Genomic DNA, 229,454 nt, shown 5'->3' with positions numbered 1-229,454 from the left:
CGGCGAGGACACCTGCGCCCCGCTGGACCCCTGCGAGGTGGCCCGGGAGATCGCCGCCAAGGGCATCGGCCTGACCATCGACACGCTCGGCCTCGTCCCCAACACCAAGATGCGGCAGCAGCTGAGCTGCATCGCCGAGGCCACGGGCGGGACGTACACGTCGGTGGAGCACACCGACGAACTCACCGACAAGGTCAACCAGTTGGTCGACCGTGCGGCCGACCCGGTGGTGACGCCGGTCGCCACCGAGGGCGCCACCGCGTGCGCGAAGGCTCCGACTCTTGAGTCCGGTCTCTACACGGACCGCGAGGAGTTCGGGCAGCAGCGCTGGTACCGCGTGGACGTCGAGCCGGGCCAGGAGGTGCGCGCCTCGGTGAGCGTGGCGGCCGACCGGGCCGTGAACCCCGACTACGGGGTGCTGCTGCGGGCGGTCACCGTGCACGGCCGCGAGATCGTGCGCGGCGAGGCGACGGGCAACGGCCGTACGGACGTGATCTCTACCGGGCTGCGCTATCCGAAGGCGGAGAGCGACGAGGAGGACGCGCCGGCCGAGACGGTCTGCCTCCAGATCACCAACTCCTTCTCCGCGGCCTCCGGCGTGAAGACCACGCCCGGTCTGCCGCTTGAGCTGACCGTCGACGTCGTGGACGGCCCCTCCCAGGCGAGCGACGTGGCCTCCTTCGGCCTCGGTCGCGGCTGGTGGCTGCTCGGCGTGCTGGTGCTGACCGGCTTCGTCGCGGGTCTGCTGTGGGGCTGGCTGTCACGCTGGCGGCTCGCGGTCTGGAGGACCAACTGATGCGTATCACACGTGTGTTGAGCGCGGCCCTGCTGATGACGGGCCTTGCGGTGTCCCCCGCGCTGGCGGACTCCTCACCCTCCCCCAGCTCCTCCGAGGACAGCGCGGCGCCGACCTCGGCGGGCACGTCGTTCCGTACGGCGACCGAGGTCGACCAGGGGCAGCAGGCCACGGCGAGCGGCTCCACCGGCGACTACCTGTACTGGTCGTTCCCCGCGGACGCCGGACAGCGCCCCACCGTCAAGGCGACGGTGAAGCTGCCGGACACGCACGCCGGCCAGACCTGGCAGATCGACGTGTACGACGGACTGCGGCGCCGCCAGGCCTGCCAGTACGGCACCCAGACGCGCACCGCGGCACAGGACGCGGCCTCGGTCGACCTCGCCTGCACCCTGCGTACGGTCCGTGCCTGGTCGGAGACGTGGGACAACGACCCGCTGCCGGGCACGTACTACATCCGGCTGACGGCCGTCGACCTGCCAACGTCCGACCTGGGCCTGCCGGTTGACACAGAGGTGCGGGTGGACGCCAAGGACATCGGCGGCTCGGCCGCGGTGGACGGCTCGCTGGCGCAGCCGCTCGTGCCGGGTGTCGCGGTCCAGTCGGAGAATGATTCGGAGAATGATGAGGAGAGTTCCTCGGCTTCGGCCGTGCTGTCCAGCATCGAGCCCGACGACGGCTGGGCCTCCGGCTGGTGGTCCGACCGCTGGGTGTGGACCGCGATCGGGGGCGTGCTGGCCGCGCTCGCCGGGGTCGGCGGGTATGCGCTGACGCGCGGCTCCGGGCGCCCTTCGCGGGTGCCGCCGGGGGTCTGACGGGACATCAGGAGGCCTGCCGCGCTTGGGTGCGGCGGGCCTTCTGCCCTTCTCAGGCCTCTCGCAAGGCTTTGGCGAGCGTGCCGTCGCCGCTCACCTCGATACGCCCCTCACGGACCGCGTCGGCCACACCCAACTCCCCGCGGCCGATGGCCGTACAGGTGTCGACGTCGAGTGACAGCCGGGCGTCGGGCTGGCGCGGGGCGGGCCCGTCGCCGTAGACCGGCCCGTCCTCGGCACCGACGTACAGGTGGAAGTGCCCTTCCTCCAGCCGGACTTCGACGAGCCCCTCCCCGTCCAGCGCGCGCAAGAGCGGCAGCGCGAACCAGTGCGCCCGCACGGCGTCCGTCGGCCGCCGCTCCCCCAGCTCGGCCTGCCCCCAAGCGCCGAGCGCCTGGAGCACAGGCAGCAACTCCTGTCCGCGCGAAGTGAGTTCGTACACATAGGCCGCTCCGGGCGGCGGCAGCCGGCGCCGGGTGGCCAGTCCGTCCCGTTCCATGTCCTTCAGCCGGGAGGCGAGTACGTCCGTGCTCACGCCCGGCAGGTCCGCGTGCAGGTCGGTGTAGCGGCGCGGGCCGGCGAGCAGCTCCCGGACGATCAGCAGGGTCCAGCGGTCGCCCACGAGGTCGAGCGCGCGGGCGGCGGAACAGTACTGGTCGTAGCTTCGGCGAGGTGACATGCGACGCAGTCTAGACATGTCGTTGGACTTTCCAAGCTGGAACTTGGTAAAACCAAGCAACACACGAAACCGGAGGGGCGAGCGCGCATGGAGTTCCGGCAGTCGAACAAGCTCAGCGAGGTCTGTTACGAGATCCGCGGCCCGGTGATCGAGCACGCCGACGCACTGGAGAAGGCGGGCCACAGCGTCCTGCGCCTCAACACCGGCAACCCCGCGCTCTTCGGCTTCGAGGCGCCGGAGGAGATCCTCCAGGACATGATCCGGATGCTCCCGCAGGCGCACGGCTACACCGACTCGCGCGGCATCCTCTCCGCCCGCCGGGCCGTGGCGGGGCGCTACCAGACGCTGGGTCTGGAGGTCGGCGTCGACGACGTCTTCCTCGGCAACGGCATCTCCGAGCTGATCTCGATGGCCGTCCAGGCGCTGGTCGAGGACGGCGACGAAATCCTCATCCCCGCCCCGGACTTCCCCCTCTGGACGGCGGTGACGACCCTCGCGGGCGGCAAGGCGGTCCACTACCTCTGCGACGAACAGGCCGACTGGTACCCGGACCTGGACGACATGGCCGCGAAGATCACCGACCGCACCAAGGCCGTCGTCATCATCAACCCCAACAACCCCACGGGCGCGGTCTACCCGAAGGAGATCATCGAGGGCATCCTCGACCTCGCCCGCCGGCACGGCCTGATGGTCTTCGCCGACGAGATCTACGACCGGATCCTCTACGACGACGCCGTGCACCACTCGGTCGCCGCGCTCGCCCCCGACCTGGTCGTCCTGACCTTCTGCGGCCTGTCGAAGACCTACCGGGTGGCCGGCTTCCGCTCGGGCTGGCTGGTGATCACCGGCCCGAAGCAGCACGCCAAGAGCTACCTGGAGGGCCTGACCATGCTGGCCTCCATGCGGCTGTGCGCCAACGCACCCGCGCAGTACGCCATCCAGGCCGCGCTCGGCGGCCGCCAGTCCATCCACGAACTGACCGCGCCCGGTGGTCGGCTGCACGAACAGCGCACCGTGGCCTGGGAGAAGCTCAACGAGATCCCCGGCGTGTCCTGCGTCAAGCCGAAGGGCTCGCTGTACGCGTTCCCGCGCCTCGACCCCAAGGTCCACAAGATCCACGACGACGAGAAGTTCGTCCTGGACCTGTTGCTGCGGGAGAAGATCCAGGTGGTACAGGGCACCGGCTTCAACTGGCCCACCCCCGACCACTTCCGCATCCTCACGCTGCCCCACGCGGACGACCTGGAAGCGGCGATCGGGCGGATCGGGCGGTTCCTGAGCGGGTACCGGCAGTAGCGGTTGGGGGGCTCGACCGACCTGGCCGTACGCCATGTCGCCGCCCCGGGGTGATCCGAAAGGCAGGCCCTAGCCTGTGAGGTATGGGTGATCTTCTTCTGGTCCGGCACGGTGAGACCGAGTGGTCCAGGTCGGGGCGGCACACGGGGTGGACGGACGTTCCGCTGACCGAGAACGGGCGGGAGGAGGCGCGGCGGCTGGTTCCGCTGATCCGTTCGCACCGGATCGGCGCCGCGTTCGTCAGCCCGCTGCAACGGGCCCGGGAGACGGCCGAGCTCATCGGGATCGACGGGGCGCGGATCGACATGGATCTGCGGGAGTGGGACTACGGCGGGTACGAGGGGATCACCACCGTCGAGATCCAGCGCGAGCGGCCGGACTGGTTCCTGTTCACCGACGGGGTCGCCCCCGGGCCGCCGGAGCACCCGGGCGAGACCCCGGAGCAGGTCGGCGAGCGCGCCGACCGCGTACTGGCCAAGGTGGACGCCGCGCTCGCCAACACCGAGGGCGTCGTCGTCCTGGTGGCGCACGGCCACTACCTGCGCGTCCTGACCGCCCGCCGACTGGGCCTGCCCCCGTCGGCGGGCGCGCTGTTCCAGCTGTCGACCGGGACGGTGAGCCGGCTGGGCACCGAGCACGGGCGGCCGGTGATCGCGGGGTGGAATGTCAGACCCTGGTCGTAGTCTTCGAATGGGCTGACCGGGGATCGCCGGGCAACCCAATTTGGGGGCTACAGGGGCTACAGGGGCTACAGGGGCTACAGGGGCTTCAGGGAGGAGTACGTCATGACACGACCGCCGACCGCCGCACAGCGCCGTGTCATCGACGCCGCCGATCCCGTGACCGGACGGCTCAGGGGTACGGAGGCGCAGCTCGCGGCGCTGGTGAAGCGGGGGCTCGCGTTCCGTCACCCGCGCCCGCCGCACGACCACTTTCTGACACCGGCGGGACATCGAATACGGGAGGACGTGGCCCCGGCCGACCCGGAGCCCGCCGTCGAGACCTCCCCTCCCACAGGCGTGTTCGCCGCGCGCGTCGGCGGCGAGGAGGAGATCCCGGCAGGGGGTGCCTCCCGAGTGCGCGAGGTGCACAGCGCCTGGCAGGGGCTACTGGAGCTGCGCCGGATGACGAACCCGGACGGTGCCACGGACCGGCCCTGCGGCTGGGAGCGGACCCATCTGGTGCAGGCCGCCGCACTCGCCCTGGAGGCGGCCGGACACCGCCCGGCGGGCCCGGAACCGGCGGGCTACCGGGTGCGCGCGACCCCGCAGCCGGAGGCCGTCGCCGTGCACGAACCGGACGCCGAAGCGCTCCGGGCCTGCTCGGCCACGCTGGAGAAGGCGGGCTGGCAGGTCGGGGAGCACACGGACCCGCGTACGAGGGCTCGTTATCTGCTCGCTTCTCCGCGTCGTTCTTGACGGACATGCCAAGATCGGTCAATCAGCGTGTCCAATACACCAGTTGGAGAGGCCAAGCCGTGTCCGAACCGTTTTCCGTCCAAGTGACCGTCCGCGGATACGAAACCGATGTACAGGGCCACCTCAACCAGGCCGTGTACATCAACTACGCGGAGCACTGCCGCTGGGCGCTACTGCAGGCCGCCGGGATAAGCCAGGCCGGTCTCATGGCCAAGGGAGTCGGCCCCGTCGCCCTGGAGACCACCATCCGCTACAAGCGGGAGCTGCTGGCGGGTGACGAGGTGGAGGTGACCTGCGACTTCGTCTGGGGCGAGGGCAAGACGTTCCGGATCGAGCAGACGATACGCAAGACGGGCGACGGCACCGTGGCCGCCGAGATCTCGGCGGTGGGCGGGCTGCTGGATCTCAGGGAGCGGAAGCTGGTCACGGACCCGAAGGAGTACTTCCGGGCGCTGGCGAGCGATGTGACGCCTTTCCGGCTGTGATCCCGGCGGTCTACACGTCGAGCAGCTCCGGCTGATGCTCGGCGTCGTAGGCCGCACGTGACTCGGCGATGTGGAGGCGGTTCCGCTCCGCCCAGTCCGTCAGGCGTTGCAGGGTCTCGTGCAACTCGCGGGCGACCGGGGTGAGTTCGTACTCGACCTTCGGCGGCACCGTCGGGAACACGGTGCGGGTGACGAGGCCGTCGCGCTCCACGTTGCGCAGGGTCAGGGTCAGCATGCGGCGGCTGATGCCCTCGACGCTGCGTTCCAACTCGGTGAAGCGGATGGGTCCGTGGGCGGCGGCCACCAGGATCTGGACACTCCATTTCCGGGACACCCTGTCAAGAACCTCGCGGACAGGGCACGCGTGCGCGTCCTGTCCGCGGGGAGGCTGTAGGGCTCGGTGGGGAGCGGAGGGATCGGCCGGAGCGCCGACTATCCGGGCGCGGCGTTGGTCACCTCCGCGCTCATGCTCACGGTGTACGTCATCGTCGGCGCCGGCGACCGCGGCCTGACCGCCGCACTCCTGCTGGCCGCACTCGCCCTCGCCCTGTTCACGGCGTTCACCGTCCGCCAGGCCCGGGCCGCCGCCCACTGCTGCGGCTGCGCCTCTTCCGCTCCCGACTGCTGACCGGCGCGAACGCCGTCCAGATCCTGATGATCGCGACGATGTACGGCTTCCAGTTCATCGGCGCGCTCTACCTCCAACGCGTCCTGGGCTACAGCGAGTTGGCCACGGGGACGGCGTTCCTTCCGGCGCCGATCGTGATCGGCGTGCTGATGCTGGGCCTGTCCGCACGCACCATCGGCCGGTTCGGCCCGTACCGGGTGCTGCTGGCGGGGCTGGTGCTGATCACCGCCGGGATGGCGTTGCTGGGCCGCGCTCCGGTGGACGGCTCGTACGTCACGGACGTACTCCCGCCACTGCTCCTGCTCGCCGCCGGGTTCGCCGCCGCGATGCCGGCGCTGACCGGGCTCGCCATGTCGGGAGCCCGGGAGGAGGACGCGGGGCTGGCGTCCGGGCTCTTCAACACCACGCAGGTGGTGGGTGGTTCGCTGGGCCTGGCAGCACTGTCGACCCTCGCGGCAAGCCACACCGACGGCCTGCTCAGCCGGGGCACGGAACTGATCCCGGCCACGGCCGAGGGCTACCAGCTGGCGTTCCGGGTGGCCACATTGATCGCGGCGGGGGCGCTGGCGCTGGCGGCGGGGGTACTGCGGGCGGGCCGGGAGCGGTGAACGCCGGTGGTGGGCGTGGGTGCGCAGCCGATGATGTGCGGGTACCCGGCGTCGTACGACTGGATGTTTCTCTGCTGGTATCTGATCCACTTCACCGGGGCGAGCCCGCCGCGCGAGTTGTTGTTCAGGTGGCCGCATACGCACCCCGCTCTCGACGACGCCGTGGAGCAGGCCGAGTTGCTCGCCAACCTCCTGGCGTGGCCCGGTCCCGCGGCCGTGATCAACTCACAGTGACTCACATTGACTTCCTAATCGCTCCCCACGGCTTTCCCAAGTTGGCGCGCAAGTCTCGACTGCCTTTCACAGCGCCCTCCTTGGAGATGACGTGCCGATTCACCGCAGAACAGCCGCCCGCCGCACCCTGCTCGCCGCCCTCGGCGCCGGGGTGCTGGCCACCCAGTGGCCGTCGGCCGAGGCGTCGACCGCGACCGGGCTGGACAGGGCCGGCAAGAAGGCCATCGCGATGCGGCTGGTGTCCAGCGCGGAGAACTCCTCGCTGGACTGGGAGGCGCAGTACAGGTTCATCAAGGACATAGGCGACGGCCGCGGTTACACCGGCGGGATCATCGGTTTCTGCTCCGGTACGAGCGACATGCTGGCCCTCGTCGAGCTGTACACCGAGCGGCACCCGGGCAGTGTGCTGGCCAAGTACCTGCCCGCGCTGCGCGCGGTGGACGGCACCGACTCGCACAAGGGGCTGGGCACGGGGTTCGTCACGGCCTGGCACAAGGCGGCCAAGACCTCCGGGTTCCGCAAGGCCCAGCGCGACGAACGCGACCGCGGCTGCTTCGATCCGGCAATCTCCCGCGCCAAGAAGGACGGCGTCGGCACGCTCGGCCAGTTCATCTACTACGACGCGATGGTCATGCACGGCCCCGGCAACAACGCCGTCAGCTTCGGCGGCATCCGCCAGAGGGCGCGCAAGAACGCGGACACCCCGGCGGACGGCGGCAACGAGACGACGTATCTGCACGCCTTCCTCGACGCCCGGGTCTGGGCGATGAAGCAGGAGGAGGCCCACAGCGACGTGAGCAGGGTCGAGACCGCCCAACGGGTCTTTCTCAAGAAGGGCAATCTCGACCTGGACACGCCGCTCACGTGGAAGGTGTACGGGGACAGTTACCGGATCGGCTGAGGCGCGACCGGTTCCATCGGCGCCGTCACGTCGTCGTCGGCCTCGCGGGCCCTGCCGAGGTGGTTGAAGACGAGGTTGAGGACGACCGCGGCAAGGCAGCCCGTCGAGATACCCGAGTCCAGGACGATCTTCGCCGTCTCCGGGAAGGAGTGGTAGAACTCCGGCGCCGTGATGGGGATGATCCCGACGGCCAGGGAGACGGCGACGATCAGGACGTTGTTGTCCTTGTCCAGGCCGGCCCGCACCAGGGTCTGGATGCCGCTCGCGGCGACCGAGCCGAACAGGACCACGCCCGCCCCGCCGAGAACCGGGCGCGGTACGACGGCGATGAGCGACGCGGCCATCGGGCACAGGCCCATCAGCACCAGGAAGCCGCCGCCGGTGGCGACGACGTAGCGGCTGCGGATGCGGGTCATGGCGACCAGGCCGATGTTCTGCGCGAAGGCGCTGCACATGAAGCCGTTGAAGAGGGGGCTGAGGGCCGAGCCGAGGGTGTCGGCCCTCAGCCCCGCGGCGATCGTCCGCTCGTCCGCGGGGCGTTCGACGATCTCGCCCAACGCCAGCATGTCGGCGGTGGATTCGGTCATCGAGACCACCATCACCACGCACATCGACACGATCGCGGCGACCTGGAACTGCGGTGCCCCGAAGTGGAACGGCGTCGGGAAGCCGACGACATCCGCGTCGGCGACCGGCCCGAAGTCCGTGACACCGAAGGGGATCGCGACGAGCGTGCCGACGACCAGGCCGAGCAGGACCGCGATCTGCTTGACGAAGCCCCGGGTGAAGCGGCGAAGCAGCAGCACGATCACGAGAGTTGCCGCGGCCAAGCCCAGATAGGTCGTCGAACCGTAGTCGTCCGCACCGGGGTTGGGGCCCTGCGCCCAGCCGAAGGCGACCGGAAGCAGGGACACCCCGATCAGCGTGATCACCGTGCCGGTGACGACCGGCGGGAAGAAGCGGACCGCCTTGCTGAAGAAGGGGGCGGCTATGAAGCCCAGGACTCCGGCGACGATGACCGCGCCGAAGATGATCGGCAGGGCGTCGGACTTGTCCTCGGTGGAGGCGACGATCGCGGTCATGGGGGCGACACCGGCGAAGGTGACGCCGTTGACGAAGGGCAGCCGGGCGCCGACCTTCCAGAAGCCCAGGGTCTGCAGGAAGGTGGCGAGGCCGGCCGTGAACAGGCAGGCGCCGGTGAGGAAGGTGAGTTCGGTGCCGGTCAGGCCGATGGCCGCGCCGACGATCAGGGGCGGGGCGACGACTCCGGCGTACATGGCGGCCACGTGTTGCAGGCCCGTGGTGGCCATTTTGAGTGCGGGGAGTTTTTCGTCAACGGGGTGGGCGGACATGGGGCGGCTCCTCCGGTCGGTTAACAGCACGTCGGCTCTGACGTGGGTTTCAAGGAGGTGATGCGCGGCCGTGCGGGGCCGTGTTGGTGAGGGGGGTGACGGTGACCGTTCCGGGGCGCGCACGTCCATGCGCGCCCCGGGCACGGCCGCCCTGGACCCCGATGGGGTCCACGGCCACCGGTCGAGGGCCGTCCCCCTCGACCGGAGATCTTTGGCCGGAGAACTTCAGCCGACGATGTTCAACTGGTCAGCCCTGCGCGGCGATCCGCGCCAAACGCTGCGCCTGCTCGCGCGTCGAGCGGGCGATCGCGTCCTCGTCGACGTGCAGCAGGCGGCCGTTCTCGACGACCGGCTCGCCGCCCACGAGGGAGAGGGTGACCGGGGCCGCCGCGCCGAAGACCAGCGCGGTGACCGGGTCGGCGATGGAGGCGTGGGCCAGCGTGTCGAGCTTCCACAGCACCAGGTCGGCGAGCTTGCCGGGCTCCAGGGAGCCGATCTCGCTTGCCCGGCCCAGGACTTGGGCGCCGCCGTAGGTGCCGAGACGCAGGGCCTGGCGGGCGTTCAGGGCCGCTTCCCGGTGTGCGCCGAGGCGGTTGATGAGGAGGGCGTTGCGCAGCTCGGTGTGGAGTTCGCCGGACTCGTTGGAGGCGGTGCCGTCGACGCCGAGGCCGACCGGGACGCCGGCGGCGAGCATGTCGGGGACGCGGGCGATGCCGGCGGCGAGGCGGGCGTTGGAGGAGGGGCAGTGGGCGACGCCGGTCTTCGTGCGGGCGAAGGCGGCGATGTCGGAGTCGTTCATGTGGACGCAGTGCGCCATCCACACGTCCTCGCCGAGCCACCCCGTCGACTCGAAGTACTCGGTCGGGCCCATCCCGAACAGCTCCTTGCAGAACTGCTCCTCCTCGACGGTCTCCGAGCCGTGCGTGTGCAGCCGTACGCCCTTGCGGCGGGCCAACTCCGCGCCCTGCCGCATGAGTTCGGTGGAGACGGAGAACGGCGAGCAGGGAGCGACGGCCACCTGGGTCATCGCGCCGAAGGAGGCGTCGTGGTGCTCGTCGACGGTCGCCTCGGTCGCGGCCAGCGCGCCCTCCAGGGTCTCGACGGCGAAGTCCGGGGGCAGGCCGCCGTCCTTCTCGCTGCGGTCCATGGAGCCACGGGCGAGCGTGAAGCGGACGCCCATCTCGCGGGCGGCGCGGATGATCGCGCCGGACAGGTCGCCGGAGCCCTTGGGGAAGACGTAGTGGTGGTCCATGGCGGTGGTGACGCCGCCGCGGGCCATCATCGCGAGCGATCCCTGGGCCGCCGAGGAGACCATCCGCTCGTCGATGCGCGCCCAGGTCGGGTACAGCGCGACGAGCCAGTTGAAGAGGTTGTGGTCGGTGGCCAGGCCCCGGGTGATCCACTGGTAGAAGTGGTGGTGGGTGTTGATCAGACCGGGGGTCACCAGGTGGCCCGAGGCGTCGATACGGCGTACGACGTTCTCCAGGCCCTCGGGGGCCTTGCCCGCGCCGAGCGCCTCGATGCGGTTGCCGACGACGACCACGTACCCGTTCGCGTACTCGGTGTCGTCGGCGTCCACCGTCGCGATCGAACAGTTCTCGATGACGATGCGCCGGTCTGCTGCCATGGTTCGTCCTTTGCACGGTATGGAGTGGGCACGGCAGGACCCTGGGATTTGAGTACCGCGGCCCGCACAGGAGGCGGGCCACGGGTGCCGCGAAGGGAGTTGCTCAGAGGCTGGTTCGGAGACTGGTTCAGAGGTTGGTGAGATCCACCGGGATCTTCGGCTCGCAGCCGTCCCGCAGGACGGTGGCCTCGATGAGCCCGTAGGGCCGGTCGGCGGCGAAGTACACAGCACCGTCCTCGGTGGCGTTCTTGAGCCCGAACGGCTCCAAGTCCACAAGGAAATGGTGCTTGTTGGGGAGCGAGAAGCGCACCTCGTCGATCTCACTACGGTTGTTGATGATCCGCGAGCCCATTTGGTACAGGGTCTGCTGGAGCGACAGCGAGTACGTCTCGGCGAAGGCCTGGAGCATGTGCTTCCGCACCTGCTCGTAGGACTTCTCCCAACTGGGCATCTTCTGCTCGTCGTCGGACCAGTTGAAGCGCCAGCGGGCGGAGACCTGGGTGGCGAGGATGCGGTCGTACGCCTCGGGGAGCGTCGTGTACTTGTCCTTGACGTAGCCCCAGAACTCGGAGTTGGTCGAGTTCATCACAACGAGGTCCTTGAGGCCCGAGATGACCTCCCAGGACTCACCGTCGTAGGTGATCTGGGTGACCCGGGTCTCCTGGCCCTTGCGGACGAAGGAGTGCTTGACCTCGTCGGCGCCGATGAACTTGGAGTTGGCGTCGGAGGCCTCGATGCGCTCCCAGGCGTACTCCTCGATGCGGATACGGGCCGTCTTGATCGGCGCCTGCGAGGTCACGAAGTGCCGGGCGAGGTGGATGCCGAACTGCTCGGCGGACTCGATGCCGTACTCCTTGGCGAAGGCGTACACCGTGTTCTTGGTGGTGTCCGTCGGCAGGACGTTGGCGTTCGAGCCGGAGTAATGGACCTCGTCCATGTCGCCGCTCAGCGACACGGACACATTGAGGTCCTTGATGTGATGGGTGGCGCCGTCCCGCGTGATCTTTACGACTCGGTTCTCGGCCTTGCCGTACTGGTTCTGTCCCAGGATCACAGGGTGGGCAGGGCGGGAATTGTCTGCCATGTGTCTGCTAGCTCCCTCGGTATACGGAGTAGCCGAACGGGTTGAGCAGCAGCGGTACGTGGTAGTGCTCGCCGGGCTTGACGGCGAAAGTGATCGCTACCTCTGGAAAAAACGCATCGCTGTCCCGGTTCGCGGGGGCGTCCTGCTGCGCATCGGCTTGCTTGTTCTCGGACTTCAAGAAATACGCCTCGACGGCGAAGTCGAGCCGTACGTGTGTGGTGCCGGCCGGCAGCGCCGGCAGGTCCTTGCACCGGCCGTCCGCGTCGGTCGCGGAGCCGCCGAGCGCCTGCCAGTCCCCTCCTTGCCCGTAATGGGCGGACCGCCCCGAGCGGGCGGCGAGCTGGATGGCGACGCCCTCGGCGGGGCGGCCGACGGAGGTGTCCAGGATGTGCGTGGAGACGGAGGCGGTGGTGCTGGTACTCATGGGCACGGGCGTCCTCTTCAGTCTTCCTCGACGAATCGGGCCAGGCGGATACGGTTGATCTTGCCCAGCTCGGTGCGGACGATCTCGCGCTCCTGCTCCGGCGCGTTGCCGATCCGCTCCTTGACCGCGTCCCGCATCTGCTCGCCGGTCCGGCCGGTCGCGCAGATCAGGAAGACATGGCCGAACTTCTCCTGGTAGGCCAGGTTCAGTTCGAGCATCTCCGCCTTGAGCGCCTCGGAGGCGCCGGCCATGCCGCGCTGCTCCCGGGAGGAGGTCGGATCGCCCGGCTTGGGGCGGCCGATCGGGGGGTGCCCGGCCATCGCCTCTTCCAGGTCTACGACGGTCAGCTCGGCCATCCCCGCATCACTGGCGGTGTAGAGGTCCTCGGGGGAGGCGTAGGGGCGGGCGGCGAGCAGGCGCCGGGCCCAGGCGGTGGAGGCGCACGCCTCATGAAGTGCGGCGAAGGCCGCGTGCTCCTCCAGGGCGTTGAACCGGGCCAGGCCCGGTGGCGTGGGAGTCGAAGTCACGGGAGCCTCCGTGGCCGTAACCGGCCTTCGTACTGAACGGGCTGCGGACAGCTAACGCCCTCCAGAACACCGCGTCAACACTTTGTTGAAAATTCGGGGTTACGAAACCCGGGGCTCAGGCTTCCTTCTCGCGGTTGAGGTAGTTGTAGACGGTGAAGCGGCTGACGCCGAGCGCGCTCGCGACGGTCTCCACGCCATGCCGCACGGAGAAGGCGCCGCGCGCCTCCAGTATCCGTACGACCTCCTGCTTGGACTTGCGGTCCAGGTCGGCGAGCGGCTTGCCCTTCTTGCGCTCCATGGCGGCCAGGATGTGATCGAGCGAGTCCGCCAGCTGCGGCAGCCGTACGGCGACCACGTCGACGCCCTCCCAGGAGAGCACGACGTCGTCGGCACCGGCCTCGTCCGGCGGGACCATCTCGCCGCCCATGGCGTCGACCAGCGGCTTCACGGCCGTGATGAAGGGCTCGTCCCCCGCGCCGGTCACTTCCCGTCCTCCCCGACGACGACGTTCACCTGCAGGGAGACGCGGGTGGCGCCGGCCTCCAGGGTCTTGCGCAGCAGCGCGTCCACGGCGGTCAGCACCGCGTCGGCGCCGCCCTCGGCCGTGTTGCCGAACGGGCCGACGTCGACGGCGTCGAGCTCGGCGGCCTCGATGACCTCGCGGGCCACGAGCGCGTGAGCAGGCGCCTCGTCGAGATCGAAGGGCTCGGTCGTGAACTCCACTCGCAATCGCACGCGCTCAACCTAACGCGCGGCACGGTCTTCCGCCGACCCCCTCTTGACAAGCGGCGACACGCGGCGGCAATCTTCCATTAAGCAGAAACAAACTTCCGCTATACGGAATCACGACACGGAAGGGAGCGCCGGCCCGATGCCAGGTTTTGAATTGAGCACAGCCGCAGAGCAGCGCTTCAACGTCAACCTGTCGATCCTCTTCACGGAACTCCCGCTCCTGGAGCGCCCCGCGGCCGCCGCCGCGGCCGGCTTCACCGCGGTCGAGCTGTGGTGGCCCTGGGTCGACTCCCCCACCCCCGAGCGGTCCGAACTCGACGCCCTCAAGAAGGCGATCGAGGACGCGGGCGTCCAGCTGACGGGCCTGAACTTCTACGCCGGACAGCTCCCGGGCCCGGACCGCGGCGCCCTGTCCATCCCCGGCGAGGAGTCGGAGCGGTTCCGCGCCAACATCGACGTGGCCGCCGACTTCGCCGAATCGCTGGGGTGCAAGGCCCTCAACGCGCTCTACGGCAACCGTGTCGACGGCGTCGATCCGGCCGAGCAGGATGCGCTCGCGCTGGAGAACCTGGTCCTCGCGGCGCGGGCGGCCGACCGGATCGGCGCGATTCTTCTGATCGAGGCGCTGAACAAACCCGAGTCACCGCTGTACCCGCTGGTGTCGGCTCCGGCCGCCGTCGGGATCGTCGACAAGGTGAATCACGCGACGGGGCTGGGCAATGCCCGCTTCCTCATGGACCTCTACCACCTGTCCATGAACGGTGAGGACCTGCCGTCGGTGATCGAGCAGTACGCGTCGAAGACCGGCCACGTGCAGATCGCCGACAACCCGGGGCGTGGAGCGCCGGGTACGGGGTCGCTGCCGCTGGCTGAGCTGCTCGACCAGCTGACGAAGGCCGGGTACGAGGGGTGGGTCGGCCTGGAGTACAAGGCGGGTGACCGGCCCAGCGCCGAAGCGTTCGAGTGGCTGCCGGTTGAAGCGCGCGCCGCTCGTTGATGTGGGCCTCGCTGGGGGCTGCCGCCCCCAGACCCCCGCTTCGGCCCCGAAAGGGCCTCGTCCTCAAACGCCGGACGGGCTGAAGTGACCTGGACCGGCGCTGAAAAGTGCCCCACCGACGCCAATTCACCGACGTATCGCAGCAGTCAGAGAGGTACCCCATGACCACCACCCTCCCCAAGATCGCCTGGATAGGCCTCGGCATCATGGGCTCCCCGATGTCCGAGAACCTCATCAAGGCGGGTTACAACGTCACCGGCTTCACCCTGGAGCAGGACAAGCTCGACCGGCTCACCGCCGCCGGAGGCACCGCCGCCGGTTCAATCGCCGAGGCCGTGCGGGACGCGGATGTCGTCGTCACGATGGTTCCCGCGTCCCCGCAGGTCGAGGCCATCGCGTACGGCCCGGACGGGATCCTGGAGAACGCGCGGTCCGGCGCCCTTCTCATCGACATGTCGTCGATCACCCCACAGACCTCCGTCGACCTGGCGAAGGCCGCGGCGGACAAGGGCATCCGCGTCCTGGACGCCCCCGTGTCCGGCGGTGAGGCCGGTGCGGTCGAGGCCGTGCTGTCGATCATGATCGGCGGGGCGCAGGCGGACTTCGACGAGGCGAAGCCGATCTTCGAGGCGCTCGGCAAGACCATCGTGCTGTGCGGTCCGCACGGGTCGGGGCAGACCGTGAAGGCGGCGAACCAGCTGATCGTCGCGGTGAACATCCAGGCGTGCGCCGAGGCCGTGGTCTTCCTGGAGAAGTCCGGCGTGGACCTGAAGGCGGCGCTCGACGTCCTCAACGGCGGACTCGCGGGGTCCACCGTGCTGACGCGCAAGAAGGACAACTTCCTGAACCGCGACTTCAAGCCGGGCTTCCGTATCGACCTCCACCACAAGGACATGGGCATCGTGACGGACGCTGCCCGCAACGTCGGCGCGGCCCTGCCGGTCGGCGCCGTGGTCGCCCAGCTGGTCGCGAGCCTGCGTGCGCAGGGCGACGGCGGGCTCGACCACTCGGCCCTGCTGCGGGCCGTCGAGCGCCTCTCCGGCGCCCAGGTCTGACCCCACCCGAGACTTCCGGGCCGCGGCGGCGCTGACAACTGTCCTGTCGCGCCCAGGCGCCGCCGCGGCCCGGAATCCATCACGCAATCCACTTCAACAAACTGTTGACGTCCGGATCGCCCCAAACCTAGGCTCCACAAAGCGGAAGAAGTTTTCCAAAGGTCTCCGCTGCCCACCCGTACGGAAGGTCCACGATGTCGAAGCGCGTGCTCACGACCGAGTCCGGCGCCCCGGTCGCCGACAACCAGAACTCCGCCTCCGCCGGCATCGGCGGACCCCTCCTCCTCCAGGACCAGCACTTGCTGGAGAAGCTCGCCCGGTTCAACCGCGAGCGCATCCCCGAGCGCGTAGTGCACGCCCGCGGGTCCGGCGCGTACGGCTACTTCGAGGTGACCGACGACGTCACCGGCTTCACCCACGCCGACTTCCTGAGCACGGTCGGCAGGCGGACCGAGGTCTTCCTGCGCTTCTCCACCGTGGCCGACTCGCTCGGCGGTGCGGACGCGGTGCGTGACCCACGCGGCTTCGCGGTCAAGTTCTATACGGAAGAGGGCAATTACGACCTCGTCGGGAACAACACGCCCGTCTTCTTCGTCAAGGACCCGATCAAGTTCCCGGACTTCATCCACTCGCAGAAGCGCGACCCGTTCACCGGCAAGCAGGAGCCTGACAACGTCTGGGACTTCTGGGCGCACGCCCCCGAGGCCACGCACCAGGTGACCTGGCTGATGGGCGACCGCGGCATCCCGGCGTCGTACCGCCACATGAACGGCTACGGCTCGCACACCTACCAGTGGACGAACGCCGACGGCGAGGCCTTCTTCGTCAAGTACCACTTCAAGACCAACCAGGGCGTCCGCAGCCTCTCCTCCGAGCAGGCCGCCGAGATCGCGGGCGCGGATCCCAACTCGCACCAGACCGACCTGCTCCAGGCCATCGAGCGCGGGGTGAACCCCTCCTGGACGCTGTACGTGCAGGTCATGCCGGCGGCCGAGGCGGCCGACTACCGCTTCAACCCCTTCGACCTCACCAAGGTGTGGCCGCACGGCGACTACCCGCTGCGGCGCGTCGGCCGCCTGGTCCTGGACCGCAACCCCGACAACGTCTTCGCCGAGGTCGAGCAGGCGGCGTTCTCCCCGAACAACTTCGTGCCGGGCATCGGCCCCTCCCCCGACAAGATGCTCCAGGGCCGTCTGTTCGCCTACGCGGACGCGCACCGCTACCGCCTGGGCGTCAACCACACCCTGCTCGCGGTGAACGCGCCGAAGGCGACGACCGCGCAGAGCTACGGCCGCGACGGCTTCATGGCGTCCAACGCGCAGGGTCGCGCGGCGAAGAACTACGAGCCGAACTCCTACGACGGCCCGGTGGAGACCGGCCGCCCGCTGTCGGCGCCCCTCGCGGTCAACGGCCACACCGGCACCCACGTGGCCCCGCTCCACACCAAGGACGACGACTTCTTCCAGGCGGGCGAGCTGTACCGCCTGATGTCCGAGGACGAGAAGTCCCGCCTCGTCGCGAACATCGCCGGCGGCCTCGCGCAGGTCTCCCGCGACGACGTGATCGAGAAGAACCTGGCCCACTTCCACGCCGCCGACCCGGAGTACGGCAAGCGCGTGGAAGAGGCGGTCCACGCCCTGCGCGAGGACTGAACTCCCCCGAGAACCCCCTGAGAACCCCCTGACTCCCTGCCCCCACCCGACCGCCGATCGACTCGGATGAGGGGTCGTCGCCCGGCACCGGGCGCGGGCAGGGTATGGACCGCGGCGGCGTGCGAGCCAGTGCGGTGGTGAAGGTCCCGGCCTCTCCTTCTCGACCTGAGGGAAGGAGACCCCCGGTTCCGTCGCGGCCGCCGCGGTCCCAACAACACCGGTAACACCCGAAGCGCCGGATACGGACAGTCCCGTATCCGGCGCTCTTCGGCGTTCCCGGGGTGCGGATACGGCCCGCGCGCAGGAGGCTGAAGGCATGGCACATCCAACGCACCACCCGCATGTCGTGGTGCACCCGCCGGCCCTGGACGGCTCCCGGCGGGTCACCGCGGACGACGAGAACCTCGGCCTCGCCTCCCACCTGGACGACGTGGTGGAACTGCTGCGCCTCGCCGACCTGGACCGGATCGAGGTGGAGGACGAGGACATCGTGGAGTGGCAGGGCGGCGGCCCGGACGACTGGCCGGGACTGTCCGAGCACCACGAGCACTGAGTCGGCCACAAAACCTCAAATCAAGCTCTAAACATGGTTCAGGAGGCTTCAACCACCCCCTGAGACGGGCACATTCACTCCCGTACGGGCCCGCCGACACGGGGGCGGCGGGCCCGTACGGGGGAAGCACGCGCAAGGGCGGCCCGTCCGTGAGGACGGGCCGCCCTTGGCGCAACCGGATACGTCAGTACGTCAGACCTTCAGGGTCCTGATCGACGTCGGCGCGTGCCCCGGCTCGGTCGCGATCTCCTCGAACTCGACGACGTTGCTGATGTCGTTCGTCTTGCTCATCGCGATGTTGGTGACACGTTCGAGGATCGCCTCGACGACCACCGGGACCTGGAACTCGGCGGCGAGCTTTTTCGCCTGCTCGAAGGCGGCGCCCAGCTCGCCGGGGTCGGTGACCCGGATCGCCTTGCAGCCGAGGCCCTCGACGACCTTGATGTGGTCGACGCCGTAGACGCCCAGCTCCGGCGAGTTGATGTTCTCAAACTCCAGGTTGACCTGGAAGTTGATGTCCAGACCGATCTGCGCCTGACGGATCAGGCCCAAGTAGGCGTTGTTCACCAGGACATGGACGTACGGGATCCGGTGCTGGGCCCCGACCGCCAGCTCCTCGATCATGAACTGGAAGTCATAGTCGCCGGAGAGGGCGACGACGGACGCCTCCGGGTCGGCCTTGGCGACACCCAGCGCGGCCGGGATCGTCCAGCCCAGGGGGCCCGCCTGGCCGCAGTTGATCCAGTGGCGCGGCCTGAAGACGTGCAGCATCTGGGCGCCGGCGATCTGCGAGAGGCCGATGGTGGAGACGTACCGGGTCTCCGGGCCGAAGGCCTTGTTCATCTCCTCGTAGACGCGCTGCGGCTTGATCGGGATGTCGTCGAAGTGCGTACGCCGCTGGAGCCTCGCCTTCTTCTCCTGGGCGGCGGCCGCCCAGTCGGAGCGGTCCGGCAACCGGCCCTTGGCCTTCAACTCCCTTCCCACGGACACGAACAGCTCCAGGGCGGCCTTGGCGTCGGAGGCGATGCCGTAGTCGGACGCGAAGATCTTGCCGATCTGCATGGGCTCGATGTCGACGTGCACGAATGTGCGGCCGGCCGTGTAGACGTCGAGCTTGCCGGTGTGGCGGTTGGCCCAGCGGTTGCCGATGCCGAGGACGAAGTCGGACTCCAGGAAGGTCGCGTTGCCGTAGCGGTGCGAGGTCTGGAGGCCGACCATGCCGGCGTTCAGCTCGTGGTCGTCGGGCAGGACGCCCCAGCCCATCAGGGTGGGGACGACCGGGACGCCGGTCAACTCGGCGAACTCGACGAGGAGTTCGGCGGCGTCGGCGTTGATGACACCGCCGCCGGCGACGATCAGCGGACGTTCGGCGGCGTTCAGCATGCCGAGCGCCTTCTCGATCTGGGCGCGGCTCGCGGCGGGCTTGTAGACCGGGAGGGGCTCGTAGGTCTCCGGGTCGAACTCGATCTCGGCGAGCTGGACATCGATCGGCAGGTCGATGAGGACGGGGCCGGGACGGCCGGAGCGCATGAGATGGAAGGCCTGCTGGAAGACGCCCGGGACCTGGGCCGCCTCCAGGACGGTGACCGCCATCTTGGTCACCGGCCCCGCGATCGAGGCGATGTCGACGGCCTGGAAGTCCTCTTTGTGGATCACCGCGGTCGGCGCCTGGCCGGTGATGCAGAGGATCGGGATGGAGTCACCGATGGCCGAGTACAGGCCGGTGATCATGTCGGTACCGGCCGGGCCCGACGTGCCGATGCAGACGCCGATGTTGCCGGCCCGGGTGCGGGTGTAGCCCTCGGCCATGTGCGAGGCGCCCTCGACGTGGCGGGCGAGCGTGTGGTGGATGCCACCGGATGCCTTGAGCGCCGCGTAGAAGGGGTTGATCGCCGCGCCCGGGACACCGAACGCGCTGCTGACGCCCTCGCGCTTGAGGATCTCAACTGCCGCGCGGGCAGCGGTCATTCGAGCCATTGAGTACTCCTGCTTCGGCTGTCGGAATGGCACTCCCGTCGCGCCCCGCGGTGAGCATCTCTTCCGTATTGCGGAAACTAACTTCTACTATCTGGAAGCAATGTAGGCGGATGGGCGGGGGCCGTCAAGGGAGCGGGGTCCGAGGGGGCCGTCGGGGGCGATGAGCTGGACAAGTACCGGACAAGCGGGGTTCCGCTGGAGGACGATGAGAGCGGTGTTCCCCGTCTGTCGATCCATCGGTCTGTCGCTGTCCGTGCCGTCGTCCTGGAGTGGGCCATGTCCGAGAGCGTGTCGGTGCGCTGCCCGGCCTGCCGTCGCGAGCATCGCTACTCGGCGCCGTCGTACCCGTGCGTGTGCGGCGCGCCCGTCACCCCGCCGCTCGATCCGACCGGGACCCCCACGGCCGTCACCCACCGGGTCTGGGACGAGGAATGGGTCAGCGTGCGCTGTACGACCTGCGGCCGGCGTGACGAGTGGCCCCACCCGGAGCTGGGCTGCCAGTGCGGCACGGTGATACGAATACCGGTGGCGCGCGCGGGCGCGAACACAGCGCCGGCACCGGCACCGGCGCCGGCGATGATCAGCAGAGTGCCCGGTGCCGCGAGCCGGCGCCCGGCCTTCCAGCCCGTCACGATCCGCACCGCACGCGACGCCGTCACCGCCGCCGCGCTCTATCTGCGCTGGCTCGGCTACCGGGAGATCCGCCGCGCGGACCAGCGGCCCACGTCCGGCATCGGCCTCGCCGCCCGCGGCATCCTGGCCCTGGTCGACCCGACGGTGCGCCCGGCGTCACTGCGTGACGTGGAGTGCCTGTGGCTGACGGCCATGACGGAGAACTCGGCCTGCGTCTACTTCTCCCTCGCTGGATACGCCGACGACGCCCGCACCCGCGCCGACACCCTGGGCGTCCCCCTGTTCGTCCTCGACCTGACGGGCACCCCCCAGCCGGTCAACAGCCTCGCCGACGAACTCGACGCCACGGGCGCGACCTAGGGCCTGGGCTGTCCGTATGTCTCCCGCAGCTCGATCTTGCGTACCTTGCCGGAGACCGTCATCGGGAAGGACTCCAGGATCCGCAACTTGCTCGGGATCTTGTAGTGGGCCAGCCGGCCGTCGCAGAAGGCGCGCAGTTCCTCCAGGGTCGGCGGGTTCGTCGCGTCGCGCGGGATGACACAGGCGAGGACCTCCTCGCCGTAGCGCTCATGGGGTACTCCGACGACCTGTACGTCGGCGATCTTCGGGTGGGCGTAGAGGAACTCCTCGATCTCGCGCGGGTAGATGTTCTCGCCGCCGCGGATGATCATGTCCTTGATGCGGCCGACGATCTCGACGTATCCGTCCTCGCGCATCACGGCCAGGTCCCCGGTGTGCATCCAGCGGCCGGGGTCGACGGCCTCCGCGGTCTTCTGCGGCTCGTTCCAGTAGCCGAGCATGACGCTGTAGCCGCGGGTGCACAACTCCCCTGCTGTGCCACGTGGTTGGGTGACGCCGGTCGCCGGGTCGACGACCTTGACCTCGATGTGCGGGAGGACGCGGCCGACGGTGCCCGTGCGGTGTTCCAGGTCGTCGTCCATGCGGGTCTGGAGGGAGACCGGGGAGGTCTCGGTCATGCCGTAGCAGATGGAGACCTCCGCCATGTGCATCTCGGCGACGACCCGTTTCATCACCTCGACCGGGCAGGGCGAGCCCGCCATGATGCCGGTCCTGAGCGACGACAGGTCGTACGTCGCGAAGCCGGACAGACTCAACTCCGCGATGAACATGGTGGGGACGCCGTAGAGCGAGGTGCAGCGCTCCTGCTGGACCGCGCGCAGGGTGGCCGCCGGGTCGAAGGACGAGGCCGGGATGACGATGCACGCGCCGTGGGAGGTGGCGGCGATGTTGCCCATCACCATGCCGAAGCAGTGGTAGAAGGGCACGGGGACGCAGACCCGGTCCTGCTCGGTGTAGGCGATCGACTCGCCCACGAAATAACCGTTGTTGAGGATGTTGTGGTGGGAGAGGGTCGCCCCCTTGGGGAAGCCGGTGGTCCCCGAGGTGTACTGGACGTTGATGGGGTCGTCGCAGGACAGTTCCTCGTACGTGACGTCAGGGGTCCCGCGCCCGAGCAGCGCGTCCCAGCTCGGGTCGCCGATGTACACGGTCTCCCGCAACTCCGGGCACCTGCCCCGCACTTCCTCGACCATCGCCCGGTAGTCGCTCGTCTTGTGGGCGAGGGAGGCGAACAGCAGGGAGATTCCGGCCTGGTTGAGGACGTACTCGACCTCGTGGGTGCGGTAGGCCGGGTTGATGTTCACCATGATCGCGCCGATGCGGGCGGTGGCGTACTGGACGAGCACCCACTCGGGGCAGTTGACCGCCCAGATGCCCACCCGGTCGCCCTTGACGACCCCGCTCGCGAGCAGCGCCCGCGCCAACTCGTCGATGTCCGCCGCGAATTGGGCGTACGTCCAGCGCCGGCCCGACGGCACGTCGACGAGCGCCTCACGGTCCGGCCAGGCCGCCACGGCCCGGTCCAGGTTGGCGCCGATCGTGTCGCCGAGGAGCGCGGTCCCGCTCGTCCCATGGGTGTACGAGGTCACCGGAAGTCCTCCTCGCGGTACTCGGCGTCCGACCCGGCCGCCGTGGCCTCGCGCAGCTCGATCCGGCGGATCTTGCCGGAGACGGTCTTGGGCAGGGCGGCGAACTCCAGCCGGCGGATGCGCTTGTACGGCGCGAGGGTCTCCCTCGAGTGCTCGAACAGCACCTTGGCCGTGTCGGGCCCGGGCTCCCAGCCCGCCGCCAGCACGACGTACGCCTTCGGCACCGCCAGGCGCAGCTCGTCCGGTGCGGGGACCACGGCCGCCTCGGCGACCGCCTCGTGCTCCAGCAGTGCGCTCTCCAGCTCGAACGGGGAGATCTTGTAGTCGGAGGCCTTGAACACGTCGTCCGCCCGGCCGACGTAGGTGAGGTAGCCGTCGGCGTCGCGGGAGCCGATGTCGCCGGTGCGGTAGTAGCCGCCGGCCATCGCCTCCGCCGTACGGTCCGGGTCACCGTGGTAGCCGGTCATCACGCCCACCGGACGGGCCGACAGGTCGAGCGCGATCTCGCCCTCGGCCGCGCCCGGCGCACCCGACACGGGGTCGAGGAGTTCGACGCGGTAGCCGGGGCTGGGGCGTCCCATCGAGCCCGTCTTCAGCGGCTGGCCGGGGCTGTTGGCGACCTGCACGGCGGTCTCGGTCTGGCCGAAACCGTCCCTGATGGTCACGCCCCAGCCGCGCCGCACCTGCTCGATGACCTCGGGGTTGAGCGGCTCCCCGGCCGCCACCGCCTCCCTCGGCGGGGTGCGCAGCTGGGTGAGGTCGGCCTGGATGAGCATGCGCCAGACGGTCGGCGGGGCGCAGAAGGTGGTGACGCCGGCGCGGTCCATCTCGGCCATCAGGCGGGCGGCGTCGAAGCGGGTGTAGTTGTGCAGGAAGACGGTCGCCTCGGCGTTCCACGGCGCGAACAGGTTCGACCAGGCGTGCTTGGCCCAGCCCGGCGAGGAGATGTTCAGATGGACGTCGCCGGGCTTGAGGCCGATCCAGTACATGGTCGCGAGGTGGCCGACCGGGTACGAGGTGTGGGTGTGCTCGACCAGCTTGGGCCGGGCGGTCGTCCCCGAGGTGAAGTAGAGCATCAGCGGGTCGTCGGCCCGGGTGGGGCCGTCGGGCGTGAACCCGGCCGGGGCGGCGTACGCGTCCTCGTACGACTGCCAGCCCTCGGGTGCGCCGCCGACCGCGATGCGCGTGTAGCCGCCGGGCACCTCGTCGAACTTGCCGGTGTCCTCCGCCCGCACCACGACCTGCGCGACCCGGCCGCGCTCGACGCGGTCCCGCAGATCGGCGGCGCCGAGCAGGGGTGTGGCCGGGATGACGACGGCGCGCAGCTTCATCGCGGCCAGTGCCGTCTCCCACAGCTCGACCTGGTTGCCGAGCATGACGAGGATCCGGTCCTCGGCCCCGACACCCCTTCCCCGCAGCCAGTTCGCCACCCGGTCGGAGCGCTCGGACAGCTCGGCGAAGGACAGCCGCACCTCGGAGCCGTCCTCCTCGACGATGTGCAGCGCGGTCCGCTCGTTCCCGGCCGCGATCACGTCGAACCAGTCCAGCGCCCAGTTGAAGTAGTCCGGCCGGGGCCAGACGAAACCCTCGTAGGCGCTCGCGTAGTCCTCGCGATGCGTCAGCAGAAGGTCCCGTGCGCTGCGGAAGAGCTCCGTCGCCGTAGTCATCTGTCCTCAGTCCTCCTAGGTTCCGGACCATTGCCGGGCGGCCTTTGACATCGTGTAATCCGTGACACGGTCTCGCTACCCCCCGAAGCGGGCGGTGTGCGCCGGATTCAAGCCGCGAGGGGTACCACCGACCCCTCCCGACGTCGCCCATCCATTCACTCCCCCGCCCGCTGAATTTCCCCATGCCAACCCGCTGTTATTTCCCTCACCACGCCATCCGTCCGAATTTCAAAGACTGATTGCCTAATATTGGCCAGGACACGACACCCGAGGGGAGCGGTGACCTTGCGACGGGACTTCAAGGAGCCTGCCAGATGCCGCCCCGACCTGGTCATCGGCCGGGAGGAGCTCTTCTCGGCGGCCCGTGAGCAGCTCACCGGTGGCGGAAGTGTGCTGGTCCACGGCACCGCCGGAATAGGAAAGTCGACGATCCTGCGGGCATTGGCCGCGCAATACGGCGAGGCGGCGCACACCGTGTTGCGCTGCTCGGCGACGGAGTCCGAATCCCACCTCCCCTTCCTCGCGCTGGCCGACCTCCTCGGTCTGGTCCTCGACGAGGTGTCCGACCAGCTGCCCGCCGCCCAGCGCACCGCCCTGGAATCGGCGCTCACCGGCCGCGGCGAGTCCACCCTCCAGCGCGACGGACTCGCCCTGCGCCTGGCCGTCCTCTCGGCGCTGCGCGCGCTCGCCGCCCGGGGCCCCGTGCTCGTCGTCGCCGACGATCTGCAATGGCTGGATCCGGCCAGCGCCGAGCTGCTCGGGTTCGCCGCCCGCCGCCTGGGCGGGACCGCGGTCCAGATGATCCTCGCGGCACGCACGGAGGGCCAGGAGTACGACCGCTACCTACGCGCGTCACCCCCGGACACCCTCGCGGTTCGTCTGAACCCCCTCTCCCGGGCGCAGGTGTCGGTGCTGCTCGACCACCGCGGGTACACCGGCCTCCCCCGTTCGACCGTCCGCGACATCCACCGCACCAGCGGCGGCAATCCGCTGTTCGCACTCGAACTGGGCCGCGCGCTCGCCGAGAACCCGACCCCGCCCCGGCCGGGCGAGCCGCTGCCCGTGCCCACCTCGCTGCGGGCCCTCGTGCTGAGCCGCCTCGACATGCTGCCGGCGGAGGCCCGCCGCACGCTCCTCGTGGCGAGCTCCGGTGCCCGCCCCACGCTGGCCCTGCTGCACGCGGCCGGCCGGGAGAACGCCGAGGCCGAGACCGCCCGGGCCGCCGAGCTCGGGCTGCTCGCGACGGAGCAGGAGGGTCCGGCCGTACGGTTCGCACATCCGCTGATCTCCGCGGCGCTGTACGCGGAGGCGCCCGCGCAGGAGCGGCGAGCCGCGCACGCCGCGCTGTCCACGGCGGCCTCCGACCCGATCGAGCGGGCCCGGCATCTCGCGCTGGCCACCACCGGCACCGACCCGGAGGTGGCCGCCCGGCTCGCCGAGGCCGCCGCACTGGCCCGCGACCGCGGGGCCCCGTCCGTGGCCGCGTCACTGGGACTGCTCGCGGCCCGGCACACCCCGGCCGACAGCGTGCCGGGACCGGACGAACGCCGGTTGCAGGCAGCCGAGGACGCGGTCACCGCCGGCGAGGTGGACCTCGCACGGGACATCGCTCGTGAGGTGCTCACCCGGGTCACCGCCCCCTCGGAGCGGGTGCGGGCCTGGATCGTGGTCATCGAGGCCGCCGGGCAGGCGCTCGGAGACGTCGACGCGGTCTACCCGCAGGCGCTGGCCGACGCGGGCGACGATCCGCGGCTGCTCGCCCTCGTCCACTACCGGCTCGCCTGGCGGGCGACGGTCATGGAGGGCGACTTCGCCGTGGCCCGACAGGAGGCCGCGCACACGGCGGAGCTGGCCGCGCTGGCCGGCGACCGGCGCACCGAGCTCATGGCGCTCGCCTTCCAGGCCCAGGCCGAGACCCTGATGGGCCACCCGGACGCCCCCGCGACCATCAAGCGCGCGCTGAAGGAGCCCCAGGACCCGGACGTGGCGTGCCACCACAACGGCACCGGCAACACCCGCTTCCGCTGGCTCATCATGAGCGACCAGCTGCCCGAGGCACGGGCCGTGATCTCCGCGCTGCTGCGCGAGGCACGGCGGCGGGGCATGGTCGAGAGCGAGGTGCACTACTCGCGTTTCCTCGCCGAGACCGAGCTGCGCTCCGGGCACTGCGGGCGCGCCCTCGACCTGGCCCGGGAGAGCCTGCGGCTGTCGCGGGACGCGGGCATCGGCGAGGCGGCCGGCGCCATGTTCACCTCGCTCGCCGAGGCGGCCGGCGGCGACGTCGACCGGGCGCTCACGCTCGCTCAGGAGGCGGTGGACCGGGCCGAGGAGGACGGCGACGTCGTCTATCTGTCCCGCGCCCTGGGCGCCCTGGGCCACGCCCATCTGGTGGCCGGGGACGCGGAGGCGTCGGTGCGGGCGCTGCGCCGAGTACGGGAGTTGGAGCAGGGCCTGGGCATCACCGACCCGGCGCGCGGCCGTTGGCAGGGCGACCTGGCCGAGGCGCTGGTGCGGATCGGTGAGGTCGCCGAGGCTCGCGAACTCATCGACGTGACGCGCGAGCACGCGCTGCGGCTGGGGCGCGAGAGCGTGCTCGCCGTACTTGACCGGGCCGAGGCCCTGGTGCGGGCGGCGCACGGCGAACACGAGGCGGCGCTGGCCCAGTTGACGTCCGTACAGGACCGGCTCGCCAAGCTGGGGTACGGCCTGGAGGAGGCCCGGGCCGCGTTCGCGCTGGCCTCGCTGCGCACCCTGCAGCCGGGGCCGACCTCGTACGACGAGGCGGCGCGACTGTTCCGGCGCTGCCGGGCGCTGCCCTGGCTGCGGCAGGTGGACGCGGCGACCGCGGCCGCCGTGGCGAGCCCGGTGGCGGAGCCGGCCGTCGCCCCCGCGGCACTGGACGGGCTGGCCTCGATGGAGCGTCAGGTCGCCGCGCTCGTCATGGAGGGCGCGACCAACCGGGAGATAGCCGCGCGACTGTTCATCAGCGTCAAGACGGTCGAGGCGACCCTCACCCGGGTCTACCGCAAGCTGGGGATCCGCTCGCGGGTGGATATCGTCCGACTGGCGGCGGGGCGCCGCGCCAAGTGAGGCCGACCTCGGTTAACTGAGCCCGACCGAGGGTTTTCCCTGCCCCAACTCCCCTAGGGGGTTCCCTCATTGGGAGTCAGGTGTTCCGGGCCATAGCTTATGGGTGTGCCGCTCGCCCGGTAACACCGGGGTCGGTCCCGCGACCCCGGTGCACACCCCCCACACCCGCGCGTCCCCCCACCGGCAACCCCTTGAGGAGACTCATGTTCGGGCTCACCCGCGCCAAGAAGACCGCCGCCGTCGTCGCGGCGACCGCTGCCGCCGCAGCGACCGCTCTGCTCAGCGCCCCCACCGCTGTCGCAGCCCCCCAGCCGATCGTCGGCGGCTCGACGACCACGACGACGACGTACCCGTTCATGATGCAGATCACGGACGCCTCGCAGAACCAGTTCTGTGGCGGCACCCTGGTGTCCTCCACCAAGGTCGTCACGGCCGCTCACTGTATGGTCGGCGAGACCACCAGCAGCGTCCGCGTCGTCGGTGGCCGCACCTATCTGAGCGGGACGAACGGCACGGTCAGCCGGGTCAGCAAGATCTGGATCAACCCGAGCTACACGGACGCCACCAACGGTGACGACGTGGCCGTCCTGACCCTGTCGACGGCGATGTCGTACACCCCGGCGTCGTACGTCTCCTCCTCCCAGACCAGCGTGTACGCGGCCGGCACCACGGCCCGCATTCTCGGCTGGGGCACCACCTCCTCGGGCGGCAGCTCCTCCAACCAGCTGCGGACGGCGACCGTGCCGATCGTCTCCAACTCCAGCTGCGCCAGCTCGTACGGCTCCGACTTCATCGCGAGCGACATGGTTTGCGCCGGATACACCTCCGGTGGCGTAGACACCTGCCAGGGCGACAGCGGCGGTCCCCTGCTCATCGGGGGCGTCCTGGCAGGGATCACTTCTTGGGGAGAGGGCTGTGCCGAGGCGGGCTACCCGGGTGTCTACACCCGGCTGACCACCTTCTCCAGCCTGGTGACCACGCAGGTCAACTCATAACCCAGAAGATCTCCTGAGTACACCTCAGGTGAAAAACCGGGGGGCGTTGCGGGCTTCCACGAGCAGCCCGCAGCGCCCCCTATCCATGTCCTCAGCCCTGTCCTCAGCCCTGTCCTCAGCCCTGTCCTCAGCCCTGTCCTCAACCCGTTGACCTCTGTTTCAATGGCGTCGGATGGGGGTGATGGGCATGGTGTCCACCGACCGGTACCTGGCCTTCGCGGCGATGTCGCTGCTGGTGATCGTGATCCCGGGACCGAGCGTGCTGTTCGTCATCGGACGGGCGCTGGCACACGGCCGCCGCACCGCCGTGGCGACGGCCCTCGGCAATGTCGTCGGCTCGTACGCCCTGGTGGTGGCGGTCGCGGTGGGGATCGGCTCGCTGGTCGAGCGGTCCGTCGCGATCTATCTGGCGGTCAAGCTGGCCGGTGCGGCGTACCTGGTCTATCTGGGCGTACAGGCGTTCCGGCACCGCAAGGAGCTCAAGGCCTCCGCGATCGGCGCGGCCCCCTCGGCCCCGGCCCGCGGCGACCTACGTACCGTCCTGGACGGCGCGCTGGTCGGCGTCACCAATCCCAAGGGCGTCGTGTTCTTCGCCGCCGTACTCCCCCAGTTCGTCGACCACTCGGCGGGCCAAGTCACCGCGCAGATGCTGCTGTTGGGCCTCGTCCCGATCTCGATCGGCCTGGTCACGGACACCCTGTGGGGCCTGACCGCATCGGCGGCCCGCACCTGGTTCGCCCGCTCGGACCGCCGACTGTCCCTGGTCGGCGGCGCGGGCGGCTGCGCGATGATCGGCCTCGGGGTCACGGTCGCGGTGACGGGCCGCGCGGAGTAGTGGCTTTTACGCTGACTGGCGGCTTTTTGCAGGCTGCCGCTACTTGATCACGGTGCCGAAGCGGATGTCGTACGACGATCCGTCGTGCATCGCGGTCAGCATGCGCTCCCCCTCCACGGTGACCTCGTCCCGCTGGGCCTTGGTCAGCGTGCCGAAGGGCTCGATGACGAGGGCGTCTTCGTCACGCTTCCACACGCCTGCGAGGAAGCCGTCGACGAGGAAGGTGCAGTAGGCCACGTTTCCCCGCCAGGTCCGGCCCCAGTACTCCTTCGGTACGACCCTGGTGCGGTCGGCGTGGGAGAGGAGCAGGTTGTCGAATTCGGGCAGGAAGCGGGGCGGGGCCGGGGTGTCCTCGGCGGGGCGGGGTGCGTCGGGGAGGTCGAAGAGCTCGACGCCGTTCTCGTCGCGGAAGGTGAGCAACTGGGGGCGGAGGCGTTCGAAGGCCTCGCGCAGCCTGGTCAGGCCGGCCCAGGTCTGCATGTCCTTGACGGAGGCAGGGCCGAAGGCGGCGAGATAGCGCAGCACGGTGGCGTCGGGGGTGGGCGTGGGTGCGGCGGGGCGGCCCAGCCAGTGCTCGGCGGTGGTGAGAGCGACCTGGCCGCTCCTCCCCCACAGCCCGCGCGGGGTGACCTGGACGAGCGGGAGCCGGCAGCGGGCGGCGATCGCGAGGGACTGCGGGTCGGCGTCGGGCCACTCGGCGAGCAGGGCCTCACGCAGCTGCTTCATGGTGCGCGGCTCGGTCTCCACGAGGTCGCGGGCGAGGGCGGCGAGGCGGTCGAGGTCGACGCCGGCGAGGCCCTTGCGGAAGTTGATGAGTTCGCGGTCCCGGGCCGCCTGGACCAGCGGTCGCAGGGTGAGGCAGTCGTCGGCGGTGTGGGTGTGGATGGTCGAGCGCATGGTGACGATACGGACGACCTCACGCTCGGCCATGAGGCCGGACAGCGCCTCGGGCGTGAAGCCGTCGAGGCGGGCGGCGAGCGCGTAGTAGGGCGGCTTCACGTTCTGCGCCTGGAGGCCGAGGAGGTGCTTGACGGCGGCCTTCGCGGACCCGGGCGAGCGACGCAGAAGCAGCTGCCGGTCGAGGGTGGCGCGGTTGAGGGCGCGGGTGCCGAGCAGGGACCCCGGCGCGGAAGGCGTCGTCGTCTTCGCCATCTTCGTCATGCTGTGCACGCTAACGCCCCTTGCGGACACCTTCGGTCCGCAACTCTCACCGGATCCTGTACCCGCTTCACCACGTCAAGGCTGTTTGCCCCGTATATCCTGCTCGGTGATCACGCAGACGCAGGTTCGACCGAGAGGCAGCCGCGATGCCCGAGCGCCCCGCCTCCAGGAACGGCAGGAAGTCCCGCTGGCGCCGCACGCCGACTCCGCCGCCGGCTCCTCCGGCGCAGCCCCCGGTGCCCCCCGCCGACGCGCCGCCCCGGGAACCGTCCGACCCGGACAGTGTCGTCCAGGCGGCCCTGTACCAGGACGGGGTGCGGGTCTCGGCGCCCGCCACCCTCGCCGACACCTTCCGCGATCTGCGCGAGCAGCCGTCCGGCATGGCGTGGATCGGCCTTGCCCGCCCCACCGAGAGTGAACTCCACTCCCTGGCCGCCGAGTTCGACCTGCACCCGTTGGCGGTCGAGGACGCGATGGAGGCACATCAGCGGCCGAAACTTGAGCGCTACGGCGAGACCCTGTTCGTCGTGCTGCGTGCGGCCCGCTATCTCGACGCGCCCGAGGAGGTCGATTTCGGCGAGCTGCATGTCTTCGTGGGCCCCGACTTCGTGATCACGGTCAGGCACGGCGCGGCGCCCGACCTGTCGGCGGTCCGGCGCCGGATGGAGGAGTCGCCGGACCTGCTGAAGCTCGGCCCCGAGGCGGTGCTGTACGCCATCCTCGACGCGGTGGTCGACGGGTACGTCCCTGTCGTGACCGGCGTCCAGACCGACATCGACGAGATCGAGACGGAGGTCTTCCGCGGCGACCCGGAGGTCTCCCGCCGCATCTACGAACTCTCCCGCGAGATGGTCGAGTTCCAGCGCGCCACCCGCCCCCTCGTCGGCATGCTGCACGCCCTGATGGCCGGCTTCGCCAAGTACGGCACGGACGAGGAACTCCAGCGTTACCTACGGGACGTGGCCGACCACGTCACCCACACCAGCGAACGCGTCGACGGCTTCCGCCAGGCCCTGACGGACATCCTGACGGTGAACGCGACGCTGGTGACCCAGCAACAGAACGCGGAGATGCGGGCGTTGGCGGAGGCGGGGTTCGAGCAGAACGAGGAGATCAAGAAGATCTCGAGCTGGGCGGCAATTCTCTTTGCTCCGACGCTCGTTGGAACCATCTACGGCATGAACTTCGAGGACATGCCTGAGTTGGGCTGGAGCTTCGGATACCCCTTCGCGATCGGCTTGATGGGGGTGGTCTGCGTTAGTTTGTACGTGATTTTCAAGCGGCGGGACTGGCTCTAGAACCCTGACGTGACGCTCAGTTCCCGTTCACACTTATGTGACGGCGGCTCCCACGCCGTTATCGGGCGACGTAGCCGCCGTCGACGGGGAGAGCGACGCCTACGACGAATCCGGCTCCCGGGCTGCACAGCCACAGGACCGCCTGGGCGATCTCCTCGGCCGTACCGAGGCGGTTGATGGGCTGGTTGGCCTCGGCCGCGGCGCGGTCCAGCTCCCCCTTGGCGATCATGTCGCTGACCATCGGGGTGTCGATGGTGCCGGGGCATACGGCGTTGATGCGGATGCCGCGCGGGGCGTACTCCAGGGCCGCGCTGGTGGTCAGGCCGATCACGCCGTGCTTGGAGGCGTGGTAGGAGGCACGACCGGGGAGGCCCACCAGGCCGCCGAGGGAGGAGCAGTTGACGATGGCGCCGCTGCCCTGGGCGCGCATGTGCCGCAGCTCGTGTTTCATGCAGGCCCACACGCCGCGGAGGTTGATGGCGTTGACGCGGTCGAACCTCTCGGCGGGTTCGTCGGCTGCGTCGCTGGGCGGGATCTGGATGCCGGCGTTGTTGTAGGCCATGTCGAGGCGGCCGAAGGTCTCGACGGTGCGGTCGACCGCGGCGGCGACCTGTTCTTCGTCGCTGACGTCGCAGGTGAGGGCGAGTGCTCGGTGGCCGGAGTCGGTGAGTTCCTTGACGGCTGCGTTCAGGGCGGCTTCGTCGATGTCGGTGAGGGCGACGGCGGCCCCTGATTCGGCGAAGGCGCGGGCGGTCGCCAGGCCCATGCCGGAGCCGGCGCCGGTGACGAGGGCGACCTGGCCGGTGAAGTCGTAGGTGGGGTTCACGTGTTTTCCTGCCGTTGAGAGTGGGCCTGGTCAGGAGGCGGTTTCGATGGTGACCTCGGTGGCGGTGGCGAGGCGTTCGGTGTCGCCGTGCACGCTGCCGAGGATGATCAGGCCGGCGTCGCTGGAGCCGCTGCCTCGGTAGAAGAGGGCCAGGTTGCCCCAGGGGGCGTAGTACGCCAGGTCGCCGGGCTTGGCTTCGGCGGCGTCCGGGGCGCCCGAGGTGGACAGCCGACGGGGCAGGTCAGCGATCTTCTCGGTCTCGTGGAAGTCGCTCAGGTTCAGGGTGAGCGGGAGCAGGGCGGCGAAGTCGCGGGCCGTGGCGCTGTCGTTCAAGGTGGCGTCGACCCGGTGGCCGTCGATGGTGAGGCGGATGTTCATGGCGGTGTCCTTGTCATCGGACGGTGCGGCTGGTGCCGTGGCCGCCGGCGTTCGCTGTGACGCGGAGGCGGAGGGCGAAGACGGGGAAGACGGGGACGGGGGCGCCTCGTCGGTGCAGGCGGTCACTGCCAGCAGTAAGGCGGTCGGGACAGCGCGGGCAAGGCTGGAACGGGTGGTCGGGCTCACGGCATCCTCCGGGGCGTCAGTCGGGCAGAGGCTCGGCGTAGTGGCGGAAGCCGTCGCGCTTGAGGTGGATGTCGTACAGGCGGTGGGCCAGCACCTCGGGGCTGCTGTGCTCGGCGTCGGGGCGGATGGCTCCCGGGATGATCAACTGGGCGGTGTGGATGTTCTCGGGGGCGAGGGTGTCGTGAAGCATGTGGGCGTAGGCGCTCTCGGCCGCGAAGGCCATGGAGGTGCCGGCGACCTTCGGGTTGGGGCGTACGGCGCTGCCGCCGTTGACGAACAGCAGGGTGCCGCGGCCGAGTTGGCGCATACCGGGCAGGACGGCCTTCACCGCGGCGACCGGGCCCTTGACGGAGAAGGCGAGGGGCGCGTCGAGGTCGTCGGCGCTCGTGTCGAGGACCGGCTTCATGAAGTCGGCGCGAGGGACGGGGCTGTACTGCAGGATCTCGATGGGCCCCAGGGCGGCCGCCGCCGCGTACAGGGCCGCGTCCAGTGACTCGATGTCGAGGACGTCAGCGGTGAAGCCCCGCGCCTGGATTCCGTCGCGGGCCAGCTCGGCGGTCAGTGCGTCCAGCTTCGCGGCGTTGCGGGAGATGAGGGCGACGGTGTGGCCGGCGGTTCCGAAGCAGCGGGCGGTGGCGAGCCCGAGGCCGGGGCCGGAGCCGACGAGTGCGAAGGTCGTCATGGTGAGTCCTTGTGGGTGGAGGGGCTTCCATCAGGGGTGGGGAGGATCTTGCTGGCACAGCGCTCGGGATCGTCGTGCAGGCTGCTGTATGTCGAGCCTCACACGCCGAGGCAAGGGCCAAAAGCGGAGAAAGACATCCGGGGAGGGAGACATCCGGGGAGGAAACTCTCCCTCCTTCCTCTGGTCCGTTCGGTGTCATGCTGAGCGGCATGACCGGCAACGTTCCCCTCAACGAGCTGGGAGAATTCCTCAAGAAGCGCCGCGCCGAGCTGAGCCCGCGCACCGTCGGCCTGCCCCACAACGGCGGCCCCCGCCGGGTCGCCGGGCTGCGCCGCGAAGAGGTCGCCCAGCTCGCCAGCATCAGCACCGACTACTACACGCGTCTCGAACAGGGCCGTATGCAGGCGTCCGCACCCGTGCTGGACACGCTCGCCCGGGTGCTCCACCTCGACGACGACGAACGCGGCTATCTCTTCCAGCTCGCCGGCAAGACCACCACCCGCGTCCGCAGCCGAGGACGGCAGAAGGTCCAGCCGCAGTTGCAGCGCGTGCTGGACGATCTCACCGCCACGCCGGCCATCGTGCAGGGTCGCCGGGGCGACATCCTGGCCTGGAACGCGCTGGCGGCCGCGCTGGTCACCGACTTCTCCCGCGTCCCTGAAAGGCACCGCAACTACCCACGCATCCAGTTCACCGACCGGGCCATGCGCACCCTTTACGCCGACTGGGAGACCTCCGCTCAGATCGCCGTGGCCCAGCTGCGTATGGAGGCCGCCAAGTATCCCGAGGACCCCCGACTCATCGAGTTGGTCGGTGAACTGTCCCTGCGGGACAAGCAGTTCGCCCAGTGGTGGGGCGACCACCGGGTCGCGGCCCGCACGGTGGGCACGAAGACCCTCAACCACCCGGTGGTCGGCGAACTCATCCTGGACTGGGACACGTTGACCGCCAACACCGACCCCGACCAGCACCTCACCGTCTGGACGGCCGCACCCGGCTCCCCCACCCACGAGCGGCTGCGCATCCTCGCCTCCTGGGCCGCCGACCAGAACCTGCCGGCCTCTCCTCCGCTCGCCTGACCGCGGCCGGGCTCCTATTCGCCCAGCAGGCACCGCACCATGAACGACATACCCGACGGCCAACTGCCGCCGCACGGGCGTGAGCCCTCCCGCCCCACCACGACCCGCCGGACCCTGCTGTTCGGTGCGGGCGCCGCGCTCGTCGTCGGCCTCGGCAGCGCGGCGGCCGGCCTCGGCGCACGAGGGCTTCGTCGACGCACCGGACCGCTGGTTCACCGATACCGCCTACCGCGCCTCCGCCGTATTGGCGGCCGACATCAGCGCCCGCTACGACATCCCCGTCGACGGCGAGCACATCGTCGGCCACAACGAGGTTCCCGGTGCCACTCACACCGACCCGGGCCCGTACTGGGACTGGGACCGCTACCTGCGCCTGGTGCGCGCCGCCAGGTAACAGGCGCCCGTTACACACCAGTTGAACGATGAGTGCGGGTTGCCTGCCCGTAGCGGTCAGCCGGGCTCCGGTGGGCCGGTGAGCGAGCAGGCGAGTGCGGGCGTCACATACCTCGTCCGCCGATGCCGCCGTCGGGTGCGATCTCGTCGATGCGGGCGAGGTCGTCGGCGGTCAGCTCGAGGTCGGCGGCGGCGATGTTCTGCGCGACGCGCTCGGGGTTGCGTGAGCCGGGGATCGGGACGATGTAGTCCTTCTTCGCCAGCAGCCAGGCCAGGGCGAGCTGCGACAGACTGACGCCCTTGCTCTCCGCGAGCTTGGTGAGCTCGCCGACGATGGAGAGGTTCTGGTCGAAGTTCTCCGGGGCCCACCAGGGAATCATCTGGCGGAAGTCGCTCGCGTCGTAGTGCTCACGGGACTTGACCGCGCCGCTGAGGAATCCGCGGGCGAGCGGGGAGTAGGCGACCAGCCCGATGCCGAGCTCCTCCAGTACAGGGAAGAACTGCTCGGAGTCGTGGGCGAAGATCGAGTACTCGTGCTGCAGGACCGAGATCGGGTGCACCGCGTGGGCGAGACGGATGGCGTCGGTGTCGGTGTTGGACAGGCCGAGGTACTTGACCTTGCCGGCGTCGACGAACTCCTTCATCACGCCCACGACTTCCTCGATCGGGACGCTCGGGTCAGGGCCGTGCTGGTAGAGCACGTCGATCACGTCGACGTTCAGGTTACGGAGGCTGTTCTCGACGACCTCCCGGATGTGCTCCGGCTTCGAGTTCGGAGCGAAAGTCGGGGTGAGGCCGAACTTCGTCGCGATCGTCACCTCGTCACGGATCGGGGCCAGAGCATTGCCGAGCAGCTTCTCGCCTTCTCCCCAGCCGTACATCTCCGCGGTGTCGAAGTGGGTCACGCCGAGTTCGTGTGCGCGGCGGATCGCGGTGATCGATCCGGTGTCGTCCGAGGGGCCGTAGCCGACGGCGGTGCCCATCGCGCCGTAGCCGATCTCGGAGACGGTCAGGCCCTGCCGGCCCAGATTGCGCTGCTGCATGATCTGCTCCTGTAAGTCACACCAAACGGTTCGGTTCGACCATACAGCCATGAGTCACCGCTGCCAAACCGAACGGTTCGGTTGGGTAAGCTGGGCCTCATGGCCTCCCGCAGCAGCGTCACCGACGCCACCAGTGACCGCATCATTTCCGCGGCCACCACCGAATTCGCCTGTCACGGCATCGCGGGAGCGCGGGTCGAGCGGATCGCCAAGGCGGCGCGCACCAGCAAGGAGCGCGTCTATGCGTACTTCCGCAGCAAGGAGGCGCTCTACCGGTTCGTCGCCGGACGGGAGCTCGCGGCCATGGCCGAAGCGGTGCCCCTGGATCCCACCGACCTTCCGGGCTACGCCGGCCGCATGCATGACCACGCCATCAGCCACCCCGAACGCCACCGGCTGATGATGTGGGGCCAGCTGGAGCTGCCGGCCGGGGGGGTTCCCTCCGACGACCCGGTACAGGAGTCCCTGCGCCGCAAGGTCGAGCTGGTGCGCAAGGCGCAGGAGGCCGGCCACCTCGATCCCGCATGGGAGCCGGAGGACATCCTCGTGTTCGTCAGTCAGCTGGCTCTGTCGTGGGCCGGCCAGACCGACCTCGCTCCCCTCGGCGAGGAACGCGCCGCCTTCCTGGCAACCCGCCGGGCAGCCATCGTCGCCGCCGTCCAGCGCCTCTTCCCTGCGACGGCATGAACCGGCAGTAGCGACCCGACGGTGACGGGCGACAGATTCGTCAGCCAGGCCGCGCCGGCTGCTACGAGGAAACGGCCCGGGCGTCGACGAGAGAAATACCTAGCCTCCGGTTGCAGACATCGGCCTGTCCGGCCATGCAGTACGTACAGCGCAGATTGCACCGGTCGGTCAGCGAGACTCTCAGGTCGGTGGCCACCCGGCCGTAGGTGTCAATGAGCATGGATCGGACCGGTGACCCGGGCCAGAGGCAGGCCGGTGCTCTGGTTGGCGTGGGCGATGATCTCGGCGGTGATGGAGATGGCCGTTTCCTCGGAGGTGCGGGCGCCGAGGTCGAGGCCGATCGGGGAACGCAGCCGGGCCAACTGCCCCTCGGTGAGCCCGACTTCACGCAGGCGACGGAGGCGTTCGTCGTGTGTGCGTCGCGAGCCCATCGCACCGACGTAGCCCACAGGCAGGTCAAGTGCCCGCTGCAGCAAGGGGATGTCGAACTTGGCGTCATGGGTCAGCACACACACGGCCGTACGACTGTCCACGGCCGCCCGTGCCAGGTAGCGGTGGGGCCAGTCGACGATCACCTCGTCGGCGTGCGGGAAGCGGGCTTCGGTGGCGAAGACCGGGCGGGCGTCGCACACGGTGACGTGGTAGCCGAGGAAGCGGCCGGCATGGGCGAGGGCGGCGGCGAAGTCGATGGCGCCGAAGATCAGCATGCGGGGGCGGGTGGCGGCCACGTGGACGAGGAGGGTGAACTGCTCGGGGCAGGTTTCGGCGTCACCGCCGAGAGAGACAAGTCCGGTGCGTCCGCTGCGGAGTTGGGCGGTGGCCCGGTCCCCCACGGCCCGGCCGGTCGGCCCGTCGCCGAGTGCGCGGTCGGCGATCCAGCTGTCGCCGAGCACGCTCGACGTGGCGCCGAGCAATCCCTCAGGCCCGTCCACGACCTGGGCGATGGCGGCGGGCCGCCCCTCGACCGCTGCGGCGAACGCGGCGCCGAGATGCGGCTGGGCGGCGGGGTCGATGTGCTGGACGAGGACGTCGAGTTCGCCGCCACAGGTCAACCCGACAGCGAAGGCGTCGTCGTCGGAGTACCCGAACCAGGCCCGTTGGGCTGGCCCTCGGTCCCGCAGCACCTGCCGGCACAGCTCGTACACCGCGCCTTCGACGCAGCCACCGGAGATGCTGCCGATGGCCTTGCCGTCCTCGTCCACCGCCACCGACGTACCGACGGGCAGGGGTGCGCTGCCGGTGACGTCGACGACGGTGGCGAGCGCGAAGGGGCGTTCCTCGCGGCACCAACGGTGCAGTGTGTCCGCGATGTTCAGCATGGGAGTCTCCAGGATCTCCAGAGCAGGCGGTCGCTGTCGCAGAAGGTGAGCGGGCCGCCGCCGCGTCCACGGGGGCGCATGCGCGGCGGCGGCCCGGGGAGGCCCGGCAGCCGTACGGGGGGTTCGGCTGCCGGACCGGCCTATGGGCGTGCCGGGATCAGAGCAACGCCTCTGCGGTGATGGGCAGTTGACGGATCCGTCGGCCCGTGGCGTTGAAGACCGCGTTGCCGATCGCGGCCGCCACACCGACCTGAACGACCTCGCCGAGCCCCTTGACGCCCAGCAGGTTGCCGGCGTTGTCCTCGCCGTCCAGGTAGATCGCCTTGATCTCGGGGACGTCGGCGTTCACGGGCACGAGGTAGTCGGCGAGGCTGGAGTTCACGATCCGTCCGTCGCGGTGGTCGGTGACCGTGTGCTCCAACAGCGCCTGGCCGATGCCGCCCACGATGCCGCCGACCGCCTGGCTGTCGGCGAGCTTGGGGCTGATGATCCGCCCCGCGTCGTACACGCCGAGCATCTTGCGCACCCGTACCAGCCCCAGGTCCGCGTCGACCGACACCTCGGCGAAGGTCGCGCTGTAGGCGAAGTAGGCGGACCGCTCGGAGCCAGGCCCTTCGTAGGAACCGTTCGCCTCCAGGTGGGAGCGGTCATTGCGGGCCAGCAGGCTCTTGTACGTCTCCCCGCGCGCCGTGTTGTTCCGGTCGTGCAGTCGGCCGTTGCGCACCACGACGTCGTCCGCGTTCACCCCGTACAGCGGCGACTCGCGGTCCTCCACGGCCAGCTTGATCGCCTGCTGCCGCACCTTGTTGCAGGCGTCGACGACGGCCGAGCCGACACTGGCCATGGTCGCCGAACCACCGTGCGGCGAGGTGAACGGATACTCCGAGTCCCCCAGCCGGAACGTGACCGTGCGCATGGTCAACCCGAGGGCGTCCGCGGCGACTTGAGTCTGGGACGTGTACGTGCCCGGCCCCATGTCGGTGGTGGCCGCCTCCACGACCGCCGTGCCGTCGGCATCCAGCCGCGCCCTGGCCTGTGCGGGGAATCGCCCGCAGTCGTAGGCGCCGGCGGCCATGCCCAGGCCGATCAGCAGGTTCCCGTCCCGTGTGGAGCGCGGCTCGGGATTGCGGCGGTCCCAGCCGAACTCGCGGGCGCCGACCGTGTAGCACTCGCTCAGTCGCCGGGTGGAGAACGGCTCGTTGCTCGACTCGTCCTCGGCCGGTTCGTTGCGCCGGCGCAGCTCGATCGGGTCGATGCCGAGTTCGTCGGCGAGTTCGTCCATGGCCGACTCGATCACGAACGATGCGGGGGCGAAGCCGGGCCCGCGCATCCAGATCGGGGTGTTCACGTCCAACGGCACCTGCCGGTAGGCCTGGCGGACGTTGGGCATGCTGTACATCATCTGGCCCGTGCCCAGGACGGCCTCGAAGAAGGTCTCGTACGACGACGTCTCGTGGTCGATGTCGTGGATCGCGGCGTTCAGCTTGCCGCGCCGGTCGCTGCCGAGGCGCAGCCGGTACTCGTAGGCCGGCCGGAATCCGGTGCCGAAGTACATCTGCTTGCGCGACAGCACCAGTTTCACCGGGCGCCGCGTCACGCGCGCGGCCAGCGCGGCGACGATGGTGTGCGGCCAGCAGCGCAGTCCGCTGCCGAAGCCGCCGCCGACGAACGGGTTGATGACCCGCACCGCGTCCGCCGGGAGGTCGAAGACCGCGGCGATCTCGTCGTGCGTGCCCATCACCCACTGCGTCTTGTCCCACACCGTGAGCCGGTTGCCGTCCCAGCGGGCGACGGTGGCGTGCGGCTCCATCGGGTTGTGGTGGTTGCGCGCCAGTTCGTACGTCAGGTCCAGCCGCACCGCCGAGGAAGCCAGACCGGCCTCCGCGTCCCCGCGCGCATAGGGCGTCGGCGCGCCCGGCTTGGCCTTGGTGCTGTCGGTCGAGGGCTTCTCGGCGTCGTAGCGGACCTTGACCAGGCTCGCCCCGTGCTGGGCGGCCTCCAGGGTGGTGGCCACCACCACGGCGACGGGCTGGCCGTGGAAGAGGACCTTGTCGTCCTGGAAGACCCGAAGTCTGCGCCCGGCCGGGTTGTTGGACCCTGCGTTGTCGCGGTAGGGCAGCTTCGGGGCGTTGCCATGGTGGATCACCCGCAGCACGCCCGCGTGTTTCTCGGCGGCGCGTGTGTCGATGGACCTGATGCGGCCGCGGCCGATGCTCGCGTCCACGATGACGGCGTGCACGGCACCCTTGAGGTCGTGTTCGGCGGCGTACTCCGCCTTGCCGGTGACCTTGAGCCGGCCGTCCACGCGGGACAGCGGCGCACCTACGGCTGCCTGCGGCTGGGGGCTCATTCCATTTCTCCTACGGTGCGCAGCTGGCGTTCGACGGTTCGCTTCAGGAGCTCGACCTTGAACCGGTTGTGCTGAAGGGGGCGGGCGCCGTCGGCCGCGTGTGCGGCAGCCTCGGCCCACAGCCCGTCCGAGGGGCGCTCACCAATCAGGGCCCGCTCGACGGCGGACAGCTTCCACGGCACGGTGGCCACACCGCCGGCGGCGACCTTCGCCTCGCGGATCACGCCACCTCTGATGTGCAGGGCAACGGCCGCCGAGGCGAGCCCGAACGAGTAGGACTGCCGGTCGCGGATCTTGAGGTACGCCGACTTGAGCGGACGCGGATACGCCGGGATCTCCACGGCGGTGATCAACTCGCCGGGCTTCAAGGCGTGTTCCCTGTTCGGGGTGGCGCCGGGGCGGAGCAGGAAGTCAGCAAAGGGGAGGCTGCGCTCCCTGCCGTCCGGGGCCTGGAGGTGAACCGTCGCCTCCAGGGCGGTGAGGGCGACGGCGAAGTCGGAGGCGTGGACGGCCACGCAGTGAGCGGAGCCGCCGAGGATCGCGTGGCCGCGGTTGTAGCCGTGCAGGGCGGCGCAGCCGGAGCCGGGCTCGCGCTTGTTGCAGTCGGCGGTCACATCGCGGAAGTACGTGCAGCGGGTGCGCTGCATGATGTTGCCGCCGATGGTGGCCATGTTGCGCAGCTGGGCCGAGGCGCCCCGAAGTGCCTGGGCGGCCACCGGGTAGAGGGAGTTCAGCTTGGAGTCGGCGGTCACCACGGCCATCGGGGCCAGGGCGCCGATGCGGATGCCCCCGCCCTTGGTGGCGGTGATCTCCCGCAGGGGCAGGGTGCTGATGTCGACCACTGTCTCGGGGGTTTCGACGGTCTCGCGCATCAGGTCGACCAAAGTGGTGCCGCCGGCGATGTAGCGGCCGCCGCGTCGACCGGAGTCCAGGGCTTCCCGGACGCTGTTCACGCGGGTGTAGGCGAAGGGATACACGGGCCGCTCCTTACTTCCGGGCGGCGGTCTGCTCGACCGCCCGCACGATCTTGACGTAGCAGCCACAGCGGCAGACGTTGCCGCTCATGTACTCCCGGATCTCCTCCGGCGAGTTGGTGTGGCCCTCCTGGATGCACGCGACGCCGGACATGATCTGGCCCGGGGTGCAGTACCCGCACTGGAAGGCGTCCTCGTCGATGAACGCCTGCTGCAGCGGGTGGAGTTGATCGCCTTTGGCCAGGCCCTCGATGGTGGTGACCTCGACACCCTCCAGCCGGACGGCCAGTGTCAGACAGGAGTTGACCCGCTGCCCGTCGACCAGCACCGTGCACGCTCCGCAGGCCCCCGCGTTGCAGCCCTTCTTGGAACCGGTCAGGTCGAGGTGCTCGCGCAGCAGGTCAAGGAGCGAGGTGCGGTTGTCCACCGTCATTGTCCGGCGGGTGCCCTTGACGGTCAGGGAGACCTGGCTGGAGGGCGCCGCCTCCGCGGCGGTGGCCTCCTCCGAGCCGGCGAGGAAGGTCCCTCCGGCCACCACGGCACCGCCCACCACGACACCGGTGGCGATGACGGTACGTCGGCTGAGTCCCGAGGGGGACTCACCCGATTCTGTCGAGGGTGGAACTGCGGATTCAGAGAGGTCAGCAGACATACATACACCTTCGCATCACGGACGGGAAAGTCGTGAACAACAGCGGGGCAGCAGGCGCGGGATCAACGCCGCCACGAGGAAAGGGCGACCGCGCGCCTTGGCAGCGGCGGCCGATCACGCCGGAAGTCTTGCATCACCGGCGAAACTCGCGGCAGGGAGACTTTTATCCCCCCTTTGCCTTCTCGTGGTCTTGTCCATGAGAAGGAGCCGGTGAATGAACTGGATTCTTGAGGGCACGACGCAATTCGCGTGCCGATGGGCAAGAGCCTGACTCTGGCAGTGGCAGGAACCGCGAACGTAGGCACATTCCTGCCCTGGGTGATTTCCCGGCGGCGAGGCATGCTCATCACCGTGCCTGGTCGGAAGGCAACCGGGCGCGAGAGCACTGCTAGGAGATCCCCCACATGACCACCGTTGCTGCTTACGCCGCTCCCGCCGCCAAGGCTCCGCTGGAGCGCACCACCATCGAGCGGCGCCCGGTCGGCGAATTCGACGTGCTGATCGACATCAAGTTCGCCGGTATCTGTCACTCCGACATCCACCAGGTCCAGGAGGGCTGGGGTACCGCCATCTTCCCGATGGTCCCGGGCCATGAGATCGCCGGTGTCGTCTCCGAGGTCGGCCCCGGCGTCACGAAGTACAAGGTCGGCGACCGGGTGGGCGTGGGCTGCTTCGTCGACTCCTGCCGCGAGTGCGACCACTGCAAGGCCGGCCAGGAGCAGTACTGCACCGGCGGCGGCATGATCCAGACGTACAACTACCTCGACAAGAACGGCGAGCCCACCTACGGCGGCTACTCCGAGAAGATCGTCGTCGACGAGAACTACACCGTCCGCATCCCCGATGGCCTCGCCCTCGACGTGGCCGCGCCGCTGCTGTGCGCGGGCATCACCCTGTACTCCCCGCTCAAGCACTGGGGTGCCGGCCCCGGCAAGAAGGTCGCGATCGTCGGTCTGGGCGGTCTCGGCCACATGGGCGTCAAGATCGCCCACGCGCTCGGCGCCGAGGTCACCGTCCTCTCCCAGTCGCTGCGCAAGAAGGACGACGGCCTGAAGCTGGGCGCCGACCACTACTACGCCACCAGCGACCCCAAGACCTTCGAGGAACTGGCCGGCACCTTCGACCTGATCGTCTCCACGGTCTCGGCCCCGCTCGACTTCAGCGGGTACGTGAACCTGCTGAAGATCGACGGAGCCCTGGTCAACGTCGGCGCCCCCGAGGAGCCCATCTCCGTCAACGTCTTCCCGCTGATCATGGGCCGCCGGTCGATCGCCGGCTCCGCCATCGGCGGCATCGCCGAGACCCAGGAGATGCTGGACTTCTGCGCCGAGCACGGCTTCGGCGCCGAGATCGAGGTGATCGCCGCGTCCGAGATCAACGAGGCGTACGAGCGGGTGCTGGCGAGCGACGTCCGGTACCGGTTCGTGATCGACACCGCGACGATCTGACCCCGGATTCACCCCGTCCCCGAGAAGGGGGGAGGAATTCTTCCCTGGGAGAATTCCTCCCCCCTTCTTTCTCTATCCAGGCCGAGCTCAAGATGCAGAAAATGCGCTTACGGGCCAATCTTGATGGAAAACCAGGCGCCCGGAGTATCACGCATCAAGCACCCTTGCCGGGAAATCAGGAGCGCACCATGACCGAACTCGACATGGCCGAGCTGGCATTCAACGGATTCGTCGGGCAATGGACGGAAGGCACCACCGACGGCCGGCGCGCGCCCCTGCTGCGCCGCCCCTCCGAACTGGGCCTGGCCTACGAGGACGTGACGTTCCCGTCGATGGACGGCGTGCCTCTCGAAGGGTGGTTCATCCCGGCCGACTCCGACCGGCTGATCACCCACAACCACTTCTCCCCCGGCAACCGCTACGGCTACCCCGGACACCTGCCCGGCTGGGACCGCTTCGGCGCCTTCGAGGTCAACTTCCTCCCTTCCTACAAGGCGTTGCACGACGCCGGCTACAACGTCCTTGCCTACGACCTGCGCAACCACGGCATGAGCGGCTACGGCAACGGCGGCATCTGCACGATCGGCCTCACCGAGTACCGCGACGTCATCGGAGCCCTCCGCTACGCCGCGTCCCGCCCGGACACGGCGAGCATGAAGAAGGCCCTGCTGTCGGTGTGCCTGGGTGCCAACTCCACCGCGGTGGCCTGGTCCAAGCACCCGGAGGAGTTCGCCGAGATCCAGGCGCTGGTCATGCTCCAGCCGTTGGAGGGCCGTTCCATCGGCGAACAGTTCTCCAAGGCCCTCGGCTTCGAGGGCGGCTACGACCGGCTCGACCAGGCCGTGCTGGAGCGCACCGGCTTCCGTCTTGCAGAGCAGTCGCCCGCGAAGTACGCCTCCGCCATCACCGTGCCCACGCTGGTGGCGCAGGAGCACGACGACGCCATGACCACTCCCGAGGCCGTGCAGGCCGTCCACGACGCCATCCCCGTCGAGGACAAGCAGATGCACTGGATCCACGGCAGCACCCGCCGCTTCGACGGCTACAACTACTTCAGCGAGCACCCCGAGGTCGCTGTCGACTGGTTCGACAGCCACGTCCGCTGACGAACAACCTCGCGTGAGTGGTGCTCGCGGAAAGCCGACCCGAGGATGACCCCGGGTCGGCTTTCGGTCTGTCGGGACTCAGCGCCGCCGCAGTCGCAGCACGGGGACCAGGTTCAGGAGCAGCCCGATCGCCGCGACGACGGTGACCAGGTTCAGGCCGGGTCGGTAGGCGGTGAAGTCGGCGCCGCTGTCGCCGGCTTGGGCGATCACGGCGGTGAGTACGGCGAGGACGAGGGCGGCGCCGACCTGGCCGGAGGTCTGCACCAGGCCTGAGGCGAGGCCCTGTTCGGAGTCGTCGATGCCTTCGGTGGCCTGGGCCATGATGGCGCTGTAGCCGAACGCGAAGCCGCCGCCGAGGAGCAGCAGGGACGGGAGCATGGCGGTGACGTAGTCGGGTGAGGAGCCGGCCGTGGCCAGGAACCAGACGTAGCCGAGGGTCAGCGAGGTCATCGAGGTGATGATCAGCGGTGCCGTGCCGAAGCGGTTGACGAGTCGGCCGGTGAGGGGCGAACCGACCGCGACGATCAGACCGACCGGCAGCAGCGCGAAGGCCATGCGCAAGGGCGACCAGCCGAGCCCGTCCTGGAGGTACAGCGTCATCATGAACTGGAAGCTGAGGTAGGAGCCCATCAGCGCGACGATGCTGAGGTTGGCCCGGACCGTGGTGGCCTTGCGCAGGATGCCGAAGCGGACCAGCGGGTGCCGGACCCGCTGCTCGATCAGGACGAAGGCGAGCAGCAGCAGGGCGGCGACACCGACGGCGGCGAGCGTCGCCCCGGAGGTCCAGCCCGTCTGGGGGGCGGTGACCACGGCGTAGACGGCGAGCAGCATGCCCGCGGTGAGGGTGACCGCCCCGGCCGGGTCCTGGCCTCCGGTCTCGGTGCGGCGGTCGCGCGGGATCAGGATCAGGCCGACGACGAGTGCGAGCAGGGCGAGCGGGACCGGCATGAGGAAGGTCCAGCGCCAGCCGATCCCGGTGAGCAGACCGCCCAGGATCAGGCCCGAGGAGTAGCCCAGGGCGCCGAAGAGGCTGAAGACCGACAGCGCCCGGTTGCGCTGTGGGCCCTCCGGGAACGTCGTGGTGAGGATCGACAGGCCGGCGGGCGCGGTGAAGGCGGCGGCCACGCCCTTGACGAAGCGGGTGGCGATCAGCAGCGAGCCGCTGTCGACGAGGCCGCCGAGCAGCGAGGCGGCGGCGAAGACGGCCAGCGCGACGAGGAAGACGCGGCGGCGTCCGAGCAGGTCGGCGGTGCGGCCGCCGAGCAGCATCAGGCCGCCGTAGCCGAGGACGTAGCCGTTGATGATCCACTGCAGTGAGCCGGTGGCCATGCCGAGGTCGTGGCCGATGGAGGGCAGGGCGACGCCGACCATGGAGACGTCGAGGCCGTCGAGGAACAGCACGAGGCACAGCACGGCGAGGACGGCCCAGAGGCGGGCGGTCCAGCGCGGTTCGGGGGCGGCCGAGGGCAGCGTCCCGGGGCGGGACTGGGTCAGGGACATGGGGAGACGGATCTCTTTCCTGGCGGATGAGCAGGCAGGTCGGACGCCTCGGCGCTGAGGAAACCGGTTCTGTCGGTGGGAGGAGGGCCGGACCGGGGGCGGGGACGCGCGGCGCGGTGGGCCTCGTGACGAGCGTGCCAGGAGCGCCGTACACGAAAAAGGGAGAGCCTCTTCCTAGGCGCGGGGCGCGCAGGAGGAAAGGCTCCCCCTTTGAAGGGAATACCTGGGCGACGAAGGGAATACCTGGGCGGCGGTCAGGCGGAGCTGTCGCTGGTCGAGTGGCTCGGGTCCGCCGCCCAGGACGCCAGCATGCGCAGGCTGTCATGCGTCGGGGTGCCGGATTCGGCGGTCCAGACGATGATCGCCAGGTCGGGGTCGGCGGCCCAGGTGACGGCGTTCCAGTCGAGGTGCAGGTCGCCGACGACGGGGTGGCGCAGGTGCTTGGTCCCGGTGTCGCGGACGGCGACGTGGTGGGAGCCCCACCACTGGCGGAACTGCTCGTCCCGGACCGAGAGTTCGCCCACCAGGGCGGCGAGCTGTGTGTCCCCGGGGTTGTTGGCGTTGTGCATCCGCATCTGGGCGATGGCCAGCCGGGTGACGCCCTCCCAGTCCGCGTACAGCTCGCGCATCCTGGGGTCGGTGATGAGCAGCCTTATGTAGTAGCGCTGCTTCTCGGGGATCTTCCCGAAGTCCGTGATCAGGGCGGCGCCCATGGCGTTCCAGGCGACGATCTCGGTCCGCGGACCGATCACGAAGGCGGGGGTGTGCGCCATGTCGTCGAGCATGCGCTGCAGCTGTGGCTGTGCCTTGAGGCGCGGCTGCCGGCGGGGCGGGCGGAATTCGTCCTTGGCCGCGAGCTCGTACAGGTAGGCGCGCTGGTCCTCGTCCAGGCGCAGCACCCGGGCCAGGGACTCCAGTACGGAGGGCGACGGCTGGATACGGCCCTGCTCGAGGCGGGCGTAGTAGTCGGTGCTGATGGCCGCCAGTACGGCGACCTCCTCACGGCGCAGGCCCGCGACGCGACGCGAGCCGCCGTCGGGCAGACCGACGGCGGCCGGGTCGAGCTCGGCGCGGCGTGCCTTGAGGAATTCCCCCAGATCGTGGCGGTGAGGATCGCGGTTCATGCCATCACCCTGACATCGGAACGCGGTGTTGTCAGGGGGAGAGACTTGTCCCTGGAAGTCCTCGGCCGCCTTGCCGATTCAGCGGACGCGGCTCCACTTCCCGTGGAGCTGGACAAACTCGCCACCGATGACGGAGCTGGCCATGCAGGTGCCCTCGGTGTAGTCCTCGATGTGGGTGACGTGGTCACCGGCGTCGGGCTCGGTCCAGCGGACGACGAACAGGCCGTCGCGGAGCTGGGTGGTGGTGTACTCCATCGTCTGCTTACGGCCCTTGATGGCGCCGCCCGTCACCTCGAAGCTGACCTGGGTCGCCGAGTCGAAGGTGATTTCGACGGTGAAGTGGCCGAGCGGGGTGTCGGGGCCGAGGTCCGCGAGCCAGGTCTGGCCGACGCTGGGGAGAGTGGCGTTGCTGTCCATCGGTACTACCTCTTTCTGTCGTACGGGGGGTGTCGTCAGCCGAGGGTCTTGACGACTTCCTGGGCCAGGGGGACGGCCGAGGCGGGGTTCTGGCCGGTGATGAGGTTGCGGTCCACCTCAAGGTGGGGGGCGAAGTTCGCCTCGCCCTTGTGGTAGTCCGCGCCCACGTCCGCGACGAGACGGTCCTGCAGCAGCCACTTCGCCCGGTCCGCGAGGCCGTTCTGGATCTCCTCGGAGTTGGACAGACCCGTCAGGCGGTAGCCGGAGAACGGGGACTTGCCGTCGGCATCCACAGTGGACAGCAGCGCGGCCGGGCCGTGGCAGACCAGCGTCACGAGCTTGCCGGAGGCGAGCCAGTCGCTGAGCAGCCGGCCGGCCGCGGGGTCGTCGGAGAGGTCCTCCATCGGGCCCCAGCCTCCGGGGACGAACACGGCGTCGTAGTCGTCGATGTTCACGTCCTCGATGCGGACGGGGTTCGCCAGTTCGGTGGCCTCCTTGAGGGCGGTCCGCATCTGCTCGGCGCCCTCCTCGCCGCCGTTGAAGTCCGGGGTGAGGCTGAGCGCGTCGGGGGTCGGCGGGACGCCGCCCGGGGTGGCCGCGGCGATCTCGTAGCCGGCCTCCTTGAAGACGCCGTACGGGCCGATGGCCTCCTCGGCCCAGAAGCCGGCCGGCTGCTCGAACCCGTCGGCCAGGGTCCAGTGGTCGGCGGCGGTGATGAGGAAGAGGATCTTCGCCATGGGTGCTCCCTGGGGTGAGTGCGGGCGGTCAGCTGTTCGCGGCCAGCTGGACGACGTGGCTGTCGGCGGCCTGCACAAGCTGGGTGAGCTTGCCGTTGCCGACCGTCCACAGGTGGATGAAGCGGGCGTCCGACTCCTCGCCGGACTTGGACACGGCGTGGTAGTGACCGCGGACGAACACGTGCTCACCGGCGTCGTAGAAGTCCTCGGCCACCGCGCCGAAGGAGGTGAAGCGCGGCGCGAGGCGGCCGAAGAAGTCGCCGCCGGCGCTGGCCCAGGTCTTGTAGACGCCGCCGTAGGGGAAGCCGGGGGTGATGTCCCAGACGATCTCGGGGTCGATGACCTCGGCGACCACGTCCGGGGCCATGCCGGAGTCGTAGAGGCGGCGGACGAGAGCGAGGTTCGGGGAGTCGGACATGGTGCTGCTCCTTTACGGGTCAGGCTGCGGGTGAAGTGCTTGGGCTCAGGCGGCGAGGGCGGCGCGGCCGGCGCGGAAGAAGGCGGTCTGCTGCGCGACGCGGGCGCCGAGGCCCTCGGCGGTGGCGATGTCCGACTTGTGGACGGCCTCCGGGCCGGCATCGGTCGGGGTCTGGGCACCGGCACCGACGAAGTAGCCCAGACGGTTGATGTCGTTCTCGCTGCCCTCGGTGGAGGCCCAGCCCGGCTGCACGCCCAGGCTGACCCAGTGCATGCCGTGCTGGGCGGCCATGGTGAAGAAGTAGCCCAGGGTCGAGGACTTGTCGCCGTTCTTGGCACCGGAGTTGGTGAAACCGGCGGCGATCTTGTCGACCCAGGTCTGGGTGAACCAGCGCTTGCTGCTCGCCTCGGCGAAGGTGTGGAAGGCGGCGGAGGCGGTGCCCATGTAGGTGGGGGCACCGAAGATGATGGCGTCGGCGGCGTCCAGCTGCGCCCACTGCTCGTCGGTGATCGTGTCCACGGGGATGGAGATCACCTCGGCACCGGCTTCCGCGGCACCGCGCGCCACGGCCTCGGCTATGACGGCGGTGTGGCCATAGCCGGAATGGAAAGCGACGGCGACAGTGGGGCGGGAGGTGAAGGACATGGGGGTATTGCTCCTCGAAAAGGATCCCGAAAGGGATTGCGTGAATCGTTCCCTGGAAGCATGGCACGGAATTCAATAGGGAAGGTAGGAAGGATTAGTCCCTGGCTTTACGCCGGGAATCACCTGCCAATTTTACGAATTCATGGCGGGGGTCGCGACCCAGGAGGAAAGGAAGCGCAGCCCCTCGTACGTACGCGAGCCGGGTTCGGCGCTCCAGACGATCAGCTGCTGATCGGAGTCGGCCACGCAGGTGAGGGCATCCCAGGCGAGGGTGAGTTCACCGGCGACCGGGTGGTCGAACACCGAAATCGGTGCCGAACAGGGCGGCGGCCATCGGGTTCCACGCCAGGATGTCCAGGTGCCGGCCCAGGATCATACCGGGGGCCACGCTGAGCTCGTTCAGCAAACGGCCCTGCTCCAGACGGGTGTAGTAGTCGGTGCTGATGGCTGCCAGCACAGCCACCTCGTCCCGGCGCAGTCCGGCCACGCGTCGGCGCCGGTCGGTTTCGGGCAGCCCGACCGTGCGGGGGCTGAGCTCGGCCCGACGGGCCTTCAGGAATTGACCCAGCTCCTTACGGTGCGCACTGCTGTTCATACTGGCCAGTCTGCGCTGTCCGCCACTCGGCTGGGTAGGAAGGTTTTATCCCTGGATACATCTCTCCGGGGGTGAAATTCTCCTCTGTACGGGCCCTGCGGGCGGTGACAGAGTCAGAGACCGGCAATTATTTTCACAGGCCGTCGGCGCTTCTGTACACCCTTTCCCCTTTTGACCATCGTCGACGAATCCGGCACATCCGGGTGACGCCGCTGCCCGAGAAACGCATCAGGAGAAAAATCATGCGCGCAACCGTGATCCACGCCCCCGGTGACATCCGGGTGGAGGACGCCCCCGAGCCCAAGATCCTCAACCCGACGGATGCGATCATCCGCACCGTCGCCACCTGCGTCTGCGGCTCGGACCTGTGGCCGTACCGCGGCCTGGAGCCGGTTGGCGACCCGCACCCGATGGGCCACGAGTACGTCGGGATCGTCGAGGAAGTCGGCAGCGAGGTCGGCAACGTCAAGCCGGGCCAGTTCGTGGTCGGCTCCTTCGCCACCTCCGACAACACCTGCGCGAACTGCCAGAAGGGCTGGCAGTCCTCCTGCCTGAACCGCGAGTTCATGGGCACCTGCCAGGCCGAGTACGTACGCATCCCCAACGCCCACGGCACCCTGGTCGCCACCGACGAGCACCCCTCCGGCGAGCTCGTGCCGAGCCTGCTGGCCGTGTCCGACGTGATGGGCACCGGCTGGTACGCGGCCCTCGCCGCCGAGGTCAAGCCCGGCTCGACGGCCGTCGTGGTCGGTGACGGAGCCGTAGGCCTGTGCGGTGTCATCGCCGCGAAGGAGCTAGGCGCGGAGCGGATCATCGCCATGTCCCGGCACGAGTCCCGGCAGAAGCTCGCCCTGGAGTTCGGCGCCACCGACATCGTCAGCGAGCGCGGCGAGGAAGGCATCGCCCGCATCAAGGACCTCACCGGCGGCATCGGCGCCGACTCCGTCCTGGAGTGCGTCGGCACCTCCCAGTCCATGAGCCAGGCCCTGCACTCCGCGCGCCCGGGCGGCAACGTCGGCTTCGTCGGCGTCCCGCACGAGGTGGCCGTCGACGGCCAGGAGCTGTTCTTCTCCCAGGTCGGTCTGCGCGGCGGCCCGGCGCCCGTTCGCCGTTACCTGCCCGACCTGATCGACCGCGTGCTGTCCGGCCACATCAACCCGGGCAAGGTCTTCGACCTCACCCTGCCGCTGGAGCAGGTCGCCGAGGGCTACAAGGCGATGGACGAGCGCCGCGCCATCAAGGCTCTCCTCAAGCCCTGAACCGATCGCCTCGTGAGCGTGAGCTGCGCCGGCCGCGCTCACGCCCACGAGGGCGCCCCCCCCCGCCGCACGGTCGCAAAGGAGGCACGCCCATGACGACCTGGACGAACGACGAACTGACCCGGATCGAGCACGCCGAGGAACTTCAGATGGCCCCCGCGCGCAGTGACGGAACGCCGCGCACACCCGTGCCGATCTGGGTCGTCCGCGACGGCGACGACCTCTACGTCCGCTCCTTCCGCGGCAGCGCCGGCGCCTGGTACCGCGCGGCCCGGGCCAGCCACGAGGGCCGTATCCGCGCCGGCGGCGTCGACAAAGAACGTCACCCTCGTCGAGGTCACCGACCCCGGCGTCAACGACCGCATCGACGCCGCCTACCGCACCAAGTACGGCCGCTACGGCGCGAGTTACGTCGATCCGATGGTGGCCTCGCGGGACACGACCCTGAAGCTCGCACCCCGCTGAACAGCGGCGATCTCACCCCTCCAGGAGAAGTACCTTGCTCGGTCTCGAACTCGTCGTGGTCCTGGGCGTGGCCGTGCTGGTGGGCAACGTCGTGGGCCGGCGCCTCGGCATCGCGCCGCCCGTCGTCCTGCTGGTGACGGGTGTGCTCCTGGGGTTCATCCCGGCCGTACGGAACGCGCAACTGCCGCCGGAGGTCGTGCTGTTGCTCTTCCTGCCGGTGCTGCTGTACTGGGAGAGCCTGACCACCTCCCTGCGGGAGATCCGCACCAACCTGCGCGGCATCCTGCAGCTGAGCACCGTACTCGTCATCCTCACCGCCTGGGCCGTCGCCGCGACAGGGCACGCCCTCGGGCTGCCCTGGGGGCCGGCCTGGGTGCTCGGCGCGGCCATGGCACCCACGGACGCGACGGCCGTCGGTGTCCTGGCCCGCGCCCTGCCACGCCGTCAGGTCACCATCCTGCGGGCGGAGAGCCTGGTCAACGACGGTACGGCCCTGGTCGTCTACGGTCTCGCCGTAGGCATCACCGTCGGCGAGGAACACCTGAGCGTGCCGCACGTCGGCGGACTGTTCCTGCTCGCGTACGGCGGTGGAGCGGCCGTGGGTGTCGCGGTCGCGTGGGTCAACATGAACCTGCGGCGCCGCCTGACCGATCCCCTGCTCGGCAACCTGGTCATGATCCTGGCGCCCTTCACCGCATACCTGCTGGCCGAACTGGTCGAGGCGTCCGGCGTTCTCGCGGTGGTCGTCAGCGGCCTGATCATGTCCCAGGTCGCCCCGCGCATCATCCAGGCCGAACACCGCACGCAGGCACTGGCGTTCTGGCCGCTGGCCACCTTCATCATCAACGGGGCGCTGTTCGTCCTGGTCGGGGTGGAACTGCAGTACGCCGTCCGCGACCTGGGCCGCGCCGACCTCCAGGACGCGCTCATCGCGGTCGGGGTCATCTGCGTGGTGCTGGTCGCCGTACGCTTCGCGTTCCTGTACTCCTCCACCTACCTGGTCCGCGCACTCGACCGCAGCCCCCGGCAGCGCTCGCTCCGGGTCGGGCACCGCACCCGAGTCGTCAACGGACTGGCCGGCTTCCGGGGCGCGGTCTCGCTCGCGATGGTGCTCTCGGTGCCGCAGACCCTCGACTCGGGCGAGCCGTTCCCCGACCGCAGCTTCATTGTCTTCGTCACCGCCGGCGTCATCCTCGTGACGCTGGTGGTGCAGGGACTGCTGCTGCCGGTGGCGGTGCGCTGGGCGAAGCTGCCGCCCGACACCTCGGTCGACGAAGAACACGACCTCGCCGAGACCACCGCCATCGAAGAGGCGATCAAGGCGATGCCCCAACTCGCCGCCGACCTACGAAGCGATCCGAAGATCACCGAGTGGCTGCGCCAGGAGTACGAGGCCCACCTGGCATCCGTCCAGGCCAGGAGCGCGGGCGCCCACGACGACCCCGCCGTGCTCCAGCACCAGGACTACCTCGCACTGCGCCTGGCTCTCATCGCCAACAAACGCTCCACCGTCGTCCGGCTCCGCGACGAGCGCCGGATCGACGACACCGTACTGCGCCGCCTGCAGGCCGCCCTCGACAGCGAAGAGGTGCGCCTGTCGGGAGGCGCGGCGGTCGAATGACCCATCCCTGAGGAAGGACTTTCCATGAAGGCGATAGGGCTGACCGAGTTCGGCGGGCCCGAGGTACTGCGGGTCCTGGACCTTCCGGCCCCCGAGGCCGGGCCGGGCGAGATACGAGTACGGGTGCACGCGGCGACGGTCAACCCCGTCGACACGCTGGTGCGCCGCGGAATCGCCTTCGTCTCCGACGCCGAGCCGCCCTATGTTCCTGGGATGGACGCAGCGGGCGTGGTCGACCAGATCGGCAAGGGAGTCGACACCGACCTCGCCGTCCGCGCGGTACGCGACGGAGGCCGAGTGGCGACGTCGGGCGGCGGCGTCCAGGTCCCCGGCGAACGTGGCATCGAGACCCGGAACACCTTTGTCCCGCAGTACGCACGCGAGAACGCCAGGCTCGACCGCCTGCGCGAACTGGCGGAGAAGGGCAGCCTCACCCCTCGGGTCGCGCGGACCCTTCCGGCCGAGCAGGCCCCCGAAGCGCATCGACTGAATCTGGGGAGTACGAGCGGCTCTGGGGAGCACCTGGGGAGAACCGACTGCGTAACCCGGCGCCAGCCTGAAAGACCCAGAAAGACGGATCAGCCCAGGCCAGAGACTTGATCAGCGACATCGCCACAGGTCAGAGCCACCTGGTGGACAACTTCAAGAAGATCTCGAGCTGCGCAGCAATTCTCTTGTCTGTACGTGATTTTCAAACGGCGGGACTGGCTCTAGAACCCTGAGGTGGTCAGGTCAGGTCACCGGATCGAGGAAGGTCAGCACCGAGGCGTCTTCCTCGATCAGCGGGGTGAGCGCCGCGTTGAACGGGCCGCCGTACGGGGCGTTCAGGTGCGTCTGGAAGGCGTCCTCGTCGCGGTACACCTCGAAGATCCAGAAGGCGCGCGGGGCGGCTGCCTTGGTGTAGACGTCGAAGGCGAGGTTGCCTTCTTCCTCGCGGACCTTCAGGGCGTAGTCGCCGATCAGGCGGGCGACCTCGTCCTCGGCTCCCTCGCGGGCGGTGAACTCGGCGAGCAGGGTCTTCTTCACGGTCTTGTTCTCCTTGTCGGCTGCGAGCGTCAGTTGTGGGCCGTCACCCGTGGGCGGAGTCCAGCTGCCAGACCACGGCCCGGTCCAGCGTCACCGAGCCGTTCTCGGCGAAGACCTGCACTCCCTGGCTGGCGGGGTCGGGGAAGATCTGGTCGGTGATGACGGCCTCGCCTCTGCCGCCGAAGACCTCGACGGACGACCAGTCGACGAGGATCCGCAGCTTCACCTGGCCGTTCGTCGACTTCAGAGGCGCGGTCTGGACGCCTGGGAAGGTGCTGTTGAAGTCGACGGCACCGGAGTGGGTGCGGTCGACGTAGAGCTCCTCGGTCGTGGTGTCGTAGCCGATGGCGGTCTCCTCGCCGTCGGCGCCGGTGCGCACCTTCAGGCCGAAGCGTTCGGCGTCCTGGAGGGAGAAAGTCGCCTCGATGTCGAGGGCCTTGCCCTGGGCCTCGGGGCCGATCAGGGTCTCGGAGGTGTTCTTGACCGTGACATCGGCCGCGGTCGCCGGGCTCTCCTGCCGGAGGGACTCCACGCTGCTGACCGGCTTGCTGGTCAGCCGGATCCGGCCGTCGACCGTACTCAGGGCCATCTCCCGGGGGATGCTCTGCGCGCCGCGCCACGGTGACGTGGGGATCACGCCGCCGTAGTCCCAGTTGTTCATCCAGCCGACCATGTACCGCTTGCCGTCCGGCGCGTCCTCCCAGGACACGGCCGCGTAGTAATCCTTGCCGTAGTCGGCCCAGTCGGCGCGCTGGACTACGGACTTGGCGGCGGTGTCGGCTTCGGTGAACCGGTCGGCCAGGATGTGGCCCCAGCCCGCCTTGTTCATGTCGACGATCTGGATCTTCGCCTGCTCGCCGGCGTAGGGGCGCAGGTCGAAGGAGGCCCAGTCCAGGGTCTCGCTGTTGGAGCCGGTGGCGCTCCGGACGACCTTGCCGTCGACGATCAGGTTGACGGACGTCTCCTGGGAGGCGGGCTGGGCCTGGGTGTCCGAGAGCATGATGTGGTCGACATTGGTGTGGCCCCAGCCGCCGGTGTTGTCGTCGACGATCCTGATCCGCGCCTTCTTGCCGGTGAGGTCCTTGACGTCCCAGGCGGCCCAGTCGAGTGCCTCGGCGTCCTGTCCGGTGGCGCTGCGGACCACGTTGCCGTCGACGAGCAGTTCGATCGCGGTCGGGTTGTCGGAGCCGGCGGGGTGGTTGCCGCCGCCCACAAGGAAGTTGACGTAGTCCTTGTCGATGGTGAACTCGGGCGAGGTGAGGGTGCCGGTGGTGGAGTCGCCGTTCAGATAGCTGTTGACCAGGCCGTTTCCCAGGAAGCCGGAGACCTCCTGCTGGTCGGGGAGGGTGCCGGTGGCCGGTGCGGTGCCGAAGGCGTCCCCGGTTGTCGTCCAGTCGCCGTAGGTGCCGCCCTCGAAGTCGGCGAGGACCGTGCCGTCCACATGCGGGTGCCGACCCCCGCCGACCTTGAAGTTCAGGTAGTTGCTGTCGACGGTGAAGGAGGGCGACGTCAGGGTGCCGGTGCTGGCGTCACCCGAGTGGAAGCTGTTGGCGAGGCCCTTGCCGTCGAAGCCGTCGACCGCGCTCTGGCCGTCCAGCGCCCCGGCGGCCGGCGCCTGGCCGAACGCGCCGCCCGTGGTCGTCCAGGAGCCGAAGTCGGTGCCCTCGAAGTCCTGCACCACCGTGCCGGTGGGCGGGGTGTACGTGCCCTTGTCGTCGGCGGTGAACTTCGTGCCGTCGAAGTCACCGACGAAGTACTGGGCGGCCGAACCGCCCGCGATACCACCGGGGTTGATGTTGACGACCAGGACCCACTTGATGTTGTTCTCATCGCCGTCGACCGCGAGGGGGAACAGATCCGGGCACTCCCACACCCCGCCCGTCGCGCCCGCCGGACCGAACTCGCTCTGCAGGTTCCAGTCCTTGAGGTTCTTGGACGAGTAGAAGCGCACCTTGTGCTCGGCGGACATCGACACCGTCATCAGCCAGCTCTGCGTCGGCGCGTACCACTGGACCTTCGGATCGCGGAAGTCCTTGGAGCCGATGTCGAGGACGGGATTGCCCTGGTACTTCGTCCAGGTACGGCCGCGGTCGGTGCTGTAGGCGAGCGACTGTGCCTGGATGCCCGTCGCCTTGTTGTGGCTGGTGTAGATCGCCACCATGGCCGGGTTCACCGTCGTGCCGAAGCCGGTCGTGTTGTCCCGGTCGACCACCGCACTCCCGGAGAACACCATCTCGTTGTCGTCGTGCGACAGGGCGAGCGGCAGTTCCGTCCAGTGCACGAGGTCCTCGCTCACCGCGTGGCCCCAGGACATGTCGCCCCACGAGTTGCCATTCGGGTTGTACTGGTAGAAGAGGTGGTACTCGCCCTCGAAGTACACAAGGCCGTTGGGGTCGTTCATCCAGTTCTGCTCCGGCGTGAAGTGGAACTGCGGCCGGTAGGTCTCGGAGTACGGCGGGGCGTCGGCGGCCACGGCCTGGGGGGCGAGCGGGGCGGCGGACAGGGCGCAGACCGTCGCCACCGCCGCGATCATCCGCATGCGGGCATGCCGGGATACACGTGCAGCACTCATGGGGCCTCCTGTGCTGCGGCCGTCCGCGCAGCGAAGCCTGCCGTCCGGCGCGGATCCGGCCGCTGAAGTGGCGCCTTGCCGACGCCGTCGTCCACAGCACCGGCAAGGAGTGTCATCGTTGACTTGTGTCATCGCTGACATCGAGTGGCCCGATGATGAGGGCAATCCGGCTGGTGCGTCAACGGTCCGGCCGCGATGGCCTGTTGAGCGGCACGCTCGCCCGTCAAGCGCGGTCGGCCGCGGTGAGCTGCGCCAGTTGGTGCTGCCACGGCGGGTTGGGGCCGGCGACAGAGCAGGTCAGGGCCGCGACCCTGGCACCGAAGCGGCAGGCTTCCGCGACGTCGTCCAGGCGGAGTTCCGTCAGTCGGCCACCCAGCAGCCCGCGCGTGCCGAGGTGGTGCAGCAGTCCGGCGGTGAAGGAGTCGCCTGCCCCGACCGTGTCGGCTACGCTCACCGGGACGGCGGGCACCTGGGCCCGTTCCCCGTCGAGCGAGGCCAGGGCACCGTCGGCACCGCGCGTGATCACGACGAGCCGCGCCCCGGCCTCGTGCCAGATGTCGCACGCCTGCTCGGGCGGGGTGCCCGGCAGCAGGAGTTGCAGGTCGTCCTCGCTGAGCCGCAGCACGTCGGCGAGGGTGCACCAGTGCGCCAGCCGGGCACGGTAGACGTCGGGGTGGACCAGCAGTGGCCGGACGTTGGGGTCGATGCTGATGGTCGCGTGCGGGGCGGCCGCCGCCAGGAAGTCCTCGACCACCGTCGCGCCGGGCTGCCGGACCAGGGCCAGGGATCCGGTGTGCAGACAGGCGGTTTCGGACAGGTCGACGCGGGCCAGTTCCTCGGGCGTCCACTGCCAGTCGGCCGTGTTCTGGGCGTGGAAGGAGAACGCTGCCTGGCCCTGGGCATCCAGTTCCGCCACGGCCAACGTGCTGGGCTCCGTGGCCTGGACGGCGTCCGACAAGTCCACCCCGGACGACTCCAGATGGGCGCGGAACAGGCGGCCGAACACGTCGCCCGACAGCCGCGCGAGGAAGCGGGCCCGGGTGCCGAGGCGGGCCAAGGACACCGCCGTATTCGCAGGTCCGCCGCCCGGCAGTACGCGTAGGGCGAGTTCGTTGGAGGTGCTCGCGGGTTCGGCGAACGCGTCGGCGACGCACTCCCCCAGGACGGTGATCCGGCTCGGGCTCATGGGCTGCTCTCCTCTGACGGACGTACGGGCACACCGGTCGCGTCGAGGTGCGGCTACCGGACAGCCGGGTGAACGGCGGCCGCGGATGTTTGCCGATTTGTGACGAGCGCGGGGCATTGACGTTTCCGGGAGGCGGAGTCCATCATCCTCGCCAGGCAGTGTCAACGATGACATGAGTCAACGATGACACCCCGGGCGGCGTGCTCCGATCCCAACTCCGTGCCGCTCGCTATCCCACAGGAGTCGTCATGCCTCGTACCGCTCGCCTGTCCTCCTCCCTCCTCAGAGTCGCCGCCGTTTCGGGCGTCGCGGCCCTCACCCTGACGGCCTGCGGGTCCGGCTCCGGATCGAGCTCGTCGAGTTCCGGCTCGGGCGAGGTCAAGGTCGGTCTGATCACCAAGACCGACACCAACCCGTTCTTCGTGAAGATGAAGGAGGGCGCGGAGAAGGCCGCCAAGGAGAACGGCGCCCAACTGTCCACCGCGGCGGGCAAGTTCGACGGGGACAACGCCGGTCAGGTCACGGCCATGGAGAACATGGTCGCCGCCGGCGTCAAGGGCATCCTGATCACTCCGAGCGACTCGAAGGCGATCGTGCCCGCGATCGAGAAGGCCCGCGCCAAGGGCGTCCTGGTCATCGCCCTGGACACCCCGACCGAGCCGGAGAGCGCGGTCGACGCTCTCTTCGCCACCGACAACCTCAAGGCCGGTGAGCTGATCGGCGAGTACGCCAAGGCCGCGATGGCGGGCAAGACGGCGAAGATAGCCGCGCTCGACCTGGCGCCGGGCGTCTCCGTCGGCGTTCAGCGCCACGACGGTTTCCTGAAGGGCTTCGGCGCCACCGACAAGGACGTCGTGTGCGCCCAGGACACGGGCGGCGACCAGGCCAAGGGCCAGACGGCGATGGAGAACTGTCTCCAGAAGGAGCCGGACATCAACGTCGTCTACACCATCAACGAGCCGGCCGCGCTGGGCGCGTACACCGCGCTGAAGGCCAAGGGCCGGGAGAAGGACGTACTGATCGTCTCCGTCGACGGCGGCTGCACCGGCACCCAGGCCGTCAAGGACGGCAAGATCGCCGCGACTTCGCAGCAGTACCCGCTGAAGATGGCCGCCGAGGGCGTCAAGGCCGTCGTGGACTACGCCAAGGACGGCAAGAAGGCGTCCGGTTACACCGACACCGGCGTCACGCTGATCAGCGACAAGGCGCAGGACGGTGTCACGTCGAAGGACACCGCGTACGGCCTGGAGAACTGCTGGGGCTGAGCCGGCCGCCTGATCCGTACGCCCCTCTCAGCGGGGCGGCTGTCCCCTCCTCCCCTCCCTGACCGGGGGGACGGCCGCCCGCTCGTCCTCTTGTCCTCCGACCAGGAAGGACAACGACCACTGTCTTCCGACAAGGACTTCGCATGACAGCCACGACCACACCCCCGGGCACGCCCTCGCCGTACGCCGAGCTCAAAGCACCGACCACGGCCCGCAGACTGCTCACGGCGCCGACCACCGGACCCCTGGTCGCTCTCCTCCTGGCCTGCGCCTTCTTCTCCTTCTCGACCGACCAGTTCCTGACCGGCGGGAACTTCTCGCTGATCGTGCAGCAGGTCATGGTCGTGGGCACCCTCGCCATCGGACAGACCCTGATCATCCTGACCGCGGGCATCGACCTGTCGTGCGGTGCCGTGATGGCGTTCGGCAGCATCGTGATCGCGAAGATGGCGGCCGAGGGCTCTTTGCCCCCGCTCGTCGCCATCGCACTGGGCATAGCCGTCTGCGGCGGGTTCGGGCTGGTCAACGGGCTGTTGGTGCAGAAGATCCCGCTGCCGCCGTTCATCGTCACCCTCGGCATGCTCAACGTGGCGTTCGCGCTGACCCACATCTACTCCGAGGAGCAGACGGTCACCAACCTGCCGGGCCCGCTGACGGCGCTCGGGGAGACCTTCCCGCTCGGCCACACCGACATCACCTACGGCTCCCTCGTCACCATCGCCCTGTTCCTCCTCCTCGCCTACTCGCTGAGCAACACCGGCTGGGGCCGGCACGTGTACGCCCTGGGCAACAGCGCCGAGGCCGCCCGGCTGAACGGCATCCGCACCTCCCGCCTGACCATCGGCATCTACACCGTGGCGGGTCTCCTCTACGGCATCGCCGCCCTGCTGCTCATCTCCCGCACCGGGGTCGGCGACCCGCAGGCCGGTCAGACCGACAACCTCGACAGCATCACCGCCGTGGTCCTCGGCGGCACCAGCCTCTTCGGCGGACGCGGCTCGGTCCTGGGCACCTTCATCGGCGTCCTCATCGTGGGCGTCTTCCGCAACGGCCTGCAGTTGATGGGCGTCGCCTCCATCTACCAGACCCTGATCACCGGAGTCCTGGTGATCCTCGCGGTGACCGTCGACCAGCTCTCCCGGAAGAAGGCCCGATGACCGCCACCGGCACCCCCACCCCCGTCCTTCAGGCCCGCGGTCTGGTCAAGCGATACGGCCATGTCACCGCCATCGACGGCGCCGACTTCGACCTGCTGCCCGGCGAGGTCCTCGCCGTCATCGGCGACAACGGCGCCGGCAAGACCAGCCTGATCAAGGCGCTCACCGGCGCGGTTACCCCCGACGCGGGCGAGATACGGCTCAACGGCGAACCCATCACCTTCTCCGGGCCGCAAAGTGCGCGCGCCCACGGCATCGAGACGGTCTATCAGGACCTCGCCGTGGCCGCCTCCATGGACATCGCCTCGAACGTGTTCCTCGGGCGCGAGCTCCGCCGCCCCGGCGTCCTCGGCAGTGTCTTCCGCATGCTCGACAAGAAGCGCATGCGACAGGAGGCCGCCGAGCACATGGCCGACCTGAAGATCGGTCTGCGCTCGCTGACGCAGGCGGTGGAGACGCTCTCGGGCGGACAGCGGCAGGCTGTCGCGGTCGCCCGTTCCGTCGCCTGGGCCCGCTCCGTCGTCGTCATGGACGAGCCCACCGCCGCGCTCGGCGTCAAGGAGTCGGGGCAGGTCCTGGACCTGATCCGCCGGGTCCGGGACAAGGGCATGCCGGTCGTTCTGATCAGCCACAACATGCCGCACGTCTTCGAGATCGCCGACCGGATCCACGTCCACCGCCTCGGTCGGCGCGCGGCCGTGATCAAGCCCTCCGACTACTCCATGGCCGAGGTCGTCGCCATCATGACCGGCGCTCTCACCGTGGATGCGGCCGGAGATACTGTCGTAGCGGATTCCGAGGCGGCGAAGGCCGCCGGAGTCCAGGCCACCTGACAGCACGACCCAGCTCTCGCATGTTTCCGGCCGAGGCCGCGGCCGGAACCGAGAGCCCTCAGGAGACGGTTTCCTCCATGGCAGCGAACCGCCGCCCTACCCTGGCCGATGTCGCCCGCGAAGTCGGCGTCAGCGCCAAGACGGTCTCCCGAGTCCTCAACGAGGACGGGCCCGCCTCCGCGCAGACCAGGGAACAGGTACTCGCCGCAGTGGCCAAGCTCGGCTTCCAGCCGAACCTCATGGCCCGCAACATCCGCGTCGGCGGCCCGGACACCACCATCGGTCTGGTCATCCCCGACCTCGCCAACCCCTTCTTCGGAGCCGTGGCCCGCGCCATCGAGGACACCGTCCGCGAACGCGGACTGACCCTGCTCATGGGCTCCTCCGCGGACGACCCCGAGCGCGAACGTGCTCTGACGGACAAGTTCCTGGCCCGCCGCGTCAGCATCCTGATCGTCGTGCCGTCCGTCGGCGCCGACCACTCCCACCTCAAGTCCCACCGTACGGCGGGACTGCCTGTGGTCTTCCTCGACCGACCCGGAGTCGGCCTCGCCACGGACAGCATCGTCTGCTCCAACCGCGCGGGCGCCCACGACGGCGTCGCCCACCTCATCGCCCACGGACACCGGCGCATCGGCTTCATCGGCGACCTGCCCCTGAAGCTGTACACGCGCCGCGAGCGCCTGGCGGGCTATCGCTCAGCGCTGCAGGAGGCCGACATCCCCTACGACCGCTCGCTGGTCGCCAACGCCCACGACCAGCAAGGAGCCGAGGCCGCGACCTCCCAGCTCCTCGCCCTGGCCGATCCCCCGACGGCCCTGTTCGCCGGCAACAACATCATGGCGCTGGGGACAGTCGCCGAACTGGCCCGCAGCAAGCGCAAGGACGTCGCCGTCGTCGCCTTCGACGACGTATCGCTCGCCGAAGCGCTCGACCCCGCCCTGACCGCTGTCGCCCAGAACGCGGAGGAACTCGGCAGGGCAGCCGCGACCACCGCCCTGACCCGACTCGACGGCGACCGCACCCGTACCCGCACCATCACCGTGCCCACGCGGCTGATCGTCCGCGGCTCGGGCGAGCAGCCCGCGCCCAAGCCGTAGGCAGCCTGGCCCTGCCGGAATCGGAGGCGGCACTCGAAGAGCGGAGGGGGCCGTCCAGGACGCCGCGTACACACTGCTCGGCATCCCTTTCGTCGGCACCGACCACGTCTTCCGACTCAACGGAACACGCGTGGAGGCATTCTCCGGAGTCCGGACGCGGAGTGGCGGTCCTGGGGACGTGTGTCAATCTGTGCCGGGCTGGACGAGCTTGAAGACGAGGCGGGCGGCGGCCCGTTGGGCGGCTTGGCGCAGGCGCATGGGGGCCGGGCGGCCCGGAGTCGGTGCGGCAGTGCCTGTCGGGCGGGGGAAGAGGGTTTCGGCGTTGGTGCGGTTGACGGCCTGGAGGACACCGAGGTCGACACCGCTGTCGAGGCCGTTGGCGAAGTACTGGCTCGCGATGGCGGGGGCGAACGGCCAGTCGCTACCGAAGAGAACATGTCCGGGGCGGGCAAAGGCGAGCAGCGTGGGCAGGGCGGCGGAGCTGGAGGACAGCGCGGTGTCGTAGTAGAGGCCGCGGAAGTCGTCCAGCACGTCCAGGGGGCTGCGTCCGGTGCCGCCGGCGATGGCGACGGCCATGCGGTGGGAGGCGTAGGGCACGAAGCCGCCGGCGTGGCTGAGGATGAACCGGATGTTCGGGTACGTGCGTACGACGCTGTTGCGGACCAGGAGGTATGCGGCCCGGGTGGTGTCGAGGAGGAAGTCGGCGGCGAACGGCGGGATCCCGTCGACAGCGGGTGCCGGGAGGTCGGCGGGGTGGACGAACACGACAGCGCCCCGGTCGTTCAGGGTCTGCCACAGTTCGTCCTGGCCGCCCGCGCCGAGGTAGACGCCCTGGTTGTTGGCGAGCAGGGTGATCCCGTCGGCCCCCAGCTCGTCCAGGACCCGCTTGGCCTCGACGGCGGAGGCAGCGGCATCGGGCATGGGCAGCGTGGCGAAGTACCCGAAACGGCCCGCGTGTTCGGCGGCGAGGGACGCGGAGAAATCGTTGAGCTGCCGGGCCAGGTCGGCGGCCTCGCCCGGATCGGTGAGGAAGCCGGTGCCCGGGGTGGAGACGGACACGATCGCCGTGGCGGTGCCCAGCAGGTCCATCAGCTCCAGCGCGGCCTGCGGACTCCAGTCGGGCAGGGCACGGCCGCCGGCGTCGGCGATGCCCGCCTTGGCGAGGAGCTCACGGTAGAAGGCGGGAACGATGTGCTGGTGGACATCGACCCGGCCCGCTGCGCCGGTCATGAGGCGGCCTCGGGGGCCTCCTGGGCGGTGAGCAGGTCGAGCGCCACGTCGGTGAGCATGTCTTCCTGGCCGCCGACCATGCCGCGCCGTCCGACCTCGACGAGCAGGGCACGCGCGTCGATCCCGTAGCGGGCAGAGGCGGTCTCGGCATGGCGCAGGAAGCTGGAGTACACGCCGGCGTAGCCGAGGGTGAGGGTTTCGCGGTCGACCTGAACGGGGCGGTCCTGCAGCGGTCGTACGAGGTCGTCGGCTGCGTCCTGCAGGGCGAACAGGTCGCAGTCGTGGGCGTGTCCGAGCTTGTCGGCGGCGGCAATGAATACCTCGAGCGGGGCGTTGCCGGCTCCGGCGCCCATGCCCGCGAGGCTGGCGTCGACGCGGTGGGCGCCGTGTTCGACGGCGGTGAGGGAGTTGGCCACGCCGAGGGAGAGGTTGTGGTGGGCGTGGATACCGATCTCGGTGGCCGCGTCGAGGGTCTGGCGCAGGGCGTCGACGCGTTCGGCGACACCGTGCATGGTCAGGGCGCCGCCGGAGTCGACGACGTAGACGCAGGTGGCGCCATAGCTCTCCATCAGCTTCGCCTGACGGGCGAGGTGTGCCGGGTCGGTCATGTGGCTCATCATCAGGAAACCGACGGTGTCCATGCCCAACTCCCGCGCGGCCGCGATGTACTGGGCGGAGATGTCGGCCTCCGTGCAGTGCGTGGCCACGCGGACGACGGAGGCTCCTGCGCGTTGGGCGTCGCGCAGGTCGTGGACACTGCCGATACCGGGCAGGAGAAGCGTGGCGACCTGCGCACGGGTGACGGCGTCGGCAACGGCCTCGATCCACTCCAGGTCGGTGTGGGCGCCGAAGCCGTACACGCAGGAGGAGCCTGCCAGGCCGTCGCCGTGCGCGACCTCGATGGAGTCCACGCCGGCCGCGTCCAGGGCGGCGGCTATGGTGACCGCCTGGTCGACCGTGTACTGGTGGCGGATGGCGTGCATACCATCCCGCAGGGTGACGTCGCTGATGTAGAGGCGGCTCATCGGGCGGCTCCCGCGGGGGTCTGCGCGTGCTGGGCGATACGCTCTGCGGCGGCGACGGCCGCGGAGGTCATGATGTCGAGGTTTCCGGCGTATGCGGGCAGGTAGTCGGCGGCGCCGATGACTTCCAGCATCACCGTCACCTTGGTGCCAATGAACCTGCCCGTCTGCGGGATGTGCAGGGGGTTTTCCGGGCCGTACATGTCGAACTGAACCTTCTGCTTGAGCCGGTAGCCGGGTACGTAGGCGTACACCTTCTCGGCCATGGCCAGGATGCTGTTCTCGATGGCGGCGTGGTCGCAGTCGCCCTCGATGAGGCAGTACACGGTGTTGCGCATCAGCAGCGGCGGCTCGGCCGGGTTGAGGACCATCACGGCCTTGCTGCGCTGCGCGCCGGCGACCTCGCGCAGCGCGCGGGAGGTGGTCTCGGTGAACTCGTCGATGTTGGCGCGGGTGCCCGGTCCGGCCGACCTGGCGGCGATGGAGGAGACGATCTCGGCGTAGGCGACGGGGGCGGCCTGCGCGACCGCGGCGGCGATCGGGACGGTGGCCTGGCCGCCGCAGGTGACCATGTTGAGGTTCGGGGCGTCGAGGTGGGCGTCGAGGTTGACCACGGGCACGCAGTACGGCCCTACGGCGGCCGGCGTGAGGTCGAGGACGCGGACGCCGGTGGGCTCCAGCCTGGCCCAGTTCGCCTGGTGGGCGGTGGCGGAGGTGGCGTCGAAGACCAGCTTGATGTCGGCGAACTCGGGCAGCGCCAGGAGCCCGTCCACGCCGTCGGCGGTGGTGGCGATGCCCAGACGGCGGGCGCGGGCAAGGCCGTCGGAGGTGGGGTCGATGCCGACCATCGCTCCCATCGTCAGCGCGCCGGAGCCACGCATGATCTTGATCATCAGGTCGGTGCCGATGTTGCCGGAGCCGATGACGGCGACCGGCCACGGGGCGGGGGCAGCAGGCATGAAGGAGTCCTCGTGTGAGTGTGGGAAGGGCGGGGGTGCCTCAGACGAAGGTCACGGACACCGGGCCGAGGGCACTGAAGCGTGCCTCGATCTTCTGGCCGGCGCTGACGAAGGGCGCGGTGGTCATTGCCCCGGGCAGCACCACGTGTCCGGGCTCCAGGGCGACGCCGAAGCCGGCGAGGGTGTTGGCCAACCAGGCGACCGCGGCCGCCGGATGGCCCAGCACTTCCTTCCCGCTGCCCGAGGCGACGCGCTCGCCGTCGACGACCAGGTCCACGAGGACGGCAGCGAGATCGGGTACCTCGGCAAAGGGTGTCCAGGGGCCGCAGACCAGGCCGGCGGAGCTGGCGTTGTCGGCGACCGTGTCGACCAGGGTGATCTCCCAGTCGCGGATCCGGCTGTCGACGATCTCCAGCGCGGGCGCGACCGCGTCGGTGGCGCCCAGGACGTCCTCGACGGTGATGCCCGGTCCGCGCAGGGGCTCGGCGAGGCGGAAGCAGATCTCCGGTTCGATGCGCGGCCGGCAGTAGCGCGCCGCGAGCACGCTGCTGCCGTCGCGGTGGACCATGTCGTCCAGCAGGTGACCGAAGTCCGGCTCGTCCACGCCGAGGAGCTGCTGCATAGCGGTCGCGGTCAGCCCGACCTTGTGGCCGACGACGCTCGCTCCGTCGGCCAGGCGCCGGGCAATGTTGCCCTGCTGGACGGCGTAGGCGTCCGCCAGCTCCAGACCGGGCAACAGGTCCGACAGCGGATCGATCGGCGCCACGTGATGCTCGGCCTCACGCAGCAGCCGACGGGCTGTCTCACGCTGTGGTGCGGTCAGGGTCATCCCTTGCTCCTCGATGCCATGCGGCCGGCCGCGTCACAGACCAGCTGTGCATGCAGCTCGAACATCGCCACCAGGTCGACGGCGTCGCCGTGGATCTCCCGGTGCACGAACAGACCGTCGGCGCCGGCGACGGCGTAGGTGGTGAGCGTGCGTACGGCGTCCTCGTCCAGATCCGGGAACAGGGTCCCGGTCACCTCGGTGATCTTCTGGGTGGCGATGTCACGGACCTGGAGGAACACCGTCCGGCCCCGGGGCTCGGTGGGCCGCCGCTCCAGAGCGAGCATCAGACCGAGGCGCAGGAAGTCCGGCGCGTCGACCAGGGACTTGGCCACGTTCGCCGCCATGACGGTGACCCGCTCCAGCGGCGTGCCCGTCTCTTCGCCGGGCAGCTCGACGGCTGCCAGCCAGGTCTCGAAACTGCGCTCGATGACGGCGGCGATCAGGTCGTCCTTGTCCTTGAAGTGCCAGTAGATCGAGCTCGCCGGCAGCCCGCACTTGGCACTGACCGCCGCGATGGACGTGCCCTCGTAACCGCGCTCGCCCGCGATCTCCACCGTGGCGTCGAGGATGCGCTGCCGCGACTCCACCCCGTTCGCTCGCTTCTTGCGCGTCGTCTGCGGCCTGCTCATCGGATGTGCCCTTCCTGTCGTGCCGGCACTTGACCCCGTTCCGCGCCCACCTTACCGTAGCGGTCATTCCAACTGGAGTAAACACTACAGCAACGTGATCGCAACACACCGCGACAGGGACGACAGCGAGGCGCCTGGTGAGCGAGTTCAGAGCCGGAGACATGACCTACGACGTGGCGGTGATCGGCTACGGCCCCACCGGCGTCACCGCCGCGAACCTGCTGGGGGCGATGGGCCTACGGGTCGTCGTCGTCGAACGCGACGCCGAGATCTACACCCGCGCCCGCGCGATCTCCACCGACGAGGAGGTCCTACGGATCTGGCAGCGCACCGGTCTCGCCGACCGGCTGAAGCAGGACATGCTGGCCGAGCGGCCCCTCGATTTCGTCGACGCGCGCGGCCGACCGTTCCTCAGCGCGCACCCCACCCCGCGCGGACACGGGCATCCGCCGCAGATGTTCATCTACCAGCCGGCGCTGGAGCAGGTCCTGCGCGACGGCGCCGACCGGTACCCCGACGTGGAGATCCTGCTACGGCACGAGTGCCTACGGATCCAACAGAGCCAGGACAGCGTCGAGTTGACGGTCCTGTCCGCCGCCGACGATTCCGTACGACGCCTGCACGCCTCCTACGTCATCGCCGCCGACGGCGGCTCCAGCCTCACCCGGGCGCAGCTCAACATCGGCTACGAGGGCAAGACGTACGAGGACCGCTGGGTCGTCATCGACACCGAGATGCTGAAGCCGTGGCCGGACCACGACCGGCTGCGCTTCCGCTGCGACCCCGCCCGGCCCGCGGTGGACTGCCCGACCCCGCTTGGCCATCACCGCTGGGAGTTCCCGATCCTGCCCGGCGACGACGAGGAGTACCTGACCACCGACGAAGCGATCTACGCCATGGTGGCCCGGTACGGGATCAGCCGGGACAGCATCAAGATCCTGCGGGCCACGATCTACAGCCACCACGTCCGCTTCGCCGCCCGCTTCCGGGTGGGCCGGGTCTTCCTCGCCGGCGACGCCGCGCACGCGATGCCGCCGTGGATCGGCCAGGGCATGGCCGCCGGTGTGCGGGACGCGGCCAACCTGTGCTGGAAGCTGGCCGCCGTGCTGCGCGGCGAACTGCCCGAGACGGTGCTGGACAGCTACGAGGCCGAACGCAAGCCGCACGTCAAGGAGATCACCAAGCGGGCGGTGTTCGTCGGGCGGATCATCACCGAACGGCGCCTCCCGGTAACCCGCATCCGGAACACCGCACTGCGCGGCCTCAACCGCATACCGGGCTTCAGCAACTGGCTCCAGGACTCCCACTGGATACCCGTCGCCCACTACGCCGCCGGCTTCCAAGGCCGACCCCGCACCAAGGCATCCGGCCACCAGATCCCGCAGCCCTGGGTGACCGGCCCCGACGGTGAACGCGTACGCCTTGACGACGTACTCGGCGGCCGCTGGCTGCTCCTGTACGGCGGGCACCCCGCACCCCAGCCCGCGTGGGACCGCCTCGGTGTTCCCTCGCTCACCGTCACGCCCGCCGGCTCCGAGCCGGCCGAGGGCACGGTCGTCGACAGCGAAGGCGTCCTGCTGCCCTGGATGGCCGAGCACCGCGTGGCCACCCTCGCACTGCGCCCGGACGCCTACGTCTACGCAGCCGCACCCACCGGCGCTCCACTCCCGCCGCCTCCCGCCGGTTTCGCCCCGGCGTCGCGCGCGACCGCCTCGATCGCCCAGTAAGGATTGCTATGACCACGCACATCGAACCGCCGTCGATGCAGGAGTCCCTGCTCGACGCCGCCGGTAAGAAGATCTTCGTCGCGGAGACCGGAGACGGCCCGCCCGTACTGCTGCTGCACGGTGGCGGACCCGGCGCCTCCGGAATCTCCAACTACCACCGCAACATCGCCGAGTTGGCCAAGGAGTACCGGGTCATCGTCCCCGACCTGCCCGGCTACGGCCGCAGCACCAAGGGCATCGACCTCACCGACCCCTTCGGAAGCCTCGCCGACGCCATCCGCGGCCTGCTCGACGCACTCGGCCTGGACAAGGCCCACATGGTCGGCAACTCCTACGGCGGTGCCTGCGCTCTGCGCCTCGCCCTGGAAACCCCCGACCGCGTCGACCGCATGGTCCTGATGGGCCCCGGTGGCATCGGCACCACCCGCGCCCTGCCCACCCCGGGCCTCAACAGTCTGCTCAACTACTACTCCGGGGACGGCCCTTCCCGGCTGAAGCTGGAGAAGATCATCCGCGACTACCTGGTCTTCAACGCCGCCGACGTGCCGGACAGCGTCATCGACGCGCGCTATCGCGACAGCATCGACCCGGAGGTCGTCGCGGCTCCGCCGCTGAGGCGCCCGAAGTCGCTGCGCGCATTGTGGAAGATGGACTTCACCCGCGACGCCCGGCTGTCCCGGCTGCCCGTGCCGACTCTGGTGCTGTGGGGCGCCGCCGACAAGGTGAACCGGCCCAGGGGCGGCCGGATGCTGGCCGAGCGGATGCCCAACTGTGATCTGTACGAGGTCGCCAACACCGGCCACTGGGTCCAGTTCGAACGCGCCGAGCTGTTCAACCGGCTGTGCGCGGACTTCCTGGCAGGCCGCCGATGAATCCCAACACCTCGGTCTTCGGTGCCGTCCACCTCGGCTACCTGGTCATCGAGACCAACCGCTTCGCCGACTGGCGCCGCTTCGGCACCGACGCCATCGGCATGCACCGCGACGACCTCGACGCCGGCCTGATGCGGTTCCGCCTCGACGACCAGGAGTGCCGCTTCCTGCTCCGGCGCGGCCCGGCCGAGGACGTCGTCGTCACCGGCTGGCACCTCGACGACCACTCGACCTTCGAGCAGATCGAGGCCCGCGTACGCACCCACGGCGTACCCGTCGTCGAAGGCACTGCGGAGGAGGCTGCTCTGCGAGGGGTCGAGCGCCTGCTGCGCTTCCCCGGCCCCAAAGGCATTACCCAGGAGATCTACACCACTCCGGTGAAGTCCGCCGAGCCGCTGCGGATGCTCGCCTCCGGGTTCGTCACCGGCGACTCGGGCATGGGCCACATCGCGATCACGTCCACCAAGCCGGCTCAGTTGCGGGGCTACTTCAACACCGTCTTCGACGCCCGGCTGACCGACTACATCGACGAGACCATCAGCGGCGTCAAACTCAAGATCCGCTTCCTGCGGGTCAACGAACGCCACCACTCCATCGCCATCGCCGCCGTCCGCGGCCTGCCGATCGACCCGGTCCGCACCCGCGTCCAGCACCTCAACATCCAGGCCGCCACCCTCGACGACGTGGCCCGCAGCTACCAGCGGGTGCACGAACTCGGCTTCGACATGGCCCTGTCCGTCGGCCAGCACACCAACGACAAGGAACTCTCCTACTACGCCCGCACTCCCTCGGGCTTCGAGTGGGAGGTCGGCTGGAACCCCGTCGTCATCGACGAGACCACCTGGCAGCCCAACACCCACCAGGGCATCAGCGTCTGGGGCCACACCCGCGTCGGCCAGACGATCGTCGACAAGCTCGACCAGTTCCGGCTCAGTGCCCGTTCCCTGTCCCGCCCTGAGGTCACCGTTCCCGCCCTCAGCGGCGCAGGTATCCCCGACGACTGACCGCCGGGTGCGTGGCTTCACCGAGCCGCGGTCGTCGACCGGCCGTCGTGGACGACTCGGCCACGATGCGCCCGAACGTCATAGCATCCATGAGGTAGAGGAGAGCCGCCGATGCCCACCCCTCCGACCAGCCCGCTCCTGCGTCCCCTACGGATCGGCACGCTCACCGTGCCGGGGCGGCTCTACAAGTCAGCGACCGGCGAGACCCGTGCCACCGACGACGGGTACGTGACGGACGAACTGCTTGAGTTCTACGAACCCATGTGCGGGCCGGGATCCCGCTCATCGTGACCGGCAACCTCTATGTCTCACTGCAGTCCGGCCGACCCGGGCAAGGCACCGGTATCCGCGTCAGCGGTGCGCGAGCCTCTGTACCGGATGCGCCTGCTGCGCGAGATGTTCCGCGCGATACGCACCCGCGTCGGCGACGACTTCCCCGTCCTGATCTCGAGGGCGCACTACGAGTCGTGGCCGGGAATGATCCTGGGACACTACAAAGGGTTTATCCGCGGACAGATCACCGAGGGCTCACGGATGTCGCTGACGCGGCGGCGACGCCTGGCGATGCTCGCCGCGGCCCCCGTCATCGAACGCGCCGCGGAACGTCTCGCCCCTGGCGGCGAGGGCTTCAACCTTCCCCAGGCCGAGCAGTTCACCGCGCGGCTGGACATCCCGGTGATCTGCGTCGCTGGGTTCCACACGAGGGAAGGGGTGGAGTCGGCGATCGACTGCTACGTCGAGCCGATCCGCATCCAGAAGAACCACATGCTGCGATGGACGGAGCAAGCGTGAACCACATGCCGAGCGACCACGAACCCCTTGGCACCCGCCCGGGCAGCACGACCACCGGGAGTACGACCGGACCTGCACCCACCACCTCAGGGATCTTCCCGGTGTGGCTCCGCGAGGACCTACCTAGAGCCGCCGCCCTTCAGTACTGGAAAGGACCGCACGCGCAGATTGTCGCGCGGCTGCCCAGCATCGCCGAATACCTCCAGCATCACTTCTCCCCCACCGATCACGGCTACTGGCCCGCGTCTCCTACGGTGGGCACCGTCGTACCCCCGAGCTGGCGCTGCGACGGCATCGCCGAGGTCAGGATGGCGAGCATGGCCGCCGCACTCACCGTCCCGGTCCACATGCGGAAGGTGTACCTCGACGAGCAGAACGTCTTCGACCGGGTTCTCGGAAACCTGACCGGCCCACGAGGAGGCCGCTGGTGGACCAACGGCCACGACGCCGACGTCGGCCACCGCACCGTCCTTCTGCTGCGCCGACGTCGCGGAGTGAGCCGCCGCGCGTTCCGCAGGTACATCCACGACCGCATCGGCCCCGCGCTCCATGAGGCCGGCGCGCACGACCTGCGCACGTACACCTTCCTGCCGTGGACCTCGCTTCCGCACCCGACGCCCGGCATCTCGCACGACAATCCGACCTTCCGCCGGTACCACGGATGTGTCGTCCTCGGAGCCGACAGCCGCGCCGCCATGGCCGAGATCCTGACGTCCAAGCAAGTTGCCGACCTCGTCGCTGATCAGCACACGGTCATGACAGCCGTGCACGCATTCACCGTTGAGCACACCGAGCCGGTCATCAGGACGGACCCCCTGGTCCGGCACTGACACAGGCCACCGGTGGGAGAGAAACCGGAGCCGGCACCCGTTCCTCCTCCCCCGACAGCCAGTTCGACGACCCTCAGGTCACCGTCCCTCCACCGTCCACGACGGCCACACTGCTCCTCGGGAACTTGAATGGACGGGACTCCCGTGTCACACCCACCCCGGCAACTGCCATCTCTGGGGAGAATTTGGGGAGTCTCGACGGTCCTGGGGAGCGCGTGGGGAGAACCGACCGCGTAACGGCACCCGCTACGGCCTCACCTCAACAGTGTGGACACGGGACATCGGACGCGCGATACGGCTCGATCGGCACCCCCTTCGGCGGGTACAAGAACAGCGGGTTCGGCCGCTCCATGGGCCCGGACTACCTGGAGGACTGGACCCAGGTGAAGGCGGTCATCATCGACGCCGGGTGACGCCATGACACCTTCATGCCGCGCAGGCCCGGACGAACGCGTCGGCCAGTTCGGCGGGGCGGGTGAACAGGGCCTCGTGGCTGCCCGGGGTCTCGATGACCAGCGGGTTCTTGAGCCGTGGCAGGAAGCGGTCGGCCCAGGCCCACTCGCCGGGAAGGGCGAGGTCTTCGGTGGCCAGGATGTAGGCGGTGGGGATGTCGAGTGCGGCGAACGCCGTCGTGTCCGGCTTCTCGGTGAAGGTGCCCAGGGGCTGCGGGACGAGCAGGGAGTGGATCAGGCGCTGGGTCTCCTCACTGGCGTCCTGCATGAACGCCTGCTGGAAGACCTCATAGGGGAACGTCACCGTGTCGTTGCCGGAGGCGGCCGCCACGGCGTGGAACATCTCGCCGTAGTGCGGCGGGCACGCGTCGATCAGGGACTCGCCGTCGTTCGGGACGAACGCGTTCCAGAAGACCAGGCGCCGTATCCGGGATGCGAGCTTCGGCGCCGCGCCGGTCAGGACGTATCCGCCCCAGCTGTGGCCGAGCAGGGTGATGTCGGTGAGCCCGGCTCGTTCGACGTAGTCCACAAGGCTGTTCACGCAGTCGGTGAGGGTCACGCCGCGCGGGTCGTCGTCGGCGCCCAGCCCGGCCAGGGTGGGGGTGTGCACCTGGTGCCCGGCGGCTCTCAGCTCGTTCGCGACCGGGCGCCAGGCCCAACCGCCGTGACAGGCTCCGGTCACCAGGACAAAGGTCTCGCTCATGTCGGTCTCCTTTGATCGAATGATGAAAACTGGGTTCACAACCAGCGTGGAATGTCGGGGAGTTCACCCGTGACGCGCAGCTCTTGGGTACCGCCTCGGCCGGTGAGCCAGGAGGTGAGGGCGTACGGCGGTCCGGTGACCGTGACGCCCGGGGCGGGCGTGCCGAGTACGACGGTGCCGTGGCCCTCCGCCGCCAACTCGGCGCCGATGCCCGTCTCGACGCGTGCCGACATCCACCCGGCCACATCGCGGACGAGGGCCCAGGCGAAGTCGGACGGCAACGCGTCCGTGCCGACGCCCACGCGCAGGTCGACCAGGTGGATCCATACTTCGCGGGCCCGCAGCCACGGCACCTCCGACGCCGGGATCTCACGGCCCTGGCCGCTGACGACGGTGGCCGCCCAGGCATCGGCCGAGAGTGCGTCGGCGGCCTTCCGGAAGCGGGCGGCGGACTCCCGTACGTCCGCCTGCTGTTCGGCGAGAGGACGTCCGGCACCCGCCTCGATGTCTGTGACGCGCTGGTCCGGCGAGGTGTACATGGGGGTCCGGATCCCCGTCCGGGCCCAGGTCAGCAGGTTGACCAGGGCGTCGGCGTTGCGGGCGAGGTGGGTGAGCAGATGGCCGCGGGTCCAGCCGGGCAGCGCGGACGGTTCGGTGACCTCGTCCCGCGCCAACGCGTCGACCGCCTGCCGCAGCCGGCGCTGTCCGTCCTCGACCCACCCGAGAACCCGTTCCGGCTCCCTCACGGCTTGTCCTCGACGACCGTGTTCACGCACTCCCCGACACCCTCGACCACGGTCCGTACGACCTGACCGGGCTTCAGGAACACCTTCGGGTCGCGGGCCGCGCCGACCCCACCCGGGGTACCGGTGAGGACGAGATCGCCCGGCTCCAGCGTCGTGAACGTGCTGAGGTACGCGGCGATGTCCGCCGGCGTGAACAGCAGGTCCGACGTGCGCGAGCGCTGCATGACCTCGCCGTCCACCTCAAGGCGGATCTCCAGGTCGGCCGCGTCGTCGATCTCGTCGCCGGTCACCAGCCAGGGACCGGCCGGCGTGCTGGCCTCCCACGCCTTGCCCTGCAGCCACTGCGGGGTGCGCCACTGCCAGTCCCGCATGGAGATGTCGTTGACGACGGTGTAGCCGGCGATCGCGGCCGCCGCCTCCTCCTTGGTGGCCCGGCGGCGCAGCCGCGAGCCGATGACGAAGCCGAGTTCGGCCTCCCAGTCCAGCTCCTCCGTCTCGCCCGGGTGGACGATGTCGTCGCGGGCGCCGAGCAGGACGTTGGCGAACTTGCCGAAGAGAGCGGGGTAGGACGGCATCTCGCGGCCCATCTCCGCGATGTGGGCGCGGTAGTTGTGGCCCACGCAGAAGATCTTGGCGGGGGTCGTGACGACCGGGGCGAAGTCGAGAGCCGCCGCGTCGTGCGCCGGGCCCTCGGCGGCAGCCGCGTACATGCGCCAGTCGGGGCGGCGCAGCAGGGCGGCGACGTCGGGGGCGCCGGTCTCCACGGCGCGGTCGCCGTCGAGGCGGACGGCGACCGTGCCTCCCCCAGCCTTCGGCCGGGGGGACCCCCAACTCACTTCGTTCGCGGTGCGGATGGTGGCGAGCTTCATGCGGACGTGCTCCCGGTCGTTTCGGTGCGGGCGAGGTTCAGCGCCTCGTAGAGGGGCGCGTCGTTGAAGGTGAACAGGTCGAGCTGGGTGTGCGCGGCGATGGTCAGCGCGCACCAGGAGGGGACGGCGATCAGGTCGCCCTCGCTCACCTCGATCACCTGGTCGTCGAGGGTGACGGTGCCGCTGCCGCGGAAGACCTGCCAGACCGAGGAGCCCACGGTGCGGCGGGTGGCGGTGGCCGTGTGCGGGCGCAGGCGATGCATCTCGGTGCGCAGGCTGGCCAGGGCGTCGCGGCCGGTGGCGGGGTTGGTGAAGCGGATGCCCGCGTGGCCGGGCTCGATGACGCCGGGGTGTCCCTCGTCCTCCAGTTCCAGCTGGGCGGTGAGCGCGTCGTCGGTGTCGGCCCAGCGGTAGGCCATGAGTGGGGAGTCGGGGCTGTCCGGCGCCCCGATCGGGCGCAGTCCCGGGTGGCCCCACAGGCGTTCGTTGCGCGACCGGGACGGGGTCGACCGGTCCGACACCCCGTCCTCGCCGAACTCGAAGAACCCGGCGTCCAGTCGGTGCACGAGCGGAATGTCGAGGCCGTCCAGCCAGACCATCGGCGCGTCGCCGACGTGGTGGTGGCCGTGCCAGTGCATCGACGGGGTGAGGAGCAAGTCCCCGGGGCGCATCTCGACCGCGTCGCCGTTGACGACCGTCCACACGCCCTCGCCCTCCAGGATGAACCGGAAGGCACCCTGTGAGTGCCGGTGCGCGGGGGCGACCTCGCGCGGGCCCAGGTACTGAATCGCCGCCCACAGATTGGGAGTTGCGTACGGCCGTCCGGGCAGACCGGGGTTGGCGAGCGCGATCGCACGGCGCTCCCCGCCGCGCCCGACCGGCACCAGGTCTCCGGACCGGCGGGCGAGCGGCAGGAGCGTGTCCCACTGCCAGACGTGCGGTACGGCCTCGGGCTGCGGGGTGAGCGGCATGAGGTTGCCGATCTCGGTCCACAGGGGGATGAGCCCGGCAGCCGCGAACCCGTCGTAGAGCTTGCGGAGTTCGGGGTCCGTCTCCTCGGGAGCTATGACGGTGTCACTGGTCATCGGGGGTTCCTTCGGCGTCGAGGCGGCGCACGATGTCGGCGCGCAGGGCCTTCTTGTCGATCTTTCCGACCTTGGTGGCGGCGAGTTCGGGGACCGTCACCAGCCGGTCCGGGAACTTGAAGCGGGCGATGCCCGCGCGGTCCATCACGTGGTGGACGTCGTCGATGGTTACCGTGTGCCCCGGTTCCGGTACGACGTAGAGGCAGACCCGCTCGCCGAGTTGGGCGTCGGGCATGGCCACGGCCGCGGCGCGGGCGACGCCCGCGACCTGGTAGGCGAAGTTCTCGATCTCCTCGGCGGAGATGTTCTCCCCGCCCCGGATGATCATGTCCTTGTCGCGGCCCTCGACGACGAGGTTGCCGTCGGGCAGCAGCCGCACGATGTCGCCGGTGCGGTACCAGCCGTCGTCGGTGAAGGCGCGGGCGTTCTGTTCCTCGGCGCGGTAGTAGCCGCGCGGGGTGTAGGGGCCGCGGGTGAGCAGTACGCCGGGTGTCCCGTCGGGGACCGGGTTGCCCAGTTCGTCGACGACAAGGAGCTCGTCGTCCTCGCACATGGGGCGCCCCTGCGTCGTACAGATGACGTCTTCGGAGTCGTCCAGGCGGGTGTAGTTGAGCAGACCCTCGGCCATTCCGAACACCTGCTGGAGCGTGCAACCCAGCTCGGGGCGGACTCGGCGGGCGACGTGGTCGGCGAGCCGGGAGCCGCCGACCTGGAGGACGCGCAACGAGCTCAGGTCGGCACCCGGGTGTTCCCGGTGGTGGTCCAGCCAGCGCTGGGCGACGGCCGGGACCAGGGCCGAGGCGGTGACGCCCTCGCGCTCGACGATCGGGAACGCCTTCTCCGGGTTGGGCGAGCCGAGGACCACCCGGCCGCCGTTCAGCAGCACGCCCAGCAGGCCCGGGCAGGCGAGCGGGAAGTTGTGGCCGAGCGGGAGAGCGGCGAAGTAGACCGTGTCCGGGCCGAATTCACAGACCTCGGCGCTGCGGCGGGCGTTGTAGACGTAGTCGTCGTGCGTGCGGGCGATGAGCTTGGGCAGCCCGGTGGTGCCGCCGGAGAGCAGGAAGACGGCGATCGAGCGGCTGTCGGGCCGGTACGCGTCCGCTGCGGCCCGGTCCGCCGGCGTGCCGGGTGCGGCGCACAACTCCCCCAGGTCCACGGCGTCGTCGCCGACCTTGTCGCCAAGGACCAGGACATGCTGGAGAGTCGGCGATTCCGCGGCGATCTCGAACGCCATGGTCTGGTGATCGTGATCCTTGAGGAAATCCGGCACCGCGATGCCCACGGCCTCGCTGTGCTCGACCAGGTACCCGACCTCGTGCCTGCGGTGCCCGGGCAGTGCCATCACCGGGATGACGCCGAGGCGCAGACAGCCGTAGGTCAGGATCACGAACTCGGCGGTGTTGGGCAGCTGCACCACGAGCCGGTCGTCCGGGCGGAGCCCGAGCGCGGCCAGGCGCAGGGCCACGGCGTCCGCCCGCTCGGCGAGTTGACGGTACGTCAGCCGCCGGTCGCCGTCGACGAGCGCGACCGCGTGGGGAGTGGCGTCGGCGGCGGCGTGGAGCCGGTCGCCGATGGCGTGGCCCTCCCAGTAGCCCTTCGCGGTGTAGCGCTCGGCGTACTCCGCGGGCCAGGGGACAGCGCCGTTGCTGCTCGGCCTTGGCATGGTCGTTCTCCTCAGGTGCGGTCGGCCGTGTGCACGATCACGGCGTCCAGGGCGATCAGCCCGTCGGCGGTGAGCCGCAGGGGGTTGATCTCGATCTCGGCGGTGTCCGGACTCGCGGCCAGGGCGGCGGCGAGTGCCGAGACCACCCGCCCGAACTCGGCCCGGTCGAGGACCGGTCCGCCGCGCCAGCCGTCGAGCAGGGCACGGGCGGCCAGGTCGTCGGGCATTCCGGCGGCCTCGGCCGCGGACAACGGGGCGAGCCGGATCGCCACGTCCGCGAGGGCCTCTGCGGCCGTGCCGCCCAGTCCGGCGAGGACGACCGGCCCGAACACGGGGTCCCGTCGCGCGCCGAGCACGAGGTCGACACCGGCCGGGGCCATGGCCTCGACCAGGTAGCGGCGGCCTGGGCCGATGGCGTCCAGCGCCGCGTCGAGTTCGTCGGGGGTGCGCACGCCCAGGTGGACTCCGCCGATCTCCGTCTTGTGGAGGATCGCGGCGTCGAGCACCTTGACGGCGACCGGCCCGCCCAGCAGGCGCAGGGCGTAGTGGGCGTCGCCGCGGGTGTCACAGGCGACGCGGACCGGGGTACGGATGCCGAGCGAGCTGAGGAACGTCTTCGCGGCGTCCTCGTCCAACGGGCCGGCGGGCACGGAGGAGGCCGTCTCCTGCGGGGACTCTTCGGAAGGCACCGCCCGCTGTCGCGCATGCGTCACCACCGCCCGTACGGCGTTGGCCGCCGAAGCCGGTCCGGTCAGCGCCGGGATCCCCGCCTTGTGGAGCCGCGCCCGCTGCTCGGCGACGTCCTCGGGCAGGCCTCCGACGACCACCACGGCCGGGGAGTCCGCCCCGAGGCCGGCGTCCTGCGCGGCCGAGGCGAGATCGACGCTGTCGGGCTCGGTGAGGGCGTAGACGGCGAGCAGGTCCACCTCGGGATCCGCGGCCGTCGTGTCCAGCACCCGGGCGAAGGTCTCGGCGGGGCGGCCGGTGTCGACCGGGTTGCGCTGGTAGGTGAGCGGGGGCAGCAGTCCGGCGAGGGTCTGCTGGGTGCCGTCCGCGAGCTCCGGCATCCGGATGTTGTCGGTGCCGGCCCGGTCCGCGAGCAGCAGCCCCGGTCCGGCCTGGGCGGTCACGATGGCGAGCCCCGGGTCCGAGGCGGGGCGCAGCTGGATGCGGGAGAGCGCGGTGAGCGCGTCCACCATCTCCCGTTCGTCGTCCACGACCACCGCCCCGGCCTGCCGCAGCGCGGCACGCGTCGTACGCCAGGAGGTGGCGAGCGCCCCGGTGTGCGACCGGGCGAAGTCACCGACGTCGCTGCGGCCGACGACCAGCGCCACGACCGGTTTGACGGCGGCGACCAGGCGTACCACCTCGACCAGCCGTGGCCCGTCCGGCACCGTCTCCACATGCAGTGCGACGGCTGTCGTACGACCGTCCCCGGCGAGGTGTTCCAGGACGTCCGCGGCGGTGACGTCGAGGCCCGCGCCGATGCCGACGCCGAGGCTGATGCCGTTCCCGGCGGCGACCAGGTCGAAGGAGAGGGCGTGGTTGACGCCGCCGCTGGCAGCGACCACCGCGATGTCACCGGCGGGCAGTTGGCCGGCCGCGGGCACGAAGCTGGCCGTAAGTCCGAGATGGGGAGCGAAGAAGCCGGAGGTGTTGGGGCCGAGCAGCCGGATCCCCGTCTCCTGGGCGACGCGGCGCAGTGCGTCCGCGTGCTCCTCTCCTTCCGGGCCTGCCTCGCCGAAACCGCCGGCGCAGACCAGCGCGGCACGGCAGCCGGCGGCGGCCGCTTCGGCGAGCGCGTCGGCGCAGCCGGCCGCGGGCACGCACAGGACGGCCAGGTCGAGTCGTCCGGCGGTGTGCGCGGCGGCTTCGGCGACCGAGGCGTACACACCCTCGTCGGGTTCCGGGCGCCGCGAGTTGACCAGGGCGCGGGCGCCGGGGAAGGTCGCCAGCGAGCGGGCCATGGCGGCGCCCAGCTTGCCGCTCTGCCGTGAGGCGCCGATCACGACCACGCCCTCGGGCGCGAACATCGGCGTCAGGTCGGTGCTCATGCCTGCTCCCCCGCCACCAGGTCGGCGCGTCCGGACAGCAGCAGCGTCTCGGCCCGGTCGTCGTCCATCCCGTCCTCCACGATCAGCGCGGGCACGCCATGCACCAGCCGGGCCTGTTCGGCGAGCAGCGACCGGGTGAGCGAGGTGCCGCCCTGTACGGCGACCAGATCCGGGGGCGTATCACCCATCAGGGCGTCGGCCAACTCGTCGTAGAACTCCGGCAGTTGAGCCTCACTGTCCGGAGCGGTGAGCCACAGGCACCCTTCGGTGCGCAAGGCCGCAAGCTCCTCGGAGGTCAGCCGCCGGCTGCCGAGCTCCCGGAAGGGAGTGGCCAAGGGGTCGAGCCCCTCGTGCGCCGCCCGCCAGTCCCGTACGACCTGCTCGACGAAGTCCGGGTCGCGGCGCGCGATCCGCCCCTTCCCGATGCTGCGGGAGATGAAGTGGAAGGCGAACTGCGTCGGCTCGAAGGCGTCGTGGTAGCGGCCGAAGTGCTCCCACCAGGACAGGCTCGGCCGGGCGGAGCCCTGGATCTTCGCCACCGAGGGCTGGCGCACCGCCTCGTACGCCGACAGGGCGGTCGGCAGGTCGTCGCGGAGGGCGAGGAGGCTGTCGGCGAGGGCGACGGCGTCCTCCATGGCCATCTTGGTGCCGGAGCCGACGGAGAAGTGCGCGGTGTGGGCGGAGTCGCCGAGCAGGACGACGTTGCCGCTGTGCCAGCGCTGGGTGCGGCGGGTGCGGAAGTTACCCCAGCGGGAGTTGTTGACCAGCAGTTCGTGCCCGTCGATCTGCTCGGCGAAGAGCTTCTCCAGATACGCCTTGGTCTTCTCGTCGCTCGGGCCCGGCGGCTGCGCGGTGTCGAACTCGTCGAGCCCGGCCCGCCGCCAGGACTCCTCGTCGGTCTCGACGATGAAGGTGCTGACGCGGTCGTCGATCGGGTAGCCGTGCACGGCGAAGGTGCCGTGCGGGCCGTGTTCGTGGACGAAGGTCAGGCCGTCGAAGAGGTAGTCCGTGCCGAACCAGATGAACTTGGCGGTCGCGACCTCCACCTCCGGCACGAGCACATCGGCGAGGCGGTCACGGAAGCGGGAGTTCGCCCCGTCGGCGGCCACGATCAGGTCGTAGTCGGCCAACTCGGCCGGATCCGCGGGGACTTCGTGGCTGAACCGGAGTTCGACGCCAACCTCCTCGGCCCGCTCGTGCAGCAGCTGGAGCAGCGTCTTGCGGGTGATGGCGGCCATGCCGTTGCCGCCGCAGCGGATCCGCTGCCCCTTCAACCGCACCTCGATGTCGTCCCAGTGCCGGCCGTGGTCCGCGAGCGCGGTGCGCAGGACGGGGTCCGCCTCGTGGATGGCGGCGAGCGTCGCGTCCGAGAACACCACGCCGAAGCCGAAGGTGTCCTCCGCGCGGTTCCGCTCGAAGACCGTCACCTCGACCGACGGATCGGCCTGCTTGATGAGCGCCGCGAAGAACAGCCCACCAGGGCCGCCTCCCACGACAGCGATCCGAGAAACCATGGCTTCCGCCTCCACGTCGAGTACAAGCCCAGACTCAGGCCCGGGCACATCCTGTGTCAATGGATACACGGGCGTCAATAATTTGTTGCGCTTCGTCGGGGCCGCTCACCGGCAGGAATATGAGTTTCATCGGTCGAACGGCTCATCCTCGCGACGGCCGTCCGTGTGACATAGTCGATTTCGTGAAGCCTCGATCGATCGTCTTCGACCTGTTCGGCGACTACGTCCGCTACCGCGGCGGCGCCGCCCGGGTGCGCACCCTCAGCACACTGATGGGCTGCTTCGGTGTCGGTGAGAGCACCGTGCGGGTGGTCCTCGCACGCCTGCGCAAGGAGGGCTGGTTCGACGTCCGTCGGGAGGGCCGGGAGACGCTCTACGCGCTCAACAAGCGCAGTCTCCAGCTGCTCGACGAGGGCCGCGCACGCATCTTCGACCGGGCGCCGTCCGACTGGGACCGGCACTGGTACATGGTCATCTACTCGGTCCCCGAGACCGAGCGAGGCGTGCGCGACCGTATCCGCAAGGAGCTGGCCTGGCTGGGCTTCGGCCCCCTGGCCCCGTCCACGTACGTCTCCCCGCACGACCGGCTCCAGCAGGTGCGGGAGAAGTTCGCGGACGAGCCGGCCATGCGCCTGGACACCCTGCGCTGCCAGTCGAGCGGGCTGCCCGTCGACCGCGAGATGGCGGCGCGCAGCTGGGATCTCGCCGTTCTCAACGAGGATTACCGGGAGCTGCTGCGCACCTACCGCAGCCGGATGCCGTCGTACCGGGCCGGGCACCTCAGCCCCGAGGAGGCGCTGGTCGAGCGCATGCAGCTGACGTACGACTACCGGAAGTTCCCCTTCCGCGACCCCGACCTGCCGACCGAACTGCTCCCGGCCGGCTGGGTGGGCCACGAGGCGCACGAGATGTTCCTGGAGGCCCACGAGATCCTCGGCCCGTCCGCCGACACCTACTTCGACGAGGTGGCCGGCCCGCGTCCCGTCGCGTAGGACAGGCCTAGGGGTAACTACGACAGGTAGCCCAGCTCGTGCGACGCCGCGGCCACGGTGTCGTGCAGCTCGCGGGTGACCTCGGCGAGGTGGTCCGGGGTGCCGAGGCTCTCGGGCAGGACGACCGAGACGGCGAGCGGCAGCGGGTCGTTGGCCGCGAAGACGGGCGCGGCGACCGAGATGATGCCCGGGATGACGCCGCTGTGCGTCACGACGTGCCCCTCCTCGCGGATCTGTGCCCGGATGGCCGCGAGGCGCTCGCCCGTCCACTCCGTCTCCTTGCCGCGGAGCTCTCCGCCGAGCACCTCGTCGGTGAGGCTCTCGGGCAGATGAGCCAGGAAGACCTGGCCCACGGACGACGTGAGCAGCGGGAGTGTGGCGCCGACGCGCACCGTCAGGGGCAGCGGGCGGGTGCCGTACGCCCAGCTCACGACGATCGGGCCGCGGTCGCCCCAGACCGCGAGGTTCACGGAGTGGCCGGTGCGGTCGCGGAGCTGCGTCGCGTGGCCACTCACCACCGCCACCTCGTTGGTGCGGCGCAGCGACTCGGCGCCCAGGCGGCGCATCGCGGCCCCGAAGTCGTAGAGGCCCGAGGCGGGATCCTGCGAGGTCAGACCGATGCGACCGAGGCTGACGAGGTAGCGGTGCACCTTGCTGGGCTGCATGCCGCTCGCCTGCGCGATCGCCGACAGGCTCAGCGCACCGCCGCCGCTCTCCAGCGCCAGCAGGACCCGCATCGCCATCTCGACGGACTGGATGCCCTGCCGTTCCCCGTTCTCCTTGGGGTCGGTCTCGGTCACAGCGCAGCTCTCTTCCCGCAGGTGAATGACGGTGCTCAGCCTATCGACGGGCCGAGCGCCGGCCTCCGCTCACGAACAGATCTTACATTCACTATTGCGGAACGCGTTACGTTCTGGTGAACTGCGAGAGCGGTGGCACTCACCTCCCCGGACTGCCCCGCCATCCCGGCGGCCCGTTTCGCGGCCGCCCCGAGCCGCTCGTCGTTCGGCGCACACACCCGCGCATCTCATCCGCTCCGGCCACTCACACCGAGCCGGGCATCGCCGCACCCCCGCATCCGAGAGATCGGCTGCAAACGCGCACAAATCCCCCGAGGAGAACTCCGCAATGAAGCTGATTGGCCTCGAAGAGCACTTCGTGACCCCCGACCTGGTGGGCCATGGCGCGTCGACCGCGTCCATCGCCCAGCCCGGCGCCTGGGCCGAAGCCTCCCGCCGGCTCCTCGACCTCACCGAGGAACGCCTCGACGACATGGACGCCGCAGGGCTGGACATGCAGGTGTTGTCGCTCAACTCCCCCGGCCTCCAGGCGGAGAAGGACCCGGCCGCCGCCGTACGCCAGGCGATCACCGTCAACGACTTCCTCACCGGCGTCATCGCCGAACACCCCGACCGCTTCTCCGGCTTCGCCGCACTGCCCCTACAGGACCCGAAGGCCGCGGCCGACGAGCTGGAGCGCGCGGTGACCCAACTCGGCCTGCGCGGCGCCCTCGTCAACGCGCACACCCACGGCAGGTACCTCGACGACCCCGAGCTGCGCGTCGTATGGGAGCGCGCCGAGCACCTCGACGTACCCCTCTACCTCCACCCGGCCAACGGCGTCGACACCGCGCACGTGCTGTCCGGGCACCCCGAACTCGTCGGGCCGATGTGGAGCTGGGGCGTCGACACCGCCACCCACGTCCTGCGCCTGATCTTCGGCGGTGTCTTCGACGACTTCCCGAACGCCAAGCTGCTCCTCGGCCACATGGGAGAGGGCCTGCCGTACGTGATGTGGCGCATGGACTCGCGCTGGGACTTCCACGCGCACCACGGCATCGAGCTCAAGCGCGGGCGCCCCTCGGAGTACATCCGCCACAACCTCTACATCACGACCAGCGGCGTCTGCTCCCCCGCCCCGCTGCTCACCGCCCTGCTCTCGATGGGCGCCGACCACATCCTGTTCGGCACCGACTACCCCTTCGAGGACATCGAGACGGCCACGAAGTTCCTGCGGAACGCCCCGATCAGCGACGCCGACCGGCTGAAGATCGGCCACCAGAACGCCGAGAAGCTCCTCGGTCTCGCCACCGCACCCGCGTTCGCGGGTGTCTGAGCGGAAGGGCACGCACGTGTACGACGTCGCCGTCATCGGGTACGGGCCCGTCGGCATGGTCACCGCGGCGCTGCTCGGACAGGCGGGCCACGACGTGGTCGTCCTGGAGCGCTACCCCACCCTCTACAACCTTCCGCGCGCCGCCATCTTCGACGACGAGACGATGCGGACCTTCGACCGCCTCGGCATCTCCCGCGAGCTGCTGCCCACGCTGCACGTCCAGCGGAACTACGAGTGGCGCAACAGCGCGGGCGAGCTCCTCATCGAGCACGACTTCGCGGCCGTCGGCGGCCAGGGCTGGGCGGAGTGGTACATGATGTACCAGCCCTACCTGGAGGACGCCCTCGACCGTCTCGTCCGCGGGCTCGGCAAAGTCGAGATCCGTATGGACGCCCGGGTCAGCGGCCTGCAGAACACACACCACGGCGTGGACATCCAGGTCGAGGGAAGCGACACGGCCGTCTCGGCCCGGTACGTCGTGGCCTGCGACGGCGGCAACAGCTTCACCCGCGACTGGCTCGGCATCGGGCAGGACGACTACGGCTTCTCCGAGCCGTGGATGGTCTGCGACTTCCGGCTGACCGGTCCCTCGGACGTCCCGAAGGCTCGCCAGGTCTGCGACCCCGAGCAGCCGATCTCGATCATCTCGCTCGGCCCCGAGCACCACCGGTTCAGCTTCATGCTCGACTCCGAAGAGGACTTCCCCGTGGAGCGGGACCCGGAGCGGGTGTGGGCACGCGTCGCCGACTACCTCGACCGTGGACAGGCCGAGCTCATCCGCGTCGCCACCTACACCTTCCGCTCGCTCGTCGCGGAGCGCTGGCGCACCGGCCGGATCCTGCTCGCCGGGGACGCGGCCCACCAGATGCCGCCGTTCCTCGGGCAGGGCATGTGCTCGGGCATCCGGGACGCCCAGAACTTCGCGTTCAAGCTGGACGCCGTGCTGCGGGGCGCCGACGACGCGCTGCTCGACACGTACCAGAGCGAACGCGAGCCGCATGTGCGGGCCATCATCGCCAAGGGCATCGAGCTCGGCCGCGTCCAGACGATGCGCGACCCGGTGGCCGCCGCCGAGCGCGACGCCCGGCTGATCGCCCAGCGCGAGGCGAACGGGCGCCCCGACAAGATGCGCTTCCCGGGCCTCGGACCGGGCCTGCACGACGCCTCCCCGCAGGCAGGCCACCTGATGCCGCACGGCCGGGTGGAGTCGCACGGCACCGAGGGACTCTTCGACGAGGTCCTCGGCCGCGGCTTCGTCCTCCTCGTCGACAGCCGTGCGGGCGCCTCGCTCGACGCCTCGACCACTCGGTTCGCCGCCGAACTGGGCGTGTCCGTCCACCACTTGACCGACCGCCGCCTCACCACCGAGGGGCTCACCGATGTCGGCGGCGTCTACGGGCGCTGGTTCGACGAGACCGGCCGTGCGGCCGTTCTGTGGCGGCCCGACTTCTACATCCTCGGCACCACGGGAGTCCTCTCGGACATCCCGGCACTTCTCACCACACTTGCCACAGCAGTCGAGCCGGTGCAGGCTCCTGCCACAGTCGGAGAAGGGATCCGGCCATGACCGCACCCACCGTCATACGCCCGAACACCGTCAGCAGAATCTCCCCGAGCACGTTCGTGCTGCTCGCCGCCTGGGTCGTAGCGTCCCTGGAGGGCTACGACCTCGCCGTGTACGGCGTCACCGTGCCCGCGATCCTCGGCGACCCCTCGCTCGGCATCGACAAGGCGGAGGCCGGCACCATCGGCTCGCTCGTCGGCATCGGGATGCTGATCGGCGCGGCCTTCGCGGGGGCGCTGGTCCACCGCACCGGCCCGCGCCGGCTCCTGCTCGTCGGCACCACCGTGTTCTCGCTCGGCATGGTGATCTGTACGTTCGCCGCCGGCGTCCCGTCGTTCGGCGCCGGACGCCTCGTGGTCGGCCTCGGCCTCGGTGTCGTACTGCCGACGATCAACGCGTACGTCGCCGACCTGAGCGAGCCCGGTCGCCGCAGCCGCAACGTCGCCCTGATCATGAGCGGTTACGCGGCCGGCGCCCTGCTCTCCCCGCTGCTCGGCACCGCTCTGCTGCCCGATGTCTCGTACCGCTGGCTGTACGTGTTCGGCGTGCTCCCCGTGTTCCTGGCGATACCGCTCGTGCTGCGGCTCCCGGAGAGCCCCTTCCACCTCAGCCGTACGGGCCGGACCGCCGAGGCGCGCGCGATCGAGGAGCAGCTGGGCCTCGGTCCGTCGGACGCGTCGCCGGCCTCGAACCCGGGTCGCTGGCTCGGCATCGGCTCGCTGCTGACGGGCGGGCTCGCGGTGTCGACGGTGCTGTTCTGGGCGATGTCCTTCTGCGGACTGCTCCTCGTCTTCGGCATCAGCACCTGGCTGCCCAGCATCATGCAGGCCGCGGGCTTCTCCCTCGGCTCGGCGCTGCTGCAGACGGCGGCGATGTGGCTCGGTGTCGGCGTCGGTGCCATAGTCGGCGGCCGGGTCGCGGACGCGCTGGGCGCCAAGCGCGTGGTGGTCGTCGCCTTCCTGGTCGGCACGCTGAGCCTGGTCGCGATGAGCACCCGCCCGCCGACGCCCGTCATGTTCGTGCTCATGTTCATCAGCGGCTTCGGCTTCATCGGCTCGCAGATCCTCGGCAACGCCTTCATCGTGACGCGCTACCCGGACGCCCTGCGCGGCAACGGCCTCGCCTGGGCCCTGTCGATCGGCCGCTTCGGCGCGATCGCCGGCCCGTCCCTGGGCGCGTTCGTCCTCAGCTCGGGTGCCGACGTCGAGTGGGCCTTCTACGCCTTCGCCGTACCGGCCCTCGTCGGGGCGATCGCGGCGGGCGCCGTACCCCGCGTCCGAGCGGTGACGGCATGACGCAGGTCGTCTACGAGTCCTGGGGGCAGCGGGTCGTCTTCGGCTCGGGCACCGCACGGCAGGACGTGGCGGCCGAGGTCACCGGGCTCGGCGCGAGCCGGGTCCTGGTGATCGCGGCCGACGGGGAGCGGGCCCTGGCCGAGGACCTCTGCAAGGACGTCCCCGTGGTGGCGGTCTTCGGTGCAGTCCGTCCGCACGTCCCGGCCGAAGTGGCCGAGGCCGTGCGGGCGGCCGCCCGCGAGCACGACGCCGACCTGCTGCTGAGCGTCGGCGGCGGCTCCACGACGGGTACGGCCAAGGCGGCGGCGCTCACCACCGGCCTTCCGATCCTCGCCGTCCCCACGACCTACGCCGGCTCCGAGGCGACCCCCGTCTGGGGCCTCACCGAAGACGGCCACAAACGCACCGACGTCGACCCGAAGGTGCTCCCCCGCGTCGTCGTCTACGACGCCACGCTGATGCTGTCGCTGCCGACCCGCCTGTCGGTGACGTCGGGCCTCAACGCCCTCGCCCACTGCGTCGACGCGTGGTGGGCACCCCGGCACAACCCGATCAGCTCCGCACTGGCCGTCGAGGGCGTCCGCTCGCTGGCGTCTGCACTCCCCCGCATCGTCGCCGACGGCCAGGACGTCACGGCCCGCCGCGAGATCCTCTACGGCACCTACCTCGGGGCGGTCGCCTTCGCGGGCGCCGGTTCCGGACTGCACCACAAGGTGTGCCACGTCCTCGGCGGCGCGTACGACCTCGAACACGCCGCCCTGCACTCGGTGATCCTGCCGCACGTGGTCGGCCTCAACCTGGCGGCGGCGCCCGAGGCGGCTCGGCAGCTGGGAGCGGCGCTCGGCTCGACCACGGATCCCTTCGGCGCACTGCTCGATCTCTACTCGCGCCTCGAACCACCTTGTTCCCTGGCGGAGTTGGGGCTCCCCGAGGAGGAACTCGACCGAGCCGCCGACCTGGTCATGGCACAGGTGCCGGACACCAACCCGCGCCGGGTGACCCGCGACGAGATGCGCGAGCTGCTGGGGCGCGCATGGCGCGGGGACACCCCGACACACGTACCCCTCCCTCGTACGGAAGAGCACCCCGATGACTGAACAGGAGCTGACCGACAAGGTCGTCGCGAGCTTCGACTCCGCGAAGGACGACCGGTTCCGCGAGGTCATGCAGGCGTTCGTCCGGCACGCCCACGCCTTCGTGCGCGAAACGAGGCTCACCGACGACGAATGGTCCGCGGCGATCGAGTTCCTCACCGCTGCCGGTCACATCACGACCGACACCCGCCAGGAGTTCGTCCTCCTCTCGGACGTCCTCGGCGTCTCCATGCTCACCGTGGCGGTGAACGAACCGGGCCTCGACGACTCGACGGAGTCGACGGTCCTCGGCCCGTTCTTCGTCCAGGACGCACCCGAGGTCGAACTCGGCGGGGACATCGCGGGCGGCGCGACCGGTGAACCGTCTTGGGTCAGCGGCCGGGTCACGGACACCGACGGCAACCCGGTCGCCGGGGCCCGCGTCGAGGTGTGGGAGGCCGACGACGACGGCATGTACGACGTCCAGTACGACGACGGCCAACTCGCGGGCCGCGCCCACCTGTTCACCGACACCGAGGGCCGCTACCGCTTCTGGGGGCTCACCCCCACGCCGTACCCGATCCCGGCCGACGGCCCCGTAGGCCAACTCCTCGACCACGCCGGGCGCTCCCCGATGCGCGCACCGCACCTGCACTTCATGGTGACGGCACCCGGCTTCCGGCGGCTCATCACCCACATCTTCGTAGCGGGCGACCCCCTCCTGCACAGTGACTCCGTCTTCGGCGTGAAGGAGTCACTGATCCGCCCCTTCGACCGTCACGAGGCCGGAACACCGACGCCGGACAGCCGACAGCTGGAGGGCCAGTGGACCTCGACGACCTTCGACATCGTCCTCAGGAAGGAGTGACCAGACACTTGGGGAGTGACCGCCGGCGGTCACTCCCCGCGCACATCTGCGCAGGAGCGTCACACAGGCTGCACACGCCCAATCGAAAGCCTCGCTACCTTTGCTGCGGCTCGCTCCCCCGTGCGAAATGAACACAGGAAGACCGCAGATGGACTACTGCTCCACGTGCCGTCGGCATCTCAACGGCGCTCTGGCGTGCCCCGGTTGCGGCGTCTACGCCTCGGGCAACGCTCCGCTCGTCTACGGAACGCCCGCAAGGGCAGCCGCGACGGACGCAGCAGAGTGGCACGCCCCGTCCAGCCTGCGGCACGACGCTGTTCCCGACGCCGAGGAAGTCGGCGAGGCACAGCAGGAGCACCCGTACGACGGCACGGACGCCCCCTCCCCGGCACCGACAGGCCGGGCTGCGCGGCGTCGGCAGCGGGAGCGCTGGAAGAAGACCCAGCGCAGGGCCCTGGTGGCCACCGCGGTCGCCCTGGTCGGCGGCGGTCTGACCGTCACCTCGATGGACCGACAGTCCACGGATCGGGCACAGGCAGCATCCGCGCCCGACAGGGAGGCCATGGGGATCGCGGAGAAGCAGGTCACGGATTCCGCTCCGGACTCGTCGACGTCGACCGAGACCCAGCGGTCCCAGCCCACGTCGTCCGCCACCGACTCCTCCGCGACGAACGCACCGCACGAGCAGTCCGCCGCCACACCCCAGGCCACGCCGACGGCCCAGGCGACCCGACAGGCCGACGTCACGACTCCGCTGACGAATGCGGTGTCCTCTGTCGAGTCGCAGGCCGCCTCCACCGTGTCCGATGCCACGGGCACCGTCACGGAGACGACGGCCTCGGCCACCGCCAGCGCCCCAAGCACGGAAACCTCGTCGGCGACCTCCTCCCCGTCCGAGTCCTCGTCGTCCTCGTCGTCAGAGATCTGCCTGCTCGGGCTGGTCTGCATCAGCTGACCCCGCGCACCTCGGTGGACGCCTGTCGTCCACCGAGGCGGTGCTCGCGGGCGTAGCCCTCCAACAGTGAGCGCAACCTGCTGCGCCCCCGGTGGAGGCGGGACAACACCGTGCCGACGGGGGTCCGCATGATGTCGGCGATCTCCCGGACGGTGAAGCCCTCGACGTCGAAGAGGTACACGACGACGCGGAAGCTCTCGGGGATGGCCCACAGCGCCGCTTTGACGTCCGCGTCGGGCAGGTGGTCCAGCACCTCGGATTCGGCCGTACGCAGGCCAGTGGACGTGTGCGACGCGGCACGGGCCAGCTGCCAGTCCTCCACGTGCGCCGAGCCGTCGTACTGCGGTCGACGCCGTTGGCTGCGGCGGGAGTTGAGGAAGGTGGTGGTGAGGATGCGGTACAGCCACGCCTTGAGGTTGGTGCCCTCGCGGAACTGGTGGAACGAGGAGTAGGCCCTGGCGTACGTCTCCTGGACCAGGTCCTCGGCATCGGCCGGAGAGCCGGTCATGCCGAGAGCCGTCGAGTAGAGCCGGTCGAGATGCGCCAGGGCCGGTTCGAAGCGGGAGTGTGTTGTGGTCATGGCGCCTCCTCGGAGGTGTGGTCGAGCGGTAGTCGGGTCACGTGTCCGGCCGACTGAAGGCAGACCGGTATGGCGTGCAGGGCGAGGACGACGGTGGTGTCGGGCAGGCTCGCGAGGATGCCCAGTACGTGGCGGGCGGTGCGGTCGTCCAGGCCCGTGGTCGGTTCGTCGACGATCAGGACGTGGGGGTGGCGGGCCAGGGCCCGGCCCAGGTAGACCCGGCGGAGTTCGCCGCCGGAGAGCTGTCTTCCGCCGGGGCCGACGGAGGTCGTGGCGGTCAGTCCGCTGTCGTTCAGCCGTAGTTGGGCGAGGCGTTCGTCGATCTCGTCGTCGGTCAGGGCGGGGTCGGCGAGGCGCCAGTTGGATCCGAGGGTGCCGGTGAAGAGGTGGTCGTCGGCGGCGACGGCCACGACGGCGGGCCGGCCCCTCTCGGGGTCCTCGGTCGCTTGCCGCAGCGACGAGGCGAGGGCTCGGAGCAGGGTGCTCTTGCCGCTGCCTGAGCGGCCGGTGACCACGAGCATCGCGCCCCGGGCGACGGTGACACCGAGGACGCGCCCCGGCCGGAGGGCCATCGGCGGAAGGACGTAGTCGGCGAAGCCCATGCCCTGCTCGGTGGACCACGACCGCATCTCCGGAACCGTGGAGTCGCTCGCGGTGAGCGGCACGGTTGCCGTGAGCCTGCGGTGTGCGGCCTTCGCGGCGGCTCGGGCATCGGCGGCGGTCGCCAGCTGTTCGGCCTGGGCCAGTACGCCGAGGGCCAGCAGGGTGACGAACGCGAACGTGGGGGCGTCCAGTGCGCCGCCGGTGGCGGCCGTGGCGGTCAGCGTGGCCGTGCCGATCAGGCCGGTGGCCAGCGTGGTCCGGTGCCGGCGTCGGCCTGCCGCTTCCCGCGCGCTGTCGAGTCGGGTGAACCGCGCCGTCGTACGCGCCGCGAGCTGCTCGGCGGCACCCAGCGATGCCATCTCCGTCCATGCGTCGACGGCGGTGACCAGTTCGGCGCGCAGCGCCTTGCGGGTGTGCTGCTCGGTTTCGCGGGCGGTACCGGGCGTGCGGTGGGCGATCACCGCCATGACGACGACGCCTGCCGCGAGTACGGCCGCCGGTGCGAGGGACGTGGTCACCGCTACGGCGAGGACGGCACCGGCGGTCAGCACAGCGGTGACGGCGACGGGGGTTGTGGACTCGATCAGTGCCATACCGGCGCTGTCCGCGTCGGCCATGCCGCGGTCGAGCAGTTCACCCGACCACAGGCGGTCCGCCGGTGCCCGGTCGGTGGCCGCGGCACGGTCGAAGAGACCGGCCCGGGCGGTGGCGATCCGGCGCAGGGCGGCCGCGTGCAACACGAGCCGCTTGCCGTAGTTGCCGGCGACGCGGGCCAAGGCGAAGGCGCGCACACCGCCGCTGGGAGCGACGTAGGAGAAGGAGCTGAAGGTGGCCGCCCCGGCGACGGCGCAGGCGCTGATGAACCAGCCCGACAGTCCGAGCAGTCCGGCGGAGGACAGTTCGGCGACGACCGCGAGCACCAGTCCCGCGGCCGCAGGGCAACTCGCCCGCCGATCACGGACGTTCGGGCTACGGCTGCTGCTCATCGCGCGTTCACCGGCCTCGCGTCGTACAGGAGGCCGCCGTCGATCGCGAGCACGGTGTCGGCCGCGGCTGCCAGCGTGAAGGAGTGGGTGGCGATGACGACGGTGCAGCCGTCGGTGGCCCGCCGCAGGGCCTCGACGAGCTCGCGTTCGCTGTCCGCGTCGAGGTGGGCGGTCGGCTCGTCGAGCAGCCAGAGCCGGGCTCCGCGCAGAAAGGCCCGGGCGATGGCGATCCGGCGGGCCTCGCCGGTCGACACACCCCAACCGCCCTCGCCGAGACGGGTGTTGAGTCCCTCGGGGAGGCCCTCGATCACGGCGCTCAGCCCGGCGGCGTCGACGGCCCTCCGGATCTGCCGCTCGGTGGCGGCCGGGCGGCCGAGGCGGACGTTGTCGCGGACGGTCGCGTCGAGCAGCACGGTCTGCTGTCCTACCCAGGCGCATCCGCCGAGGGCCGGCGCCTGGCGTGCGGACGAGGTCTGCCACCGGACCGAGCCCGCCGAGGGCCGACACAGGCCGGCGATCAGCGACAGCAGCGTGCTCTTCCCCGAGCCGGAGGCGCCGGTGATCGCGGTCCAGGTACCCGGTGCGAAGTCGGCGTCGGCATGGATGGTGTCCTGGTCGGCGCCGTCGTAGCGGAACCGGACCGCTGTCAGTGACACACCGACCGGCTCGGTCAGTTGCGGACGGACCGCCCGGATCACCTCGACGGGGGTGCTCTCGACGATGCCGTGGATGACATCGGCGGCGACCATCGCGCGTTCCCGCAGGTGGAAGGCGGAGGCCCTGGCGCGCATCGGGGCGAAGTACATCGGACACACGAGCAGCACCAGCAGACCGGTGAACAGGTCGAGGCGCGGCGCGTGCGGCACCCGCACGTACCCGAGCAACGACAGGCCGATGTACGTGGCGTTCACCGCGATGGAGAACGTGATGACGACGTCCATGATCATCCCGGACAGGAAGGCCCGGCGCAGCACGCTCATCGTCGCCTTGTTCAGCCGCTCGGCGGCCGTGGTCAGGGTGCGGCCGCGCCTACCGACCGCGCCGAGCTCGCGCAGGGTCCGCAGGCCGCGGAAGCTGTCGAGGACTACGGCGTTCAGGTGCTGGGTCGCGGTCAGTTGGCGGTCCGCGCCGTGCTGGGCGAACAGTCCTGCCAGGCGCATGTTGAGGGGCAGCAGCGCGGTGGTCAGGACGAGCACGATCGCAGCCGGCCAGTGCACGGCGGCCGTGACCGCCAGTACGGCGATCATCGACAGTGGCGCCGACCGGTCCAGGGGCGCGCTCCGCGCGTGGAAGTCGGCGACGTCGTCGGCCAGATCGACCATCGTCCACGCGGTCTCGGCCGGTCCTGTCTCGCTGATCCGACCGGCGGTCGGCAGCAGAGCGCCCGTCAACTGCCGCCGCAGACCGGTCGCGACGGCACGTGCGCCCCGCTCGGCCAGCGTGCCGGCCGTCCAGCCGGCGCCCACCGCCAGCGTGCTCATGGCTGCGAAAGCCGCCAGGCCCCACGTCTCGTGTGCCACGGCCCGGTCCATCACCGTCTGGGCCGTCCACGCCAGGGCGCCCCAGCGGGCGATCGTGAACAGCGTCTCCAGTGTCTGGAAGGCGCCCGACAGGCCGAACCAGTGCCGCCCGGGTGCGGCGCACTTGACGAGCCACACGCCGTCGCTCTTCTCGTGCATCTCATTCGTCGTCATGGGGGCGCCGCTCGTCGACGATCCACGCGATGCCACCGGTCAGGGCGATGGCGATCATGCCCAGGGTGGTCAGCAGCTGCGAGTGGATCTGCTGGTAGCCGCCGAACATCCCCTGGCAGACGAAGTAGGCGAGCAGGCCCAGCACGGTCCAGACGACCGCCGCGAGAAGACGCAGCACGATACGGACCGGCGTGGGGAGTGAGCTCCGGGTGGTCATGAGCGCGCTCCTGCGGTGTCGGGCTTTCCTGCGAAGGCGCGGTGGGCGAACACGTTGTAGGCCAGCACCAGCGGCATGTTCAGGCCGATGCCGACGAGGATGAAGACCATCGTGGAGTGCGGGCCGGCCGCGCCGTCGACGGTGAGGCCGGGCGGCAGGAGCACCGGGTAGCGGGCCACGCCCAGGGCGAGGAACACGGACACCGTCGCGACCACGAGCCCGCCGAGCGGGAGGGTGTCCGCCGCTGCGGACTTCCGCTTCCGGGGGAACGTGACGAGCGAGGTGACCGCTCCCGCGGCGGCGAACAGCAGCAGGACGGCGAACGCGAAGGCGCGACCCGGGCTGTCGAGGTTCAGCGGGGCCGCGGTGGTGTCGACCGTGACGAGGACGAGGATGAGCAGCGCTCCGGCGACCGCCGTGGCGACCGCGCCCCGTCGTGCCGCCGACTCGCGCAGAAGCCCGGACGACTTGTGCTTGGTGTAGGCGTAACCGAGGGCGGTGTACCCGACGGTGACGGTGAGTCCGGACAGGACGCAGAACCAGCTGAACGCCCCGAAGGCCGACCCGGTGTAGACATCACCCCGCAGATGTGGTGCCGAGGTCAGCGTCCCCAGGGCGAAGCCCTGCGCGAACGCGGACAGCAGCGACGCGACGCCGAAGGCGGTGGTCCAGCGGGGAGCCGGAGGCGCCTGGGAGGCCATCTCGACACTCACGCCGCGAACGACGAGGGAGAACAGCATCACGATCACCGGCAGGTAGGCGTGCGGCAGGATCGTGCCGAAAGCCAGGGGGAAGCCCGCCCAGAGCGCGACGCCGAGCAGGATGAGCCAGGTCTCGTTGCCGTCCCAGCCCACCGCGACGGACTCCAGCATGTGCCGACGGTGCGCCGGGTCGCGTTCGAAGAGGGTGGCGACGCCGATACCGAGGTCGTAGCCGTCGAGCACGACATACATCAGCAGGCAGAGGAGGACGGTCGCCGACCAGAGGGTGGTGGTCATCGCGCCGCCACCTCCCTCGGGGCGACCGATGCGGACAGTCCCGTGAGCGGAACGGGACCGGCCTGTGGTGGAGGTTCCTGTCGAGGATCGTCGCGTTCCGGGCCGATGCGCATCGTGCGGACGATGTAGGCGACGTAGGCCACGAGCATGATCAGGTAGAGCACGGAGAAACCGATCACCGAGAACAGGACTTCGCCTGGCGCCAGTTGGGACACCGCGGCCGAGGTGCGGAGCTGCCCGAACACGATCCACGGCTGCCGTCCCGCTTCGGCGGTGACCCAGCCCCCGAGGATGGCCAGGATCCCCGCCGGAGTCGTCCAGAGGACGAACCGGTGGAAGCGGCGCGCGGTCCACAGGCGGTTGCGCATGCGCAGGACCGTGGCCGCGAACGCCGTGCCGAACATCAGCACGGCCGCCAGGAACATGACGCGGAAGCCCCAGAAGGTCGCTGCCATGTTCGGCCGGTCGGCGGCCGGGGTGAGCTTCAGGCCGGGCATGGCCGTCTTGCAGGTGAGGTCCTTGGCGATGTAGCTGCCGAGGCAGGGGATGTCGAGCTCGGCGATGTTCCGCGCGGCTTGCTGGTCCGGAATGGAGAACAGGACGAAGCCGGTGTCGCCGTTGTTCCAGTTCCCCTCGATCGCCTCCAACTTCGGGAGCTGATACGGCAGTTCATGCCCGGCCACGCTGTCGCCGAGGTAGAGCTGAACGGGCATCAGCAGTGCGGCGATCCCGAGCGCGATCGACATCGAGCGGCGGGCGAAGCCCTTCGCGCGCCCCTTGACCAGGTACCAGGCAGAGATCCCGGCGACGAAGAAGCTCGCCGAGATCAGTACGGCGGCCAGCACGTGCGGCCAGCGCCAGATGAACGACGGGTTGAAGATGACGCGCATCCAGTCCGTGGGCTCGAACTGACCGTGGACGACCTTGAATCCGGCGGGCGTCTGCATCCACGAGTTCGCAGCGATGATCCACGTGGATGACAGGACGGTGCCGAGCGACACCATCACGGTCGACAGGAACATCGTGCCCTTGCTGACGCGGCCGTCGCCGTAGAGCAGCACGCCGATGAAGCCGGCCTCGACGAAGAAGGCGGTCACGACCTCCATGCCGATGATCGGCCCGATGATGGGCCCCGTCTTCGCCCCGTACACACCCCAGTTGAGTCCCATCTGGAAGGTGATGACGGCCCCGGCGACCACACCGATCGCGAAGCCGACGGCGAAGATGCGCCGCCAGAATCGGAACATCTGGAGGTAGACCGCCCTGCCGGTGCGCCAGTACAGGCCGTAGACCACCGACAGGAAGACGGACAGGCCGACGGTGATCGCCGGGAAGGTCATGTGGAACATCACGGTGATGGCGAACTGCCATCGCGACAAGTCGAGAAGACTCATCACTGCTCCCTTGCGAGAGGTTCGAGAGGGGCGGGTTCAGGCGTCGACGACGGGAGTGGCGGCCGACGTTGACTTGGTGAAGCGCGGTAGGGCGGCGGCGCCGATCGCGAGGAGGGCGACGATGCCCATCTGGACGTACTCGACTCCGGCGAAGGCGTGGGCGATGTTGTGCGGGGCCAGGGCCAGGTAGAGGGTGCCGAGGGTGGCCACGCCGAGGGCCAGGCCGCTCTGCTGCAACGTGATCAGCACTCCGCTGCCGATGCCGGCCAGGTGCGTGGGGACGTCGGCGAGGACGCTGCGGAACAGGCCGGCGAACAGCATCGACTGGCCGGCACCGACCAGTGCGAGTGGTACCGCCATCGTCCACAGGCCGACGTGCGGCCAGTTCGCGAGCAGGATCGCCACCAGGGAGGCCAGTCCGGCGAGTTGGACGACCGCGCCGGCCGACAGCGCGGCCCGGCCGTACCGGGTGATCACGCGGGGCGCGACCAGTGAACCGGCGAAGAAGAGCAGGGCCATCGGCAGGATCGCCAGGCCGCTGTGCAGGGCGTCGGCGTGCAGGCCGTTCTGGACGGTGAGGGCGAAGACGAACATGAACGCGCCGAAGCCGATGCTGAAGACGAACACCATGGCAAGGCCGCGGGACATGGACGGCAGACGCAGCAACGACGGTGGCAGCAGCGGGACTTCACCGCGCCGCTCGGTGCGCTTCTCGACCGCGTAGGTGGCGGCGCCGAGGACGACCGCGAGGGCGAGCAGCAGCCAGGTCCACCACGGCCAGCCCAGGGAGTGGCCCTCCGTGAGCGGGACGAGCAGCGCGGTCAGGGTGGCGGCGAACAGGACGGTGCCGGGCAGGTCGATGCCGACCGGGTGGTGCGAGCGGGTGTCGGGCACGATCCGGGCCGCCATCAGCAGCACGACCACGCCGATGGGTACGTTGACCAGGAAGATCGGCCGCCACGAGGTGCCGGCGATGTCGGCGCTGACCAGCAGGCCGCCCACCAACTGTCCGACCACGGCGGCGATTCCGGAGGTGGCCCCGTACAGGGCCACGGCACGGGACTTGCGTTCGCCTTCGAGGACGTGGTGGAAGGTCGCGAGCACCTGCGGGATGAGCAGGGCGGCCGTGGCGCCCTGAACGATGCGGGCCGCGATCAGCGCACCCACGCTCGGGGCGACTCCGCAGGCCAGCGAGGCCAGCACGAAGCCGACGAGCGCCCCGAGGAAGATACGGCGGCGGCCGTAGCGGTCGCCAAGGCGTCCGCCGAGGACGAGCAAGGTGGCGTACGCGACGCCATACCCGGCGATCACCAGCTCCAGCGAAGACGCGGAGGCGTGCAGCGAGGCGTCGATGCTGGGCAGGGCCACATTGGTGATGAAGAAGTCCATGATCGGCAGGAAGGCGCCGGCCAGCAGGATGAACACTCCGGCCGGGTGCAGGCCGCCGGCCCGGGCCGTGGCGTGGGGCGACAGCGCGGTGCCCCCGGTCTGCGAGGTTGAGGTGGTTGTCGTCACGACGACTCCAGAAGGACAGTTGTTATGACCTCATAACTATGAGCTCATAATGAGTATGCCCCCATAACTACATGGCGGCAACCCCGTACCCTGGAGCCGTGATGGAGGACCAAGCGCATCAGACGGGCCCGACAGCAGGGCCGGAGCACGAGCAGCGGTGGGCCGAGCTGGCCGACCTCGTGCTGATCATCAGCAGGGAGATCCAGTTCCGCCGCTACACGGACGAGCGGGCCGTCCACCTGTCACAGTCCGAGGGCATGGTGATGCGCTACCTGAAGAGCGACCCCGACGCCCCGCCCAGCCGCATCGCCGCCGCGACCGGGCTCCAGCGCACCAACCTCTCCACCGTCCTGCGCGGGCTCGAGGAGAAGGGCTTCATCGAGCGGCGGGCCCACGCGGGCGACGGTCGCGGGGTGACGGTCCACTCCACCGAGCGCGGGCGCAGCAATACCGTCCTGGTCCGGCGGGAATGGGCCGCGACCGTCTCCGCGGCCGCCGACCACGACACCGAACACCTCGACGCCGCCATCACCCTGCTCAGCGCCGTCGAGGCCGGACTGGCCAGGACACGGCCACGGAACCGCGCCATGCCTCCGGCACCCTCGACCTGACGGCCGCTACCCGTGCCGGCGCCGGTGCGGGAGATGCGGCAGGCTCAAGTGGCGCTCGCGGTGCGGTCGTTCGACGGCGCGGGCGGCGACTTCCGGTGACGTCACCTGGACGGTGCGGCTCCCGCAGCGCGGGCAGACCGCTGCCGCCAGCGGCGATGCGAGGGCCTTGCCGTTCTCGTCGACGTAGTCCTGGATGTCCGGTCGGCCGGGGTCGGTGAAGAACATGACGCGGAAGGTGCGCTCCCAGGCGTGACCGCAGTCTCCGCAGGCGAAGACGAACGTCTCGGGTACGGCGTCGGGCTCGGCCGGCATGGGGTACCTCCACGATCGGGCCGGGATGGCCAGGCCACCATCGCGCGGCGGCCGTCGCCACCGGCCGGGCCCGTCCGGGTGAGCGCGGCTCACCGACATGCGTTGTCGGCGTACTCCCCGTCCCGGTCGGCCTTCTCCACCGGCTCCTTCGCGCGGTGGTTGCCGGCGGGCAGTACCACGAGGACGATCACGGTTCCTACGGCCATGATGATGCCGCCGATGAGGCTGGTCTGGGCGATTGCGTGGGCGAAGGACTCGTGGACCGCGTCGACCAGGGTCTGGGCCTGCTGGGGTCCGGCGGAGGGGTCCTTCGCGACCTGCTGGGCGACCGCGAGGCCGCCGCCGACCGAGTCCTTGGCGGTGTCCAGGGCCGCGGCCGGCAGCTGGCCGCCGACCAGGTCGGTCAGCTTGTCCTTGTAGGACGTGGCGAGGAGCGAGCCGAGGATGGCGATGCCCAGGGAGGCGCCGAGTTCCAGCGCGGTGTCGTTGGCGCCGCCGCCGACGCCCAGCTCCGACTCGGGGAAGGAACCCATGATGGTGTCGGTGGCCGGGGACAGGCTCAGGCCGATCGCGAAGCCGAGGAGCACCAGCGGCGCCAGGAAGTCGGTGTACGCCGAGCCCGACTCGATCTGCGCGAGCAGGAAGACTCCCGCCGTGCCGATCAGCATGCCGGTGCCCACCACCAGCTTCACGCCCAGCTTCGGGGCCACCCGTCCGGTGACCGCGGCTCCGACGAAGACGGCTCCGGCCAGCGGCAGCAGTCGTACGCCCGTTTCCAGCGCGTTGTAGCCGAGGACGAACTGCAGGAACTGGGTGGAGTAGTAGATCGAGCCGAAGGTGCCGAAGAAGAAGAACAGCACCGCGAGCATGGAGCCGCTGAAGGGGCGCTCCCTGAACTTGCGCACGTCCAGCATGGGGTGGGGGTGGCGCAGTTCCCAGGCGACGAAGGCCGCGAGGCCGACGCCGGCGATGACGGCCGCGGCGATCGGGCCGACGCCCCAGCCGAAGTGCGGGCCCTCGATCGTGGCGTAGACCAGGCTGCCGACGGAGACGATCGACAGCAGGCCGCCGACGTAGTCGATCCGGCCCATCTTCTCCGCCTTCGACGGCGGCACCAGGATCAGTGCGCCGATGACGCCGAGGAGCGCGAGGGGGACGTTCATCAGGAAGGTAGAGCCCCAGGCATGGTTCTCCAGGAGCCAGCCGGCGGCCAGCGGGCCTGCGGCGATGGCGAGGCCGGAGGTGGCGCTCCAGGCCGTGATGGCCCTGGCGCGCTCCGCCCGCGGGAACATCGCGACCAGCAGGGAGAGCGTGGCCGGCATGACCACCGCGGCGCCGACGCCCATGATCGCGCGGGCGGCGATGACGAGGCCGGTCGCGTCGACCAGGCCGCCCATCACAGCGCCGCCCGCGAAGATCAGCAGACCCAGCACGAGTGCGCCGCGGCGGCTGTACTTGTCGCCGATCGAGCCCAGTACGAGCATCAGCGCGGCGTACGGGACGGTGTAGCCGTCGATGACCCACTGCAGGTCGCTGCTGTTGAGGCCCAGGTCGCTGGTCATGTCGGGGGCGGCCACGATCAGTGACGTGTTCGCCATGACCACGATCAGCAGACTCAGGCACAGGACCAGCAGCGCCCACCAGCGGCGTGGATAGGGCTCCGTCATCTTCTCGGCGGGGGTGTTGACGAAGAGCGGCATCGGGAGCTCCTGGGGAATCGACGGGGACTTAATTGCCCAACGATGTGCAGACTAGTTTCTTGCCCATCGATGTGCAACTATCGAGTTGCGCTTCCCCGTCGACCGGAGGTCCGACATGACCAATCCGCACGTCAGCGGTAGCGGGCGACGCCAGACGCGGCTCACCCGGGCCCGCATCCTGGAAGCGGCGAGGCAGGAACTCGGCCGTGATCCCGACAGCAGCCTCGGTGACATCGCGGAGGCCGCCGGCGTGGTGCGGCGTACCGTCTACGACCATTTCGCCGGGCGGGCCGCGCTGGTCGAAGGGCTTGCCGCGGATGCGGCGGAAGCGTTGCGGTGCGCATTGGCGGGCGTGGCGGTCCCTGACCCCGACGCCGGCCCCGACCCAGACGCCGTCACCGCGATGGCGCGGTTCGTCATGGCTCTGTGGCCCGTCGGCGATCGTTATCGCACGTTGCTGCGGATTGCTCCGCAGGATCTGGGGGCGGAGCGGGTGGACGAAGTCCTGGCGCCCGCCCGGGACACGGCTACGGCGATCATCGAGCGGGGGCAGCGGCAGGGGGTTTTCCGGAACGGCGTCCCGGCCGAGCCGCTCAGCAGGGCGGTCGAAGGGCTGCTGCTTGCGTTGCTGGAGTGCGTGAACGTCGGCACCTGGAGCGATGACGGCACCGGTAGCACGACCGCCGCGCTGATTGCGGTGGGGGCAGATCGTGATGTCGCCGTCGCGCGGGTTCGCGAGCTCAGGCGTCCCGAGGCCGTCAGCGCCTAGGCGAGTGCCGCGCTGTGCCGTCGGGCGTCGGGCGTCGGCGTCGTGGCTGGTCGCGCAGTTCCCCGCGCCCCTTCGGGACGCCGCCGAACCCCCCGAGATCACATCCCCCGCGAAACCGAGAGGAACGCCATGTACCCGTCCCAGCATCACGAGGAGACCGTGGTGGGCGAGCCCTACTACAGTGACGCCGCCCTGTATGCGAGCCCCCCTGCCCCCTGGAGGTGCCGCAGGCTCCTTGCCGGCGTGGCCCTGGCGGTGTTGCTCGTCGGTGGCGTCGTCGTCGATCGGGTCGCCGCGGGCCGCGCGGAGCGTCGTACGGCGGTGGCGTTTCAGGAAGGCATGGGGACGCCTGAGTTGCCTTCGGTGCACGTCACGGGGTTTCCCGTGGCGACTCAGTTGGCCCGGGGCAGTCTCCGGCACGTCGACATCACCGCCCACGACATACCCGCCAGCGGGTCGGACCGGCCCCTGCCCGTGACGGAACTGGCCGTCGGGCTCGACGGGTTGAAGACCTCGGGGAGTGCCGACGTGGCCCGTGCGAGCGGTGTCGAGGCGACCGCCTTTCTGTCGTACGAGGATGTGTCGGGCGCGCTCGGTCTGGAGGTCTCTCAGGGCGAGCAGCCGGGGCGGGTCGACGCGGCTGTCAGCCTGCCGCTCGCCGGTGATGTGAGCGTGAGTGCGGTCGTCTCGGCGGTCGGCGGCAACCGCATCGCCTTCACCGATGTGCGCGTCACCCGGGGCGAGTTGATCCCTCCCGCGAAGGCGCTGCTCGACAAGGCCCTGGAAGAGCCCATACCCCTCCGGAACATCCCCGAGGGGCTGCGCCTGCGGTCGGTCACCACCACGGAGAGCGGGATCAGCGCCCGGTTCACGGGCAGGGCGGTCACCTTCCGGCCGGGGTCGGTTTCCGCTGCCGCTTCCACTTCCGCGTGATCCCCCCGGCCCCTCAGTCGAGGTCGGGCAGCGGGCGTCGGGCGACCTCGTGGGCGTCCTCCGGCGGGACTCCCAGCATGCGCAGCAGCATCTCGGCCAGGTTGGACGCGGTCTCGTCGCCGTCGAGTTCCGGGCGGGCGAACCGCAACTCCACCAGCGCCAGCAGGGAGCCACCCAGGGCGGTCAGCGCGACGGTCGGGTCGGCGATGGTGAAACGGCCGGAGGCTACGCCGACCTCCAGGTCGCGCAGGGCGCGTGGGGCCAGGCCCGAGTCGGAGTGGAGGTAGCCGAGGCCGCGGTGGCGCAGGACCTGCATGAGTTCAGGGTGCGACTCGGCCATGCGGGCGCTGAGCCTGAAGCCCGCCGCGACGAGTTCCGCCGGGTCGTCGATGTCCTGAAGGCGTTCGTCGAAGGTACGGCCGAACTCCTCCAGCGCGTCGACCACCGCCGCGTCGAACAGCTCCGTCTTCGACTCGAAGTGGTTGTAGAAGGAGCCGAAGCCGACGTCCGCGCGCTCGGCGATCGCCTGGATGCTCGCGCTGGTGTCCCCGGACTCGGCGAGGATCTGCCGGGCCGCGCGCACGAGGGACTGGCGGGTCTCGGCGCGGCGCCGTTCGAAGCGGTTGCCGGGCGGGGCTGACGTAGGCATGCGGCGAGTCTAGCTGCGGTGACTATGAGGATCACAGTTCTGATGAACCCATCATTTCCTGCTGCTTACCTCTTGACGACGATGGCATCAAGTTTGATGATTTCGTCATTACGGCAATGTTGCTTGGAGGACGCCATGTCCAGGACGGCCCATCAGGACCTCCACAGCGAGCTGGGCGGCTCGCGGGGTGAGCATCCGGGGCGCGCTCGCAATCCGGTGATCAAAGCGGCCGACCTGGCCTGGCTGGAGTTCGAGAAGCCCGACCTCGACCGGGCGGAGGTGTTCGCGCGGGACTTCGGCTTCGCCGTGGCCGCCCGGACCCCGGACAGCCTGTGGCTGCGGGGCACCTTCGCGGGGCCGCCCTGCATGGTGATCCGGCGCGGTCGCACGTCCCGGTTCATCGGCCCGGCCTTCCGCGCGGCCGAGCGGGCCGACCTGGACCGGCTGGCCCGGGCGACGGGGACGGACGTACGGGATGCGGATGCGCCTGGGGGCGGCAAGGTCGTCGACCTGCTCGATCCCTCGGGTTTCCCGGTCCGGGTCGTGCACGGCGCCGAGCCGCTGCCCGAACTCCCCGGACAGCAGCCGCTGTTGTTGAACTTCGGCCCGGATCACCGTCGTACGAACGCCACCCAGCGTCCGTCCCGTGAACCGTCCCGTATCCAGCGCCTGGGGCATGTGGTGCTGGAGACAAGGGTGTTCGCACGGGCCCTGGACTGGTATCTGGAGACGCTCGGGATGATCGTGTCCGACTTCCTGTTCCTGGACGGGCAGCGCGGGCGCGGTCCGACGATGGCGTTCATCCGCTGCGACCAGGGGAGCGTGGCGGTCGATCACCACACCCTGGCCATGCATCTCGGGCCCGGCAACGGCTACGTCCACTCCGCCTACCAGGTCACCGACCTGGACTCGCTCGCGGCCGGTGGCGAGTACCTCAACGAGCGTGGCTATCAGCGCAGTTGGGGTATCGGTCGGCACATCCAGGGCAGCCAGCTCTTCGACTACTGGCGCGACCCCGACCGCTTCATGCTGGAGCACTTCGCCGACGGCGACCTGTTCTCCAGCGACCTCGAACCCGGCTGGGCGCCCATGTCGACGAGCGGTCTCGCCCAGTGGGGCCCGCCGGCCACCCGTGACTTCCTCGGCGCCAGCCCCTCCCCCCAACGGATCCGCGAGGTCGTCCAGGCCCTGCGCGGTGACAACGAACTCGACCCCGGCCGACTGCTGGGCCTGCTGAAAGCGGCGAACTCATGAGCACCAACATCCTGCGCACCGCCGAGGGTTGGTGGGTCGTCCTCGGTGACCGGGCCGTCCCGGTCGACACCAAGGCCGTCACCACCGCGGAGCTGCTGGCCGACCGGGCCGCGGTGCGGGAGGCCGCTGCGAGCGGCGACCCCGGCACGCCCGTCGCCGACCTGGTCGCCCTCTCCCCGGTCACCACCCCCTGCCGAGTGGTCGCCCAGATGGTCAACTACCGCAGCCACGCCCGCGATTCGGGCTTCACCGGCGACATCCCGCCCACCTTCTTCCGCAAGGCGTCCGGCTCGGTGAGCGGCCCGGGCGAGGCGATCGTCCGGCCGTCGCATGTGAACTTCCTCGACTACGAGGTCGAGTTGGGCTTGGTCATGGGCGCGCCGCTGTCTGTCGGCACCGTGGTCGAGGAGCGGGACCTGCCCTCGTACGTCGCCGGGATCGTCATCACCAATGACGTCAGCGCCCGTGACGTACAGCTGACGAAGACGCAGTTCTACGAGAGCAAGTCGTACCCCACCTTCACGCCGACCGGGCCGTACCTGGCGCTGCTGGAGCCGGAGGACTTCGCCCATCTGCTGGACCTGCGGCTGAGGTTGAGCGTCAACGGGGACCTGCGTCAGGACCGCACCCTCGCCGACATGATCGTCCGACCGGCGCGGGCGCTGACCCTGCTGGCCCGCTTCCAGGCTCTCGATCCCGGCGATCTGTTGCTGACCGGCACCCCCGGCGGCACGGCGCTCAAGGCTCCGCCGAAGGTCGTCGAGAAGATCGGCGCGCTGCTGCCGCCCGCCGTGAAGTGGAAGGCGTTCTTCAAGAGCCAGGCCCGCAACCCGCACTACCTGCACGCGGGTGACGTGATCACGGCGACGATCGCGACCCCGGACGGCCGCATCGACCTCGGCGAGCAACGCACGTCCGTCACGGACGCGAACTGAGGACCCGAGGTGAGCCGCACATGAACGTCGACGAAGCCGCACGTGTGCCCGTCGTGATCGTCGGGGCCGGGCCGGTGGGCGTGACCGCCGCCCTTCTCCTGGCCCGGCGCGGAGTCCGCAGTGTCGTCCTCGAACGCCATCAGGACGTCTACCCACTGCCGCGCGCCGTCGCCAACGACGACGAGATCCACCGGATCCTTCAGGCCGCGGGCGTCGGCGAGGAGTTCACCGCGATCTCCCGCCCGGCAGGCGGGCTGCGACTGCTGGACGCCCGGCACCGGGTGATGGCCGAGTTCCGGCGCTCCCAGCAGGGCCACCACGGCTATCCGCAGTCCAGCATGTTCGACCAGCCCGAACTGGAACGAGTGCTGCGCGACGCCCTGGCCCAGCGCCCGGAATGCGACCTGCGTAGCGACGTGGAGGTCACCGGCGTCGGCCCGGACACCACGGGACCCGTACGCGTCACCTACCGCGACGACGCCGGCGAGCACGAGCTGTGGGCCGAGGCGGTCCTCGGCTGCGACGGCGCCAACAGCCTCACCCGCGAAGCCATCGGGGGTGTCTGGGAGGACCTGCGCTTCGAGGAGGACTGGAAGGTCATCGACGTCGACACGACGGGCCCCGTCCGCTGCTGGGAGGGCGTCGACCAAGTCTGCGACCCGGACCGGCCGGGGACCTTCATGCGGGTGAACGAGTCCCGCTACCGCTGGGAGTTCCGGCACGGGGAAGGGCAGGAGACGGTCCGCGAGCTGATCGCCCCGTGGCTGCCGCCCTCGTCCGACGGTGACTTCGAGGTCGTCCGCGAGACGCGGTACACCTTCCGGGCCCGCGTAGCCGACCGCTGGCGCAGCGGCCGGGTCTTCCTGCTCGGCGACGCCGCCCACCTCACCCCGCCGTTCATCGGGCAGGGCCTGTGCTCGGGACTGCGGGACGCCTACAACCTCACCTGGAAGCTCGCCCGGGTTCTCCACCAGGGGGGCGACGAGCGGCTGCTCGCGACCTACGAGAGTGAACGCAAGCCGCATGCCCGGCATGTGGTCCGGCTCGCGGTGGCCATGGGCTGGGCCATGACCGGCGGCCAGGACGGCGCCGCCGCGATCCGCCGCAGGGCGCTGGCCGCGGCCTGCCGCATACCCGGCCTGACCGAACTGGTCGGCCGCGACCTCAGCCCGCCCCTGACCGCCGGACCGCTCGTGCGGCGCGGGGTCCGCCGGGGCCTGGCGGGCACGCACTGCCCCCAACCATGGGTGAGCGTCGGCGGACGGCGCACCCGCCTCGACGATGTGCTCGGCGACTCCTTCGCCGTCCTGACCGCCACGGAACCCGGCCCCTCGCTGACCGCGCTCGCCCACGGTCTCGGCATACAAGCGATCCCGGTGACCGACCTCGGCGACGACGGCACGCTCGCCGCCTGGCTGCGCGCCGGCCGCGCGGACGCGGTGCTGCTGCGTCCGGACCGGGTCGTGATGGACGTAGTCCCGCGCGGGGGCGGCGATTTCACGGGTACGGCCGACTGGGCGTCCCTGCTGCACACCACACGAAGCCCTTTCCCTTCCCAACGGACCGTTGAGAAAAGCCTGTTGAGGAGCATGACGCGATGAACCCGCCGTACCCGGCCCCCTTCTTCACGCCCGATCCGGAAGCGGCGGCGACCAGTCGCATCGCGGACTTCGCCCGGCGTCAAGGCATCGACGACCGTGACTACGCCGCCCTGCACCGCTGGTCGGTCACCGACCTGGAGGGCTTCTGGGGTGCGGTGTGGGAGTACTTCGACGTTGACGCGGACACCCCGTACGAGCAGGTGCTGGAGGAGGAGCGGATGCCCGGCGCCCGCTGGTTCCCCGGCGCCACCCTCAACTACGCCCACCACGCCCTGCGCAATCTCAGGGACGACGACGTGGCGATCGTCGCCCTGGACGAGACCGGCTCCGGGTACGAGGTGACCGGGCAGCAGTTGCGCTCCCAGGTCGCCTCCGTCGCCGCCACCCTGAGCGACCTGGGCGTCGGCAGGGGTGACCGGGTCGTCGGCTATCTGCCCAACACCCCGCACGCGATCGTGGCGTTCCTGGCCGCCGCGAGCCTGGGCGCCATCTGGTCGGTGTGCGGGCAGGACTACGCCCCCAAGGCCGCCGCCGACCGCTTCGCCCAGCTCGAACCCACCGTCCTGATCGCCGCCGACGGCTACCTCTTCAACGGCGACCCGCACGACCGCCGCGACGCCGTCCTCGAACTCGCCCGCGCGCTGCCGACGTTGAAGGCGACGCTGCTGGTGGACCACGTGGGCCTGCCCTGGCCGTCGGGCGCGTACCCGTCGCTGATCGTGCCGTGGGAGGACGCGTCCACCCGTACCGAGCAACTCGCCTGTACCGCCGTGCCGTTCGACCACCCGCTGTGGGTTCTCTTCTCCTCCGGCACCACCGGCCTGCCCAAGGGCATCGTCCACGGCCATGGTGGAGTGCTCCTGGAACACCTCAAGACCCTTAGCCTGCACTCCGACCTCGGCCCCGGCGACCGGCTCCTCTGGTACACCACCACCCACTGGATGATGTGGAACCTGGTCGCCTCGACCCTCCTGACCGGTGCCACGACCTGCACCTACGACGGCAGCCCCGCCCTCCTCACCAAGCCGGACATCCTCTGGGAACTGGCGGCCCGCCATCACGTCACCGTGTTCGGCACCAGCCCCCAATTCCTGCTGGCCATGGCCAAGTTCGGCATCGACCCGTCCGTGCACGACCTGTCGTCCATCCGCGTCGTCGGCTGCACCGGCTCCGCCCTGCCCGCCTCCGCCTACCCCTGGGTCCGCGACCACGTGGGCGACCGCGTCCTGCTGGCCTCCATCAGCGGCGGCACCGACATCGCCTCCGGCTTCGCCGGCAGCGCACCCACCACCCCCGTCTGGGCGGGCGAGTTGTCGGTTCCTCACCTGGGCGTGGCGCTGGCCGCGTACGACGCCGAGGGGTTCCCGGTGGTCGACCGGGTGGGCGAGCTGGTGGTGACCCGGCCGATGCCGTCGATGCCGCTGTGCTTCTGGAACGATCCCGACGGCAGCCGTTATCGCGACGCCTACTTCACCTCGTACCCCGGTGTGTGGCGGCACGGCGACTGGATCACGGTCACGGGACACGGCTCGGTGATCGTGCACGGCCGCTCCGACAGCACGTTGAACCGCAACGGTGTGCGCCTGGGCAGCGCCGACATCCACGACGTCGTCGAGCGCCTCCCGGAGATCACCGAAGCCCTGGTCATCGGGGCGGAGGAACCCGACGGCGGCTACTGGATGCCGCTGTTCGTGGTCCTGGCGGCCGGGGTGACTCTGGACGACGCCCTCCGGGACAGGATCAAGGAGGCGATCCGCGGCGGCGCCTCCCCCCGCCACGTACCCGACGAGATCCTCGAAGTCCCGGCCATCCCCCACACCCGTACCGGCAAGAAACTCGAAGTCCCTGTCAAACGCCTCCTCCAGGGCGCCTTCGCCGAACACGTCGTCAACCTCGCCTCGGTGGACTATCCCGAACTCATCGACTACTACGCCCGGTTGGGAGCCGAGCGCCGCGGTAGCCGCCGTTCCGACGGCGGTCAAGCCGCGCGAGCCGAGTCGATCTCGACCACTCGGGCCCAGTCGGGCGGTGTGTCCGGGACGTAGTCGGGATCGTTCTCGTTCGCCGATCGGTACGCGCGGCGGCGAGGGAACAGGCCGACCACCGTCCGGCACGGTGGTCGGGTGCTCGGCCAGGGTGTCTGGCCGTCGGTCAGGACCACTACGGCGTCCGGTGCCGGGCGTGCGCGGAGCGCCCTGGCGAAACCCGTGCGCAGGTCCGTACCGCCACCGCCCACCAGCGGAATTCCCTCACCACGGCACAGCTCGTGCACCATCCCGGCCGACGCGTCACAGGGCACCACGCTGACCAGGTCGCGGCGGCCACCCACCGCACGGCAGATCGCGGCGACCTCCAGCAACGCGCTGCCCAGTTCGGCGTCGCTGACCGATCCGGAGGTGTCGACGATCACGGAGACCCGGGGCGGCCTGCGTCTCAGGCTCGGCAGGACGACGCCGGGCATCCCGGCGGAGCGCCGCGACGGCCGGCCGTAGGTGTAGTCCTCGCCCACCCCGGGTCCGGAGGCCGCCGAGCGGACCGCCGCCCCCAGCAACTCCCGCCAGGGCTGCGGCGGATGGAACGCCTCCTCCGCCCACCGCTGCCACTTCCTGGAGGCGTTCCCCGGGCGGCCGGTGATGCCCTGCGCCACCCGGAAGCGGACCGCGTCCCGTTCCTGTTCGCTCAGGCCGTGCGCGCCGTCCGGGCCCAGCTCCCACTCCCGTCCCAGTCCGTCGGCGCCGCTGCCGCAGTCCAGCCAGGAGAGGTCCAGCGTGTGCGGCCCGAGCCGGAACTTGCCCAGGTACTCCTCCATGAGCTCGCCCTCGGGCAGCCCCAGGGAAGCCGGGTCGACCGCGCCTTCGGGCCGGACCAGCCCGTCGCCGTACGCGTCGTCGTTGATCTCGCAGTCCGCGGCGATGTTCATCCGCAGCCGCTCCCCCGGGCCGGTCAGCCCGCGCTCGTGCGCGTACCGGTCGCCGCGCCCGTGATGGTCGCGCAGCAGGTGGGACACCTCGTGCACCCACACCCCGGCCAGTTCCTCCACGGGGGTCCGGTCCACGAACGTCGGTGAGACGTAGCACCGCCAGTGCCGGTCGACGGCCATCGTCGGCACCTGCCGTGACTCCACGGTGTGCAGGGCGAACAGTGCCGTCGCCAGGTAGGGACGGGCACGGGCCGCCTGCAGTCGGGCGGTGTAGAGCTTGTCGAGGTCGAGGGTCGCCCTCGGCGCGTGCGGGTTCATCGGTTCATCCGGGTTCATCGGCCCGCCTTCGCCGTGAGCGCGGCGGCCCGGCCCGCCGCTCGGTCCGCCCGACGGGACAGGGTCACCACTCCGGCGAGCCGCTCGATCGAGGCCGGGACGTCCCAGTCCTCCTGGCGCAGCGAGGCCAGTGTGGTGGCGGGGACGACCACCAGGTCAGGGGCTCCGGTCTCCAACGCCCGCACCAGCAGCGCCCAGGCCGCGTCCCAACGGGACTTGTCCGGGCGCGCGCGGACGGCCGCGACCACTCCGTCGAGCACGGCCTGGCGCAGATCCCCCCGTTCGGGCAGGTCGGCACCCTCCGGGTCGGCGAGGACCGCCTCGGGGTCCGGGAGGTCCATCCGGTCCACGCTCGCCAGCAACTCCAGCCCCGGACCGTCCCCCACGGTTCCCCTGACCAGCAGGGAGAGCACCTCCCGGGAGGAACCGGCCGCGTTCGCGAAGGCGATCAGGCTCAGCGTCATGTCCCAGCTGCGGGGTGAGGGCCAGGCTCCGCCCCGGCGCGTCTCGTTGCTGGGCAGCCGGTGCACGAGCCCGGGGCGGGCGGCGAGGAGCCCGCACACCGCACGCCGGGCGAAGTCGACGGCCTCCGGCAGCTTCCGCGGGTCGAGTCGTGGCAGCGTCGCCCGGGGCCACGTTCCGCCGAGGCCACGTACGACGACCTCGTGGTCGTGGGTCCACTGGAGGTGGACGAACCGGTTGGCCAGCGGCGGGCTCAGCTCCCAGCCGTCGGCCGCCGAGGACCGCGGGTTGGCGGCGGCCACGATCCTTACGCCGGGCGGCAGTTGGAGGGCACCGATCCGCCGCTCCAGCACGAGGCGGAGCAGCGCGGCCTGCACGGCCGGTGGCGCGGTGGACAGTTCGTCCAGGAACAGCAGGCCCCGGCCGGCCCGTACCAGTCGTACGGCCCAGTCCGGCGGGGCCATCGGAACCCCCTGTTCCGCGGGGTCGTCGCCTACGACGGGCAGTCCGGAGAAGTCGGAGGGCTCGTGCACGCTGGCGATGACCGTGGTCAGCGGGAGGTCCAGGGCTGCGGCGAGTTGGGTCAGGGCTGCGGTCTTTCCGATTCCCGGCTCGCCCCACAGGAGTACGGGCAGGTCGGCGGCGACGGCGAGTGTCAGGGCCTCCAGTTGGGTGTCGGGGCGGGCTTCGGTGGTGGTGTCGCGGAGGAGGGTCAACAGGTCGGCGGCTACGTCGAGTTGGGATGTGCTTTGGGGCATGTGTGATCACCTTTGGGTTCGTGGTGGGCTGAGAGGCGGGTTGTTTGCTGCGGGTCCGGTGGGGGCTGGTCGCGCCCCGCGGCGGAGCCGCTAATGGACACAGCCCCGCGCCCCTAAAGGGGCGCTGTCGCACCGGAGTTCAGCAGTTCCCGGGGCGGAGATCCCCCGGTCAGCGGAGGGTTGCGTGACGTGCTCGACTGCGGCGGTCGCGGGGGCGGGGCGCGACAGGGCAGTTGCGGCCTGATCCAGGAGCCGGGCCGACCATGCCCGTCCTGAACAACCCGTAGGTGATCCGCCGTTGAGCGGCCGCCTCCAGTTCGTCGCGCAGAGCACCGCCCCGCAGCAGCGCGTCCGGACCCAGCAGGCCTTCTACGACGGCCAGTGCGCCGGCGATGTCGCCGTGGTCCAGGCGTTCGCGGACGCCGGTGAGGCAGTCGGGGTGACGGTGTGCCTCGTCGATCGCCCGGAGGCAGGGCAGCGGGGTGCCGGTCAGTTCGACCAGGAGTTCCTCGCGGCGGAGTTCGGCCGGGTCGTGGTCCAGCGGGGCGAGTACCCCGTCGACCAGGCCGATCCGGTGCTGGGCTCCCCGGCACTCCACGAGGCGGGGCTGTCCTGGCGGGTCCGGGATCCGGGGCGCGGCTGTCGGCGGACGATCCGGTACCAGCGCCCTGGCGACCAGCGGGTGCAGCCGATCGACCTCGATCGCACCGGTGCGGATCAGTTCCAGGTCGGGCAGGATCCAGGTCGCGGCGTCGGGCAGGACCGGCAGTGCGGAGGTGCCGCCCCTGTCCGTCGACGCCGCCGCGCTCCTGGTCGAGGGCGACCCGTCGTCGTCCGCCATGTCCAGGACCAGCCGACGCCGTGCCCCGAGTCGTACGAGGACGGGCCCGGCGGACCGCCCCTCGGCGTGCAGCAGGATCCCCGCCTCGGCCGCCCAGCGGTGAACGGCCCAGCCACGATCGTCGGCGGGCAGCCGATCGGCCGCCCCGGACCGGATCCGCAGCTCGTCCGTTCTGCGCGCATCCCAGAGATGCCGGTGCAGGTCGAGGCGGAACCGTCGGTTCGGATGCGGGTGCGGATAACGGCGGTCGCCGCCCCCGGAGTTGGCCCCGGAGTTGGTCCCGTCCCACACCGCGAGGCTGATCCGCTGGCCGGCATCCGCCCAGGCGGGCGCGGTACGGGCCACGAGGTGCACCCGGCCGACTGCGTCGTACCGAGCCAGAGAGATCGTCAACCCCGGACGCAGCAACCCGTCGGGAGCGATTCTCGGCATGTGCCAGCGCAGCAGGTCGGGAACCAAGTGACGTAGATCCGCCCGGAGTTGGGTCGCGAGTTCTTGGCCATACGTGCGTGCGACGGAGCGCAGGCCGAGATCGACGTCGAAGCCCGCGGCGGCGCACGCTCCCGCCCAGTCGCCCACGCCACGGCGGCCGGTCGCGGTCTCGATCATGGAGGGCGGCACGGCGAACTCGCGCACGCGCGGCCAGAAGGAAAGGCGGGAATTCCCGTCCGCGGTCGAGGTGAGCATCAGCACTCACCTTGCGCGGTCGGGACCCCCAATCTGCCAGCAGAGTATGTGGTCATCGTGCGGAACGGTACGCATCCCCGCCGCGCTCTGCCACCCATTTTCGGATCGCGATAAATCACCCCAAATCGATTTCGCTACAAGTTCCGAAATTATTCGTGATGGGTCCGCCACTTGGCCGAAATGCGTGCCTCATAGCTTCGCCATCAGCCGAAAAAGCTACTTCCCCCCGAAATCCCATCGCTGTCCTCAGCGACTTGCGCCTTCATGAGACAGGAGCCCCGAGTGTCCAATCCCTCCCGACGCGGCGCCCTCAAGCTGACCGCGGGCATGGCTCTCATGGGCGCTTTCGCCCTGACGGGCTGTGGACGCGGCGATGACACCGCCACCGCGAAAGCCACCGCGCAGCCCGTCGACGACTCCCCGGCCACCGGCACCCTGACCGTCTGGGCCGCCCAGGGCGATGCCGACGTGCTCGACAAGGTCATCAAGCCCTTCAAGGCCGCGAACCCCGACGTCACCGTGAAGTTCACGCTGATACCGAACTCCGACTACTACACCAAGCTCCAGTCGGCGATCGCGGCGGGCAAGGGGCCCGATGTCGCCCAGTTCTTCCCCGAGTCGCAGGCGCAGTTCCTTGACCCGTCGATCCTCCAGGCCGTGCCGGACGGTCTCGTCGACCCGGACAGCTTCTTCAAGAGTCTCTGGGACGCGGGTGTGGCCGAGAACGTCGCCTACGCGGTGCCCTGGTACGCGTACACGTACGCGCTCGTCTACCGTTCCGATCTCGCCAAGAAGGCGGGCGTCGAGGCGCCGACCACGTGGGACGAGACGGTGCCGTTCCTCAAGGCGCTCCAGAGTGCCGGCGCCGGGCACGGTCTGGGGGCCGACATCGGCTGGGACATCTTCAACGGGCAGGACGTCGCGATGTACGCCTGGCAGGCCGGCGGCTCGCTGGTCGACTCCTCCGGGAAGTGGACGCTCGACACTCCGGCGATGGTCGAGGCGCTCAAGTACAACGCGTCGTTCTTCACCTCGGGCACCGCCGACACCAGCGGGCCCACGTTCCTGGACGCGCAGCCGTACTTCGTGTCCGGGAAGACCGCCACGGTGATCACGGGCCCGTGGGTCATCGGGCAGCTGGACACCGCGGCGAAGAAGGACGGCTGGACTGCGTCCCACGTCGCCACCGCACCGCTGCCGGCCGGGGCCTCGGCCAGTTCCTCCTTCTCCGCGGGCGGCAGTTGGGGCGTGCTCGCGGGCAGCGGCAACGCGGACGCGTCGTGGAAGCTCATCCGGTATCTGGCGAAGCCGAGCACGCAGGTGTCGCAGTACAAGGCGTACAGCTCGCTGCCGGCGGTCATCTCCGCCTGGGACGACTCCGCCATCGCGGACCAGCCGCTGCTGGACGCCTTCCTGACCCAGCTGAAGAACACCAGGGCGTTTCCGCAGGTGAGCAGCTGGCAGCAGGTCGCGACCCGGCTTGGCAAGGAGATGGAGGCGGTGGCCAAGGGCACGCAGACCGCCGCGAAGGCCGCCTCGAACGTCCAGGCGTACGCCGAGAGCCTCGGTACGGGCGCGAAGTGAGCCGCCGATGACCACCACCGTCAGCCCGGGGGCGCCGCGCAACACGCTTCGCTCCCGGGGCGCCCGGCGGACGGCCACCGCCTGGCTGTTCCTCGCGCCCTTTGCCGTCGTGTTCCTGATCTACACCGCGATCCCGACCGTCGCCGCCCTCGGGTTCAGCCTCACCGACCTGCGGGGCACGGATCTGCGGCATCCCTTCGCGGTGAACGTCACGGGGCTCGACAACTACCTCCGGCTGTTCCAGGACGAGATCTTCCTGCGGGACATCCTCAACACCGCGCTCTTCGTGGCCGTAGGTGTGCCGCTGACCATGGGCGTCGGATTCGCGCTGGCCCTCGCGCTGAACTCCGGCATCCGGCGGCTGCGCGGGGTGTTCCGCACCCTCTTCTTCGCGCCGGTCGTCACGAACGTGGTCGCGGTCGCCCTGATCTGGCAGTACGCCTTCCACGCGGACGGCACGGTCAACAGGCTGCTCGGTGCCGTCGGCCTCGCCGGACCGAACTGGCTGGACGATCCGAACCTGGCCATGCCCGTGGTCATCCTGCTCGGTGTCTGGCGCAACTTCGGTACCGCCATGGTGCTGTTCCTCGCCGGGTTGCAGGCGATTCCCGAGGACGTGTACGAGGCCGCGTCCCTCGACGGGGCCGGCCGCCGGCGCCAACTCCGCCACATCACCCTGCCGTTGCTGCTGCCCACGACTCTCATGGTCTCGGTGCTGCTGACCGTCTTCTACCTCCAGGTGTTCGACGAGCCGTATCTGCTGACCGACGGCGGCCCGCTGGGCTCGACCGAGTCGGTGGCGCTGTTCACCTACCACCAGTTCGGGGCGGGCGAGTTCGGGATGTCCTCGGCCGCGTCCTTCGTGATGCTCGCGCTCGTCGCCCTGGTGAGCATCGTCCAGTTCCGACTGCTGAGGCCCCGCTCATGACCGCCCTAGCCGCGTTGGAGAACGCCCACCCCGCCACCGAGCGGATCGCCTCGCGCCGCCGGTCCGTCTCCCAACCCCTGCTCTACGGCGCGCTGGTGCTGTGCGGGCTGCTCACGATGCTTCCGTTCCTCTGGGGAATCAGCGGCTCGCTACGCAGTCTCGACGAGATCCGCTCGGCCCCCGGCGCCCTGCTCCCCCACCACGTGACCTTCGACAACTTCGTCCGGCTGTTCAGGACCGAGGGTTTCGGCCGGTTCATGGTCAACAGCGTCGTGGTCGCGGCCATGGTGGTCGCCGGCAACATCGTGGCGGCGTCGGCCGCCGGCTACGCGCTCGCCAAGCTCGAATTCGCGGGCAGGCGGCTCGCGTTCGGCGCGGTCATGGCGGCGATGATGGTGCCGGTCACCACGGTCTTCATCACCCAGTTCGTGATCACCGTCGACCTGGGCCTGGCGGACACCCTCACCGGAATCGCCCTGCCCGGTGTGGCGTTGCCGCTGTCGGTCTTCATCATGCGGCAGTACGCGATGTCGATCCCCGACGAACTCCTCGAAGCGGCCCGGATCGACGGGGCGGGCGAGTTCCGGATCTTCTTCCGGATCTTCCTCCCGCTGGCCGGCCCCGCGGTCGCGACGATCACGATCATGTCGTTCCTCACCTCGTGGAACAACTTCATCTGGCCGCTGGTCGTCGCCCAGAGCATGGACACCTACACCCTCCCGGTGGGCCTCGCCGCCACCAGCCAGGCGGCCGCCCACGTCACCGACTACGGCCTGCTGCTGGCCGGCGCGATCGTCGTGATGCTTCCGGTGCTCGTCCTCTTCCTGTTCCTCCAGCGCTACTTCGTCCAGGGCATCTCCGGAACGGGAATGCGGTGAGGGAGGCGTGCTGATGGCAGGCATGAACCAGAGCGCCGTACGACGGGTCAACACGTCAGTCGTCCTGCGGGCGTTGGCGGTGTCGGCGGGCCCGAAGACGCTGACCGAGCTCGCCGAGCAGGCCGGTCTCTCCCGGCGCACCATCGAGCTGATCCTGGACTCACTCGTCGAGGCGGGCTGGGTGACCGAGCTGGACCGGGTGCCGACCAGTGGGTGTGCGGGGCGCCCCGCCCGACGTTACGAACTGCGCGCCGAGCACGCGCTGTTGGCGGCCGCGCAGATCACCACCTCGGGCGCGTCCGCGGTCGTCGCCGATGTGCGCGGACGCATCCTCGGCCGGGCCGAGCGGCCGCTGCGCGCCTACCTGGATCCCCAGGTCACGCTCGACGACGTGGCGGCACTGGTGCGGGAGGCGCTCGAAGACGCGGGCGGGTCGGCGGACCGGCTGCGCGCCGGTGCGGTCGCGAGCGGTGGTGCCATCGACGACGAGGGAGTCGTGCGGCGGCTGGTGCACACGACGCAGTGGGCAGGCGTGCACCTTCCCGAGGAGCTCTCGCGGCGGATCCGGGTGCCCTGGTTCGCGGACAACGACACCAACCTCGGTGCGCTGGCCGAGCGTTGGCGTGGTGTGGCCGGCGACCACGACAACGTCGTATGGGCGATGCTCGGGAACCGGACCGGCCTCGGCATTCTCATACGAGGGGCCGTGCACCGGGGACTTGACGGTGCCGCGGGCGAGATCGTGGAGGCGGTGTCGCTGCCGGCCAACTCGGTCGAGCACAGCCCCGTCGCCTGGCTCACCTCACCGCAGTCGGCCCAACGTGCCATCGCACTCGACCACTTCGAGGCGGCCAGGGCCGGTGACGCAAGCGCGCTCGCCGAGGTCGACGAGCTCGTGGAGAACATCGCGTCCATCCTCACCACCCTGTCGTGGACGGTCGCCCCCTCCCTCATCGTGCTCGGCGGTGGTCTGGAGGACGCGGCCGATGTGCTGCTGCCCCGGGTGCGCGAGGCGCTGCGCCGGGCCCGCACCCCGGCAGTCGAACTGCGGGCCACCGTCCTGGGCCGGGACGCCGCGCTCGTCGGCGCCGTCAAGCTGGCGCTCGACCGCATGGACACCGAGCTGTTCGGCCCGCTCGTCCCGACCGCCTGAGCACCCTCCCCCCCACATGACAGGAGTCCCCCCTTTGACCGGCACCCCTCGCACCGACGTCCTCGTCGTCGGCAGCGGCATCATGGGATCCGTCGTGGCCCGCCTGCTGCGGGAGACCGATCCGGCGCTGCGCATCACGATGGTCGACGGCGGCGACGCGATCGGCGAGGTCCCCGGCCTGCATCTGCACGACGTCGACGACCCTGCGCTGTGGTCGCGTTACAACGAAAAGGTCGGCACTGGCGTTCAGGGCATGTACACGGGCGCCGAGGTGGTGCGTGAAGTCGCGGACAATCTCACCGAGTTGACGCCGGGCATGTTCCACGCGCTCGCGTTCGGGGAGGACGCCGAGGCGATGCCCGCGACGGCGCTCGCCTGGAACGCGGGCGGTATGGGCGTGCACTGGACCGCCGCTACACCGTGGCCGGCCGGGGACGAGGTGTTCGACTTCGGCGACCAGGCCCGCTGGGCGGCGGACCTGGAGACCGCGTCCCGGGTGCTCGCGGTCACGCCCGCCGCGATCGGCCCGACCGAGGTCGGCCGGCTGGTGCTCGACGTACTGCGGCGGCGCTACGACGGCCTCGGGCCGGCCGACCGGCAGCCGCAGCCGATGCCCATGGCCGTCACCGCGACGGCCTCGGGCCCCCTGCCACGCACGGCCCCGGGCACGATCTTCCCTGCGATCGCCACGGGCGGGGATCCCGCTTTCACCCTGCTGACCGGCACCCTCGCGACCTCGCTCATCGTGTCGGAGAACGACGGCCGGGTCGCCGGCGCCCGGCTGCGTCGCGTCTCCGACGGCGTCGAGTCCGAACTGCACGCGGACGCCGTGGTGGTGTGCGCCGATGCGCTGCGCACCCCGCAACTGCTGTTCGCCTCGGGCATCCGGCCCCCGGCACTGGGCCGCCACCTCAACGAGCACGCCTTCGTCACCGCCCGGGTCCTGCTCGACCTCGACCGCTTCGGCATCGGCGTCGACGCCCTGCCCCTGCCGCGCGTCGGCGAGTTCAGCACGGACTCGCTCTGGCTGCCGCAGAACGGAGCCGCACAGCCGTTCCACGGCCAGATCATGAACCGGACGTACGTCGACGAGGACGGCCGCCCCCTCGCGCACTCCGTGGGCCTCTCGCTGTACGTCCCTCTCGCGTCGCGCCCCGAGAACCGGCTCGTGTTCTCGCCGGCCGAGACCGACCTCGCCGGGATGCCGCGGATCGGCGTCGAGTTCGGCTACTCCGGCGCCGACCGCGCGCTGATCGGACGGGCACTCGACGAAGTCCGGGCGCTGGCCGAGGAGTTCGGCTCCTTCGACCCCGTGACCGAGCGCGCGCTGCTCCCGCCCGGCTCCTCGCTGCACCTCACCGGCACCGTCCGGGCCGGCGCCGCCGACGACGGCACCAGCGTGTGCGACCCCGAGGGCCGGGTGTGGGGCCACGACAACCTGTACCTCGCCGGCAACGGCGTGATCCCCACCCCGATGGCCGCCAACGTCACCCTGACCGGCGCGGTGACGGCCGTACGGGCCGCCCGTGCCGTCGCGGCACGCCTTGCACTGACGGGAGTCCAGTTGTGATCGTCGCGAAGAAGTACGGCGCACTCAGCACCGAGCAGGACACCAGCCTGATCGTCTCTGCCGGCGTGAACGTCGTCCTCGCCTCCTGGGGATCCAAGCGGTCTTGGGAATGTCGGGGGCGGAACCGCGCCCCGCAAGGGGCGCGGGGAACTGCGCGACCAGCCCCCACCGGCCCGCGGCGAACGAGCCGCAAATCCAGCGGAGCGCTTGGCGCGCACGCCGAGGTGGTCGCCCTCGGCCTGGCCCAGACGGCGACCGGCGGCTGGGACCTCGGCGGCGACGGCATGCCGGCGCACGAGCTGGTCGTCAACTGGCGTCCCTGCATTCAGTGTTACGGGGCCACCATGTGGTCCGGGGTGCGCGGCCTCGTGGTCGCCGGGGAGGGACCTGAGCTGGAGGAGATCACCACGTTCGACGAGGGCCCGCTCGGCGCGGACTGGGCCGAGCAGTTCGAGGCACGCGGGATCAAGGTCGTAGGCGATGTGTTGCGGGATGAAGCCCTTGCCGTGTTCCGCGGCTACCGGGAGGCCATCGACGCGGCCGCCGGCATCGTCGTGTACAACGCCCGTGCGGGTGCCGAATGACCCGGCCGGGAGGGGACGCCGAACCGCTATTCGCGACCGACGTCATCACCTTCTACCACCCGGGTTTCTGGAGCCTCGACTCCGCGGACGCCGTGCGCGACTGGGCCGTCGAGCACCCCAGGGGCTTCTGGGAGCGGGTGATGGACGCGCTGGCGGAGGCCGGGGTCACCGGGATCGAGCTGACCTTCGCGCCCGGCGACATCGACTCGGCCCTGCGTGCCTTCGGTGACGCGCCGTCGTTCCGGCGGGAGTTGGCGGCCCGGGGGCTGTCCGTCGTGAGCGCCTTCATCGCCGGGAGCGAGAGCCCGGACTGGCGGGACGGCGACAACCTGCACGCGATCGTCGCCGACGCCGAGCGCCGCGCGGCCTTCCTCGCGGACGTCGGGGCGGAGCTGCTCATCGCCGGGCTGCCGATGCGTACGACGTTCGGGACCCGCCCGCCCTTCTTCGTCGACGCCGCCTACATGACCCGGATGGCCGACATCGCCCATGTCGTCGGCGAGGCCGTCGCACGGCACGGGGTGAAGCTCGCCTTCCACACCGAGTCCAACAGCACGCTCTGGTACGAGCGGGACATCGACCTCTTCATGGCCCTCACCGACCCGCGCTATGTGTGGCTGTGCCCCGACTCCTGCCACATCGCGCTCGGGGGCGGCGACCCCGTCGCCGTTGCCCGCCGCCACGCGCAGCGCATCGTGCTGGCGCACTGGAAGGACGCGGTCGGGCCGATCGACGTGGAGCTCGTCATCGACGACACGGTCTTCGCCCAGCAGCAGCCCTTCATGACCGAGCTGGGCACCGGCATCGTGGACTGGCCGGGCTGGGCCGACGCGATGTCCCGTACCCCCGGTGCCGGAATCGTGCTCGTCGAGCTGGACGAGGCGGCCGATCCCGTGGCCGCGCTCCGGGCGGGAACAGCCGTCGCGCGGCGGGCCCGGGCATGACGTGAACGGCGGAGAGGGCGAGGTCACATTGCCGACGAGTGCAAGGTCACAGCCATGTCCGCTGCGCTCCTTTGGCGGCCTGGCCTAGCATCCGAGCATGACGGTCCTGCCTGACGACGGGCTCTCCCTGGCCGCCGAGTTCCCTGACGCGACCCATGAGCAGTGGCAACGCCTGGTGGCGGATGTTCTGCGCAAGTCGGGCAAGGATGTCTCCGGCACGGCAGCAGAGGACGCCCTGTCCACCGCGCTGGAGGACGGGTTGCGCACCCGCCCCCTGTACACCGCGAACGACAGCGCGCCCGACTCCGGTTTCCCCGGTTTCGCCCCCTTTGTGCGGGGCAGTCGGGCCGGGGCCGACATCGGCGGCGGCTGGGACGTACGGCAGCGGCACACGGCCGCCGACAACGGCTCGGTGCTCACGGACCTGGAGAACGGCGTCACCTCGCTGTGGCTGGCCGTCGGCGGCAGCGGAATCCCCGTGTCGTCCCTCGGCCAGGTGCTCGACGGCGTGTTCCTCGACCTGGCGCCCGTCGTCCTGGACGCGGGAGACCAGGTCGAGCCCGCCGCACGGGAGTTGCTGCGTCTGTACGAGGAGCGGGGCGTCGCCAAGGACGCGGCGCGCGGCAATCTCGGCGCGGACCCGCTGGGCCACGAGGCCCGTACGGGCGTGGAGTCGGCCTTCGCGCCGGCCGCCTCGCTCGCGCGGCTGTGCGCCGAGGAGTACCCGGGGCTGCGCGCCCTGACCGTGGACGCGCTGCCGTACCACGAGGCCGGCGGCTCGGCCGGGCAGGAGCTGGGCACCTCCCTGGCGACCGGCGTCGCCTACCTCCGTGACCTCACCGCGGCGGGCCTGTCGGTCGAACAGGCCTGTGCTCAGCTGGAGTTCCGGTACGCGGCCACCGCCGACCAGTTCCTGACGATCGCCAAGCTGCGCGCGGCCCGCCGGCTGTGGGCGCGGGTCGCCGAGGTGTGCGGGGCGGCGGGCGCGGGGGCGCAGGTGCAGCACGCCGTGACCTCGCCGGTGATGATGTCGCGCCGCGACCCGTGGGTGAACATGCTCCGCACGACGGTCGCCACGCTCGCCGCCGGGGTCGGCGGCGCCGACTCCGTCACGGTCCTCCCCTTCGACCACGCGCTGGGCCTGCCGGACGCGTTCGCGCGCCGTATCGCCCGCAACACGTCGACGATCCTGGTCGAGGAGTCGCACCTGTCCCGGGTGATCGACCCGGCGGGCGGCTCCTGGTACGTGGAGCGCCTGACGGACGAACTCGCCCACGCGGGCTGGGAGTTCTTCCAGTGGATCGAGGGTCTCGGCGGCCAGGCGACAGCCCTGCGCTCGGGCCGGCTCGGTGAAGCTCTCGCCACCACGTGGGAGGCGCGCAGCGCGAAGCTAGCCAAGCGCCGCGAACCCATCACCGGCGTCAGCGAGTTCCCGTTCCTCGCCGAGCGCCCCATCGAGCGCGAGCCCGCTCCCGAGCCCCCGTCCGGCGGACTCCCGCGCGTGCGGCGCGACGAGGCGTTCGAGACCCTGCGCGCCCGCTCGGACGCCCACCTCGCCACCACCGGCTCCCGGCCCCGCGTCTACCTGGCCGCGATCGGCCCCGCCGCCGCGCACACCGCCCGCACGACCTTCGTCTCGAACCTCTTCCAGGCCGGCGGCATCGAGCCGGTCACCGACGGCACCTTCGAGGACAGCGGTGCCACCGAGGCCTGCCTGTGCTCCAGCGACGCGCTGTACGAGGAGCGGGCGGCCGACACGGCCCGGGACCTCAAGTCGGCGGGCGCCTCACATGTGTTCCTGGCCGGCCGTCCCGGGCAGTACACCGACGTCGACGCGTACGTCTTCGCGGGCTGCGACGCCGTCGCCGTGCTCTCCGCCACCCTCGACCGCATCGGAGTGTCCTGATGGGAATCCCCGACTTCTCCGGAATCGAGCTGGGGACGCCCACCGCCGAGGGCAGCGCCGAGGACTGGCGCAAGGCGCTCGGCGGGGACGAGACCTTCTGGGAGACGCCGGAGGGCATCGCGGTCAAGCCGCTGTACACCGGCCGTGACCTGGAGGGCCTGGACTTCCTGGGGACGTACCCGGGCATGGCACCGTATCTGCGCGGCCCCTACTCGACGATGTACGTCAACCAGCCCTGGACGATCCGGCAGTACGCGGGCTTCTCCACCGCCGAGGAGTCCAACGCCTTCTACCGGCGCAACCTCGCGGCCGGCCAGAAGGGCCTGTCGGTCGCCTTCGACCTGCCCACGCACCGGGGTTACGACAGCGACCACCCGCGCGTGACAGGTGACGTCGGCATGGCGGGCGTGGCGATCGACTCGATCTACGACATGCGGCAGCTCTTCGACGGCATCCCGCTGGACAGGATGACGGTGTCGATGACGATGAACGGCGCGGTGTTGCCGGTCCTCGCGCTGTACATCGTGGCGGCGGAGGAACAGGGCGTACCGCCCGAGAAGTTGGCCGGGACCATCCAGAACGACATCCTCAAGGAGTTCATGGTCCGCAACACCTACATCTATCCGCCGAAGCCGTCGATGCGGATCATCTCCGACATCTTCGCCTTCACCTCGCAGCGGATGCCGCGCTACAACTCCATCTCCATCTCCGGCTATCACATCCAGGAAGCCGGTGCGACGGCCGACCTGGAGCTGGCGTACACCCTCGCGGACGGCGTCGAGTACATCCGGGCGGGCCGTGAAGCGGGCCTTGACGTCGACGCGTTCGCGCCCCGGCTCTCCTTCTTCTGGGCGATCGGCATGAACTTCTTCATGGAGATCGCCAAGCTGCGCGCGGCGCGCCTGCTGTGGGCCAAACTGGTCAGGCAGTTCGACCCGCAGAACGCCAAGTCCCTCTCCCTGCGCACCCATTCGCAGACCTCGGGCTGGTCGCTGACGGCACAGGACGTCTTCAACAACGTCACGCGCACGTGCGTCGAGGCGATGGCCGCGACGCAGGGCCACACGCAGTCCCTCCACACGAACGCCCTCGACGAGGCGCTCGCCCTGCCCACCGACTTCTCGGCGCGCATCGCCCGCAACACCCAGCTGCTGATCCAGCAGGAGTCGGGCACGACCCGGGTCATCGACCCGTGGGGCGGCAGCGCCTACGTGGAGAAGCTGACGTACGACCTTGCCCGCCGGGCCTGGCAGCACATCGAGGAGGTCGAGGCGGCGGGCGGCATGGCCAAGGCCATCGACGCGGGTATCCCCAAGCTGCGCATCGAGGAGGCGGCGGCCCGCACCCAGGCCCGGATCGACTCCGGGCGCCAGCCGGTGATCGGCGTCAACAAGTATCGCGTGGAGACGGACGAGCAGATCGACGTGCTCAAGGTCGACAACTCCTCCGTACGCACCCAGCAGATCGAGAAGCTGCGCCGGCTGCGGGCGGAGCGCGACGAACGGGCCTGCCAGGACGCGCTGGACGCGTTGACGCGGGCGGCCGGCGGTGAGGGCAACCTGCTGGAGCTGGCCGTGCACGCGGCGCGCGCCAAGGCCACCGTCGGCGAGATCTCCGACGCCCTGGAGAAGGTGTACGGGCGGCACGCGGGCCAGATCCGTACGATCGCCGGGGTGTACCGCAACGAAGCAGGCGAGTCCCCCTCCGTGGACCGCACCCGCACCCTGGTCGACGCCTTCGAGGAGGCCGAGGGCCGCCGCCCGCGCATCCTGGTCGCCAAGATGGGCCAGGACGGGCACGACCGCGGCCAGAAGGTGATCGCCACCGCCTTCGCCGACCTCGGCTTCGACGTGGACGTCGGCCCGCTGTTCCAGACCCCGGGCGAGGTGGCCCGGCAGGCGGTGGAGGCGGACGTGCACATCGTGGGCGTCTCGTCGCTGGCCGCCGGCCACCTGACCCTCGTACCGGCGCTGCGCGAGGAGCTGGCGGCGGAGGGCCGGGAGGACATCATGATCGTAGTGGGCGGGGTGATCCCGCCGCAGGACGTGCCGACCCTGCTTGAGATGGGCGCGGCGGCCGTGTTCCCGCCCGGGACGGTGATCCCGGACGCGGCCTACGACCTCGTCGAGCGGCTCTCGGCCGATCTCGGGCACGGCCTGTGATCGAGCTCGACACCTATGTGAAGGGCGTGCTCGACGGGAAGCGGGCGCTGATCGCGCGCGCCATCACGCTCGTCGAGTCCACCCGTCCCCAACACCGGGCGCTGGCACAGGAGTTGCTGACCGAACTGCTGCCGCACAGCGGGCGGGCGCGGCGGATCGGGGTCAGTGGTGTGCCGGGGGTGGGCAAGTCGACGTTCATCGACGCGTTCGGCACGATGCTGACCTCGCTGGGGCACCGGGTCGCGGTGCTCGCCGTGGACCCGTCCTCCAGCCGTACGGGCGGTTCGATCCTCGGCGACAAGACGCGGATGGAACGCCTGTCCGTGGACCCGGCGGCCTTCATCCGCCCCTCCCCCACCGCGGGCACGCTGGGCGGGGTCGCCAAGGCGACGCGCGAGTCGATCGTGGTGATGGAGGCCGCGGGCTACGACGTGGTGCTGGTCGAGACGGTCGGCGTCGGCCAGTCGGAGACGGCGGTCGCGAACATGGTCGACTCCTTCCTGCTGCTGACCCTGGCCCGCACCGGCGACCAGTTGCAGGGCATCAAGAAGGGCGTCCTGGAGCTCGCCGACGTGATCGCCGTCAACAAGGCGGACGGCCCGCACGAGCGTGACGCGCAGGCCGCCGCACGGGAGTTGGCGGGCGCCCTGCGCCTCATGCACGGCCACGACGCGGTCTGGACTCCGCCGGTGCTGAGCTGCAGCGCCCGCGAGTCGTTGGGCCTGGACACGGTCTGGGAGCGCCTCGAACAGCACCGCACCCTCCTCGACTCGACCGGCCGCCTCGCCGCCAAACGCCGTGACCAGCAGGTCGACTGGACCTGGACGATGGTCCGCGACGAACTGCTCGGCCGACTGCACGCGGATCCGGCCGTACGATCCCTCGCGCCCGGCCTTGAACAGGCGGTCAGGGAGGGCGAGTTGACGGCCACGCTCGCCGCGGAGCGCATCCTGCGGGCGTTCGGGGGACGGGGCGACTGACACCCCCGCCGTCCGGGTCGTCCGGGTGCGACCACCCAGCGGACGCTCGCCTCGCTCACCTCACCCCTTGCCCCCGGCCGGGAGCCGGGTTCGGCCCCCGTCGAGGGCGATGTCGAGGCCGGTCGACGTGATGTCGAGGGAGGTGGCCCGCAGGCCGAGGGGGTAGTCCGCGCCGGTGCCGTCGGACAGCCCGTCCTGGATCCGGTCGACCAGTGCGGCGGGGGCCGGGCTGCCCAGAACCGCGGCGTCCTCGATACGCAACGTCACACGTCCGTCCTGGAGTTGGGGCCGCACGGTGGCCTGTCCGACGCCGCCCCGGCCGAAGGCGAAGGTGACGGTGTCGGCCTCGTCGTCAAGGCTTACGGCCGTGACCGGGAGCCGTCCGCCCGCTCCGGCGGCCATGCTCCGCAGGGACCCGGCGGGGACCTCCACGTCCGCATGGGTGCGGTCGACCGTGCCGGAGGCGTCGCCGGTCAGACGTATGTCATCCAGGCGGGCCTGTACGGACACGTCGGGGATACGGCCCAGGGTGGCGTGGTCGCCGGTGATGGTCACGGCGTCGAGGTGGCGGTCGAACAGGTCGAGCAGCGCCGGTCCGCCGTAGACGTGGACCTCGCTGTCCTGCCCCAGGGCCCGCCCGGCCGCGGCGGCGATACGGTGGTGCATCAGGCCGCGGGCGGCGAGTTCGGCGAAGCCGGCCGTGGCCAGCAGGGCGGCCACGGCGACGGCGGCCAGAGAGGCGACGCGGTACCGCCTGGACAACCTCCTGAACCGGTGACGGATCATGCCCGTTCTCCCGAGGTGACGCGCGTGACGGCTGCCTCCGGCTGTCCGGGGGCGGCAGCGGTCGGGCCTTCGGGATCGAGGTGGGGCAGGAGCCGGTCCAGCCATCGGGGCAGCCACCAGTTGGCCCGGCCGAGCAGGTACATGGACGCGGGCACCAGGACGAGCCGGACGACCGTGGCGTCGATGACGACGCTCACGCCCAGACCCAGCGCCAGCATCTTGATCACCACGTTGGTGGAGAGCAGGAAGGCGAGGAAGACGCTGGTCATGATGAGGGCGGCACACGTGATGACGCGGGCGGTACCGGCCAGTCCGGTGGCCACACTGAGGTGGTTGTCCTTCGTATGCAGCCAGGACTCCCGGATACGGGAGAGGAGGAAGACCTCGTAGTCCATGGAGAGGCCGAACACGATGGCGAACATCATCATCGGCACGTACGACTCGACGGGTACGGGCTCGGACACGCCGAACAGGGAGCCGCCCCAGCCCCATTGGAAGACAGCGACGACGACTCCGTAGGCCGCGCCGATGGACAGCAGGTTCAGCAGGGCCGCCTTCAGGGCGACGAGGAGGCTGCGGAAGACCGTGAGCAGGAGCAGGAAGGCCGCGGCGACGACGACCGCGATGATGACGGGCAGCCGCTCCACCACCACGTCGCGGAAGGTGAGTTGGGCGGCCGTCACGCCGGTGACGTAACCCTGCGCACCGGAGGCGGCGAGGGCGTCCGGGAGGGTGTCGTCCCGCAGGCGGTGCATCAGGTCGGAGGTGGCCTGCTCCTCCGGTCCGGTGTCGGGAGTGACGGTGGCGATGAGCAGGGCCCGGTCGTCGGTGGCGACGGGCGTGGACACCTTGGCGACACCGGGCGTCGCGGCCAGGGCGTCGTGCAGGGAGGCGGAGAGTTCCGCGGTCGGGGCGGCCCGGTCCAGGTCGGCGACGATCGTGAACTGGCCGTTGGTACCGGGGCCGAAGCCGTCGGAGACCAGGTCGTAGGCCTGGCGGTCGGTGTAGTCGGCGGGTCCCGCACCCGCGTCGACGTGGCCCAGGCGCATGGCGGCGGTGGGCACGGCGAGCACGCCCAGAACCAGGACGCCGGCGACGAGGAACAACCATGGTCGGCGGCCGACGGTGGCGGCCCAGCGGTGCCAGGTGTCGGCGGTGCCGGTCGGTTCGTCGACCGGTGGGCGGACGCGCCAGCGGTCGATGCGGCGGCCGGCGATGCCCAGGAGGGCGGGGGTCAGCGTCAGCGCGGCGAGGGCGGACACCAGGACGGTCAGACCGGCCGCGACACCGAGGGTGCCGATGAAGCCGACGCCCGACGCGTACAGGCCGGCCAGTGCGAGGGCCACGGTCGCCGCGGCGACGATCACCGCCCGGCCGCTGGTGGCCATGGCCCGGCCCGCGGTCTCCACCGGATCACCGAGGTCGCGCAGCAGGCGTCGGTGACGGGTGATCAGGAACAGCGCGTAGTCGATGCCCACGCCCAAGCCCATCATCGTGGCCAGGGTCGGTGCCGCGGTGCCGAAGGTGAGGACGCCGGCCAGCAGGCCGAGCACGGAGATGCCGCAGAGCAGGCCGAGTACGGCGGTCAGCAGCGGGAGTCCGGCGGCAGCCAGGCTGCCGAACCCGGCCAGCAGGACGAGCACGGCGGTAGCGATGCCGATCGCCTCCGACAGCCGGTGGGCCGCCTCGGGGCGCGCCAACTGGCCGAGCGGGCCGCTGTATTCGACCTCGACACCGTCCACGCGCAGTCCGTGCACGGCGTCGTCGACGCCGTCGAGGTAGGACTTCTCGAACCTGACCGGGTTCTCCGTGAAGCGGACGGTCACGATGCCGGTGGTGCCGTCGGCGGCGACCGCGCCGGGTGTGGTGAGCGGGTCGGCCACCGAGATCACATCGGGCAGCTTCCCGAGTGCGGCTACGGCCTCGTCGACGGTGTCCCGGTGGGCGTCGAGCGGCCCGCTGCCGGAGTGCAGCACGATCTGCGAGGCGGTGCCGCGGACTTCTTTCGAACCGTGCGCGTCCAGCAGATCGGCACCGGTCTGCACGGAGGTGCCGGGCAGGGAGAAGTCGTCCTCGTACGTGCCGCCCCAGGTCCGGTCGGCGGCGACGGCGGCCAACAGCACCAGCAGCCAGGCACCGAGCACCCACCACGGGCGTCGTGCGCAACGGCGGCCGAGGCGGTGCAGGCGTCCGGCGGTGAGGGCCGGTTCGGGAGGGATTTCCGGAGAAGAGGGGGGCATGCCGTTCCTGGTCCTTCTGGTTCGGTCGGGTCAGTGGTGCCTGGGGCGGGTGCGCCGCAGAAGCAGCGCCACTACGGTGAGCAGCCCCGCGGCCGTGGCGAGGCTCAGGCCTAGGAGCGCCGCTCCTCCCGAGTCGGTGGTGGGGGTCCCGATGTCAGTGACGGTGGGCATGTCAGTGGTGGTGGCGGTGGGCGTGTCCGGCACGGCGGCGGCCGGGGTGTCCGAATCGGTGGCCTGTCGCGTCGGGCCGAGTGCCGCCAGCGCCGCGTCCGCGTCGACCAGTCCGGCGCCGAGGAGAGGGTCGTCCGTCGCGTGGGCGGTCGAGGCGATGAGGTCGCGCGTCGTGGCTGGGTCGGCGCCCGCGGCGATCAACAGGGCGGCTTCGGCGGCCACATGAGGGGCGGCCATGGAGGTGCCGGACTTGGGGGCGTAGCCGCCGGGGACGGTGGATACGATGTCGACGCCGGGTGCGGCGACGGCTCGCGGGTCGCCGTAGTTGGTGAACGGCGTGGGTTGTCCGTCCCGGCCCACCGCCTGGACGACGACGGCCAGCACCCCGGCCCGGTACAGCCGCTCGGCGTGCCCGGCGTTGCCGGCCGCGGCGACCACCACGGCCCGGTCAGCGGCGTAGCGCAATGCGAGGGACAGTGGTCCGCCCTTGCGCAGCCGGTCGGCGGGCCCGGTGTCGTCGAGGGACAGGTTGATCACGTCGGCGCCGTGGTCGGCGGCCCAGCGGACGGCCTCGGCGATCACCTCGGTGTCGCCGGTCCCGTCGGCACCGAGTACCCGGACCGGCATGATCTTCGCGCCGGGGGCGCCGCCTGCGATGCCGACGCCGTTGCCGGAGGTGGCGGCGATGATCCCGGCGACATGGGTGCCGTGGCCGTTCTCGTCGTCCGGCACCAGGTCACCGTCGACGAAGTCCCGGCCGGGGACCATGCGTCCGACGAGGTCGGGATGGTCGAGGTCGACGCCGGTGTCGACCACGGCGACGACCGTGCCGGCCGCCCGGGCCCCGGACTCGGCCGCGGCGGCCAGGCCGCTCAGCTCCAGCCCGTACTGCCGCGCGCGCAGCGGATCGGTGCCGTCGGCGGCCGCCGACGCCGGGGACAGTACGACGAGCAGGGTGGCGGCGACGGGTAGCGCGGCCCGCCGCAGCGGATGTGCCCGGGCGGGCCGGGGTGCCACGCTCAGTCCTGCTTCCACGCGTCTGCGCGGCGTTCGGCCCACCACCGCACCTGGTCGCCGTACGCGCCGTCCAGGGCCTTGTCGCGGATCTCCTGGAGTTCGTCCCGCCGTTCGTCGGAGTCGAGTCCGCGCAGGTCCGCGATGTCGTCGCGCAGCTCCTCGGGGAGCGCCTGGTAACGGCGTTGGGCTTCCGCGGCCCTGATCCGCACCCCGGTCCCGTACTCACCGGCGAGCGCGTCCCGCCAGATCCGTGCCGCCGCCTCGCCGCGCTGCTCGGGCTCCATGGTGCGCAGTTCACCCAGGTCGGCACGGAGTTCCGGCGGCACCCAGCCGGGCAGGGGGCGCGGGTCGGTGCCGGAGTCGCCGAGGGCCATGGGGTCCGTGTCGGCGAGCAGGACCAGCGAGGTGTCCGCGGTGGCGGAAGTCGGCGAGGTGGCACTGGTCGTGCCGGAAGAGGCCGCCCACACCAACCCGGTGACGGCCGCGGCGGTGGCGACGGCCAGCGCGGTCGTCCGGGTCCGGCGGGACACGGCGGTGACGATGCTGTTCACGAAGTCCTCCCGTTGCTCGGTCTCGGACTCAGCGTGCCGAGGCCGTACGAGCGGGAGGTTCGGCGAGTGTTCGGGCACTGTAAGGATCGGCTGCGGCCGAGGTCCGCGGCGATGGCGCTGACTAGCATCGAGGGCATGCCGGAGACCAAGGGCCTCGTCCTGATCGTCGAGGACGAGCCGCACATCGCCGACCTTGAGCGGCGCTACCTGACCCGCGAGGGCTTCGGTGTCCATGTCGAGAGCGACGGGCACGGGGCGCTGGCCGCCGTCCGCAGGATGCGCCCGGTGGCGGTCGTACTGGACATCGCGCTGCCCGGCATGGACGGCGTGGAGGTCTGCCGTCGGATGCGGGAGGAGGGCGACTGGACTCCCGTGGTGTTCGTGACCGCGCGGGACGAGGTGGCCGACCGCATCCTCGGACTGGAGCTCGGCGCCGACGACTACCTCACCAAGCCGTTCTCGCCGCATGAACTCGTCGCCCGGGTCAGAAGCCTGCTGCGCCGTGCCGCGGGCCCGCGGCGCGATCCGGTGCGCAGGGTGGGCCGGCTGACGCTGGACACCGGCCGCCGCACGCTGCACGTCGACGACCGTCCGGTGGAGCTGACGACCACCGAGTTCAACCTGCTGGCCCACCTCATGCGCCACCCCGGTCAGGTGTTCTCCCGGGATCAGCTGCTCGCGCAGGTGTGGGGTTACGCCGGGTACCGGGACACGCGCGTGATGGACGTCTACATCTCCCAACTGCGGTCGAAACTCGGCGAGGCCAGTCCGATCCGTACCGTCCGCGGGGTCGGTTACAGCGTCACCGACACCGTCCGATGACGTCCCCGGGCCGCCGCGGCTCCCTGGCCGGGAACATCGTCCTGCTCACCACGGCTGTGGCCGCGGTGGCCGTGGTACTGACCGGGCTGTTCGCCTGGCGGATGATCCGTACGAACGCCGAGGCGCAGGAGCGCGAGCAACTCGCCCGCCAGGCCGAGGTGTTGGCGAAGACCCCGGCCCTGGCCTCCACCCTGCTGGGCCGCGAGCAGCGGATCGCGGGGCCGAGCGGCACCGCGCTCGCCCTGGTCCGGCCCTCCGGCGCGGTGGTGGGACCGGCGGCGCCGGTCGTGGACGCCGGGCGGCGCGGGACGCTGCTCGCGGGGGACGAACTGTCGGCGTCCGGGACCCTCGACGGGCGCAGCGTGCTGGTCGAGGGGGTTCCGACGCGCGACGGCGGGGGGCTGGTCCTCGCCCAGCCGATGAGCTCCGTCGACGAGGCCACCGACCGGATGCGCGGCGGCCTGGTGCTGCCGCTGGTCCTCGGCCTGACCGGCTCCGCGCTGGCCGGCGCGCTGCTGGCCCGGCGCCTGGCACAGCCGCTCACCTCGGCGGCCCGCACCGCGCACCGGCTGTCCGAGGGCGAGCGCGGCCTGCGCGTACCGGCGGAGGGGCCCGTCGAGGTGGCCGAACTCGCCGCCGCGCTCAACTCCCTGGACACGGCGCTGGCCCGCAGCGAGAACCGGCAGCGGGACTTCCTGATGTCCGTCTCCCACGAGATCCGCACCCCGCTGACCACCGCGCGGGGATATGCCGAGGCCCTCGCCGACGAGGTGATCACCGGCGACGAGGTGCCCGAGGCCGGCCGTATCCTGCGCACCGAGATCCAGCGGCTGGAGCGGTTCGTGGGCGACCTGCTCGCCCTGGCCCGCCTGGAGGCCGACGACTTCCGGCTCGACATCACCGAGGTCGACCTGGACGCGCTGGTCGCCGAGGCCGCGACCGCCTGGTCGGCCCACTGTGCCCGGCACGACGTCGACTTCCGCGTCGAGCGCCCCGGGCACCCGCTGCCGGTCACCACCGACGGCTTCCGGGTACGTCAACTCATCGACGGCCTGGCCGAGAACGCGCTGCGGGTCACCCCGGCCGGCAAACCCCTCGTACTGGCCCTGCGCCTCGACGGCACCGGCGCCCGCCTTGAGGTCCGCGACGGCGGCCCCGGTCTCACGGAGGAGGACGCCGCGGTCGCCTTCGAACGCGGCACCCTCACCGACCGCTACCGCGGCGTCCGCCCCGTCGGCACCGGCCTGGGCCTGGCCATCGCCCACCGCCTGACCACCCGGCTGGGCGGCACCATCACTGCCCGGGGGCCCGCCCCGGAGGGCGGAGCATGCTTCACGGTCACCCTGCCGGGCCACTGCTGAACCCCGGCGCACTACAGCGCCCCGAAAGGGGCGCGGGGCTGTATCTATTAGCGGCTCCGCCGCGGGGCGCGACCAGCCCCCCACCGGCCCGCGGTGAACAACCCACAGACCCAGCGGAACGCTAGTCCGTGCCGGACTCAATCGCCGCATGGTCGAGCGCATCGGACCCCACCGGCACACTCTCGTCACCGCCGGCGGCAATCGCCTCGGCGCCGCCCGGGGGCAGTTCGCCGATGAGGCCGTTCCAGGCCGTGAGGTGGCCGTAGGAGGCGTACAGCTCCAGCTTGGTGCGCGAGTCGGCGATGTCGAGGTTTCGCATGGTCAGCTGGCCGATACGGTCGTCCGGGACGAACGCCTGGTCCAGGCTGCGCTCCATGGACAGCTTCTCGGGGTGGTAGCTGAGGTGGGGGCCGGTGGTGTCCAGGAGCGAGTAGTCCTGGCCGCGGCGCAGCCGCAGGGTGACACTGCCGGAGACCGGGTGGCCGACCCAGCGCTGCAGACCCTCGCGGAGCATCAGCGCCTGGGGGTCGAACCAGCGGCCCTCGTACAGGAGCCGCCCGAGCCGGCGTCCCTCGGTGTGGTACTGGGCGACCGTGTCCTCGTTGTGGATGGCGTTGAGGAGCCGCTCGTAGGCGATGTGCAGCAGCGCCATGCCGGGGGCCTCGTAGACGCCGCGGCTCTTGGCCTCGATGATGCGGTTCTCGATCTGGTCGGACATGCCGAGCCCGTGCCGGCCGCCGATGGCGTTGGCCTCCTGGACCAGTTCGACGGCGCTCGCGAACCCGCGCCCGTTGATCTTCACCGGGCGGCCGTTCTCGAACTCGACCGTGACGTCCTCGGTGGCGATCTCGACCTCGGGGTCCCAGAAGGCGACGCCCATGATCGGGGAGACGATCTCCAGCGAGGTGTCGAGGTATTCGAGGCGCTTGGCCTCGTGGGTGGCGCCCCAGATGTTGGCGTCGGTGGAGTAGGCCTTCTCCGCCGAGTCGCGGTAGGGCAGGTCGCGCTCCGAGAGCCAGACGGACATCTCGTGCCGGCCGCCGAGCTCCTCGACGAACTCCCGGTCGAGCCAGGGCTTGTAGATCCGCAGGGCGGGGTTGGCGAGCAGCCCGTAGCGGTAGAACCGCTCGATGTCGTTGCCCTTGTACGTGGACCCGTCGCCCCAGATGTCGACGCCGTCCTCGCGCATGGCGCGCACCAGCAGGGTGCCCGTGACGGCGCGGCCGAGCGGGGTGGTGTTGAAGTACGTCTGCCCCGCGGACCGGATGTGGAAGGCGCCGCACGCCAGCGCGGCCAGGCCCTCCTCCACCAGCGCCTCGCGGCAGTCGATGAGGCGGGCCTGCTCGGCGCCGTAGGCACGGCCGCGCTCGGGCACTGCCGACAGGTCCGGCTCGTCGTACTGACCGATGTCGGCTGTATAGGCATAAGGAATGGCGCCGCGCTCCCGCATCCACGCCACTGCGACAGAGGTGTCCAAACCGCCGGAGAACGCGATTCCGACCCGCTCACCGACTGGAAGTTTATTCAAGACCTTCGACATGTATGCAGTCTAGACCCGCATCCCCGGGACGTTCGCCCGCGGTACGCCCGCCGTAAAGAGCACGTGACCAAACCGTTGACGGGGGCATGCCGCACCCCTACCTTCTGACCGAAGTTACGAACTATGTTCGAAATTACGGACAGGGACGGTCTCGTATGCCTCGGACCCATCACGCGAAGCGCAGCAGACCGCTGCTCGTCTGCGTGCTCGCACTACTGCTCGCCCTGGTGGCGGCGACCCAGCCGGCCGCCGCGGCCGACGGTCGGCCGTATACCAACCCGCTCAAGTCGTACAAGGGCGCCGACCCCTGGCTGGAGTACTACGAAGGCAACTACTACCTGATCACCACGACCTTCACCGGCATCCTCGGCATGCGGAAATCGCCGACGCTGGCCGGGCTCGCCACCGCGCCCAACGTTCAGGTGTGGTCGGACACCACATCCACCCGCAACACCAACTTCTGGGCGCCGGAGATCCATCTCTTCAACGGCCACTGGTACGTCTACTACTCCGCCGGCCAGAGCGGGGTCGCCTGCTGCGACTCCCAGCGCACGCACGTCCTGGAGAGCGCCGGCACCGATCCGCTGGGCCCCTACACCTACAAGGGCTCGCTCACCGGATCCAACCTGACCCCGAGCGGCTGGCTGATCGACTCCAGCGTGCTGGAGCACAACGGCAGCCTGTATCTCGTCGGCAGCGGTTTCGTCGCGGGCGGCACGCAGAGCCTGGTCATCGCGCCGCTGAGCAATCCGTACACCCTCGCGAGCAGCACGTTCACCGTCATCTCCAGCCCGACGCTGAGCTGGGAGCAGTCCGGCGCGCCCGTCAACGAGGGCCCCGAGCCGCTCTACCACAACGGCCGGACCTTCCTCACGTACTCCGCGAGCTCCTGCCAGACCGCCGACTACAAGCTGGGCCAACTGGAGTTGACCGGCTCGGACCCGCTCAGCCGGGCGTCCTGGACGAAGAAGTCGACCCCGGTCTTCCAGCGCAGTGACACCAACAGCGTCTACGGTCCCGGCCACAACGGCTTCTTCACATCACCGGACGGCACGGAGAACTGGATCGTCTACCACGCCAACTCCTCGTCGAGCGGCGGCTGCGGCAACGGACGGACCACCCGCGCCCAGGAGTTCACCTGGAACGCGGACGGCACCCCGAACTTCGGCACCCCGGTCGCACTCGGTACGTCACTCCCCGGCCCGTCCGGAGAGACGGCGACGACCCCGACGTCGTACACCCTCGTCAACCGCAACAGCGGCAAGTGCCTGGACGTGGCGGGCGGTTCGACCGCCAACGGGACCGACATCGCCCAGTGGACCTGCAACGGCGGCACCAACCAGAAGTGGAAGGTCGAGGACCTCGGCGACGACACCAACCGGCTGGTGAACGTGGCCACCGGCGGCGTCCTGGACACCGCCGACTGCTCGACCGCCGACGGCGCCGACATCCGCCAGTGGTCCTGGCTCAACAACAAGTGCCAGCGCTCCCGCCTGGTGTTCACGGCGAGCGGCGACTACGTCCGGATCGTCAACGAGAACAGCGGCAAGGTCGCCGACGTCGCGAACTGCTCGACCGCCGACGGGGCCGACGTACGCCAGTGGACCTGGCTGAGCAACACCTGCCAGCAGTGGCGCCTCGTCCCGACCACCTGAACGGCCTTCCCCCACCCCGCACTTGGAGAAGTCCCTTGAGACGCATCGCCCTACGGCTGCTCATGGCCGCGCTCATCGCCCTGGCGGCCTCCCTCAACGCCCCCGCCGCCCACGCGGCCGTCCCCGAATCCCCCGCCGTGACCTACACCAACCCCATCGCCGAACAGCGCGCCGACCCGCACATCTTCAAACACACCGACGGCTACTACTACTTCACCGCGACCGTCCCCGCGTACGACCGCATCGTCCTGCGCCGGGCGACGACCATCCAGGGCCTGTCGACCGCCGCCGAGACGACGATCTGGACCAAGCACAGCAGCGGCGTCATGGGCGCCCACATCTGGGCACCGGAGATCCACTTCATCGACGGCAGGTGGTACGTCTACTTCGCCGCCGGATCCACGAGTGACGTGTGGGCGATCCGGATGTACGTCCTTGAGGGCACCGGCGCCAACCCGCTCACCGCGACCTGGACCGAGAAGGGCCAGATCACCACGGCCTGGGAGAGCTTCTCGCTCGACTCGACCACCTTCGTCGTGGGCGGCGTCCGCTACCTCGCCTGGGCGCAGCGCAACCCGGCCGAGGACAACAACACCAGCCTGTTCATCGCGAAGATGGCCAACCCCTGGACGATTCAAGGCACTCCGGCGGAGATCTCGCAGCCGACGCTGTCCTGGGAGACGATCGGCTACAAGGTCAACGAGGGTCCCGCGGTCATCGAGCACGGCGGCAAGGTCTTCATGTCGTACTCGGCGAGCGCGACCGACGCCAACTACTGCCTGGGTCTGCTGACCGCCTCCGCGACGGCCGACCTGACCAACCCGGCTTCCTGGTCGAAGAGTTCGACGCCGGTGTTCACGTCGAACGCCTCGACCGGCCAGTACGGTCCCGGCCACAACTCCTTCACCGTGTCCGAGGACGGCAAGAGCGACGTCCTCGTCTACCACGACCGCAACTACAAGGACATCACCGGCGACCCGCTCAACGACCCCAACCGCCGCACCCGCGTGCAGAAGCTGTACTGGAACGCGGACGGCACCCCCAACTTCGGTATCCCGGTGGCCGACGGGGTCACGCCGAAGCGCTTCTCGTCGTACAACTACCCGGACCGTTTCATCCGCCACTACGCCTTCCGGGCCAGGATCGACACGAACGTGACGACCCTCGCCGACTCGCAGTTTCGTGTCGTCACGGGCCTGGCGGGCAGCGGCACGGTCTCCCTGGAATCGGCCAACTACCCCGGCTACTACCTGCGGCACAAGAACTACGAGGTCTGGCTGGAGAAGAACGACGGCACGACGCAGTTCGCGTCGGACGCCACGTTCTACCAGCGGCCCGGGCTCGCGGACTCGGCGGGGATCTCCTACGAGTCGTACAACAACGCGGGCCGCTACATCCGGCACTACAACTACCTGCTGTACGTGCAGACTCCGAGCACGACGACCGCTCAGGGGGACGCCACGTTCTACGCCCAGTGAGGCGCCCTTATGTGGCTCACCAGGTGAGGTGCAGACTGTAGGGCGAGCGGTGGATCATCGTGGGTCGCATGGTGACCGGGTGATCCGCCGCGAGCCGCAGGCTGGGCAACCGGCGCGTCAACTCCTCCAGGGTGAGGCGGAGTTGTTCGCGGGCGAGCTGGGATCCGGGGCAGGCGTGCACGCCGAAGCCGAAGGCGAGGTGGCGGCCCGGGGTGCGGGTGATGTCGAACTCGTCGGGGCGGGGGTGGCGTGCGCCGTCCCGGTTGGCGGATCCGAAGGCGACGAACAGCGTTGATCCGGCGGGGAGTTCGGTGCCCGCGAGGGTGAGCGGCCGGGTGGTGATCCGGCGGAATCCCTGGAGCGCGCCGTCGTAGCGGGCGGCCTCCTCGATCGCCGCGGGGATCCGCTCGGGCTCCGCGCACAACAGCTCCCACTGGCGCGGATGCCGGAGCAGGTGGAGGACGGTCGTGCCGATGAGCGCGGTGGTGGTCAGGTGCCCGGCGATCAGCAGGTTCTGGAGATGGGCGACGAGTTCGTGCCGGTGGTCCAGCGACAGTTCACCCTCGCCGGGTGTGGTGAGCGAGGCGATGAGCTCCGTACCGAGGTCCTCGCGGGGGTGTGCGTGGCGGTCGCGGACGAACCGGTCGAGGGTGTGCTGCATCGCGACCACGTCCTGGGCCGCGGCGACCTGTTCGTCTTCCTCCATGGGCCTGAAGAGCAGCTCTTCGGCCCGGTAGCCGCCGTGGACGACGCCGGGCACGTCGGCGGGGTCGAGGCCGACGATCGTGCCGATGACGTCGCCGGGGAGCCGTTTGGCGTACGCGGACATCAGCTCGACGTGGCCGTCCTTCACGAAACCGTCGACGAGGGCGGCGGCGCGCTCGGCGGCGTACGGCAGGACGGCGGCCACCCGGGCCGGCGAGAGCCCGCGGACGATCGGCGCGCGTAACTGCTGGTGCAGCGACCCGTCCGCGGTGACGACCACCGGCCGCCCGCCGAACCCGCCGCCGAGAACGGCGAGTACGGCGGGCGTCGGCATCACGTCGGGCAGCAGCGCCACCGCCGAGGAGAAGTCGTCCGGCCGGCGCAGCACTTCGCGTATGTCGGCGTCGCGGGCGACGAGCCAGGCGTCGAGTTCGGCGACATGGGTGAGCCCGCCGGAGCCTCGCGCCCGCTCGTAGTGCGGATAGGGATCACGCTGCAACTCGTCCAATCTGCCGTGCAGTTCGCGGTCCACGAGCGGGTCCCCCTACGGCCGTCGGTGCGAGGTTGCGCTCATGGTGCCGTACAGGTGTGCGGACGCGATAGACCGTCCGCCGGGGTTTCAGAAGACGACGGTCCAGGCCTCGCGGGCGGCCTGGTCGGCGGTGTACGAGACGCCGTGCACCTTGAGGCCGTTCGCGTCGAGCAGGGTGATCTCGCCGCCGTGGTTGCCGAGTTGGACGTCGCCGGTGAGCGGGATGAGGAGCGTGGCACCGGCGGCGAGGGGGCCGGGCGGCAGCGCGCAGGAGTGGCCCAGCCGGTCCAGCAGGCGCCAGCCCGTCAGGTCGAGCGGGTCGGGCGAGGCGTTGATGACGGTGACGGCCTCCAACTCGGGAGCCGGGCCACGCGGGTTGACCAGAGCGGCGACGATGCGCGCGACCTGGCCGCCCGGCTCGGGGCGCACGGGGCCGGGGGCGGGGCCGTCGAGGGCGTGGCCTGTGAGGTCGTCGGTGTGCCAGGCCTGGCTCTGGAAGGCGAGGAAGATGGCGACCCAGCGGGACTGGCCGGGGAAGTGGATGAGCAGCCCGCCGTCCTGCCAGACCCCGTCGTCGCCGCGGAAGCGACGGCTGTTGCCCTGGTTCATATGGATGTCGTGGACGCCGTTGCCGGGCAGGAAGCCGAACACCTTGTCCTTGACGGACGGTTCGGGACCCCACCGCTCGCCGAAGACGTACAGCCGGGCCTCCGGGTCGTCGACCGCGCGCCGCACGTAGTGGTCGAGGAGGTCGGCGAGGTCGTTGTCGGGACCGGTGGCGTCCGGCGGCAGCGTGCGCATCTGCGCCGGGTCGAACAGGTTGCCGCGCACGAAGTCGAGGTTCGGGCCGCCGGGCCCGGGAGGCAGGGTGTTCCACCCGCTTTCCAGCCCCTCAAGCCGGTCCGTGACGGGGTGCTTGAAGTCGTCGCTGACGAGGTAGAGCAGCTCGGAGGGCCGCTCCTGCGACAGCACGTTGACGGAGGCGCGGTAGTGCGTACCGGCGTCGTCCGTCAGGTGGATCTGGTAGTGCGGGGTGTCGCCGCGGCCCTCGCGCCGGGTGTCGACAGCCCGTGTGATCAGTACGCCGTATGCCTTCAGTGGCATGGTGACCAACTCCCCCTGGAGGCGGGCGGTTTGCCCGCCATGGGGGGAATGGTAGAGGGATGCGGGCGTACCCGTCGGGGCCGCGCGGGAAGTTCGGACGGGAATTCACATCGAGGTTCCCTACGATCACCACGTGGTCAACATCCTCCTCGAACGCACGGCCCCGCTGCCCCTCGCCGAGGCCTGGCGCCGCCTCACGGAGTGGCCCCGCCACGCCGACGTGGTCCCCCTGACCCGCGTCACCGTGGTCACGCCCCCGCCGACACACGAGGGCACCCTCTTCGTGGCCCGCACGGGCATCGGCCCGCTCGCCTTCGACGACCCGATGGAGGTCACGGTCTGGCACCCCCCGGAGGACGACGAGCCGGGCCTGTGCCGCCTGGAGAAGCGGGGCCGGGTCGTCACGGGCTGGGCGGAGATCGAGGTACGGCCGGGTCCGGGCGGCCGTACGCGGGTCATCTGGCGCGAGGAACTGGACGTACCCCTGCTGCCCACGCTCTTCGACCGGCCGCTGCGCGGGGCGGCGACCAGGACGTTCGGCCGAGCGGTGAACGCGCTGCTCAGACGGCCATGACCACGGCCTCGGCGCAGGCACTCCTCCTCCTTCGGCCGAGTCCGCGTCGGGCGGCCGCGATCCGGCTACGATCACAAGGCGCGCGCCGATGCCACGGACACCTGGGGGAAGGGGCCACCGTGCACGAGGGGACCTTGCGGCTGGAGCTGCGGATCGACTCCGGACCGGACGCCACGGCCGAGCAGACGAACCGTCAGGTCCGCAGTCTGTACGGCGACTTGCGGACCCTCGGCCTGCTCCGCGTCGAGCGCAAGACGGTGCCCTCGCCACCGGGATCGATGGCGGGGGTGGGGCACGATCTCGCGGTGCTGGTGCTCAGCGGCGCGTTCTCCGCCGCCGCCCTGAAGGCCGTGAGCAATGTCGTCGTGGCCTTCGTGGAGCGGTCGAAGGCGCGGTCGGTCGAGTGGGAGATCGACGGGGACAAGGGATCGTTCGGCGCCCTGTCGGCCAAGGACCAGCACGCGCTGGTCGAGGCGGTGACCGCCCGCATCGGTGCCGGGCCCGCCACCTCGACGGACCAGAACACCAGCGGCGAGCCGGGAGTGGGCGATGGCGGGACGCCGGATCGCACTGCTGGTCGCGACTGACGGCTATCAGGACCCGGGGCTCAACCGGCTCCGGGCCCCGGCCCGCGGCGCCTCCGAGCTCAAGGCCCTGCTCCAGGATCCGGCGATCGGCAGATTCGACTTCGTGCACGACCTGGTGAACCGGCCCAAGGACGAGATCGAGTCCCTGGTCGAGGAGTTGCTCACCGATCGGTCGCCGGACGACCTGATCCTGCTCTACTTCGCCTGCCACGGCATCAGGAACGACGCGGACCGGCTGTTCTTCGCCACCCTGGGCACCCAGTTGAAGCGCCCGCACACCACCGCCATTCCGGCGGCCTTCCTCCACCAGCTCCTCGACGAGTGCGAGGCCCGCACCAAGATCGTGCTGCTGGACTGCTGTTACAGCGGCCTGTTCCACCGGGGCGCCCCCATGTCGGTCGCCCCCGTGGACGTGGAAGGCGCGCTCGCCGGACGCGGCACCTTCGTCATCACGGCGTCGACCGCCCTGGAGTACGCCTACGAGGGCGGGCAACTCGTCGTCGACGACGGCCTGTCGGCGCCGCGCTTCACCGCCGCGGTCGTCGAGGGCCTCACCACGGGCCTCGCGGACCTGAACCGGGACGGGGTGATCACCCCCGAGGAGTTGTACACGTACGTCCACGACACCGTCGTCAACCAGGCGGGGCCCGGACAGACGCCGACCAAGTCGGGCCAGTGCGAGGGCAATGTCCCCCTGGCCTACGCTCCCTGGATCGACGCCGGGGCCGGACCCGCCGCCCGGGCCGCCGTGACGGACGAACTCACGCTCGGCTCCCTCCTGCCACCGCCCGTGGAGACCGTGGACCGCGGCTTCGTCTGCGACGCCTGGGAAGGCGCGTCCCGGCTCGTCGCCCCCATCGGCCGCGTGGAGAGCGCGGCCGGCGGCGATCCCATGTGCGTCGACCTGTCCGGCCGGGACGGAAACGCCGCGATCATCGGCAAACTCGGCAGCGGCAAGACGACCCTGCTGCGCACGCTGATCATGTCGCTGGCCCTGACCCACACCCCGCACGAGGCGGAGTTCTATCTGCTGGAGGGCGCGGTCAACCGGCTCGGCGTGCTGCGTTCACTGCCGCACGTCCGTATGCACGCGGCGCCCCACGAACACAGCGCCGTCGAGGGCGCCCTGACCGCGCTGAAGGCCGTCATCTCCACCCGCCGTACCCTCTTCCGCGACCTCGACATCGACTCGATCGAGGCCTTCCGCGCCCTGCGCGCCACGGGACGGATCGAGGCGGGGGCCGCGAGCGACGTCTTCCTCGTCGTCGACGGCTGGCTCGACTTCTGTTGGGAGCACCCGGCATTCGAGGACACGGTCCACAAACTCGCCAACACGGGCCTGAACTACGGCGTCCACCTGCTGGTGACCGCCCGCCGCTGGAACGACGTCTCCACCGACCTGGTCGGCCTGCTCGGCACCCGCCTCGAACTCGCCCTGGACACCCCGGAGGAGTCCCGCTTCGACGCCGCGCTGGCGTCCGGGGTCTCGGTCGGCTGGGGGCTGTCGCGTCGGCGGCGGTTCCGGGTGGCGGTGCCCCGGTTCGACGACGGGGCCGGGACGGTGGCGGCACGGGAGTCGCTGGCGAAGACGGCGGGGCGGGTGTGGGAAGGGTGGGCGGCTCTCCAGGACGGCGGGGGCGGCGGTGGGGCGGCGAAGTTCTCCACCGGAGCACCGGACGCGTCCTTCACCGGGCTGCTCGGCATCGCCGATCCGACGTCGCTGGACCTTCCGTTCCTGCGCCGCCGCAACTACACCCCGGAAAAGCGGCTCACGGTCCCGATCGGCGTCCGGGAGGACGGCCAGCCCCTCGTACTGGACCTCAACAGCGGCCCGCAGCAGGGAATGGGGCCGCACGGGGTGATCGTGGGGGCGACCGGTTCCGGGAAGTCGGAGCTGCTGCGCACGATCGTGCTGGGGCTGGCCGTCCGGCACACCCCGGAGGAAGTCTCGTTCCTGCTGGTCGACTTCAAGGGCGGTGCGACCTTCGCGGATCTGACGGAGCTGCCCCATGTGTCGGGCGTCGTCGGCGGCCTGGGGGACGACCAGTCGCACACATCACGGCTGCGCGAGGCACTCGCCGGGGAGGTGGCCCGGCGTCAGCGAATCCTGCGCGAGAGGGGCAACCTGACGAGCATCAACGCATACGAGTTGGCGCGCTCCGCCAATCCGGACCTGGCGCCCCTGCCCGAACTGGTGCTGGTGATCGACGAGTTCTCCGAACTCTGCTCGATCGAACCGGCGTTCCTCGACCTCTTCCTCCAGATCGGCCGCGTCGGCCGCGCCCTGGGCATCCACCTGCTGCTCGCCTCGCAGCGCCTCGACGAGGGCAGGCTCCGTGGGCTGGAGAACCACCTGTCGTACCGCATCGGGCTGCGCACCTTCTCCGCCGCCGAGTCACGGGCGGTGCTGGGCTATCCGGACGCGTACCACCTGCCGTCGGAGCCGGGCGCCGGGTATCTGAAGGCGGACACGACCGACGTACTGGTCCGCTTCAAAGCCGCGTACGCGGACGCCTCCGTCCCGGCCCCGGACGAAGCCGAGGCCTCCGGGTCCCTGTTGAAGGTTGTCGCCGGACAACTGACGGACGAGGACGCGCGGGCCCACCGCATCTGGCTGCCTCCGCTGCACGCGCCGCTCACCATGAACCACGCGCTCGCCTGGGAGTCGGCCGGCCACAGGTCCGGACGCGCGCGAATGCCCCAGCCCCCAGCGCTGAAGCTGCGGGCCCCCTTCGCGGTGGCCGACGATCCGTTCGGACACAGCCACAACGTGCTCTCCGTGGACGTGTCGGGGGCCCAAGGACACTGTCTCGTCGTCGGCGGACCGCAGTCCGGGAAATCCACCCTCCTGGCGACGCTCATCAGCTCGTTCGCCCTCACCCACACGCCCGCCGAAACGCAGTTCTACTGCCTCGACTTCGGCGGCGGCCAGCTCGGGTCCGTGGCCGAACTGCCGCACGTCGGCGGTGTCTCGCCCCGGCTGGACGGAGAACGCGTCCGGCGTACGGTCGCCCAGGTGGCCAGGGGTCTCAAGGAACGCGAGGACTTCTTCCGCACCCACGACATCAAGTCGATGGCCCGTTATCGCAGTCGGCGAGCGGGGGGCCTCCATTCGGACGCACCTTGGGGAGATGTGTTCCTGGTCATCGACGGCTGGGCGACCTTCAAGGCCGACTACGAGGAACTGGAACCGATCGTCACCGACATCGCCGTTCGTGGCCTCGACTACGGCGTCCATCTGATGGTCGCCACCCCCCGGTACGAGGACGTCCGGCCGGTGCTGCGCGACCACCTGCTCGGCCGGATCGAACTACGGCTGTCCGACCCGGCGGAGTCGGAGATCGACCCGGCGAAGGCCCGGAACGTGCCCATGGGGAAACCGGGCCATGGGCTGTCCCTCGACAAACTGCACTTCCTGGCGGCGCTGTTGAGGCTGGACGGCGGCGAAGCGGAGGAGACCTTCGACCAGGCGACGGCTCGGCTGGTGCGGACGGTGCGCGAGCAGTGGTCGGGGCCTGCCGCTCCGCCGGTGCGCATGCTCCCGAAACTGCTGTCCGTGAACGCACTCCCGGCCCCCGAGGAGACCCCCGGTTTCGGCATCATCGTAGGAGTCGACGAGTCCGATCTCACCCCGGTGACCTTCGACTTCGAAGCCGATCCCCTGCTCCTCGTCTTCGGCGAACACGAGTCCGGCAAGACCTCGTTCCTGCGGATGCTGGCGCACCAGATCAACGCGAAGGGCTGGCCGAAGAGGACGCGACTCATCGTGGTCGACTACCGGCGGGCGCTTGTGAACCAGCTTCCTGAGCAAGTCGTCATGGCCCACTGCATGACCGGACCACAAGCCCTCGCAGCCATGGAAAAGTTGACCGCGACCTTCACGAGCAGGACGCCCGGCCCCGAGGTGCCGCCCGACCAGGTGCGCTCGCGGAGTTGGTACCAGGACCCTGACGTGTTCGTGCTGGTCGACGACTACGACCTGGTCTCGACCGGCGCCGGCGGCAACCCCCTCACACCACTCGTGGACTGGCTCCCCTACGCCCGGGCCCAGGGCCTGCGCGTCATCCTGGCGAGCAGCTCCAACGGAGCGGGGAGGGCGTCCCACGAGCCGCTCCTCCGGCAGATGATGAACCAGGGCGCGCCGGGCCTGCTGCTGTCCGGCGACCCGTCGGAGGGGCCCCTCATCAGAACGGTGAGCCCAATCCGCCGACCACCCGGCCGGGGCACCTTGGTGACGCACAACGCGTCACGCGGAATCCAGCTCGGCTACCTCCCCCCGAGCCACCCCTGACCTCAGGCCACCGACCCGATCCGCCCCACCGACGCCGAAGTCCCGTCATGGTGGATCGGAGTATGTGCCCCGGTGAGCGAAACACCGCTTCCCCCACGCCTGTTGGCGACGATCTCCGAAGCGATCGACAGCGCCGTCTCCTCCGGCGTCCGCGCCCCCAGATCCAGCCCGATCGGCGACCGCAACCGCGCCAACTCCAGCTCCGTTACGCCGACTTCGCGCAACCTCTCGTTCCGGTCCAGGTGGGTCCGCCGCGAGCCCATCGCGCCCACGTACGCCACCGGCAGCCGCAACGCCAGTTGAAGCAGGGGTACGTCGAACTTGGCGTCGTGGGTCAGGACGCACAGGACGGTGCGGGCGTCGACCTGGGTCCGTTCCAGGTATTTGTGGGGCCACTCGACCACGATCTCGTCGGCGTCCGGGAAGCGGGTCCTCGTGGCGAACACCGGACGCGCGTCGCACACCGTCACGCGGTAGTTGAGGAACTTGCCGATCCGCACCAGCGCCGACGCGAAGTCGATCGCGCCGAAGACGATCATGCGGGGCGGGGGGACGGACGACTCGACCAGGACCGTCAGCGGGGCTCCGCAGCGGGAGCCCTGTTCGCCGATCTCCAGGGTTCCTGTGCGGCCGGCGTCGAGGAAGGCGCGGGCCTCCTCCGCGACCGTGCGGTCGAGTTCGGGGTGGGCGCCGAATCCGCCGTCGTACGTGCTGCCCTCGGGGCGGACGAGCAGCGCGCGCCCGATCAACTCCCCCGGGCCGGAGACGATCCGCGCGACCGCCGCCGCCTCCCCGTTCACCGCGGCGGTCAGCGCGGACCCGATCACCGGACGGCCGGGGTCGCCCATCCGGACAGGTGTGACCAGGATGTCGATGATGCCGCCGCAGGTCAGGCCGACCGCGAAGGCGTCCTCGTCGCTGTAGCCGAAGCGCTCGACGACCGATTCCCCGTCCTCCAGCGCCTGTTGGCACAGGGCGTAGACGGCCCCCTCCACACAGCCCCCCGAGACCGAGCCGATCGCCGTGCCGTCGGCGTCCACCGCGAGGGCGGCGCCGGGCTGGCGGGGTGCGCTGCCGCCGACGGCCACCACGGTGGCCACGGCGAAGTCGCGTCCCTGCTCGACCCACCGGTGCAGCTCTTCGGCGATGTCCAGCATCTCTCGGTCTCCTTAACGACGGTTGCGTGGAGGGTAGTTGACCGCGCGGCTAGTGCACGCCCAGCCAGCTCTCGATCGGGTTGAGCGCGTAGTACACGAAGAAGATCACCGTCAAGGCCCACATGAAGGCGCCGATCTCCCGTGCCTTGCCCTGGGCGATCTTGATGGCGACGTAACTGATCACGCCGGCCGCCACGCCCGCCGTGATCGAGTACGTGAACGGCATGATCACGACCGTCAGGAAGACCGGGATCGCTGTGGCGCGGTCGGCCCAGTCGACATGGCGGGCGTTCGTCATCATCATCGCGCCGATGACCACCAGGGCGGCGGCCGCGACCTCGCCCGGCACGATCGCCGTGAGCGGGGTGAAGAAGAGACAGGCCGCGAAGAAGAGTCCCGTGACGACCGAGGACAGCCCCGTCCTGGCGCCCTCGCCCACGCCCGTCGCCGACTCCACGAACACCGTCTGGCCCGACGCGCCCGCGACGCCGCCGATCGCGCCGCCCGCGCCGTCGATGAACAGCGCCTTGGACAGGCCCGGCATCCGGCCCTGCGAGTCGGCGAGCTTGGCCTCGGTGCCGACGCCGATGATCGTGGCCATCGCGTCGAAGAAGCCGGCCAGGACGAGGGTGAACACGATCATGCCGACCGTCATCGCGCCGACGTCTCCCCAGCCGCCGAACTCGACGTCCCCGAAGAGCGAGAAGTCCGGCATGGACACCGCGCTGCCGTGCAGTTCGGGGGCGCCGCTCGCCCACTGCTTCGGGTCAATGACGTCGACCGCGTTGAGGATCACGGCCAGTACGGTGCCGCCGACTATGCCGATCAGGATCGCGCCGGGCACTCCGCGTGCCTGGAGCATGAAGATCGCCAGTAGTGTCACCGCGAAGAGCAGCACCGGCCAGCCGGCCAGTTCGCCCGTCGGGCCGAGCGTCACCGGGGTCGCCTTGCCCTGCTGTACGAAGCCGGCCTTGTAGAAGCCGATCAGGGCGACGAACAGGCCGATTCCCATGGTGATCGCGTGCTTCAGGGCCAGCGGGATCGCGTTCATGATCATCTCGCGCAGGCCGGTGACGACCAGCAGCATGATGACGACGCCGTACATCACGCACATGCCCATGGCCTGCGGCCAGGTCATGGCGGGCGCGACCTGGGAGGCGAGCACTCCCGAGACGGAGAGGCCGGCGGCCAGGGCGAGCGGCACCTTGCCGAAGAAGCCCATCAGCAGCGTGCTGAGGGCCGCCGCGAACGCGGTCGCGGTGATCAGGGCCTGCTGGCCGAGCGTGTTGCCCGCCGCGTCCTTGCCGGACAGGATCAGCGGGTTGAGGAGCAGGATGTACGCCATCGCCATGAAGGTGGTGACGCCGCCGCGCACCTCACGCACGACCGTGGACTCGCGCTTGGATATGTGGAAGTACCGGTCGAGCCAGGGCCGTCCGGCGGGGGCGCGGGTATCTTCACCCGCGTCTTCGGCGGTGGTACTCGGTTCCAGGGACTGCTGGGTCATGTGGGCCTACTCCCAAGGTTCACAGGGGCACCCGTGTCAACCGCCGTGGCGATTACGGGATTTGGGGAGGTGCACGACCCGGGGGACGGCCCGAGACGAACGTGGTGGTGCACTTGCAACCGGCGCCGGGGCGGCCGTGGTCGAGCAGTTGCCCGGCGCCGGGGTGCCGCTGCGCCCACCCGTGCCGCCCAAGCGGCACGACCGCCCGCAGCGGCGGACGGCGTTACGCGGTTCCCGTCAGGTGTTCGGGACGTACCGGCGTCCTGTTCAGCTCCAAGCCCGTCGCATTGCGGATCGCCGCGAGTACGGCCGGAGTTGAGGACAGGGTCGGGGCCTCGCCGACGCCGCGCAGCCCGTACGGGGCGTGCTCGTCGGCGAGTTCGAGCACGTCGACCGGGATGCTCGGCGTGTCGAGGATGGTGGGGATGAGGTAGTCCGTGAAGGAGGGGTTCCTGACCTTCGCCGTCTTGGGGTCGACGATGATCTCCTCCATGACCGCGACGCCCAGGCCCTGGGTGGTACCGCCCTGGATCTGGCCGATGACGGACAGCGGGTTGAGCGCCTTGCCGACGTCCTGGGCGCAGGCCAGCTCGATGACCTTGACCAGGCCGAGCTCGGTGTCGACCTCAACGACCGCGCGGTGTGCGGCGAAGGTGTACTGGACGTGGCCGAAGCCCTGTCCCGTACGGAGGTCGAAGGCTTCCGTCGGCCGGTGCCGCCACTCGGCGTCGACCTCGACGGCCTCGCCTTCGAGCACGTCGACCAGGTCGGCGAGGACCTCGCCGCCGTCGGTGACGACCTTGCCGCCCTCCAGGAGGAGTTCGGCGGTGGCCCAAGCGGGGTGGTACGTACCGAACTTGCGGCGGCCCATCTCCAGGACCTTCTCCCGGACCAGCTCGCAGGAGTTCTTCACGGCGCCACCGGTGACGTACGTCTGGCGGGAGGCCGAGGTCGAACCCGCCGAACCCACCTGCGTGTCCGCCGGGTTGATCGTCACCTGGGTGACGCCCAGTTCGGTGCGGGCGATCTGCGCGTGGACCGTGACGCCGCCCTGGCCGACCTCCGCCATCGCGGTGTGCACGGTGGCCACCGCCTCGCCGCCGACAACCTCCATACGGAGGCGGGCGGTCGAGTAGTCGTCGAAGCCTTCGGAGAAGCCGACGTTCTTGATGCCGACCGCATAACCGACACCGCGTACGACGCCTTCGCCGTGCGTGGTGTTGGAGAGGCCGCCCGGCAGCTGTCGTACGTCCGCCGCCTCGCCCGCCGCGAGCCACTGCTGCTCCGGCGGCATCGGCATCGCCTTGACGCGGCGCAGGAGTTCGGCGACCGGGGCGGGCGAGTCGACGACCTGCCCGGTCGGCATGACGGTGCCCTGTTCCATCGCGTTGAGCTGACGGAACGCGACCCGGTCCATGCCCACCTTGTCGGCGAGCTTGTCCATCTGGGCCTCGTAGGCGAAGCAGGCCTGGACCGCGCCGAAGCCGCGCATCGCGCCGCAGGGCGGGTTGTTGGTGTAGAGGGCGATGGCGTCGATGTCGACGTTGTCGATGACGTAGGGGCCTGCGCCCAGCGAGGCGGCGTTGCCGACGACCGCCGGGGAGGCGGAGGCGTAGGCGCCGCCGTCCAGGACGATGCGGGCCTTGAGGTGGGTGAGCTTGCCGTCCTTGGTCGCGCCGTGCTCGTAGTAGAGCTTGGCGGGGTGGCGGTGGACGTGCCCGAAGAACGACTCGAAACGGTTGTAGACGATCTTGACCGGCTTGCCTGTGCGCAGGGCGAGCAGGCAGGCGTGGATCTGCATCGACAGGTCCTCGCGGCCGCCGAACGCGCCGCCGACGCCGGACAGCGTCATCCGGACCTTGTCCTCGGGCAGGCCGAGCACGGGCGCGATCTGGCGCAGGTCGGAGTGGAGCCACTGGGTGGCGATGTAGAGGTCGACGCCGCCGTCCTCGGCCGGGACCGCGAGGCCCGACTCCGGGCCCAGGAAGGCCTGGTCCTGCATGCCGAAGGTGTACTCGCCCTCGACGATGAAATCGGCGCGCTCCCGAGCGGATGCCACGTTGCCGCGGATGATCGGCTGGCGGTGGACGATGTTCGGGTGAGAGACATGGCCGATGTGGTGGTCGTCGCGGTTCTCGTGGATGAGGATCGCGTCCGGCGCGGTCGCGGAGGCCTCGTCGGTGATGACCGGCAGTTCGCGGTACTCGACCTTGATCTTGGCGGCGGCGCGGCGGGCGGTCTCCGGGTGATCGGCGGCGACGATCGCGACCGGCTCGCCGTGGTGACGGACCTTGCCGTGGGCGAGGACCGGGGTGTCCTGGATCTCCAGGCCGTAGTTCTTCACGTCGGTCGGCAGGTCGTCGTACGTCATGACGGCGTAGACACCGGCCTGCGCGAGGGCCTCGCTGGTGTCGATCGACACGATCTCGGCGTGGGCGACCGTGGAGCGCAGGATCTGGCCCCAGAGCATGTCCTCGTGCCACATGTCGGAGGAGTACGCGAACTCGCCGGTGACCTTGAGGGTGCCGTCCGGGCGGAGCGTGGACTCGCCGATGCCGCCCTTGGTCTTCGAGCCCTGGGTGACCTTGGTGGGAGTGCCGAGGGGAGCGCCTTTGCCGGCCATGGTCAGACCGCCTCTCCCTGTCGGGCGGCCGCCAGGCGGACCGCGTCCATGATCTTCTCGTAGCCGGTGCAGCGGCACAGGTTGCCCGAGAGTGCCTCGCGGATGTCCGCGTCGGTCGGGTTCGGGTTGTGCTCCAGCATCTCGTCGGCGGCGACGAGGAGGCCGGGGGTGCAGAAGCCGCACTGGACGGCGCCGGCGTCGATGAACGCCTGCTGGATGGGGGAGAGTTCGGTGCCTTCGCCGGTCTGGGAGTCGGTGCCCTTGGCGCTCCAGCCCTGGGCCTCCTGCAGCGTCGTACCGCAGGCGCCCGTACCGCATCCTTCGGACCGCTGCTTCGCGTAGTCCGCGAGCCCCTCGACCGTGACGACCTCGCGGCCCTCGGCCTGGCCGGCCGCGACCAGACAGGAACACACGGGTACGCCGTCCAGGCGGACGGTGCAGGAGCCGCACTCGCCCTGCTCGCAGGCGTTCTTGGAACCGGGCAGGCCCATGCGCTCACGCAGGACGTACAGCAGGGACTCGCCCTCCCACACGTCGTCCGCTTCCTGCAGGCGGCCGTTGACCGTGAAATTGACGCGCATTACGCGACTCCCTCCGTGCGGGCGGCGGTGCCGCGGTAGGACTCCCAGGTCCAGGTCAGGGTGCGGCGGGCCATGATGCCGACCGCGTGGCGGCGGTAGCTCGCCGTGCCCCGGACGTCGTCGATGGGATTGCAGGCGGCGGCGCACAGGTCCGCGAACTGCTTGGCGACCGACGGGGTGATGATCTTCCCGTTGTCCCAGAAGCCGCCCTCTTCGAGCGCCGCGTTCAGGAACTCCTCGGCGGCCTTCGCGCGGAGGGGGGTCGGGGCGGCGGAGCCGATGCCGGTACGGACCGTGCGCGTCGAGGGGTGCAGCGCGAGCCCGAAGGCGCAGACCGCAATCACCATGGCGTTGCGGGTGCCGACCTTCGAGTACTGCTGCGGGCCGTCGGCCTTCTTGATGTGCACACTCTTGATGAGTTCGTCGGCGGCCAGCGCGTTGCGCTTCACGCCGGTGTAGAACTCGTCGATCGGGATGAGGCGCGAGCCGCGCACCGACTCGACCTCGACCTCGGCGCCCGCGGCCAGCAGGGCCGGGTGGGCGTCACCGGCCGGGGAGGCGGTGCCCAGGTTGCCGCCGACGCCGCCGCGGTTGCGGATCTGCGGGGAGGCCACGGTGTGCGAGGCGAGGGAGAGGCCCGGCAGTTCGCCGCGCAGATTCTCCATGATCTTGGTGTACGGCACCGAGGCGCCGAGCCGCACGGTGTCCTCGCCGACCTCCCACTCGTAGAGGTCGCCGATGCGGGTGAGGTCGAGCAGGTACTCGGGCCGGCGGTGGTCGAAGTTGATCTCGACCATCACGTCGGTACCGCCCGCAATCGGGACAGCGGTGGGGTGCTCGGCCTTCGCGGCGAGCGCCTCCTCCCAGCTGGCGGGGCGAAGGAAGTCCATGACCGGCTCTCTTCTTCGTCTCGTGGGTCGTACGGATCGAGCCAGATCGTGTGCGGCGGGCCCGGCTCGTTCATGTGCTGTTTACGCGGAATGAGGTCAGTACACCGTGCTGTGCGTCACCCGAGTCAGTCACGGAAACCATGAAGGAGTTGGCTGGCCAGCCCGGACATCTTGTAGATTCGTATGAACGGAGGTCATCAGTAACCTCCTCGGTTTCCTCTGGAAACGTCAAACACAGCCTGTGGAAACGGCAGACGCAGACGTCAGAGGGTCGAGCACACGGTTGGCGACCGACCGTCACACCCTGTGAGCCCGTTCGACGGGCGCCACCACGAACCGACATGATCCATCGTAGTTTTCGAGACAAAGAACGGCGGCGACGAGAATGCGGCTGCGCGCACTGCTGGACACCGATGCGCTGGGGCTGCGGCTGCTCGGCGGCGAGGACGAACTGGACCGCACCGTACGCGGTGTCATGACCACCGATCTGCGCGACCCCAGCCGCTATCTCTCGGGCGGCGAACTGGTCCTGACCGGCCTGGCCTGGCGCCGGGACGCCGCCGACTCGGAGCCGTTCGTACGGATCCTGGTGGCGGCCGGGGTCGCGGCGCTGGCCGCCGGCGAGGCCGAACTGGGGGCCGTTCCCGAGGACCTGGCCATCGCCTGCGCCCGGCACCGGCTGCCGCTGTTCGCCGTCCACGAGTCGGTGGCGTTCGCGACGATCACCGAGCACGTCGTACGGCAGGTCTCCGGCGAGCGGGCCGGCGATCTCGCGGCCGTCGTCGACCGGCACCGGCGGATGATGATCTCGGGCCCGGCGGGCGGCGGTCCGGACGTGGTCCTGGACCTGCTCGGCTCCGACCTGGACCTGCGGGCCTGGGTGCTCTCCCCGACCGGGCGGCTCATCGCGGGCTCGAAGACCACGGGCCCGACGCTGCCCGCCGACACGTGCGCCAAGCTGGCGGCCGAGCACCTCGCGGCGGCCCGCACGGGCCGCCGGGGGCCGCACCGGCTCGCTCTGGGCTCAACGACGTACTCCCTCTTCCCGATCCGCAGCGGCGGCCGCTCCCCGCAGGGTTCCCGGGATGTCCGCGAGACGGTGCTGTCGGACTGGCTGCTCGCCGTCGAGGCGGACGCCGGGGACTGGCCTGAGGAGCGGCTCGACCTGCTGTACGGCGTCACCCAGCTGATCGCCGTCGAGCGGGACCGGCGGGACGCGGCCCGCACGGTGCGGCGGCGGCTCGCCCAGGAGGTCCTGGAGCTGGTGCAGACGGGCGCCGCGCCCCCCGAGATCGCGGCCCGGCTGCGGGTCGCCGCGCCGGTCCTGCTGCCGGGGCTCGGGGCAGCCCCGCACTGGCAGGTGATCGTGGCCCGCGTCGAGTGGGACGGCGGTGACGTGGAGGGCGGCCCGGTCGCCCAGTCACTCCTGGAGGAGATCCTGGTCGACCCGCTGTCGACGGGACCCGAGCACTCCGACCGCATCGCCGTGGCCCACACGGGCGACGAGGCCATCGCGCTGCTGCCGCTGCCGGCCGTGTCCACGGAGCACGACGGCTCGGAGACGGGACTGCTCGCCGACGTCCTCCTGGAGGCCGTACGGGATCCGCTGTCGGCCGGGCTGAACGACGACGGGCGGGTCACGGTGGGGGTCAGCGCGGCCGTGCACTCGGCGGAGGGGCTGCGCGGGGCGCTGGAGGAGGCGCGGCACGCGCGGCGGGTGGCGGCGGCGCGGCCCGGCCGGGTGTGCGCGGCGGGCCACCAGGAGCTGGCCTCGCACGTACTGCTGCTGCCGTTCGTGCCGGACGACGTGCGGCGCGCCTTCACGGCCCGACTGCTCGACCCGCTGCGCGACTACGACCGCCGGCACCGCGCCGAGCTGATTCCGACCCTGGAGGCGTTCCTCGACTGCGACGGCTCCTGGACGCGCTGCGCGAGCCGCCTGCACCTGCATGTCAACACGCTGCGCTACCGGGTGGGCCGGATCGAGCAGTTGACGAGTCGTGACCTGTCGAGGCTCGAGGACAAGCTGGATTTCTTTCTGGCGTTGAGGATGAGCTGAGACCCGCGGGGGCCTTGAGTCCCCGGACTTTGTGAAATCCTTCACCTACCCCCTTGGCCGGGCGCCACCATTCGTGCTGAGATGCCGCAACCACTCAACAAGCTCAATGGTGTGCTCGGGGAGGGCAACGTGGCGTATTCCGCCATGTCTGGTTCCGGAACGACAGCTGACGATCCACTCCAGACCGCGGTATGGCGGTTGCGCTCGCGCGCCTGCTGGGCCGACGCGGCGGCCCTGCTCCAGCCTGTCACCGCGGATGCCGCGCTGCAGCGGGCCTCGTTGCTCGTGGAACGGTGTCTGTACACCGAGCAGGGCTGGGCGGACGCGGAGGACGCGCTGCGTACCGCGGAGGCGTTGGCCGACGGGGACGACGAGCGGGGGGCGGCGGCCTGTGAGCGCGGGCAGCTGGCGTACGCGGCGACGCTGCTCGGGCAGCGGGACCGGGCCGACGAGGCGCGGGCGGCGCTCGGGCGGGCGGCCGCGCTGATCCCTCCGGGGGGCGCGGGGCGGGCCCTGCTGGACTTCAGGCGGGGGTTGCTCGCCGAGAACCTGTCGCACTCACCGCAGGCCGCGCGGGCCGCGTACCGGCGGGCGCATGCCGGGGCCGCCGCACAGTCCGATCCGCTGCTGCTGTCCTTCACCTGGCGGCATCTCGCCGGACTCGCCCTGCGTGAGGGGGAGTTGGCGGAGGCTCGGCACGGGTTCGCCGAATCGCTTCGGATCCGGGAGGAGTTGGGGTATCTCGTGGGCACGGCGCCCGCGTTGGCCTCGCTGGCCGACGCGGAGGCCGAGCCCGAGGCGTCGCGGCTGCGTGAGGAGGCGCGGCGGTTGTTCCGGTTGCTCGGGGGTGTACCGACCTGGCTGGCGCGGCAGTTGGCTCCGCCGGCGGCTGGGGCGGCTACGGCGTAAGAGCGCCGACGAGAGTGCCACGATTTGCCGTCGAACGTCTGCGGCTCCGTCGTGGCTGGTCGCGCAGTTCCCCGCGCCCCTTACCGGCGCTGCCCCTACGTGCGTGACGCCGAGCCCGCGAAGTGCTCCCGCACCAGTGAGCGCACCACGTCCGGATCCCCCGCGATCAACGCGTCCAGCAGTGCCGTGTGTTCCATCGCGTCCGCCAGTAGGTCCGCCCGGCCTCGGGATACCGGGCCGCCTACCAGGGGCCACTGGGTGCGGCGGTGGAGGTCTTCGGCGATGTGGGTGAGCTGGTCGTTGCCGGCGAGGGCGAGGACCGCTCGGTGGAAGGCTCGGTCGGACTCGGCGTAGGTGGCGCGGCAGCCGGAGGTCGCGGCGCGGACGGTGGCCTCGGCGAGGGGGCGTAGTTCGGCCCAGCGCTCGGGGGGCACGGTGCGGGCGAGGCGGATCATCACGGGGACCTCGATGAGGGCCCGGATCTCGGCGAGTTCGGCGAGTTCGCGGGCGCCTCGCTCGATCACCCGGAAGCCGCGGTTGGGGACGACCTCGACGGCGCCCTCCATGGCCAGTTGCTGCATCGCCTCCCGCACGGGCGTCGCCGAGACGCCGAACCGGTCGCCGAGCGCGGGCGCCGAGTACACCTCGCCGGGGGTCAGCTCCCCCGCCACCAGCGCCGTGCGCAGGGCGTCGAGGATCTGCCCGCGGACGGAGGACCGCTGCACGGAACGGGGCCGTGGAACCGGCGTCTCGCTGTGCGTGTGTTCACCGCGGGCGGCACCGGCGGCGATGTCCCGCTCCCGGTCACGGTCACGGTCACGGTCATTGTCCACGTCCGCCGCCCGGGGCTGCGGCGGCACCCAGGCCGAGCGTGGGCGACTGTCCGGGATGCCGGGTATGCCAGGAACGCCGGTATCGGAGGGACCCTGCGCACCGTGCTTCACGGGTCCTCCTCCGGTCTTGTCGGTACTTGAGGTCATTACTACGGGTTGTTACTCGTCCGTCAAGCACCTTAGGTGCAGAAGGCGACAGTTCAAATCTCCACGATATTGGGTAAGGTAAGCCTTACCTTTAAGATCCGTCTCCGCCTGCCCGCGAATCGGGGGTTCCGGTATGCCCGCACCTCCCTCCGCCATCACGGACGCGTACGCCCGTCTCACCGAGGCATATCCGTACCTGACCGTCACGGAGCTGGGACCGCTGGAGCGGGATCCCGAGGGCGAAGACTGGGTCGCCGTCGCGGCGCTCGCGGAGGGCGGGGCAGCCCTGGAGACGTTTCTCACGTGGGACGACGACCAGATACGCCGGGACTACGAGCAGACGGCCCGCCCGGACGTCGTCGCCAGCTTCGGCCTGCACCGGTACGCCTGGCCGGCCTGTCTGCTGATCACTGTGCCGTGGTTCCTGCACCGCCGGGTGCCCCGCTTCCCCGTGACCCAGGTCTCGTACGACCGCACGGCCGGGCGCATGGCCGTACGGACCGGCGGCTTCGCCTGTCTGCCGGGCGATCCGGCGGCGGCGCTGCCGGGCGCCCGGGTGGTCGCGGACGAGGAGGCGCTGAGGGCGGAGGTGCGGGCGGCGGTCGCCGAGCACCTCGAACCCGTCCTGGCCGGCTTCGGGCCACTGATGCGGCGGCGCGGGCGCGCCCTGTGGGGCATGGCGACCGACGAGATCGTGGAGGGGCTCTGGTACGTCGGCCACCTCCTCGGCGAGGAGGACCGGGCCAGGCGCGAGCTGGAGCTGCTGCTGCCGGGCGCGACCAAGCCGTACGCCGGCTCCGCCGCCTTCCGTGAACTGACCGGGCCGAACGGCGAGTCGCTACCCACCCGCGACCGGGTGAGCTGCTGCATGTTCTACACACTGCGCCCCGAGGACACCTGCGCCACCTGCCCGCGCACCTGCGACGCGGACCGGGTCTCCAAGCTGCTGCCCGCCGCCGCCAGTTGAGGCACCCTCACGTCCATCGGCCGGTGCGCGTCCCGTAAGATCACCGTCGAGTGGGACTCCCGCATGGTTACAGGCGATTCACAATTTCCTCACTTGCCGCAGGAACTTTCCGTGGAACCACTCGTATGGGTAGTCTTATTCGAACTCAACTCCCGCCCCTCACGCGGCAGTTCGAGCAGAAAGCCGCCCTGGGCATCCCCTTGCACCTCCTTGGCGGCCTCTTGCCCCGAAACCCCCTGAGGGCCGAAGGGTTTGGGTCACTATGGCGGGCGTTACGCCCTATCCCAATGCAAGGGACCCCAGATGAGACTGACCGACATATCGCTGAACTGGCTGCTTCCGGGCGCCGTACTGCTCCTGGGCGTGCTGGCGGCGGTGGCGGTACTCGCGCGCGGTAAGCGCCCCTCGGGGAAGAGAGCGAGCTCGGAGGACTCGTGGGAGCGCACCGAAGAGCGCCGCAGGCGCAAGGAGGCCATATACGGCACCGCCTCCTATGTCCTTCTGTTCTGCTGTGCGGCCGTAGCCGCCGCACTCTCCTTCCACGGCCTGGTCGGCTTCGGCCAGGAGAACCTCGGCCTCTCGAACGGCTGGGAGTACCTGGTGCCGTTCGGCCTGGACGGAGCGGCGATGTTCTGCTCCGTGCTCGCGGTCCGCGAGGCCAGCCACGGTGACGCCGCCCTCGGCTCCCGGATACTCGTGTGGACGTTCGCGGGCGCCGCGGCCTGGTTCAACTGGGTGCACGCGCCCAGGGGCTTCGGCCACGACGGTGCTCCGCAGTTCTTCTCCGGCATGTCCCTGTCGGCGGCCGTGCTCTTCGACCGCGCGCTGAAGCAGACCCGCCGGGCCGCCCTGCGCGAGCAGGGTCTGGTGCCGCGTCCACTGCCGCAGATCCGCATCGTCCGCTGGCTGCGGGCGCCGCGTGAGACGTACAAGGCGTGGTCGCTGATGCTCCTTGAGAACGTGCGCAGCCTCGACGAGGCGGTCGAGGAGGTCCGCGAGGACCAGCGCGAGAAGGAGCTGAACCGTCGCCGTCGGCGCGACCAGGAGCGGGTCGAGCGGGCACACCTCAAGGCGCTCAGCCGCGGCCTGAGCGGCGGCAACGGCGGACGTCAGCTGGAAGCGGCGTCCCTGGAGCGGGCCACGGCCCCGGGCACCTCGGAGCCTGCCATATCGGCGCCCGAGCTGCCCGTACGCTCAAGGCCGTCCCTGCAGCCCGTCCGCAAGGGTTCTGACCCGATCACGGTCGATCTCACCGCGGAGGACGACACAATGGCCCTGCCGCGACTCGACTCCCTTGAGCGCAAGCTCAAGGACCTGGAGCAGCAGTTCGGCTAGTCGGTTCGGGCGGAGACAGGCCTGAACGGAGCATTACGGGAAGGGGCGTGGCCGGTACCGGCCACGCCCCTTCCCGTTCCAGGATCCGCTGTCAGGAGGCTCCGCCGTCCAGTTCGAACCAGACCGATTTGCCGACCCCGTGCGACCGTACGCCCCACGCGTCCGCGAGGGACTGCACCAGGACCAGGCCTCTGCCGTGTGTACCGTCGTCGGCGTTCGGTACGCGCAGCCGGGGCCGGCGGCCCACGAAGTCCCTTACCTCCACCCGTAGTCCACGGGGTCCGACGGTCGCCGTCAGGAACGCGTCGTGGTCGGTGTGGACGATCGCGTTGGTGACGAGTTCGCTGGTGAGCAGTTCCGCTATCTCCGACCGGCCCGGCCTCCCCCAGTGCCGTAGCAACTCGCGCAGCGCGCTGCGCGCCTCTGGTACCGCGCGTAGGTCCGATCGTCCGAGTCTGCGCCTCAGTTGAGACGACTGCGCCGGTTCCGTGGCGCTGTGTGCCTTGTCCTCCGCCGTTTCCGCCGAGAAGGCCCCGATCGCCATGGGACCGCCCCCTCGTGCCTGCCTCTTCATGACCCCCGCCCGAACGCCGATGCCGGTTCCCCTCCTGTCGAACATGTTCACGGGATCCATTCCCGTTAAGGCACGCGGCAGTCATGCTGAATTGTCAACTACCAGGTGTTCGGCCATGGTTACGGAACCCCGGAGCGGGCAGGCGACACCACCCGGGCACCTTCACGACCAGCACGGTGCACGGAATGCACTGGTCGACGAGGTACTCCCCGCCCGGCGTCTCCATCAGGGGAGATCCTGACCGTGGGCGATCGGCCCAACTACCGACCCCGCTCTGCCGATCTCGCCGTAGTCGACGAAGAGGTGGGGCAGCTGGTCCACGAGACACGACGGCTCACGAATCTGGCTGGAACACGTCGCTGTCCGTGCTGGAACGACCGTGGCTTCACCGGGGCGAGCCGACGGGCCCCGTTGTCGCGGTCGGTGCGGGTGTCGCGTCGGCCGGCTGGGCGAGTACCGCGCCGATGGTGATGCCCGTGATGACGAGCATGGTGAGCGCGCCTGCGAGGATGCGCTTGGACATTGATGTCCCCCGTGGATGACTTGCGTTGGTGATTTGTGTGGATGCCTTGCTCGGGTGTCGGGCATCGCCGCGCCGCCGGGTGGTCTGTCCGGCGGCGGTCGGTGCAACAGCAGAAGCATCTGCGGCCACAGGGGCCGGGCGCAACCACAATCGCCCGATCCGCGACGGTGGAACCCGACCGACTGATCCCTGCTGATCCCTAAGGTCGCGGCACGTTGCGCAGGTTGGAGCGGGCCATCTGGAGCATTCGGCCGACTCCTCCGTCGAGCACGATCTTCGAAGCGGAGAGCGCGAAGCCCGTCACCATCTCGGCGCTGATCTTCGGCGGGATGGAGAGGGCGTTGGGGTCGGTGACGATGTCGACCAGGGCCGGGCCCTTGTGCTTGAAGGCGGTCTTCAGGGCGCCGGCGAGGTCCTTGGGCTTCTCGACCCGCACGCCGTACGCCCCGCAGGCGCGCGCGACGGCGGCGAAGTCGGGGTTCTTGTTGGCGGTGCCGTACGAGGGCAGCCCGGCGACGAGCATCTCCAACTCCACCATGCCCAGGAAGGAGTTGTTGAACAGGACGACCTTCACCGGCAGGTCGTACTGGACGAGGGTGAGGAAGTCGCCCATCAGCATGGTGAATCCGCCGTCCCCGGGCATCGAGACGACCTGGCGGCCGCGGTCGGTGAACTGGGCGCCGATCGCCATCGGCAGCGCGTTCGCCATCGAGCCGTGGGAGAAGGAGCCGATGATGCGGCGGCGGCCGTTGGGCGAGATGTAGCGGGCGGCCCAGACGTTGCACATGCCCGTGTCGACGGTGAACACCGCGTCGTCATCGGCCAGTTCGTCCAGCACCGACGCCACGTACTCGGGGTGGACCGGCACGTGCTTCTCCACCTTGCGGGTGTACGCCTTGACGACCCCCTCCAGCGCGTCCGCGTGCTTCTTGAGCATCTTGTCGAGGAAGCGCCGGTTGCCCTTCTCCCGCACCCGGGGGATCAGACAGCGCAGGGTCTCCCGCACGTCGCCCCACACCGCGAGGTCCAACTTCGAGCGCCGGCCGAGGCGTTCGGGCCGCACGTCGACCTGTGCGATCTTGACGTCGTCGGGCAGGAACGCGTTGTACGGGAAGTCGGTGCCGAGCAGGATCAGCAGGTCACACTCGTGGGTGGCCTCGTAGGCGGCGCCGTAGCCGAGGAGCCCGCTCATGCCGACGTCGAATCTGTTGTCGTACTGAATCCACTCCTTTCCACGCAACGCATGACCGACCGGCGACTTGATCTTCTCCGCGAACTCCATGACCTCCGCGTGCGCCCCCGCCGTGCCGCTGCCGCAGAACAGGGTGACCTTCTCGGCGTCGTCGATCATCGCGACGAGCTTGTCGATCTCGGTGTCACCGGGGCGGACGGCGGGCCGGGAGGTGACGAGGGCGGTCTCGGCGGCCTTGTCCGGGGCGGGCCGAGTGCGATGTCGCAAGGGAGGGAGACGGAGTTGGGGCCGACCGCCCGAGCTGTGCGGTCGGCCCCAACGCAGCACCATCCGGATGCCTCGGAGATCAGCCTGCTGGTCGCAGTGCGGTCAGCCCGGGTGGGTCTCCTGGAATTGACGTCCTCGCCGCCAGAATGGCGACGACTCCTACTGCCCCGGAGGGCGTCGGTGGGTTCCCGCTTCACAGGCCCGAGCCGAGACAGGTCTCGGTCTTAACGGGCCTCCACCGGCGTTTTCCGTCTCCGCCCGCCCGGCGGCGACTACCGGGCCGTGTCCCTCCCGGCGGCTTGGAGCTTCCGGAGTCCCCCTTCGCCCCACACGACAATCACGTTACCACAATGCGCAGTTGACGCAGCACGCAGCGTAGCTGTCCGCGTTTGACTCCGGCGCGGGCGAGGATGTCGACGAACTGTTCAGCGACGTTCTGCTTGGCCATGGCGGTCGGGTGCCCCTTCGGTCTCCCGCAAATCCCACGGATCCCTCGGGCTGCTCGGGATCCCTATGGGTTCCATGAATTCACAGGCCGCGCCGTCACGCCTCCCAAACGGCCGCCGCCGTCCGGTCGTCGGCGTACCCCTTGACCCGGACCAGGGTGTCGGTGAGGAAGCCGGCGAGGCCTGGCGCGGTCGGCCCTGACCACCGTCCCGTCAGGTACTCACCCAGTTCGGGTTCGCCGCGCAGCGGCTCGGCGAGACCGCCGGTGCACATCAGGAGCGTGTCACCCGAGCGGGCGACGGAGGCGCGGAAGCGGAAAGGCTCGCGGGGCGGTTCGGGGTCGGGTTCGTAGGGGCTGGGGGGCGTCGTGATGCCGAGGTCCATGGTCAGGCGGTCGCCGTCCGGAGTCTCCGCCGGCAGCGAACCGAAGCCGACGACGGGCTCGCCGACGGTGTCGGTGACCCGCGGTTCGATGTCCTGCCAGTCGCCGTCCCGGAGCCGGAACAGTCCGCCCGGGCCGACGCCGAAGAAGACGCGGATACGGCATTCGGGGTCGGCGGGCAGGAGAAGGCAGCGCAGGCTGGCCGCGTACTCCTCCGGGTCGATGCCCTGCTCGGCGGCGCTGGCCCGGAGTTTGCCCAGGCTGCGGTCGGTCAGGCGGTGCAGTCCCGACTTCAGGTCGCCGCGCCGGGCGGCCTTGATGTCCTCGGCGAGCCGGGCGTGGCTGCGCCCGACGGCACGGCCGATCCAGTGGCAGGCCTCGGCGGCGGCCCGGTGCGCGCCGGGTGTGGCGCGGGCGCCGGTCGCCATCGCGACCAGGATCAGCGCCTGCTCGCCGGCCCCGAACCGGGCCGTGAGCAGCGAGTCGCGGCGCGGCTCGCCCCGGTAACGCGCGGAGTCCCCGCGCGCGGAGACGGCCCGCAGCGTGCAGGAGCCGTACCGGGCGCCGTCCAGGACGGTGTCCGCGACCAGGTCGTCGAGTTCGTCCGGGTCGGCGGGCGGGAGTGCGGTGGGTTCGGCGTCGTAGGTGGGCGGGCCGGAGCCGACGTAGTCGGGGCCGGTGGCGGATGGGGGCGGGAGCGTGGGGAGGTCGAGGTGGGTGGCGGTGCGGAGGATCTGCGCGGCGGGCAGGACGACGGGTTCGGTGGCCGTGGGGGTGGGGGTGGCTTCGCGGACGCCGGCTCCGTGCCAGGGCGGTGCGTCTCCCGCCTCGGGACCGTTCGGTGGCAGGGCCGAAGCGGGTACGGCGGTGGCGGGCGTCTCCGTGGAAGTGCGGCCGCCGGTCACCGATGTCGTACGCCCCTGGGGTGCCGCCCGCTCGAATCCCGGCGGAGGCACGTCGGACGGGAACGTCACGGGGCCCGGCGGCACAGCGGGCGGTGGCTCCCAGGGCGCCCGCTGCGGCGTTCGCCCGGTGGCCGTGTCGTCGGCGGAATCGGCGGAGTCGGCGCTTCCGGCTCGCGGCGCGGGTACGGCTTGGCGGGCCGCCTCGTCGACCGTCCCGGACGCGGAGGCGAACCGGTCGTCCAGCGAATCGGCGGCGGCCGTGGGCCCCGTGTCCTCGGTGGAGTCGTCGTACAACTGCCCCCACCAGTCGTCCTCGTGACCGGTGGGCTTTCCCCCCTGCTGGCTCATGCCCCTAATTGTCCACCGCGCGGGCCGGATGAAAACGGGGCATCAGGAAAAACCGGCCGGTATGCCCCGTCGAACGGCGTGTCGAGTGAGCTGTCGAACCCTCATACGAAACACGTCGCCGGGCGGTCCCACCCCCCACGGGAGAACCGCCCGGCGACTGCTGGGTGACCGGGCCCAGATCCCGTACGCGCTAGCGCACGTCGTAGGCCCGGGTCACGATCTGGGTGACCGAGTTGCCGTTGGCGTCGGCCAGTTCGGCCCTGAGTGTGACCTCTTTTCCTGAAAATCCGCTGTGATTCAGCCACGCGTTCCACATGCCGTCATGGCGGACGGTCCGCGCCTGGGTCCAGGTCTCCCCGGCGTCGTAGGAGTAGGCGAGCTTCACGGAGGTGAGTTCGCCGGGCTGGTAGCCGGCGTGGCCGGTCGCGGTGAGGGTGATGCGCCGGCCGTCCTCGGCCGGGAGGGTCTTGAGTCCGTCCTCGGGCAGGTCGTAGCGCGGGAAGAGCAGCGGGATGCCCTGCGAGTAGACGTCCTCGTCGAGACCCGAGCGGAAGGTCCAGGTCGTGCTGGTGCTCGTCGAGCGGTTCCAGACCCGGGAGCCGATCTTCTCGGTGTTGAGGGTGAGTTCGTACGTCGACTCCTCCGCCGGGACGGTGAACACCCCGAACGGATACCAGCTGTCGCCGATCGTCTCACCGTCCCGCTTCAGCACCATGTTGCCGATGTCGCCGAAACTCCCCTGGACTCCCTGGTGTTGGGCATCTCCCCAGAAGCCGGGTGCGACGCCGATCAGATTGCCCTGCCGCTCGGCCGCAAGGGCCTGCCGCCCGTTGTCGTCGAGTGGGGCGACGGGGGTGAGGACACCGCCGTACCACTCCTCGGTACGCTTCTCCCCTTTCTCGTACGTCCGCACGGGGTCGATCATGAACTCGCCCCAGGGGAAGCTGCTGGACACCTCGTGCCCCCAGCCGGTCGTGCCGGCAGAGCGGTACTCAGTGCGGATGAAGGGCGCGGGCACGGTCTCGATGTCGCCGAAATAGCCGGTCAGACCGTTCGGGCGGGTCACGGACGGCAGGTCGATGTAGTCGGTGGCCGTCCCCATCGCCTTGTACGTCGCCGTCGTCGCCGCCAGATCCCTGTCGCGCACCCGGTAGACACGGTCGTCGTGGATGGGCCCCGTCTCCGGGAAGGCGAGGTTGTACACGTACCGGCTCTTGGCCGTGGCCGTCCAGCGCAGGGTCACGTCACCGGCCGCGAGCAGGGCCGTCGCCTCCTCCGTCGGGAGGGCGAGGACGGGCAGCGGGCCGCCGGCGAAGCCGACCCACGGGTACCAGCGGCCGGGGGCGTCACGGTAGGCGAGGACGGCGACCGCGCCCGCCTCCTTGGCCCGTGTGGCGACCTCGTACGCGCTGCCGTCGTCGTCGGGGAACTTGACGAGGGCGATCTTCCCCTCGACGCCCGAAAGCTCTTCCTCCGTACCGGACTTGGCGTCGAAGAGCTGTGCCCGGCCGGTGCCGTCGAGGTTGGCGGAGCCGGTGGACGCGGTGACCGGGTGGAGCGACTGGCCGCCGACGACGGCGAGTTGGGTGATCTGCGGGGCGGCGGCGCGCCAGAAGCTGTCGAACTCGAAGGTGCCGTCGGTGGGTCTGCCGCTCACGGAGGCGTAGTAGCCGCGCAGGGATCTGCCGCCGGCCGCGGTGCCCGCGTGCAGCCAGGTGTCGTCCCAGCTACGGGCGAACCCGAGGGTGGCGCCCCGGAGTTCGGAGGGCTTGTCGGTCCTGATGCTGAGCCGGTGGGCCTTGCGGGCGTCGAGGACGACGGTGGTGTCGTCGCGGATCTCCAGCTGCGGACGGGCCAGATAGGAAACGGAGTTGAGGAGCGTGCCCTCGCTCTCCGGGGTCGCGACGAAACTGGAGAGGAAGTAGCTGCCGGGGCGGATCTCGTACGTCTGGTCGGTGGCCCCTGAGTTGTAGCGGCGCTCGCCGCTCGCGTCGTCGGTGCCGATGAGGTCGACGGACGAGGCGCCGTCGGCGGGGTTGCCCAGGCGGTCGACGAGCTTGACGCGGAGGGTGACGGTCTCCGGCTGGACGTAGAGGGAGAAGGGGGTGGAGATCTGCACCCCGTCGGCCGTCGCCAGGACGCGTCCCGTGATGTCGCCGTACTGGGCGGGCTTGAGGGCCGCCGTCGGATCGATCCTCAGCGGGACCTCGACGGTCTGCCCGGCCGGAACGATGAGCGAGCCCACTCCCGGCCGGGCGACCTTCGAGCGGACGGCGGAGCCGTCGTTGCCGGTGACTCCCACCACCGACAGCCTCAACTCCACCGCCCTGTCCGTGGTGTTGGTGTAGGGCACGGCGACCGTCGTGCGATCGCTGCGGTCCTGGGGCCAGTTGAAAGTCCCGCCCTGGACGGCGGACGCGCCCAGCACCGACTGGTCGACGGCGGCCTTGACGTCGAGGCGTCCGCCACCTGTTGCCCTGACGTCGCCGGGGATGTCCGTGTCGGCGGAGGAGACGAGGGCCGCCTTGATGCGCTGGGCGCTCCAGTCGGGGTGCCGCTGCTTGACGATCGCCGCGGCTCCGGCGACATGCGGGGTCGCCATCGACGTACCGCTCATGGACTGGTAGGCGTAGACGCCGCGGCCGCCCGCGTTGGCGGCGGAGATGGCGACGCCCGGCGCGGTGATCTCGGGCTTGAGGGTGTGCGAGCCGTATGCCGGGCCGCGGCTGGAGAAGGAGGCGGTGGAGTCGTCGCGGTCGACGGCGCCGACAGTGAGGACGCTCGGGGCGCAACCGGGCGAGGAGACCGTGTTGTTGCCGGGTCCGGTGTTGCCCGCCGCGATGACGAACAGCGTGTCCGTGCTGGACTGTGCGAGTTCCTCGGTCGCCTGCGCCATGGGGTCGGTGCAGTCGGTGCGGGCCGGGTTGCCGAGGCTCATCGAGACGACGTCGGCGCCCTGGTCGACGGCCCACTGCATGCCGGCGATGATCCAGGAGGTCTCGCCGTATCCGTAGTCGTTGAGGACCTTGCCGTTGAGGAGGTCCGCGCCTGGGGCCACACCCTTCTTCCTGCCGTCGCTCGCCGCGCCCGTGCCGCCCACGGTGGAAGTGGTGTGGGTGCCGTGGCCCTGGTGGTCGTCGACGTCCTCGGAGTCGGTGAAGTTCTTCGAAGCGCTGATACGGCCCTTGAGGTCTGGGTGGTCGGCGTCGACGCCGGTGTCGAGGACGGCGACCTTGGCGCCCTTGCCGTCGTAGCCGGCGGCCCAGGCCTCGGGGGCGTGGACCTGCTTGGTCGAGCGGTCGAGGGTGGCCCGCACCTTCTCGTCGAGCCACAGCTTCTTCAGGTCGCCGGCCGCGCGGGAGCGGGCGTCGGTGATGTCGGCCCAGAAGTCGGCGGCCTTCGCCTTGTCGGCCTTGAGGGCGACGCCGTCGATCGGGTCGAGGACGAGGTCGCGTTCGGCGCCACGCGGGGTGGCCGGGACACCGCGGGCGAGGGAGCGGTCGTACGTCGCGATCAGCGGGAGCGTCTCGCTGTGCGCGTCGTCGTAGCCCTGCCGGATCAGGCCGGTGACGTTGAAGAGCTCCTCGTCGACGCGGCCTGCGGCGAGCGCCTCGACCGCGCCCTCGGGATAGACGTACAGGTCCTTACCCGCCTGGCGGGTCTGGGTGAAGGGGGTCGTGCCGTCCTCGCCGGGCAGCACGACGGCCCCGTCCTTCGTGACGAGGACCCGGTCACCGGTGACGAGTGTGACGACGGAGCCGGCGCCGGGGGTGGCCCGGCTGCCGGTCAGTGTGCTCGACGGTCCGGACTCCTCGGCCGCGTGCGTGGGCGCGGCTGTCGTCACGGCCAGGACGGCGGCGGTCGCCGCGCCCAGGACCGTACGCGGTATCGCTCTCCTCAAGATCGCTCCTCCCCCTTGTTGCCCGTGTGCCACACGATGGCTTTCACGTCCCCCTGTGACGCGAAAGCGCAGGCCAAGTAGGCCCAAGGCGGGCAATGCGGGCGGTGGTTGATGCTGCGGTGGCGCAACCTTGGCAGAGTGGCGGGTGGTGCGGCGATGATGTGCGAGGCGGGTTTGCGCCGTGGCCGATTTCCGCCACGGGCCGCCATCACCGGGTCGTCCGGGTCGTCGGGGAGGGGCAGGGCCTGATGCTGGGAGCGATAGGGCTGGACGAGAGGCACGAGTCGGCGTACCGCGCGCTCGTGTCCGTGGGCGCCGCCGACGTGCCCGATCTCGCGCGGCGGCTGACGCTCGGCGAGTACGACACCGAGCGCGCCCTGCGCCGCCTTGAGCTGCACGGACTCGCGGCGCAGTCCTCGGCGCGGCCCGGGCGCTGGGTCGCCGCGCCGCCCGGGGTGGCCCTGGGCGCGCTGCTCACCCAGCAGCGGCACGAGCTGGAGAAGGCGGAGCTGGCCGCCGCGCTGCTCGCCCAGGAGTACCGGGCGGCCGCCGCCGAACCCGAGGTGCACGACCTGGTCGAGGTGGTGATCGGCGCGGCCGCTGTCTCCCAGCGCTTCCTCCAGCTCCAGCTGGGCGCGAGCGAGGAGGTGTGCGCGCTGGTCACGGGGAAACCGATGGTCGTTTCCGGCGTGGACAACGACGCGGAGGAGCGGGCGGCCAATCGCGGGGTCCGCTACCGGGTGGTCGTCGAACGGGACGTACTCGATCTGCCGGACGGCATCACCGAGCTCACGGCCGCGCTGGGCCGCGACGAACGGATACGGGTGGTGGACCGGGTCCCGACCAAGCTCGTGGTCGCCGACAAGGCGCTCGCCATGGTGCCGCTGACCTCGCACACCGCCGAGCCCGCCGCGCTCGTCGTGCACGCGAGCGGCCTCCTTGAGCTGCTGTCGGGCCTCTTCGAGTCGGTGTGGCGGGACGCGCTCCCCCTGCGGATCGGCGCCACGGGCGTGTCCGAGCAGGAGCTGGACGGCCCCGACGGCACCGACCTGGAGATCCTCTCCCTGCTGCTCGCCGGCCTGACCGACGCCAGCGTCGCGAAACAGCTCGATCTGGGCCTCAGGACCGTGCAGCGCCGGGTGAAGCGGCTGATGGAGCTGACCGGGGTGACCACCCGGCTGCAACTGGGGTGGCATGCGTACGAGCGGGACTGGGTGGCGCGGGAACGGCGGGACCGACCTGTGCCTTCCTGATCTGCGGTTTCCTGATCTGCGGTTTTGGGGCGGCTCCGGCACTCTGGACAGATGGGAGTGTGGGATCTCCTGCTGGTCGGCCTGGTCATTCTGCTCGGCCTGTGCGGAGTGCTGGTGCCCGGGCTGCCGGGGTCGTGGTTCGTGTGGGCCGCGGTCATGTGGTGGGCGCTGAAGGATCCGCGGCCGGTGGCCTGGTGGGTGCTGGTCGGTGCCACCGTCGTGCTCTTCCTCTCCCAGGTGGTGCGCTGGGCCCTGCCGCCACGACGACTGCGGGAGAGCGGTGCCACCCCCCGGATGGCGGTGTACGCCGGGGCCGGTGCGTTCCTCGGCTTCTGCCTGATACCCGTGCTCGGCGCGATCCCCGGATTCATGGGCGGCATCTACCTCTCCGAGCGCATCCGGCTGGGCCGCCACGGCGAGGCGCGGGCGGCTCTGCGGACGGCCATGCGCAACGGCGGCTCCAGCATCCTCACGGAACTGTTCACCTGCCTGCTGATCTTCGCGGCGTGGCTGGGTGCGGTGATCTGGGGCTGACACCGGCGGACACAGCCGGCACCGGCCGGCGAGGTAAACCCATGGTCCTAGGTCTCTGATCCGATGCGCCCGGCCGCGCCGGCGTGCTTGGCTGCGGCATGAGCGAATTCAGCGAGGCCGAGCGCGCGTATCTGAAGTCGCAGCGGCTGGGGCGGCTGGCCACCGTCGACCCGCACGGGCAGCCGCAGGCGAACCCGGTCGGTTTCTTCCCCCAGGACGACGGGACGATCCTGATCGGCGGCTACGCCATGGGCACCACCAAGAAGTGGCGCAACCTGCAGAAGAACCCGAAGGTCGCCCTGGTCGTCGACGACGTGGTGAGCGTCCGCCCCTGGAAGGTACGCGGCATCGACATCAGAGGCGAGGCCGAACTCCTCACGGGCCCGCACGAGTTGGGCCCGCACTTCAGCGAGGAGGTGATCCGTGTCCACCCGAAACGGATCCACAGCTGGGGTCTGGAGGAGGACTAGGCGGAGGTCTGGAGCGAGCCCTCCAGGGTGAGCAGCCGGACCTTGCGGTCGAGGCCGCCCGCGTAACCGGTCAGCGAGCCGTCCGCCCCGATCACCCGATGACACGGCCGCACGACCAGCAGCGGATTGGCGCCGATCGCACCGCCGACGGCCCGTACGGCGGCCCGGGAGGCGCCGATCCGCGCGGCGATCTCACCGTACGTAGTAGTCGCCCCGTAGGGAACGGATCCGAGAGCGGACCAGACCCGCTCCCGGAACTCGGTGCCGTCGGTGTGCAACTCCAGCCGGAACTCCTTGAGTTCACCGGCGAAGTAGGCGGCGAGCTGTTCCTTGGCGGCACGGAAGGGCGCGGCGTCCTCCAGCCATCCGTCCTGAACGGTCCGCCCGCCCTTCTGCCCGGGCATGGACACGGAGGTCAGCGCGCCGGACTCGTCGGCGGTGAGGAGGAGTTCGCCGACGGGGCTGTCGAAGGTCGACCAGTAGGTGGTGGAGTCAGTGGTGCTGGTCATGTTCGGGTCTCCAATTCGCCTGCTGCGCACAGGTGTTGCAGTGCGTAGGAGCGCCAGGGGCGCCAGTGGTCGGGAACGTCCAGGTCGGGCGCGGCGACGTCGGGGTCGCCGAGGGCGCGGGTGCGGATGACGGCGACCGTCGCGGGGTCCATCCCCGGCAGGGCGAGCAGCGTCTGCTGCGCGTCGTCGCGGTCGGCGCCCGCGTCCAGCCGTAGGGTCCCGTCGGCGAGGGCGGCGGTGAGCGCGCCCAGGGTGCCGTCGGGTTCGGCGGCGGCGAGGACGGCCGGCTCGGGGAAGAGATGGGTGAGGCTGCCGTACGGAGCGTCCAGGACCTTGCCGTAGCGCCGCACGAGCCGCTTGGCCTCCGTCGCCCCGACCAGCGCCCGTACGGCCAGTTCCTCGGGGTCGAAGGCGCCGGGCGAGCGCAGCCCCGGCCGTCCGGCGACCAGCGGGGCGAGCCGAGGGTCTGCGCCGAGCCGCTCGTCGACGGCGTACGGGTCGGCGTCCAGGTCGAACAGCCGGCGCAGCCGCTGTACGGCGGTGGTCAGGTCGCGCGGGTCGGTGAGATGCAGCCGGGCGTCGAGCCAGCCGCCGGGATGAGTGGTGGAGCTCGCGCTGCCCGGCCGCTCGTCGACGACGACCATGCCGGTGCCGTACGGCAGCCGCAGGGTGCGCCGGTAGGTACGGTCGCCGGAGGCGCCGGCGACCTCCTCGACACCGGGTACGGCCTCGCGCTCCAGCAGATCGAAGACGGCACCGGACTGGTACGGGCCGCGATGGGCGAGCCGCAAGGGAATCCCGGCGGACGGGGCGACGGGCCCCTTGGCCCTCCTCCCCTTGGGCGCGGCCTCGCGCACACCGCTCGGCGTCGAGGCGTACACGGTCCGGACGGTGTCGTTGAACTGCCGGACACTGGCGAACCCGGACGCGAACGCGATCTCCGTGATCGGCAGGTCGGTGGTCTGCAGCAACACGCGCGCGGTGTGCGCCCGCTGGGCCCGGGCGAGGGCGACCGGCCCGGCGCCGAGTTCGGCGGTGAGCTGCCGCTGCACCTGCCGAGCGCTGTAACCCAGCCGCCCGGCAAGCCCGGCGACACCCTCCCGGTCGACGACTCCGTCACCGATCAGCCGCATCGCCCGGCCCACGACATCGGCACGCACATTCCACTCGGCCGACCCGGGCACGGCGTCCGGCCTACACCGCCGGCAGGCCCGGAACCCCGAGCCCTGCGCGCCGGCGGCCGTAGCGAAGAACCGCACGTTACGCCGCTTGGGCGTGACGGCCGGACAACTGGGCCGGCAATAGATCCCGGTCGTCTCGACGGCAAAGAAGAACTCCCCGTCGAACCGAGCATCCCGACTCCGAACGGCCTCGTACCTGCTGTCTTCGTCCATCACGCCTTCCAGTCTCCGCCATCCCCGGGGAGAGGGCTGGCGGAAATCGGACGTGGCGTTGCAGTGCCTACGGGGACCTCTCAGCGCGGCTCAAGCACTTCAGCGCGCCTCAGGGATTCAGCGCAGGTCCCGAGGCATTCTTCAGCGCGCCTCAACCCTTTCAGTGCCGGTCCAGGCAATTTCAGCCCGTCCGGCGTTTGAGGACGAGGCCCCTTCAGGGCCGAAGCGGGGTCTGGGGGCGCAGCCCCCAGGGACGGTCACCCCCACACAGCGAACCGGAACTACCACCGCCCCCGCTTCGCCTCCATCGCCGCCTTCCCTTCCGCCCCCCTCCGCTTCCAATCCCGCCGAAGCTCCGCACGGACCCTCGCGTCAGTCTTGGCAACAATCCGCTGGTTCTCCCGAATGAGCTTGCGATAACTGTCCAGCCGCCGCTCAGGCAACTCCCCCGACTCGACGGCGGCCAGCACAGCGCACCCCGGTTCAGCGACATGCGCACAGTCATGGAACCGGCACTTCGCGGCAAGCTCCTCGATCTCGGAGAACACCTGCCCGACCCCGGTCTCCGCGTCCCACAGCCCGACGCCCCGCAGCCCAGGCGTGTCGATCAGCACACCGCCGCCGGGCAGTGCGAGGAGGTTGCGCGTGGTGGTCGTATGACGCCCTTTCCCGTCGACGTCACGGGTGGCCTGTACGTCCATGACGTCCTCGCCGATCAGCGCGTTCGCGAGGGTCGACTTACCCGCACCGGACGCCCCGAGCAGCACGGACGTACCCCCGGAGGCGACCGCGGCGAGAACATCGACGCCCTCTCCGGTGGCGGCACTGAGACACAGCACCGCGACTCCCGGCGCCGTGGTCTCCACGTCCTCGATGAGATGCGAGCGCGTCACCGCGTCCGGCACGAGGTCGGCCTTGGTGAGCACGACGAGAGGCTGCGCGCCGGACTCCCAGGCGAGTGCGAGGAACCGTTCGATGCGGCCGAGGTCGAGTTCGACGGCAAGGGACACGGCGATGATCGCGTAGTCGATGTTGGCGGCGAGGATCTGCCCCTCGGAGCGGTCGGAGGAGGTGGAGCGCACGAAGGCGGTGCGGCGTGGCAGATACGCGCGCACATAGCGAGGGTTGCCGGCGGGCTCCACAACGGCCCAGTCGCCGGTGCAGATGACCCGCATCGGATCGTGCGGGGTGACGAACGCGGTGTCCGCCCGCACCATCCCGTCGGCGGTGACCACGTCGCACTGCCCGCGGTCGACCCGGATGACCCGCCCGGGCAGCAGCCCTTCGGAGTCGTGGGGGGCGAACTCGGCCGCCCATGCGTCGTCCCAGCCGTAGGGAGCGAGCGCGGAGAAAGCAGAAAGATCGGAGCTGGAAGTCAAGGGAGACCCTTCACAAGGGCGGCCCCGGCACGCGCACTTCGGTCAGGCGCGGAAAGAGAGGTAGGTCAGCCGGCGGCCACGGAGGTGGACTTGATGAACTTCTGGATGCGGGCAGCGCCCATCTCAAAGACAGCCATCGGTCACACCTCCCCAACCAAGCCAAGTCATCTGCGGCAACCCCGGTCGCCGCTCGAACAGCACCGACCCTAGAGGTACCCAGGCCACGACGCCATCGAATTACGGCGGCCCATCAGGCGACGGGCGCGAAGCGGGCGCGGCGTCGATCGCCGGCCCGAAGCCGCGGGACCAAGGAACCGTGGAACTTCGTCTCGGCAGGCGGTGGGGACTGGGTCTCCCGCTGCCCATTCAGCTGTGGCGCCGCGACGGCGCACCAAGCTCGAACCTACGCGGGACATCGGAGAAGACGAAGGGCGGGGCAGCGTGTAGCCCGGCCGGGTGACATGTCCGGCCGAACTGCGGTCGCCTGGCGCGCCGGTCCGTCCTGTCTGCAGAGCAGGGTGCTTTCGTCAGGCCGGGCGTGCCGCCTCTTCCGTGCCCGCCCTTCTGGGCCGACCGACGCTCGGCCTTCCCCATCTGCGTCGCACGTTCCCGGCGCACGTTCGTCGATATTGGGGCAGCAGGCGCGCCGTCGAAACACCGAAGGAGAGATCGTCGTGGCAGGGAGTGTCGACGAGAATCGCGGGCCGGTGTCCGCGCAACTTCTCAGGGGTCAGAAGGCGCTGGTGACCGGTGCCAACTCGGGCATCGGCATGGCGACTGCCATTGCCCTGGGCAGGGCCGGAGCGGACGTCGTGGTGAACTACGTCGTCGGTGCGGACCAGGCCGAGAAGGTCGTGGCGCAGATCGAGGAATTCGGGGTCCGCGCCTATGCCCACGAGGCCGATGTCTCCGACGAGGAGCAAGTGGTCGCCATGGTCGCGCGGATGGTGAAGGAGTTCGGCACCATCGACATCATGGTGGCCAACGCCGGCCTTCAGCGGGACTCGGCCGTGACGGAGATGACGCTCAAACAGTGGCAGAAGGTCATCGACGTCAACCTGACCGGACAGTTCCTGTGCGCGCGGGAGGCCGCCAAGGAGTTCGTGCGGCGCGGTGTCGTTCCGGAGGTCTCCCGGGCGGCCGGGAAGATCATCTGCATGAGCTCGGTCCACCAGATCGTCCCCTGGTCGGGCCACGTCAACTACGCCTCTTCCAAGGGTGGCGTGGGCATGCTGATGCAGACGCTCGCCCAAGAGCTGGCCCCGCAGGGGATCAGGGTGAACGCGGTTGCGCCCGGCGCCATCCGCACTCCGATCAACCGCGACGCCTGGTCCACTCCCGCGGCCGAGGCCGACCTCCTGCGCCTGATCCCGTACCGCCGCGTGGGCGACCCGGACGACATCGCCAACGCCGTCGTCGCTGTGGCGTCCGACCTGCTCGACTACGTAGTGGGCTGCACGCTTTTCGTCGATGGTGGGATGACGCTCTTTCCCGGCTTCGCCACGGGAGGCTGAGCGCCGGTGGAGGACCATGTAACGCCCCGCCGGGTGGTGATCCTCGGCGGGGGTTTCGCCGGGCTGTTCGCCGCCCGTGCCCTACGGCGATCACCGGTCGCGGTGACCGTGGTCGACCGTCGCGCCCACCACCTCTTCCAGCCGCTGCTCTACCAGTACGCTGCGGGAATCCTGTCCGAGGGCCAGATCGCGCAGCCGCTGCGCGCGGTCCTGCGACGCCACCACAACGTGAGCTGCCTGCTCGCCGAGGCCACCGACGTGGATGTCGGCGCCCGGCTGGTCCACGCCAGGCGACCCGACGGTCAAGCCCTCGCGCTGCCCTACGACGATCTGATCGTCGCGGTCGGCATGCGCCAGTCCTACTTCGGGCACGACGAGTTCGCCGCGCACGCCCCCGGCATGAAGACCCTCAACGACGCGCTGGACATCCGCCGCAAGGTCTACGAGGCGTTCGAAATGGCCGAAACGGCCGCGGACGTCGAGGAACGGCAGCAATGGCTCACCTTCGCCCTGGTGGGCGGCGGGCCGACCGGTGTCGAACTCGCCGGACAGATTCGGGAGATCGCCGGCCACACGCTCGACCGGGAATTCCACACGATCGACCCCGCCCGGGCCCGGGTACTGCTCTTCGAAGGGTCCGACGAGGTGCTGGGCGCCTTCGGCCGCCCCCTGGCCGGCCGTGCGGCACGAACCCTGCAGAACCTCGGGGTCGAGCTTCACCTCGGCACGAAGGTCACCAATGTCGATGCGCACGGCCTGACGGTGGAAGACCAGGACGGCGCCACCACCCGGTTCGAGGCACGCACCGTGCTGTGGACGGCGGGCGTCGAGGCCCCACCCATCGCCGCCGCACTGGCCAAGGCAACCGGCGCCACCCAGGACCGGGCCGGACGCATCGCCGTCGAACCCGACCTCACCCTCCCCGGCCATCCGGAGATCCGCGTAACGGGCGACGTCATGAGCCTGAACCGGCTCCCGGGGCTGGCCGAGGTCGCGATGCAGACGGGCGCATACGCGGGCCGCGCCGTGCGCCACGTCGTGGAGGGCAGGACGAAGCAGCGGAAGCCCTTCAAGTACTGGGACCTCGGAAGCGCCGCCTATCTCTGCCGTGGCCGGGCCGTCGTCAAGGCCGGTCCCCTGCATCTGTCGGGCTTCACCGGTTGGCTGGTCTGGCTCTTCATCCATCTGGCCTTCCTCACCGGATTCCGCAACAGGCTGGGGGCGGTGCTCAGCTGGTCCGTCGTGTTCGCCTCCGGCTCACGACGCGAGCGCCCCTTCACCATGTCCGACGCAGACGCGGCGGCCGGCCTCGCCCCCGGATCCAAGGCATCGTCGCCTCCTTCCTGACGACGTCCCGGGCATCCCTCCCCGGCCGTCACCACCTTGTCCCTCCTCAGCCCCCGTAGCGCGCGGGCAGACCATCGAGGCGAACATGCTCAGCACAGCGGTCCATTTGGCGAACACTCCGCCCCAGCTCCTGCCGGCTCGCGAGCTGATGGCCTTCACCCTGGCCTCGCACATCCTGCTGGTCCCGTTCGGCGTGGCGCTGCCGTTCATCACGCTACTGATGCACCATCGGGCACTGCGCCGCAACGACGCCGTCGCCCTCCTGCTCGCCCGTCGCTGGGCGGCGGTGATGGCCGTCCAGTTCGCCATCGGCATCGTCACCGGCACGGTGCTGTCCTTGGAGTTCGGCCTGCTGTGGCCTGGCATGATGGGCCGCTGGGGTGACGTCTTCGGCCTCGGGTTCGGCGTCGAGGCATGGGCGTTCTTCCTGGAGGCCGTCCTGATCGCGATCTACCTCTACGGCTGGCGCCGGCTCAAGCCCTGGACACATTTCTGGCTGGGCGTACCACTGCCGCTGGCGGCCCTCATGGGGGCGTTCGGCATCATCGCTGCCAACGCGTGGATGAACACGCCGCAGGGGTTCCGCCTCGACGCCCAGGGCAATCCTGTCGACGTCGACGTGCGGCAGGCGGTCTTCACGCCGATGTTCGGCCCGGAGTACTGGCACTTCGCGGTCGCGATGTTCATGACCGCCGGCTATGTGGTGGCCGGCGTGTACGCGGTCGGCTGGCTGCGCGGGCGCCGAGACCGCTACCACCGGCTCGGGTTCACGCTGCCGTTCACCGTTGCCGCGGTCCTCACTCCGATCCAGTTCATGCTCGGTGATTCCGCCGCTCGCGCCGTCTTCCACAAGCAGCCGGTCAAGTTCGCCGCCACTGAGCTCGTCTGGAAGACCGACACGCATGTGCCCGAGTACCTGTTCGGGCGGCTGAACAGCGACGGGACGATCTCCGGCGGAATCAGGATCCCCCAACTGGACTCGATCCTCGCCGGCTTCAAGCCCAGCACCCAGGTGACAGGGCTGACCTCGGTGTCGGCCGCCGACCGCCCTACCGCCGTCCAGGCCACCATCGCCCACTGGGCCTTCGACATCATGGTCACCGTCGGCAGCGTGCTGATCCTGCTCGCACTCTGGTACGGCTGGTGCCGGCTGCGGCACCGGGACCTCCCGCGCAGCCGCTGGTTCTTCCGCTGCGCCGCGATCGCGGGAGTCGCGTGCCTGGTCACCGTGGAGTGCGGCTGGATCACCACGGAGGTCGGCCGCCAGCCCTGGATCGTCTACAACCGCATGAGGGTCTCGGAGGCGGTGACCGGCACCCGCGCCGGATCGCTGTGGGCGATGCTCGGCATTGTCATGGTCGTGTACGTGGCCGTCTTCGGCGCGTTCCTCGCGGTGGTCCTGAAGATGCGCACCCGCTGGCGCATCGCCGACGAAGGCGCGGCCGCCGCCCGGGCCGACCTGCCTCCGGAGACCGACACGCCCTACGGGCCCAGAAGCGAGCCCGAGCCCGCAGCCGCCGGGGCCGCGCCCGGTGGCGGATCCGACCGCACCCCTGGCGGTGCGCCGTGATGGCCGATCTCATCGCCTGGGTGATGGTGCTCGCGATCGCCGCCTACGCCTGCGCCGGAGGCACCGACTACGGCGCGGGCTTCTGGGACCTCCTGGGCGGAGGAGCGGAGCGCGGCAAGCGGCCCCGCTGGCTGATCGACCACGCCATGGCACCGGTCTGGGAGGTCAACAACGTCTGGTTGATCTTCGTCCTGGTCATCATGTGGACCGGCTTCCCGACCATGTTCCAGGCCGTCTTCGCCGCGCTGTGGCTGCCACTCGCCCTCGCCGCCGTCGGCCTGGTGCTCCGCGGCGCCGGATTCGCCCTGCGCAAGCCGTCCCGCCGACTCGCCCAACGAAGGATCTACGGCGCGATGTTCGCCGTCTCCTCGCTGCTCACGCCGTTCTTCCTCGGGGCTGTGCTCGGCAGCATCGCCTCCGGGCGGGTCGCGGTCGGCACGACCGCCTCCGCGGACGCCTGGGCCAATCCGACCTCCGTCCTCGCGGGCCTGCTGGCCATCGCCGCCACCGCATTCCTCGGGGCAGTGTTCCTCTGCTCCGACGCCCGACGATACGGCGCGGACGACCTTGTCGACTACTTCCGCCTGCGGGCGCTTTCCGCTTTCGCCGCCGTCGTGGTCCTCGCGCTCATCGGCCTGCCCGTCACGCACAACGACGCCCGCTACGTCTGGGAGGGCCTCACCGGGGGCCTGGGTCTGCTCCTGATCATCCTGGCCGCAGTCTGCGGTCTGGCAACGGTGCTGCTTCTGCTGCTCCGGTCCTACGGCTGGTCCCGCTTCACCTCGGTGGCGAGCGTCGCCCTGGCCGTCGGTGCCTGGGGCTTCGCACAGCGGCCCTACCTGCTGCCCACCTCGCTGACGGTGGCCCAGGCAGCCGGCGCCGCCCACACCCTGCGCTGGCTGGCGATCGTCACGGTCGTCGCAGTCGTGCTGGTCGGCCCGGCGCTGGTGCTGCTCTACCGGCTCGACACACAGGGCGAGCTGGAGCCGCTCACCGACGCGGACACGCAGGCCGCAAAAGCGTTTGGGGACAACCTGTAGGGATGCCGCCTCCCTGCGTGCGACACCCCGTCAGCGCAGCGGGGATGCGATGGGGTCGCCGACCCTCGGGGCGTTGGCGATGGCGGTCAGCCGAGGAGGTGTCCTTCTGCTCCTCGAACTCGGCCTCGGTGAGTACGCCTTGTGCCTTGAGTTCGCCGAGCTGCTTGAGCTGGTCGAGCGTGCTGCCCATGTCGTCGGCCGACGACGCGGCCTGCTGCGGCTGCGCAGCGGGGACGGGCTGCGGCTGGGGTTTCTGGTAGCCCTGCTGGGCGGCCCATCGGCCCTGCTGACGGCGCGTCACGCGGTGGGAGCACGGCGGTCGCCGTTCCCGCGACGACCGCCGTGCGGGCGACTCCGCGAGGAAGACCTGGCATGGCGATCCTTTCGAACCCGGAATCGAAGAACGACTCATCGAGTCGGCGCGCCCCATTCCGGGCGCACCGCGCACTTCTATTGCACCCATGTTCGGATTCCGCTGTATCTCGGCGGGTCGCGGCCGGACCTGAATTCCCGCCGATCTGCCGACCGCTGCGACTCGTGACAGGCTGGAACACTGTGCATCGCCAGCCGTTCCGTCCGGCGATGAGGCCCAGCCAGGAGGAGCCCGAAAATGGCTACACACAGCGCAGGAATGCGGCGGACCGCCACCGGCGGGAGAATGGCCGTTTCCGGCTGGACGGCATTCGCCGCGATCATGATGATCTTCGGCGGCATCATGGCGATATTCGAGGGAATAGCCGCCATCGCCGAGGACGACGTGTTCGTCATGACCCGCAATTACACCTTCCAGTGGAGCCTCACCGGCTGGGGCTGGCTGCACCTCGTCCTCGGCATCGTGGTGACGCTGGCGGGTTTCGCCCTGTTCAGCGGGAAACTGTGGGCCCGCATCATAGGCATCACCCTGGCGGGACTGTCGATGCTCGCCAACTTCGCGTGGCTGCCTTGGTACCCGTTCTGGGCCATCACGCTGATCGTCGTGGACGGCTTCATCATCTGGGCCCTGTGCGCCCGCACGGGCACCGACGCCGCAGCCTAGCCCGGCGGACCGACGAGGACGCGACGTGCATCAGTGGAGACCAGCGGACGAGCCCGCTTGATCGTCGTGGTGCTCGGCGTGTCGGGTTCCGGGAAGTCCACGGTCGGCAGCGCGGTCGCCGACGGACTCGGCCTGCCGTTCCTGGACGGCGACGAAGTCCATCCCAGCGCCAATGTCGCCAAGATGCGCGCCGGGCATGCCCTGGACGACGCGGACCGCGCGCCGTGGCTGCGTATCATTGCCGACCGCATTCGCAGGTCCGCCGAGTCCGGCCAGGGGCTGGTCGTGGCCTGTTCGGCGCTCAAGCGCCGCTACCGTGACAAGCTGCGGTCCACCGCAACCGAGGTCTGGTGCCTGTACCTGGCCCTGGACCGGGACATCGCCCGGAGCCGCGTCGCCGCACGCACCGGGCACTTCATGCCCGCCGGGCTGGTCGACTCGCAGTTCGACGCCCTGGAGCCGCTGGAGCATGACGAGCCGGGCGCCACCATCGATGCCACGGGGGACCTGCAGGTCACCCTCTCGCGGGCCCGTGCCGCGGTCGCGCACTTCGACGGCCGTACGGCGTCCTGAGGCGCTGGGCCGTCATCGTTCCAGCAGCACCGCCATGTCCCCGTCCTTCGGCGTCGGGCCGGCCGTGCGCGTGACCGGGAGCAGCCGGCCGTCGCCGCGCACCAGGAAGAGCAGATCCGTGTCGTCGGGGAGAGGTCCCCTCACGCGGTGCGTCAGGACGCGGGCGCCTTGGTCGTGGCGGCGCCTCAGTTCGGCTCCGGTCAGCCCTGGGCCGAACAGCACCCGGCCACCCGAGTCAGGGGCGACGACTGCCTCGCTGTCCACGGGCGGCCCCAGGCGGTAGACCGCGCCCTCGACGCTGTCTGCCAGATCCGTGGAGGCCAGGGCGTTGAAGTCGTCCTCCTCGGTGAGCAGCAGGACCCCGGTGAGACCTTCCAGCTCCGCACCGGCTCCCGTGGCTGTCGCAAACAGTTCCCCTTGGGCAAGTTCGATACCGGCGGTGGCGATCCGCTCCCGCTCGTCCTCGTGTGCTGCCCACATGACGACCTCCGGCCCCAACGACCGCAGCGCCTGCCCCAGTTCGACCACCCACCGAGCGCCGCCCACCAGCAGTGGCCGGGAGCGTGCCGAGCGCACCACGTGCAGCCGCCGTGCCATGGGAGCGGCGGTCAGTCCGTACAGCGTGACCGTCGCCACGATCACCACGAACGTGGCGGGCAGGATCCTCGAGGCGCCGCCGATCCCCTTGTCGACGAGCGCCGTCGAGAAGGTCGAGGCGGTGGAAGCGGCCACGATGCCGCGTGGCGCCATCCACCCCACGAAGCCCCGCTCCCCGCGCGTCAGGTCCGTACGCACGGACGCCACCAGCGCCGCCACGGGTCTGCTCACCAGGACGAGGACGGCGACGATCCCGAGCGTCGGCAGCATGACGTGCCGCAGCGAGTGCGGGGTGACGGTGGCGGAGATGGAGACGAACAACAGCCCGATGACGAGGTGGACGAGGGTTTCGAAGAAGGGCTTGTGGGCGGGGACGTCGGCGCCGCGCAGGTTTGCCACGGCCAGACCCATCAGGACGGCGGCGATGAGCCCGGTGTCGTCGCGGAGGATGTCGCAGGCGGCGGCGACCCCGACCACTGCCGCCAGTTGCACCGTCGTCCCCAGCGCCTCGCCCAGCTGAAGCCTGCGGAGCAGCAGGATCAGCACGGCCGCCCCGACGGCACCCCCCGCCACGCCGACCGCAGCGCTGGCCAGGAAGGCCGCGAGTTGACTGCCGAGGCCATGGCGTCCGCCGGCCACCACCGAGTGGAAGACCAGCGCGCCGAGGATGCCGCCCACCGGGTCGATCAGGGATCCCTCCCAGACGAGGATCCGCTGGACGCGGTCGGTGGGGCGCACGAAGTTGAGCAGCGGGCCCACCACCGTGGGCCCGGAGACGACCACGATCGCACCCAGCATCACCGCCGCGTCACGTGACATGTCCAGCAGGGGGGCGGCGAGCAGCGCCGCCGACAGCCATGTGACCAGCACACCGAACCACAGCAGCCGCACCACGACCCGCCGAGTGTGGGCGGCGAACCGGTGCAGGTCGAGTCCCAGCCCGGCGTCGTAAAGGATCACCGCGACGGCCAGCGAGACCAACGGCGAGAAGGCGCTGCCCAGGAGCCGCTCGGGGTTGACGTCGTCCGTCAGGACGCCGGCGGTGAAACCGACCGGCAGCAGCACGATCAGCGCCGGGATCCGCAGCCGGCTCGCCAGCACCTGTGAGCCCACCGCCAGTACGACGATCAGGCCGAGGCCCGTGAGCACCCGGTCGGTCGTCACCCCGGTGCCTTCGGGAATTAAGCCGACTGGTCCCGCATCAGATGACGCGGACCGGTGGTCACGGCAGCGTGGGCCGACGCCATGATCTGTCGTCGCCACGCCGGCCGCCGGGCCGGAGCCATCGTTCTCATGCTTGCCGTCGCGGGCTGCACGGACTCCGCCATGGGCACGATCGTCTACACAACGCCGGCCAGGCGGAAGGCGGTGATCCAGAGCCCTCCTGGCGAGGGATGCCATCGCTCTCCGGGCGGCGCCTACAACGTGACAAACTACGCGCTCGACGACATCCGGCTCTACACCAACGCGCACTGCGTGCTGACGTCGGCCGGGAAAGACCAGAGCGGTCGGACCGGCGGCGAGAGCTTGTACCTCGCTACGCAGACGTCCGTCAACTTCGCCCCCGGTCAGTCCCCTTGGCTGAGCTACTACGTCGTCGGCGGTGGCAGCTGAGTCCGCGGCCGTCACCTCAGGCCTCAGGAGGCGGCCTCGGCCGCCTCGAGCGATGCGAGGACGGCCTGTACGGGGAGCCGTCCTGAGGCGACCATCTGGGCACCGCCGTGACGCAGTGCGGCGGCGAAGGGCGCGGCCCACACGTTCTCGTAGATCAGCAGGCCGGCGGAGTTGCAGGGCTGCACGGCCTCGGCGGCCTCCTCCAGGTCGTCCTGGCCCAGCAGGCCGGAGTGAACGCCTTCGAAGCCTTCGCCCGTCATGCGGTTGCCGGGGAACTCCACCACCACGTAGTTGATGGGTCCCCTCTCTTCGAGTTGCTCGCTCACAGCGTCCCCTCTGGTGCTCGTGGGCCCTCCCTGATGCCATTGCATCACCGGACATCGGCCGTCGCACCCGGTACGCCAGTCACCCCACCGGCCCCTCCCGGCTCGCTCGGTGGCCCCCGCCGGGATCTCCTCGAAGGCATGGCAGGCAGCGACACGTCTCCACCAGAGCCGGAGCGCCCTCCTGTGACTCCTGCCGACGAACAGGGGCTCTCGCAGCAGAAGAACAACGAACTGGACGAACTGCGCCGCCGGGTGAGCGAACTGGAGAGCGCCCGGCACGAGCCGAGGCACCGGCTCCGGGCCCTGGGCTCGATCCTGTTGATCATCCTGGCGTCCGTGCTGGCGCTGCTCGCCGTAGTCGCAGTCTGGGCGAACAGCATCATCCGCGACACCGACCGTTACGTCGCGACCGTGGCACCGCTGGCGTCCAACCCCGACATCCAGCAGGCAGTCACCACCCGTGTCACCAACGCCGTACTGAAGCAGATCGACGTGGATGCACTGGTCGCGCAACTGAGTGACGCGGCGTCACAGAAGGGGGTTCCGCCCAGGGCCGCGAGCCTCATCGGCGATCTGAGCGGTCCCATCAACAGCGGTCTGAAGGAGCTGGTGCACAGCACCGTGCTGCGGATGGTCTCCAGCAGAGCCTTCGAGACGGCCTGGACCAAGGCCAACCGCCGGGCCCACACCGCCGTGGACAAGGCGCTGACCGGTTCGGCCGACTCCGCGGTGTCACTGAAGAACAACCAGGTCGCCATCGATGTCGGGCCCATCGTGGCCCAGGTGAAGGACCGACTGGTCAGCTCGGGATTCGCGGCGGCCGCGAAGATCCCGGACGTCCACACGGACTTCGTCGTGGTCGAGGGGAAGGACGTCGGCAAGATCAAGTCGTATCTGAGGGTCCTGCAGATCATCGGCAGCTGGCTGCCCGTCATCGCGGTACTGATCGCCGCCGCGGGCGTGTTCCTGGCGTCCCATCGCCGGCGGGCGCTGATCGGGGCCGCGCTCGGGGTGTTCCTCGCCATGGTGGTACTGGGTGTGTGCCTCACCGTCTTCCGCGCGGTGTATCTGGACCATCTGCCGCCGGGAACGAACGCGGACGCCGCGGGTGCCGTCTACGACTCGCTGGTGCGATTCCTGCGCTCCAGCGTGCGGGCTGTCGGGGCACTGGCCCTGGTCACGGCCCTCGGAGCCTTCTTCATCGGCCCGTCCCGAGTCGCCGTGTTCACCCGCCACTTCTGCAGCAAAGGCATCGGCGCGGGGCGGGACGTGGCCGCCTCGGCGGGGATGCGCCTGGGCGCGGTGGGCCGGTTCGTGCACCGCTTCAAGGGGTGGATCGGGGCCGCGATCCTGGCGGCGGCCGCGATCGTCCTGTTCAGCTGGAGCTACCCGACGATGATGGTCGTGATCTGGACGGCGGTGATCGTGCTGGTGGCCTTCGGGATCCGCGAGTTCCTGGACACCGCGCCCGCGTGACACCCCGTCAGCCCGGGGGTGTCAAGTCTGCCGCGCGCTCGTCCCGGCGCTTGCGCACGCGGCGCCAGATCGCCCGCTGGCACTTGAGCGTGGCGGTGCCGACCACGATCAGAATGCCGATGTTCAACAGCAGTTGCTGCAGCGAGCCTCGTGCCTCGTCCCAGCCGGCGAAAGCGCACGAGACACCGATGTCGGCCCCCGCCGGAATGGTGGTGACCGAGATGAAGACTCCGAGCAGGGCACTGGTGCGGGCCTCCGCCAGGGACACGATGCCGACGATTCCGGCCAGCACGGCGACCGCCACCGAGAAGAAGTTCGGCGTGTCGATCAGGCTCGACACGGGCCTGATCCCCAGACCGAACGCCCGCGGCTCCAGGTCGAAGCCCCGGACGAGGAGGCCGAAGAGGAAGGTGGCGGCGACGGCGAGCAGGAACCCGACGAGCAGGGCGGTGAGCCCCCGCCGGATCCTGTGCCCCGAGCGCCGGTCGACGCCGAGCGCGACGCTGGTGATCGCCCCGTACTCCGGTCCGACGACCATGGCCGCGACGATGAGGATCTGGGAGTTCGTGATGATGCCCACCGCACCGATGAGGCCGGCAATCACCAGGAACAGGTAGAAGCTCGGCGGATAGCGGCCCTCCGCTCGGATCCTGGCCTCCACCTGCTCCCACACCGGCGCCCGCAGCCGGGCCCCGAGCTCCTCCGCCCCGGCCGTGGCCGCGCGGTCGGAGAAGGCGAGGTCGACCGGAGCCAGGACGATGGATCCACGGTGTTCGAGCTCCAGGTCGCGCAAGCCCCTGAGAACCTCGTTCGCGGCCCCGGTCAGCACGTCGCATTCGATGGCGTCGCCGTCGGGATTGCGTACGCTGCCGGGCTGCAGAACGAGGTTGAGGACACATGGCTCGGCGCTGAGCAGGGCCATCGCCCGTTCTGTGAGATCCGGCGGGGACACCGCCCGGACATGCAACATGTCCATCGCAACCTCCGAGGCTCTCCGCGCCCGTCCATTAGCGCGGCGGCGCCGGGATCCCGCAACTCGGGACGACCCTCGCCGAGCGGCTCCATGTGCGAGAACCCGGGCCCTGCCTGATGGTGGGAGCATGTCGACGTCCAGCCTGCTCAGCGAGGCCGACTTCAGGTCGCTGTACCGGCGTCTGCGGAGCACGGCCCCCGGCGCCGCGTCGCCCCGGGGAGCCCTGCACGCCCTCACCTCCGAGCGGGTGCTGGCCGCCGTACGCGAGGTGCGTTCGGGCCGTACGATCTCGCTGGCCGCCCCGGTGAACACCCTCGCCGCGCCCGACGACCCGGAGCCCGCCGAGCACCGGCTCACCGCTCCGGCCGCCGGCGTCCCGGGACCCGGCGCGGGCCTGGACTTCGCACGTGACCGCTTCGCCATGGATGTCCACGGCGATGTCAACACCCATCTCGACGCCCTGTGCCATGTCATCTACGACGGCACCCTGCACGGCGGCATCCCGGCCGGCGACGCCCTTTCGCGCGACGGGGCGAGCGCCCTGTCCGTCGACCTGGCCCGGGACGGCATCGTGGGACGCGGCGTGCTGCTGGACATACCGTCGCTGCACGGCCTTCCCTGGCTCGAACCCGGAGCCCAGGTCACCGCCGAGGACCTCACCGCCGCCGAGGCCCGGCAGGGCGTCCGGATCGGCACCGGCGACATCCTGCTCGTACGCGTCGGACACCGGCGGCGCCGCGAGGAGCGGGGGCCGTGGGACGCTGCCGGTGCACGGGCCGGACTGCATCCGGCCGCCCTGGAGTTCCTGGCCGAGCGGGAAGTGGCGGTGCTCGGCAGCGACGGCAACAACGACGCGGCGCCCAGTACCACACAGGGCGTGGCCTTCCCTGTGCACGTGCTCACCGTCCACGCCATGGGGCTGCACCTGCTGGACTACCTGCGACTCGAGGATCTCGTACCGGTCTGCGCCCGAGAAGGGCGCTGGTCGTTCCTGTGTGTGATCGCGCCGCTACGGCTGCCTTCCGCGACCGGCTCCCCGGTCAATCCGCTCGCCGTGCTGTGAGACACCGGCCACCCCGCGCTCAGGACGTCAGCTGGTAGATGCTCCTGCCCACCAGATACAACCCCAGCACCAGTGACAGACCGATGAGCGCCTGGTCCTGATGAGCCTGCAGCCCGGTACGCAGCTTTCCGAGCCGTACGCGAGCGGAGTCGGGGGCGAACGTCGCGTAGATTTCCATCGCCAGCAGGCTGCTGGTGGCGAGGAGACAGTAGCCGAACAGGGCCACGTAGGAGGAGGCATGGGACAGGTCGGCATGCACGACCGTCGCCGCGCCCGCCGCCACCAGCCCCCACGGCTGCAGTAGCGGCGCCAGCCCCGCGGCGGTCCAGGGAGAGATCCGGTCGAGCCGCGTCATCATCCCGCCGGAGGGCTTGCGCCGGCGGCCGGAGCGGTGGCGGTGCCCGGCGTACCAGACCAGCCCCACGCCGATGGCGAGCTTGACGGCGGTCGAGGCCGTGGAGGGCGGGGACTTGGGAGCCGGAGGCTTGCCGCCGGTGGTGAGCAGCACCGCGGCGAGGACGGCCACGAAGCAGGCAAGCCAGGCGAGGATGAAGGCCAGGCCTTTCCAGATCCCGCGAGGCGCCGACAGCACCAGCACGAACGCGGTCACCGACAGCGGATCGACAGCGATCGCCAGGCCGATGATGATCAGGTCAAGCACCATCGCTGTCCCTGGGGGGCCGCCCGGACCCCACCGTGTGGCCGGTCTCGCTCATGGCCTCATCGTCACCGCCGCGCCGGATGCCCACAAATCCTCGGCGTCATGGGATGTCGGCCCAGCCGCTTTGTCACCCGTTCGGCCCTCGCCGGGCTCGCACCACGGGCCGCGAGACGGCTGCGACGGCACCCTGGCAGCATGCAGCCAGGCACCGGCCCCGGACCGGATCGCCCGACCTCGCGCCGCCGCCGGGAGCGGGGCGCCTCGGTTCGGGCCCGGCTGCTCGGTCTGCGTACCCGGGCCGAGACGCGGTTCCCGGTGATCACGCATCTCCTGTCGCACCTGATCTCGGTGAACGTGCTGGACTCCGCGACGCGGCTGGCCGCCCAGACGTTCCTCACTGCGGTACCGCTGCTCTTCGTGGTGGCCTCCGTCGCCCCGCAGGCGGTGCGCGACCAGTTCGTCAACTCCGTGCACGACGTCTTCGGACTGACCGGAAGCGCGGACGACCAGTTGAAGAAGGTCTACCAGGAGGACACCTCCGAACTGCGTCAGACCACCGGCATCCTCAGCGGGCTGATGGTGCTGCTCTCGGCCACCGCGTGCAGCCGTGCCATGCAACGGCTCTGCGATCGCGCCTGGAGTCTTCCGCGATTGGGGGCGAGGGTGGTCGCGTGGCGCTGGATCGCCTGGCTCGCGGCGTGGCTGGTCATGATCGCGGTGCAGGGAGCCCTGCGGAACGGCTTCGGCCACGGACTGTGGCTGGGCGTACCGCTCCTGCTGGTCGCCGAGATCGGCATGTGGTGGTGGACCCAGCATCTGCTGCTGACCGGGCGCGTGCCGTGGCTGCCGCTGCTGCCGGGTGCTCTCCTGACGGGAACGGCCCTGAGCGTCCTCACCTCGGCCGCGCAGCTGTACGTGCCCAGGGCTCTCAACCACAGTCTCGACAAGTACGGATCGCTGGGCGCGGTTTTCACCCTGCTGTCGTGGCTCATCGCGCTGTGTGTGGTCGTGACCCTCTGCATCACCACCGGCGCGGTCGTCGCGCGCGAACCCGCGGTGGCGCGGCGCCTGGGTACAGCCGAGTCGCCGGGAGTGGCCTCCGGAGATACGTTGGAGAGCGGATAACAGTCGACCAATTCACCGGCAGGACCGGAGCGTGCTCCGAGAACGGCGGCCGGCATGAACGACCCGCGACACTATGACGTCGTCATCATCGGCACCGGCGCGGGCGGTGGGACTCTCGCCCATCGACTGGCGCCCAGTGGGAAAAGCGTCCTCCTTCTCGAACGGGGTGACTATCTCCCCCGTGAACGGGCCAACTGGGATTCCACGGCGGTCTTCGTCAAGGGAAAGTACCGGGCTCCGGAATTCTGGTACGACAAACATGGCAACCAATTCCCGCCAGAGGTCAATTACTACGTGGGCGGAAACACCAAGTTCTACGGAGCCGCGCTGTTCCGGCTGCGCCCGGAGGATTTCGGTGAGCTCCGCCATCACGACGGCGTCTCGCCCGCCTGGCCACTGCGGTACGAGGACCTGGAGCCGTACTACACGCAGGCCGAGCACCTCTATCTGGTGCACGGCCGGCACGGCGAGGATCCCACCGAGGGGCCCACGAGCGCTCAGTACGCCTACGAGCCGGTCCAACACGAGCCGCGTATCCAGCAGTTGAACGACGACCTGGAGAAGCAGGGGCTGCACCCGTTCCATCTCCCGATCGGGGTGAACCTCACCCAGGACGACCGGGGAAGGGCGACCCACGACAGCGTGTGCATCCGCTGCGACCGCGTCGATGGCTTCCCCTGCCTGGTGGGCGCGAAGTCCGACGCCCAGGTCGTCTGCGTCGATCCCGCGCTGCGCCACGACAACGTCGAGTTGGTCACCGGCGCCGAGGTCCGGCGGCTCGTCACGAACCCGGCCGGCCGGAGCGTCACCTCGGTCGTCGCGGCTCTGCGGGACGGCTCTGCCGCCGAGTTCAGCGCCGACATCGTGGTCGTCGCCTGCGGTGCGGTCAACTCCGCGGTCCTCCTGCTGCGTTCGGCCGACGAGCGGCACCCGGACGGCCTGGCCAACAGCTCGGGTGTGGTGGGTCGTTACTACATGCGGCACAACAACCTGGCACTGATGGCCGTGTCCAAGGAGCCGAACGACACCAAGTTCCAGAAGACGCTGGCCCTGCACGACTGGTACCTGGGATCCGACGACTGGGACTATCCGCTCGGCGGTATCCAGATGCTCGGCAAGTCGGACTCCGATCAGATCCACGGGGAGGCGCCCCGTTGGGCCGGTACCGTCTCCCCCGACATGCCCTTCGAGGTGCTCGCCCACCATGCGGTCGACTTCTGGCTGTGCGGTGAGGATCTGCCCGCGGCCGACAACCGCGTCACCCTCGACCGCAACGGCGCCGTGCACCTGGCGCTCGACGAGAAGAACAACATCGCGGGGCTGAAGCGGCTGCGGCACAAGCTCCAGGGGATGCTCGGCCACCTGGGCATGCATGAACACCATCTGATGCCGCACAGCATCTACCTGCACAAGGGGATGCCCATCGGCGCCACGGCACATCAGGCGGGCACCGTCCGCTTCGGCGACGACCCCGCAAGCTCCGCGCTCGACGTCAACTGCAAGGCCCACGACCTCGACAACCTCTACGTCGTGGACACGAGCTTCTTCCCAAGCATCGGGGCGGTCAATCCGTCACTGACGGCCATCGCCAACGCCCTGCGTGTCGGCGACCACATCGTGGAGCGTCTGCAATGAGCGACAACAACCCCACCGGCCACGACATGCGGCACCGCACCCCGAAGGAGCGGGCCGCACTCGGCAAAGCAGCCCGGTCCGCCGTCCCACGGTCCGCGCACGCCGAGTTCACGCCCCCGCCGAAGCGCACCGACCCGGTGGACGTCATCGAGACGCAGTCGGCGAAGCGGGTCCCGGAACTCGTGCCGATCCGCTACGGCAGGATGAGCGAATCACCGTTCCGTTTCTACCGCGGAGCCGCCGCCATCATGGCCGCGGATCTTGCCGACACCCCACGCAGCAACATCAGAGTGCAGTTGTGCGGTGACGCGCACATGCTGAACTTCCGGCTGCTGGCCTCTCCGGAGCGCCGCCTGATGTTCGACATCAACGACTTCGACGAGACGCTGCCCGGTCCATGGGAGTGGGACGTCAAGCGCCTGTCGGCCAGCCTAGTCATCGCGGGCCGGGCGAACGGCTTCAGCGAGAAGGAGCGGGCGTCGGTGGTGCGGGCGACCGTACGGTCGTACCGCGAGCGGATGCGCGAATTCACGGCGATGAGCAACCTCGAGGTCTGGTACACCCGCTTCGAGGCGGACGAACTGGAGCGTCAGTTCGCCGTGGAGCTCGGGGCCAAGACCCGCGAGCGCTGGGAGCAGACCCGGGAGCGGGCCCGCGCGCACGACACCGTGCAGGTCTTCGACAAGCTCACGCGCGTCGTCGACGGAAGGCGCCGGATCGCTCCCGATCCGCCGCTGATCGTGCGGTTGGAGAACCTGCTTCCAGAGGCCGAACGCGGCACGTTGGAGAAGGAGATCAACCGGCTGATCGAGCGCTACGGCCAGAGTCTGCAGTCCGACCGCCGGTTCCTCCTGGAGAGCTACCGCGTCGCCGACATCGCGCGCAAGGTCGTCGGGGTGGGCAGCGTGGGAACCCGCTGCTGGATCGTGCTGCTGCTCGGCAAGGACGATGACGACCCGCTGTTCCTCCAGGCCAAGGAGGCCGACGAGTCGGTGCTCGCGCCCTACGCCGGCGCCAGCACCTTCCCCACCCAGGGCGAGCGCGTCGTGGCCGGCCAGCGGCTGATGCAGGCCACCAGCGACATCTTCCTGGGCTGGGAACGAGCCACGGGCATCGACGGCCGGCGCCGCGACTTCTACGTACGCCAACTGCGCGACTGGAAGGGTGTCGCCGTCGCCGAGAACATGTCACCGAACCGGATGTCCCTGTTCGGCCGGCTGTGCGGCGCCACGCTGGCCCGCGCCCACGCCAGGTCCGGCGACCGGATCGCGATCGCCGCGTACCTCGGCGGCGGCGATGTCTTCGACCGCGCCCTGGCGACGTTCGCCGAGCTGTACGCGGACCAGAACGAGAAGGACCACCAGGCACTGGTCGATGCCATCCGGGCGGGGCGGGTCCCCGCCGAAGCGGCCTGAGGGGAGACTGCCATGCACCGTTACCCGCCCATCGCGGACCACGGGCTGATCGGGGACCTGCAGACCGCTGCTCTAGTGACCTCGGAAGGGGTCATCGACTGGTTCGCGGCCCCGCGCTTCGACTCGCCCAGCATCTTCGCGTCCCTGCTGGACCACGACGGCGGCGGACACTTCCGGTTCGCGCCCACTTCCTCCGACGTGACGCGCCGCCAGCTCTACTATCCCGACACAGCCGGCGTGGTGACCCGCTTCATGTCTCCCGACGGGGTGGGTGAGGTCATCGACGGCATGCCGGTCATTCAGTCCCGGACACCGTCCGACCGGCACACGATCGTGCGCGTCGTACGGACGGTGCGGGGTACCGTGCGCTTCGACCTGGAGTGCCGCCCGCGCTTCGATTATGCCCGGGCCGACCACGAACTCGATGTGACCGACAGGGCCGCCGCCTTCCGGGCTCCGGGCACGACCGCGTACCTGCAGGCTTCGTTCCCCCTGGAGCGGGACGGCCGGGACGGTCGGGACGTCCGGGGCTCGGTCACGCTGAACGCGGGTCAGACAGCTGCCGTCGTGTTCACCGTATGCGGCCCGGACGGTGAAGCACCGCCACCGCCGAATGTCGACACGATCACCGAGGAGCTGTGGGCCAACATCGACTTCTGGCAGCGCTGGGTGCGCACCTCCCGGTACCGCGGCCGCTGGCCGGACATGGTGAACCGCTCGGCCATCACCCTCAAACTGCTCACCTACGCTCCGACCGGGGCCCCGGTCGCCGCAGCGACGATGGGTCTGCCCGAGCAGATCGGCGGCGAGCGCAACTGGGACTACCGGTACACATGGGTGCGGGACGGCTCGCTGTCGGTCCGGGCACTGCTCGACCTGGGATTCGTCGAGGAGGCCGGCCAGTTCATCCACTGGCTCGGAGCGCGACTGCAGGACCGTGCGGGAGCGGACGGAGAACCGTTGCAGATCATGTACAAGGTCGATGGGGACCCCCATCTGACGGAGGAGATCCTCGGGCACTTCGAGGGCTACCGCGGTTCCAGCCCGGTGCGGGTCGGCAACGCCGCTGCCGACCAGTTGCAGCTCGACATCTACGGCGAGGCCCTGTACGCCATGTCCGAGGGCATCGAGGAGATCGGCCAGCAGGTGGGCTACCACGGCTGGAAGGGACTCGCGCGGCTGATGGACTGGCTCGCGGACAACTGGGACCGGCCGGACGAGGGCATATGGGAAACCCGTGGCGGACGGAAGGACTTCACCTACAGCCGCGTGATGTGCTGGGCGGCCTTCGACAACTGCCTGAAACTCGCCGAGGAGTTCAGGCGCCCGGCCGACACGCAGCGCTGGATCCGGGCCCGTGACGCGATCCTGGAGGAGGTCATGGAGCGCGGCTGGAGCCAGAAGGAGCAGGCGCTGGTCCAGCACTACGGCGGCGATGTCCTGGACGCCTCGCTCCTGCTCGCCCCCCGGGTGGGTTTCATCGCCCCGAAGAGCCCTGGCTGGCTGTCCACCCTCGATGCCATGGACCACCGGCTCGTCTCCGACAGCCTGGTCTACCGCTACGACCCGGCGGCCTCCCCCGACGGGCTGCGGGGCTCGGAGGGCACGTTCAGCCTCTGCACGTTCCTGTACGTCGACGCCCTCGCTCGGGCCGGCCGCCTCCCGCAGGCCCGTTACACCTTCGAGAAGATGCAGACGTACGCGAACCACGTCGGACTGTTCGCCGAGGAGATCGGTCCCAGCGGGGAGCAACTGGGCAATTTTCCGCAGGCCTTCACCCACCTGTCGCTCATCATGGCCGCGACGACTCTGGACGACGCACTCGACCGGCTGGCAGCTCGCTGAACGCGGGGATCCGCGGACCCTGCGGCAGCAGCTCGGTGAAGACGAAGGACACGACCGCCGCCAGCACCACGACCGGGACCGTGTCCGCGTTGCCCAGCAGGAGGACGACCAGCACCACGCTGCTGATCGGCAGCCGCAGGGCCGCGGTCACCGACGCCGCCATCCCGGCCGCCATGGCCGGTACCAGGCCGAAGCCGGGCAGTGGCGCCAGCAGGGCGCCGGCCGCTCCGCCCAGGAACAGCGCGGGGAAGACAGGCCCACCCCGCAGGCTTCCCAGACAGAGCGCGTAGGCGCAGGCCTTGAACGCCAGCACCCCGACGAGGGCCCCCACCGACCAGGCATGCGGGTCCTGGGCCAGCCGGCTCAGGGTGTCCTGGCCGGACAGGGCGACCTCGGACGGCGAACGTCCGGTGGCGACCGTGTAGAGGGCGATACAGCCGGCCGTTCCGAGCGCGCAGAGGGTGGTGTTCCGTACCGTCCATGACGACACGAAGCGGGCGGTGAACCGCCCGCCCGTGAACACCCCGTGCATGAAGAGCGCGATGGCCGGCGCCATCAGCAGCGACCACAGGACGTCCCCGGCGTCCAGGGCCGGCGGCTTGGCCAGTCCGATGTCGAGACTCCCGGTCGGCAGTCCGGTCCAGCGGCCGAAGCCGGTGAACACGATGTCCCCGATTCCACTGGACAGCAGGGCGGGCAGCATGACGGCGAAGAGCTGCGGCCCACCGACTCCGGCCACCTCCATCAGGAGCACCGCGCCCACCAGTGGGTTCCCGAAGAGCGCCGAGATGGCCGCGGCAGCGCCGGCTGCGCCGAGCAACGCCGTGCTCGCCTCGCTCTGGGGTGCCCGTACGAGGCTCCCGAAGAGCAGAGCGAGGCCGGTGCCCAGGGCGATCAGTGGCGCCTCGGGGCCCAGCACTGCGCCGAGCGGCAGGCTGAACAGGGCGGCGATGACGACACCGGGCAGCGCGTTCTTCGTGGTCCCACCCGCGTGCAAGCCGCCCGCCGGGATGTGACCGCCCCGCCCCGGGAGCCGCGTGACGACCAGGCCGACGGCCACACCAGCCACCAACAGCAGGGGGAACCCCCACCACCAGGGAGCCTGCTTCCAGCCCAGATCCCTGGGCCAGTCCGTCCAGATGAGCAGTTCCAGCTTGTTGATCGCCACGAGGAACCAGAACGCGATCAGCGCTACCGGAATACCGATCAGGCCGCAGAACACCAGCGCCTTGCGGTATTCGGATCGGCGCAGCATGTTCTGCAGCTGGTCGGCCTCTTGAGGCTGATTCCCCGGCGCGGACACGGCCGCTGCCGTTTTCGACCCGACGATGGGGTCCTCCTGAGGTCAGGACACGACAGGTGATTCAACCCATAACAGAACAATGCTATCCAGTCGGTTGTCCATTGCCCGTCGCCACGCTGTCGAGCCAGTGGGCAAAATCCTCCGCCCCGCCACCGGACAACTTCCCAGCGAGTCTGCGGTGACGGTCACGGTCCAGGTGCCGACGACCAACTCATTGACGGATCTCCGTCGCTCGACGCCGACACGTTCCAGCGCTGCTCGAAGGGCGCCGCTCTCCCAGGCGAGTGCGAGGAACCGTTCGATGCGGCCGAGGTCGAGTTCGACGGCAAGGGACACGGCGATGATCGCGTAGTCGATGTTGGCGGCGAGGATCTGCCCCTCGGAGCGGTCGGAGGAGGTGGAGCGCACGAAGGCGGTGCGGCGTGGCAGATACGCGCGCACATAGCGAGGGTTGCCGGCGGGCTCCACAACGGCCCAGTCGCCGGTGCAGATGACCCGCATCGGATCGTGCGGGGTGACGAACGCGGTGTCCGCCCGCACCATCCCGTCGGCGGTGACCACGTCGCACTGCCCGCGGTCGACCCGGATGACCCGCCCGGGCAGCAGCCCTTCGGAGTCGTGGGGGGCGAACTCGGCCGCCCATGCGTCGTCCCAGCCGTAGGGAGCGAGCGCGGAGAAAGCAGAAAGATCGGAGCTGGAAGTCAAGGGAGACCCTTCACAAGGGCGGCCCCGGCACGCGCACTTCGGTCAGGCGCGGAAAGAGAGGTAGGTCAGCCGGCGGCCACGGAGGTGGACTTGATGAACTTCTGGATGCGGGCAGCGCCCATCTCAAAGACAGCCATCGGTCACACCTCCCCAACCAAGCCAAGTCATCTGCGGCAACCCCGGTCGCCGCTCGGTTCGCACTCGCCATAGAGGCGCACGAACGTCGTGCGCCACGGAATTTCGTTCGGCCTTCAGACCTGCTGTTCGCGATGCTCCCCGACGGGGCACACGCCGACGGGCGACGCGTGGCCGAGGCCGCTTGGGGAACTGTCGGTCGGCATGGCCACCTGCGGGGTGAAGGCGACGTCCAGGCGGGTGAGCCCGCGGAAGTTGAGGCTGCGCTGCCACTGCGGCGCATCGCCGTCGAGCCGCAGGCCGGGGAGCCGGGTGAGGAGTGCTTCCAGGACGATCGCGCCTTCCAGCCGGGCCAGCGCCGCGCCGAGGCAGAAGTGCGGACCGTGCCCGAACGACATGTGCCGTCCGCCGGGCCGTTCGAAGTCCAGCACATGGGGATCGGGGAACACGGCCGGATCCCGGTTCGCGGCGCCGCCCACCAGGAGCACCGTCTGACCTTCGGCGATGGTGCGGCCCGCCAGGTCCAGGTCGTGCCGCGCCGTGCGCAGCATCAGCTGTACCGGGGCGTCGTAGCGCAGGAGTTCCTCGACCGCGGCGGGCATCAGATCGGGACGTCGGCGCAGTTGGTCGGCCGCGTCCGGGTTGCGGAGCAGCGCGAGTGTGGCGTTGCCGATGAAGTGGGTGGTGGTCTCGTGGCCGGCGATCAGCAACAGGGCGCAGTTGGCGAGGAGTTCGTCGAGGTCCTGGTCGGTGTTCTCGGCCTGTGCGCTCACCAGGGCACGCAGGGTGTGCGGGGCCGGCGGGGTGTCGCGGCCGGTGAGGAGTTCGCGGAAGTAGGCGAGCATGTCCGTCATGCTCTGCGAGGCCTCGCGGTTGCGGTCGGCGTCGAGCCGGGAGTTGCCGATGGCTTCGGCGACGGGCTCGGACCAGGCGGCGAGGGCGGGTCTGTCCTGCTGCGGTACGTCGAGGAGGTCGCAGATGATGGTGAGAGGCAGGGGTCGGGCGAGGTCCGCGACGATGTCCATCCGCCCGGTCGGCGCCGCGTCGGCGATGATCCGGTCGACGGCTTCGGAGATCCGGCCGCGGAGTGTCCCCACCGCCCGAGGAGTGAGGGCCTTGCTGATCAGGGCCCGTAGCCGGGCGTGGTCGGGGGCGTCGCTGTAGAGCATCTGCCGGCTCAGGACCCGGGCCAGCGGCCGCAGTTCCTCGGAGACGGCCTCGATGTCGGGATAGCGCACCGAGGACAGCCCCGGGTCACCCGCCGCTTTGCTGACCACCGCGTGCCCGGTCGCGACCCACGCGCGCAGGCTGCGGTCCCAGAAGAGGTCGTCGGCGCTCCTCAGCTCGTCGTAGAAGTCGTAGAGACGCTCTTGGACTTGGGGCCGAAAGGCCCGCAACAGTGAGGTGGGAGTGCCCATCACGCCATATTAGGGCCCTGCCCCTGGAGTTCGATCAAGATGTGCGGCGCTCCCCTGGGCATCCGGCGCGTAGTCCTCCGGCTCTCCGCGTTGGGACAGTGGCGGAAGGTTCCTTCGTGGGGTCTCGACCGGCTCGGCGTTCGCCGCGAGTTGACCGCGGGCGCGGCGCCAACCCGCCCGGGCTCGTGGGTGGTAGCGGCGGTCGTGCGGGACGAGCTTGAAGACGGCGTTGATCGACTGGCAGGTCCTGCGGTGCCGCCGGGCGTCGCGCTCCGACCAGGTGAAGCCGAGCAGGTCGCGGACCTCGCGGTCGTACAGCCCGATGGTGAACCAGACGAAGGTCCGCCCGATCAGCGCGCCCACGGGACGCCAGACGGCATTCGGCAGCCAGGGCAGAAACGGCGGCCTCGCTATCCCGGCTATGTCGAGCACGTCCCGGGTGGCCTTGTTGTCCTCCAGCACTTCCGCGCACATGTGCTTCCAGTAGCGCTGGAAGTCCTCCCAGCTTTCCGGCACCGGGCGCATGCTCATGTCGTACATCCGGTACCACTGCACGTGCTCGTCGAACAGTCGGCGCTTCTCCGCCTCACCGATGCCGCCCGTGAAGTGCTCCGCGATCAGGATCGTGCTGACGAAGAACGTGGAGTGCGCCCAGTAGTACGTATCGGGATCCAGTGCGTGGTAGCGGCGGCCCTGGGCGTCGACGCCCTTTAACCGATCGTGGTAGCCGCGTACTTCGAGCGCGGTCCGGCGGGCGCGCGGGCCGTCGTAGACGACTCCGCTGATGGGATAGAGCGAGCGGAGCAGCCGCTGCCAGCGTTCCTCGAAGAACCGCGAGTGCTGTTCGACGCCCGCGCCCAGACCGGGATGCATGTTCTGCATCGACCCGGCCCACAGCGCGGTGAGAAGTCCGCGCCAGTCACCAAGATACTTCCAGGTCAGCGAATCCGGTCCGAGCGGCTCCGGCGCCTTGGCTGCCAAATCCTGCTCCCCGTCCGACACTTGACCGATCGCTTTCACGATCAGACCATGCCATGCTCGCCCCTCTTCTCCAGGTACTCCTGAACACGGCCGAGTGGCCAGACCTCGCCGATCTTGTGCTTGATGTCGAAGAGGTTCGCCGCGTGGATGTCGGGGTCCCGGTCGCCTACGGCCTCCTCGACCACGACCGGGATGAATCCGTGCTGCATGGCGTCCAGAGCGGTGGCTCGGACGCAGCCGCTCGTCGAGAGGCCGCCGATGAGCAGGGTGTCGATTCCGTCGGCGGTGAGGTGGGCGGCCAGTTCGGTGCCGAAGAAGGCGCTCGGGTACTGCTTCGTGACCGTCAGTTCGTCCGCCGTCGGGGCCAGTCCGTCGATGAACTCGCCGAAGGGGCTGCCTTCGGTGAACGCCCGCAGCAGCGGCACCTTGCGGAAGAAGACGCCGCCGTCACTGCCGTCCGCCCGCAGCAGCACGCGCGTGACGATCACCGGAACCCCGGCCCGGCGTGCGTCGGCCAGCAGAACCCGCATCGCCTCGACCGCCGGTTCGACCCCGGCGTAGAGCGGACAGTCAGGGTCGACGTAGGCGCGGGCGGGGTCCACCAGGAGCAGCGCCGGGGAGGTGCCGGGAATGAGCTCCCCGTCGAACCCGGCGCGCTCGTAGTCCTCCTGCTGTGACTGCTGAGAGTGCGGTGACTGCTGGGAACCGGTCATGGCCATGCCCTTCGTGTGGTGGCGTAGCGACGTGGGAAACGCCAGGCAGATCGCTCCCCCCGCCACGGCGATGCCCGTGAGGACGAACCCCGTGACGCGGATGTTGGCGACGAACCGGCTCAGCTCGCCCGACGCGAGCACGTTCAGCGTGTTCAGTGTTCCTTCGTATGCGGCGTGCCGGGCCGCTTCGCTCAGCCCCGTCGTCGTGAACGCGAGCGCGAGCGCGGTGCTGAGCAGATAGCCCACGTTCTGTGTGGTCGATCGCAGGCCGTTGGCCACCCCGCGCCGGTCCGCCGGCACGGCGAGCATCAGCGCGCCCGTACTGGGCGTCATGAACAGCCCGGTGCCGGCCCCGATGAGGAAGAGGAAGGGAGCCACGGCCCAGAACGGCACAGCCGCCGACGAAAGCATCAGGGAGAAGCCCAGCAGCCCGCACGCCGTCACCGCCATGCCCGCCGTCGTCAGCGCTCGCGGAGTGAAGCGGCCGAACAGTGAACCGGCGGCCGCCGAGGTGAGCAGCGTGCCGACCGCGACCGGCGTCACCAGCAGCCCCGCCTCCAGGGACGTGGCCCCGCCGACCGCCTGCTCGTGCATCGACGCCAGCAGGACGACGGCGTAGGAGCTGACCGCGCTCGCGAGCACGGCCGCGAACACCACGGCGGTCGCGCGGGTACGCAGCAACGCCACGTCGACCAGGGGGTAGGGCCGCCGCGTCTGGACGACGGCGAGCACCGCGAACAGCGCGACGGCCGCGCTGCCGCAGGCCCACGGCAGCCAGCCGGCGACGGTGGCCGTGGCGCCCGGGGTGAGTGCGAGGACCAGCACCGTCAGCGTCGCCACGGACAGCAGTGCGCCCAGCAGGTCGAACGGTTCGCGGACCCCGTCGGACCGTCGAGCTGCGCTCCCTCCGCTCGGCGGAACAGCCAGCGTCGACGCGACGATCGCCACCAGCCCGATCGGCACGCAGACCACGAACAGCCCACGCCAGCCGAGCAGTTGGGTCGCCGCGCCGCCGACGACCGGCCCGGCGATCTGGGCCACCGAAGCCACCGTCACGTTCCAGCCGAGGGCTCGGCCCAGGGCCCGCGCGGGGAAGACGTCGGTCAGCAGGGCGGTGTTGTTGGTGATCACGGCGGCGGCACCGACCCCCTGCACGACCCGTGCCGCGATGAGGAACTCCGCCGACGGGGACAGCGCCGCGAGCCCCGTCGCCGCCGTGAAGACGACGAGCCCGGCCAGATACAACCTGCGGCGGCCGACGAGGTCGGCGATCCGGCCGAAGACGAGGATCAGCGCGGTGCTGACGAGCATGTAGCCGAGCAGGATCCAGTCGGCCTGCCCGGGGCCCGCCCCCAACTCCCGGGTGATGGTGGGCAGTGCGACGGCCAGACCGCTCATGTTGAGGAACACGGCGACCACGCCCACCGCGGTGGCGGCGAACACCCGCCGCGGATCACGAACGGCGGGCCCCTCCCCGGACATCAGGACGACCACACGTCCAGCCCGCCGGGGACCCGCTCATGATGACCCGTCACCGACTGGAGCACCTCGGCCAGCCGCAGCAGGACGCCGTCGGCCCAGGGGCGCCCCACGAGCTGCACACCCGTCGGCAGTCCACCGGCCGGCGCGGCGGGCACCATGACGGCGGGCAGCCCCAGGTAGTCGAAGATCCCGGTGTTGCGGCTGATGACGCTCTGCATCGGATGTCGGACGCCGTCGATCTCCACGGTCACGTCCGACAGGCGTACGCCGGTTATCCCGGCTCCCGGTGTGACGAACACGTCGACGTCCGCGGCGTCCAGCGCCTCGACCGCCGTGCGTTGCGCGACCACCCGGCGTCGCAGGGAGCGCAGATAGTCGGTGGCCGAGGGCACCATGCCCCGCGCGATGCGCACTTGGGTGCCGACGTCGAACAGCTCGAATCGGTCCAGCGAGGCCTCCTGGTTGGAGGCGAGTTCGCTGGTGAAGATCACGCCGAGATCGTCGTGGATGAGCTCCCAGTCCCCCAGGTCCACCTCGGACACGCCGGCGCCCAGCCCCACGAGCGTGTCCAGGGCGTCCCGCCAGGCGGCCAGCACGGCGGAGTCGCACAGCTCGGTGAACCAGGACGTGGGGATCCCGATCCGTACTCCGTCCAGTGTCCTGGGCGTACGGCCTGCGTCGGTCGCGGAGGCGGTCAGCCCCGCCCGGACCGTCTCCGCGACCGACGCGGGCGCCGCCGCCGGGTCGTCGCCGTCCGGTCCCACCATGCGCGGCAGCACCAATCGCAGGTCGGCCGCCGAGCGGGCCATCGGCCCGACGTGGTCGAGGGTCCACGCCAGCGAGGCCACCCCGGTACGCGGGACGAGGCCGTACGTCGGCTTGATCCCGGTGAGGTTGCACAGGGCACTCGGCACCCGTATCGACCCTCCGGTGTCCGAGCCGAGCGCCAGCGGTACGAGCCGGGCCGCGAGCGCGGCGGCCGAGCCGGTGGAGGAGCCGCCGGTCCACAGGGTCCGGTCCCACGGGTTGGTGACGGTGCCGTACCGCGCGTTGCCGGGCGCGCCGCACGCGAACTCGGTCGTGGCCGTCATCAGTACGGGGATCGCGCCGGCCGCGCGCAGCCTCGCCACGACGGTGGCGTCGGCCTGCGCGATCCGGGGCCCGGTGGTGCGGGAGCCGCACGTCACCGGCGTACCCGCGACGTCGATGATGTCCTTGACGGCGAACGGGATCCCCTCCAGCGGACGTGCCGTACCCGCCCGCCACCGCCGCCCGGACTCGGCCGCCGCGACATCGGCACCTCCGATCTCGGCCAGGACCGCCCCGCCCGCCAACTCCTCGTCCACCCAGCGGGCACGCAGCGCGCCGAGCACCTCGGGCGGGGTGAGGGTACCCGCCGCGAACGCCCGGAGCAGCCCGGCGACGCCCAGTTCGTGCGGCGAACAGCCTTCGGACGTACGGGAGTTGGCGGCACCGGCACCCGTGGGCTCCGGGACCGGGCAGGAGGCGAGAAAGGCCGCCGAGTCCGCCGGTTCGGTGCCCGCCTCCGGAGAGGCGGGCAGCGGGGCGCGCCGCGAACGGGCCAGTACGGGCTCCACGTCCGCCCGCGCCTCGGGCAGCAACTGCTCGACGCGCCGGGCGGGCGCCCCGGTGAGGTCGGGGTAGCGGGTGTCCGGTACCGGCACGGGGTTCATCGCGGAACTGAACGCGTCTTCATCAGCGGCTGGATGCGCGTACCGAAGTTCTCCAGGCCTTCGAGGAAGTCGTCGAAGACGAGCATGATCCCCTTGGTGCCCTCGACCGCGGCGACCTCGTCGAGCAGCTTCGCGACGGTCTCGTACGACCCCACCAGCGTGCCCATGTTGAAGTTCACCGCGCCCTCGGGCAGCGCGATGGTCCGGGCGGTCGAGGTGCCCTCGGAGGTCGTGTCGGTGGCCGTCTCCCCCGCCATGTACGCCAGCGCCGCGTGGTCCGCGTTGTCGTGGTAGTCCTGCCACTTGGCCTGGGCGGCCTCGTCGGTCTCGTCGGCGATGACCATGAAGAGCGAGAGCGCGCCGACGTCACGGCCGGTCTTCTTCGCCGCGTCGACGAGGGTGGCCGTGGTGTCCGAGAGCGCGAGCGGGGTGTTGACGCCGCTGCCCAGGATGAAGTTGTACTGGGCGTGCTCGGCGGCGAACTTCATGCCGGTGTTGCTCTGGCCCGCGGCGACGATGTCGATGTGCCCGTCCGTCGGGCGCGGCGACAGCACGCAGTCGTCCATCTTGTAGAACTCGCCCTTGAAGTTGCTGACGCCCTCGCTCCACAGCTCCTTCATCACGGTGACGTACTCGACGGCGCGGGCGTAGCGGTTGCCGAAGTGTTCGTCGCCGGGCCACAGGCCCATCTGGGAGTACTCGCCGGGGGCCCAGCCGGTGACGATGTTGATGCCGAAGCGGCCGGGGGCGATCGAGTCGATCGTGACCGCCATGCGGGCGACGATGGCGGGCTCCAGCGCGAGGATCGGCGTGGAGGCGTACAGCTTGATCCGGTCCGTCACGGCGGCCAGGCCGGCCATCAGCGTGAACGACTCCAGGTTGTGGTCCCAGAACTCGGTCTCGCCGCCGAATCCCTTGAGCTTGATCATCGACAGCGCGAAGTCGAGTCCGTGCTCCTCCGCCTTCTGCACGATGGCCTTGTTCAGCTCGAAGCTCGGCATGTACTGGGGCGAACTCTTCGATATGAGCCAGCCGTTGTTGCCGATGGGGATGAAGACGCCGATGTCCATGCCGCTCCTGGTTGGCGGGTGTGCTGAGCCTGACGGGGTATCAACGCGCGTGCGTGATCGATGAGTTCCTGGAGTACCGGAATGACTTCGAATGTATTCGTCGATCGTTAATACCCCTCTCCCGGTCTGTGAACGGTGCGCTACACGGCGGCCGTGCTGCCGCGCCGGACGAGCTCGACGCCGAAGTTGCGGTGCACCGGCGCTCCGGCCGCCCCGTCGACGCGGGCGAGCAGCAGCTGCGCCGCCGTCGCGGCCATGTCCCGCAGCGGCTGGCGCACGGTGGACAGGTCGAACATCGACCAGCCGGACGCCTCCAGGTCGTTGTAGCCGATCACGGAGACGTCGCCGGGCACGTCCAGGCCGAGCCGCTGGGCCGCGTCGAGGGTGCCGTACGCGACGTAGTCGGTGATGCAGAACAGGGCCGTCGGCCGCCGCTCGGCCGGTCCGGTGAGCAGCGCCCGGGCACCCTCGAATCCGGTCGCCGGATCGATCCGGCCGCGGAACACCAGCGACTCGCCGAGCGGCCGGCCGGCCTCGGCCAGGGCGTCCCGGAACCCCTTCTCGCGCAGCGCGACCCCGGCGTTCCCCAAGGGTCCCGAGACCAGCCCGATCCGCCGGTGACCGAGTTCCAGCAGATGCCCGGCGACCAGCCGGCCCCCGCGTTCGTTGTCGGAGGTGACCCGGTCGGCGGGGGACGCCCGGCCCGCCCCGTCGAGGTCGCGGTTGAGGATGACGAGCGGGATCCGCCAGTCGATCAGCTCCGACACCATGGGCGAGTCGAGCCACGGCGAGATGTACACGACGCCGTCGACGAGGCCGCCCCGCAGGGCCCTGACGTCCCGGTCGAGCGCGCCCTCGGCACGATCCCCGAGCAGCAGGATCCGGTACTCGTGCCGGGTGAACTCGTCCCGGAGCGTGTCGACCAGCGTGGGATACGACGGGTTGCGCAGACCGCGGCTGACGATCGCGACCGTCCACGACTTACGGGTGACCAGGCGACGGGCGGTGACGAGTGGGACGTAGCCCATCTCGGCCGCGATCGCCCGGATCCTCTCGCGCGTCTCCCGCACGACGCGAGGGTCGTCGCGCAGCGCCCGCGACACGGTCGACTGGGACACCTGCGCCTTGCGCGCCACGTCATAGCTCGTCACCGGCCGCTGCACCACAGTCGGATATTAGCTCCCCGAACATTCCAAATATCTACCAATTCAGGCGTATTGCCGCTTACCGAAACCTCGACGTGACGATTCAGTAACTCAACCTGGTTTTGAGGCAGTTGAGACAGGTATCCGTAACCGGAGCCGCAGGTGAGAATCCTGCGAAGCAATGCATACCGCGAGACGGGAACGGTAAAATCCGCGGCATGAACGCACGTCTGGCTCTACTCAGCACCGTGGATCCCGGCGTCGCGGAGAGCGAGGTCTTCCGACTGGCGCTCCAACACGCCGTGGGCGAGCTGAGCGCCCTCGGGGGAACGATCCACCTGCGCGGCCCCATGTCCGCGCTGCGTCTGGTGTCGTCGACCGGGCTGCCTCCCGCACTCATACGCCCCTGGGAGATCATCGACCAGGAGGGGCCGCTGCCCCCGGCCCGGGCCCTGCACCAGGGCAGTGGCGTGTGGGTGCCGTTGGAGTCCACGCCCTCGAATACATCCGCCGCGTCGAAACCGCAGGTCACCTGGCCCGGCACCGGTCTGGCAGCCGTGCCGGTGTTCGGCGGGGACCGCAGTATAGGCGCGCTCACGCTCCTGACCGGCGACCAGGGTGAGCCCACCCGGCAGCAGTGGGACTTCCTGCGGGCCCTGATCGCCTGGACCGAAGAGCGCATGAGCCAGGCACCGCCGCCCTCCCGGCCCTCCCACACGGAAATCAGCGGTGACCGCGACCGCCTGCGGCAGGCCTTGAAGGAGGTCAAGGTCGGCTCGTGGGACTGGGACATACAGGGCGGCGAGCTGCTCTGGGACGAGGCCGCCCTGGAGCTCTACGGCACCCGGCCGGAGGACTACACCGCCAGGGTCGAGAACTGGATGGTGTGCGTCCACCCCGACGACCTGGCGCCCACGCTGGACCTGGTGGACCGGGCGATCCGCGAGCACGGCGTGTTCGAGGCCGAGTACCGGGTACGGCGGCTGGACGGCACGTACGGCTGGACGCAGGCCCGCGGCCGGGCGACGTACCACAAGAACGGCGAGCCGCACCGGATGATCGGCGTGGGCTGGGTGAGCGACGAGTCCCGGTCCGCCCGGGACGAGCTCAGCCGGGCCCTGCGCCATATGACCGACGGCTTCCTCGCGGTGGACGACGAGTGGCGGATCATCTTCGCCAACCTGGAGGCGGAGCGCACGCTGGGCTTCTCCGAGGAGGAGCTCTTCGGGCGCGTGCTGTGGGAGCTGCCCTCCGCACGGGAGATCCCCGGCCTGGAGGGCAACTGCAAGAAGGCCGCGGCCGAGGAGAGGTCCGTCGGTTTCGACGTGCGGGTGGGGGACGCCGGCCGTCGCTTCCATGTGCGGCTGGTCCCGGGCCCCGACGGCCGCACCCTCTACTTCACCGACGTCACCGAGAAACGGCAGCACGAGGAGGAGCGCCGGGCGTCCGAGCGCGCCGCCGGTCAACGTGCGGCCCGTATGGGCGAGTTGACGACCGCCCTCTCCAAGGCGACGACCTCGCAGGACGTGGTGGACGCGGTCGCCAGCCGGGTGTTGCCGCCGTTCGCCGCCGCCGGCCTCCTGGTGCAGGCTGTCGAGGGCGACCGGCTGTACAACGTGGGTGCGGTCGGTTACCCGGAGGACTTCCTCGCCACGGTCAACAACCGGGGCCGCGCGTCCGGCGACCCGTCCTGGGACACGATCGCGTCCGGTACGCCCCTGTTCCTGTCCTCCGTACAGGAGTTCACCGCACGCTCACCGCAACTGACCGACCCGCCCGACCGCACCGGCAAACAGTCCTGGGCGTTTCTGCCGCTGACGGCGTCCGGCCACACCTTCGGCGTCTGCGTGGTCGCCTTCGACCGCCCGCGCCGCCTCAACGACGAGGAACGCACCCTGCTGACCACGATCAGCGCCCTCGTCGCCCAGGCCCTGGAGCGGGCCCGCCTGTACGACGCCGAGCACACCCGTTCCCGCGAACTCCAGAGCAGCCTGCTCCCCCGCGCCCTGCCCGACCTGCCCGCCTGCACGGCGGCGGCCCGCTATCTGCCCGCAGGGCAGGGCATGGACGTGGGCGGCGACTGGTACGACATCATCCCGCTCTCGGGCGGCCAGGTCGCCCTGGTGGTGGGTGACGTCATGGGCCACGGCCTGCCGGAGGCGGCGACCATGGGCCGTCTGCGCACGGCGGTCCACACCCTCGCCGACCTGGAACTCCCGCCCGACGAGATCATGAGCCACCTCAACGACCTGGTCGCCGGCATGGGCGAGGAGTCGTACGCGACCTGCCTCTACGCGCTCTACGACTCGACCACCCAGATCTGTTCCATCGCGCGGGCCGGCCACCCCCCGCCGGCGGTGGTCCACCCCGACGGCACGGTCGTCTTCCCGCCCCTGGAGGCGGATCCGCCCCTGGGTGCGGCTGAACCCCCTTTCGAGACGGTCGAGTTGATGGTGCCGGAGGGCAGCCTGCTGGTGCTGTACACCGACGGCCTGGTGGAGTCGTCGAAGCGCGAGATGGAGGAGGGCATGGCGGACCTGGCCCGCCTCCTGCGCGAGGCGCACCAGGCCGAGCCCGGCGCGGACACGGACCTGGAACGCCTCTGCGACACCCTGACGGCGGGCCTGCTCCCCGCCGAACACGCGACGACGGACGACGCGGCCCTGCTCGTCGCCCGCCTGCACGCCCTCACCGGCGACCGCATGGCGTCCTGGCCGCTCCCCGAGGACCCACGAGCGGCCGGCCAGGCCCGCCGACACGTCCGCGAACAGCTCACCCTGTGGGGCCTGGACGACCTGACCCCGACCACGGAACTCCTGGCCAGCGAACTGGTGGGCAACGTGATCCGCCACGCCAGAGGCCCACTCCAGCTCCGTCTCCTGCACGGCGCCGAACTCATCTGCGAGGTCTTCGACGGCAGCCTGACGATGCCCCGGATCCGCCGCGCGACGGAAACCGACGAGGGCGGCCGGGGCCTCCAACTGATCACGGCCCTCTCGCAGCGCTGGGGCACCCGCTACACGGCCACCGGCAAGTGCATCTGGACAGAACAGGCCCTGCTCACCCCGGAGAACCGCGAGGAACCACCGGCCGACGCCCTGGACTTGGCGTTCCTGAACACGGAGGTGTTCAAGGCGGACCTGGACGCCCTGCTGCTCGGGGACGAGGACCGATAGCGACACTCGTCGAGTGCCACCTCCGCGCCGCCGCAGCATCGGGGAGCGTCGGCCGTGGCATCGCCTCAGGAAGAGAACCGATGCCGGATCAGGACGGTGCGTGAATCGGTCATGTCGGCGACTGCGTAGGCGGGCCCCTCGACTCCCTGGCCGCTTTCCTTGACCCCGCCGTACGGCATGGGGTCGGGGTGGACGCTGGAGGTGTCGTTGATGATGACGCCGCCCATCTCCAGGCGGCGGGCGAAGGTGAGGGCGACGTCGAGGTCCTGGCAGAAGACCCCGGCCTGGAGGCCGTACCGGGTGGCGTTGGCCCTGCGCACCGCCTCGTCGAGGGAGCCGACCGGGGCGACGGCGACCAGCGGGGCGAAGGCCTCCTCGGAGGCGAGCCGGGCGTGGTCGGGCAGCCCGGCCAGGAGCGCGGGGGTGATCGTCGCGCCGGTCCTGGTTCCTCCCGTGAGCAGGCGGCTTCCGTGACCGACCGCGTCCCGGAGCAGGAGTTCCGCGCGCTGTGCGGCCTCGGTGCCGATCAACGGGCCGACCTGCGTTCCGGGCGCGCGCGGATCGCCGTACGGAATGGACCGGACGAGGGCGGTGAGCCGCTCGGTGACCTCGTCCGCGATCGAGTCGTGTACGAGGAGGCGCTGTACGGAGGTGCACACCTGGCCGGCCTTGCGGTAGCCGGCGCGGACGATGAGCGGCAGGGCGTGGTCGAGGTCGGCGTCGCTCCAGAGCAGGGTCGGGGAGTTCGAGCCGAGTTCCAGGTGGGTGCGGGCCAGGCCGCTGACGGCCCGGATGTGGCGGCCGACCTCGGTCGACCCGGTGAAGGTGATGTAGCGGACGTCGGGGTGGCGTACGAGCTGGTCGCCGACCGTTTCGCCGGGGCCGGGCAGCAACTGCACCAGCTGCTCGGGCAGTTCGGCGTCGAGGAGTGCCCGTATGAGGGCGATCGAACTCAGTGGGGTCTGCTCCGCGGGCTTCAGCACCACCGCGTTGCCCGCCGCGAGGGCGGGGCCGATTTTGTGCGCGACTGTGCTGAGCGGTGCGTTGAACGGCGTGATGGCGGCGACCACGCCGATGGGGACGCGCAGGGTGAAGCAGAGCGAGTCGTCGTGACCGGCGGCGGCCTGGACCGGGACCAACTCGCCGGTCAGCCGCAGGGCTTCCTGGGCGCAGAGTTCGAAGATCTGGAAGGTGCGGTCGAGTTCGGTGGTCGCGTCCGCCGGGGTGAAGCCGGTCTCGGCCACGTACTGGGCGACGATCGTGTCGCGCCGCTCGTCCAGGAGCCGGGCGGCTCGGCGCAGGACCAACGCACGCTCTCCGCACGGGAGTTGGCCTACCGCCCGGACCGCCGACGCGACCGCCGCTTCGACCTGGTCCGGCCCGGGGACATGGAGTTCGGCGATGGGTTCGCCAGTGTACTTGTCCGCCACCGCGAGCCTGTCGGGTCCCTTGGCCCATGTCCCGTCGACGAAGAGTCCCGTGCCGTGATCCATCACATCAACCCCAGTCCAGAGCGCTCATCCGCGTGAGAGCGGGCAGCTTCCACAGGGCGTTCGCGATCGCCTCGGCCCGCGCCCGGCCGATGAACGCGGGTACCAACTCGTCGTACTTGTCGCGCAGTTCCTGGTCGCTGAGGGGATCGTCGGGGTCGCCCTTGCGCGTGAGCCGCAGCCGTTCGTGCGAGGTGCCCTGCCGGTCGGTGACGCGGACGCGTGCGGCCCTGCTCCCCGGGGCCAGCGCGTCCAGCTCCGGGTCGACCCGTGTCCTGGTGCGGGCCATGAGGTCGCGGATCGCCGGGTTGCGCAGTGCCCCGGGTTCGAAGGCGCGCAGCCGTACGCTGCCCAGCACCAGTGCGGCGGCCACGGTGTACGCCAGGCTGAACCGGGCCTCGCCGGGTTCGCTGGGGTCGGTGCGGCCGGCGACGCGGGTGGCGGTCGCGTAGGTCTCGATCTCGATCTCCGCGATGTCCTCCGCCCGTACACCACCCTCGGCGCGCAGTTCGAGCGCGGCGTCGATCGCGGCGAAGGTGTGCCCGCAGCAGGCGTGGTACTTCACCGTCGTGGCCGTGACGCAGTACGGATCGCCCAGGCCGGTGACGGACAGGTCGGTGACCCCGGCGGTGGCGACACCGAAACCGGCCGGACCCTCCAGGACGTCCAGGGCGCCCGCGAGGCCCTTCTCGGCGGCGAGTACGGCCACCACCCCGGCCTCGGCGGCGTGCCCCGAGTGCAGCGGCTTGCCCGTGGACGGTGAGCGGAAGGTCTGTTGCAGCCCGGCCGCCATGGTCGCGGCCAGCGCGAGCGCGCCCGCGAACCGGTCGGGGTTCAGCCGGAGCAGTTCCGCCGCCGCTGCCGCCGCACCGAAGGTGCCCACCGTTCCCGTGGTGTGCCAGTTGCGGTAGTGGGCCGGTCCTACGGCGAGCGCGATCCGTGCGCCGATCTCGTACCCGATGGTCACGGCACGCAGGAAGTCCTCGCCGGATGCGTCGACTAGGTCGGCGACCGCGAACGCCGCGGCGATGGTGGGAGCGCCGGGGTGGTAGAACGCGTCGCGGTAGATGTCGTCGAGTTCGGCGGCATGCGCGGCGGTTCCGTTGAGCAGGGCGGCGGTTCGGACGTCGGTGGTCCGCCCGGAGGGGATGAGCCGGGCGGGGCCGGATCCGGGGCTGGGGCTGGGGACTAAGCGGGTCGGCAGCGCCCCAAAGGGGCGCGGGGAACTGCGCGACCAGCCACGACGACGCCGCAGCGGACCGACAACCCTTCGCGGCACATCCAGCGGAGCGCACACCGCCTCGGTCAGTCCGCGGGCGGCCGGTGTGGCGGCGCCGGGGACCGTGGCCGAGACCCAGTCCACGACCGCGCGGACGGCAGCGTGCCGTACGTCCGCCGCGAGCGGTGTCTTCCGCTGGGCGACCGCGAACTCGGCCAGTTGCTCGACGACGGTCATTCCGGCTCCCTCTCTCCCATCCGCTCTAGAACTGGGTCTCGTACTGGGCGGGGTCGACCCGCGCCTCGATGAGCAGTGGCCGGGTCAGGCCGGCCAGTCCTGCCGTGGCCTTCTCCAGCTCCGTCGTCGACGTGACGCGTACTCCGTCGCAGCCCATCGAGCCCGCGAGTGCCACCAGGTCGATGTCGTCCAGCCGGGTCGCCGTGCTCGGATAGCCGAGGGCCCGCTGTTTGAGCTCGATGCGGTTGAGGCTGCCGTCGGCGAAGACCACCACCGCCAGTCGCAGCCCGCGTGCGGCGGCCAGTCGTAGCTCGGTCGCGGCCATCGCGAAGCCGCCGTCGCCGATCAGCGCGACCACGGGAGTCTCGCCCAGTGTCATCTGGGCGGCGATCGCCCCGGGGAGGCCGAAGCCCATCGAGGACAGGCCGTTGCTCATGAGGACACTTCGTGGCCCGCCGGCCTGCCAGCCCTGGCCGACGAGGAGTTTGTGCGAGCCGACATCGCAGGTGACGACGGTTTCGGAGGGTGTGTTCGCGCGGACGACGTCGATGACGTCGGTGGGGTTGAGGCGGCCGGCGACGCGGCCCGCGTAGTAGGCGGTGCGCAGTCGTTCGCGGTGTGCGGCGACGTCCCGTTCGCTCCATCGGGGCTCGCCCCGCCACTCGTCGGCGAGCCAGTCCAGGCTCGCGGAGACGTCGCCGACCAGTTCGCAGTCGCTGGGGTAGATCTGGTCGGTGTTGGGGGTGGTGTCCACGTGGAGCACCGGTACCGTCACCGACCACGGTTTGATCAGCTCGACCGGGTCGAATCCGGCGGCCACGACGAGGTCGCCGTCGGCCAGGAACTCCCATACGACCTGGTTGCACGCCATGTCGAGGACACCGGCGAAGAGCGGATGGTCCTCCGGGAACACGCCCTTGGCCATCGGTGACACCACCACCGGGGCGCCGACCGTCTCCGCCAGCCGGAGCAGGGCACCGGACGCGCCGCACCGGGTCGCGGCGGCTCCGGCCAACAGCACCGGACGGCGGGCGTCGCGCAGGACGGTCGTAGGGTCCGGGCCGCCGGGGACCCGGTGCACCCGCACGCCTCCCCCGCCGCCGTCGAGGGGCGGCGGGGCGATGTCGATGTCGGGTGTGGACGCGGCGAACGTCTCGGCGGAGCCGGTGAGATGGACGGCGCCCGGCCGTTCGGCGACGGCCAGGCGCAGTGCCTTGCGCATCACGGCGTCCACGGATCCGGGGTGGATGCGGCCGGCCCACTTGGCGACCGGCGAGAAGAGGAGTTTGTGGTCGACCACCTGATGGGTGATGAAGTCCTCGCGTCCGGCGTCGATCTGGCCGGAGATCGCCAGCAGCGGCACCCGGTCCCAGGTGGCGGCGGCCACCCCGTTGACGATCGAGGTCGACCCGGGTCCGAGCGTCGACAGGCAGACGCCGGGCCGTCCGGTCACCATCGCGTGGGCCTCGGCCATGAACACGGCGGTGCCCTCGCGGCTGCCGAGCACGACCTCGACGTCGGCGGCGCGCAGGGCCTCCATCAGCTCGATGATCGGGTCTCCGGGGTAGGCGAACACGAACCGGGTCCCTGCGGAACGGACGTAACCGGCGACCGTGGCAGCGGTGTTGCCCATGTCAGCGCTCCAGGTTGTCGTGGTGGATGGACAGCGTCCGGAAGATCCCGTGGACGAATTTCGTGTACGGCGCGATCCCGAACGCGACGACCACAGCGGCCATGTGCAGGAGAAACACCGGCCCGAAGGCGACGGTCTCGCGCAACAGCAGGGTGAGCATCCCGGAGGCGGCGAGGACGATCAGCGCCCACAGAAAGCCACTGCCCCCGCTCCGCAGCCACAGCCCGCTCCCCCCGACGATCATGGCGATCCCGCCGACGCTGCCGCTGATCACGGGAACGGACAGATAGGCGTACGGCGGATGCGCGCCGAGCACGTTCTGCAGATAGGCCGCCGCCGTGGTCGAGACGACGCAGAGCCCGAAGCCGTACAGCAGCACCAGATGGAATCCGCGCCGGCCGGGCACCTCGCATCCCGCGTCGCCCCCGGTCATGTGCCGCAACTGCACGGCCTGCGTGAACGTCGTCGCCCACACCCGGGGCCTCAGCAGATCGGCGAGCGGGCCGTGGATGTCGCGCCAGTACCGCAGCGCCGCCCACCCGAACATGCCGGCCGCCCACAGGCTCGGTGCCCCGACCGCGATCAGCAGCGGCGTGTGCGGAAGGATCTCGTACGGGTCACCGGGCGTGTCCGCCACCGTGAAGGGGCGGTCGGTGAACAGCCAGGAGAGCAGGGCGAGTACGAGGCATACGACGGCGAAGGCGATGCCCGTCACGAGCCCGCCCGGCGTGCGGTGCGGCCAGATGTAGCGGCGGTACGTGTCCTGACGGACCCCGGCGAAGACGCTCGGCGGATCCACCGCGAACTCGTGCGGCGGGGCGTACATGCACGCGGTCAGGCAGTCGCCGCAGTCGTGGCAGAGGTTGGCGAGGTGGGTAATGTCCTGGAGTTCCAGGGCCGTACGCAGCTCAAGGGCGGGCCAGACGGGGCAGTAACCGGCGCAGTAGCGGCAGGAGTTGCAGATGGTGAGCTGGCGTTCGGCCTCACCGAAGAGGTCATCCAAGGGCATGGCGGGCCGCCTCCCTTCCGGCGATGCGGCCCCATACGGTGCCGATGGTCATGCCGAATCCGGCGAGGTAGCCGGTGGAGAGGATGTTCCCCGACATGATCTCGCCGGCGGCGAAGACGTTGCGGAAGACGCCGCCTTCCGTACGGCGTACCCGGGCCTCGTCGGTGACCGCGACGCCGAGGTAGGTGAAGGTGATCCCGGGGCGCATCGGCACCGCGTAGAACGGTGAAGTGTCAAGGCGTTGGGCCCAGTTGCTCTTCGGCGGGTCGAGATCCGCGGTGGTCCTGCCGTCCGGCTCAGTCATGGTGAAGGCCCGTGCGGGGGCGCCGCCGCGGTCGACCGCCGCGTTGAAGGAGGCGACGGTCTCGGCGACGGCGCGCTTGTCCAGGCCGAGCGTCTCGGCGAGCTCTTCCACGGTCCCCGCCGAGTAACTCCCGTACATCGGCGGCAGAAAGGCCCCCTGGACCTTCGCGTCCCACAGGGCGTAGGCGATCTGGCCGGGTTGCAGGGCGATGTTGCGTCCCCAGATCGCGTACCTCTTGGGCCAGATGTCCTCGCCCTCGTCGTAGAAGCGGCGGCCGTCGCGGTTGACGACGATGCCGAAGGGGATGGAGTCGATGCGGGTGGCGATTCCGCCGTCGTACTTCGGGCTGCGGGCGTCCACCGCGACGGCGTGGAATCCGCGCTCCTCGCCCGCGTGTTGAGCGCCCGCTTCCAGTAACTCCCGCAGCACTCCCCCGTCGTTGTACTTCGGCCCGCGCACGTGGAAGCCTTTGGCCGCCTCGCCCCAATAGCGGCCCAGCCAGGCGAGGTTGGCCTCGAAGCCGCCGCTCGCGCAGATCACGGAGGCGGCGCGGATACGGCGGCCGTCGTCGGTGAGCACGCCGGTGCAGGTCTCGCCCTCGAACTCCAGGCGCGTGACCGTACGGTCGTACTCGATGCTCACCGCCGCCCGTTCGGCGGTCCGGTAGTAGGAGTTGAGCAGTGCCTTGCCGCCGCCCAGGAAGAATCTGTTGGTGCGGGCCAGGTTGAGCGTGCCGGTGAGGGCCTTCTGCCAGTGGGCGCCATGGGCGGCCATCCATTCAGGTGCGTAGGCCGATTGACGGACCGTCAGTTCGGCGAGGCGCTCGTCGCTCGGCCCGTCGCCCACTGAGCACAGGTCCTTCCAGAGCTCGGCGAAGGGATAGGGGCCGGTGGTGAACGCGTCGCCCGTGTCGTGCGCGCAGCGGATGTTGCGGGTGTGCCGGCTGTTGCCGCCGCGGAAGACCACGGGTGCGCGTTCCAGCATCAGCACCCGGGCTCCCGCGTCGGCGGCGGTCAACGCGCTCACGATCGCCGCGTTGCCGCCGCCGATGACCACGACGTCCGGGTTCACGTCTCGCGCAGGTTCGAGGGGACGAGTTGGTCGTAGTCGGGGTCCTTGTCGATGAGGCCGGCGGACTTGTGGAACTCGACCGCGGTGTCGAAGGAGGAGCGCGGGAAGCCGTTCGTCACCGGGATCTCGTCCTTCAGCAGGGGAACCAGTGCGTCCAGGGTCGTGTCGGGCATCCCGCTGCGGTACTCGGCGAGCAACTTCTTGATCTCCGCGGAGTCGTCACCGTGGATGTCCTTCCGCGCCCGGACGAGCGCTCTCTGGAAGGCGGCTATCTCCTTGGACTTCTCCTTCTGGATGCTGGCGGTGGTGAAGAGAACGCCGTGGGAGGCGTGGACCAGGCCGGGGATGTCACCGCGGCACGGGGAGATGTAGGTGGTGCCGACGCCGGTGCCCTCCGCCTGCTGGGCCAGCGGCTGCGCGAAGGAGAGGGCGTCGACCTGGCCGGACTTGAGCGCCCCGAGGGCCGCGCTGGGTTCGCTGCCGAGGTTGACGAGTTCGGCGTCCTTCTTGGCGTCCATGCCGCCCTTGGTGAAGAGGTAGACGACCAGCGCTTCGGTGCCGCTGCCCGGCCCGGTGATGCCGATCTTCTTGCCCTTCAGGGACGCGATCCGCTTCTCCAGCGTGTCGTCGACCGCGGCGCCCTTGAACTTCGTGCCGGTGACGATGTCGATGTAGTACTTGTCGACGAGGTTGGCGACGAGGCGGATGTCGTTCTCGACCGCCGACAGTTTGAAGACGTCGGTCATGACGGAGCCGCCGAGTTCGATGCTGCCGGACTTCAGCGCGGCCGCCACCTTGGAGCCGTTGCCGAGGATCGGCGGGTCGTCGAAGGTGACGCCCTCGTCCTTGAAGTAGCCCTTCTGGGTCGCGATGAACATCGGGAAGAACGCGATCGACGCGCTGACCTGGCCCACGGACAGCTTGCCGACCGCTGTCGAGGCGCCGGACTCCGCGCAGCCCGCGCCGGTCAGGGTGACGGCCCCGGTCGCGAGGATGCCTTTGACGAGTTGCCGACGATTCATGTGCCGACCGTTGATGTGCCGACCGTTCATTTACGGACCTCCAGAGGCTTCCAGCGGTTGGCCCTGCGGTCGAGCACGCCGACGAGCAGGTTCAGGACCGTGGCGATGGTCCCCAGCACCACGAGCGTCGCGAAGACACCGGCCGTGTCGAAGTTGGCGGCCGCGTCGCTGATCAGGTAGCCCAACCCCCGGTTGGACGCGACGAGTTCACCGATCACGGCACCGATCAGCGAGTAGGGGACGGCCACTTTGAGACCGGTGAGCACGCCGGTCATCGAGGCGGGAAGGACCACCTTCCAGACCACGTCACGGCGACGGCCGCCCATCAGCCGGACCGCGTCGATCAGTCCCCGGTCGACCTCGCGCACCCCCACGGCGGTGTTGAGGAAGACCAGGAAGAACACGGTGACGGCCGCGAGCAGCACCTTCATCTGCATACCGATGCCGAACCAGACGATGAACAGCGGTGCGAGCGCCACCTTCGGCAGCGAGTACAGCGCCACCATGAACGGGTCGACCACCCGGTAGAAGGTCGGCAGGGACGCGAGGACGAACCCCGTGAGGGCCCCGGCCGAGGCACCGAACGTGAACCCGAGGATGACTTCCTTGAGGGTGACCCAGGTGTTGGACCAGAGCAGTCCGTCCCGGTGGTAGTCGGCCAGCCGGTGCACGACGTCCAGCGGCCGGCTGGTGAAGGTGATGTCGAACAGACGGCCCGCGGACAGCTCCCAGGCGACCAGCATCACCACGACGAAGAGCAGCCGGCCGACCCAGATGACCACCTTGCCGCGGTGCTTCTCCCACCAACCGCGGTTGAGCGGGACGGTGACCGACTGACCGGTGTTCTTCTCGACGCCCACCGGCTTCGCGGTCTCTTCCGTCTCTTCCGTCTCTGCCGTCTCTTCGGTCCCTTCGGTCTCTTCATCGACCGTCTTCATCGCGCCTCCCGCAGCGCCGCCGACATCTCCTTGTGCAGGCTGACGAAGTGCGGATCCACCCGCAGTTCGTCTGCGTCGCGGGGCCTGGGCAGGTCGATCACCTTGTCCAGGACCACGCGACCGATCCGGCCGAGCACCACGACCCGGTCGCCGAGCAGCAGCGCCTCCTCGATGTCGTGCGTCACGAACACCACGGTCTGTCCGCTGCCCTGCCACAGCCGCAGCAACTCGGCCTGGAGTTCGGAGCGGAGCTGCGCGTCGAGTGCGCCGAACGGCTCGTCGAGCAACAGCACTTCCGGCTCGCCGGCGAGCATCCGGGCCAGGCTCGCCCGGCGCCGCATGCCGCCGGACAGTTCGCGCGGATAGTGGCGCTCGAAGCCGGTGAGGCCGACGCGCTCGATGAGGTCCACCGCGCGTTTGCGCCGTTCCTTCGACTGGACGCCCTGGATCTCCATCGGCATCTCGACGTTGCGGACGACGTCGCGCCAGGGCATGAGGGTGTCGGACTGGGTCATGTAGCCGACCTCGGTACGCGGACCGGACACCGGCTGGTCCCGGTACGTCACGACGCCCGAAGTGGGCCGCATCAGCCCGGACATCATGTTCAGCATGGTCGACTTGCCGCAGCCGCTGCGGCCGAGGACGGTGACGAAGCAGCCCTCCTCGATCCCGAGGCTCAGGTCGCGCAACGCGACGATGCCCATGTCGTCCTTGACGAACTGCTTGGTCAGCCGCCGGATCTCCAGGACGCCGCTCATGGCTGCGACCGGTCCTTCGTCGCCCCGGCGAGCCAGCGGGTGTTGTCCACGGCCATGGTCCGTATCTCCGGCTCGGTGAAGCCCGCGGCGAGCAACCGTTCGGCCAGGAGCGCCAGTCCGTCCTCCACGGGCGGGTTGAAGGGCTGTCCGAGATCGCTGGAGAGCACGGAGTGGTCGGGGCCGACCGCCCTGATGTTCTCCAGCCACAGCTCCCAACCGACCTTGCCGGTATAGGGGGTGGTGAAGCAGCGTTCGAGCAGGGCGCCCCGGGCGGCGAGCGCGCGCTGGCGTTCCACGCCCACCCGCTGGGAGGTGAATTCCGGGTGGGTGACGACGATCCGGCGTACGCCCTCCTCGACCGCGGTGTCCACGACGGCGGCGATCTCGTCGGCATGGAGATGGCCGGTGGCGAGCGTCATGTCGTGGGCCGCGATCACCCGGAGGACCTGCCGGGTGATCTCCAATACCTTGCCGTCCGGCCCGACGACGTCCACCGGGTCGGCCGTCATGCCGGCGTCCCGCAGCTCGTTCTGGAGCTGGACCCACATCGGCGGTGTGGCGCCTTCGGGACTACTCGCCGTACAGGCACGCTCGTTGGCGCTGTCCACGGTCGGCAGCCAGACGAACTGTGCCCCGCCGCGGGCGGCGATCTCCACGGCGATCGGGTTCATCCCGCCCACCGAGCCGTTGAGGGTGATGGCTCCGACCGCGCCGAAGCCGGGGACGGCGGTGCGGACCACCTCGGCCCGTTCCGCCGTGGGCACGTAGTGCGACTTGAGTACGAAACCGGTGAGGCCGACCTCCAAAAAGCGGGACGCGAGACTCAGATCGTCGATGCGGCGCTTCATCAGGTCGGGTGCGATGTGCGTATGGATGTCGTAGGCCCCCGCGACGAGTTCGCGGGCATGATCCGACGGGGTCGGATGCGTGGCTGCTCGGTCGGCCATATTGCCTCCCTGTTGCCAATTTAGTGAGCCAGATTGTTAACAATCACTGAGGGGGCGTCAATGGTTCGCGCAGAAAGTGTTCCTGTGCGTCTACGGCGCGCCGAAGGCCGAGGCGTTCGTGCCTCGAAGGGCGTGGATCACGCTCCCGAGGTGGTGCCGGGCGGCCCGTTCCGCGGCGACGGGGTCGCGGCCGCAGATGGCGTCGATGATCGCGAGATGCTCGGGCAGCGAGGTGGACGGTCGGCCCGGCTGCATGGCGAGCCGGAACTGATGCCGGACGGACTGGCCGCGCAGCCGCTCGATCACTCCCCCGGCCGTGTGCTGCCCGCTCATCTCCAGCATCCGCCGGTGCAGCCGGTTGTTGAGCTGCGAGTACGTCATCACCGCCCCGGCGTCCACCGCCGCGGCCATCTGCTCGCGGATCTCGCGCAGTTCGGCGATCTCCGCCTCGGTCACCCGCTCCGCGGCCTTGGCCGCGCAAAGCCCCTCGACGACCATCCGGACCTCGGTGATCTCGATCGCCTCGGACAGCGAGACCGCGCGCACCCGGGCGCCCCGGTGGGGGACGCGCTCCACCAGCCCCTCGTTGCCCAGTTGGAGCAGCGCCGAACGTACGGCTCCGCGGCTGACCGCGAACCGCTCCGACAGATCAGCCTCCACAAGCCGTTGGTCCGGTACGTAGTCCCCGCTCACGATCGCCGCACGGATGGCCTCCACGACCGAACCGGACTGGGGCGGGACTTTGCGCGTGTCCGACACGTGATCCCCCTCTTCCCTTGCGGAATGCCCGACTGGCAACAATATTGTTATCAATTTCGTGTCGGGAAGAGCCGGGAAGAGGAGCAACACCCGTGGGTTCCACCACCGTTGAGGGCTTGCGCATCGCCGTACTCGGGCTGGGAGAGGCGGGTGGCGCCATCGCCGTCGACCTGGTCGCCGCGGGCGCACACGTACGGGGCTACGATCCTCGGCTTCCGGCACCGCCCGGCGTGGTGGACACCGGCAGCGAGGCGGAGGCCGCCACGGGCAGCGACCTCGTCCTCAGCGTCAACAGCGCCTCGGACGCCGAGGGCGCCCTCCGCGCGGGCCTCGCCGGCACGTCCACCGACTGCCTGTGGGCCGACCTCAACACCGCTTCCCCCGCACTGAAGCGACAGCTCGGCCGGATCGCCGGGGAAACCGGCATCGGCTTCGCCGACGTGTCGCTGATGGCGACGGTCCCCGGGAGGGGGTTGCGGACGCCGATGCTCGTCTCCGGACCGGGGGCGGGGAGCTACGCCGCACTACTCCAACCCCTGGGCGCGGAGGTGGAGTTGCTCGACGGACCGGCCGGCCTCGCAGCCGAACGCAAGCTGCTGCGCAGCGTGTTCTACAAGGGCCTGGCAGCCGCGACCGTCGAAGCCCTCGACGCGGCACGGGCCGCCGGCTGCGAGGAATGGCTGCGCGAGATCATCGCCGAGGAGCTCACCCGGGCGAACTCCGCCACCCTGGACCGCCTCGTCGAGGGCAGCCACCAGCACGCCGTACGCCGAACCGTCGAAATGCGGGCCGCCGCCGAGATGCTGGACGACCTCGATGTGCCACCGCTGATCGCGACGGCGAGCGGGGATCTGCTGCAGCGGCTGGCCAACAGCTCGTACCGTGGGGCGCGTTGAGGCATTTCGGTCAGGGGCAGGTCTTGACCACCTTCATGTTGGTCACCTCGGTCAGCGGAACGACGGCGGGTTCATGGCTGCCCGTCACCTTCAGCCGGACGAATCCACCGTCCGCGGATTCCAGGGCGCCGCAACTCGACCGGCCCTGGTGGCTGACCTTGAGGTAGGCGGGTGGACCGGCCTCGTCGGCAGGCTTCCCAGGGGCCCACCAGGTGACCACGATGCCGGACAGCAGCAGGGCCAGCGCGAGCGCGACGAGGTACTGTGCGCGCCGCACCCGCGTGGCGGCCGCGTTGGCCAGGGCGATCCTGTACGCCGCGACCGACAGATGCGTACGGTGAATGTCTGCCAGGGTCGTGGTTCTCGGCCGGGTACCCGCCTGCGCCGCCAGCGCCTGCCACAGTCCGATCACCGCGGCGAGCAGTCCACCGCCGATGAGCACGGTGAGCGCGACGCGCCATCCGGTGGTCAGATCGCTCGTGGTGTCGCGCCCTTTGATCACGATGCCCGTGGTGACCAGGGTGATGAAGGCGGAGAGGCCGTTCCGCCATGTCTCGGCGCTGGTCCGGACGGAGTCCAGGGAGGCGGCCGACATGGTGGCGAAGGCGTCCCGCTCGGCGAGGTCGAAGGCCGAGGGACCGCGGGCCGGCCGCCGCGGCCGGTACCCGGTCATGACGCCTCCTGAGAGGTGGCGGGTGTGTCGTCGGCCACCAGCTCCACTCGGAAGCTGACCCCGCATCCGGTCGTCCCCTCGGGTGCGCCGGTGTGAGTGTGGCCGCAGCCGCACGTGACGTCCACCTCCACCTCGTGAGGTGCCATGGCACCGGGTGACCGGCTCGTCTCTCCCCTGTTCAGGCCGAAGTCGCCTACCGCTGTGGGGACTTGCCTGTCGTCGAGGAAGCCTTCGCAGCGCGGGCAGCTGCCCCACACCCGGGTGCCGAGCACACCGTCCACGACGGTCACCTCCGCCCGCAGCAGGCCTTGCTCCAGCAGGTCGTAGGCTCGCTCGGTCCAGCTGAAGTCCCAGGTGGGTTCCCAGGGTTCATCTGTACGGTGCTCAGGTGCCGGCATCCTCGCGCTCGCTTCCCTCTGTCTCGCACGTGTCGGGTGCGGTCGACGCGCCGGTAGAGTAGGCAGGTGCGCGACCGTCTCATCACAGCGCTTACCGACCGTGTGACGCAATTCCGCGAACAGGGTGATGAATCACTCCTGTTCGGCGAAGAGGCGGCCGAACAGGCAGCCGGACTGAGGGAGTTCCTCGTGCGGGAGGACGCATCGGACAGAGGTGCCGTCTCCGTCGAGGTACTGGACGCGCTCGCCGCCTTCCACCTGACACGTCATCAAGCCAGGCCTGGAGCAGACGGGTTCGCCGACTACGGCAGTGTGCTGCGGCTTCTGCTGCTTCGGTGCCGGATTCATTCCGAGGACGTACCCGAGTCCCTCCATACGGCGGCCCAAGACGCCAACCGGCTGGCTCGCGAAGCCCATACCGAAGCCCTGCGACTGCTCAGGGAGCACCAACGGACCGGGGCGGCCGAGCCCTTGGACAAGTCCGTGGGCCACTTTCGCATCGCACTCGGGCTGGGGCTGGGCGGAGAGGACGTACCCGGGCTGCCCTTGTCCCACCTCTCCGGGGCTCTGATGCAGCGCTACACCCTCGGCCGCCGGCTCGCCGACCTCGACGAGGCGATCGAGCTGCGCGAGGAATCGATCAAGGTGACGGACACGGACAATCCCGAACTGCCCCGTCGGCTCACGCTGCTGTCGCTGCTGCTGGGGATGCGCTACAAGCGCACCGGGCAACGAGCGGATCTGGAAAGGGCCGTCTCGGTGGGACGGGACGGGGTGACCGCGACGCCGCTCGACAGCCACGCCCGCCCGCGTCGCCTGCGGCAGCTGGCAGGCCAACTCCATAGCCGGTACGAGTACACCTATGACCTCGCCGACCTCGAAGAGGCGGTCGGCCACGCCAAGGAGGCGGTAGCGACCGCGCGGCCCGACGACCCCGACCGGATGGATTACGCGGCCGGTCTCACGCAACGGATGAAAGCCCGCTACGACCGACTGGGCGACCCGGCCGACCTCGACATGCCCGTCGAGGTGCTGCGCTCCCTGCTGGCCACGGCACCCGAAGCCCTGCGCCCCACGGCCCAGACACAACTCGCCGCGGCCCTGCACAGCAGGCACGAACGCACCGGCGATCTCGCGGATCTGGAAAGTCTCATCGACCTGGAGCGCCAGGCCCTGGAGGCCACCGCCCCGAGCGATCCCGACCGAGGGCGCAGGCTGGCCAACCACTCCATCTCGTACCGCTTCCGCTCCGAGCGGCTGAACTCCCCGGAGGACCTGGAGGAGGCGATCCGGCTGGGGACCGAGGCCGTGTCGGTCCGGGCCGACTACCCGTTCGCCCTGTACCACCTCGGTCAGGCCTTCCTCATCAGGTACCGCCGCACCTTCGAGCGAGCCGACCTGGACCGCGCGATCCAGCTGGGGACCAAGGCCATCGACGCCTACCCTGACGTCTCCCCCAGTACCGATCGGGCCGTTGCCATGGCCTATCTCGCCGAGGCGTTGGAGACACGCCTGCTCGACGACGAGGATCAGGCGGACCTGGACGAAGCGGTCGAGTGGCGGCGAAAGGCAGCGGCGACGATCCCGCGCAGCCACTCCAATTACGGAGCCTATCCGTCCATGCTCAGCGACGTGCTCCTCCGCCGTCACCGGGAGACGCAGTCTCCCGCGGACCTTGAGGAGGCGATCCGGACCGCCGAAGAGGCGGTCACGGTCACTCCCCGCACCCACCGTACGTACCGTGCGCTCATCACCACTCTCGCCTCGGCCCTGGCCGCCAGGCACAGCTCCCGTCCGGACGCTCTCGACCGCCCCGTGGCGCTTGTCCGGGAGGCCGCGTCCCTGGCTCAGGGCGACGACGACATCTACATCGCCCGGGCCCGGCGGCGGCTCGGCGACATGCTCCGGCGTCGATACCAACACCGCGACGACCCCGCGGACCTGCGTGAGGCCATCGACTGCTGGCGCAGCGTCGACGACGTGCCGGGCGCCGCGTTGGATGACCGCTTGGCGTCGTGGGAAGCGTGCGGGACAGCGGGGGTGGCACTCGGCGACCACGCACTGGCCGCCGAGGCATTCGACCGGGCGGTGCTTCTCCTGCCCCAGCTGGCCTGGCACGGACTGCCCAGGGAGACGCGCGAGAAGCACCTGGCCGACTGGTCCGGCCTGGCTTCGGCCGCCGCCACCAGCCACGTCCTGGCCGGCGCCCCGGAACGCGCCCTGGAGATCCTGGAACAGGGCCGGACCATCATCCGCAACCAGATGCTCCACATCCGCGGTGACCTGTCCCGGCTCGCCGAGCGGGAGCCGGCCCTGGCGGCCGCGCTGCAGGGGGTGCGCGATCGGCTCGACGCGCAGGGACCCGCCTCGGGCATCGGCCCGCCGGACCTGCCCGCCGAGAACCTGCTCGCCCCGCTGGGCCGGGAGCAACGGGCACGGGAGCGAGCGGCGCTGTACCGGGAGTGGGACGAACTGCTCGCGAAGGCACGCGGGTTGGAGGGTTTCGAGTACTTCCTGGCTCCCGTGCCGTACGAGGAACTGCGGGCCGCCGCCGCACACGGACCGGTGGTCGTGGTCAACGTGAGCACGACCGGTCATGCCTTGGTGATCCGGGACGCGACCGGGCCCGTGGAGGTCGTCGCACTGCCCGATGTGACGGTTTCCGACGTGGCGGAGCGGGCCATGGCCCTGCTCAACGTATTGATCGCCGGCGATCGGCGACAGCGGCCCTTCCTTCGCCGCGAGCGCGACCGGCACACGGTCCACGACGTCCTGGAGTGGTTGTGGGACCGGATCGCGGAACCCGTCCTGGACCACCTCGGTCTCGCGGCCTGCCCCGACGGCGAGATGCCGCGCCTGTGGTGGTGCCCCACAGGTCTGCTCACGCTCCTTCCGCTGCACGCCGCCGGCCGGTATCCCCGCCACCGAGTCCCGGCGGGGACGGCGGGTGAGGCTCAGGCCCACTCGGTGCCGGGCCGGGTCGTCTCCTCGTACATTCCGACGCTCACGGCGTTGCGCCGCGCCCGTGAGAACGGCGCGGGCGGGGGTGACTTCGGCGGGCTGCTGGCCGTGGCCATGCCGAGGACTCCCGGCCTGCCGTCGCTGCCGGGAGTGGAGCGGGAGTGCGAGGAACTGTTCGCCCACTTCCCGCCGGACATGAGCGGGCTGCTCGTCGGGCCGGAGGCGACACGCGAGCAGGTGCGGCGCGGGCTGCACGAGAATTCCTGGGTGCACTTCGCCTGCCATGCGGAGCAGGACTTCAACGCCCCCTCACAGAGCGCCTTCGTGCTGCACGACGACCGGCTCACCACGGCGGAGCTCTTCGAGCTGGATCTGCCGCACGCCGAACTCGCCTATCTGTCGGCCTGTGAGACGGCAAGTGGCGGGGGCGGCATGCCCGACGAGGCCATCCATCTCGCCTCGACCATGCAACTGGCCGGGTACCGGCACGTCATCGCCACGCTGTGGAGCATCCAGGACGGCTCGGCGCCCGACGTGGCCGCTCGGTTCTATGCCGCGCTCACCCGCACCGGCCGCCCGGACGCCACCGACGCCGCCCGGGCACTGCACAGCGCGGTGGCCGAGCAGCGCGCCCAGGATCCGACGGACCCCCTGCGCTGGGCGGCGTATCTGCACGTGGGCCCCTGAGGTCCGCGCGACTGGCTCCGGTCAACGCCCACGGGACGCGTACGGCCCCGCCACCTCCCCCGACCCCCGCGCGATCAGCTCGGTCGGCATGACCACCGTACGGGGTGGCGACATGTCCCCGTGGATGCGGGCGAACAGGAGATGCGCGGCGCTCGTCGCGAGGGCGACCGGGTTCTGGGCGATGACGGTGACCGGCGGTGTCAGCCGGCCGGCGAGGGCGAAGTCGTCGAAGCCGAGGAACGCGACGCCGGGAGGCAGGACGGTCAGCGCGCCGAACGCGAGGACTTCGTTGGCGGCCAGTATCGCGGTGGGGGGCTCCGACAAGGAGAGGATCCTGGTGACGGCCGCGGCGGCGTCCGGACCCGACCTCAGTCCGTGCCGGGCGAGCGCCGGGTCCGCGTCGATGCCCTCGGCCGCCAGCGCGGCCAGATAGCCCCGGTGGCGTTCGCCGAAGGTCCAGATCTCCCGCTTGTCGCCGAGGTAGCCGATGCGGTGGTGGCCGTGGGCGACCAGGTGGTGGACGGCCTCCTTCACCGCGCCGAAGTTGTCCACCACCACGGCGTCCACGTCCAGACCGGGTGCCGCCCGGTCCACGCACACGATCTTGGTCCCTCGCGCCTGCGCCGGGCGCAGGAAGCGGTGGCTGCCCGCGGCCGGGACGAGGATCAGCCCGTCGACACGGCGGGCGGTGAAGGCGGCGATGACCTCCCGTTCCCGGCGCAGGTCGGCGCGGCTGGAGCCGATGAGCACCATGCTGCCGCGCTGGCGGGCGACGTCCTCCGCGGCGGAGGCGACGGCGGCCATGAAGGGGTCGGCGACGTTGTCGACCATCAGCCCGATGGTCTGGCTGGGCTGATCGGTACGACGCAACTGCCGGGCCACGTCGTCGCGTTGGTAGCGCAGTTTGCGGACTGCGGCCTCCACCCGGGCGGCGGTGCGCGGCGCGACGCCCACGGCGCCGTTGACGACCCGGGACACCGTCATCACGCTGACGCCCGCCTCCGCGGCCACGTCCTTCATCCTGGGCCGCGCGACCACGCCGCGTCCGCCCAACTTCCCGTTCGTACCTGACCCTTGACGCCCACTCACGGGCCTCCCAGAATCGACGAGCTGTTAACGATACCAACCAGAAGGCACCACATGGCCTCTGCAAGGGAACCACTGCTCACGGCACATGGCGTGGTCAAGCGTTTCGGCCACGTCCAGGCGCTCCAGGGCGCCGACTTCACGGCGTACCCAGGAGAGGTCGTAGCGCTGATCGGCGACAACGGCGCCGGCAAGTCCACTTTGGTGAACGTACTTTCAGGCGTGCTGGCCCCTGACGGCGGCGAAGTCCGCCTGGACGGGGCGCCGGTCCGGTTCAGCGGGCCGATGGACGCGCAGAGCCACGGAGTCGAGACCGTCTACCAGGACTTGTCGCTGGCGCCCGATCTGGACGCGGCGGCCAATCTGTATCTCGGCAGGGAACTGCTGCGCGGTGGTCTGCTCGGTCGGCTGGGCGTCCTGGACCGGCCCGCGATGCGCCGGCGGGCGGTCAAGGCTTTCGGTGAACTCGGCGTCGAACTCAAGGACGTGACGGCTCCTGTGACAACGTTGTCGGGAGGGCAGCGGCAGTCCGTGGCCGTGGCACGCGCGGTCGCGTTCGCCAACAAGGTCATCTTCATGGACGAGCCAACCGCCGCGCTGGGTGTCGTGCAGCGCGCCCGCGTCCTGGACACCGTGCGCAGGGTCGCGGAGCGGGGCATCTGCGTGGTGCTGATCAGCCACAACATGCCCGAGGTGCTGTCGGTGGCGGACCGGGTCGAGGTGCTGCGGCTGGGCCGCCGGGTCGCCTCGTTCGCCGCGGCCGGCACCACGATCGAGGAACTCGTCGGGGCCATGACCGGATCGCTGGACGAGCCCGCGCGGAACGGGAACTCCGGTCCGGCCGGGGCGACTCCGTCCGGTGCGACTTCGTCCGGTGCGAACCCGTCCGGTACGACGGAAGCGGAGGACGGCCGATGAGCGCCGAGAGCCAGGAGATACAGCCGGCCGCCCGAGTGCAGGATCCGCCCCCGTCCGACGGCGGACGATTCACGCCGCCCCCGTGGCTGCGGCGGGCCGCCTCGATCAGCGAACTGTGGACGTTCGTGATCCTCGCGGCGCTGGTCGCGTTCTTCACGGTCGCCGCCCCCGGCAAGTTCTTCACCACCTACAACCTCACGCAGATCGCCGTCAACGCGGCCATCTACGTGGTCCTCGGCGTCGGCATGACGTTCGTGATCATCACCGCGGGCATCGACCTGTCCATCGGCTCGGTCCTGGTCCTGGCCGCGGTGGCCTCGGGCGAGTACAACATCCACCACGGCGGGCCCGCCGCCGGCTGGGGCACGGTCGCGGTCTGTGTCGTCATCGCCCTTGCCGTCGGCACCGCTTGGGGCGCGTTGCAGGGAGCGGTGGTGGCGACCGGGAAGGTGCCCCCGCTGATCGTGACGCTCGGCGGTCTGGGCGCGGCGCTGGGGATCGCCGAACTCGTCACCGGCGGACAGGATCCGGCCGGTGCGGCCGCCGTCCATCTCCAGAACAGCCTGGGCTTCGGCAAGTTGCTCGGCATCCCGTGGATGGTGATCCTCGCCGCGGTGGTCGCCGCCCTGTTCGGCGCGTTCCTCGGCGGCACGAGGTTCGGCACCCACACCCTGGCGATCGGCTCCAACCCGACGGCCGTACGGCGTGCGGGCATTCCGGTGGGGCGGCACCTGATCAAGGTGTACGGGCTGATGGGCCTGCTCGCCGGACTGGGCGCGGTGATGTGGCTGGCCTCCTACGGGACGACGTCCATCGCCGGGCACTCCACCGACAACCTGAAAGTGATCACCGCGGTGGTCCTGGGCGGTACCAGCCTGTTCGGCGGGCGCGGTTCGGTGCTTGGCACCGTGATCGGCGTGTTCATCCCCGCCGTGCTCACGACCGGGCTGATCGTCATCGGCGTCCAGCAGTACTGGCAGGACGTCGCGGTGGGCGTCGTGCTGGTCGCGGCCGTCTACATCGACCAGATGCGCAGGAAGACCCGAGACCAACTCTGAGGAGAATCCCTTATGTTGAGCATCCGCAGCACTCGCAGGGTCCTGGTCGCGGCGGGCTCCGTGCTGGCCCTCGTCTCCGCCGCCGCATGTGGTTCGTCGAGCGACGACGGGAGTTCGGGGTCGGCGGGAGGCGCCGCCGACAAGAAGGTCACACTGATCACCGGTGTGAAGAGCGACCCCTTCTACATCACGATGGCCTGCGCCGCGCAGACCGAGGCCAAGGCCAAGGGCATCGACCTGACCGTCGACGGTTCCGCGCAGTGGGACGTGTCCGTCCAGCGCCCGCTCCTGGACTCCGTGGCGGCGACCCGGCCCGACGGGCTGCTGATCTCGCCGGTCGACACCAGCGCGCTCACCCCGTCGCTCAAGCAGATCCAGTCGGCCGGCACCAAGGTGGGGCTGGTGGACACCACGGTCACCGACACCTCGATCGGCATCACGCGCATCTCCTCCGACAACGAGAAGGGCGGCCGCGTGGCCGCCGACGCGCTCGCCAAGCTGATGAACGAGAAGGGCTCGGCCATCGTGATCAGCGTCAAGCCGGGCATCTCCACCACCGACGCCCGCATCAAGGGCTTCACCGAGGAGATGGCCAAGTACCCCGACATCACGCTGCTTCCGACCCTCTACGACAACGACCTGCCGGCCACGGCCGCCGCACAGATCCAGTCGACGCTGGCGGCCCACCCCGACCTGGGAGGCGTCTTCGCGGGCAACACCAACACCGGCAAGGGCATCGCCACCGGCCTCAAGCAGGCCGGAAAACAGGGCACCGTGAAGGTCGCCGCCTTCGACGCCGAACCCGACGAGGTCGCCGCGCTCAAGGCGGGCACCCTGCAGATCCTGGTCGCCCAGGACCCGGCGGCGATCGGCAAGGAAGGCGTCGACCAACTCGCCGCCGCCTTCGAGGGCAAGACGGTCACCAAGTCGGTCGGCACCGACATGGTCGCCATCACCAAGGACAACATGGACGACCCCGAGGTCAGCAAGTACTTCTACAAGTCGGCCTGCTGACCGGCGGGTTCCGTCAGCCGGAGGGCCTCTACCATCACAAGCCCTCCCCGGCGCCGGAAAGACCCCCGTGCTCTCCGGCGCCCGGGAGCCTCCCGCGCTCCCCCGTGGTCGGGCGGTCCCGGTGCCCCCCGGCACCGTCGCGTCATGGCGCTCCCCCGCGCTCATGACGCGACCGCCTTCCCATCAAGGTGGAGCGCGGCGACCTGATCCTGATACACGTCCTGCGGCAGGAGATCACGGCGGCAACGACGAGCGTGCCGGAACCAAAAGGGCGCGCAATGCCCGTCGCCGAAGATCTCGACGGAGGGACAGTGCGCGCCGGTGAGCGAGCGGGTCAGGCGGTCGGTCAGCCGGTGGTGCAACTATCGCCGTTGAGGGTGAAGTTGTACGGCTCGGAGTTCTTGCTCTCCCAGGAGGCGAGGAAGCCGAAGGAGAGCGAACCGCCCGCGGTGACGGACTTGTTGTAGTCGGCGGCGGTGGCGATGACGCGGGCGTCCTTCTGGATGAAGCTCGCGTCCCACATCTGGCTGACCTGCTGGCCGTCCCGGAAGGAGAAGGCGACGCTCCAGCCGTCGAGGGCCTCGGTGCTGGTGACGGTGACCGTGGCCTGGAAGCCGTCGGGCCATTCGTTCACGAGGTCGAACTCCACCTCGCAGGCCGCCTGTTCACTCTCGGTGGGGTCTGGCGCGTTGCCGGAGGCGGTGGACGAGGTGGTGCCCTGGGGTTCCGGGTCGGGGTTCTTGTGCTCGTCCTTGCCCGCCGCGCCGCTGTCGTCGGACGGCTCGGCGGCGGGGCTGGAGGCGGTGGCCGACGGGAGCGGATCGGCGGACACGGAGGTGCCGGGGTCCGCGACGGGCTGGCCCTCGGTCGCGTCGCCGCCCGCCGCGTCGGTCCCGTCGCCGCCCATCGGCATCATCGAGACGGCGAGCGCCAGCAGGGAGACGAGCACGGCGGTGACGAGGAGTCCGTTGCGCACGGTACGCGCCTTGTTCGCGGCCGCCTTCGCCCCGCCGCTTTCCAACTCCAGGGCGTCCGGACGTCCGGCGCCGAGGCGCACCTCGGCGGCCCGGCGTCTGCGCTCCAGGTAGGCGAGGCCGCCCCAGCCGATCACGCCGCCGGCGAGCGCGGCGGGCAGGCCTCCCCCGTGCATCCGCAGACAGGCGGCGGCCTCCGCGCACTGCACGCAGGTCGCGAGGTGGCGCGAGAGGTCTTCCGGGGTGTCGGCGAGGGGCGAGCGGGTGACCGCGTCGAGCAGCCGGGCGTAGCTGCGGCACTGCGCGCCCATGGGTGTGTCGAGGTGGTTGCGGTGGCAGCGGTCCCTGAACAGGCCCCGGACCTGGGTGAGTTCCTCGGCCGCGGCGGCCGGGTCGAGGGCGAGCCGGCGGGCCACCGCGCTCAGCGGCAGCGCCTCCACCTCGGCCAGCCACAGCAGGGCCGCGTCCGGTTCCTGCATGTCGCGCAGGCCGCGCAGGGCGAGGGGGCGCTGCAGCGGCGGTCCGGTGTAGCGGGCGGCCTTGTCGGAGTTGAGCCACAGGCGCAGGTCGGGGTCGAGCTTGTACCCGTCGCCCTGGGTCTCCCATTCCGCGGCCGTGGTCCGAACGGCGGTCAGCAGCAGCGGTATCCGGGGCAGCCGCGGCGCGCGGCGGCCGGCGCTCCTGGCCGGTGCCGACTCGGCGGCGCGGGCCTCGCGTATGCCGAGTGTGAACGCTTCCCTCGCGAGCTGCTGGGTCGCGGCTGAACCGGAGGTGCACAGGTCCGCGTAGGAAAGCACCGCGTCCCAGCACTCGGAGAACAGCGCGGCCTCAGCGGCGTCCTGGGGGGCTGGCAGGTCGGGCATCGTACTCCTGCATCCACGAATGACGGCCAACTCACTCTGACACCAAGCGAGTTGGAGGGGGGCTGCCTCGTGACAGGGCCAGAGCCTTTCACGGTTCCCTCACAACTGACAAGCCACGTATTCAATTACGCGTGACGACCGTTCGCTCTCTGTGCAGTTGTACGGGAAACAACCCCACCGCGCTCATCCACCGCAGGAGTTGCACCGGAAAGTTACAAGCGGGAGGGCTCCTCCGCTGCCGACTCCGCCGTTCCCGACTGCTCGCGAGCCGGGAGGCTGTCCATGAAGGAGCTGACAGAGAACACCGCGCGGCCCGGGCCGGGTTCGCCGTAGCCGGGCGGGGAGGACAGCCCGAAGTCCTCCATCGTCGCGCGATAGGCCTCAAGCAGACGGATGTGGTACTCCAGCGGCGCACCCTGCGGGTTGGCCTTGCCGAGCGGGGTCGTGGGCTCGGGGCACCAGGTGGTGAAGCGGGGCGTGATGCCCTGCGACATGAAGAAGCGCAGTCCCTCCGTCGTGGAGGCGATCGCCTCGTCGACCGTGGTGAAGCCGAAGGGCTCCGCCATCTCCACGCCCGCGACGAAGTTGGGGATCACGTTGCGCGCGCCGA

The 229,454-nt window shown here is 70.3% G+C and carries 194 protein-coding genes and 8 pseudogenes (2 of these 202 running past the window's edge); 96 read left to right on the top strand and 106 right to left on the bottom strand.

Annotated elements, in window-relative coordinates:
• Both AC5DRG_RS42115 and AC5DRG_RS42110 read left to right on the top strand, forming a co-directional pair.
• Positions 1-796, top strand: the 3' portion of a protein-coding gene (locus AC5DRG_RS42115; protein WP_491805127.1) for a VWA domain-containing protein. The gene continues 467 nt to the left of window position 1, outside the view; 796 of the gene's 1,263 nt are visible here — the last part of the coding sequence; the start codon falls outside the window, past its left edge; its stop codon occupies positions 794-796.
• Entirely contained in the window at positions 796-1,611 is an 816-nt protein-coding gene (locus tag AC5DRG_RS42110; RefSeq protein ID WP_491805126.1) for a hypothetical protein, read from the top strand. The genes AC5DRG_RS42115 and AC5DRG_RS42110 overlap by 1 nt, the downstream gene beginning before the upstream one ends.
• Before the next feature lie 52 nt (positions 1,612-1,663).
• On the opposite strand, the gene AC5DRG_RS42105 is transcribed toward AC5DRG_RS42110, so the two are convergent.
• Positions 1,664-2,290: a winged helix-turn-helix transcriptional regulator gene (locus AC5DRG_RS42105; RefSeq protein WP_491805125.1), complete on the bottom strand. Its 627-nt coding sequence runs from the start codon at positions 2,288-2,290 to the stop codon at positions 1,664-1,666.
• 87 nt (positions 2,291-2,377) lie between these two features.
• On the opposite strand from AC5DRG_RS42105, the gene AC5DRG_RS42100 reads away from it, so the two are divergent.
• From AC5DRG_RS42100 to AC5DRG_RS42085, 4 genes are all read left to right on the top strand, one after another.
• On the top strand, positions 2,378-3,586 hold the full coding sequence (locus AC5DRG_RS42100) for a pyridoxal phosphate-dependent aminotransferase (RefSeq protein WP_491805124.1): 1,209 nt from the start codon (positions 2,378-2,380) through the stop codon (positions 3,584-3,586).
• Positions 3,587-3,669: 83 nt separating this feature from the next.
• Positions 3,670-4,269 (top strand): histidine phosphatase family protein, encoded by a 600-nt coding sequence (locus AC5DRG_RS42095; protein WP_491805123.1) that lies wholly within the window; start codon positions 3,670-3,672, stop codon positions 4,267-4,269.
• Positions 4,270-4,371: 102 nt separating this feature from the next.
• Positions 4,372-5,004: a hypothetical protein gene (locus tag AC5DRG_RS42090; protein ID WP_491805122.1), complete on the top strand. Its 633-nt coding sequence runs from the start codon at positions 4,372-4,374 to the stop codon at positions 5,002-5,004.
• Between the two features lie 59 nt (positions 5,005-5,063).
• Entirely contained in the window at positions 5,064-5,489 is a 426-nt protein-coding gene (locus AC5DRG_RS42085; protein ID WP_491805121.1) for an acyl-CoA thioesterase, read from the top strand.
• Positions 5,490-5,499: 10 nt separating this feature from the next.
• Here the strand turns inward: AC5DRG_RS42085 and AC5DRG_RS42080 are convergent, their stop codons facing one another.
• Positions 5,500-5,823, bottom strand: coding sequence for a winged helix-turn-helix transcriptional regulator (locus tag AC5DRG_RS42080; protein WP_491805120.1), 324 nt, complete (start codon positions 5,821-5,823; stop codon positions 5,500-5,502).
• A 78-nt stretch (positions 5,824-5,901) separates the two neighbouring features.
• Here AC5DRG_RS42080 and AC5DRG_RS42075 point away from each other — a divergent pair.
• The 3 genes and pseudogenes from AC5DRG_RS42075 to AC5DRG_RS42065 all read left to right on the top strand — a co-directional run.
• Positions 5,902-6,725: pseudogene (locus AC5DRG_RS42075) on the top strand (MFS transporter); the annotation flags it as partial.
• 15 nt (positions 6,726-6,740) lie between these two features.
• Positions 6,741-6,959 (top strand): hypothetical protein, encoded by a 219-nt coding sequence (locus AC5DRG_RS42070; protein ID WP_491805119.1) that lies wholly within the window; start codon positions 6,741-6,743, stop codon positions 6,957-6,959.
• A gap of 91 nt (positions 6,960-7,050) precedes the next feature.
• Complete coding sequence (locus AC5DRG_RS42065) at positions 7,051-7,860, top strand: chitosanase (protein WP_491805118.1); 810 nt, start codon at positions 7,051-7,053, stop codon at positions 7,858-7,860.
• Here AC5DRG_RS42065 and AC5DRG_RS42060 read toward each other — a convergent pair.
• The 7 genes from AC5DRG_RS42060 to AC5DRG_RS42030 all read right to left on the bottom strand — a co-directional run bounded on the left by AC5DRG_RS42060 (position 7,845) and on the right by AC5DRG_RS42030 (position 13,609).
• Entirely contained in the window at positions 7,845-9,212 is a 1,368-nt protein-coding gene (locus tag AC5DRG_RS42060) for a nucleobase:cation symporter-2 family protein (protein ID WP_491805117.1), read from the bottom strand. The genes AC5DRG_RS42065 and AC5DRG_RS42060 overlap by 16 nt on opposite strands.
• Positions 9,213-9,459: 247 nt before the next feature.
• Positions 9,460-10,839 carry an 8-oxoguanine deaminase gene (locus AC5DRG_RS42055; RefSeq protein WP_491805116.1) on the bottom strand — a complete coding sequence of 460 codons (1,380 nt, stop codon included), beginning with the start codon at positions 10,837-10,839 and terminating at the stop codon, positions 9,460-9,462.
• A gap of 127 nt (positions 10,840-10,966) precedes the next feature.
• Positions 10,967-11,923 carry a factor-independent urate hydroxylase gene (gene pucL / locus AC5DRG_RS42050; protein ID WP_491805115.1) on the bottom strand — a complete coding sequence of 319 codons (957 nt, stop codon included), beginning with the start codon at positions 11,921-11,923 and terminating at the stop codon, positions 10,967-10,969.
• 7 nt (positions 11,924-11,930) lie between these two features.
• The gene (uraH, locus tag AC5DRG_RS42045; protein ID WP_491805114.1) at positions 11,931-12,347 is read right to left on the bottom strand and encodes a hydroxyisourate hydrolase; all 417 of its coding nucleotides are present in this window, start codon (positions 12,345-12,347) and stop codon (positions 11,931-11,933) included.
• A gap of 17 nt (positions 12,348-12,364) precedes the next feature.
• Positions 12,365-12,874 carry a 2-oxo-4-hydroxy-4-carboxy-5-ureidoimidazoline decarboxylase gene (gene uraD / locus AC5DRG_RS42040; protein ID WP_491805113.1) on the bottom strand — a complete coding sequence of 170 codons (510 nt, stop codon included), beginning with the start codon at positions 12,872-12,874 and terminating at the stop codon, positions 12,365-12,367.
• A 115-nt stretch (positions 12,875-12,989) separates the two neighbouring features.
• Positions 12,990-13,358 (bottom strand): helix-turn-helix domain-containing protein, encoded by a 369-nt coding sequence (locus tag AC5DRG_RS42035; protein WP_491805112.1) that lies wholly within the window; start codon positions 13,356-13,358, stop codon positions 12,990-12,992.
• Positions 13,355-13,609, bottom strand: coding sequence for a YkoF family thiamine-binding protein (locus AC5DRG_RS42030; RefSeq protein ID WP_491805111.1), 255 nt, complete (start codon positions 13,607-13,609; stop codon positions 13,355-13,357). The genes AC5DRG_RS42035 and AC5DRG_RS42030 overlap by 4 nt, the downstream gene beginning before the upstream one ends.
• 136 nt (positions 13,610-13,745) lie before the next feature.
• On the opposite strand from AC5DRG_RS42030, the gene AC5DRG_RS42025 reads away from it, so the two are divergent.
• From AC5DRG_RS42025 to AC5DRG_RS42010, 4 genes are all read left to right on the top strand, one after another.
• Positions 13,746-14,603 carry a TIM barrel protein gene (locus tag AC5DRG_RS42025; RefSeq protein ID WP_491805110.1) on the top strand — a complete coding sequence of 286 codons (858 nt, stop codon included), beginning with the start codon at positions 13,746-13,748 and terminating at the stop codon, positions 14,601-14,603.
• Positions 14,604-14,764: 161 nt separating this feature from the next.
• Complete coding sequence (locus AC5DRG_RS42020; protein WP_491805109.1) at positions 14,765-15,658, top strand: 2-hydroxy-3-oxopropionate reductase; 894 nt, start codon at positions 14,765-14,767, stop codon at positions 15,656-15,658.
• Between the two features lie 194 nt (positions 15,659-15,852).
• Positions 15,853-17,310 (top strand): catalase, encoded by a 1,458-nt coding sequence (locus tag AC5DRG_RS42015; protein ID WP_491805108.1) that lies wholly within the window; start codon positions 15,853-15,855, stop codon positions 17,308-17,310.
• A 316-nt stretch (positions 17,311-17,626) separates the two neighbouring features.
• The gene (locus tag AC5DRG_RS42010) at positions 17,627-17,863 is read left to right on the top strand and encodes a hypothetical protein (protein WP_491805107.1); all 237 of its coding nucleotides are present in this window, start codon (positions 17,627-17,629) and stop codon (positions 17,861-17,863) included.
• A 192-nt stretch (positions 17,864-18,055) separates the two neighbouring features.
• On the opposite strand, the gene gcl is transcribed toward AC5DRG_RS42010, so the two are convergent.
• Complete coding sequence (gcl, locus tag AC5DRG_RS42005) at positions 18,056-19,840, bottom strand: glyoxylate carboligase (RefSeq protein WP_491805106.1); 1,785 nt, start codon at positions 19,838-19,840, stop codon at positions 18,056-18,058.
• 276 nt (positions 19,841-20,116) lie between these two features.
• On the opposite strand from gcl, the gene AC5DRG_RS42000 reads away from it, so the two are divergent.
• On the top strand, positions 20,117-20,833 hold the full coding sequence (locus AC5DRG_RS42000) for a hypothetical protein (protein ID WP_491805105.1): 717 nt from the start codon (positions 20,117-20,119) through the stop codon (positions 20,831-20,833).
• On the opposite strand, the gene AC5DRG_RS41995 is transcribed toward AC5DRG_RS42000, so the two are convergent.
• Together AC5DRG_RS41995 and AC5DRG_RS41990 are read right to left on the bottom strand one after the other, a co-directional pair.
• Positions 20,830-22,422 (bottom strand): AMP-binding protein, encoded by a 1,593-nt coding sequence (locus tag AC5DRG_RS41995; RefSeq protein WP_491805104.1) that lies wholly within the window; start codon positions 22,420-22,422, stop codon positions 20,830-20,832. The two genes, AC5DRG_RS42000 and AC5DRG_RS41995, sit on opposite strands and share 4 nt — an antisense overlap.
• Entirely contained in the window at positions 22,419-24,089 is a 1,671-nt protein-coding gene (locus AC5DRG_RS41990; RefSeq protein ID WP_491805103.1) for an AMP-binding protein, read from the bottom strand. The genes AC5DRG_RS41995 and AC5DRG_RS41990 overlap by 4 nt, the downstream gene beginning before the upstream one ends.
• 279 nt (positions 24,090-24,368) lie before the next feature.
• On the opposite strand from AC5DRG_RS41990, the gene AC5DRG_RS41985 reads away from it, so the two are divergent.
• From AC5DRG_RS41985 to AC5DRG_RS41975, 3 genes are all read left to right on the top strand, one after another.
• Positions 24,369-27,179: a helix-turn-helix transcriptional regulator gene (locus AC5DRG_RS41985; RefSeq protein WP_491805102.1), complete on the top strand. Its 2,811-nt coding sequence runs from the start codon at positions 24,369-24,371 to the stop codon at positions 27,177-27,179.
• 203 nt (positions 27,180-27,382) lie between these two features.
• A complete protein-coding gene (locus tag AC5DRG_RS41980) occupies positions 27,383-28,174 on the top strand; it encodes a S1 family peptidase (RefSeq protein ID WP_491805101.1) in 792 nt (263 codons plus the stop codon).
• 187 nt (positions 28,175-28,361) lie between these two features.
• Positions 28,362-29,009, top strand: coding sequence for a LysE family translocator (locus tag AC5DRG_RS41975; protein WP_491805100.1), 648 nt, complete (start codon positions 28,362-28,364; stop codon positions 29,007-29,009).
• A gap of 39 nt (positions 29,010-29,048) precedes the next feature.
• On the opposite strand, the gene AC5DRG_RS41970 is transcribed toward AC5DRG_RS41975, so the two are convergent.
• Positions 29,049-30,170, bottom strand: coding sequence for a winged helix DNA-binding domain-containing protein (locus AC5DRG_RS41970; RefSeq protein WP_491805099.1), 1,122 nt, complete (start codon positions 30,168-30,170; stop codon positions 29,049-29,051).
• Between the two features lie 146 nt (positions 30,171-30,316).
• On the opposite strand from AC5DRG_RS41970, the gene AC5DRG_RS41965 reads away from it, so the two are divergent.
• Positions 30,317-31,468, top strand: coding sequence for a magnesium and cobalt transport protein CorA (locus AC5DRG_RS41965; RefSeq protein WP_491805098.1), 1,152 nt, complete (start codon positions 30,317-30,319; stop codon positions 31,466-31,468).
• A 58-nt stretch (positions 31,469-31,526) separates the two neighbouring features.
• Here AC5DRG_RS41965 and AC5DRG_RS41960 read toward each other — a convergent pair whose 3' ends face one another.
• The 3 genes from AC5DRG_RS41960 to AC5DRG_RS41950 all read right to left on the bottom strand — a co-directional run bounded on the left by AC5DRG_RS41960 (position 31,527) and on the right by AC5DRG_RS41950 (position 33,540).
• A complete protein-coding gene (locus AC5DRG_RS41960; RefSeq protein ID WP_491805097.1) occupies positions 31,527-32,294 on the bottom strand; it encodes an SDR family NAD(P)-dependent oxidoreductase in 768 nt (255 codons plus the stop codon).
• Positions 32,295-32,324: 30 nt separating this feature from the next.
• Positions 32,325-32,672 (bottom strand): cyclophilin-like fold protein, encoded by a 348-nt coding sequence (locus AC5DRG_RS41955; protein ID WP_491805096.1) that lies wholly within the window; start codon positions 32,670-32,672, stop codon positions 32,325-32,327.
• A gap of 202 nt (positions 32,673-32,874) precedes the next feature.
• Positions 32,875-33,540, bottom strand: a complete 666-nt coding sequence (locus AC5DRG_RS41950) for an SDR family NAD(P)-dependent oxidoreductase (protein ID WP_491805095.1) — start codon at positions 33,538-33,540, stop codon at positions 32,875-32,877.
• Between the two features lie 197 nt (positions 33,541-33,737).
• Between AC5DRG_RS41950 and AC5DRG_RS41945 the strand changes: the two genes are divergently transcribed.
• A complete protein-coding gene (locus tag AC5DRG_RS41945; protein ID WP_491805094.1) occupies positions 33,738-34,619 on the top strand; it encodes a helix-turn-helix domain-containing protein in 882 nt (293 codons plus the stop codon).
• 178 nt (positions 34,620-34,797) lie between these two features.
• A pseudogene (locus AC5DRG_RS41940) lies at positions 34,798-35,013 on the top strand (N-acetylmuramoyl-L-alanine amidase); the annotation flags it as partial.
• Between the two features lie 103 nt (positions 35,014-35,116).
• Here AC5DRG_RS41940 and AC5DRG_RS41935 read toward each other — a convergent pair.
• On the bottom strand, positions 35,117-36,055 hold the full coding sequence (locus AC5DRG_RS41935; RefSeq protein ID WP_491805093.1) for an aldo/keto reductase: 939 nt from the start codon (positions 36,053-36,055) through the stop codon (positions 35,117-35,119).
• A 99-nt stretch (positions 36,056-36,154) separates the two neighbouring features.
• Between AC5DRG_RS41935 and AC5DRG_RS41930 the strand changes: the two genes are divergently transcribed.
• Positions 36,155-36,742 (top strand): TetR/AcrR family transcriptional regulator, encoded by a 588-nt coding sequence (locus AC5DRG_RS41930; protein ID WP_491805092.1) that lies wholly within the window; start codon positions 36,155-36,157, stop codon positions 36,740-36,742.
• A 209-nt stretch (positions 36,743-36,951) separates the two neighbouring features.
• On the opposite strand, the gene AC5DRG_RS41925 is transcribed toward AC5DRG_RS41930, so the two are convergent.
• The 4 genes from AC5DRG_RS41925 to AC5DRG_RS41910 form a co-directional block, all read right to left on the bottom strand.
• Positions 36,952-38,061, bottom strand: coding sequence for an XdhC family protein (locus AC5DRG_RS41925; protein WP_491805091.1), 1,110 nt, complete (start codon positions 38,059-38,061; stop codon positions 36,952-36,954).
• A 157-nt stretch (positions 38,062-38,218) separates the two neighbouring features.
• Positions 38,219-40,411 carry a xanthine dehydrogenase family protein molybdopterin-binding subunit gene (locus tag AC5DRG_RS41920; RefSeq protein ID WP_491805090.1) on the bottom strand — a complete coding sequence of 731 codons (2,193 nt, stop codon included), beginning with the start codon at positions 40,409-40,411 and terminating at the stop codon, positions 38,219-38,221.
• Positions 40,408-41,388, bottom strand: a complete 981-nt coding sequence (locus AC5DRG_RS41915; protein WP_491805089.1) for an FAD binding domain-containing protein — start codon at positions 41,386-41,388, stop codon at positions 40,408-40,410. Before AC5DRG_RS41915 ends, AC5DRG_RS41920 begins: the two co-directional genes overlap by 4 nt.
• 10 nt (positions 41,389-41,398) lie before the next feature.
• Positions 41,399-42,037 (bottom strand): (2Fe-2S)-binding protein, encoded by a 639-nt coding sequence (locus tag AC5DRG_RS41910; RefSeq protein WP_491805088.1) that lies wholly within the window; start codon positions 42,035-42,037, stop codon positions 41,399-41,401.
• A 404-nt stretch (positions 42,038-42,441) separates the two neighbouring features.
• Here AC5DRG_RS41910 and AC5DRG_RS41905 point away from each other — a divergent pair, with 404 nt between their 5' ends.
• Together AC5DRG_RS41905 and AC5DRG_RS41900 are read left to right on the top strand one after the other, a co-directional pair.
• Entirely contained in the window at positions 42,442-43,485 is a 1,044-nt protein-coding gene (locus AC5DRG_RS41905; RefSeq protein WP_491805087.1) for an NAD(P)-dependent alcohol dehydrogenase, read from the top strand.
• A gap of 188 nt (positions 43,486-43,673) precedes the next feature.
• A complete protein-coding gene (locus AC5DRG_RS41900; protein ID WP_491805086.1) occupies positions 43,674-44,591 on the top strand; it encodes an alpha/beta hydrolase family protein in 918 nt (305 codons plus the stop codon).
• Between the two features lie 78 nt (positions 44,592-44,669).
• Here the strand turns inward: AC5DRG_RS41900 and AC5DRG_RS41895 are convergent, their stop codons facing one another.
• The 7 genes and pseudogenes from AC5DRG_RS41895 to AC5DRG_RS41865 all read right to left on the bottom strand — a co-directional run bounded on the left by AC5DRG_RS41895 (position 44,670) and on the right by AC5DRG_RS41865 (position 50,027).
• Positions 44,670-46,091 carry an MFS transporter gene (locus tag AC5DRG_RS41895; protein ID WP_491805085.1) on the bottom strand — a complete coding sequence of 474 codons (1,422 nt, stop codon included), beginning with the start codon at positions 46,089-46,091 and terminating at the stop codon, positions 44,670-44,672.
• Positions 46,092-46,345: 254 nt separating this feature from the next.
• Positions 46,346-47,215 (bottom strand): helix-turn-helix transcriptional regulator, encoded by an 870-nt coding sequence (locus AC5DRG_RS41890; protein ID WP_369249726.1) that lies wholly within the window; start codon positions 47,213-47,215, stop codon positions 46,346-46,348.
• 78 nt (positions 47,216-47,293) lie between these two features.
• Positions 47,294-47,632: a MoaF-related domain-containing protein gene (locus AC5DRG_RS41885; RefSeq protein WP_210584642.1), complete on the bottom strand. Its 339-nt coding sequence runs from the start codon at positions 47,630-47,632 to the stop codon at positions 47,294-47,296.
• Positions 47,633-47,667: 35 nt separating this feature from the next.
• A complete protein-coding gene (locus tag AC5DRG_RS41880; protein ID WP_491805084.1) occupies positions 47,668-48,369 on the bottom strand; it encodes a type 1 glutamine amidotransferase domain-containing protein in 702 nt (233 codons plus the stop codon).
• 28 nt (positions 48,370-48,397) lie between these two features.
• On the bottom strand, positions 48,398-48,787 hold the full coding sequence (locus AC5DRG_RS41875) for a nuclear transport factor 2 family protein (protein ID WP_491805083.1): 390 nt from the start codon (positions 48,785-48,787) through the stop codon (positions 48,398-48,400).
• Positions 48,788-48,832: 45 nt separating this feature from the next.
• Positions 48,833-49,432 (bottom strand): flavodoxin family protein, encoded by a 600-nt coding sequence (locus tag AC5DRG_RS41870; protein WP_491805082.1) that lies wholly within the window; start codon positions 49,430-49,432, stop codon positions 48,833-48,835.
• Positions 49,433-49,564: 132 nt separating this feature from the next.
• A pseudogene (locus AC5DRG_RS41865) lies at positions 49,565-50,027 on the bottom strand (MmyB family transcriptional regulator).
• A gap of 242 nt (positions 50,028-50,269) precedes the next feature.
• Here AC5DRG_RS41865 and AC5DRG_RS41860 point away from each other — a divergent pair.
• From AC5DRG_RS41860 to AC5DRG_RS41840, 5 genes and pseudogenes are all read left to right on the top strand, one after another.
• Positions 50,270-51,286 carry a zinc-dependent alcohol dehydrogenase family protein gene (locus AC5DRG_RS41860; RefSeq protein WP_491805081.1) on the top strand — a complete coding sequence of 339 codons (1,017 nt, stop codon included), beginning with the start codon at positions 50,270-50,272 and terminating at the stop codon, positions 51,284-51,286.
• A 92-nt stretch (positions 51,287-51,378) separates the two neighbouring features.
• A pseudogene (locus AC5DRG_RS41855) lies at positions 51,379-51,546 on the top strand (DUF2255 family protein); the annotation flags it as partial.
• Between the two features lie 103 nt (positions 51,547-51,649).
• Positions 51,650-51,751 (top strand): hypothetical protein, encoded by a 102-nt coding sequence (locus AC5DRG_RS41850; RefSeq protein WP_491813300.1) that lies wholly within the window; start codon positions 51,650-51,652, stop codon positions 51,749-51,751.
• Positions 51,752-51,785: 34 nt separating this feature from the next.
• A complete protein-coding gene (locus AC5DRG_RS41845) occupies positions 51,786-53,372 on the top strand; it encodes a Na+/H+ antiporter (protein WP_491805080.1) in 1,587 nt (528 codons plus the stop codon).
• A gap of 24 nt (positions 53,373-53,396) precedes the next feature.
• Entirely contained in the window at positions 53,397-53,972 is a 576-nt protein-coding gene (locus AC5DRG_RS41840) for an alcohol dehydrogenase catalytic domain-containing protein (protein ID WP_491805079.1), read from the top strand.
• Between the two features lie 132 nt (positions 53,973-54,104).
• Here AC5DRG_RS41840 and AC5DRG_RS41835 read toward each other — a convergent pair whose 3' ends face one another.
• The 3 genes from AC5DRG_RS41835 to AC5DRG_RS41825 all read right to left on the bottom strand — a co-directional run bounded on the left by AC5DRG_RS41835 (position 54,105) and on the right by AC5DRG_RS41825 (position 58,156).
• A complete protein-coding gene (locus tag AC5DRG_RS41835; RefSeq protein WP_491805078.1) occupies positions 54,105-54,398 on the bottom strand; it encodes a putative quinol monooxygenase in 294 nt (97 codons plus the stop codon).
• A gap of 43 nt (positions 54,399-54,441) precedes the next feature.
• Positions 54,442-56,970 (bottom strand): GH32 C-terminal domain-containing protein, encoded by a 2,529-nt coding sequence (locus AC5DRG_RS41830; RefSeq protein ID WP_491805077.1) that lies wholly within the window; start codon positions 56,968-56,970, stop codon positions 54,442-54,444.
• A 223-nt stretch (positions 56,971-57,193) separates the two neighbouring features.
• Positions 57,194-58,156 carry a carbohydrate kinase family protein gene (locus tag AC5DRG_RS41825; protein ID WP_491805076.1) on the bottom strand — a complete coding sequence of 321 codons (963 nt, stop codon included), beginning with the start codon at positions 58,154-58,156 and terminating at the stop codon, positions 57,194-57,196.
• Between the two features lie 248 nt (positions 58,157-58,404).
• Between AC5DRG_RS41825 and AC5DRG_RS41820 the strand changes: the two genes are divergently transcribed.
• The 4 genes from AC5DRG_RS41820 to AC5DRG_RS41805 all read left to right on the top strand — a co-directional run bounded on the left by AC5DRG_RS41820 (position 58,405) and on the right by AC5DRG_RS41805 (position 62,511).
• Positions 58,405-59,421, top strand: coding sequence for a sugar ABC transporter substrate-binding protein (locus AC5DRG_RS41820; RefSeq protein ID WP_491805075.1), 1,017 nt, complete (start codon positions 58,405-58,407; stop codon positions 59,419-59,421).
• 143 nt (positions 59,422-59,564) lie between these two features.
• Positions 59,565-60,578, top strand: coding sequence for an ABC transporter permease (locus AC5DRG_RS41815; RefSeq protein ID WP_491805074.1), 1,014 nt, complete (start codon positions 59,565-59,567; stop codon positions 60,576-60,578).
• Positions 60,575-61,411 carry an ATP-binding cassette domain-containing protein gene (locus AC5DRG_RS41810; protein WP_491805073.1) on the top strand — a complete coding sequence of 279 codons (837 nt, stop codon included), beginning with the start codon at positions 60,575-60,577 and terminating at the stop codon, positions 61,409-61,411. The genes AC5DRG_RS41815 and AC5DRG_RS41810 overlap by 4 nt, the downstream gene beginning before the upstream one ends.
• A 77-nt stretch (positions 61,412-61,488) precedes the next feature.
• Entirely contained in the window at positions 61,489-62,511 is a 1,023-nt protein-coding gene (locus AC5DRG_RS41805) for a LacI family DNA-binding transcriptional regulator (RefSeq protein WP_491805072.1), read from the top strand.
• Between the two features lie 183 nt (positions 62,512-62,694).
• On the opposite strand, the gene AC5DRG_RS41800 is transcribed toward AC5DRG_RS41805, so the two are convergent.
• Genes AC5DRG_RS41800 through AC5DRG_RS41780 form a run of 5 tightly spaced genes read right to left on the bottom strand, consistent with a single transcriptional unit; the run spans position 62,695 to position 67,180 of the window.
• On the bottom strand, positions 62,695-63,741 hold the full coding sequence (locus AC5DRG_RS41800) for an amidohydrolase family protein (RefSeq protein WP_491805071.1): 1,047 nt from the start codon (positions 63,739-63,741) through the stop codon (positions 62,695-62,697).
• On the bottom strand, positions 63,738-64,766 hold the full coding sequence (gene dmpG, locus AC5DRG_RS41795) for a 4-hydroxy-2-oxovalerate aldolase (protein ID WP_491805070.1): 1,029 nt from the start codon (positions 64,764-64,766) through the stop codon (positions 63,738-63,740). The genes AC5DRG_RS41800 and dmpG overlap by 4 nt, the downstream gene beginning before the upstream one ends.
• Positions 64,763-65,722: an acetaldehyde dehydrogenase (acetylating) gene (locus AC5DRG_RS41790; RefSeq protein WP_491805069.1), complete on the bottom strand. Its 960-nt coding sequence runs from the start codon at positions 65,720-65,722 to the stop codon at positions 64,763-64,765. The genes dmpG and AC5DRG_RS41790 overlap by 4 nt, the downstream gene beginning before the upstream one ends.
• Before the next feature lie 40 nt (positions 65,723-65,762).
• A complete protein-coding gene (locus tag AC5DRG_RS41785; RefSeq protein WP_491805068.1) occupies positions 65,763-66,551 on the bottom strand; it encodes a 2-keto-4-pentenoate hydratase in 789 nt (262 codons plus the stop codon).
• Positions 66,548-67,180 (bottom strand): TetR/AcrR family transcriptional regulator, encoded by a 633-nt coding sequence (locus tag AC5DRG_RS41780; RefSeq protein ID WP_491805067.1) that lies wholly within the window; start codon positions 67,178-67,180, stop codon positions 66,548-66,550. The genes AC5DRG_RS41785 and AC5DRG_RS41780 overlap by 4 nt, the downstream gene beginning before the upstream one ends.
• Before the next feature lie 161 nt (positions 67,181-67,341).
• Here AC5DRG_RS41780 and AC5DRG_RS41775 point away from each other — a divergent pair, with 161 nt between their 5' ends.
• The 7 genes from AC5DRG_RS41775 (at position 67,342) to AC5DRG_RS41745 (ending at position 72,818) form a co-directional block, all read left to right on the top strand.
• The gene (locus tag AC5DRG_RS41775; RefSeq protein ID WP_491813299.1) at positions 67,342-68,907 is read left to right on the top strand and encodes a bifunctional 3-(3-hydroxy-phenyl)propionate/3-hydroxycinnamic acid hydroxylase; all 1,566 of its coding nucleotides are present in this window, start codon (positions 67,342-67,344) and stop codon (positions 68,905-68,907) included.
• 8 nt (positions 68,908-68,915) lie between these two features.
• Complete coding sequence (locus tag AC5DRG_RS41770) at positions 68,916-69,779, top strand: alpha/beta fold hydrolase (RefSeq protein ID WP_491805066.1); 864 nt, start codon at positions 68,916-68,918, stop codon at positions 69,777-69,779.
• Complete coding sequence (locus AC5DRG_RS41765; RefSeq protein WP_491805065.1) at positions 69,776-70,783, top strand: VOC family protein; 1,008 nt, start codon at positions 69,776-69,778, stop codon at positions 70,781-70,783. The genes AC5DRG_RS41770 and AC5DRG_RS41765 overlap by 4 nt, the downstream gene beginning before the upstream one ends.
• A gap of 111 nt (positions 70,784-70,894) precedes the next feature.
• A complete protein-coding gene (locus AC5DRG_RS41760; protein ID WP_491805064.1) occupies positions 70,895-71,074 on the top strand; it encodes a hypothetical protein in 180 nt (59 codons plus the stop codon).
• A 66-nt stretch (positions 71,075-71,140) separates the two neighbouring features.
• Entirely contained in the window at positions 71,141-71,575 is a 435-nt protein-coding gene (locus AC5DRG_RS41755; RefSeq protein WP_491805063.1) for a hypothetical protein, read from the top strand.
• A gap of 317 nt (positions 71,576-71,892) precedes the next feature.
• On the top strand, positions 71,893-72,405 hold the full coding sequence (locus AC5DRG_RS41750) for a hypothetical protein (protein ID WP_491805062.1): 513 nt from the start codon (positions 71,893-71,895) through the stop codon (positions 72,403-72,405).
• Positions 72,406-72,620: 215 nt separating this feature from the next.
• A complete protein-coding gene (locus AC5DRG_RS41745; protein WP_491805061.1) occupies positions 72,621-72,818 on the top strand; it encodes an aldehyde dehydrogenase family protein in 198 nt (65 codons plus the stop codon).
• Between the two features lie 13 nt (positions 72,819-72,831).
• Here the strand turns inward: AC5DRG_RS41745 and AC5DRG_RS41740 are convergent, their stop codons facing one another.
• The 7 genes from AC5DRG_RS41740 to AC5DRG_RS41710 are packed head-to-tail and all read right to left on the bottom strand — an operon-like array spanning position 72,832 to position 81,491.
• Positions 72,832-73,560 carry an alpha/beta fold hydrolase gene (locus AC5DRG_RS41740; RefSeq protein ID WP_491805060.1) on the bottom strand — a complete coding sequence of 243 codons (729 nt, stop codon included), beginning with the start codon at positions 73,558-73,560 and terminating at the stop codon, positions 72,832-72,834.
• Positions 73,561-73,595: 35 nt separating this feature from the next.
• Entirely contained in the window at positions 73,596-74,306 is a 711-nt protein-coding gene (locus AC5DRG_RS41735; RefSeq protein ID WP_491805059.1) for a maleylpyruvate isomerase family mycothiol-dependent enzyme, read from the bottom strand.
• The gene (locus tag AC5DRG_RS41730; protein ID WP_491805058.1) at positions 74,303-75,175 is read right to left on the bottom strand and encodes a fumarylacetoacetate hydrolase family protein; all 873 of its coding nucleotides are present in this window, start codon (positions 75,173-75,175) and stop codon (positions 74,303-74,305) included. The genes AC5DRG_RS41735 and AC5DRG_RS41730 overlap by 4 nt, the downstream gene beginning before the upstream one ends.
• The gene (locus AC5DRG_RS41725) at positions 75,172-76,260 is read right to left on the bottom strand and encodes a cupin domain-containing protein (RefSeq protein WP_491805057.1); all 1,089 of its coding nucleotides are present in this window, start codon (positions 76,258-76,260) and stop codon (positions 75,172-75,174) included. Before AC5DRG_RS41725 ends, AC5DRG_RS41730 begins: the two co-directional genes overlap by 4 nt.
• The gene (locus tag AC5DRG_RS41720; protein ID WP_491805056.1) at positions 76,250-77,923 is read right to left on the bottom strand and encodes a (2,3-dihydroxybenzoyl)adenylate synthase; all 1,674 of its coding nucleotides are present in this window, start codon (positions 77,921-77,923) and stop codon (positions 76,250-76,252) included. Before AC5DRG_RS41720 ends, AC5DRG_RS41725 begins: the two co-directional genes overlap by 11 nt.
• 11 nt (positions 77,924-77,934) lie before the next feature.
• The gene (locus AC5DRG_RS41715) at positions 77,935-79,977 is read right to left on the bottom strand and encodes an acetate--CoA ligase family protein (protein ID WP_491805055.1); all 2,043 of its coding nucleotides are present in this window, start codon (positions 79,975-79,977) and stop codon (positions 77,935-77,937) included.
• Positions 79,974-81,491 (bottom strand): FAD-dependent monooxygenase, encoded by a 1,518-nt coding sequence (locus tag AC5DRG_RS41710; protein WP_491805054.1) that lies wholly within the window; start codon positions 81,489-81,491, stop codon positions 79,974-79,976. The genes AC5DRG_RS41715 and AC5DRG_RS41710 overlap by 4 nt, the downstream gene beginning before the upstream one ends.
• A gap of 182 nt (positions 81,492-81,673) precedes the next feature.
• Here AC5DRG_RS41710 and AC5DRG_RS41705 point away from each other — a divergent pair, with 182 nt between their 5' ends.
• Complete coding sequence (locus AC5DRG_RS41705; protein WP_491805053.1) at positions 81,674-82,483, top strand: PaaX family transcriptional regulator; 810 nt, start codon at positions 81,674-81,676, stop codon at positions 82,481-82,483.
• Positions 82,484-82,500: 17 nt separating this feature from the next.
• On the opposite strand, the gene AC5DRG_RS41700 is transcribed toward AC5DRG_RS41705, so the two are convergent.
• Positions 82,501-83,283 (bottom strand): IclR family transcriptional regulator, encoded by a 783-nt coding sequence (locus tag AC5DRG_RS41700; protein ID WP_491805052.1) that lies wholly within the window; start codon positions 83,281-83,283, stop codon positions 82,501-82,503.
• 328 nt (positions 83,284-83,611) lie between these two features.
• Between AC5DRG_RS41700 and AC5DRG_RS41695 the strand changes: the two genes are divergently transcribed.
• The 6 genes from AC5DRG_RS41695 to AC5DRG_RS41670 all read left to right on the top strand — a co-directional run bounded on the left by AC5DRG_RS41695 (position 83,612) and on the right by AC5DRG_RS41670 (position 90,353).
• Positions 83,612-84,598, top strand: a complete 987-nt coding sequence (locus AC5DRG_RS41695; protein WP_491805051.1) for an amidohydrolase family protein — start codon at positions 83,612-83,614, stop codon at positions 84,596-84,598.
• A complete protein-coding gene (locus tag AC5DRG_RS41690; RefSeq protein ID WP_491805050.1) occupies positions 84,591-86,165 on the top strand; it encodes a bifunctional 3-(3-hydroxy-phenyl)propionate/3-hydroxycinnamic acid hydroxylase in 1,575 nt (524 codons plus the stop codon). Before AC5DRG_RS41695 ends, AC5DRG_RS41690 begins: the two co-directional genes overlap by 8 nt.
• Positions 86,162-87,457, top strand: a complete 1,296-nt coding sequence (locus AC5DRG_RS41685) for an MFS transporter (protein WP_491805049.1) — start codon at positions 86,162-86,164, stop codon at positions 87,455-87,457. The genes AC5DRG_RS41690 and AC5DRG_RS41685 overlap by 4 nt, the downstream gene beginning before the upstream one ends.
• Positions 87,454-88,554: a maleylacetate reductase gene (locus tag AC5DRG_RS41680; RefSeq protein ID WP_491805048.1), complete on the top strand. Its 1,101-nt coding sequence runs from the start codon at positions 87,454-87,456 to the stop codon at positions 88,552-88,554. Before AC5DRG_RS41685 ends, AC5DRG_RS41680 begins: the two co-directional genes overlap by 4 nt.
• Positions 88,547-89,398, top strand: a complete 852-nt coding sequence (locus AC5DRG_RS41675; protein WP_491805047.1) for a dioxygenase family protein — start codon at positions 88,547-88,549, stop codon at positions 89,396-89,398. The genes AC5DRG_RS41680 and AC5DRG_RS41675 overlap by 8 nt, the downstream gene beginning before the upstream one ends.
• 127 nt (positions 89,399-89,525) lie before the next feature.
• The gene (locus AC5DRG_RS41670; RefSeq protein ID WP_491805046.1) at positions 89,526-90,353 is read left to right on the top strand and encodes an SCO2400 family protein; all 828 of its coding nucleotides are present in this window, start codon (positions 89,526-89,528) and stop codon (positions 90,351-90,353) included.
• Here AC5DRG_RS41670 and AC5DRG_RS41665 read toward each other — a convergent pair.
• From AC5DRG_RS41665 to AC5DRG_RS41635, 7 genes are read right to left on the bottom strand one after another with little or no spacing between them, the layout of a single operon-like run.
• A complete protein-coding gene (locus tag AC5DRG_RS41665) occupies positions 90,346-90,996 on the bottom strand; it encodes a sigma-70 family RNA polymerase sigma factor (RefSeq protein ID WP_491813298.1) in 651 nt (216 codons plus the stop codon). The genes AC5DRG_RS41670 and AC5DRG_RS41665 overlap by 8 nt on opposite strands.
• Positions 90,930-92,522, bottom strand: coding sequence for an ATP-binding cassette domain-containing protein (locus tag AC5DRG_RS41660; RefSeq protein WP_491805045.1), 1,593 nt, complete (start codon positions 92,520-92,522; stop codon positions 90,930-90,932). The genes AC5DRG_RS41665 and AC5DRG_RS41660 overlap by 67 nt, the downstream gene beginning before the upstream one ends.
• Positions 92,519-94,216 (bottom strand): ABC transporter ATP-binding protein/permease, encoded by a 1,698-nt coding sequence (locus AC5DRG_RS41655; RefSeq protein WP_491805044.1) that lies wholly within the window; start codon positions 94,214-94,216, stop codon positions 92,519-92,521. The genes AC5DRG_RS41660 and AC5DRG_RS41655 overlap by 4 nt, the downstream gene beginning before the upstream one ends.
• Complete coding sequence (locus AC5DRG_RS41650; protein ID WP_491805043.1) at positions 94,203-94,433, bottom strand: hypothetical protein; 231 nt, start codon at positions 94,431-94,433, stop codon at positions 94,203-94,205. Before AC5DRG_RS41650 ends, AC5DRG_RS41655 begins: the two co-directional genes overlap by 14 nt.
• Complete coding sequence (locus AC5DRG_RS41645; RefSeq protein WP_491805042.1) at positions 94,430-95,431, bottom strand: cytochrome d ubiquinol oxidase subunit II; 1,002 nt, start codon at positions 95,429-95,431, stop codon at positions 94,430-94,432. The genes AC5DRG_RS41650 and AC5DRG_RS41645 overlap by 4 nt, the downstream gene beginning before the upstream one ends.
• On the bottom strand, positions 95,428-96,825 hold the full coding sequence (locus tag AC5DRG_RS41640) for a cytochrome ubiquinol oxidase subunit I (protein ID WP_491805041.1): 1,398 nt from the start codon (positions 96,823-96,825) through the stop codon (positions 95,428-95,430). The genes AC5DRG_RS41645 and AC5DRG_RS41640 overlap by 4 nt, the downstream gene beginning before the upstream one ends.
• Positions 96,826-96,861: 36 nt before the next feature.
• Complete coding sequence (locus AC5DRG_RS41635) at positions 96,862-98,340, bottom strand: MFS transporter (RefSeq protein ID WP_491805040.1); 1,479 nt, start codon at positions 98,338-98,340, stop codon at positions 96,862-96,864.
• A 101-nt stretch (positions 98,341-98,441) separates the two neighbouring features.
• Here AC5DRG_RS41635 and AC5DRG_RS41630 point away from each other — a divergent pair, with 101 nt between their 5' ends.
• On the top strand, positions 98,442-98,951 hold the full coding sequence (locus AC5DRG_RS41630) for a MarR family winged helix-turn-helix transcriptional regulator (RefSeq protein ID WP_491813297.1): 510 nt from the start codon (positions 98,442-98,444) through the stop codon (positions 98,949-98,951).
• 6 nt (positions 98,952-98,957) lie between these two features.
• Here AC5DRG_RS41630 and AC5DRG_RS41625 read toward each other — a convergent pair whose 3' ends face one another.
• Both AC5DRG_RS41625 and AC5DRG_RS41620 read right to left on the bottom strand, forming a co-directional pair.
• The gene (locus AC5DRG_RS41625) at positions 98,958-99,263 is read right to left on the bottom strand and encodes a hypothetical protein (RefSeq protein WP_491805039.1); all 306 of its coding nucleotides are present in this window, start codon (positions 99,261-99,263) and stop codon (positions 98,958-98,960) included.
• 89 nt (positions 99,264-99,352) lie between these two features.
• Positions 99,353-100,963, bottom strand: coding sequence for an MFS transporter (locus AC5DRG_RS41620; RefSeq protein WP_491805038.1), 1,611 nt, complete (start codon positions 100,961-100,963; stop codon positions 99,353-99,355).
• 115 nt (positions 100,964-101,078) lie between these two features.
• Between AC5DRG_RS41620 and AC5DRG_RS41615 the strand changes: the two genes are divergently transcribed.
• Both AC5DRG_RS41615 and AC5DRG_RS41610 read left to right on the top strand, forming a co-directional pair.
• Positions 101,079-101,732, top strand: coding sequence for a TetR/AcrR family transcriptional regulator (locus tag AC5DRG_RS41615; RefSeq protein WP_491805037.1), 654 nt, complete (start codon positions 101,079-101,081; stop codon positions 101,730-101,732).
• Between the two features lie 129 nt (positions 101,733-101,861).
• The gene (locus AC5DRG_RS41610; RefSeq protein ID WP_491805036.1) at positions 101,862-102,665 is read left to right on the top strand and encodes an LmeA family phospholipid-binding protein; all 804 of its coding nucleotides are present in this window, start codon (positions 101,862-101,864) and stop codon (positions 102,663-102,665) included.
• A gap of 13 nt (positions 102,666-102,678) precedes the next feature.
• Here the strand turns inward: AC5DRG_RS41610 and AC5DRG_RS41605 are convergent, their stop codons facing one another.
• Positions 102,679-103,314, bottom strand: a complete 636-nt coding sequence (locus AC5DRG_RS41605; protein ID WP_491805035.1) for a TetR/AcrR family transcriptional regulator — start codon at positions 103,312-103,314, stop codon at positions 102,679-102,681.
• 135 nt (positions 103,315-103,449) lie between these two features.
• On the opposite strand from AC5DRG_RS41605, the gene AC5DRG_RS41600 reads away from it, so the two are divergent.
• Genes AC5DRG_RS41600 through AC5DRG_RS41585 form a run of 4 tightly spaced genes read left to right on the top strand, consistent with a single transcriptional unit; the run spans position 103,450 to position 109,149 of the window.
• On the top strand, positions 103,450-104,568 hold the full coding sequence (locus AC5DRG_RS41600; protein ID WP_491805034.1) for a VOC family protein: 1,119 nt from the start codon (positions 103,450-103,452) through the stop codon (positions 104,566-104,568).
• The gene (locus AC5DRG_RS41595) at positions 104,565-105,503 is read left to right on the top strand and encodes a fumarylacetoacetate hydrolase family protein (RefSeq protein ID WP_491805033.1); all 939 of its coding nucleotides are present in this window, start codon (positions 104,565-104,567) and stop codon (positions 105,501-105,503) included. The genes AC5DRG_RS41600 and AC5DRG_RS41595 overlap by 4 nt, the downstream gene beginning before the upstream one ends.
• Positions 105,504-105,523: 20 nt before the next feature.
• Positions 105,524-107,104 carry a bifunctional 3-(3-hydroxy-phenyl)propionate/3-hydroxycinnamic acid hydroxylase MhpA gene (gene mhpA, locus AC5DRG_RS41590; protein ID WP_491805032.1) on the top strand — a complete coding sequence of 527 codons (1,581 nt, stop codon included), beginning with the start codon at positions 105,524-105,526 and terminating at the stop codon, positions 107,102-107,104.
• Positions 107,101-109,149, top strand: a complete 2,049-nt coding sequence (locus AC5DRG_RS41585) for an acetoacetate--CoA ligase (RefSeq protein WP_491805031.1) — start codon at positions 107,101-107,103, stop codon at positions 109,147-109,149. The genes mhpA and AC5DRG_RS41585 overlap by 4 nt, the downstream gene beginning before the upstream one ends.
• On the opposite strand, the gene AC5DRG_RS41580 is transcribed toward AC5DRG_RS41585, so the two are convergent.
• From AC5DRG_RS41580 to AC5DRG_RS41570, 3 genes are all read right to left on the bottom strand, one after another.
• Complete coding sequence (locus tag AC5DRG_RS41580) at positions 109,083-110,342, bottom strand: vWA domain-containing protein (protein ID WP_491813296.1); 1,260 nt, start codon at positions 110,340-110,342, stop codon at positions 109,083-109,085. The two genes, AC5DRG_RS41585 and AC5DRG_RS41580, sit on opposite strands and share 67 nt — an antisense overlap.
• A gap of 14 nt (positions 110,343-110,356) precedes the next feature.
• Complete coding sequence (locus AC5DRG_RS41575; RefSeq protein ID WP_491805030.1) at positions 110,357-111,580, bottom strand: AAA family ATPase; 1,224 nt, start codon at positions 111,578-111,580, stop codon at positions 110,357-110,359.
• 169 nt (positions 111,581-111,749) lie between these two features.
• Positions 111,750-113,108 (bottom strand): hypothetical protein, encoded by a 1,359-nt coding sequence (locus AC5DRG_RS41570; protein WP_491805029.1) that lies wholly within the window; start codon positions 113,106-113,108, stop codon positions 111,750-111,752.
• Between the two features lie 282 nt (positions 113,109-113,390).
• On the opposite strand from AC5DRG_RS41570, the gene AC5DRG_RS41565 reads away from it, so the two are divergent.
• The 10 genes and pseudogenes from AC5DRG_RS41565 to meaB all read left to right on the top strand — a co-directional run bounded on the left by AC5DRG_RS41565 (position 113,391) and on the right by meaB (position 125,797).
• Positions 113,391-114,692 carry an extracellular solute-binding protein gene (locus AC5DRG_RS41565; RefSeq protein ID WP_491805028.1) on the top strand — a complete coding sequence of 434 codons (1,302 nt, stop codon included), beginning with the start codon at positions 113,391-113,393 and terminating at the stop codon, positions 114,690-114,692.
• A 7-nt stretch (positions 114,693-114,699) separates the two neighbouring features.
• A complete protein-coding gene (locus AC5DRG_RS41560; protein ID WP_491805027.1) occupies positions 114,700-115,620 on the top strand; it encodes a carbohydrate ABC transporter permease in 921 nt (306 codons plus the stop codon).
• Positions 115,617-116,498: a carbohydrate ABC transporter permease gene (locus AC5DRG_RS41555; RefSeq protein WP_491805026.1), complete on the top strand. Its 882-nt coding sequence runs from the start codon at positions 115,617-115,619 to the stop codon at positions 116,496-116,498. Before AC5DRG_RS41560 ends, AC5DRG_RS41555 begins: the two co-directional genes overlap by 4 nt.
• A gap of 22 nt (positions 116,499-116,520) precedes the next feature.
• Positions 116,521-117,651 carry an ROK family protein gene (locus AC5DRG_RS41550; RefSeq protein ID WP_491813295.1) on the top strand — a complete coding sequence of 377 codons (1,131 nt, stop codon included), beginning with the start codon at positions 116,521-116,523 and terminating at the stop codon, positions 117,649-117,651.
• A 34-nt stretch (positions 117,652-117,685) separates the two neighbouring features.
• Positions 117,686-119,221 (top strand): GMC oxidoreductase, encoded by a 1,536-nt coding sequence (locus tag AC5DRG_RS41545; RefSeq protein WP_491805025.1) that lies wholly within the window; start codon positions 117,686-117,688, stop codon positions 119,219-119,221.
• A gap of 197 nt (positions 119,222-119,418) precedes the next feature.
• Positions 119,419-119,805, top strand: a pseudogene (locus tag AC5DRG_RS41540) (tRNA-specific adenosine deaminase); the annotation flags it as partial.
• Complete coding sequence (locus AC5DRG_RS41535) at positions 119,802-120,749, top strand: sugar phosphate isomerase/epimerase family protein (RefSeq protein ID WP_491805024.1); 948 nt, start codon at positions 119,802-119,804, stop codon at positions 120,747-120,749. The pseudogene AC5DRG_RS41540 and the gene AC5DRG_RS41535, both read left to right, overlap by 4 nt.
• Before the next feature lie 97 nt (positions 120,750-120,846).
• The gene (locus AC5DRG_RS41530) at positions 120,847-122,655 is read left to right on the top strand and encodes a methylmalonyl-CoA mutase family protein (RefSeq protein ID WP_491805023.1); all 1,809 of its coding nucleotides are present in this window, start codon (positions 120,847-120,849) and stop codon (positions 122,653-122,655) included.
• On the top strand, positions 122,655-124,817 hold the full coding sequence (scpA, locus tag AC5DRG_RS41525; RefSeq protein WP_491805022.1) for a methylmalonyl-CoA mutase: 2,163 nt from the start codon (positions 122,655-122,657) through the stop codon (positions 124,815-124,817). The genes AC5DRG_RS41530 and scpA overlap by 1 nt, the downstream gene beginning before the upstream one ends.
• The gene (gene meaB / locus AC5DRG_RS41520; RefSeq protein ID WP_491805021.1) at positions 124,814-125,797 is read left to right on the top strand and encodes a methylmalonyl Co-A mutase-associated GTPase MeaB; all 984 of its coding nucleotides are present in this window, start codon (positions 124,814-124,816) and stop codon (positions 125,795-125,797) included. Before scpA ends, meaB begins: the two co-directional genes overlap by 4 nt.
• A gap of 60 nt (positions 125,798-125,857) precedes the next feature.
• On the opposite strand, the gene AC5DRG_RS41515 is transcribed toward meaB, so the two are convergent.
• From AC5DRG_RS41515 to AC5DRG_RS41500, 4 genes are read right to left on the bottom strand one after another with little or no spacing between them, the layout of a single operon-like run.
• The gene (locus AC5DRG_RS41515; protein WP_491805020.1) at positions 125,858-126,583 is read right to left on the bottom strand and encodes an LmeA family phospholipid-binding protein; all 726 of its coding nucleotides are present in this window, start codon (positions 126,581-126,583) and stop codon (positions 125,858-125,860) included.
• A complete protein-coding gene (locus AC5DRG_RS41510) occupies positions 126,580-128,823 on the bottom strand; it encodes an MMPL family transporter (RefSeq protein WP_491805019.1) in 2,244 nt (747 codons plus the stop codon). Before AC5DRG_RS41510 ends, AC5DRG_RS41515 begins: the two co-directional genes overlap by 4 nt.
• Before the next feature lie 30 nt (positions 128,824-128,853).
• Positions 128,854-130,011 carry a S8 family serine peptidase gene (locus AC5DRG_RS41505; RefSeq protein WP_491805018.1) on the bottom strand — a complete coding sequence of 386 codons (1,158 nt, stop codon included), beginning with the start codon at positions 130,009-130,011 and terminating at the stop codon, positions 128,854-128,856.
• A 2-nt stretch (positions 130,012-130,013) separates the two neighbouring features.
• Positions 130,014-130,562, bottom strand: a complete 549-nt coding sequence (locus tag AC5DRG_RS41500) for a hypothetical protein (protein WP_491805017.1) — start codon at positions 130,560-130,562, stop codon at positions 130,014-130,016.
• 111 nt (positions 130,563-130,673) lie between these two features.
• Here AC5DRG_RS41500 and AC5DRG_RS41495 point away from each other — a divergent pair, with 111 nt between their 5' ends.
• Together AC5DRG_RS41495 and AC5DRG_RS41490 are read left to right on the top strand one after the other, a co-directional pair.
• Entirely contained in the window at positions 130,674-131,384 is a 711-nt protein-coding gene (locus AC5DRG_RS41495; RefSeq protein WP_491805016.1) for a response regulator transcription factor, read from the top strand.
• A complete protein-coding gene (locus AC5DRG_RS41490) occupies positions 131,381-132,745 on the top strand; it encodes a sensor histidine kinase (RefSeq protein ID WP_491805015.1) in 1,365 nt (454 codons plus the stop codon). The genes AC5DRG_RS41495 and AC5DRG_RS41490 overlap by 4 nt, the downstream gene beginning before the upstream one ends.
• 121 nt (positions 132,746-132,866) lie before the next feature.
• Here AC5DRG_RS41490 and argG read toward each other — a convergent pair whose 3' ends face one another.
• Positions 132,867-134,285, bottom strand: a complete 1,419-nt coding sequence (gene argG, locus AC5DRG_RS41485) for an argininosuccinate synthase (protein ID WP_491805014.1) — start codon at positions 134,283-134,285, stop codon at positions 132,867-132,869.
• A gap of 155 nt (positions 134,286-134,440) precedes the next feature.
• Here argG and AC5DRG_RS41480 point away from each other — a divergent pair, with 155 nt between their 5' ends.
• The gene (locus AC5DRG_RS41480; RefSeq protein ID WP_491805013.1) at positions 134,441-135,940 is read left to right on the top strand and encodes a family 43 glycosylhydrolase; all 1,500 of its coding nucleotides are present in this window, start codon (positions 134,441-134,443) and stop codon (positions 135,938-135,940) included.
• A 62-nt stretch (positions 135,941-136,002) separates the two neighbouring features.
• On the top strand, positions 136,003-137,418 hold the full coding sequence (locus AC5DRG_RS41475) for a family 43 glycosylhydrolase (protein WP_491813294.1): 1,416 nt from the start codon (positions 136,003-136,005) through the stop codon (positions 137,416-137,418).
• Positions 137,419-137,434: 16 nt separating this feature from the next.
• Here AC5DRG_RS41475 and AC5DRG_RS41470 read toward each other — a convergent pair whose 3' ends face one another.
• The gene (locus AC5DRG_RS41470) at positions 137,435-138,655 is read right to left on the bottom strand and encodes a cytochrome P450 (RefSeq protein WP_491805012.1); all 1,221 of its coding nucleotides are present in this window, start codon (positions 138,653-138,655) and stop codon (positions 137,435-137,437) included.
• An 87-nt stretch (positions 138,656-138,742) separates the two neighbouring features.
• The gene (locus tag AC5DRG_RS41465; protein ID WP_491805011.1) at positions 138,743-139,759 is read right to left on the bottom strand and encodes a DUF2278 family protein; all 1,017 of its coding nucleotides are present in this window, start codon (positions 139,757-139,759) and stop codon (positions 138,743-138,745) included.
• Positions 139,760-139,892: 133 nt separating this feature from the next.
• On the opposite strand from AC5DRG_RS41465, the gene AC5DRG_RS41460 reads away from it, so the two are divergent.
• The 3 genes from AC5DRG_RS41460 to eccCb all read left to right on the top strand — a co-directional run bounded on the left by AC5DRG_RS41460 (position 139,893) and on the right by eccCb (position 145,211).
• Entirely contained in the window at positions 139,893-140,333 is a 441-nt protein-coding gene (locus AC5DRG_RS41460; RefSeq protein WP_491805010.1) for an SRPBCC family protein, read from the top strand.
• A gap of 119 nt (positions 140,334-140,452) precedes the next feature.
• A complete protein-coding gene (locus AC5DRG_RS41455; protein WP_491805009.1) occupies positions 140,453-140,920 on the top strand; it encodes a hypothetical protein in 468 nt (155 codons plus the stop codon).
• Positions 140,883-145,211, top strand: coding sequence for a type VII secretion protein EccCb (eccCb, locus tag AC5DRG_RS41450; protein ID WP_491805008.1), 4,329 nt, complete (start codon positions 140,883-140,885; stop codon positions 145,209-145,211). Before AC5DRG_RS41455 ends, eccCb begins: the two co-directional genes overlap by 38 nt.
• 2 nt (positions 145,212-145,213) lie before the next feature.
• Here eccCb and AC5DRG_RS41445 read toward each other — a convergent pair whose 3' ends face one another.
• From AC5DRG_RS41445 to AC5DRG_RS41425, 5 genes are all read right to left on the bottom strand, one after another.
• Positions 145,214-146,368, bottom strand: coding sequence for an XdhC family protein (locus AC5DRG_RS41445; protein WP_491805007.1), 1,155 nt, complete (start codon positions 146,366-146,368; stop codon positions 145,214-145,216).
• 49 nt (positions 146,369-146,417) lie between these two features.
• Positions 146,418-147,875: an NCS2 family permease gene (locus tag AC5DRG_RS41440; protein WP_491805006.1), complete on the bottom strand. Its 1,458-nt coding sequence runs from the start codon at positions 147,873-147,875 to the stop codon at positions 146,418-146,420.
• A 223-nt stretch (positions 147,876-148,098) separates the two neighbouring features.
• Positions 148,099-150,498, bottom strand: coding sequence for a xanthine dehydrogenase family protein molybdopterin-binding subunit (locus AC5DRG_RS41435; RefSeq protein WP_491805005.1), 2,400 nt, complete (start codon positions 150,496-150,498; stop codon positions 148,099-148,101).
• A gap of 2 nt (positions 150,499-150,500) precedes the next feature.
• Positions 150,501-151,079, bottom strand: a complete 579-nt coding sequence (locus AC5DRG_RS41430; protein ID WP_491805004.1) for a (2Fe-2S)-binding protein — start codon at positions 151,077-151,079, stop codon at positions 150,501-150,503.
• A complete protein-coding gene (locus AC5DRG_RS41425) occupies positions 151,079-151,969 on the bottom strand; it encodes an FAD binding domain-containing protein (RefSeq protein ID WP_491805003.1) in 891 nt (296 codons plus the stop codon). Before AC5DRG_RS41425 ends, AC5DRG_RS41430 begins: the two co-directional genes overlap by 1 nt.
• Before the next feature lie 385 nt (positions 151,970-152,354).
• Here AC5DRG_RS41425 and AC5DRG_RS41420 point away from each other — a divergent pair, with 385 nt between their 5' ends.
• On the top strand, positions 152,355-154,028 hold the full coding sequence (locus AC5DRG_RS41420; RefSeq protein ID WP_491805002.1) for a PucR family transcriptional regulator: 1,674 nt from the start codon (positions 152,355-152,357) through the stop codon (positions 154,026-154,028).
• A 129-nt stretch (positions 154,029-154,157) separates the two neighbouring features.
• Entirely contained in the window at positions 154,158-154,937 is a 780-nt protein-coding gene (locus AC5DRG_RS41415) for a hypothetical protein (protein WP_491805001.1), read from the top strand.
• Between the two features lie 95 nt (positions 154,938-155,032).
• Here AC5DRG_RS41415 and AC5DRG_RS41410 read toward each other — a convergent pair whose 3' ends face one another.
• Complete coding sequence (locus AC5DRG_RS41410; RefSeq protein ID WP_491805000.1) at positions 155,033-155,881, bottom strand: GntR family transcriptional regulator; 849 nt, start codon at positions 155,879-155,881, stop codon at positions 155,033-155,035.
• Between the two features lie 169 nt (positions 155,882-156,050).
• Between AC5DRG_RS41410 and AC5DRG_RS41405 the strand changes: the two genes are divergently transcribed.
• Together AC5DRG_RS41405 and AC5DRG_RS41400 are read left to right on the top strand one after the other, a co-directional pair.
• Entirely contained in the window at positions 156,051-156,884 is an 834-nt protein-coding gene (locus AC5DRG_RS41405; protein ID WP_491804999.1) for a (2Fe-2S)-binding protein, read from the top strand.
• A 303-nt stretch (positions 156,885-157,187) separates the two neighbouring features.
• On the top strand, positions 157,188-158,219 hold the full coding sequence (locus tag AC5DRG_RS41400; protein ID WP_491804998.1) for a DUF2637 domain-containing protein: 1,032 nt from the start codon (positions 157,188-157,190) through the stop codon (positions 158,217-158,219).
• 91 nt (positions 158,220-158,310) lie between these two features.
• On the opposite strand, the gene AC5DRG_RS41395 is transcribed toward AC5DRG_RS41400, so the two are convergent.
• The 5 genes and pseudogenes from AC5DRG_RS41395 to AC5DRG_RS41375 all read right to left on the bottom strand — a co-directional run bounded on the left by AC5DRG_RS41395 (position 158,311) and on the right by AC5DRG_RS41375 (position 166,758).
• Complete coding sequence (locus AC5DRG_RS41395; protein ID WP_491804997.1) at positions 158,311-158,763, bottom strand: ATP-binding protein; 453 nt, start codon at positions 158,761-158,763, stop codon at positions 158,311-158,313.
• 415 nt (positions 158,764-159,178) lie between these two features.
• On the bottom strand, positions 159,179-159,316 hold the full coding sequence (locus AC5DRG_RS41390; protein WP_491804996.1) for a hypothetical protein: 138 nt from the start codon (positions 159,314-159,316) through the stop codon (positions 159,179-159,181).
• 199 nt (positions 159,317-159,515) lie between these two features.
• Positions 159,516-160,792 (bottom strand): annotated as a pseudogene (locus AC5DRG_RS41385) (thiamine pyrophosphate-dependent enzyme); the annotation flags it as partial.
• 526 nt (positions 160,793-161,318) lie between these two features.
• A complete protein-coding gene (locus AC5DRG_RS41380; RefSeq protein ID WP_491804995.1) occupies positions 161,319-162,857 on the bottom strand; it encodes a protein phosphatase 2C domain-containing protein in 1,539 nt (512 codons plus the stop codon).
• Between the two features lie 190 nt (positions 162,858-163,047).
• Entirely contained in the window at positions 163,048-166,758 is a 3,711-nt protein-coding gene (locus tag AC5DRG_RS41375) for a S8 family serine peptidase (protein ID WP_491804994.1), read from the bottom strand.
• A 248-nt stretch (positions 166,759-167,006) separates the two neighbouring features.
• Here AC5DRG_RS41375 and AC5DRG_RS41370 point away from each other — a divergent pair, with 248 nt between their 5' ends.
• The 3 genes from AC5DRG_RS41370 (at position 167,007) to AC5DRG_RS41360 (ending at position 169,015) form a co-directional block, all read left to right on the top strand.
• The gene (locus AC5DRG_RS41370) at positions 167,007-168,011 is read left to right on the top strand and encodes a winged helix-turn-helix transcriptional regulator (protein ID WP_491804993.1); all 1,005 of its coding nucleotides are present in this window, start codon (positions 167,007-167,009) and stop codon (positions 168,009-168,011) included.
• 51 nt (positions 168,012-168,062) lie between these two features.
• Complete coding sequence (locus AC5DRG_RS41365) at positions 168,063-168,545, top strand: DUF456 domain-containing protein (protein WP_491804992.1); 483 nt, start codon at positions 168,063-168,065, stop codon at positions 168,543-168,545.
• Between the two features lie 98 nt (positions 168,546-168,643).
• Entirely contained in the window at positions 168,644-169,015 is a 372-nt protein-coding gene (locus tag AC5DRG_RS41360) for a PPOX class F420-dependent oxidoreductase (protein ID WP_491804991.1), read from the top strand.
• Here AC5DRG_RS41360 and AC5DRG_RS41355 read toward each other — a convergent pair.
• The 3 genes from AC5DRG_RS41355 to rsgA (AC5DRG_RS41345) all read right to left on the bottom strand — a co-directional run bounded on the left by AC5DRG_RS41355 (position 169,012) and on the right by rsgA (AC5DRG_RS41345) (position 172,297).
• Positions 169,012-169,524, bottom strand: a complete 513-nt coding sequence (locus tag AC5DRG_RS41355; protein WP_491804990.1) for a methylated-DNA--[protein]-cysteine S-methyltransferase — start codon at positions 169,522-169,524, stop codon at positions 169,012-169,014. The genes AC5DRG_RS41360 and AC5DRG_RS41355 overlap by 4 nt on opposite strands.
• Positions 169,521-170,918, bottom strand: coding sequence for a DNA-3-methyladenine glycosylase 2 family protein (locus AC5DRG_RS41350; RefSeq protein ID WP_491813293.1), 1,398 nt, complete (start codon positions 170,916-170,918; stop codon positions 169,521-169,523). Before AC5DRG_RS41350 ends, AC5DRG_RS41355 begins: the two co-directional genes overlap by 4 nt.
• A gap of 281 nt (positions 170,919-171,199) precedes the next feature.
• A complete protein-coding gene (gene rsgA, locus AC5DRG_RS41345; RefSeq protein ID WP_491804989.1) occupies positions 171,200-172,297 on the bottom strand; it encodes a ribosome small subunit-dependent GTPase A in 1,098 nt (365 codons plus the stop codon).
• Positions 172,298-172,971: 674 nt separating this feature from the next.
• On the opposite strand from rsgA (AC5DRG_RS41345), the gene AC5DRG_RS41340 reads away from it, so the two are divergent.
• The 4 genes from AC5DRG_RS41340 to AC5DRG_RS41325 all read left to right on the top strand — a co-directional run bounded on the left by AC5DRG_RS41340 (position 172,972) and on the right by AC5DRG_RS41325 (position 177,768).
• Positions 172,972-173,811 (top strand): SDR family oxidoreductase, encoded by an 840-nt coding sequence (locus AC5DRG_RS41340; RefSeq protein ID WP_491804988.1) that lies wholly within the window; start codon positions 172,972-172,974, stop codon positions 173,809-173,811.
• A gap of 6 nt (positions 173,812-173,817) precedes the next feature.
• Positions 173,818-175,158, top strand: coding sequence for an NAD(P)/FAD-dependent oxidoreductase (locus AC5DRG_RS41335; protein WP_491804987.1), 1,341 nt, complete (start codon positions 173,818-173,820; stop codon positions 175,156-175,158).
• Positions 175,159-175,243: 85 nt separating this feature from the next.
• A complete protein-coding gene (locus AC5DRG_RS41330; RefSeq protein WP_491804986.1) occupies positions 175,244-176,728 on the top strand; it encodes a cytochrome ubiquinol oxidase subunit I in 1,485 nt (494 codons plus the stop codon).
• A complete protein-coding gene (locus tag AC5DRG_RS41325; RefSeq protein ID WP_491804985.1) occupies positions 176,728-177,768 on the top strand; it encodes a cytochrome d ubiquinol oxidase subunit II in 1,041 nt (346 codons plus the stop codon). Before AC5DRG_RS41330 ends, AC5DRG_RS41325 begins: the two co-directional genes overlap by 1 nt.
• A gap of 103 nt (positions 177,769-177,871) precedes the next feature.
• On the opposite strand, the pseudogene AC5DRG_RS41320 reads toward AC5DRG_RS41325, so the two are convergent.
• Positions 177,872-178,142 (bottom strand): annotated as a pseudogene (locus AC5DRG_RS41320) (SHOCT domain-containing protein); the annotation flags it as partial.
• A 236-nt stretch (positions 178,143-178,378) separates the two neighbouring features.
• On the opposite strand from AC5DRG_RS41320, the gene AC5DRG_RS41315 reads away from it, so the two are divergent.
• Together AC5DRG_RS41315 and AC5DRG_RS41310 are read left to right on the top strand one after the other, a co-directional pair.
• Positions 178,379-178,804, top strand: coding sequence for a DUF7144 family membrane protein (locus tag AC5DRG_RS41315; protein ID WP_491804984.1), 426 nt, complete (start codon positions 178,379-178,381; stop codon positions 178,802-178,804).
• Positions 178,805-178,870: 66 nt separating this feature from the next.
• Entirely contained in the window at positions 178,871-179,377 is a 507-nt protein-coding gene (locus AC5DRG_RS41310) for a gluconokinase (protein ID WP_491813292.1), read from the top strand.
• 12 nt (positions 179,378-179,389) lie between these two features.
• On the opposite strand, the gene AC5DRG_RS41305 is transcribed toward AC5DRG_RS41310, so the two are convergent.
• Positions 179,390-181,138, bottom strand: coding sequence for a cation:proton antiporter (locus AC5DRG_RS41305; protein WP_491804983.1), 1,749 nt, complete (start codon positions 181,136-181,138; stop codon positions 179,390-179,392).
• Positions 181,139-181,192: 54 nt separating this feature from the next.
• Between AC5DRG_RS41305 and AC5DRG_RS41300 the strand changes: the two genes are divergently transcribed.
• A complete protein-coding gene (locus tag AC5DRG_RS41300) occupies positions 181,193-181,588 on the top strand; it encodes a hypothetical protein (protein WP_491804982.1) in 396 nt (131 codons plus the stop codon).
• A 23-nt stretch (positions 181,589-181,611) separates the two neighbouring features.
• On the opposite strand, the gene AC5DRG_RS41295 is transcribed toward AC5DRG_RS41300, so the two are convergent.
• Positions 181,612-181,914, bottom strand: coding sequence for a hypothetical protein (locus AC5DRG_RS41295; RefSeq protein ID WP_491804981.1), 303 nt, complete (start codon positions 181,912-181,914; stop codon positions 181,612-181,614).
• A gap of 183 nt (positions 181,915-182,097) precedes the next feature.
• On the opposite strand from AC5DRG_RS41295, the gene AC5DRG_RS41290 reads away from it, so the two are divergent.
• Positions 182,098-183,390 carry a hypothetical protein gene (locus tag AC5DRG_RS41290; protein ID WP_491804980.1) on the top strand — a complete coding sequence of 431 codons (1,293 nt, stop codon included), beginning with the start codon at positions 182,098-182,100 and terminating at the stop codon, positions 183,388-183,390.
• 7 nt (positions 183,391-183,397) lie between these two features.
• Here the strand turns inward: AC5DRG_RS41290 and AC5DRG_RS41285 are convergent, their stop codons facing one another.
• Positions 183,398-184,366 (bottom strand): DUF389 domain-containing protein, encoded by a 969-nt coding sequence (locus tag AC5DRG_RS41285; protein WP_491804979.1) that lies wholly within the window; start codon positions 184,364-184,366, stop codon positions 183,398-183,400.
• Positions 184,367-184,490: 124 nt separating this feature from the next.
• Between AC5DRG_RS41285 and AC5DRG_RS41280 the strand changes: the two genes are divergently transcribed.
• The gene (locus AC5DRG_RS41280; RefSeq protein ID WP_491804978.1) at positions 184,491-185,426 is read left to right on the top strand and encodes a cyclase family protein; all 936 of its coding nucleotides are present in this window, start codon (positions 184,491-184,493) and stop codon (positions 185,424-185,426) included.
• 19 nt (positions 185,427-185,445) lie between these two features.
• Here AC5DRG_RS41280 and AC5DRG_RS41275 read toward each other — a convergent pair whose 3' ends face one another.
• A complete protein-coding gene (locus AC5DRG_RS41275; protein ID WP_491804977.1) occupies positions 185,446-186,090 on the bottom strand; it encodes a GAP family protein in 645 nt (214 codons plus the stop codon).
• Between the two features lie 192 nt (positions 186,091-186,282).
• On the opposite strand from AC5DRG_RS41275, the gene AC5DRG_RS41270 reads away from it, so the two are divergent.
• From AC5DRG_RS41270 to AC5DRG_RS41255, 4 genes are read left to right on the top strand one after another with little or no spacing between them, the layout of a single operon-like run.
• Positions 186,283-187,212 (top strand): YhjD/YihY/BrkB family envelope integrity protein, encoded by a 930-nt coding sequence (locus AC5DRG_RS41270; protein ID WP_491804976.1) that lies wholly within the window; start codon positions 186,283-186,285, stop codon positions 187,210-187,212.
• Between the two features lie 54 nt (positions 187,213-187,266).
• Positions 187,267-188,847: a GMC oxidoreductase gene (locus AC5DRG_RS41265; RefSeq protein WP_491804975.1), complete on the top strand. Its 1,581-nt coding sequence runs from the start codon at positions 187,267-187,269 to the stop codon at positions 188,845-188,847.
• A complete protein-coding gene (locus tag AC5DRG_RS41260; protein WP_491804974.1) occupies positions 188,844-190,262 on the top strand; it encodes a DUF2252 domain-containing protein in 1,419 nt (472 codons plus the stop codon). Before AC5DRG_RS41265 ends, AC5DRG_RS41260 begins: the two co-directional genes overlap by 4 nt.
• Before the next feature lie 12 nt (positions 190,263-190,274).
• Positions 190,275-192,107, top strand: a complete 1,833-nt coding sequence (locus AC5DRG_RS41255) for a glycoside hydrolase family 15 protein (protein ID WP_491804973.1) — start codon at positions 190,275-190,277, stop codon at positions 192,105-192,107.
• Here AC5DRG_RS41255 and AC5DRG_RS41250 read toward each other — a convergent pair.
• From AC5DRG_RS41250 to AC5DRG_RS41215, 8 genes and pseudogenes are all read right to left on the bottom strand, one after another.
• On the bottom strand, positions 192,055-193,362 hold the full coding sequence (locus tag AC5DRG_RS41250; protein ID WP_491804972.1) for a chloride channel protein: 1,308 nt from the start codon (positions 193,360-193,362) through the stop codon (positions 192,055-192,057). The genes AC5DRG_RS41255 and AC5DRG_RS41250 overlap by 53 nt on opposite strands.
• A gap of 312 nt (positions 193,363-193,674) precedes the next feature.
• Positions 193,675-194,115, bottom strand: a pseudogene (rsgA, locus tag AC5DRG_RS41245) (GTPase RsgA); the annotation flags it as partial.
• Between the two features lie 251 nt (positions 194,116-194,366).
• Positions 194,367-195,668, bottom strand: coding sequence for a cytochrome P450 (locus AC5DRG_RS41240; protein WP_491804971.1), 1,302 nt, complete (start codon positions 195,666-195,668; stop codon positions 194,367-194,369).
• A 9-nt stretch (positions 195,669-195,677) separates the two neighbouring features.
• Positions 195,678-196,688: an oxygenase MpaB family protein gene (locus AC5DRG_RS41235; RefSeq protein WP_491804970.1), complete on the bottom strand. Its 1,011-nt coding sequence runs from the start codon at positions 196,686-196,688 to the stop codon at positions 195,678-195,680.
• 2 nt (positions 196,689-196,690) lie between these two features.
• Positions 196,691-198,844 (bottom strand): MFS transporter, encoded by a 2,154-nt coding sequence (locus AC5DRG_RS41230; RefSeq protein WP_491804969.1) that lies wholly within the window; start codon positions 198,842-198,844, stop codon positions 196,691-196,693.
• The gene (locus AC5DRG_RS41225; RefSeq protein WP_491804968.1) at positions 198,844-200,538 is read right to left on the bottom strand and encodes an amidase; all 1,695 of its coding nucleotides are present in this window, start codon (positions 200,536-200,538) and stop codon (positions 198,844-198,846) included. The genes AC5DRG_RS41230 and AC5DRG_RS41225 overlap by 1 nt, the downstream gene beginning before the upstream one ends.
• Entirely contained in the window at positions 200,535-201,608 is a 1,074-nt protein-coding gene (rutA, locus tag AC5DRG_RS41220; protein ID WP_491804967.1) for a pyrimidine utilization protein A, read from the bottom strand. The genes AC5DRG_RS41225 and rutA overlap by 4 nt, the downstream gene beginning before the upstream one ends.
• Before the next feature lie 140 nt (positions 201,609-201,748).
• Positions 201,749-202,759 (bottom strand): LacI family DNA-binding transcriptional regulator, encoded by a 1,011-nt coding sequence (locus tag AC5DRG_RS41215; protein ID WP_491804966.1) that lies wholly within the window; start codon positions 202,757-202,759, stop codon positions 201,749-201,751.
• 212 nt (positions 202,760-202,971) lie between these two features.
• Between AC5DRG_RS41215 and AC5DRG_RS41210 the strand changes: the two genes are divergently transcribed.
• On the top strand, positions 202,972-205,929 hold the full coding sequence (locus AC5DRG_RS41210) for a SpoIIE family protein phosphatase (protein WP_491804965.1): 2,958 nt from the start codon (positions 202,972-202,974) through the stop codon (positions 205,927-205,929).
• Positions 205,930-205,994: 65 nt separating this feature from the next.
• Here the strand turns inward: AC5DRG_RS41210 and AC5DRG_RS41205 are convergent, their stop codons facing one another.
• From AC5DRG_RS41205 to AC5DRG_RS41160, 10 genes are all read right to left on the bottom strand, one after another.
• Positions 205,995-207,422: an aldehyde dehydrogenase family protein gene (locus AC5DRG_RS41205; protein ID WP_491804964.1), complete on the bottom strand. Its 1,428-nt coding sequence runs from the start codon at positions 207,420-207,422 to the stop codon at positions 205,995-205,997.
• A 4-nt stretch (positions 207,423-207,426) separates the two neighbouring features.
• Complete coding sequence (locus AC5DRG_RS41200; protein ID WP_491804963.1) at positions 207,427-208,875, bottom strand: MmgE/PrpD family protein; 1,449 nt, start codon at positions 208,873-208,875, stop codon at positions 207,427-207,429.
• 25 nt (positions 208,876-208,900) lie between these two features.
• Complete coding sequence (locus AC5DRG_RS41195; protein WP_491804962.1) at positions 208,901-210,508, bottom strand: thiamine pyrophosphate-binding protein; 1,608 nt, start codon at positions 210,506-210,508, stop codon at positions 208,901-208,903.
• Position 210,509: 1 nt separating this feature from the next.
• Entirely contained in the window at positions 210,510-211,517 is a 1,008-nt protein-coding gene (gene tcuB, locus AC5DRG_RS41190) for a tricarballylate utilization 4Fe-4S protein TcuB (protein ID WP_491804961.1), read from the bottom strand.
• Positions 211,504-212,892, bottom strand: coding sequence for an FAD-dependent tricarballylate dehydrogenase TcuA (gene tcuA, locus AC5DRG_RS41185; protein WP_491804960.1), 1,389 nt, complete (start codon positions 212,890-212,892; stop codon positions 211,504-211,506). The genes tcuB and tcuA overlap by 14 nt, the downstream gene beginning before the upstream one ends.
• Positions 212,889-213,914, bottom strand: a complete 1,026-nt coding sequence (locus AC5DRG_RS41180; protein WP_491804959.1) for an ABC transporter substrate-binding protein — start codon at positions 213,912-213,914, stop codon at positions 212,889-212,891. Before AC5DRG_RS41180 ends, tcuA begins: the two co-directional genes overlap by 4 nt.
• 26 nt (positions 213,915-213,940) lie before the next feature.
• Positions 213,941-214,852: an ABC transporter permease gene (locus tag AC5DRG_RS41175; protein WP_491804958.1), complete on the bottom strand. Its 912-nt coding sequence runs from the start codon at positions 214,850-214,852 to the stop codon at positions 213,941-213,943.
• A complete protein-coding gene (locus AC5DRG_RS41170) occupies positions 214,849-215,610 on the bottom strand; it encodes an ABC transporter ATP-binding protein (RefSeq protein WP_491804957.1) in 762 nt (253 codons plus the stop codon). Before AC5DRG_RS41170 ends, AC5DRG_RS41175 begins: the two co-directional genes overlap by 4 nt.
• Complete coding sequence (locus AC5DRG_RS41165) at positions 215,607-216,557, bottom strand: DUF6282 family protein (RefSeq protein WP_491804956.1); 951 nt, start codon at positions 216,555-216,557, stop codon at positions 215,607-215,609. Before AC5DRG_RS41165 ends, AC5DRG_RS41170 begins: the two co-directional genes overlap by 4 nt.
• A 90-nt stretch (positions 216,558-216,647) precedes the next feature.
• Complete coding sequence (locus AC5DRG_RS41160; RefSeq protein ID WP_491804955.1) at positions 216,648-217,316, bottom strand: GntR family transcriptional regulator; 669 nt, start codon at positions 217,314-217,316, stop codon at positions 216,648-216,650.
• A 92-nt stretch (positions 217,317-217,408) separates the two neighbouring features.
• On the opposite strand from AC5DRG_RS41160, the gene AC5DRG_RS41155 reads away from it, so the two are divergent.
• Positions 217,409-218,212 (top strand): DUF1932 domain-containing protein, encoded by an 804-nt coding sequence (locus tag AC5DRG_RS41155; protein ID WP_491804954.1) that lies wholly within the window; start codon positions 217,409-217,411, stop codon positions 218,210-218,212.
• Positions 218,213-218,222: 10 nt separating this feature from the next.
• Here the strand turns inward: AC5DRG_RS41155 and AC5DRG_RS41150 are convergent, their stop codons facing one another.
• Both AC5DRG_RS41150 and AC5DRG_RS41145 read right to left on the bottom strand, forming a co-directional pair.
• A complete protein-coding gene (locus AC5DRG_RS41150; RefSeq protein ID WP_491804953.1) occupies positions 218,223-218,885 on the bottom strand; it encodes a hypothetical protein in 663 nt (220 codons plus the stop codon).
• The gene (locus tag AC5DRG_RS41145) at positions 218,882-219,283 is read right to left on the bottom strand and encodes a hypothetical protein (RefSeq protein WP_491804952.1); all 402 of its coding nucleotides are present in this window, start codon (positions 219,281-219,283) and stop codon (positions 218,882-218,884) included. The genes AC5DRG_RS41150 and AC5DRG_RS41145 overlap by 4 nt, the downstream gene beginning before the upstream one ends.
• A 66-nt stretch (positions 219,284-219,349) precedes the next feature.
• On the opposite strand from AC5DRG_RS41145, the gene AC5DRG_RS41140 reads away from it, so the two are divergent.
• Entirely contained in the window at positions 219,350-222,931 is a 3,582-nt protein-coding gene (locus tag AC5DRG_RS41140) for a CHAT domain-containing protein (RefSeq protein ID WP_491804951.1), read from the top strand.
• A 21-nt stretch (positions 222,932-222,952) separates the two neighbouring features.
• Here AC5DRG_RS41140 and AC5DRG_RS41135 read toward each other — a convergent pair whose 3' ends face one another.
• Entirely contained in the window at positions 222,953-223,984 is a 1,032-nt protein-coding gene (locus tag AC5DRG_RS41135; protein WP_491804950.1) for a LacI family DNA-binding transcriptional regulator, read from the bottom strand.
• Between the two features lie 87 nt (positions 223,985-224,071).
• Here AC5DRG_RS41135 and AC5DRG_RS41130 point away from each other — a divergent pair, with 87 nt between their 5' ends.
• Genes AC5DRG_RS41130 through AC5DRG_RS41120 form a run of 3 tightly spaced genes read left to right on the top strand, consistent with a single transcriptional unit; the run spans position 224,072 to position 227,007 of the window.
• Complete coding sequence (locus AC5DRG_RS41130; RefSeq protein ID WP_491804949.1) at positions 224,072-224,935, top strand: ATP-binding cassette domain-containing protein; 864 nt, start codon at positions 224,072-224,074, stop codon at positions 224,933-224,935.
• Positions 224,932-225,993, top strand: a complete 1,062-nt coding sequence (locus AC5DRG_RS41125) for an ABC transporter permease (RefSeq protein ID WP_491804948.1) — start codon at positions 224,932-224,934, stop codon at positions 225,991-225,993. Before AC5DRG_RS41130 ends, AC5DRG_RS41125 begins: the two co-directional genes overlap by 4 nt.
• A 12-nt stretch (positions 225,994-226,005) precedes the next feature.
• Positions 226,006-227,007: an ABC transporter substrate-binding protein gene (locus tag AC5DRG_RS41120; RefSeq protein WP_491804947.1), complete on the top strand. Its 1,002-nt coding sequence runs from the start codon at positions 226,006-226,008 to the stop codon at positions 227,005-227,007.
• A 346-nt stretch (positions 227,008-227,353) separates the two neighbouring features.
• On the opposite strand, the gene AC5DRG_RS41115 is transcribed toward AC5DRG_RS41120, so the two are convergent.
• Together AC5DRG_RS41115 and AC5DRG_RS41110 are read right to left on the bottom strand one after the other, a co-directional pair.
• Positions 227,354-228,844 (bottom strand): cellulose binding domain-containing protein, encoded by a 1,491-nt coding sequence (locus AC5DRG_RS41115; RefSeq protein WP_491804946.1) that lies wholly within the window; start codon positions 228,842-228,844, stop codon positions 227,354-227,356.
• Between the two features lie 212 nt (positions 228,845-229,056).
• Positions 229,057-229,454: the end of a radical SAM protein gene (locus tag AC5DRG_RS41110; protein WP_491804945.1), read on the bottom strand. It continues 955 nt past the right edge of the window; only the last 398 of its 1,353 coding nucleotides appear in the window; its start codon lies beyond the right edge, outside the window — the gene reads right to left on this strand; the stop codon is at positions 229,057-229,059.

It is taken from the genome of Streptomyces sp. JLBG701 (assembly GCF_058544905.1).
This window is presented reverse-complemented; position numbering and strand designations above follow the sequence as displayed.

Bases quoted from the DNA above. Each gene is read 5' to 3' on its own strand.
- AC5DRG_RS42110 (WP_491805126.1), top strand. From the start codon at position 796: ATGCGTATCACACGTGTGTTGAGCGCGGCCCTGCTGATGACGGGCCTT.
- AC5DRG_RS42105 (WP_491805125.1), bottom strand. From the start codon at position 2,290: ATGTCACCTCGCCGAAGCTACGACCAGTACTGTTCCGCCGCCCGCGCG.
- AC5DRG_RS42100 (WP_491805124.1), top strand. From the start codon at position 2,378: ATGGAGTTCCGGCAGTCGAACAAGCTCAGCGAGGTCTGTTACGAGATC.
- AC5DRG_RS42095 (WP_491805123.1), top strand. From the start codon at position 3,670: ATGGGTGATCTTCTTCTGGTCCGGCACGGTGAGACCGAGTGGTCCAGG.
- AC5DRG_RS42090 (WP_491805122.1), top strand. From the start codon at position 4,372: ATGACACGACCGCCGACCGCCGCACAGCGCCGTGTCATCGACGCCGCC.
- AC5DRG_RS42060 (WP_491805117.1), bottom strand. From the start codon at position 9,212: ATGTCCGCCCACCCCGTTGACGAAAAACTCCCCGCACTCAAAATGGCC.
- AC5DRG_RS42055 (WP_491805116.1), bottom strand. From the start codon at position 10,839: ATGGCAGCAGACCGGCGCATCGTCATCGAGAACTGTTCGATCGCGACG.
- pucL (WP_491805115.1), bottom strand. From the start codon at position 11,923: ATGGCAGACAATTCCCGCCCTGCCCACCCTGTGATCCTGGGACAGAAC.
- uraH (WP_491805114.1), bottom strand. From the start codon at position 12,347: ATGAGTACCAGCACCACCGCCTCCGTCTCCACGCACATCCTGGACACC.
- AC5DRG_RS42025 (WP_491805110.1), top strand. From the start codon at position 13,746: ATGCCAGGTTTTGAATTGAGCACAGCCGCAGAGCAGCGCTTCAACGTC.
- AC5DRG_RS42020 (WP_491805109.1), top strand. From the start codon at position 14,765: ATGACCACCACCCTCCCCAAGATCGCCTGGATAGGCCTCGGCATCATG.
- AC5DRG_RS42015 (WP_491805108.1), top strand. From the start codon at position 15,853: ATGTCGAAGCGCGTGCTCACGACCGAGTCCGGCGCCCCGGTCGCCGAC.
- AC5DRG_RS42010 (WP_491805107.1), top strand. From the start codon at position 17,627: ATGGCACATCCAACGCACCACCCGCATGTCGTGGTGCACCCGCCGGCC.
- gcl (WP_491805106.1), bottom strand. From the start codon at position 19,840: ATGGCTCGAATGACCGCTGCCCGCGCGGCAGTTGAGATCCTCAAGCGC.
- AC5DRG_RS42000 (WP_491805105.1), top strand. From the start codon at position 20,117: ATGTCCGAGAGCGTGTCGGTGCGCTGCCCGGCCTGCCGTCGCGAGCAT.
- AC5DRG_RS41990 (WP_491805103.1), bottom strand. From the start codon at position 24,089: ATGACTACGGCGACGGAGCTCTTCCGCAGCGCACGGGACCTTCTGCTG.
- AC5DRG_RS41980 (WP_491805101.1), top strand. From the start codon at position 27,383: ATGTTCGGGCTCACCCGCGCCAAGAAGACCGCCGCCGTCGTCGCGGCG.
- AC5DRG_RS41975 (WP_491805100.1), top strand. From the start codon at position 28,362: ATGGTGTCCACCGACCGGTACCTGGCCTTCGCGGCGATGTCGCTGCTG.
- AC5DRG_RS41970 (WP_491805099.1), bottom strand. From the start codon at position 30,170: ATGACGAAGATGGCGAAGACGACGACGCCTTCCGCGCCGGGGTCCCTG.
- AC5DRG_RS41965 (WP_491805098.1), top strand. From the start codon at position 30,317: ATGCCCGAGCGCCCCGCCTCCAGGAACGGCAGGAAGTCCCGCTGGCGC.
- AC5DRG_RS41955 (WP_491805096.1), bottom strand. From the start codon at position 32,672: ATGAACATCCGCCTCACCATCGACGGCCACCGGGTCGACGCCACCTTG.
- AC5DRG_RS41950 (WP_491805095.1), bottom strand. From the start codon at position 33,540: ATGACGACCTTCGCACTCGTCGGCTCCGGCCCCGGCCTCGGGCTCGCC.
- AC5DRG_RS41945 (WP_491805094.1), top strand. From the start codon at position 33,738: ATGCTGAGCGGCATGACCGGCAACGTTCCCCTCAACGAGCTGGGAGAA.
- AC5DRG_RS41935 (WP_491805093.1), bottom strand. From the start codon at position 36,055: ATGCAGCAGCGCAATCTGGGCCGGCAGGGCCTGACCGTCTCCGAGATC.
- AC5DRG_RS41930 (WP_491805092.1), top strand. From the start codon at position 36,155: ATGGCCTCCCGCAGCAGCGTCACCGACGCCACCAGTGACCGCATCATT.
- AC5DRG_RS41925 (WP_491805091.1), bottom strand. From the start codon at position 38,061: ATGCTGAACATCGCGGACACACTGCACCGTTGGTGCCGCGAGGAACGC.
- AC5DRG_RS41920 (WP_491805090.1), bottom strand. From the start codon at position 40,411: ATGAGCCCCCAGCCGCAGGCAGCCGTAGGTGCGCCGCTGTCCCGCGTG.
- AC5DRG_RS41910 (WP_491805088.1), bottom strand. From the start codon at position 42,037: ATGTCTGCTGACCTCTCTGAATCCGCAGTTCCACCCTCGACAGAATCG.
- AC5DRG_RS41905 (WP_491805087.1), top strand. From the start codon at position 42,442: ATGACCACCGTTGCTGCTTACGCCGCTCCCGCCGCCAAGGCTCCGCTG.
- AC5DRG_RS41900 (WP_491805086.1), top strand. From the start codon at position 43,674: ATGACCGAACTCGACATGGCCGAGCTGGCATTCAACGGATTCGTCGGG.
- AC5DRG_RS41895 (WP_491805085.1), bottom strand. From the start codon at position 46,091: ATGTCCCTGACCCAGTCCCGCCCCGGGACGCTGCCCTCGGCCGCCCCC.
- AC5DRG_RS41890 (WP_369249726.1), bottom strand. From the start codon at position 47,215: ATGAACCGCGATCCTCACCGCCACGATCTGGGGGAATTCCTCAAGGCA.
- AC5DRG_RS41885 (WP_210584642.1), bottom strand. From the start codon at position 47,632: ATGGACAGCAACGCCACTCTCCCCAGCGTCGGCCAGACCTGGCTCGCG.
- AC5DRG_RS41880 (WP_491805084.1), bottom strand. From the start codon at position 48,369: ATGGCGAAGATCCTCTTCCTCATCACCGCCGCCGACCACTGGACCCTG.
- AC5DRG_RS41875 (WP_491805083.1), bottom strand. From the start codon at position 48,787: ATGTCCGACTCCCCGAACCTCGCTCTCGTCCGCCGCCTCTACGACTCC.
- AC5DRG_RS41870 (WP_491805082.1), bottom strand. From the start codon at position 49,432: ATGTCCTTCACCTCCCGCCCCACTGTCGCCGTCGCTTTCCATTCCGGC.
- AC5DRG_RS41860 (WP_491805081.1), top strand. From the start codon at position 50,270: ATGCGCGCAACCGTGATCCACGCCCCCGGTGACATCCGGGTGGAGGAC.
- AC5DRG_RS41840 (WP_491805079.1), top strand. From the start codon at position 53,397: ATGAAGGCGATAGGGCTGACCGAGTTCGGCGGGCCCGAGGTACTGCGG.
- AC5DRG_RS41830 (WP_491805077.1), bottom strand. From the start codon at position 56,970: ATGAGTGCTGCACGTGTATCCCGGCATGCCCGCATGCGGATGATCGCG.
- AC5DRG_RS41825 (WP_491805076.1), bottom strand. From the start codon at position 58,156: ATGAGCCCGAGCCGGATCACCGTCCTGGGGGAGTGCGTCGCCGACGCG.
- AC5DRG_RS41820 (WP_491805075.1), top strand. From the start codon at position 58,405: ATGCCTCGTACCGCTCGCCTGTCCTCCTCCCTCCTCAGAGTCGCCGCC.
- AC5DRG_RS41815 (WP_491805074.1), top strand. From the start codon at position 59,565: ATGACAGCCACGACCACACCCCCGGGCACGCCCTCGCCGTACGCCGAG.
- AC5DRG_RS41810 (WP_491805073.1), top strand. From the start codon at position 60,575: ATGACCGCCACCGGCACCCCCACCCCCGTCCTTCAGGCCCGCGGTCTG.
- AC5DRG_RS41805 (WP_491805072.1), top strand. From the start codon at position 61,489: ATGGCAGCGAACCGCCGCCCTACCCTGGCCGATGTCGCCCGCGAAGTC.
- AC5DRG_RS41800 (WP_491805071.1), bottom strand. From the start codon at position 63,741: ATGACCGGCGCAGCGGGCCGGGTCGATGTCCACCAGCACATCGTTCCC.
- dmpG (WP_491805070.1), bottom strand. From the start codon at position 64,766: ATGAGCCGCCTCTACATCAGCGACGTCACCCTGCGGGATGGTATGCAC.
- AC5DRG_RS41790 (WP_491805069.1), bottom strand. From the start codon at position 65,722: ATGCCTGCTGCCCCCGCCCCGTGGCCGGTCGCCGTCATCGGCTCCGGC.
- AC5DRG_RS41785 (WP_491805068.1), bottom strand. From the start codon at position 66,551: ATGACCCTGACCGCACCACAGCGTGAGACAGCCCGTCGGCTGCTGCGT.
- AC5DRG_RS41780 (WP_491805067.1), bottom strand. From the start codon at position 67,180: ATGAGCAGGCCGCAGACGACGCGCAAGAAGCGAGCGAACGGGGTGGAG.
- AC5DRG_RS41775 (WP_491813299.1), top strand. From the start codon at position 67,342: ATGACCTACGACGTGGCGGTGATCGGCTACGGCCCCACCGGCGTCACC.
- AC5DRG_RS41770 (WP_491805066.1), top strand. From the start codon at position 68,916: ATGACCACGCACATCGAACCGCCGTCGATGCAGGAGTCCCTGCTCGAC.
- AC5DRG_RS41765 (WP_491805065.1), top strand. From the start codon at position 69,776: ATGAATCCCAACACCTCGGTCTTCGGTGCCGTCCACCTCGGCTACCTG.
- AC5DRG_RS41760 (WP_491805064.1), top strand. From the start codon at position 70,895: ATGCCCACCCCTCCGACCAGCCCGCTCCTGCGTCCCCTACGGATCGGC.
- AC5DRG_RS41750 (WP_491805062.1), top strand. From the start codon at position 71,893: ATGGCCGCCGCACTCACCGTCCCGGTCCACATGCGGAAGGTGTACCTC.
- AC5DRG_RS41740 (WP_491805060.1), bottom strand. From the start codon at position 73,560: ATGAGCGAGACCTTTGTCCTGGTGACCGGAGCCTGTCACGGCGGTTGG.
- AC5DRG_RS41730 (WP_491805058.1), bottom strand. From the start codon at position 75,175: ATGAAGCTCGCCACCATCCGCACCGCGAACGAAGTGAGTTGGGGGTCC.
- AC5DRG_RS41725 (WP_491805057.1), bottom strand. From the start codon at position 76,260: ATGACCAGTGACACCGTCATAGCTCCCGAGGAGACGGACCCCGAACTC.
- AC5DRG_RS41720 (WP_491805056.1), bottom strand. From the start codon at position 77,923: ATGCCAAGGCCGAGCAGCAACGGCGCTGTCCCCTGGCCCGCGGAGTAC.
- AC5DRG_RS41715 (WP_491805055.1), bottom strand. From the start codon at position 79,977: ATGAGCACCGACCTGACGCCGATGTTCGCGCCCGAGGGCGTGGTCGTG.
- AC5DRG_RS41710 (WP_491805054.1), bottom strand. From the start codon at position 81,491: ATGGTTTCTCGGATCGCTGTCGTGGGAGGCGGCCCTGGTGGGCTGTTC.
- AC5DRG_RS41695 (WP_491805051.1), top strand. From the start codon at position 83,612: ATGAAGCTGATTGGCCTCGAAGAGCACTTCGTGACCCCCGACCTGGTG.
- AC5DRG_RS41685 (WP_491805049.1), top strand. From the start codon at position 86,162: ATGACCGCACCCACCGTCATACGCCCGAACACCGTCAGCAGAATCTCC.
- AC5DRG_RS41680 (WP_491805048.1), top strand. From the start codon at position 87,454: ATGACGCAGGTCGTCTACGAGTCCTGGGGGCAGCGGGTCGTCTTCGGC.
- AC5DRG_RS41675 (WP_491805047.1), top strand. From the start codon at position 88,547: ATGACTGAACAGGAGCTGACCGACAAGGTCGTCGCGAGCTTCGACTCC.
- AC5DRG_RS41670 (WP_491805046.1), top strand. From the start codon at position 89,526: ATGAACACAGGAAGACCGCAGATGGACTACTGCTCCACGTGCCGTCGG.
- AC5DRG_RS41660 (WP_491805045.1), bottom strand. From the start codon at position 92,522: ATGAGCAGCAGCCGTAGCCCGAACGTCCGTGATCGGCGGGCGAGTTGC.
- AC5DRG_RS41655 (WP_491805044.1), bottom strand. From the start codon at position 94,216: ATGACGACGAATGAGATGCACGAGAAGAGCGACGGCGTGTGGCTCGTC.
- AC5DRG_RS41650 (WP_491805043.1), bottom strand. From the start codon at position 94,433: ATGACCACCCGGAGCTCACTCCCCACGCCGGTCCGTATCGTGCTGCGT.
- AC5DRG_RS41645 (WP_491805042.1), bottom strand. From the start codon at position 95,431: ATGACCACCACCCTCTGGTCGGCGACCGTCCTCCTCTGCCTGCTGATG.
- AC5DRG_RS41640 (WP_491805041.1), bottom strand. From the start codon at position 96,825: ATGAGTCTTCTCGACTTGTCGCGATGGCAGTTCGCCATCACCGTGATG.
- AC5DRG_RS41630 (WP_491813297.1), top strand. From the start codon at position 98,442: ATGGAGGACCAAGCGCATCAGACGGGCCCGACAGCAGGGCCGGAGCAC.
- AC5DRG_RS41625 (WP_491805039.1), bottom strand. From the start codon at position 99,263: ATGCCGGCCGAGCCCGACGCCGTACCCGAGACGTTCGTCTTCGCCTGC.
- AC5DRG_RS41620 (WP_491805038.1), bottom strand. From the start codon at position 100,963: ATGCCGCTCTTCGTCAACACCCCCGCCGAGAAGATGACGGAGCCCTAT.
- AC5DRG_RS41615 (WP_491805037.1), top strand. From the start codon at position 101,079: ATGACCAATCCGCACGTCAGCGGTAGCGGGCGACGCCAGACGCGGCTC.
- AC5DRG_RS41610 (WP_491805036.1), top strand. From the start codon at position 101,862: ATGTACCCGTCCCAGCATCACGAGGAGACCGTGGTGGGCGAGCCCTAC.
- AC5DRG_RS41605 (WP_491805035.1), bottom strand. From the start codon at position 103,314: ATGCCTACGTCAGCCCCGCCCGGCAACCGCTTCGAACGGCGCCGCGCC.
- AC5DRG_RS41600 (WP_491805034.1), top strand. From the start codon at position 103,450: ATGTCCAGGACGGCCCATCAGGACCTCCACAGCGAGCTGGGCGGCTCG.
- AC5DRG_RS41595 (WP_491805033.1), top strand. From the start codon at position 104,565: ATGAGCACCAACATCCTGCGCACCGCCGAGGGTTGGTGGGTCGTCCTC.
- mhpA (WP_491805032.1), top strand. From the start codon at position 105,524: ATGAACGTCGACGAAGCCGCACGTGTGCCCGTCGTGATCGTCGGGGCC.
- AC5DRG_RS41585 (WP_491805031.1), top strand. From the start codon at position 107,101: ATGAACCCGCCGTACCCGGCCCCCTTCTTCACGCCCGATCCGGAAGCG.
- AC5DRG_RS41580 (WP_491813296.1), bottom strand. From the start codon at position 110,342: ATGAACCCGCACGCGCCGAGGGCGACCCTCGACCTCGACAAGCTCTAC.
- AC5DRG_RS41575 (WP_491805030.1), bottom strand. From the start codon at position 111,580: ATGCCCCAAAGCACATCCCAACTCGACGTAGCCGCCGACCTGTTGACC.
- AC5DRG_RS41570 (WP_491805029.1), bottom strand. From the start codon at position 113,108: ATGCTCACCTCGACCGCGGACGGGAATTCCCGCCTTTCCTTCTGGCCG.
- AC5DRG_RS41560 (WP_491805027.1), top strand. From the start codon at position 114,700: ATGACCACCACCGTCAGCCCGGGGGCGCCGCGCAACACGCTTCGCTCC.
- AC5DRG_RS41555 (WP_491805026.1), top strand. From the start codon at position 115,617: ATGACCGCCCTAGCCGCGTTGGAGAACGCCCACCCCGCCACCGAGCGG.
- AC5DRG_RS41550 (WP_491813295.1), top strand. From the start codon at position 116,521: ATGAACCAGAGCGCCGTACGACGGGTCAACACGTCAGTCGTCCTGCGG.
- AC5DRG_RS41535 (WP_491805024.1), top strand. From the start codon at position 119,802: ATGACCCGGCCGGGAGGGGACGCCGAACCGCTATTCGCGACCGACGTC.
- AC5DRG_RS41530 (WP_491805023.1), top strand. From the start codon at position 120,847: ATGACGGTCCTGCCTGACGACGGGCTCTCCCTGGCCGCCGAGTTCCCT.
- scpA (WP_491805022.1), top strand. From the start codon at position 122,655: ATGGGAATCCCCGACTTCTCCGGAATCGAGCTGGGGACGCCCACCGCC.
- AC5DRG_RS41515 (WP_491805020.1), bottom strand. From the start codon at position 126,583: ATGATCCGTCACCGGTTCAGGAGGTTGTCCAGGCGGTACCGCGTCGCC.
- AC5DRG_RS41510 (WP_491805019.1), bottom strand. From the start codon at position 128,823: ATGCCCCCCTCTTCTCCGGAAATCCCTCCCGAACCGGCCCTCACCGCC.
- AC5DRG_RS41495 (WP_491805016.1), top strand. From the start codon at position 130,674: ATGGCGCTGACTAGCATCGAGGGCATGCCGGAGACCAAGGGCCTCGTC.
- AC5DRG_RS41490 (WP_491805015.1), top strand. From the start codon at position 131,381: ATGACGTCCCCGGGCCGCCGCGGCTCCCTGGCCGGGAACATCGTCCTG.
- argG (WP_491805014.1), bottom strand. From the start codon at position 134,285: ATGTCGAAGGTCTTGAATAAACTTCCAGTCGGTGAGCGGGTCGGAATC.
- AC5DRG_RS41480 (WP_491805013.1), top strand. From the start codon at position 134,441: ATGCCTCGGACCCATCACGCGAAGCGCAGCAGACCGCTGCTCGTCTGC.
- AC5DRG_RS41475 (WP_491813294.1), top strand. From the start codon at position 136,003: ATGGCCGCGCTCATCGCCCTGGCGGCCTCCCTCAACGCCCCCGCCGCC.
- AC5DRG_RS41465 (WP_491805011.1), bottom strand. From the start codon at position 139,759: ATGCCACTGAAGGCATACGGCGTACTGATCACACGGGCTGTCGACACC.
- eccCb (WP_491805008.1), top strand. From the start codon at position 140,883: ATGGCGGGACGCCGGATCGCACTGCTGGTCGCGACTGACGGCTATCAG.
- AC5DRG_RS41445 (WP_491805007.1), bottom strand. From the start codon at position 146,368: ATGCTGGACATCGCCGAAGAGCTGCACCGGTGGGTCGAGCAGGGACGC.
- AC5DRG_RS41440 (WP_491805006.1), bottom strand. From the start codon at position 147,875: ATGACCCAGCAGTCCCTGGAACCGAGTACCACCGCCGAAGACGCGGGT.
- AC5DRG_RS41435 (WP_491805005.1), bottom strand. From the start codon at position 150,498: ATGGCCGGCAAAGGCGCTCCCCTCGGCACTCCCACCAAGGTCACCCAG.
- AC5DRG_RS41430 (WP_491805004.1), bottom strand. From the start codon at position 151,079: ATGCGCGTCAATTTCACGGTCAACGGCCGCCTGCAGGAAGCGGACGAC.
- AC5DRG_RS41425 (WP_491805003.1), bottom strand. From the start codon at position 151,969: ATGGACTTCCTTCGCCCCGCCAGCTGGGAGGAGGCGCTCGCCGCGAAG.
- AC5DRG_RS41420 (WP_491805002.1), top strand. From the start codon at position 152,355: ATGCGGCTGCGCGCACTGCTGGACACCGATGCGCTGGGGCTGCGGCTG.
- AC5DRG_RS41405 (WP_491804999.1), top strand. From the start codon at position 156,051: ATGCCCGCACCTCCCTCCGCCATCACGGACGCGTACGCCCGTCTCACC.
- AC5DRG_RS41400 (WP_491804998.1), top strand. From the start codon at position 157,188: ATGAGACTGACCGACATATCGCTGAACTGGCTGCTTCCGGGCGCCGTA.
- AC5DRG_RS41395 (WP_491804997.1), bottom strand. From the start codon at position 158,763: ATGGCGATCGGGGCCTTCTCGGCGGAAACGGCGGAGGACAAGGCACAC.
- AC5DRG_RS41390 (WP_491804996.1), bottom strand. From the start codon at position 159,316: ATGTCCAAGCGCATCCTCGCAGGCGCGCTCACCATGCTCGTCATCACG.
- AC5DRG_RS41380 (WP_491804995.1), bottom strand. From the start codon at position 162,857: ATGAGCCAGCAGGGGGGAAAGCCCACCGGTCACGAGGACGACTGGTGG.
- AC5DRG_RS41370 (WP_491804993.1), top strand. From the start codon at position 167,007: ATGCTGGGAGCGATAGGGCTGGACGAGAGGCACGAGTCGGCGTACCGC.
- AC5DRG_RS41365 (WP_491804992.1), top strand. From the start codon at position 168,063: ATGGGAGTGTGGGATCTCCTGCTGGTCGGCCTGGTCATTCTGCTCGGC.
- AC5DRG_RS41360 (WP_491804991.1), top strand. From the start codon at position 168,644: ATGAGCGAATTCAGCGAGGCCGAGCGCGCGTATCTGAAGTCGCAGCGG.
- AC5DRG_RS41355 (WP_491804990.1), bottom strand. From the start codon at position 169,524: ATGACCAGCACCACTGACTCCACCACCTACTGGTCGACCTTCGACAGC.
- AC5DRG_RS41350 (WP_491813293.1), bottom strand. From the start codon at position 170,918: ATGGACGAAGACAGCAGGTACGAGGCCGTTCGGAGTCGGGATGCTCGG.
- AC5DRG_RS41330 (WP_491804986.1), top strand. From the start codon at position 175,244: ATGCTCAGCACAGCGGTCCATTTGGCGAACACTCCGCCCCAGCTCCTG.
- AC5DRG_RS41325 (WP_491804985.1), top strand. From the start codon at position 176,728: ATGGCCGATCTCATCGCCTGGGTGATGGTGCTCGCGATCGCCGCCTAC.
- AC5DRG_RS41315 (WP_491804984.1), top strand. From the start codon at position 178,379: ATGGCTACACACAGCGCAGGAATGCGGCGGACCGCCACCGGCGGGAGA.
- AC5DRG_RS41285 (WP_491804979.1), bottom strand. From the start codon at position 184,366: ATGGACATGTTGCATGTCCGGGCGGTGTCCCCGCCGGATCTCACAGAA.
- AC5DRG_RS41280 (WP_491804978.1), top strand. From the start codon at position 184,491: ATGTCGACGTCCAGCCTGCTCAGCGAGGCCGACTTCAGGTCGCTGTAC.
- AC5DRG_RS41275 (WP_491804977.1), bottom strand. From the start codon at position 186,090: ATGGTGCTTGACCTGATCATCATCGGCCTGGCGATCGCTGTCGATCCG.
- AC5DRG_RS41270 (WP_491804976.1), top strand. From the start codon at position 186,283: ATGCAGCCAGGCACCGGCCCCGGACCGGATCGCCCGACCTCGCGCCGC.
- AC5DRG_RS41265 (WP_491804975.1), top strand. From the start codon at position 187,267: ATGAACGACCCGCGACACTATGACGTCGTCATCATCGGCACCGGCGCG.
- AC5DRG_RS41260 (WP_491804974.1), top strand. From the start codon at position 188,844: ATGAGCGACAACAACCCCACCGGCCACGACATGCGGCACCGCACCCCG.
- AC5DRG_RS41255 (WP_491804973.1), top strand. From the start codon at position 190,275: ATGCACCGTTACCCGCCCATCGCGGACCACGGGCTGATCGGGGACCTG.
- AC5DRG_RS41250 (WP_491804972.1), bottom strand. From the start codon at position 193,362: ATGCTGCGCCGATCCGAATACCGCAAGGCGCTGGTGTTCTGCGGCCTG.
- AC5DRG_RS41240 (WP_491804971.1), bottom strand. From the start codon at position 195,668: ATGGGCACTCCCACCTCACTGTTGCGGGCCTTTCGGCCCCAAGTCCAA.
- AC5DRG_RS41230 (WP_491804969.1), bottom strand. From the start codon at position 198,844: ATGTCCGGGGAGGGGCCCGCCGTTCGTGATCCGCGGCGGGTGTTCGCC.
- AC5DRG_RS41225 (WP_491804968.1), bottom strand. From the start codon at position 200,538: ATGAACCCCGTGCCGGTACCGGACACCCGCTACCCCGACCTCACCGGG.
- rutA (WP_491804967.1), bottom strand. From the start codon at position 201,608: ATGGACATCGGCGTCTTCATCCCCATCGGCAACAACGGCTGGCTCATA.
- AC5DRG_RS41210 (WP_491804965.1), top strand. From the start codon at position 202,972: ATGAACGCACGTCTGGCTCTACTCAGCACCGTGGATCCCGGCGTCGCG.
- AC5DRG_RS41205 (WP_491804964.1), bottom strand. From the start codon at position 207,422: ATGGATCACGGCACGGGACTCTTCGTCGACGGGACATGGGCCAAGGGA.
- AC5DRG_RS41200 (WP_491804963.1), bottom strand. From the start codon at position 208,875: ATGACCGTCGTCGAGCAACTGGCCGAGTTCGCGGTCGCCCAGCGGAAG.
- AC5DRG_RS41195 (WP_491804962.1), bottom strand. From the start codon at position 210,508: ATGGGCAACACCGCTGCCACGGTCGCCGGTTACGTCCGTTCCGCAGGG.
- tcuB (WP_491804961.1), bottom strand. From the start codon at position 211,517: ATGCCCTTGGATGACCTCTTCGGTGAGGCCGAACGCCAGCTCACCATC.
- AC5DRG_RS41180 (WP_491804959.1), bottom strand. From the start codon at position 213,914: ATGAATCGTCGGCAACTCGTCAAAGGCATCCTCGCGACCGGGGCCGTC.
- AC5DRG_RS41175 (WP_491804958.1), bottom strand. From the start codon at position 214,852: ATGAAGACGGTCGATGAAGAGACCGAAGGGACCGAAGAGACGGCAGAG.
- AC5DRG_RS41170 (WP_491804957.1), bottom strand. From the start codon at position 215,610: ATGAGCGGCGTCCTGGAGATCCGGCGGCTGACCAAGCAGTTCGTCAAG.
- AC5DRG_RS41165 (WP_491804956.1), bottom strand. From the start codon at position 216,557: ATGGCCGACCGAGCAGCCACGCATCCGACCCCGTCGGATCATGCCCGC.
- AC5DRG_RS41150 (WP_491804953.1), bottom strand. From the start codon at position 218,885: ATGACCGGGTACCGGCCGCGGCGGCCGGCCCGCGGTCCCTCGGCCTTC.
- AC5DRG_RS41145 (WP_491804952.1), bottom strand. From the start codon at position 219,283: ATGCCGGCACCTGAGCACCGTACAGATGAACCCTGGGAACCCACCTGG.
- AC5DRG_RS41130 (WP_491804949.1), top strand. From the start codon at position 224,072: ATGGCCTCTGCAAGGGAACCACTGCTCACGGCACATGGCGTGGTCAAG.
- AC5DRG_RS41125 (WP_491804948.1), top strand. From the start codon at position 224,932: ATGAGCGCCGAGAGCCAGGAGATACAGCCGGCCGCCCGAGTGCAGGAT.
- AC5DRG_RS41120 (WP_491804947.1), top strand. From the start codon at position 226,006: ATGTTGAGCATCCGCAGCACTCGCAGGGTCCTGGTCGCGGCGGGCTCC.
- AC5DRG_RS41115 (WP_491804946.1), bottom strand. From the start codon at position 228,844: ATGCCCGACCTGCCAGCCCCCCAGGACGCCGCTGAGGCCGCGCTGTTC.